Here is a 226198-nt window from a genome sequence, read left to right as displayed (position 1 = left end):
CCCTGCGTTATACCGACCCGCGCCGTTTCGGGGCCATGCTCTGGAGTCTCGACCCGCTCAAGCACGAATTGCTGGCGCGGCTGGGGCCGGAACCGCTGACCGACCTGTTCGACGGCGAGCGGCTGTTCCAGCTGTCCCGTGGGCGCTCGATGGCGGTCAAGCCGTTCATCATGGACAACGCGGTGGTGGTCGGCGTGGGTAACATCTATGCGACCGAAGCGCTGTTCGCCGCCGGGATCGACCCGCGGCGCGAGGCCGGCGGTATTTCCCGGGCGCGCTACCTGAAGCTGGCGACCGAGATCAAGCGGGTGCTGGCCCATGCCATTGAGCGTGGCGGCACCACCTTGCGCGACTTCATCGGCGGTGACGGCCAGCCCGGCTATTTCCAGCAGGAGCTGTTCGTCTATGGTCGTGGCGCCGAGCAGTGCAAGGTCTGCGGCAGCGGCTTGCGCGAGATTCGCCTGGGGCAGCGTGCCAGCGTGTATTGCCCGCGTTGTCAGAGCTGACCCGAGTTGCCGGCAGGCGCTATAGTGAGTCTTTGCCCCCATTGCTTAGCCCAAGGATAGCGCCATGACACCGTTTCGTACCCTGGCCTTGTTGCTGGCCCTGACCTTTGGCCTGCAGTCACTGCCGGCCCTGGCCGAAGACGGGACCAGCGGCGACCCGACCTACAAGATCCAGAATCCGCCGGCCTACGCGATGATCGGTGACCTGCTGGTTGCCCGGCCGCTGCTGGTGGGCGCGACCCTGGTCGGCACGGCGGTGTTCGTGGTTTCGCTGCCTTTTACCGTGTTTGGCGGGGTCGACGGTGTGGGCAAGGCCGGCAAGGCGCTGGTGGTCGACCCGGGCAAGGCGGCCTTCGCCCGGTGCCTGGGTTGCACGGCGGAAGGTTTCGACGGCGATCAGTGATCTGCGGGGGGCTTCGCGGCGACCTGTTCGCGGAAAAGTCCAGCTCCCACAGCGTCAGCGTCGTTCGCAGGACTCATGCACGGCGCGAGCACTTATGGGGGCCGGATTTATTCGCGAAGAGGCCCGCACAGCTTGCCTACCACCATGGAATCCTCCACGGGGCGCGGGATATCAGGCCTTGCCCGTAATCTTGCGATACTTGGCCATCAGCTCTTCCTGGGTTTCCGGATGAGCTTCGTCCAGCGGGATGCAATCCACCGGGCAGACCTGCTGGCACTGGGGCTCGTCGTAGTGGCCGACACACTGGGTGCACAGGTTCGGGTCGATCACGTAGATCTCTTCGCCCTGGGAAATGGCGGCGTTCGGACACTCGGGTTCGCAGACGTCGCAGTTGATGCAATCGTCGGTAATGATCAGGGACATGGGCACTCCGGCCCGGGCGGCAGGCCCGGGCAACGTGAAAACTGGATGTGCCAATTGTGCCGCATTGACGCGCGCAGTGCACGCGGGTACGTCAGGGCTGGCGTCAGCTGCGCCGTCCGTGGCAGCTCCCGGGAGCTGCCAGGCGGGGTTACTTCCTGAAGCGCAGGGTCAGGGCGTCGGCCACCGCGGGGTGGACAAACTTGCTGATATCTCCGCCCAATGCGGCGATTTCGCGAACCAGCGTCGAGGAAATGAACGAGTAGCGCTCGGACGGCGTGAGGAACAGACTCTCCACCTCCGGTGCCAGTTGACGGTTCATGTTCGCCAGCTGGAATTCGTACTCGAAGTCCGACACGGCACGCAGGCCCCGCAGGAACACGTTGGCGTTCTGCTCCTTGGCAAACTGCGCCAGCAGCGTGGAAAAACCCATCACTTCGACATTGGGCAGGTGCTTGGTGACCTCGCGGGCCAACTCCACACGCTGTTCCAGCGGGAAAAGCGGGTTTTTCTTCGGGCTGGCGGCCACGGCAATGATCACGTGGTCGAACAGGCGCGCGGCGCGTTCGACCAGATCGCCATGGCCCTTGGTAATCGGGTCGAAGGTACCTGGGTACAACACTCGGTTCATCGCGTCGTCCTGGTGGGAGTCCGTTGGGGAATCGGATGGTATCGCAGCCTTTCCTGTCGGCCAAGTCAGGACGCATGGAAGAAAGCCGTATGGACGTCGTGAACACTCCTCTTATGCGGTTTTCAGGCGCTCTGCCAGGGCCGACGCCAACTGGGCGGTCAGCCCGTAGACGGAAAGCTGCGGGTTGGCGCCGATGCTGGTGGGGAACAGCGAGCCGTCATGGATCGACAGGTTGCGCAGTTGATGGTGGCGGCCGAGGCTGTCGGCGACCGCAGTTTTCGGGTCTTCGCCCATGGCGCAGCCGCCCATCACGTGGGCGCTGCCCAGCCGGGTGCGGTAGGTTTCCAGGCGCAGACCATCGATCAGGGTTTTGGCCTGGTCGAGGGAGTTCACGTAGTTGGCATCGGCATGCAGCGGCAACACCGACTTGGCGCCGGCGGCGAACTGGATCTCGGCCATGCTGTGGAACGCCCGGCGCAGGCCGTCCCAGGCGTAGGGCGACACCTGGTAGTCGAGCACCGGGCTGCCATCGCCGCGCAGTTCCACCTCACCGCCCGGGCTGTCGGGGTGAAAACCGTCGCGCAGCAGGGCCAGCATCACGTGGGTGTGCGGCAACTGTTCCATGCGCAGGGCACTCTGCGGGCCGAAGCCGCCGAGCAGGGTGCTGGCCAGTGCCGGTTGCAGCGGTGGCACTTCCAGTTTGTAGGACATGTGCCCGGTGGTGCCGTCCAGCCATTGGAAATGGTCGGAATAGATGGATTGCGGGGCGCCGTAATAGGGGTTGATCACCTCGGAAAACTGCCCGGCGGAGAAATTCACCAGGTGCAGGAAGGTCCGTTTGCCCAGGCGATCGTGCGGGTCGGGCGCCTTGGAACGCAGCAGCAGCCCGGGGCTGTTGATACCGCCGCCAGCCAGCACGTAGTGGCGGGCCTTGACGGTGATCTTGCGGCCATTGGGGGCGACGCAGCGCGGGTCCATCCCTGAGCATTGCAGGCTGCTGACCTTGTCGCCCTCGATCAGCAGCCGTTCGGCGCGTGCCAGGTAGAGCAGTTCGCCGCCTTTTTCCAGGGTGGCGGGGATCGTGGTGACCATCATCGACTGCTTGGCGTTGGTCGGGCAGCCCATGCCGCAGTAGCCCAGGTTCCAACAGCCGCGCACGTTGCGCGGGATGACCTTCCAGCTGTAGTTGAGCTTTTCGCAGCCGTTGCGCAGTACGTCGTTGTTGGCATTGGGTGGCATCACCCAGGGCGCGACGCCGAGCCGCTGCTCCATTTTCTCGAACCACGGCGCCATCTCGGCGACGCTGTGGCCCTTGACGTTGTGTTCCCTGGCCCAGTGTTCGAGGGTCGGCTCGGGCGTGCGGAAGCTGGAGGTCCAGTTGATCAGCGTGGTACCGCCGACCGCGCGGCCCTGGAGAATGGTGATGGCGCCATCCTTGCTCATGCGGCCGATCCCTTCCTGGTAGAGGCTGGTGTAGGCCTCGTCTTCGAGCATCTTGAAGTCGTCACTGGTCTTCAGCGGCCCTTCCTCGATCAGCAAGACCTTATAGCCGGCGGTACTGAGGATTTCGGCGGTGGTTCCGCCGCCGGCACCGCTGCCGATGATCGCGACATCGGCCTCCAGGGTCAGGTCCTGTTGCAGTTGCGAGCCGTTGTAGGTTTTCCAGCCGCGGGCCAGGCCTTCGCGGAACAGATCGGGTACCGGCATGTGACGCCTCTTTTATTGTTGTTTTGACAGGTGTGCCTGGTTGAGGGCGGCGGCGAAGCTAGACCTTGGGCGGCCCCGGATAGCCACAGTGGGCCCAGGCCTCGGGGCGGTTGTACCAGGCCATCATCACCAGTTGCAGCAGCGAGGCGTGGCCCATGCGCAGCAGGCTCAGCAGGCTGTTTTCCCAGCGTTCGAGAAAGGCCTGGATCTGCTCGGTACTGGCATTTTCCCAACTACCCCAGATGCCCGTCAGTGGGCCGCGGGTAATGCCCATGCCGAGCACGTCGAACAACTGACGGGTGAGCTTGAGCATCTCCGGCGAGAGGTGGGCGAGGCTCTTGTCGAGGCTGGCCAGGGTCTGGTCGACGGCGGCGGGCATCTTGTCGGGGCTCACCGCCCCCTGCAGCATCACCGGGATCAGCGCCCGCAGAAACGGCAGGTCAGCCGCCTGCAGGACGACGAAGCCGTTGGCCGGCCCGGCCGCCGAACAGCCGGTCAGGCTGGCGGCCAGTCCGGCAGTGGTGAGGAAGGCACTGGCGCACAGGCCGAGTTTCAGCAGGCCGCGCCGTGACAGCTCGGGGGATTCGGACAGGCTTGAAGTCATTATTGTTATACCTGGGCAAGGTCAGCGAACGAACAGCTTCTGGATCAGTTTCTGGATCGATTTTCCATAGGGCGGGTAAATCAGTCGTGCGGCGTTGAAGCGCTGCTTGGTCAATACGCCCTTGGCCTTGCTGAAGGTCAGGAAGCCTTCATGTCCATGGTAATGGCCCATCCCCGAGGGGCCGATGCCGCCGAACGGCAGGTCTTCCTGGGGAACGTGCAAAAGGGTGTCGTTGAGGCAGACCCCGCCGGAATGGGTTTCGTGGAGCACCCGCTGCTGCTCGCGCCTGTTGTAGCCGAAGTAGTAGAGCGCCAGTGGGCGGGGGCGCTGATTGATGTAGGCGAAAGCCTCATCGAGGCCCTTATAGGGAACGATCGGCAGCAGCGGGCCGAAAATCTCGTCCTGCATGACGGTCATTTCGTCACTGACATTCAGCAGCAGGCTGTGGCCCATGCGGCGTTGCTGGCCCTGGTCGAACAGCGGAATCAGCAGCGCCCCCTTGCTGGTGGCGTCGCTGATGTAGCCGTTGAGCCGTGCCAGCTGTCGTTCGTTGATGATGCTGGTGTAGTCCGGGTTGTCCGCCAGGGTCGGATAGAAGCCGCGTACCGCCTGGCGATAGGCTTCGACGAAGGCGCCGACCCGTTCCTCCGGCACCAGCACGTAGTCCGGGGCCACGCAGGTCTGGCCGGCGTTCAGGGTCTTGCCGAAGGCGATGCGCTCGGCGGCGTCCTTGAGTGGTACGTCGCCGGAGACGATCGCTGGCGACTTGCCGCCCAACTCCAGGGTCACCGGCGTCAGGTGCTCGGCGGCGGCGCGCATCACGTGCTTGCCGATGCTGGTGGCGCCGGTGAACAGCAGGTGATCGAACGGCAGCTTGGAAAAGGCCATGCCGATGTCCACGTCACCGAGTACCACGCACACCAGATCTTCCGGGAATACCCGGCCCAACAGCTCCTTGAGCAGCAGGCCGGTGGCCGGGGTCGATTCGCTGAGCTTGAGCATCACCCGATTGCCCGCGGCCAGGGCGCCGACCAGCGGGCCGATGGCCAGAAACAGCGGGTAGTTCCAAGGCACGATCACGCCCACCACGCCCAGCGGCTGGTAGACCACCTTGGCCGAGGCCGGCTGGAAGGCCAGGCCGACCTGGCGCCGGGCCGGCTTCATCCAGCGCTTGAGGTGCTTGCGGGCGTAATGGATGCCGTGGAGGCTGGGCATCAGTTCGGCCAGCAGGGTCTCGTCGGCGCTGCGGTTGCCGAAGTCGGCGTTGATGGCTTCGATAATTGCCCGTCGTTCGTCGCTGAGTAGATGGCGCAGGCTCTCCAGCCACTGCCGACGTTGCTCGGCCGGTGGCATCGGATGCGCGGCATAGGCCCGGCGCTGGGCCTGGAACAGGCGCTGGAGCTCGCTCTGTTGCTGCTGTGATTCCTGCAGGTAGGCGATTTCGGCAGACATGGCGCACTCCAGAGAATGTGTTTTTATTTTTAAACAAATGTTTAGAGCTAAAGCTCGAAAATGTCAACAGCCGTGGGCGCCACGAACCGTTTATCCCTCGCGTGATAGGCCGTAAGATGCGAAACACCGCACTCTTGAAGTAAAGCTGAGTCATGGCCCGACGAATAAAAACCAGTGAGCGCATCGTTCAGAACAGCCTCGACCTGTTCAACCAGCAGGGCGAGCGCAGCGTCAGCACCAATCACATCGCGGCGCACATGGAGATTTCGCCGGGCAACCTCTACTACCACTTCCCCAACAAGCAGGCGATCATCGCCGTGCTGTTCGCCGAATACGAAGAACTGGTGGACAGTTTCCTGCGCCCGCCCCAGGGCCGCGCCGCGACCATCGAGGACAAGCGCTTCTATCTCAAGGCGCTGCTGGCGGCGATGTGGCGCTATCGTTTCCTGCATCGCGACCTTGAACACCTGCTCGAAAGCGATGCCGAACTGGCGGCGCGTTATCGGCGGTTCTCCCAGCGCTGCCTGATCCAGGGGCAGTTGATCTACAAGGGGTTCGTCGATGCCGGGATTCTCGCGATGGACGCGGTGCAGATCGAGTCGCTGACCCTCAACGCCTGGATCGTTCTGACCTCCTGGGTGCGCTTTCTCAGCACCACCCGGGAAAGCGCCAACCACCTGAGCGAGGAGTCGATCAAGCGTGGGGTGTACCAGGTGCTGGTGCTCGAGTCGGGCTTCGTCACGCCCCAGGCCCGGGAGGCGGTCGACAGGTTGCTGAATGAATTCTATGTCCCCCTGGCCAAGGCTCTGGAAGAGGCCTAGGGCGGCGGGTTGTTTTATCCCTTTACGAGGAATGAGTCATGCCCCTTGCGCAATTGATCAGCCCGCAGCAACTGGCCGAGCGCCAGGCCCGGCCCGGGTTGGTGATCCTGGATTGCCGTTTTGCCCTGGAAGACCCCGACTATGGCCAGCGCAGCTATGCCGAGGGGCATATCGAGGGCGCGCACTTCGCCGATCTGGAGCGCGATCTCAGCGGCCCGGTGACCCGGGGCGTGACCGGGCGTCACCCGCTGCCCGAGCCGGCGGCGCTGGTGGAACGTCTGCAGGCCTGGGGGATCAGCGCCGACAGCGAAATCGCGCTGTATGACGATGGCCCCGGCATGTACGCGGCCCGGGCCTGGTGGTTGCTGGCGTGGCTGGGCAAGCGCGATGGCGTGTTCCTGCTCGATGGCGGCCTGAATGCCTGGCACGCGGCCGGGTTGCCGTTGAGTCTGAATCCACCGCCGAGTGGCCGTGGCACTTTCAGCGGCAGTGCGGACCCTTCATTGCTGATCACTGCCGAACAGCTGCAACAGCGCCTCGGCCAGCCATCCATGACGCTGCTCGATGCCCGCGCGTTGCCGCGTTTTCGGGGCGAGGTGGAGCCTATCGATCCGGTCGCCGGGCATATCCCGGGGGCGCAGTGCGCGGCGTTCAACGACAACCTCGGTGCCGACGGACGGTTCCTGCCGGCCGATCAGCTCAAGCAGCGTTTTGCCGCCCAGTTGGGTGATCGCCCGGTGCAGGAGCTGGTGGCCTATTGCGGCTCCGGGGTGACGGCGTGCCACAACCTGTTTGCGCTGAGCCTGGCGGGTTATCCGCTGGCAACCTTGTATCCGGGCTCGTGGAGCGAGTGGATCACCGATCCGCAGCGGGCGATCGCTATCGGCGATTGAGTGGCTGGTCTGTTCGCGGGCAAGCCCTGCTCCTACAGGCTGAGCGTCGTTCGCCAGTCCTGCGCACCACACCGCCCTCGTGTAGGAGCAGGGCTTGCCCGCGAATGGGGCCATAAGTCATGCCCCGTATCGTGAAACGGCCTGCACCAGGCATCGGTCGGTGACAGGGCTCAGCGGCCGGCCAGCCACTGCGGAATCCGTCGCTCCAGGTAGTAGCCGGGCTTGCCCAGGCTGCCGTCGACGAAGCCGACATGACCGCCCTTGTCCTGCAACTCGAACTCGGTATCCGCCGCCAGCTCGGCCGGCTCCGGCAGGCTGTGGCGGAACACGAAGGGGTCGTCCGCCGCCTGGATGATCAGGGTCGGCGTGCGGATCGCGCCGAGAAAGTACCGGCTCGATGCCCGGCGGTAATAATCCTGGGCATCCCGGTAGCCATGCAACGGCGCGGTCACCCGGCCGTCGAAATCCCAGAAGGTGCGCATGCCCGTCAGCGGGCCGAGATCGCTGAGGGTCGCCAGGCCTTCGAGTCTGCCGTCATGCTGGAACTGGCGCTGCTTGTCCTTGATGTAGGCGAGCATCTCGCGCATGAAATGCGCCTGGTAGACCTTGGAAAAACCCTGGCCGATGCGGTCTGCGCACTGATCCAGGCGAAACGGCACCGAGACCGCGACGCCAGCCTGCAAGCCGCTGTCGCCGGCACTTTCCCCCAGATGCTTGAGCAGCACGTTGCCGCCCAGCGAATACCCTACGGCGTAGAGTGCCGCCAGGGGCCGCTTGCGCCGAAGGTGGGCGATGGTCGCGGCGAGGTCCTCGCTGGCCCCGGAATGATAGCTGCGGGCCAACAGGTTCGGCTCGCCGGAGCAGCCCCGCCAGTTCAGCGCGACGCTGGCCCAGCCGCGATTGGCCAGGGCCTGTTGCATGCCGACGATATAGGGCGAATTCGAGGATCCGGTGAGCCCGTGCAGGAGCAGTACCAGGGGTGTCGAGGCCGCGTGGGGGCCGAACCAGTCGAGGTCGAGAAAGTCGCCGTCGTCCAGCCAGAGCCGTTCGCGCTGGCGGTCGAGTACGGTCTTCTTGCGCCAGAGCGGACCCCAGAGGGTCTGCAGATGGGGGTTGCCCAGGCCGGGAGCGGGGCTGAAACGGTTGGACATGGGGGGCGGTCTGTCTCGTCGTGGGTGCGCCAGGCGGCGCACCCGGTCGATCGGTCAGCCGGCGGCCGGGGCGCTGCGTTGCCATAGCGCATAGTACACCTGCCCGGACTTCTGCTCGCGGTGCAGGCGCCAGTTGCCTGGCAGGCCGAGGGTCGAGGGTGCGCTTTCGCTTTCGGTGTAGACCCAGGCATCGTCGGCCAGCCACTGGCGTTCTTCCAGCAGCGCGCAGACACCCGGCAGCAGGTTCTGGTTGAACGGCGGGTCGAGGAACACCAGGTCGAACGCGCTGGCCGGCTGGGTCTCCAGGTAGCGCAGGGCATCGGCGGTCTGCACCTGGCCGACGGTGCAGCGCAGGGTGCCCAGGTGCTCGCGCAGGCTGGACACGGCGACATGGCTGGCATCCAGCGCCTGGCCCATGGCCGCGCCACGGGACAGCGCCTCGAGGAACAGCGCGCCGCTGCCGGCGAACGGGTCGAGTACCCTGGCACCGGCGACGTAGGGTGCCAGCCAGTTGAACAGCGTTTCGCGCACCCTGTCCGGGGTTGGGCGCAGCCCCTGGACATCGGGGAAGGTCAGGCGGCGGCTGCGCCATTCGCCGCCGATGATGCGCAGTTTGTTCACGCCGTTGTGCGACGGTGCGGGTTTCTTGCTGGGACGCGATGGGCTGGCCATTAGTGCTCCGGAACCCCGAGCGGCTGCTCGGCGGGTTTGTCTGTCGGCGGCGGCAACGGCTTTTGCGGTACCGTCGGGCCTGCGGTGACGACGATCATCTTGTCGACGCTCAGGTGTTTGTCCATGGCGGCCTTGACCTGTTCGACGGTCAGCGCCTGGGTCTGCTGCATGAAGTCTTCAAGATAGTTCAGCGGCAGGTTGTAGAAGCCCATGGCACCCAACTGGCCGACGATATCGCTGTTGCTGGCGGTGGACAGCGGAAAGCTGCCGGCCATCTCGCGCTTGGCGTCGTCGAGTTCCTTCTGGGTCGGGCCGGACTTGAGGTACTCGGCCAGCACGTCTTCGACCAGTTTCTGCGTGCCTTCGCTCATTTCGGCGCGGGTCTGCAGGTTGATCATGAACGGGCCGCGCGCCTGCATCGGGCTGAAGCCGGAGTAGATACCGTAGGTCAGGCCGCGTTTTTCCCGCACCTCGCTCATCAGCCGGGTACCGAAACCGCCACCGCCGAGGATCTGGTTGCCCAGGGACAGCGCGGCATAGTCGGGATCGGCCCGGTCGATGCCCATCTGGGCCAGCAGGATGGTGGTCTGCTTGGACGGGAACTCGATATGCCCGCTGCTCGGTTGCGGGTCCTTGGCCAGGGCGATTTTCGGCAGTGCCGGCCCTTTTGGCAGGGCGGCCGAGACCTGGGCGGTCAGGGCTTCGGCTTCGCTGCGCGAGAGGTCGCCGACCAGCGCGATCACCACGTTGCCGGCGGCGTAGGCCTTGGTGTGGAAGGCGCGCAGTTGGGCGACGGTGATTGGCGGGATGCTCTTGGCCGTGCCTTCGCTGGGGTGACCGTAGGGGTGATCGCCGTACAGGCGCTGGGACAGGTCCAGGCTCGCCAGCTTGCCGGGGTTCTGCTTCTGGAACTCGAAGCCGGCCAGCAGCTGGTTCTTGATCCGGGCCAGGGAATCGGCCGGGAAGGTCGGCTTGCCGACCACCTGGGCGAACAGCTTCAGGGCCGGCTCGCGTTTGTCGGCGGCACTGAGGCTGCGCAGCGAGGCGATCGCCATGTCCTTGTAGGAACCGTTGCCGAAATCCGCGCCAAGGCCTTCGAAGCCCTGGGCGATGGCGCCGACGTCCTTGCCGGCCACGCCTTCGTTGAGCATGGCGTTGGTCAGGGTGGCCAGGCCCGGGGTCTTGCCGTCCTGGCTGCTGCCGGCGGCGAAGGTCAGGCGCAGGTCGAACATCGGCAGTTCATGGGCCTCGACGAACAGCACCCGGGCGCCTTCGGCGGTGTTCCAGGTCTGTACGTTCAGGCTGCGCCGGGCCGGCGCCTTGTCGTCCAGTTCGGCCAGCGATTGCAGCTTGTGGCTCGACTTGGCCTCTTCCAGGGCCTGGCCGGCCTGGGCACTTGCCAGACCCAGCAGGGGCAGGCCGAAACTGCCGGCGGCGACGATCAGGGCCAGGCCGGGCAGGGTGAAGCGCGAACCCTTGCTCATGGGCGGGTCTCCTCGGGCAGTACATGGGCGACGCTGAGACGTTCGCGGGTGAAGTAGGTGCGGGCGGCCTTCTGGATGTCCTCCGGGGTCACGCTCTGCAGGTCGGCCAGTTCGCTGTCCATCAGCTTCCAGGACAGGCCGACGGTTTCCAGCTGGCCGATGGCGGTGGCCTGGCTGGTGATCGAGTCACGCTCGTAGACCAGCCCGGCGATGACCTGGGCACGCACGCGTTCAAGCTCCTCGGCGGTCGGCGGCTTGGTCTTGAGCTGGTCCAGCAGGCGCCACAGACCGGCCTCGGCGTTGGCCAGGGTTTTCTTCTTCTGTACGTTCGGCATCGCCGACAAGGTGAACAGGCTGTCGCCACGGGTGTAGGCGTTGTAGCTGGCCGAACCGCCGGAGATCAGTTCCTCGCCACGCTCCAGTTGTGAGGAAAGGCGGGCGCTGTAGCCACCATCGAGCAGCGCGGCGATCAGGCGCAGGGCATTGACCGAACGCGGGTCCTGGGCGGTGGCGATGCTCGGCACGTTGAACCCGAGCATCAGGCTCGGCAACTGGGTCTTCACGTGCAGGGTGATCTGCCGTTCGCCGGGTTCGTCCAGCTCGCGCGGAATCTTCGCCGGTGGCGTGTCGCGCCGGGGGATTGCGCCGAAGTAGCGCTGCGCCAGGTTCTTCACCTCGTCCGGGGTGACATCGCCGACCACCACCAGGGTGGCGTTGTTCGGCACGTACCAGGACTGGTACCAGTGGCGCAGTTCCTCGACCTTCATGCGGTCCAGGTCGGCCATCCAGCCGATGGTCGGCGTGTGGTAGCCGCTGGCCGGGTAGGCCATCGCCTTGAAGCGCTCGAAGGCCTTGCCCATCGGCTTGTCCTCGGTACGCAGGCGGCGCTCTTCCTTGATCACCTCGATCTCGCGGCTGAACTCGTCTGCCGGCAGGCGCAGGCTGGCCATGCGGTCGGCTTCCAGTTCGAAGGCCACGCCCAGGCGGTCGCGGGCCAGGACCTGGTAGTAGGCGGTGTAGTCGTCGCTGGTGAAGGCGTTTTCCTCGGCGCCCAGGTCGCGCAGGATCAGCGAGGCCTCGCCGGGGCCGACCTTCTCGCTGCCCTTGAACATCATGTGTTCCAGGGCATGGGAGAGGCCGGTCTGGCCCGGGGTTTCATAGCTCGAACCGACCTTGTACCAGACCTGTGAAACCACCACGGGGGCGCGGTGGTCTTCGCGGACCACGACCTTCAGGCCGTTGTCGAGGGTGAATTCGTGGGTCGGTTGCGGGTCGGCGGCGAAGGCCGCGAGCGGCAGACAAAGCGTGCTGAGCAACAGGCCGGCGGCGCGGCGGGCTAGAGCATTCATTCGTTCTTAAACCTGTAGGACTGCCCGCTTGGTTTAGCGTCGGCGGGCGAGGAGGTGCTAGGATACTGATCCGTTTTACTGGCGGCCACGTCTATCCGGTCCCTGTGCTGCGCGCCAGGCCCGGAAAGGCTGTATGGGTCACCGGCCGAAACCTGCGCTCTGCCACTGCAGATCGTGGTGTTTTCGCCGATTTTGCCGTTCCAGATCTTCGTTTGGCGTCTGACTTCAGAGAAGTTTGATCTTCTCGACAAAATGTTGCGCGTGAACAAGCGGGTTAAATCGCAGTCTGTTCTGCATCGAATATTATTTGCCGGCGTGCCCATGGCGCGTCGCTACCTTGAGATAGCCGTCCTCCATGTTTGGTTCCAACGACGACAAGAAGACTCCAGCTGCGGCTGGCGAGAAAAAAGGCCTGTTCGGATGGCTGCGCAAAAAGCCGCAGGAAACCGTCGTCGAACAGCCGCAGGTTCAGCCCGAAGTCGTGCCGACGCCCGTCGTCGAGCCGGCCCCGGTGGCTGTCGAGGCACCCGTGAGCGCCGAGCCGGTGCGTGAGCAGCCGGTTGCCGAGGCACCCACGCCACCATCGACGCCCTGGCCGCCGCTGCCCGTGGCTGAAGAACCGGTGGCGCTGGTCGAGGATGTCCAGGCCGAACCGGTCGTCCCGCCGATTCCGCCGGTGGCTGAACCTGTCGCGCCCGCGCCTCGGATCGCCGAGGCTGCACCTGCACCTGCACCGGTCGTAGTCGAGGCGCCCGCGCCGGTCGCTCCCGTTGTGCAGGAGCCCGCTCCGGCCGCTGTTGTCGAGCCGGCTGTGGCGGAGCCCGCCAAGCCGGCAGCTCCAGAGGCCAAGACCGGCTTCTTCGCCCGCCTCAAGCAGGGCCTGTCCAAGACCAGCGCCAGCATCGGCGAAGGCATGGCCAGCCTGTTCCTCGGCAAGAAGGCCATCGACGATGACCTGCTCGAAGAGTTGGAAACCCGCCTGCTGACCGCCGACGTTGGCGTCGAGGCCACCGGCGTGATCATCCGCAGCCTGACCCAGAAGGTCGCGCGCAAGCAGTTGACCGACAGCGACGCGCTGTACAAATCCCTGCAGGAAGAGCTGGCGGCGATGCTCAAGCCGGTCGAGCAGCCGCTGCGGATCGACTCGCAGCACAAGCCGTACGTCATCCTGGTGGTTGGCGTCAACGGTGCCGGCAAGACCACCACCATCGGCAAGCTGGCCAAGAAGCTGCAGCTCGAAGGCAAGAAGGTCATGCTGGCCGCCGGCGATACCTTCCGGGCCGCGGCGGTGGAGCAGTTGCAGGTCTGGGGCGAGCGCAACCATATCCCGGTGATTGCCCAGCACACCGGTGCCGACTCGGCTTCGGTGATCTTCGACGCGGTGCAGGCGGCCAAGGCCCGTGGCATCGACGTGCTGATCGCCGATACCGCCGGTCGCCTGCACACCAAGGACAACCTGATGGAAGAGCTGAAGAAGGTCCGTCGGGTGATCGGCAAGCTCGATGAGCAGGCGCCGCACGAGGTGTTGCTGGTGCTGGATGCCGGCACCGGGCAGAACGCGATCAATCAGGCCAAGCAATTCAACCAGACGGTCCAACTGACCGGTCTGGCGCTGACCAAGCTCGATGGCACCGCCAAGGGTGGGGTGATCTTCGCCCTGGCCAAGCAGTTCGGCGTGCCGATCCGTTATATCGGGGTGGGCGAAGGCATCGACGATCTGCGCACCTTCGAGGCCGAACCCTTTGTCCAGGCACTTTTTGCCGAGCGGGAGCGTTCATGATTCGTTTCGAACAGGTCGGTAAGCGCTATCCGAACGGACACGTCGGCTTGCATGAGCTGAGCTTTCGCGTCCGTCGTGGCGAGTTCCTGTTTGTCACCGGCCACTCCGGTGCCGGTAAAAGCACCCTGTTGCGCCTGTTGCTGGCGATGGAGCGGCCGACCTCCGGCAAGCTGCTGCTGGCCGGCCAGGACCTGGGGCAGATCAGCAACGCGCAGATTCCGTTCCTGCGCCGGCAGATCGGCGTGGTGTTCCAGAACCACCAGTTGCTGTTCGATCGTACGGTGTTCAACAACGTCGCCCTGCCGCTGCAGATTCTCGGCCTGTCCAAGGTCGAGATCGCCAAGCGCGTGGACTCCGCGCTGGAGCGTGTGGCCCTGTCGGACAAGGCCGAGCTGTACCCCGGCGACCTGTCCACCGGTCAGCAGCAGCGTGTCGGTATCGCCCGGGCCATCGTTCACCGCCCGGCGTTGCTGCTGGCGGACGAACCGACCGGTAACCTCGACCCGCGCCTGGCGGCGGAGATCATGGGGGTGTTCGAGGACATCAACCGCCTCGGCACCAGCGTCCTGATCGCCAGCCACGACCTGGCCCTGATCGCCCGCATGCGCCATCGCATGCTGACCTTGCAACGCGGCCGATTGATCGGCGATGGGGAGGCTGGCGCATGAGTGCGACCCGTAGTCCGAAAGTGGCTGAGCGCGTGGCTCCAAAGGCCTCCGAAGCACCACCACCGAAGAAAAGGCGCGACGAGGACGATGGTCCGGACTTCGGCACCCTGCTGCGCGCCTGGATCGAAAGCCACCGGGCCAGCCTGGCGGACAGTCTGCGCCGGTTGGGCAAGCATCCGATCGGCAGTTTCTTCACCTGCATGGTGATGGCGGTGGCGCTGAGCCTGCCGATGGGCCTGTCGCTGCTGCTGAACAACATCGAGCGCCTGGGCGGCTCCTGGCAGCGGGCGGCGCAGATCTCGCTGTACCTGCAACTGGACGCCAGCCCGAGCGAAGGCGAGAGCCTGAGCGAGCAGGTCAAGGCCATGCCGGGCGTGGCCGATGCCGAATTCATCAGCAAGGAAAAGGCCCTGGACGAGTTCCAGCAGCAGTCCGGGCTGGGCGAGGCGCTCAAGGAACTGCCGCAGAACCCGCTGCCGGGCGTGGTGCTGGTGACGCCGAACGAAGTCGACAAGCCGACCCTGGAAGCCTTGCGTCAGCGCCTGGCCGAGCTGCCCAAGGTGCAGCAGGCACAGCTGGACCTGGTCTGGGTCGAGCGCCTGGCGGCGATCCTCAAGCTCGGCGACCGGTTCGTCTTCGGCCTGACGGTGCTGCTGGTTTCCGCATTACTTTTGGTGATAGGCAATACCATTCGTCTTCATATTGAAAACCGCCGCACCGAGATAGAAGTGATTAAACTGGTGGGCGGCACCGATAGCTACGTGCGTAGGCCGTTTCTGTACATGGGCGCGCTTTATGGCTTTGGCGCCGGGATTCTGTCCTGGGGCGTGCTGGCGTTCGGCCTGAACTGGCTCAACGAGGCGGTGGTCGGGCTCGCGGGGCTCTACGGCAGCGATTTCGCCCTAGCCGGTGTCCCGGTTGCCGATGGTCTGTCGCTCTTGCTTGGCGCGGTGCTGTTGGGGTATATCGGTGCGTGGATTGCGGTGGCGCGGCACCTGCGGGAGCTGGCACCGAAGTAATTAATGTCAAATTAATGTGTTTTTGTTGGTATTGACCGTAGTGGCGATTAAAGGAACTTGTTCAGCGGTTCCCGGTCAATTTTCGCAGTGCTTCACTGCACGAGTCTGTGAGTCGGAGGTTTTTTCGTATGACCACTTCTTTGCAACCTGCCTATGCGCTGGTCCCGGGTGCGAACCTGGAGGCCTACGTCAATACGGTGAACAGCATTCCGCTGTTGTCGCCGGAGCAGGAGCGTGAACTGGCCGAGAGTCTCTACTATCAGCAGGATCTTGAGGCCGCTCGGCAAATGGTGCTGGCCCACCTGCGTTTTGTCGTCCATATCGCCCGTAGCTATTCCGGCTACGGCCTGGCCCAGGCTGACCTGATCCAGGAAGGCAACGTCGGCCTGATGAAGGCCGTGAAGCGTTTCAACCCGGAAATGGGTGTGCGCCTGGTGTCGTTCGCCGTGCACTGGATCAAGGCGGAAATTCACGAGTTCATCCTGCGCAACTGGCGGATCGTCAAGGTCGCGACCACCAAGGCCCAGCGCAAGCTGTTCTTCAACCTGCGCAGCCAGAAGAAGCGTCTGGCCTGGCTGAACAACGAGGAAGTCCACCGTGTGGCGGAAAGCCTTGGCGTCGAGCCACGTGAAGTGCGCGAGATGGAAAGCCGGCTGACCGGCCAGGACATGGCGTTCGACCCGGCGGCGGAAGCCGACGACGACAGCGCGTTCCAGTCTCCGGCCAACTACCTGGAAGACCATCGCTACGACCCGGCGCGCCAGCTGGAGGATGCCGACTGGAGTGAAAACTCCAACAGCAACCTGCACGAGGCCCTGGAAGTGCTGGACGAGCGCAGCCGTGACATCCTCTACCAGCGCTGGCTGGCGGAAGAGAAGGCCACGCTGCACGACCTGGCGCAGAAGTACAACGTTTCGGCCGAGCGTATCCGCCAGCTGGAAAAGAGTGCGATGAACAAGCTGAAGCTGTCGATTGCCGCCTAAGCGTTCGCTGCAATGAAAAACGCCCCGAGTTGATCGGGGCGTTTTCGTTTGGGCCAGAGGCCTGACCCGCTACCCCGGTAACCAGGCTACAGCGCCCAGGGCGACCGGCGCGAATCGTTCAGCCCCGCCAGATACCCGGTTCCACCCAACTGACTCATCTGCTGGCGAATCCACCCCGCCCGCCGCGCCACATAGGTGCTCGGGTGGCTGGCACTCCATTCCCGCGGGTTGGGCAGCACCGCTGCCAGCAGACTTGCCTGCTGACGCGACAAGGCCGCCGCGCTGACCCCGAAATGATGTCGCGCCGCCGCTTCCGCGCCGAACACGCCTTCATCCCACTCGACGCTGTTCAGGTACACCTCGAGAATCCGCTGCTTGGGCCACAGCGTCTCGATCAGCACGGTGAACCAGGCCTCCAGCCCCTTGCGCAGATAACTGCGGCCGGACCAGAGAAACAGGTTCTTCGATACCTGTTGGCTGAGGGTGCTGGCACCGCGGATCGAGCCGCCGCGCTCGTTGTGCAGGAAGGCCGCCTGGATCGCGTCGAAGTCGAAACCCCAGTGTTCGGGAAACTTCTGGTCCTCGCCGGCCATGACCGCTACCTTGAGTTCGTCGCTGATCTGGTCCCAGGGCTTCCAGGTCCGTTGCAGGTCGATCGGCTGGCCGTCGGTCCACGACTCGATCTTGCGCTCGACCATCAGTGCCGTGCCCGGTGGCGGTACCCAACGGAACAACAGCACCAGCAGCACGCTGGCGATGGCGAACCACTTCAGGGCGGTGAGAAGGCGGCGGAACAAAGGCTGCAACATAGAGATGGCTTGGCCGGGGCGTAGGAGCGGGCCATTATACAGACCCTGTGTCCCCTGAATGGAGTGCGTCATGTTGCGTGTGTTCCTGCTGCTCGCCGCGTTTTTCGGTTTCACCGGTGTCGGCCTTGGCGCCTTCGCCGCCCATGGCCTGAAAAACCGCCTGAGCGCCGACTACCTGGCGATCTTCCATACCGGCGTCACCTATCAGTTGGTCCATGCCCTGGCGCTGTTCGGCGTGGCGCTGCTGGCCGCCCATGTTCCGGGCCGCCTGGTGACCTGGGCCGGTTCGGCGTTCGCCGTCGGCATCCTGCTGTTCTCCGGCAGCCTGTACCTGCTGACCCTCAGCGGCGTCAGCAAACTGGGCGTCATCACCCCGTTCGGCGGCCTGGCCTTTCTCGCCGGCTGGTTCTGCCTGGGGCTGGCCGCCTGGCGCCTGAGCTGACCGCGCAGTCCGCTTCAAGACGAATGGCTTGGGTCGTCCGGACTGATCGGGCTAGAATGTTGGCCCCTAAAAATGATGGCAGCCCGGCGCATGCGCATTCAATTGAACGGCGAATCCTATGAACTGCCCGACGGCGAAACCGTCGCGGCGTTGCTGGCCCGGCTTGACCTGGTCGGGCGGCGGGTGGCGGTGGAGCTGAACCTGGATATCGTCCCGCGCAGTCAGCACGCCGAAACCGCCCTGCGTGAAGGCGATCAGGTCGAAGTGGTACACGCCATCGGCGGCGGCTAGTCCGGTCCCGCGCCCTGATCCACCCCAGCAAGCCCTGAACCTTTCAAGAGGATGTGTGCATGAGCACTGTTCGCAGCGACAAGCCTTTCGTGCTGGCCGGCCGTACCTACCAGTCCCGTCTGCTGGTCGGCACCGGCAAATACCGCGACATGGAAGAAACCCGCCTGGCCATCGAGGCCTCGGGGGCCGAGATCGTCACCGTCGCGGTGCGTCGCACCAACCTGGGCCAGAACCCGGGTGAGCCGAACCTGCTGGACGTGCTGCCGCCGGATCGCTACACCATCCTGCCGAACACCGCCGGTTGCTATGACGCGATCGAGGCCGTGCGCACCTGCCGTCTGGCCCGCGAGCTGCTCGACGGGCACAACCTGGTCAAGCTGGAAGTGTTGGCCGACCAGAAGACCCTGTTCCCCAATGTGATCGAAACCCTCAAGGCCGCCGAAGTGCTGGTCAAGGAAGGTTTCGACGTGATGGTCTACACCAGCGACGACCCGATCATCGCCCGCCAGCTGGCGGAAATCGGCTGCATCGCGGTCATGCCGCTGGCCGGCCTGATCGGCACCGGCCTGGGTATCTGCAACCCGTACAACCTGCAGATCATCCTCGAGGAGGCGAAGATCCCGGTGCTGGTGGATGCCGGCGTGGGTACCGCGTCCGACGCCACCATCGCCATGGAACTGGGCTGCGAGGCCGTGCTGATGAACTCGGCCATCGCCCATGCCCAGCAACCGATCCTGATGGCCGAGGCGATGAAGCATGCCATCGTCGCCGGTCGCCTGGCCTACCTCGCCGGGCGCATGCCGAAAAAACTCTATGCCAGCGCGTCCTCGCCGCTGGATGGTCTGATCAAGTAAGAGCCTTTGATGACTGAATCGAACGAAACGCCAATCCACACGGAAGCAGGCGAAGAGCGCCAACACCGCCGCATCAAGAGTTTCGTGATGCGTGCCGGGCGCATGACCGAAGGCCAGCAGAAGGGCCTGGAGCAGGGTGGGCCGCTGTTCATCCTGCCGTTGGCCGACGCGCCGGTGGATTTCGACCAGGTGTTCGGCCGCAGTGCGCCGCGCTCGCTGGAAATCGGCTTCGGCATGGGCCATTCCCTGCTGGAGATGGCGGCTGCGGCGCCGGAGCAGGATTTCATCGGTGTCGAAGTGCACCGTCCGGGTGTCGGTGCGCTGCTCAACGGCGTGCTGACCCAGGGCCTGAAGAATATCCGCGTCTATGATTGCGACGCGATCGAAGTGCTGAGCCGTTGCGTGGCGGACAACAGCCTGGACCGGCTGATGCTGTTCTTCCCCGATCCGTGGCACAAGAGCCGGCACCACAAGCGCCGTATCGTCCAGGCGTCCTTCGCCGAACTGGTGCGCAGCAAGCTGAAGGTCGGCGGTGTCCTGCACATGGCTACCGACTGGGAACCGTATGCCGAGTACATGCTGGAAGTGATGAATGTCGCGCCGGGTTATCGCAACCTGGCCGAAGACGGCAAATGCGTACCGCGCCCGGCCGAGCGGCCGATCACCAAGTTCGAGCGACGCGGTGAGCGCCTGGGGCATGGTGTGTGGGACCTGAAGTTCGAAAAGCTGGCGTAGGGTCTCCCCATCCGATGATCGCCCCACGCTGGCGTGGGGACGATTAAAAGTCGCCATTTTCAAATTTGCGGACTAGCCTACTACGCAATGGCGCAAATTGCCTGTTTGCGCCTCTGGTCCATAACCTTCCGATACAACCTGCCTTGCAGTCGACAGCCGGTTATTAGTCAGTGGCATTTCCTTGTTTGAAAGGAGCGTCCAATGAGCCTGACAACCGAGTTTTTCCTGCCCCAGCTACCCCGGCTGTTGCCCTATGCCTATCATCCGAACGCGACCCGGATTGAGTTCGCCTCCAATGGTTGGGTCCGGCGAATGCTGGGCGATTGCTTTATCAGCGAGAGTGAATTATTGCGTTTTTTGCGCGAGCGCAATGGCTTGTATGGCTCGCTGACCGTGCCGAGGGCCAGCGAGCAGCGGACCCAGGATGTCGCCGACTGGTATCAGTATGTGACGCTCATCGATACCGTCATGGCGCAAATCAATAATCCGCATGAGTTGTTCTCGACGATCGTGAACGGTTTCAATGCCGATGAGATTGATGATCCACGATCTTACATCAAGGCAGCCAATGAACTATGGCGGCGTATCAGTCCAGGATTGAGCAAGGCACAACTCGCCAGGTTTCTGGCAAGCCTTGAGGTGTTTCTGAAGGGTTGTACGTCGGAGATGGATGTCCAGCAGGGCCAGAGCATGGACGTCTTCGATTACGAGGCTTGCATGGCCTTGCGAAGAGATAGCTTTGGTTGTGATTTCATCGAGTTGTTGGCCGAGTATGGCGCAGAAGTCGACATGAGCGACTGTCTGGAGCAGATGGTCGAAGTGCACCTGCACTGCCGCCGGCAGATGATCCTGGTCAACGATCTGTTGTCCTGGCGCAAAGAGCGGTTACATGACGAAAAGATCAACCTTGTCCGGATTCTCATTGAACTGGAGGGATATGATTTGCAGGGCGCGGTAAATCGTCTGGTGGCCTTGGTCGAATATCATGAGAGAGCCTATATCGCGGCCAGGGATGAGCTGCTTTCCGGGCTGTTGGGAAAGCGCGACGATGTGCGTAAGTATCTGCTTTTCCTCGACCACCTGATGGGCGGGACTCAGGAGTTCGAATACCTGACTCCGCGCTACTTTGGAGACGGCTCGGTGTGGGATGGGAGTACGTTCGGCTGGGTTGATCTTGAGGCGGCGGTCACCCGCTTCCGCGAGCAGCCGAGTGCCTGCTGAGCAGGTCCCGAACTCTGCGGCGGACGCCGCCCCGGGCAGACCAGGCTCAACGCCGGTCCGCTACCACCCCGATCAGGATCAACACCACCAGCAGCACCGGCGCCAGGCTGTAGTTGTTGAACTGACTCAGCCCCCGTACCACCCAGGGCGTGGCGTAGATCAGCGCCAGGCCGCTGCCGATCATGCACAACAGGGCCATCAGCGGTACGCGCAGCGCGCCGGCAATACTGCCCAGGCGCTGGTCGACCCAGGCCTTGAGATCTGCCCCGAACAACACCAGCAGGCAGCCCACCAGCGCCAGGGAAATTTCCGAGAGGTTGCTGCGGCTCCAGCGCGATACCGTGGCAAGCAGGCCGAGTATCAGGTCCATGGGGTTTCCTTAGGTCAAAAAGTGTTGCAGCAGGTCATTGAGAAACAGCTGTCCGCGCGCGGTCGCCACCAGACGTGTCGGTTCGACCTGCAACAGGCCGCTTTGTTCGGCCTCGGCCCGCCCTTCGTTCAAGCTGTCGAGAGCAAGCCCGGTGCGTTGCGCGAACAAGGCCGCGTCGACACCCTCGGTCAGCCGCAGGGCGTTCATCAGGAACTCGAACGGTAGCTCGTCGTTCTCCAGTGCCTTCTCCCCGGCCTGGAAGTTCTTGGCAGGGTTCAGGTAATCCTTCGGCAGGCGGGTCTTCCAGGTGCGTACGATACGCCCGTCCGGATGGCTGAGCTTGCCGTGGGCACCGGCACCGATGCCGATGAAGTCGCCGAAGCTCCAGTAGTTCAGGTTGTGCCGCGCGGCCCGGCCGGGCTGGGCGTAGGCCGACACCTCGTACTGGGCGTAGCCGTGCTCGGCCAGCAGGGCCTGGCCGGCTTCCTGGATGTCCCACAGGGTGTCGTCTTCCGGCAGCGTCGGCGGCTGATTCCAGAACACCGTGTTCGGTTCCAGGGTCAGTTGGTACCAGGACAGGTGCGTCGGTTTCAGCGCGATGGCCTGGCGCAGGTCGCCCAAGGCGTCCTCCAGGGACTGGTCGGGCAGGCCGTGCATCAGGTCCAGGTTGAAGTTGTCGAAGCCGGCCTGGCGTGCCATGTCCGCCGCCCGCACGGCTTCACCGCCGGTGTGGATGCGGCCCAAGGCCTTGAGCTTGTCTTCCTGGAAGCTCTGGATGCCGATCGACAGGCGATTGATGCCCAACTGCCGGTAGGCGGTGAACTTATCCTGCTCGAAGGTGCCGGGGTTGGCCTCCAGCGTGATCTCGATGTCGCTGGCGAACGGGATGCGCGCCTCGACGCCCCTGAGCAACCGCCCCAACGCCTGGGGGCTGAACAGACTGGGCGTGCCGCCGCCGAAGAAGATCGAACTCAGCTCGCGGCCATAGGCGGCCGGCAGGTCCTGTTCGAGGTCGGCCAGCAACGCGTCGACATACTCTTCTTCCGGCAGCACGGGGCTGGCGGCATGGGAGTTGAAGTCGCAGTAGGGGCACTTGCGCACGCACCAGGGGATATGGATGTACAGCGCCAGGGGCGGCAACTGCGGCAAGGCCGCCCGAGGAGGTTGCGCACCGCCGTGGATCAGCGGCAGCGCGGGAGCGGTCCGGGTCATTGCAGGCCCAGGCGTTGCCGCAGCAGGACCATGGCGCGGGCGCGATGGCTGAGCTGGTTCTTTTCCACGGGGCTCAGTTCGGCGCTGGAGCAGTCGCGCTCCGGTACCCAGAACAGCGGGTCGTAGCCGAAACCGTGTTCGCCGCTGGCGGCGGTGAGGATGCGACCATGCCAGAGGCCTTCGCAAAGGATCGGCAGCGGGTCGTCGGCATGCCGGACCAGCGCCAGTACGCAGACGAACTGCGCTCCGCGCTCCGCCTCGGGAACATCCTTGAGCGCTTCGAGCAGCTTGGCGTTGTTCGCCGCATCGCCCTTGCCGTCGGCATAGCGGGCCGAATAGATGCCCGGCGCGCCGCCGAGGAAGTCCACCGCCAGGCCCGAGTCGTCGGCCAGCGCCGGCAGGCCGGAGATGCGTGCGGCGTTGCGGGCCTTGAGGATGGCGTTCTCGACGAACGACAGGCCGGTTTCCTCCGGCTCGACGCTGCTGAACTCGCCGATCGAGCGCAGGTGCACCGACTCGCCGAGCATCGCCTGCAGTTCCTTGAGTTTGCCAGCGTTATGGCTGGCCAGTACCAACTGGGTGAAATTCATCATTCGCCTGGGAAAAGCTCTTGGTTGAAGCTGAAGGTATTGGTTTGCCCGCCGCTGGTGACCGCGATCTCGAAAGTACGGTTTTCCTGCTGGGGTACCGGAAACTGGGCGATATAGTAGATCGCGCCCTGCTCGGTGATCTGCTTGAAGGTCAGTGGCAGGCTCTTGTTGGTCAGATCCTTGACGGCACCGCTGACCTGGGCCACCACCGGCTTGCCGGCCTTGAGCACCGCGACGTTGATCACGCCCTGGTTCTTGCTGCGCACCAGTTCGGTCGCCTTGGCGATGTCCGGTTGCAGGTAGGTGGAATTGAACGTGTTGTAGTGCACGGTGATGTCACCGAACACTTCCTGGCGCTCGCCCTTGATGGCGTCGGCGGCCATCGCCGACACCCCCAGGCAGGCACTCAACAGGAAAACCGCCAGACGTCCCATGATCATCCTCCTCGCACTCAGGTGATTTATACCGCGATCCGATGTTCCTGCAGGCCGGGGCTGCTGACGCGGTAGATGCCGATCTCTCCCAACAGATTAGGCCATAGCTTACTGGCCCACCCGTGGCGGTGCTGTTGATCCACGGCAAGCCGATCAATGACCTTGGCCTGGCGCTCGCGGCACAGTTCCTCGAAGTCCTCGAAGGTGCAGAAGTGGATGTTGGGGGTGTTGTACCAGGTGTACGGCAGGAATTCCGAGACCGGCATGCGGCCCTTGCTCGCCAGGTACCAGCGGCAGCGCCAGTGACCGAAGTTGGGGAAGGTGATGATGCACTGGCGGCCGACCCGGAGCATTTCGTCGAGGATCTTGTCCGGGTAGTGCACGGCCTGCAGGGCCTGGGTCATGACCACGATATCGAAGCTGTTGCTGGCGAAATTGCCCAGGCCCTTGTCCAGGTCCTGCTCGATGACGTTGATACCCTTGGCCACGCAGGCGGCGATGTTGTCGGCGTCGTTTTCCAGGCCGTAGCCGGTGACCTGCTTGTTGTCGCGCAGCCAGCTCAGCAGCTCACCGTCGCCGCAACCGAGGTCGAGCACGCGGCTGCCGGCGGGGATCCAGTCTTGGATGATTTCCAGGTCGGCTCTCATGGCGTCCTCACAGCGTAATCCGGTTCATGTAATGGCCGAACGCCTGCAAGTAACGCGGGATCGGGATCAGGAAGGCGTCGTGGCCTTGGGGGGCGTCGATCTCCAGGTAGCAGACGTCCTTGCGCGCGGCCATCAGCGCATCCACCACTTCCCGCGAGCGGGCCGGGGAGAAGCGCCAGTCGGTGGTGAAGGACATCACGCAGAAGCTGGCCTTGGCACCGGCGAAGGTCTTCGCCAGGTCGTTGTCGAAGTTCGCCGCCGGGTCGAAATAGTCCAGGGCCTTGGTCATCACCAGGTAGGTGTTGGCGTCGAAACGCCCGGAGAATTCCTCGCCCTGGTAGCGCAGGTAGCTTTCGACCTGGAACTCGACGCTGTGGAAATCGTAGTTGAGCTTGTCGCTCTTGAGTCCGCGGCCGAATTTCTCGCCCATGGAGTCGTCGGACAGATAGGTGATATGCCCGACCATCCGCGCCAGCATCAGCCCACGCTTGGGAATCACGTTATGTTCCTGGAACGAGCCGCCGTGGAATTCGGGGTCGGTGAGGATCGCCTGGCGCGCCACTTCGTTGAAGGCGATGTTCTGCGCCGACAGCTTGGGCGCCGAAGCGATCGCTACGCAGTGGCGCACGCGATCCGGGTAGGTGATGGTCCACTGCATGGCCTGCATGCCGCCGAGGCTGCCGCCGACCACCGCTGCCCACTGGCCGATGCCCAGGCGATCGGCGAGGCGGGCCTGGCTGTGTACCCAGTCTTCGACGGTCAGCACCGGGAAGTCGGCGCCGAAGGGCTTGCCGGTCTCCGGGTTGATGCTGCTCGGGCCGGTGGAGCCGTTGCAGCCGCCGAGGTTGTTCAGGCTGACCACGAAGAACTTGGTGGTGTCGATCGGTTTGCCGGGGCCGATGCAGCTGTCCCACCAGCCGGGCTTGCGGTCGTCGGGGCTGTGGTAGCCCGCCGCGTGATGGTGGCCGGACAGGGCGTGGCAGATCAGCACCGCGTTGCTCGCCGTGGCGTTGAGGGTGCCGTAGGTTTCGTAGATCAGATCGTAGGCCGGCAGGGAGCGACCACAGGCCAGGGCCAGGGGCTCGCTGAAGTGTGCCGTTTGCGGCACGACCAGCCCGACGGAATCGTGGGGAAAGACTGTGGACATCGACCCTGCTCACGCTTGAATGAGGCGTAAGTCTAATGAGCGGGGGGATCAGCGGCAAGCAAAGGCCCGACCGGGTGGCGATTTGCGCAAAAACAGAAGCCTGGAGTGGACTGCTCCCAGGAAGTTGGACACCCATCCAACCCTTGGGGCAGTCCAGACTGTGGGAGCGGGCTTGCCTGCGGATGGGCCCTTGAGGCCGATAGCTTCGCGGGCCAGCCCGCTCCCACAGGGGGGGCGTCAGATCAGGCGGAACAGCACTTCAGGCATGCCGCTCATCACCGCCAGCGGCGGGATCACATAGCTCTGCAGCAGCTGGATCACCAGGAATGCCAGGATCGGCGAGATATCCAGCCCGCCCAGGTTCGGCACGATCTTGCGGAACGGCGCCAGCACCGGCTCGCTGATCTGGTACACCAGCTCGGCCGCCGGGCTATGGCTGCTCGGGGCGACCCAGGAGAGGATCACGCTGATGATCATGGCGAAGAAGAACACCTTGAGGAACAGCGAGGTGACGCCGATGATCGCCCAGATCAGCAGGTAGGCGATATTGCCGGCCACGCCGTAGCTGAGCAGCAGGATCACCGCCATCAGCAGCATCTGCACGATGATCGCCAGCACCAGCGACGACATGTCCAGGCCGAACAGGCTCGGAATCACCCGGCGCATCGGCTTGAGCAGCGGCTGGGTGGCCTTGACGGTGAACTGGCAGAGCGGGTTGTAGAAGTTGGCCCGTACCAGTTGCAGGATGAAACGCAACAGAACCACCAGCAGATACAGGCTGCCCAGGGTCTGGATGACGAAGATGGCAGCGCTATTGAGTGCAAACATCAGTATTCCCCCGAAAGTTACTGACCGAGCTGCTCGGCCATTTCGGCCGAACGCTGGGCGGCGGCGGCGAGCGCCTTGTCTACCAGGGCTTCGAAGCCGCCGGCCTGGAAGGTCTTGATCGCCGCTTCGGTGGTGCCGGCCGGGGAAGTCACCCGACGGCGCAGTTCGGCGGCATCTACGTCGCTGGCGACGGCCATGTGGGCGGCGCCCAGGGCGGTCTGCTGGCTCAGTTGGGTGGCGATTTCACGTGGCAGGCCGAGTTTCTCGCCGGCGGCGGTCATGGCCTCGATGAGCAGGAAGAAGTAGGCCGGGCCGCTGCCGGATACCGCGGTGACCGCGTCCAGCTGCCGTTCTTCATCCAGCCACAGGGCCGAGCCGACGGCCGACAGCAGGGTCTGTGCCTGCTGGCGCTGTTCGTCCGACACCTGGTGGGTGGCGTACAGGCCGCTGACGCCTTTGCGCAGCAGCGACGGGGTGTTGGGCATGCAGCGCACCACCGGTTGTTCGCCGAGCCAGTTGTTCAGGCTGGCACAGGTGATGCCGGCGGCAATCGACACCACCAGCTGGTTGGGCCTGAGGCTGGGGCGCAAGGCCTCGCACACGGCCTTCATGGCCTGTGGCTTGACCGCCAGCACCACCACGTCCGCGCCCTGGACGGCCTCGGCGTTGTCGGCGAACACGTCGATGCCGTGTTCGGCCGCCACCCGCGCACGGGTCTCGGCGCCCGGATCGCTGGCGCGAATCAGGGCGGCGTCCAGGCCTTCGGCACGCAGACCGCCGATCAGGCTGGCTGCCATGTTGCCGGCGCCGATGAAGGTGATTCGATTCTTGCTCATGAAGGATCCTTGGAAAGAGTGTGTGGGGCCCTTTCAGGCCTGGCCGTAGTCGCGGGCGCCAAACAGGGCGGTACCGATCCGCACCCAGGTGGCGCCTTGGGCAATGGCCGACTCGAGGTCGTGGCTCATGCCCATGGAAAGTGTGTCGAGCGGCAGGTCGAGGCTGTTCTGCAAGGTTCGCACGGTGGCGAACGCGGCGTCTTGTGCGGCACGCTCTTCGGTGGGTTCGGGGATCGCCATCAGGCCGCGCAGCACCAGGTTCGGCAGTTGGCCGATGGCGGCGGCCAGGGCCGGCAGGTCGGCCGGAGTGCATCCGGATTTGCTGGCCTCGCCGCTGACGTTGACCTGAATGCAGATATTCAGTGGTGGCAGGCCGGCCGGACGTTGTTCGGACAGGCGTTGTGCGATTTTCAGGCGATCCACGGAATGCACCCAGTCGAAATGCTCGGCAATGGCTCGAGTCTTGTTCGATTGAATGGGGCCGATAAAGTGCCAACTCAAGGGCAGGTCGGTCAATTCGGCCTGTTTGCCGAGGGCTTCCTGCAGGTAGTTCTCGCCGAAGTCCCTGACGCCTGCGGCATGGGCTTCGCGAATGGCGGCGGCGGGCTTGGTCTTGCTCACGGCGAGCAGGTGGACGTCGGCGGCATCGCGGCCTGCGGCCAGGGCGGCGGCGCGGATACGGGCTGCAACGGAGGCAATGTTGTCTGCTATCGTGGTCATTCAATCTCGCCCGCAGTTCAAAAGTCTGCGGCATTCTACCTGTATTGGGGAGTCTCATGGATATCACCGAGCTGCTGGCCTTTAGCGCCAAACAGGGCGCGTCGGACTTGCATCTCTCGGCCGGGTTGCCACCGATGATCCGGGTCGATGGCGACGTGCGCCGGATCAACCTGCCGGCGCTGGACCACAAGCAGGTCCATGATCTGATCTATGACATCATGAATGACCGCCAGCGCCAGGACTACGAGGAGTTTCTGGAAACCGACTTCTCCTTCGAAGTGCCGGGGGTGGCGCGCTTCCGGGTCAATGCCTTCAACCAGAACCGTGGCGCGGGGGCGGTATTCCGTACCATTCCGTCGAAAGTCCTGACCATGGACGACCTGGGCATGGGCGAGGTGTTCCGCAAGATCACCGAGGTGCCCCGTGGCCTGGTGCTGGTGACCGGGCCGACCGGCTCGGGCAAGTCGACCACCCTGGCGGCGATGATCGATCACCTGAACAACAACCGGCACCACCATATCCTCACCATCGAGGACCCGATCGAGTTCGTCCACGAATCGAAGAAATGCCTGGTCAACCAGCGTGAGGTGCACCGCGATACCCAGAGCTTCTCCGCGGCCCTGCGCTCGGCCCTGCGTGAAGACCCGGACGTGATCCTGGTGGGCGAGATGCGCGACCTGGAAACCATCCGCCTGGCGCTGACCGCCGCGGAAACCGGGCACCTGGTGTTCGGCACCCTGCACACCACCTCGGCGGCGAAGACCATCGACCGGGTGGTCGACGTGTTCCCGGCGGAGGAGAAATCCATGGTCCGCTCGATGCTCTCCGAGTCGTTGCAGGCGGTGATTTCCCAGAGCCTGCTGAAAAAGATCGGCGGCGGCCGGGTGGCGGCCCACGAAATCATGCTGGGCACCCCGGCGATTCGCAACCTGATCCGCGAGGACAAGGTGGCGCAGATGTACTCGTCGATCCAGACCGGCGGCTCCCTGGGCATGCAGACGCTGGACATGTGCCTCAAGGATCTGCTGGCCAAGGGCCTGATCGCCCGCGACAGTGCCCGCGAGAAGGCGAAGATTCCCGACAACTTCTAGAGCAGCGTTGTCTGATCGGTCATGCCCTGGCTGGCGCGCAGGGCTTCAGGCTCAGCGCTGGACGACCCGCATGTGGCCGGTCTGTTCCTTCGCGATCACCCGCTTGGCGACTGCGTAGTGGCTGGCCCAGTAGGGCTTCTTCAGGGTGTCGATGGTCACCGACTTGCCGCGACGCGGGGCATGGATGAAGCGGTCGTTGCCCAGGTAGATGGCAACGTGGTTGACCTTGCGGCTCTTGATGTTGAAGAACAGCAGGTCACCCGGCTTCAGGTCCTTGCGATCGACCTTCTGGCCGTGACCGGAGGCCATGGCGTTGGAGGTGCGGGGCAGGTCGCTGGCGGCGACACCGTTATAGGCGTACTTGACCAGCCCGCTGCAGTCGAAGCCCTTGCTCGGGCTGCTGCCGCCCCAGCGATAGGGAGTGCCCAGCACATTCACCGCGCGGCTCAGGGCGGCGCTGCTCTGCTTGCTGTTCGGTGCACCGGCAACGGCTGCGGTGAGCTCGGCCTGTTTCACTTTACCGTGGCTGTTATGCCTGCCAGGGTGTTTGCTGCCAGGAGCACTGATCTCGGAAATTTTGGCGACAGCTGCAGGTGACTTTGCAGTGTGGCCGTCGATATTGGGAAGACGTTGCTCACGATTGGTGGCGTGGGCGGCCAGTGGCATCAAAAGGCAAATGGTCAGCCATGTCTTGAAAAATGGTCGCATTAGGCAAGGCTCATATGGATTTAGCGCGCAACTTTATAACAGCTTGCAGGTCTTTCCGAGGCCGTTTGTCGACTCTATACAGGAGGCAAAAGCGCTCTGCGCCGCCGAAAAGAGACCCATGGGTCACGCGCAAGCCAGGTGCGGCAAGGCTTTCAGCGATTTTCAGCAAGACTCTGTTACATGTTTTGAGACAGTAAAAAAGTCACAAAAAAAGACGAAAAATTTATCTATCGCGCTCGGAGAGGACATTCATGAACAGCTATCGGCACGATGGCACCCTGGCCAATACCCACAACGTTTTTCTCGGGTATTTGCTGTGGATCTTCGGTTTCACCGGTTCCCATCGCTTCTACTACGGCAAGCCGGTGACCGGGACGATCTGGTTTTGTACGTTTGGCCTGCTGGGGATCGGCTGGCTGATCGACGTGTTCCTGATTCCGGGCATGGATCGCGAGGCCGATCTGCGTTTTACCCCGGGTCCGCTGGACTATACCGTCGCCTGGTTGTTGCTGACCTTTCTCGGCATCTTCGGTGTGCACCGCATGTACCAGGGCAAGTGGATCACCGGGCTGTTGTATCTGGTGACCGGCGGGCTGCTGGGGCTCGGGGTGCTGTATGACTTCTGGACGTTGAATGACCAGATTTCGCTGAGGAACAGCGGACGGGGGTGAGACCCCTGCTGGGGGTTGCGGTGTTCCCTTCGCGGGCAAGCCGCGCTCCTACAGGACGGTGTTGTACACAAGCGCTGCGTACACGCGCAATTGTAGGCGCGCGGCTTGCCCGCGAAGGGGCACCACGGTCTTTACGCCTGGTGGGTAATCCGCCCATCCATCAGCGTATAACGCACCGTCCCCGGCAGTGCATGCCCGATGAACGGGCAGTTCTCGCCGCGTGACAGCCACTGCTCGCCGGCCACGGTGGAGGTGCCCGGATCGAACAGCACCAGGTCCGCCGCGGCCCCCACCGCCAGTTTGCCCGCCGGCAGGCGCAGGGCATCGGCCGGTCCAGCGCTCAGTCGGGCGAGCAGGGTCGGCAGGTCGAGCAGGCCGTCTTCCACCAGGGTCAGGGCCAGCGGCAGCAGCAGTTCGACGCTGCTGATGCCCGGCTCGGTCGCGCCGAACGGTGCCAGCTTGGCGTCACGCTCGTGAGGCTGGTGGTGACTGGAGATGGCGCTGATGACCCCGGACTTCACCGCCTCGCGCAGGCCATCGCGGTCGGCGCGGGTGCGCAGCGGCGGTTGCACGTGGTACAGGCTGGAGAAGTCGATCAGCGCTTCGTCGGTGAGGATCAACTGGTACAGCGCCACGTCGGCGGTAACCCGCAGGCCCTTGGCCTGGGCCTGGGCGATCAGGGCCGCGCCGCGGGCGCTGGTCAGCTGGCTGAAGTGCGCGCGTACGCCGGTCTGCTCGACCAGCAGCAGGTCACGGGCCAGGGCCACGGTCTCGGCGGTTTCCGGGATGCCCGGCAGGCCGAGGAAGCTGGCGGTCGCGCCTTCGTGGGCCAGGCCGCCTTCGGCCAGATCGTGGTCCTGGGAATGGAACACCACCGTCAGGTCGAACGTGGCCGCGTATTCCAGGGCCCGGCACAGGGTGCGGGTGTTGCGGAAGCTGTTCAGGCCGTTGCCGAACGCCACGCAGCCGGCATCACGCAGGGCCACCAGTTCCGCCAGTTGCTCGCCTTCCAGGCCCTTGCTCAGGGCACCGATCGGGAACACCTTGGTATTGCCGGCCTCACGGGCACGGTCGAGGATCAGTTCGGCGACTGCCGAAGTGTCGAGTACCGGCTTGGTCCGTGGCGGGCAGCACAGGCTGGTGACACCGCCGGCGGCGGCGGCGCGGGTTTCGCTGGCGATGCTGCCCTTGCGGCTGTAGCCCGGCTCGCGCAGGGCGACGTTCAGGTCGACCAGCCCGGGGGCGGCGACCAGGCCCTTGGCGTCAAGGCTTTCGCTTGGCTCGAAACCGGCCGGTGCGGTGCCGATGGCGACGATCCGGCCGGCTTCCAGGTGCAGGTCGCTGACCTGGTCCAGGCCGCTGCTCGGGTCAATGACGCGGGCGCCGATAATGCTGAGCTTCACTGGGCGTTCTCCTGCTCGAATTGGCGCTGGGCAGTCTGCCCGCTCATGGCCATGGACAATACGGCCATGCGTACGGCGATGCCGTAGGTAACCTGGTTGAGGATGACCGAACGCGGACCGTCGGCCACCGCCGATTCGATCTCCACGCCGCGGTTGATCGGGCCCGGATGCATGACGATGGCATCCGGCTTGGCGCCGGCCAGGCGCGTGGTGGTCAGGCCGAACAGGCGGTAGAACTCGCCCTCGCTGGGCAGCAGGCCGCCGGTCATGCGCTCGCGCTGCAGGCGCAGCATGATCACCACGTCGACATCCTTGAGACCTTCGGTCATGTCGGTGTAGACCTTCACGCCGTACTGCTCGATACCGATCGGCACCAGCGTCTTGGGTGCGATCACGCGGATATCCGGGCAGCCCAGGGTCTTGAGCGCGAGCATGTTCGAGCGGGCGACCCGCGAGTGCAGGATGTCGCCGACGATCGCCACCGAGAGGTTCTCGAAGCCGCCCTTGTGCCGACGGATGGTCAGCATGTCGAGCATGCCCTGGGTCGGGTGGGCGTGGCGGCCGTCGCCGCCGTTGATGATCGCCACCTGCGGGCAGACGTGTTCGGCGATGAAGTGCGCGGCACCGGAGTCGGAATGGCGCACCACGAACATGTCGGCGGCCATGGCTTCGAGATTGCGCAGGGTATCGAGCAGGGTTTCGCCCTTGCTCGCCGACGAGGTCGACACGTTCAGCGAGATCACGTCGGCCGACAGCCGCTGGGCCGCCAGTTCGAAGGTGGTGCGGGTGCGGGTGGAGTTCTCGAAGAACACGTTGCACACGGTCTTGCCACGCAGCAGCGGGACTTTCTTCACCGCCCGGGCACCGACCTCGAGGAACGAGTCGGCGGTGTCGAGGATTTCGGTCAGCAGCTCGCGGGGCAGGCCATCGAGTGACAGGAAGTGGCGCAGCTGGCCCTGATCATTGAGCTGCAGGGGGCGCTTGGCGTCTGGAGGCGTCATCGCAGAGGACTCTTTTTAAGGTGCTTGAAGGGCCAGATCTTGAAGTTCGAGCTGGAGCGGCGCGGGGCCGGACAATTTTACCCGTTCCGTGGGGGCCAGGGACAGGGTTGCCCCCACCACATTCGGCCGGATCGGCAACTCGGCGGCGTCCAAGTCCAGCAGGCAGACCAGGGTCACGCTGGCCGGGCGGCCATAGTCGAACAGTTCATTGAGGGCGGCGCGAATGGTCCGGCCGCTCATCAGCACGTCGTCGATCAGCACCAGGTGCTGGCCTTCGATCTCGAACGGCAGCTCCGACGGACGTACCTGCGGATGCAGGCCGTTCTGGCTGAAGTCGTCGCGGTAGAAGGAAACGTCCAGGGTGCCCAGTGGCGAATCGCTGTCCAGGGCCTTGAGCAGCGCCTGGGCGACCCACACGCCGCCGGTGCGGATGCCGATGTAGCGTGGGCTGTCGATGGCTCGCTGCTGCAGATGGGCCTTGAGGCGGACGGCCATCTGGTCGATCAGTTCGGCGGGATTGGGCAGGCTCATGATGGCTCCTTCAAGGGCCCCGCCCGACAGGCGCGGCGAGGGCTGAGACGGTACGACGCGCGGCGCCGTCAGGATTCGGGGGATACGGGGTTTTCTTCGATCCAGCTTTGCAGCAGCAGTTTGGCGGCGATGGCGTCCACCGGGTTGTCGCGGTAGCTGCCTTTGTGCCCACCCTTGGCCATGCGTTCGCCCTTGGCCTCGAAGGTGGTCAGGCGTTCGTCCTGGGTGAAGAACGGCACGTTGTAGCGGCCGTTGAGGCGGCGGGCGAATTTTTCCGCGCGGGCGCACATCTCGCTGGGCGTGCCGTCCATGTTCAGGGGCAGGCCGACCACCACCGCATCGGGTTTCCACTCCTTGATCAGGGCTTCGACCTGGTTCCAGTCGGGCACGCCGTTCTGCGCCTTGAGGGTGCACAGTTCGCGGGCCTGGCCGGTGACCATCTGGCCGACGGCAACGCCGATCTGCCGGGTGCCGTAGTCGAAACCCAGCAACAGACGGATATTGGCCATCAGGCGTGGCCCGCCTGGCTGGTCAGCAGGTTGAGGTTGACGCCCAGGTGCGCGGCAGCGGCGGCCAGGCGGTCTTCGCTATCGGTGTTGAAGAGGATTTCCGGGGAGAACGGGCAGGTCAGCCAGGCGTTATCGGCCAGCTCGGCCTCCAGTTGTCCGGCTTCCCAGCCGGCGTAGCCAAGGGTGATCAGGCTGCGCTCGGGGCCGACGCCATCGGCGATGGCGAACAGCACGTCCTGGGAAGTCGACAGCGCCAGGCCCTCGAGTTCGACGGTGGCCTGGTAGGTCTTGCCGATCGGGTGCAGGACGAAGCCGCGATCGGTCTGCACCGGGCCGCCGGAATAGATCGGAATATGCTGGCACAGCGCTGGCGGGTCGATATCAGGGCGCAACTGTTCGAGGATATCGGCCAGGTTCAGCGATTGCGGCCGGTTGATCACCAGTCCCATGGCGCCGTTTGCGCTGTGCTCGACGATATAGGTCACCGTCTGCGCAAAGTTCGGGTCGGCCATATGCGGCATGGCGATCAGGAAGTGATGCTTGAGGTACGTCGGGGTGAGGTTTTTCATGAACCCTAGTGTGGCGTTGGGCAGCCGAACTGACAAGCACGATGGCGCTCAATTGCTGGACAGCCGGTCCCCCCGGGCGAAACGCCAGGTACGGATGATTTCCAGGCGGTCGATGTCCGACAGGTCGCCGGTGAACGGCGCGAACGGCGCCGCCAGGCGGACGATGCGCTGCGCCGCCTGGTCCAGCAGCGGCTGGCCGGACGATTCGAGCACCAGCACCTCGTACAGCGAACCGTCGCGGTTGATCGACACCATCAGCCGCAGGCTGCCGTAGATCTGTTGGCGACGGGCTTCCTCGGGGTAGTTGAGGTTGCCGATCCGTTCGACCTTCTTGCGCCACTCGTCCTTGTACCAGGCGCCCTTGTCGCGCATGGTCGAAGCCGCGCTCAGGCGATGGATGCGGGGCCGCTTGGCATAGAGCTGGCGTTCCTTGGCCAGTTCCGCCTCCAGGCTGGCAATGTCGCTGGACAACTGCGAGCTGTCGAAGGTCGGCGTCTCGGCCCTGGGCGTGGCTTCGGGCTTGGGTTCTTCGTGGCGGGTGACGGTTTTCTTCGGTTTCGGCGCGACGGTGGCGACCGCCGCCTTGGGCGTCGCTTCGCTGACCTGCGGCTTGGCCGGCGGTGGCGTGGCGACCTTGTTCACCGCGTTGTCCTGGAACGGCGCGACCTCGGTGGTGGTCGGGATCGCCTTTTTATCCAGGGTACCGCTGCCTTGCTGGTTTTCCTGGGCGAGGAAGTCGGCCTTGGCCGGCCTGGTCTCGCTCTTGAAGGTGGCCAGGGTGATTTCCAGGGTTCTGCTGACCTGCTTGGGCTCGACGAAACTGAACCCCACCCCGAGCAGCAGCGCCAGGTGGATCAACGCGGCGAGAAACAGGGTAAAGCCGAGCCTGTCGGCCGGGCGCACGCCGGTGCGGTAGAGTTCGGGAGGCAGATCGGCGGGGAGAGTCATGACCAGAAAACCAACATCACGCGTTTCGGAGGCGGTGCATCATAGCGCAATGTTGGTTCCATCTCGGCTGTTCTACATCAACGGCTCTTGAGCTTCTGCTCAATGGCATCCATCAGCAGGCTGCCGATCCGGGTGCCGAAGGCGTTGTCGATCTCGCGGATGCAGGTCGGGCTGGTGACGTTGATTTCCGTCAGGTGCTCGCCGATGACATCCAGGCCTACGAACAGCAGGCCCTTTTCCCGCAGGGTCGGTCCGACCTGGGCGGCGATCCAGCGGTCGCGTTCGGTCAGCGGGCGGGCTTCGCCGCGACCGCCGGCGGCCAGGTTGCCGCGGGTTTCGCCGCTGGCCGGGATGCGTGCCAGGCAATAGGGTACCGGCTCGCCATCGACCATCAGGATGCGCTTGTCGCCGTCCTTGATCGCCGGCAGGTAGGCCTGGGCCATGATCTGCTGGCTGCCCAGGGCGGTGAGGGTTTCGAGGATCACCGACAGGTTCGGGTCGCCGACCCGGTGACGGAAGATCGAGGTGCCGCCCATGCCGTCCAGCGGCTTGAGGATCACATCGCCGTGCCTGGCGGCGAATTCACGCAGCACGTCGGCGCGGCGGCTGACCACGGTGGGCGGCGTGCACTGGGGGAACTGGGTGGCGAACAGTTTCTCGTTGCAGTCGCGCAGGCTCTGGGGCTTGTTCACCACCAGCACGCCGGCCCGTTCGGCCTGCTCCAGCAGGTAGGTGGAGTAGACGAACTCCATGTCGAACGGCGGGTCCTTGCGCATCAGGATCACGTCCAGTTCGCTCAGGGCCGCGTCGGTTTCCGCTTCCAGCTCGAACCAGTGCTCGGGGTTGGCGAACACCTTCAACGGTTTCATCCGCGCGCGGGCTACCCCGGCGTCCTGGTAAAGATCCTGCTGCTCCATGTAGAACAGCGTCCAGCCGCGCTCCTGGGCGGCCAGCAACATGGCCAGCGAGCTGTCCTTCTTGTAGGAAATGCTCGCGATGGGGTCCATGACAATCCCGAGACGAACGCTCATGGGCTATATCCTCTGTAGGCCGTGAAGGCCGCAATGACTTGATAAAGTGGCGTCAGAGTGGCGCTGTGGAGGTTCGCGGTCAAGGAAAAAGCTGGGGCGGGGGCCGCGCATGGATTGCGTAGGGAGACTGTGCTAAAAAGGTTCGCATCCTGTACGAAATCCTTCCGCATCAAGGGTTTCGCGCCCGGAAACCGGGCATCCCTGGAAAATGCGTCGCTGTGGCGATGGTAGAGCAGATATGGAACAGCATTCCACAGCCTTGAAAGTCATGGTCATCGATGACTCCAAGACGATTCGCCGTACCGCCGAAACGCTGTTGAAGCATGTCGGTTGCGAAGTCATCACCGCTGTCGACGGCTTCGAGGCGTTGGCCAAGATCGCCGACCACCATCCGGGCATCATCTTCGTCGACATCATGATGCCGCGCCTGGATGGCTACCAGACCTGCGCCCTGATCAAGAACAACAGTGCGTTCAAGTCGACGCCGGTGATCATGCTGTCCTCCAAGGACAGCCTGTTCGACAAGGCCAAGGGACGTATCGTCGGTTCTGATCAGTTCTTGACCAAACCCTTCAGCAAGGAAGAACTGCTGGAGGCGATCAAGGCGCATGTCCCGGGATTTGCTGCAGTAGAACAAGCACTTTGACGGGGGGCCGCCGGGCCGCCTGCTTTATAAGAAATGGGGAGCACCATGGCACGCATCCTGATCGTCGATGATTCGCCGACTGAAATGTACAAACTGACCGGCATGCTGGAAAGGCACGGTCATGAAGTCCTCAAGGCCGAGAACGGCGCCGACGGCGTGGCCCTGGCCCGTCAGGAAAAGCCCGATGCGGTGCTGATGGATATCGTCATGCCCGGCCTCAACGGCTTCCAGGCGACCCGGCAACTGACCAAGGATCCGGAAACCTCGGCGATCCCGGTGATCATCATCACCACCAAGGACCAGGAGACCGACAAGGTCTGGGGCACGCGCCAGGGCGCCAGGGACTACCTGACCAAGCCGGTCGAAGAGGAAACCCTGCTCAAGACCCTGAACAACGTCCTGGCCGGTTGACGGCCGGCAGCCATGGCCGAATCGCAGACCGCCTTTGCGCTCCTGCTGGAGATAGACCAGCGCTGTCGGGCGCTGGCGGCGGACCTGCCGTCCCAGGAAGCCCGCCAGGATACCTGGAGCGGCATCGGTTTCCGGCTCGGCGAGCAGTGGTACGTGGCGCCCATGGGCGAAGTGGCCGAAGTGCTGCATGAGCCGCGCTACACCCTGCTGCCGGGGGTGAAGCCCTGGGTCAGGGGCGTTGCCAACCTGCGCGGGCGGCTGTTGCCGCTGATGGACCTGTGCGGGTTCTTCGGTCATGAGTTGTCGACCGTGCGCAAGCAGCGTCGGGTACTGGTGCTGGAGTACAAGGACGTGTTCGCCGGCCTGCTGGTGGACGAGGTGGCGGGCATGCAGCACTTTCCCCGGGACAGCCGGCAGTTGCATTCGGTCGAGCGCCCGGAACAGGTCGTCGCGCCCTTCGTGCAGGGCTGTTTCGAACGTGGGCGCAACTGGTGGGTCTTCAGCCCGTTCAGCCTGGCGCAGGCTCCGGGGTTTCTTGATGTTGCAGTCTAATCGTGTGTCCGGCTTGCGCGGGGCCCGCTTCCATGGCAGTACAGGCAGAGGCCTGAGATGATCAAAGGCAAAACCGGCAATCCCGAGCAGGCCTCGCGCAGTCGTTCACAGATCATCGTGCTGTTCATCGCACTGATCGTGTTCATCATGTTGCTGTTCGCCAACTTCGCCTACCTGAACACCCAGGCCTCCTACGACAAGCAGTACATCAGCCACGCCGGCGAATTGCGCGTGCTGTCCCAGCGTATCGCCAAGAACGCCACCGAGGCGGCTTCCGGCAAGGCCGCGGCGTTCAAGCTGCTCAGCGATGCGCGCAACGACTTCGCCCAGCGCTGGGGCTACCTGAAGAAGGGCGACCCGTCCACCGGCCTGCCCGCCGCGCCGCCGACCGTGCGCAATGAAATGCACGCGGTGCAGCAGGACTGGGAAAGCCTGCTGAAAAACACCGATGCGATCCTCGCCAGTGAACAGACCGTGCTGTCCCTGCACCAGGTGGCGGCTACCCTGGCCGAAACCGTGCCGCAGTTGCAGGTCGAGTACGAGAAGGTCGTGGAAATCCTCCTGCAGCGGGGAGCGCCGGCGGCCCAGGTGGCCATGGCCCAGCGCCAGTCGTTGCTCGCCGAGCGTATTCTCGGTGCGGTGAACACCGTGCTGGCCGGCGACGAAACCTCGTCCCAGGCGGCCGATGCCTTCGGTCGTGATGCGGCGCGCTTCGGCCAGGTGCTCAATGGCATGTTGCAGGGCAATGCCGCGCTGAAGATTTCCCAGGTCGAGGACAAGGATGCCCGGGCCCGGCTCGGCGAGATTGCCGAACTGTTCGAATTCGTCTCCGGCTCGGTCGACGAGATTCTCGAAACCTCGCCGGAGCTGTTCCAGGTCCGTGAGTCCGCCAGCAGCATCTTCAGCCTGTCGCAGACCCTGCTGGACGAGGCCTCGCACCTGGCCAACGGTTTCGAGAACCTGGCGGGCGGGCGTTCCCTCGACACCATCGGCGGTTATGTCCTCGGCCTGCTGGCGCTGGCCTCGATCATCCTGATCGGCCTGGTGATGGTTCGCGAGACCAACCGCCAGTTGCGCGAGACCGCGGAAAAGAATGAGCGCAATCAGCACGCGATCATGCGCCTGCTGGATGAAATCGAGGACCTGGCCGATGGCGACCTGACCGTGACCGCCTCGGTGACCGAGGACTTCACCGGGACCATTGCCGACTCGATCAACTATTCGGTGGACCAGTTGCGCGACCTGGTCGCGACCATCAACCTCACCGCCGGCAAGGTCGCCGCCGCCGTGCAGGAAACCCAGGCCACCGCGATGCAACTGGCCGAGGCCTCGGAGCACCAGGCCCAGCAGATCAGCGAGGCGTCCGCGGCGATCAGCGACATGGCCCAGTCCATCGACCAGGTGTCGGCCAACGCCGCCGAATCCTCGGCGGTGGCCGAGCGCTCGGTGGAAATCGCCAACAAGGGCAACGAGGTGGTGCACAACACCATCCACGGCATGGACAACATCCGCGAGCAGATCCAGGACACCGCCAAGCGCATCAAGCGCCTGGGCGAGTCTTCCCAGGAGATCGGCGATATCGTCAGCCTGATCGACGACATTGCCGAGCAGACCAACATCCTCGCGCTCAATGCGGCGATCCAGGCCTCCATGGCCGGCGACGCCGGGCGCGGTTTCGCGGTGGTCGCCGACGAGGTCCAGCGCCTGGCGGAGCGCTCGTCCGCCGCGACCCGGCAGATCGAGACCCTGGTGCGGGCGATCCAGGCCGACACCAACGAGGCGGTGATCTCCATGGAACAGACCACCACCGAAGTGGTCAGGGGAGCGCGTCTGGCGCAGGATGCCGGGGTGGCGCTGGAGGAAATCGAGGGGGTATCGAAAACCCTGGCCGCGCTGATCCAGAGCATCTTCAACGCCGCCCAGCAGCAAACTTCGTCGGCGGGGCAGATTTCGCTGACCATGAACGTGATCCAGCAGATCACCACCCAGACCTCATCCGGTTCGACCGCTACCGCCGAGAGCATTGGCAACCTGGCGAAAATGGCCAGCCAACTGCGGCGCTCGGTCTCCGGCTTTACCTTGCCCCAAGCGCAAGATGCGCGTGAAACCCGGTAGTACGAGCATGAGCGAGCAGCAGCATGACTACGTGGCCCTGGAGTGGGTCAAGGGCGAGATCGCCGACACCCTGAAGCAGGCCCGGCAGGCCCTGGACGGCCTCGACGGGCCGGAGCATGGGGCCGAGGAAATCGCCGAGTGCCTGGCCTGTATCCACCAGGTGCACGGCAGTCTGCAGATGGTCGAGTTCTATGGGGCGGCGCTGTTGGCCGAGGAAATGGAACAACTGGTGCTGGCCCTGCAGCAGGGCCGGGTCAGCGAACCTGGCGAGGCCGTCAGCCTGCTGCACCAGGCGTTTACCCAGTTGCCGCTGTACCTGGACCGCGTGCACAGCGCCCGGCGCGATCTGCCGCTGGTGGTGCTGCCGCTGCTCAACGACCTGCGCAGCGCCCGTGGCGAAAGCCTGCTTTCGGAAACCAGCCTGTTCAGCCCGCTGCTGCCGGACCTGCCGCCGCTCGACGCCGAGGCCCTGGCCCGGCTGGCCCCGCCGGATCTGCCCGGGTTGCTGCGCAAGTGGCGACAGATGTTGCAGACCGCCCTGGTCGGGCTGCTGCGCGAGCAGGACGACGCCACCAACCTGGGCTACATGGCCAAGGTGTTCGGTCGCCTCGAAAGCCTCTGCCAGGGCGCACCGCTGGCGCCGCTGTGGGAGGTCGGTTCGGCGCTGGTCGAAGGCATGCTCGCCGGTGCGATCGGCAACAGCCCGGCACTGCGCAGCCTGCTCAAGGATGCCGACCGGGAACTCAAGCGTCTGCTGGAACAGGGTATCGAGGGCATCAACCAGGCGGCGCCGGACGAACTGCTCAAGAGCCTGCTGTTCTACCTGGCCAAGGCCGAGCAGCCTACCGCGCAGATGCGCGTGCTCAAGGAACGCTACGGCCTCGACGAGGCGTTGCCGGATACCCGCGTGGTCGACGAGGAGCGCGCGCGCCTGGCCGGCCCCGACCGCGACGCCATGCGCTCGGTGGTCTCGGCCCTCTGTGAGGAGCTGGTGCGGGTCAAGGAGCGGCTGGACCTGTTCGTGCGCAGCGATCGCCAGCACGCCGACGACCTGGCCGGTCTGCTGGCGCCGTTGCGGCAGATCGCCGATACCCTGGCGGTGCTCGGTTTCGGCCAGCCGCGCAAGGTGATCATCGACCAGTTGGCGGTGGTCCAGGGCCTGGCCCAGGGCCAGCGCGAACCGAATGACGCGGTGCTGATGGATGTCGCCGGGGCCCTGCTCTATGTCGAGGCGACGCTGGCCGGAATGGTTGGCACGGTCGAGCAGCAAGGGCGGGAAGAGAGCGGCCTGCCGACCACCGACCTGACCCTGATCCACCAGATCGTGATCCGCGAGGCGCTGCTCTGCCTGCAGCAGGCCAAGGACCTGATCGTCGACTACATCGATGCCAACTGGGACCGCGAGCGCCTGGCGCCACTGCCCGACCTGCTGACCCAGGTGCGGGGTGCGCTGTCGATGATTCCCCTGGGCCGCGCGGCGAGCCTGCTGGAAACCTGCAACCACTACATCCGCGAGCACCTGATCGACGAGCCGGCCTCGCCGCCCTGGCAGCAGCTCGATCGTCTCGCCGATGCCCTGAGCGGCATCGAGTACTACCTCGAACGCCTGGCGGAAGACCACGAGGCCCTGGGCGAGCAGGTGCTGGACAAGGTCGAGCAGAGCCTGGACGCCCTGGGCTATGCGCCGGTGGAGCTGGAGGTGCCGCTGCTCGAAGAGGCGCTGAGCCCTACCGAAGCCCTGGTGATGCAGGATCTGCAGGAACTGGACGACCCCCATGTGGTGCAGTCCCTGGCCGATATGCTGGCCACCCCGGTCTCGGAACTCAATCCGCCGGCCCGACAGGTGCCCCGTAGCCTGCTGCCGCCGCCGTCCGACGAGCCGCCGGTGGATGATGAATTGCGTGAGGTGTTTCTCGAGGAAGCCGCTGAGGTCCTCGATGCCCTGCGTGACTACCTGCCACGCTGGGTCGCCGATCTCGACGGCCAGTCGGCCCTGGGCGAATTGCGCCGGGCCTTCCACACCCTCAAGGGCAGCGGCCGGATGGTCCGCGCGCTGGTGCTGGCCGAGCTGGCCTGGGCCATGGAGAACCTGCTCAACCGGGTACTGGAGCGCAGCCTGGAGCCCGCGCCCGAGGTGCCGCAACTGATCGACGAAGTACTGCACCTGCTGCCTGAACTGGTCGATGAGTTCGCCGCCGGCGCCCAGCGCCAGCGTGACGATGTCGACCAGTTGGCAGCCCGCGCCCATGCCCTGGCGAGCACCGATGATGGGGCTGACGCCGGGGCTGCGGATGACGTGGAGGCGCTTGACCGGCAGTTGCTGGAAATCTTCCGCGCCGAGGCCGAGGCCCACCTCGACAGTCTCAACCACTTTCTCGAACAGGCTGCCGAGCACCTGCCGTTGCAGGTCAGCGACGAACTGCAACGGGCCTTGCATACCCTCAAGGGCAGCGCCTACATGGCCGGCGTCCTGCCGATGGCCGAGCTGGCCGCGCCGCTCTACTACCTGGTGCGCGAGTTCAAGGCCCATCTGCTGGCGCTGGACCTGGACGAAGTCGAGCTGCTGTTCGAGGCCGAAGGCCTGTTTCGCCAGGGCCTGCAGCAACTGGCGGACGATCCGCTGGTCGCCATCGACGGTGCGCCGCAACTGATCCGCCGGGCCGAGGCATTGCTGGCGGCGCGGCTCGAAGCCCTGCTCAGCGTACCCAGCAGCGCCCAGCGCACCCGCCGCGACCCGCAACTGATCAACAGCTTCCTGGCCCAGGGCATGGATATCCTGCTGGATGCCGAAAGCCTGCTGCAGCGGTGGCAGCAGCATCCTGGCGAACGCCAGGAGCTCAACGACCTGCTGGACGAACTGACCACCCTCGGCCAGGGCGCGCATCTGGCCGACCTGGAACCGGTGGACGAGCTGTGCGAAGCCCTGCTGGATATCTACGGGGCTGTCGAGGAAAGCAGCCTGGCGGTCAGCGAGCGGTTTTTCCATGAGGCGCAGCAGGCTCACGAAGCGCTGATCAACATGCTCGACGAACTGGCCGCCGGCCAGGCGATCAACCCGCAGCCGGTGCGGATCCGCGCCTTGCGCGAGCTGCTCGACGAGGCACTCGACCCGTCCGCCACCGGGCTGATCAGGAACGACGGTGGCGCTGCTCCACGCATCAGCGAACTGGGCGCGGCCACCGCTGCGGCACAGCTCGAGGAGCGTGTGGACCTGGACGACGAGATCGTGGCGATCTTCCTCGAAGAGGCGGCGGATATCCTCGACAGTGCCGGGCTGGCGTTGCAGCGCTGGCTCGACGAGCCGGACAACGGCGCCTCGCTGCTGGCCCTGCAGCGTGACCTGCATACCCTCAAGGGGGGCGCGCGGATGGCCGAGGTCGGTCCGGTCGGCGACCTGGCCCATGAGCTGGAGAACCTCTACGAGGGGCTGCTGGACCGGCGCTTCAGCCATTCGCCGCCACTGGCGTTGCTGTTGCAGAAGAGCCATGACCAACTGGCCGTCATGCTCGAGCAGTTGCAGGAGCAGCAGCCGCTGAGCGATCCGGCGCGGTTGATCGACAGCCTCCAGGCGTTCCGCCAGCAGGGTGCCGAGCCGCTGGCGCCGGTATCGGTCGAGCCGCCCGCGACCGGTGGAGATCCGGAACTGCTCGAGGTTTTTCTCGAGGAAGGTTTCGACATCATCGAGAGCTCCGGCGCGGCGTTGCAACGCTGGCGCGCCGAGCCGTCGAGCCGCCAGGAAGTGGAAAACCTGCTGCGCGACCTGCACACCCTCAAGGGCGGTGCGCGAATGGTCGAGATCGCCCCCATTGGCGACCTGGCCCACGAGCTGGAGTTTCTCTACGAAGGCGTGTCGACCCTGCTGCTGCAGCCTGGTGACAGGCTGTTCGACCTGTTGCAGAGCGCTCATGACCGTCTGGCACAGATGCTCGATGCGGTGCGGGCCGAGCAGCCGGTGTCACCGGCCGATGCCCTGATCGCCGAGATCCAGGCGTTTGGCCGGCAGCCTCCGCTCGAACCGCCAGCGGTGGCGGAGCCGCCGGCGCCGCTCAAGAGCGAGCCGGAGGCTGAGCGCCCGCCCCAGGACATGGTCAAGGTGTCCGCCGATCTGCTGGAGGATTTGGTCAACCTGGCGGGCGAGACGTCGATTTTCCGTGGGCGCATCGAGCAGCAGGTGAATGACGCCAAGATCGCGCTCAACGAAATGGAAACCACCATCGAGCGGATGCGCGACCAGTTGCGTCGGCTCGACACCGAGACCCAGGGGCGGATTCTCAGCCGCCAGCAGGTGGAGGCCGAGCGCCTGGGTTACGAGGAATTCGACCCGCTGGAGATGGACCGCCACTCGCAGTTGCAGCAGCTGTCCCGCGCCCTGTTCGAATCGGCGTCCGATTTGCTGGATCTCAAGGAGACCCTGGCCGGTCGCAACCAGGACGCCGAGAACCTGCTGTTGCAGCAGGCCCGGGTCAACACCCAATTGCAGGAAGGCCTGATGCGCACGCGCATGGTGCCGTTCGAGCGCATGGTGCCGCGGCTGAAGCGGGTGGTACGGCAGGTCGCGGCGGAACTGGGCAAGGACGTCGATTTCATCGTCGGCAATGCCGAGGGCGAGGTCGACCGCAATGTGCTCGAACGCATGGTCGCGCCGCTGGAACACATGCTGCGTAACGCCGTCGACCACGGCCTGGAAAGCACCGAAGTACGGCGTGCGGCCGGCAAGCCGGAGCAGGGGCGGATCACCCTCGACCTGTCCCATGAAGGCGGTGATATCGTTTTCGATATCCATGACGACGGCGCCGGGGTCCCGCTCGACGCGGTGCGGCGCAAGGCGATCAAGCGCGGAATGATCGAGGAGGACACGCCGATCAGCGACCGCGACGTGTTGCAGTTCATCCTTCAGCCGGGCTTCTCCACCGCCGAACGCATCACCCAGATTTCCGGGCGTGGTGTCGGCATGGACGTGGTCCATGAGGAAGTGCGGCAGTTGGGCGGGACCATGACCATCGACTCGATCAAGGGCCAGGGCGTGCACTTCCAGATTCGCCTGCCGTTCAGCGTCTCGGTGAACCGGGCGCTGATGGTGCAGTGTGGTGATGAGCAGTACGCGGTGCCGTTGAACACCGTCGAGGGCCTGGTGCGGGTGCTCCCCAGCGAACTGGAAGGCTATTACCAGCTCAATCCGCCGCGCTACGAGTACGCCGGGCAGACCTACGAATTGCGTTACCTGGGCGAACTGCTGAAAACCGTCAGCAAGCCCAGGCTGTTGGGGCTGAGCCAACCGCTGCCGCTGCTGCTGGTGCATTGCAACGAGCAGCGGGTGGCGTTGCAGGTCGACAGCCTGGCCGGCACCCGCGAGATCGTGGTGAAAAGCCTGGGGCCGCAGTTCGCCGCGGTGTCGGGGCTCTCGGGGGCGACCATTCTCGGTGATGGCCGGGTGGTGCTGATTCTCGACCTGCTGGCCCATGTCCGCACGTCCCAGGCCTGGGTGCCGGTACCGCGGGCGCTGAGCGACCTGGCGGGCGACTTCACACCGCTGCGGCCACGGCTGGTGCTGGTGGTGGACGACTCGGTCACGGTGCGCAAGGTCACCAGCCGCCTGCTGGAGCGCAACGGCATGAACGTGCTGACCGCGAAGGACGGTGTCGACGCAATGGCCCTGTTGCAGGAGCACACCCCGGACCTGATGCTGCTGGACATCGAGATGCCGCGCATGGACGGCTTCGAGGTCGCGACCCGGGTGCGCAACGACCCACGCCTGAAGGACCTGCCGATCATCATGATCACTTCCCGTACCGGCCAGAAACACCGCGACCGGGCCATGGCGATCGGCGTCAACGACTACCTGGGCAAGCCGTACCAGGAATCGGTGCTGCTGGAGAGCATCGCCCATTGGAGCCATGCCCATGCATGAACACCGTGCCAGCAGCCTGACCGGGTTGATGCTGCCCCTGGCCGATCGCTACCTGTTGTTGCCGAACGTGGCGGTGGCCGAACTGATCGACTTCCAGCGCGGCGAGCCGGCCAGCGATGCGCCGCCGTGGTACCTGCGCCAGGTGACCTGGCGCGACCGCCAGTTGCCGCTGATCAGCTTCGAGGCGGCTTGTGGCGGCGCGATCGCCGTGGGCGAGCGTGCCCGGATCGTGGTCCTCAACACCCTCGGCGGGCGCCCGGAGCTGCGTTTCATCGCCCTGGTGATCCAGGGCATCCCGCGTTCGTACAAGCTCGACAGCCAATTGAGTTTCGTCGACGTGCCACTGTGCCGCCTGGAGAAGGCCGCGGTACAGGTCGGCGAGCTGGTGGCGAAGATCCCGGACCTGCCGGGGCTGGAACGCCTGGTACTGGAGTCGGGGCTGGCCTGAGATCGTTTCGTGCGGCTGATGGCCCCTTCGCGGGCCAGCCACGCGCCTACAGGAGGGTGGCTGGCATCGGTATCCCGACGACGCTCGGTAGGAGCCGGGCTTGCCCGCGAAAGCGTCGGACCTGCTACTCCAGTAACACTCGCCCATTCACCACGACGACACTGCCACCCACCCCCGCGTCAAATCATTAACCTTGGCGTAACAATCAGTCGCCGGGCTTGATTGATGCCCTGTCCGATCGCTCCTACTGTCTAGCCACGACAGCGAACCCCTGGAGTGAGCATGACAGCCCCCAATTCCCCCGACTCGCGCTGGACGCGGCGCCGCGCCGAGAAGCAGCGTCGTCTCGAACAGGTGCGGGCCCTCGCCGATGGCGTGGTGTTGCCGACCGAGCAGATCGTCGCCGCCCTGCAAGCCCTGATCATGCCCGGCGACCGGGTGGTGCTGGAGGGCAACAACCAGAAGCAGGCGGATTTTCTCTCGCGTTCCCTGGCCAAGGCCGATCCGGCCCGGCTTCACGACTTGCACATGATCATGCCCAGCGTCGGACGTGCCGAGCACCTGGACCTGTTCGAGCGCGGTATCGCCCGCAAGCTGGACTTCTCCTTCGCCGGCACCCAGAGCCTGCGTATCAGCCAGTTGCTGGAGGACGGCCTGCTGGAAATCGGTGCGATCCACACCTATATCGAACTCTACGCGCGGCTGGTGGTGGACCTGATTCCCAACGTGGTGCTCAGCGCCGGCTTCATGGCCGACCGCGCCGGCAACATCTACACCGGCCCCAGCACCGAAGACACCCCGGCGCTGATCGAGCCGGCGGCGTTCAGCGACGGCATCGTGATCGTCCAGGTCAACCAACTGGTCGACGATGTCAGCGAGTTGCCGCGGGTGGACATTCCCGCGTCATGGGTCGATTTCGTGGTGGTGGCCGACCGGCCGTTCTATATCGAACCGCTGTTCACCCGCGACCCGCGGCATATCAAGCCGGTGCATGTGCTGATGGCGATGATGGCGATCCGCGGGATCTACGAAAAACACAACGTGCAGTCGCTCAACCACGGGATCGGCTTCAACACCGCCGCCATCGAACTGATCCTGCCGACCTACGGCGAGTCCCTGGGCCTGAAGGGCAAGATCTGCCGCAACTGGACGCTCAACCCGCACCCGACGCTGATTCCGGCGATCGAAAGCGGCTGGGTCGACAGCGTGCATTGCTTCGGTACCGAACTGGGCATGGAGAACTACATCGCCGCCCGGCCGGACGTGTTCTTCACCGGGCGCGACGGCTCGTTGCGCTCGAACCGGATGGTCTGCCAACTGGCCGGGCAGTACGCGGTGGATCTGTTCATCGGCGCGACCCTGCAGGTCGACGGCGACGGTCATTCCTCCACCGTCACCCGCGGGCGCCTGGCCGGTTTCGGCGGGGCACCGAACATGGGCCACGATCCGCGCGGTCGGCGGCATGGCACCCCGGCCTGGCTCGATATGCGCCTGGACCGCGGCGATGCGCCCCAGGCGCTGCTCGAACGCGGCAGGAAACTGGTGGTGCAGATGGTCGAGACCTTCCAGGAGGGCGGCAAGCCGACGTTCGTCGAAACCCTCGATGCCGTCGAGGTGGCGAGGAAAAGCGGCATGCCGCTGGCACCGATCATGATTTACGGCGACGACGTCACCCACCTGCTGACCGAGGAGGGGATCGCCTACCTGTACAAGGCCCGCTCCCTGGAGGAGCGCCAGGCGATGATCGCCGCCGTGGCGGGGGTCACTGCCATCGGCCTGCGGCACAAGCCGCAGGATACGGCACGGCTGCGGCGCGAAGGGCTGATCGCCTTGCCCGAGGACCTGGGCATCCGCCGCACCGACGCCAGCCGTGAACTGCTCGCGGCCAAAAGTGTGGCCGACCTGGTGGAGTGGTCCGGTGGCCTCTACAACCCGCCCGCACGCTTCAGGAGCTGGTAAATGCACGCCTTCAATCTGCAGCCCCAACCCCTGTCACTGGCCGAGCGCCTGGCGGATTTCGCCGTCGAAGCGCTGATCGACGAAGCCGACCTGTCGCCCAAGCCCGCCCTGGTGGACCGGCGTGGCAGCGGTGCACACAACGACCTGCACCTGGGCCTGATGCATGCCTCGGCGCTGGCGTTGTGGCCGATGTTCAAGGAGATGGCCGATGCCGCCATTGCCAGCCATTCCCCGGCATTCAGCGGCCTGGTATTGCGTGAAGCCCTGGGTCGTATCGGCCGCGAGGGAGAACAGGCGATGCTCAGGACCACCGGCGGAGTGAATACCCACCGTGGCGCGATCTGGGCCCTGGGCCTGCTGGTGGCCGCGGCGGCACAGGAGTCCGGCAGCGTTTCTGCCCAAGCGCTGACCCTGCGGGCCGCGCGCCTGGCACTGCTGGAAGACCGCCATGCACCCGGCGGCAACAGCCACGGCCAGCAGGTGGCCCGCCGTTACGGGGCCCGCGGTGCCCGGGAGCAGGCGCAACTCGGCTTCCCGGCCGTCACCCGGCTCGGCCTGCCTCAACTGCGGCGCAGCCGCCTGGCGGGTCACGGCGAGCAGAATGCCCGGCTGGATGCGCTGCTGGCGATCATGACCGGCCTGGCCGACACCTGCGTGCTCTACCGCGCCGGCCTGCCGGGCCTGCAGGCCATGCAGCAGGGCGCCCGCGCGGTGCTGGAGGCCGGCGGCAGCGCCAGCCTGGCCGGCCGGCGCTGCCTGCATGAATTGGATCAACAGCTTTTGGCGATGAACGCTTCACCCGGCGGCGCGGCGGACCTGCTCGCCGCCTGCCTGCTGATCGACCGTCTCGAACAGGAAGCCTTGTGATGGAAAAACTGTCCTTCGAATTCCCCGCCGGACAACCGCCCCGGGGCCGTGCCCTGGTGGGCTGTGTCGGTTCCGGCGACCTGGAAGTGCTGCTCGAACCCGGTCACCCCGGCACCCTGTCGATCCAGGTGACCACCTCGGTCAATGGCAGCTCGGCGCGTTGGCAGCACCTGTTCGAGCGCTTGTTCGACGGGCGTCTGCCGCCGGCGCTGGCGATCGATATCCACGATTTCGGCGCCACGCCCGGGGTGGTCCGGTTGCGTCTGGAACAAGGTTTCGAGGAGGTCGGCCATGACTGACAGCGAGGCTCTGTTGCACAAGCACAGTTTTGTCGAACTCGGCGCCCGGCAGCGGGCCAGGGCTTTGCTCGACAGCGGCAGTTTCCGCGAACTGCTCGATCCCTTCGCCCGGGTCATGTCGCCCTGGCTCGAACGCCAGGGCGTGGTACCCCAGGCCGATGATGGGGTGGTGATCGCCAAGGGCAGCATCGACGGCCTGCCGGTGGTCATCGCCGCCATAGAGGGCGCTTTCCAGGGCGGCAGCCTCGGCGAGGTGGGCGGCGCGAAGATCGCCGGTGCCCTGGAGCTGGCTGCCGAAGACAACCGCCAGGGCATCCCGACCCGCGCCGTGCTGCTGCTGGAAACCGGTGGCGTGCGCCTGCAGGAGGCCAACCTGGGCCTGGCGGCCATCGCCGATATCCACGCGGCGATTGTCGATCTGCGGCGCTATCAGCCGGTGATCGGTGTGGTGGCCGGCAGTGTCGGCTGTTTTGGCGGCATGTCCATCGCCGCCGCGCTGTGCAGTTACCTGGTGGTGACCCGCGAGGCCCGCCTGGGCCTGAATGGGCCGCAGGTGATCGAACAGGAGGCGGGGCTGGAGGAATACGATTCCCGTGACCGGCCCTTCATCTGGAGCCTGACCGGCGGCGAGCAGCGTTTCGCCAGCGGCCTGGTGGATCGTTATGCAAGCGATGACGTGGCCGCGATCCGGCAGCAGGTCGCGCACTTGCTGGAGGCTGGCCTGCCCGAGACACAGCGTAGTCGGCAGGCGGGCTGGTACCTGCAGCGGCTGGCTGAACTGGATGCCGCGCCACAGATCGACCCGGCCACGGTACGCCGGCTTTTCCAAGGAGATCGCCCATGAGCACCCGTTCCCTGCGCGGTTTGCACTGGTTCCAGAGCCTGGCTGGCGATGCCGTCGAGGCGACCGGCTTGCCGGCTTCGCTGAAGGTCGCCGATACCCGGCTGGGCGACCAGCCGGTACGCCTGCTGGCGGTGGTACCCGATGCGGACAACCGGTTTGTCCGCGCCCGTCATGGCGAAGTCGGCCTGTTGGAAGGCTGGAGTCTGGCGAGGGCGGTGGACGAGGTGATCGAGGCCGACAGCGCGAGTGGGCACAAGCGCGCGCTGATTGCCATTGTCGATGTGCCGAGCCAGGCCTACGGGCGTCGTGAGGAAGCCCTGGGGATCCATCTGGCCCTGGCCGCGGCCGCCGACAGTTACGCCCGTGCCCGCCTGGCGGGGCATGCGGTGATTGCCCTGCTGGTGGGCAAGGCGATGTCCGGGGCGTTCCTCGCCCACGGCTACCAGGCCAACCGCCTGATCGCCCTGCGTGATCCGGGGGTGATGGTCCATGCCATGGGCAAGGCCTCGGCGGCGCGCGTGACCCTGCGCAGTGTCGAGGACCTGGAGGCCCTGGCCGCCAGCGTGCCACCCATGGCCTATGACATCGACAGTTATGCCAGCCTGGGGCTGCTGTGGAAGGTGCTCGACGTGCAGCGGATCGAGCAGCCCACGGCGCAGGATCTGGCCTGTGTGCAGGATTGCCTCGGCGCCGCGATCGTCGATGCGATGCAACGTGGCACCGATCTGGGCGGACGGCTGGGGGCGCCCAATCGGGCTGCGTCGAGCCGGGTCCGGCAACTGTTGCGTGAACAGTGGTGAGTCGCGATGTGTAGCGACGGCCACTATCTCCCTCACGACCTGCTCTGGGGGCTGACCCCGGCGCAATTGCCGCCGGATGCGCCGGCCTGGGTGGCTGAGGCGCTGGGCCTGGGGCAGCCGGTGGTGGTGCGGCGGGCACTGGTCGCAGCGGATCAATTGCCGGTGGGCGTGCGCGGGTTGTCGCGCGAGCAGCGTTTCGCCACGCTGATGCCGCGGCGGCTGGTCGAACGTCGGGTGCGCCCGGAGGCGCTGGTCGACAGCCGACTGGCCAGGCGGGACTGGCCGGCCTTGCAGGCCTTGCGGCATGTACGCCCGGCGCTCGATGCCCGGGGCCTGGCCTGGGGCGTCAGCGGCAGCGCCGGTTTTGAACTGGCCACCGGCTTGCCGACCCTGCACCCGGAGAGCGACCTGGACCTGATCCTGCGTGCACCGCAGGCGTTGTCGCGAGCCCGGGCCGCCGAGCTGTTGCGGCAACTCGACAATCCGTTCTGCCGTGTCGACCTGCAGTTGCAGACCCCGCTGGGCGCGGTGGCGCTGGCGGAGTGGGCGGGCCCGGCGCAACGGGTGCTGCTCAAGAGCGACGCGGGTGCACGGTTGGTGGCCGATCCGTGGAGTGCCGGGGAGTTGGCGGCGTGAGCAGCCTGCTGGCGTTTCCCGGCCAGGGTGCGCAGCAGCCCGGCATGTTGCGGCGCCTGCCCGATGCGGCGGTGGTTCGCCAGTGCCTGGGTGAAGCCGCAGAGGTGCTTGGCGAGGATCTGGCGTTGCTGGACAGCGCGCAGGCGCTGGCCTCGACCCGCGCGGTCCAGCTCTGCCTGCTGGTTGCCGGGGTGGCCGGGGCCCGGCTGTTGCTGGACAACAGTCCACCGCCGGCCTACGTGGCCGGCCTGTCGATCGGCGCCTATCCGGCGGCGGTGATGGCCGGGGTGCTGGATTTCAGCGATGCCCTGCGCCTGGTCAGCCTGCGCGGGCAACTCATGCAACAGGCTTATCCACAGGGCTATGGCATGACCGCATTGATCGGTCTGGAACGGGCGGCTGTGGATAAGTTGCTGGCCCAGGTCCATGGCCCGCGCACGCCGGTTTACCTGGCGAACATCAATGCCGACAACCAGTGCGTGATCGCTGGTAGCGATGAGGCCATGGCCGCGGTCGCTGCCGCGCTGAAGCAGGGCGGAGTGGCCCGGCGCCTGGCGGTCAGCGTGCCGTCCCACTGCCCGTTGCTGGAGGCGCCGGCGCAGGCCTTGGCGGCCGCATTCGCCGAGGTACCGATGCGGGCGCCGTGCCTGGGTTATCTCAGCGGCAGCAGTGCCCGGTTGCTGCGCACTGCCGAACAGATTCGCGATGACCTGGCCTTCAACATGTGCCGGCTCATCGATTGGCGCGGTACTGTGCAAAGCGCCTACGAGCGCGGCGTGCGGCTGCAGATCGAACTGCCTCCGGGGGCGGTGTTGACCGGCCTGGCGCGGCGGGTATTCGAACAGGGCAGCGTGGTCGCCTTCGACGGTGCCCGGCTGGACAGTCTCAAGGCACTGCTGCAAGAGGAGGGATGCCGCCACCGATAGAGACCGGCTGTTGCTTCGAAGGACAAAAACAACAACTTCGACACTGCGATGCGAGGATAACAACAATGATTATTTACGGTGTGGCACTGCTGGCGGCCTGTACCTTGGCCGGTGTGGTTCTGGGAGACATGCTCGGCGTGTTGCTGGGGGTCAAGTCCAATGTCGGCGGGGTCGGGATCGCCATGATCCTGCTGATCTGCGCCCGCCTGTGGATGCACAGGCACGGCGGCATGAGCAAGGAGTGCGAGATGGGCGTCGGCTTCTGGGGCGCCCTGTATATCCCGGTGGTGGTCGCCATGGCCGCCAACCAGAACGTGGTCACCGCCTTGCATGGCGGTCCGGTGGCGTTGCTGGCGGCCGTCGGTTCGGTGCTGCTGTGCGGTTGCACCATCGCCCTGATCAGCCGGACCAACAAGGGCGAGCCGTTGCCGGCCGAGCCTGCGGCGGCGTTGTCGGATGCCCATGTCGCGGGAGGTCGCTGACATGTGGGCTATCGTCGAGAAAGCATTGGAGCACAATGGGCTGATCACCGCGTTCGCGCTGGTCGGGGTGGTGATGTGGCTGTCGGTGCTGCTCTCCAGGCACCTGACCCTGGGTCGCATCCACGGTTCGGCGATCGCCATCGTGATCGGCCTGGTCCTGGCCTGGATCGGTGGCACGTTGACCGGTGGGCAGAAGGGCCTGGCCGACATGGCGCTGTTCTCCGGCATCGGCCTGATGGGCGGCGCCATGTTGCGCGACTTCGCGATCGTCGCCACCGCCTTCGAGGTGCAGGCCACCGAGGCGAGGAAGGCCGGCCTGATCGGCGCGGTGTCGCTGTTGCTGGGCACCGTGCTGCCGTTCATGGTCGGCGCGAGCATGGCCTGGGCCTTCGGTTATCGCGATGCGGTGAGCATGACCACCATCGGTGCCGGGGCGGTGACCTATATCGTCGGGCCGGTGACCGGTGCGGCGATCGGGGCCAGTTCCGATGTGATCGCCCTGTCGATCGCCACGGGCCTGATCAAGGCGATCATCGTGATGGTCGGCACGCCAGTGGCGGCGCGCTGGATGGGCCTGGACAATCCGCGTTCGGCGATGGTGTTCGGCGGCCTGGCCGGGACGGTCAGTGGCGTGACGGCCGGGCTCGCGGCGACGGATCGGCGGCTGGTGCCCTATGGCGCGCTGACAGCGACCTTCCATACCGGGCTGGGCTGCCTGCTCGGGCCGTCGGTGCTGTTTTTCATCGTGCGAGGCCTGGTGGGCTGATTCAGGCGCGATGGTTGGCATACATCCGGCACTCCGCCAGGAGTGCCAGCAGGTTGGGGTCGCGCTCCTTGGCCTTGAGGAATACCACGCCGATATGCTGCTGCAGGTGGTAGCGCGGCTGCAGCGGAATCAGTTTCACCCGGTTTTCATACACCGCGGCGATCCGCCCGGGCAGCAGCGCATAGCCGACGCCGGAGCTGACCATGCTCAGCAGGGTGAAGATATCGTTGACCTGCATCGCCACCTTGGGCTCGAAGCCCGCCTGTTCGAACACCCGATTGCCGTCGCGGTGGGTGGCGAAGCCCTGGGTCAGGGTGATGAAGGTCATGTCGCGCAGGTCCGCCAGGTCGACCTGGGCCTGTTGGGCGAAAGGCGAGTCGGCGGGCGTGGCGAGAAAGATATCGTCGGAGAACAGCGGCAGGTGTTCGCAGTCCGGATCTTGGGTGGTTTCGTCCAGCGACACCAGGATCGCGTCCACTTCCATGTTCCTGAGCTTGTACAGCAGGTCGATGTTCGAGCCGAGGATGAGGTCGATGTTCAGCTCGCTGCGACGGATCTTCAGGCCCATGATCAACTGCGGCACGGTCTTCACCGTCAGTGAGTAGAGCGAGCCGAGCTTGAAGCGTTCGGCGCAGAAGCCGGCGGCCTCACGGGTCAGGCGCACGCTTTCGACCACGTCCTGGATCAGTTTCTGCGCCCGCTCTTCCAGCACATAGGCGCTTTCCAGCGGTGTCAGGTTGCGCCCCTCGTGCTTGAACAGCGGGCAACGCAGGGCATTTTCCAGGGAGTGGATGGCGCGGTGCACGCTGACGTTGCTGGTCTGCAGTTCGGCCGCCGCCCGGGCCAGGTTGCCGGTGCGCATGAAGGCCAGGAACACTTCGAGCTTTTTCAGGGTCAGTTCTTCATCGATCAACATGGGACGGACTCTTTTTCGAATGCTCCGATTGTGCCCAAGTCCCGGAGAGTTGGCTGAGGCTTTTTCAGTGGCCCCCGCTCAACCGATCAGGCCGTTGCTGGCCGCCAGTCGCTGTTGGAAGGCCCGCAGCGTCTCATCGACCGGACAACCCTGATAGCCGCCGCGCAAGGCCTGGGCCCTGACGTTGCCATAGGCCGGCAGGAAGCTCTCGGGCAGTGGACGACTGCAGGCGGTGGCATGCCACTGGCGCAGCAGGTGGCGCTGGCGGCCGGGCTGCGCGCTGTCGGTAAAGCTGGTGCGGGCATGGCAGACCAGGTGGTTGTTGAGAAACTGCAGGTCGCCGGGCAACAGCTCCAGTTCCAGGCACATGTCCGGCAGGCAGGCGGTGTCATGCACCGCGTTCAGTGCGGCGCGGGCGATGTTGCCCAGGCGCGGTGCCCCCGGCAGGCGCTCGCAGTCGAGGTTGCGCTGACGATAGAAGCGGCTGGCGAAGACGCCGTGTTCCAGGGCGAATACCGGGCAGAGAAAAAAGCGCCTGTCGCTGGCGCTGTCGCGTGTCGGGTCGTAGAACGCCAGGGGTTGATAGAGCGCCTGGCACAACGCCGGATTCTCGCGCATCAGCCGGTCGTGCACGGCCCGCAGGCTGGCCAGGCGGAACAGCCCGCCACGGGCCGCCTGGCGCAGGCAGAGCAGGGTGGTCAGGTCGCAGGCATCGGTGTGGAACTCCATGGAGCGGCTGGTGATGTGGCTGCGATGGGTCGGGTGATGGGGTTGCTGGCGGTCACGGACATCAACCAGTAACTCGCCTGCGTGATTCTGTACCAGCGGCACGCCCAGGTGCAGGCCGATACCCCAGGCGAGCAGGCGTGCCTGCTCGGGCGTCTTGTCGGCCACGGGAAATCCGGTGATCAGGAATACCCCGAGGCCCCGCTCGGTTTCCAGGACGGCCCGTTGCAGCAATTCATGTACCGTGGGCAGCGGGAAGTCCCGCGGGGTCATGTCCAGGGGCGATCTGCCCCGGCGTCTTGCATACTCCAGGGCACAATCGACTTCGATGACCTGGGAGCGATCGAGGCGGTGTATCCAGGACAGCGAATGCTCGATCAGCTTTTCGCGGTTCCAGGCCTGGAGTGTTCGGGTCATGGCGGGCTCCCGTGGGGTGATGATGCGGGGCCTTCCATTTTCTGTATCGGCCGGCGATTTTTTTTTAATCTATGGAGCGAAATCCGGAAGCTTGTTTCCTCTTTGAAGGTAGGAAGCGGCTGTACAGGGCATCGGGCGACTGGGCCAGGCATGGCGTAGCGGGCCTGATGAAGTGTCCTGAGCAATGGAGGTGGGCGGTACATGTATCACGGGGAACGACTCAACGCCTGGACCCATCTGGTGGGGGCGATACTGGCGAGCATCGGCGCGATCTGGCTGCTGGTGATGGCAAGCCTGGATGGCAGCCCGTGGAAGATCGTCAGCGTGGCGATCTACGGGGTCACGCTGATGGCACTCTATAGCGTCTCGACCGTGTACCACAGCGTCCGCGGGCGGGCGAAGGTGATCATGCAGAAGGTCGATCACCTGTCGATCTACCTGCTGATCGCCGGCAGCTACACGCCGTTCTGCCTGGTCACTCTGCGCGGACCATGGGGTTGGACGTTGTTCGGCATCGTCTGGGGGCTGGCGGTGATCGGCATGTTGCAGGAGATCAAGCCGCGCTCGGAGGCGCGGATCCTGTCGATCGTGATCTATGCGGTGATGGGCTGGATCGTGCTGGTGGCGATCAGGCCGCTGCTGGCGGCCCTGGGCATGGCCGGGTTCATCTGGCTGGCCACGGGCGGGGCGCTATACACCCTGGGCATCATCTTCTTCGCCCTGGATCACCGGCTACGGCATTCCCACGGGATCTGGCACCTGTTCGTGATCGCCGGCAGTGCCCTGCATTTCGTGGCGATCTTCTGGTACGTGATCTGATGCGTCAGAAATCGCCCCACAGCTGCTGGGCCACCGCCAGGGCCACCACCGGTGCGGTCTCGGTGCGCAGCACCCGCGGACCGAGGCGTGCGGGCAGGTAGCCGGCCTTGGCCGCCTGCTCGACTTCGGCGTCGGACAAACCGCCTTCAGGGCCGATCAGAAAGGCCAGGCTGGCCGGCCTGGGATGGCTGGTCAGCGGTTCGGCCACCGGGTGCAGCACCAGTTTCAGTTCGGCCTGGGCCTGTTTCAGCCATTCACCCAGCGGCAGCGGCGGGTGGATCACCGGCAGGGTGGAGCGGCCGCACTGTTCACAGGCACTGATCGCGATCTGCCGCCAGTGGGCCAGGCGCTTGTCGGCGCGCTCGTCCTTGAGGCGGACTTCACAGCGCTCGCTGACGATCGGGGTGATTTCGCTGACGCCCAGCTCGGTGGCTTTCTGGATCGCCCAATCCATCCGTTCGCCCCGGGACAGGCCCTGGCCGAGGTGGATGTGCAGCGGCGAGTCCGGTTGGCCGGCGAAGCTTTCGGTCAGTTGCACACGCACGTGCTTCTTGCCGACTTCCAGCAGGGTACCGAGGAATTCGTGGCCGGAGCCGTCGAATACCTGCAGCGCGTCCCCTTCGGCCATGCGCAGTACGCGGCCGATGTAGTGGGCCTGGGCCTCAGGCAGTTCGTGTTCGCCGAGGCTCAGAGGGGCGTCGATAAAGAAGCGGGACAGTCTCATGGTGTATCTCTGGATATCGGAATGATGGGTTGCCGGGGCGCCGCACTGCCGCGAATGGGTCGCGCGCGCCCGCTTGGCTTCTGTGGGGTTAGCCCGGATCACGGAAGTCCGGATGGAAGTTTTCCGGCACCGTCACGCTGACCGCGCTGCGGGTGGCAATGTCGATCCCCTCGCTGGCCACTTCGGCGAGGAAGTCGATCTGTTCCGGCGTGATCACGTAGGGTGGCAGGAAGTACACCACGTTGCCCAGCGGCCGCAGCAGGGCGCCGCGCTCCAGGGCATGCTGGAACACCTTGAGGCCACGGCGCTCCTGCCACGGGTAGGCGGCCTTGCTGGCCTTGTCCTGGACCATCTCGATCGCCAGGGCCATGCCGGTCTGGCGCACTTCGGCAACGTGCGGGTGATCCGCCAGGTGCGCGGTGGAACTGGCCATCCGTTGGGCCAGGGTCCGGTTGTTCTCGATGACGTTGTCCTGCTCGAAGATATCCAGGGTCGCCAGCGCCGCCGCACAGGCCAGCGGGTTGCCGGTGTAGCTGTGGGAGTGGAGGAACGCGCGCAGGGTCGGATAGTCGTCGTAGAAGGCGCCGTAGACGTCCTCGGTGGTCAGGCACGCCGCCAGGGGCAGGTAGCCGCCGGTGAGCGCCTTGGACAGGCAGAGGAAGTCCGGACGGATACCGGCCTGTTCGCAGGCGAACATCGTGCCGGTGCGGCCGAAGCCCACGGCGATTTCATCGTGGATCAGGTGTACGCCGTAGCGGTCGCAGGCCTCGCGCAGCAGCTTGAGGTACACCGGATGGTACATGCGCATGCCGCCGGCTCCCTGGATCAGCGGTTCGACGATCACTGCGGCGACGCTCTGGTGATTCTCCGCCAGGGTCTGTTCCATGACCTGGAACAGGTTGCGCGAATGCTCTTCCCAGCTCATGCCCTGCGCACGCATGTAGCAGTCCGGGCTCGGCACCTTGATGGTGTCCAGCAGCAGGGCCTTGTAGGTCTCGGTGAACAGCGGCACGTCGCCTACCGACATCGCCGCCACGGTCTCGCCGTGGTAGCTGTTGGTCAGGGTGATGTAGCGTTTCTTCTGCGGCTGGCCGCGGTTGAGCCAGTAATGAAAGCTCATCTTCAGCGCGACTTCGATGCAGGACGAACCGTTATCGGCATAGAAGCAGCGGGTCAGGCCTTCGGGGGTCATCTTCACCAGGCGCTCGGACAGCTCGATCACCGGCTGGTGGCTGAAACCGGCGAGGATCACGTGCTCCAGCTGGTCGACCTGGTCCTTGATGCGCTGGTTGATGCGCGGGTTGCAGTGGCCGAACACGTTGACCCACCAGGAGCTGACGGCATCGAGGTAGCGCTTGCCGTCGAAATCCTCCAGCCACACGCCTTCGCCGCGCTTGATGGGGATCATCGGCAGTTGCTCGTGATCTTTCATCTGGGTGCAGGGATGCCACAGCACCGCGAGATCGCGTTGCATCCACTGGTTGTTCAGGCTCATTTCCACTCTCCCACGGGCACCTTGCGACAGGCGCGGGCCAACAATCGCGCAAGCCTATGCAATGCCGGGCTACGGGACAACCCGTGCCGGTCATTCAACGGCCTCGCCACCGGCGAAGTGTCCGGGCGACGAGGCCTGCAGCGGTTGCAACGATTATCCTCCGGTGCCTCGAATAAAGTCGCCCGCCGGGGTGTTCCGGATAGGCGGCGACCTTAATATTTTCTTAACCCGCTCGTTCCAGACTTATGATCGTATTTCTCGATATTTCAAAGCAAAATTTTTCGCTTTAATTCGATAGGTAAACCATTAGTCTTGGGCGCAGTACTTACAGGATCTCTCGGCCATGCAGCTACGTAATTCATCTTCCCGCTACGGCGCAGTCAGCATGCTCCTGCATTGGGGCGTGGCTCTGGTGGTCTTCGGCCTTTTCGCGCTGGGCTTGTGGATGGTCGGTCTCGACTACTACAGCGAGTACCGCAAGGCCGCTCCGGACCTGCATAAAAGTATCGGCTTGACCCTGTTCGCGGTGATGGTCGTACGGCTGGCCTGGCGTTTCATCAGCCCGCCGCCGCCGGCACCGTCCAATCATGGCCGCCTGACCCGCCTGGGCGCCAAGTTCGGCCATGCGTTCCTCTATCTGGGCCTTTTCGCCCTGATGTTCTCCGGGTACCTGATTTCCACCGCAGAAGGTGTCGGGATTCCGGTGTTCAATCTGTTCGACGTGCCGGCCTGGATTTCCAGCATCCCCGACCAGGCGGATGTGGCTGGCACGGTGCACCTGTACCTGGCCTGGACCGTGGTGATCTTTGCCGTTCTCCATGGCCTGGCTGCGCTGAAACACCACTTTATCGATCGTGATGCGACGCTGACCCGCATGCTGGGTCGCAAAGCCTGATGTTCAACCTCGACTCAAAAGGAATAGAAGCATGTTGAAAAAGACTCTCGCCGCCCTGGCAATCGGTACCGCACTGTTCACTGCCGGTCAGGCGATGGCCGCTGACTACGTGATCGACAAGGAAGGCCAGCACGCCTTCATCGACTGGAAGATCAGCCACCTGGGCTACAGCTTCGTACACGGCACCTTCAAGGACTGGAGCGGCAAGTTCAGCTTCGACGCCAAGGCGCCTGAAGCGAGCAAGATCGAGGTCGAGCTGAAGACCGCCAGCCTGTTCTCCAACCACGCCGAGCGTGACAAGCACATCGCCAGCAAGGACTTCCTGGACGTTGCCAAGTATCCGGAAGCCAAGTTCGTCTCCACCAGCGTCAAATCCACTGGCGAGAAAACCGCTGACGTGACCGGTGACCTGACCCTGCACGGCGTGACCAAGCCGGTGACCTTCAAGGCCACCTTCAACGGTGAAGGCAAGGACCCATGGGGCGGCTACCGTGCCGGCTTCAACGGTACCACCACCCTCAACCTGAACGATTTCGGCATCAAGGGCCCAGGCCCATCCTCCCAGACTCTGGACCTGGACATCTCGTTCGAAGGCGTAAAGGCCAAGTAATACTTTTCCTGTAGGAGCAGCGCTTGTTCGCGAAGGGGCCCGATGGGCATGGCTTGGCGGGCAAACCCTACTCCTGCAGGGGAAGCCGGCCACAATGAAAAACGCCCCCGGTTCTCACGAACCGGGGGCGTTTTTCATTGCCGAGGGAATACTCAGCGATTGCGGGTCAGCAACGCCGGTTTCTCGCCGCGTGGGCGGTTCGGCAACTGGTCCAGTTGCTCAGGCGTCAGGGAGCGATCGATCTTCGACTCCTTGTGCATGATCTTCGGCTGGTTCTCACGAGGGCTTTTCACCGCCGGCTCCTGGCGGAACGACTGGTCGTCCCGGGCCGGACGACGGTTGCGCGAGTCGTCGCGACGTGGCTGGCCATCCCGCGCTGCGCCATTACGGCCAGTACGCTTCTGGGCGCCCGCGCCTGCACCGGTGCCGTTGCTGCCGCGCTGGCCATTCTGCCGACCCTGGCCCTGGGCTGCACCGCCACGGGCTGCGCCTTGTCCGGCACCGCCGGGACGGCGACCATGACCCTGGGGCTTGGCGGCCTGTGGCACGTAGTCGACACGGTTGCCGAAGTTGTCCACGTCGTCATCGAGAAACTCTTCCGGGTCGCGGTCCGGTGCCGGACGCGGGATCTGGCGCTGTTGCTGCTGCTCGCGAGGCTTCTGCTCACGGGCCGGACGCTCGCCGCGACCGCTGTTCGCCGGCTTCTCCTTGCCGCCCTTGTCCTTGCCCTTGTCCTTGCGACCGCTACCGCTGCCACCGCCGTTGGCGCCGTCGCCACGGGGAGCACGCGCGTTGCGCGGGTTGCGGCCTTCCGGACGCTCGCGTACTTCCGGTTTTTCCGCTTCCACGGCGCTGGCGTCGAAGCCCATCAGGTCGCCGTCGGCGATTTTCTGCCGGGTCATGCGCTCGATGCTTTTCAGCAGTTTCTCTTCGTCCGGGGCGACCAGGGAAATCGCCTCGCCCGAGCGACCGGCACGGCCGGTACGACCGATGCGGTGGACGTAGTCTTCATCGACGTTCGGCAGCTCGAAGTTGACCACGTGCGGCAACTGGTCGATATCCAGGCCGCGGGCGGCGATATCGGTGGCGACCAGGATGCGGATCTCGCCCGCCTTGAAGTCTGCCAGGGCCTTGGTGCGGGCGTTCTGGCTCTTGTTGCCGTGGATCGCCGCGGCGGTCAGGCCGTGCTTGTCCAGGTACTCGGCCAGGCGGTTGGCACCGTGCTTGGTGCGGGTGAACACCAGCACCTGTTCCCAGGCGCCGGTGGTGATCAGGTGGGCCAGCAGGGCGCGCTTGTGGCTGGCGGCCAGGCGGAACACACGCTGCTCGATACGCTCGACCGTGGTGTTCGGTGGCGTCACCTCGATGCGCTCCGGGTTGTGCAGCAGCTTGCTCGCCAGGTCGGTGATGTCCTTGGAGAAGGTCGCCGAGAACAGCAGGTTCTGCCGCTTGGCCGGCAGCCGTGCGAGAACTTTCTTCACGTCATGGACGAAGCCCATGTCGAGCATGCGGTCGGCTTCGTCCAGCACGAGGATTTCCACGTGAGACAGGTCGACGCTGCCTTGCCCGGCCAGGTCCAGCAGGCGCCCCGGGCAAGCGACGAGCACGTCGACGCCACGGGCCATGGCCTGGATCTGCGGGTTCATGCCGACACCGCCGAAAATGCAGGCGCTGACGAATTTCAGGTCGCGGGCATAGAGCTTGAAGCTGTCGTGCACCTGGGCGGCCAGTTCGCGGGTCGGGGTCAGGACCAGTACGCGCGGTTGGCGCGGGCCGTGACGCTGGGATTTGTCCGGGTGACCGTTGGGGAACAACCGCTCCAGAATCGGGAGGGCGAAACCGCCGGTTTTACCAGTACCTGTCTGTGCCGCGACCATCAGGTCGCGACCTTGCAACACGGCGGGAATGGCCCGCTGTTGCACCGGAGTAGGCTCGGTATAGCCGGCGGCCTCGATGGCGCCGACCAAAGCCTCGGAGAGACCGAGGGAAGCAAAGGACATGAGTAATCCTGTTCAGTTAGGGCAAAGCCCGATGGGAATCTTGCCTGGCGCGAATGGCATCTGGGAGCTGAACGAAAGCGGCCGGCAGCGTGTGCGGCGTTTTCCTGTCCGGTCCTGGAGGACGCAATCCCGTCCGGTAATGCTGGATCTTGAGGCTCTACGCACGGCGCGCGCTGGCTCTTTGGCGGCGCAGGTCACTGTGTCGGAATACCTGATGCAAGGTCGAGCGTCCGGGCGTAAGCCTGGCGGGAACGCCGGAGTATAACAGAGCAATCGGCCTGTGCCGCGTTCCTGCTGCTCAACGGTTCACTGCTTTTTCCCGGCGCCGGGCGCGCCGGCATAGCGGGCGTTGAGTTCGGCATAGGCCGGTTCGCGCTTGAACCGCTTGAGTTCGGCGTTGAAGCGCTGCATCAGCAGGTCCATGCCGGCGTTGCGACGCAGGGCCAGGTATTGCCGATTGCGGCTGATCACGCTCGGGTACTGGGCGATCTGCTCCTGCAGGTTCAATTCGTTGAGCACATGCTGACCGACGCGGCGGTCGGTGATCACCAGGTCGATGCGCCCCAGGGCCAGCTTGCCGAAGTTGGACTCATGGCTGGGGGCCGGTTCGTGTCGGAACAGGCGCGATTCGTTGAATTGCGGACTGTACTGATAGCCCGGCGAGACGCCTACGGTCAGCCCGCGCAGATCATCCAGGCTGCTGAACGGATGGGGATGGGCCTTGGCGTAGAAGAGCACGAACTCCACTTCGGAAAGTGCCTCGTCGGGATACAGCAGTTTGTCGTCGCGCTGGCTGCTGTGAAAGATATCCAGGGCGCCGTCGGCCTGGCCCTGTTCGAGCATCGCCAGGCAACGTTTCCAGGGCAGGAACTGCCACTCCACCTCGATCCCCAGGCGCTGGAAGACAATCGCCGTGGTCTCGTAGTCCAGGCCCTTGGCCTGGCCATTCTCCTCGTAGACATAGGGGGCCCAGGGTTCGGTGACAATGCGCAGTCGCTCGCCCCGGGCCGTCAGGCTCAGGCAAGTCAGGACAATGGCTGTCAGCAGTTGGGCAATGACGGGCATTGCCAGAGAGTACGATGGGCGCGCAGTAAATAGCCAGAGCCGCGTGAGGGCTCTGTCCCGGGCTATTCCGGTTGCAATAAAAAAGGCCCTGGCTTGCGCGAGGACCTTTTGTTCACGGCCTTTGCTGTCGGATCAGCGCGGCAGCTTGAGATTGTTCCATACCGCCAGGCTCGGTTCGGCCAGGTTCAGGGTATAGAAATGCAGACCCGGCGCGCCGCCTTGCAGCAGGCGTTCGCACATCTGGGTGACCACCTGCTCGCCGAAGGCCTGGATGCTCTGGCTGTCATCGCCGTAGGCTTCCAGCTGCTTGCGGACCCAGCGTGGGATTTCCGCGCCGCAGGCGTCGGAGAAGCGTGCCAGCTTGCTGTAGTTGGTGATCGGCATGATGCCCGGCACGATCGGGATGTTCACCCCCAGTGCCCGTACGCGGTCGACGAAGTAGAAGTAGCTGTCGGCGTTGAAGAAGTACTGGGTGATCGCACTGTCGGCACCGGCGTTGGCCTTGCGCACGAAATGCTGGATGTCGTCTTCGAAATTGCGCGCCTGCGGGTGCATTTCCGGGTAGGCGGCGACTTCGATGTGGAAATGGCTGCCGGTTTCTTCACGGATGAAGCTGACCAGGTCGTTGGCGTGGCGCAGTTCGCCGCTGGCCATGCCCATGCCGGAGGGCAGGTCGCCGCGCAGGGCGACGATGCGCTTGATGCCGGCGTCCTTGTACTGGGTCAGCAGGCCGCGCAGGTCGTTCTTGCTGTCGCCCACGCAGGACAGGTGCGGAGCGGAAGGAATCTTTACTTCGCTCTCGAGCTGCAGCACGGTGTTGAGTGTGCGGTCGCGGGTCGAGCCGCCGGCACCGTAGGTGCAGGAGAAGAAGTCGGGATTGTGGCTGGCCAGCTGGCGGGCAGTGGCGAGCAGCTTTTCATGCCCAGCATCGGTCTTGGTCGGGAAGAACTCGAAGCTGTAGCGACGATCTTGGGACATGGTAATACCTGTGGAAGCTCAGAATACCAGTGTGGGAGCTGCCTGCCCGCAATGCAGTGGCCTCGATTCTGCAACAGTACCGAGGCGCTGCCATCGCCGGCAAGCCAGCTCCCACAACAGCCTGCTCTCGCCGGGAGAGCAGGCAACCAGGCCGATCAGTAGCGGTAGGCGTGCGGCTTGAACGGACCTTCGACGCTCACGCCGATGTAGTCGGCCTGGGTCTTGGTCAGTTGGGTGACCACGCCGCCGAAGCCGCGGACCATTTCCAGGGCCACTTCCTCGTCGAGTTTCTTCGGCAGTACTTCAACGGTCAGGCGCTCGGCTTTCTGGGCAGGCGACAGGTCGGCGTACTTCTGGCCGAACAGGAAGATCTGCGCCAGTACCTGGTTGGCGAACGAACCGTCCATGATGCGGCTTGGGTGACCGGTGGCGTTGCCCAGGTTCACCAGGCGGCCTTCGGCCAGCAGGATCAGGTAGTCGTCGTTCTGCGGGTCGAAATCGCCGTGGCCGGTGCGGTGGATCTTGTGCACCTGCGGCTTCACTTCTTCCCATGCCCAGTTCTTGCGCATGAAGGCGGTGTCGATTTCGTTGTCGAAGTGACCGATGTTGCAGACCACGGCGCGCTTCTTCAGGGCCTTGAGCATGTTCGCATCGCAGACGTTGACGTTACCGGTGGTGGTGACGATCAGGTCGATCTTGCCCAGCAGGGCCTTGTCGATGCTGGCTTCGGTGCCGTTGTTGATCCCGTCGATGAACGGCGAAACCACTTCGAAACCGTCCATGCAGGCCTGCATGGCGCAGATCGGGTCGACTTCGGTGACCTTGACGATCATGCCTTCCTGACGCAGGGACTGGGCCGAGCCCTTGCCCACGTCGCCGTAGCCGATCACCAGGGCCTGCTTGCCGGACAGCAGGTGGTCGGTACCGCGCTTGATGGCATCGTTCAGGCTGTGACGGCAGCCGTACTTGTTGTCGTTCTTGCTCTTGGTGACCGAGTCGTTGACGTTGATCGCCGGGATCTTCAGCTCGCCCTTGGCCAGCATGTCCAGCAGGCGGTGGACGCCGGTGGTGGTTTCCTCGGTGACGCCGTGGACCTTGTCCAGGACCTGCGGGTACTTCTTGTGCAGCAGTTCGGTCAGGTCGCCGCCGTCGTCGAGGACCATGTTGGTGTCCCAAGGCGCGCCATCCTTGAGGATGGTCTGCTCCAGGCACCACTCGTATTCCTGCTCGGTTTCACCTTTCCAGGCGAAGACCGGGATGCCGGCAGCGGCGATGGCGGCAGCGGCCTGGTCCTGGGTCGAGAAGATGTTGCAGGACGACCAGCGAACCTCGGCACCCAGGGCAACCAGGGTTTCGATCAGCACGGCGGTCTGGATGGTCATGTGGATGCAGCCCAGGATCTTGGCACCCTTGAGCGGTTGCTCGGCCATATACTTGCGGCGCAGACCCATCAGGGCAGGCATTTCCGATTCGGCGATGATGATTTCGCGACGGCCCCAGGCAGCCAGGGACAGGTCGGCGACTTTGTAATCGGTAAAATCTGCAGGCGTGTTGACAGCGCTCATAGAGAGCCTCCATTCGTAGTGTGCGAATGGGCGCCGTTGTGCGTTTAGTATCCGGGCGCATCATCACGACCGGAGAACGCCCCATCCGAGCCTGACAGGTCGAGCCTGCTGCAGCGCCCCTCGGACAGGTGGCGGGTAAACGGTATCAGGGGAAGATGACCGTTTTGATCGGCGCTGAGTATAGCGGCCTGTCGAGGACTTCCCAAGGGTTTCTGTCGGTTCGATGAAGAATGCTCATGGCGACCATAGTCGAGTGTTCATAGAGCTTGACCGTACGGTCTGCCATGATAGCTGGCATCAATGGCAAGACGGTCAGGTACGCGCATGAATTTCCACACCCGCAAATGGGTCAAACCCGAAGACCTCAACCCCAACGGCACCCTGTTCGGCGGTAGCCTGTTGCGCTGGATCGACGAAGAGGCGGCGATCTATGCCATCGTCCAGCTGGGCAACCAGCGGGTGGTGACCAAGTACATCTCCGAGATCAACTTCGTCAGTGCCTCGCGCCAGGGGGACATCATCGAGCTGGGTATCACGGCCACCGAGTTCGGGCGTACTTCGATCACCCTGACCTGTGAAGTGCGCAACAAGATCACCCGCAAGAGCATCCTGACCGTGGAGAAGATGGTCTTCGTCAACCTGGGCGAAGACGGCCTGCCGGCGCCTCATGGTCGGACCGAGATCAAGTACGTGAAGGACCAGTTCAAGGAGGACGGGATCAGTCCGATCTGATCGCGCCAGTCACTGAACAGCCGCGAACCCGTGGTGTCCCACTTTTCAGGCACACCTTGGGTTCAGGCACTCGATGGATACGCAAAAAGACGGCAAGACCCCGGACCTGTCGCCCGAAGAGCGGCAGGACGTCACACGCAACCAGCCGCCAAGGGCGGCGGTGCTGCATGAAATCATCCGCCTGCAGGGCGACCAGGAACTGGAGCGCAGTGTCGCCGCGCTCGGCTGGTCGGCGCTGGCGGCCGGCCTGACCATGGGCCTGTCGCTGATGGCGATGGGACTGCTCAACTCCCGGTTGCCGGAGGGCGAGGCGTTCAAGGTGATCGCCAGCTTCGGCTACTGCGCGGGCTTTCTCGCGGTGATCCTCGCGCGCCAGCAACTGTTCACCGAAAACACCCTGACGGCGGTGCTGCCGCTGATGAGCCAGCCGACCCTGGGCAACCTCGGTCGCCTGCTGCGCTTATGGGGCGTGGTGCTGGTGGGCAATCTTTGCGGCACGCTGCTGGTGGCCTACGTGATGCTGCATCTGCCGATCTTCGACAACAAGACCGACCTGGCCTTTCTCGAAATCGGTCGCAAGGTCATGGAGCACGAGCCACAACAGATGTTTGCCAAGGGCATCGTGTCCGGCTGGATGATCGCCACCATGGTCTGGATGATCCCGTCCATGGAGAGCGCGAAGATGTGGATCATCATCCTGATCACCTACCTCATGGCGCTGGGCGATTTCACGCATATTGTGGCCGGTTCGGCCGAGGTCTCTTACCTGGTATTCGCCGGGGAACTGTCATGGCGTGAGTTCTGGCTGCACTTCGCCGGCCCTACGCTGGCCGGCAACATCATTGGCGGCAGTTGCATCTTCGCCCTGATCAGTCATGCGCAGATCCGCAGTGAAAGCGGGGCGCCGAGGGATTCGCATGATGCTTGAAAGGTGACCGAGCGGTTCTGGTGAGTACCCAACGCATTCGTATGGCGGCAGGCTTGTCAAAGTGTGAACGTATTTGCCCCGCGGGCCATCAGATGCGCTAGTGTTGTGTGCGCCTTTGCCGACTAGACCGGCTTGCGCGAAACCGGCGTGCCTGCATGCTGGTCGACATGTTCATCCAACTCCAAGAACAAGGACTTTGTCATGACTCCAGCACTCTGGTGTGTATTGATCGCGATCTTCCTGCCCTACTTGTGCACCGGTATCGCCAAGTTCAGTGGTGGCCAGTTCGGGCCGCGGCAGAACCATGACCCGCGGGCGTTCCTGGAAACCCTCGAAGGTTTCGCCAGGCGCGCGCATGCGGCGCAGTTGAACAGTTTCGAGGTGACCCCGGCCTTTGCCGCCGCAGTGATCATCGCGCATCTGGTCGGTCATGCCTCGCTGGTGACGATCAACGTGCTGGCGGTGCTGTTCATCACCAGCCGTCTGCTGTACATCATCTGCTACCTGGCTGACTGGGCAGTACTGCGCTCGGTGGTATGGGCAGTGGGGATGGCCTTGATCGCGAGTTTCTTCTTCGTGTCCATCTGAGGCCTGGCGAAGGCTTCTTCGCGGGCAAGCCCGGCTCCTGCAGTGCGGTGTCGGAAACAGGTTTTCCGACTACGACACCAGCCTGTAGGAGCCGGGCTTGCCCGCGAATAGGCCCCTACGGCCTGCACCGCAATCAGCTACCGATATCCGGCACCTGGGGCAACGCCATGCCCTTGGGCCACAGCATCCAGATATTGCCCTTCTGCTTCATGTCTCCCGCCAGTTGCCCGGCGGCGTCGCCGGTGCCCCAGAACAGGTCGGCGCGGACCTCGCCGGCAATCGCTCCACCGGTGTCCTGCGCCGCCACCGGCCGTACCAGCGGCGTGCCGTCCGGACGGGTGGTCGACAGCCACAGCAGGCTGCCCAGCGGAATGACCTTGCGATCCACCGCGACGCTGTAGCCGGCGGTCAGCGGTACGTTCAGCGAGCCACGCGGGCCTTCGTTGCTGTCCGGGTTGCGGGCAAAGAACACATAGCTCGGGTTGCTGGCCAGCAGCTCCGGGATGCGCGTCGGATGGGCCTTGGCCCAGGCGCTGATGGTGCCCATGGTCACGTCTTCCTTCTTCAGCTCGCCCTGTTCCACCAGCCAGCGGCCGATGGCCCGGTACGGGTGGCCGTTCTGGTCGGCGTAGCCGATCCGCAGTTGCCGGCCGTCATCCAGGCGAATTCGGCCCGAGCCCTGGATCTGCAGGAACTGCAGGTCCATCGGGTCGGTCAGCCAGGCCAGCACCGGAGCCTTGACGCCCTGGGTGGCGATCAGTGCGGCGTCGTCATAGGGTTTGACCACACGGCCTTCCAGTCGTCCACGCAGGCGCTTGCCCTTGAGTTCCGGATAGAGGCTGTCCAACTGGACGATGATCAGGTCGTCCGGTACTCCATAGACCGGCACCGTGGCCTTGTCCGTGCGGGTCAGGCTGCCGGGGTAGACGGGTTCGTAGTAACCGGTGATCAGCCCGTCGGCACTGTTTTGCGCCGAGCGCAGTCCGTAGACCTCGAGGTTCTGCTGAAGAAAGCTGCGAATGGCCACGGGGTTGGCGGGCACATTGCTCGCGGCGGCACAGGTGGCCGCCCAGGTGGCGTCGCTCTTCAGCCGGGTGCAGGCGCTGCGCCACGAGGCGAAGCCGGCCTGCAGGTCGGCGTCGGAAACGTTCGGCAGGGCTTTCCAGTCGGCCTTGACGTAAGTGGTGACCGGCACGGGTGGCTGGTTGTCCTTGCCATTGCAGCCGGCGAGCAGGGCCAGGGCGAACAGGCTCCAGCCCAGGCGTTTGTAAGTGGTGTTCATGAAGCGGTGTATTCCTTGAGTGATCACCTGTTCAGTCGTTGTTCAGGTAATCCATTCATTGAGTGAGGGTATTGGCGGCCTGGCCTATTGGTGTTTGATCTTCAGGCGAGGATACTGGCCGCCGTCTCCCGTGACCTGATGCCATCATGACTATCAAGAAATTTTTCGTTGTATTGCTGGCCGGCCTGAGCCTCGCCGCCTGTGGCGGTATCGACCCGAACTCGCCACTGGGCCAGCGCAAGGCCATTTTCAAGCAGATGCTCAAGACCAGCGAAGACCTGGGCGGCATGCTCCGAGGTCGGATCCCTTTCGACGGCCCGGCGTTTGCCGAGGGAGCGATCAAGCTGGATAGCCTGTCCCATGAGCCGTGGAAACATTTCCCGCAGGTCAAGGAAACGGAGCATACCAGCGCCAAGGCCGATGTCTGGCAAAAGCAGGCGCGTTTTCAGGAACTGGCCCGCTCGCTGGAGAGCGCCACCGGCGAGCTGGTGGTGGCGAGCAAGGTCCAGCCCTACCAGGCCAGCCTGCTCAGGCCGGCGGTGGAAAGGGTCGAGGATGCCTGCGATGCCTGCCACAAGGAGTTTCGCGATCACTGAGTGAACGGGGGCGGGCCGGGCTACTTGTCCAGCTCGTCCAGGGCGTCCTGCAGCTCCTTGCGGGACTCGGCGAGTTTGTCCTTGCGCTTGTTGATCTTCTCCGGGTCACCCTTTTTCATCGCCTTGTCGAGGTCGGCCTGACGGCGGCTGACCTCGTGCCGGGCATCGAGCACCTTGTTCTCCCGCTCCTTTTTCAGCGAGGTGTCGGTGCAGTGGGTGGTGACTTCGTCCAGGGCCTTCTCCAGGCCGGCCTGTTGTTCGCTGTTGCCCTGGGCCCTGGCGGCCTCGAGCTGGTTGCTGATGGCCTGGCGCTTGGCCGCGCAACCGGTCAGTTCGGGTTGTTCCTCGGCGGCCAGGAGCGGGGCGGCCATGACCGTGCACAGGGTGAAAAGCACCAGTGAAGAGGGAAGTTTCATGAAAGGCTCCGTGCTGAAAAATACTGAAAAGTGACAATGAACAAATAAAAGCCGACTCGGTTGTATGAGTGTTCCGATTCGGTTTGCAGCTTTTTCCTCAGAACCCATCGACCCCGGCGACACGTAATGATTCAGCCAGGGCCATTACCTGTGGGTCCCGAAAGAAGGCACCCAGGCGCGCGGCCCGTTCGGGGCCGATCCCGGGTTCGGCCTGCCAGGCCCCGACGGTTCGGCTGGCCAGTGCCTGCCAGTTGCCGTCCAGCCTGATACCGGCACCGGCGGGTACGCCCAGGGCCCTCAGCCAGCACTCGAACGGCCGTTGTCGGGCCAACCGGGCGTTATCGAGCAACTGCCGGCTGCCGACCGGGCCCAGGCCGGCAATGTTAGCAAGCTCGTGGGCATCGAGGGTCAGCCAATCGAGCAGTTGTGCAAGGCGGCCCGCGCGAGCCAGCTTTTCCCAGGTTCCGGGGCCCAGTCCTGGCAGCTCCAGCCCCTGCTTGCCGCTCAGCCAGGCCAGTCGGGCGAGAAACTGGCTTTCGCAACCCGGGCCGTAGCGCCAGCAACTCGACTCATGGAAATCGTCCGGGTTGGGGACGTCGAGCGGTTCGCGTTCGACACTGCGCCAGACCACCGCGTCCAGGCGCGGAATGGTCAGGCCGGCGAGGCTGATGGCCACCTGATCGCCGGGACGAATGTCCAGCTCCCGCCAGCGTTGCAGCGAGCCGGTACTGACCCGCCTGATCTGACGGTCATCCAGGCGTACCGGGATCAGCTCGAGCATCGGCGTGATCCGGCCGGTGCGACCGATCTTGAAGCTGACCTGGCGTACATGGGCCAGGGCCTGGCTGTAGGGGTATTTCCAGGCGACGCTCCAGGAGGGTGCCCGGGCCTGCCAGAGGTGCGCGGCGGGCCGCTGACCCTGACGCAGAACCACGCCATCGCTGACGAAGGGCAACGGCTCTCGGAACCAGCGCTCGCGCCAGTGCCGGGCTTCGGCAAATCCCCTGATCGGCCGGCTGTAGGTCGCGCTGTCGGGGAAGCCCAGGGCGTTCAGGCCTTGCAGGCGCTCAGGCTGGGTCGCCGGGCCATCGGGCCAGTCCCAGACGAACAGGCCAATGCCTTCGCCCTCATCGGGTTGCAAGCGGTGCCGGGCCATCAGGCCAGCGACCTTGCTGCGGGCGTTCAGCCCGCCGTGTTCGGCCTGCACATGGCCGCTCTGGCGCCAGTACAACTCGCCTTGCAGCACCAGGTCGAGGGGTTGCGGCAATTGGCCAGGAATGGCCACGATCCGGCGGGCCTGGTCGGTCCAGTTCTGGCCCTTGAGGCCGTCGCCACGGCTGATCACCTGCTGCAAGCGACCTTGCCGGTAGCTGAGGGTCACGGCCACGCCATCGACCTTGGGCTGGATCCACAGGTCCTGGCGGGTGCTGATCCAGTCCCGGGCCGCCTGTTCGTCCGGCAGCTTGTCCAGCCCGGTATGGGCAATCGGATGGGGAGTCGGCCCGCGCGCCTTGAGCAGCGGGTTGTCCGGCGGACTCCCGCTGGCGGCAAAACAGTCGCGCCAGCCCTGCAGGGTCTGGCGGGACTGGTCGTAGAGCTCGTCGGCGACCGGCGAAATGCCCTGGCGGTGGTAACGCTCGTCCCACTGGGCGATTTGTTGCTCCAGGGCCTCGATTTCGCGCAGGGCACGCTCCTGCGGCCACTGCGGGCACGGCGCGGCCTGGGCTGCGAAACAGCAGATGAAAAAGGCGATACCCAGGACGAAGCCCATGCCGCAGCCTCCTTGCTCGACCGAAAGGCAAAGCCTAGTGTCTAGTCCTGAAATAGGTTTACACCTGTTCAGGTAGGCCCACAGGCCTCAAAACGCCCGATGCACCGCATCGGGCGTTTTGTTTTTCAGGGCCATATGAGGCCGTTCTGTGTTGTAGATCTGCACTGCCTCATCGACCATCTTCCTCGCCTGCTCCAGATTTTCTGGGTTGCTCAACAGCAACTCTGTTTTGAGGATTCCGTTGATGCGCTCAGCAAGTGCGTTTTGGTAGCAGTCATATCCGTCAGTCATCGAGCACTGAACTCCGTGCCGTTGATGAAGTGACTGGTACAGCGCCGAACAGTACTGGATGCCTCGGTCCGAGTGATGAACTAAGGGCTGACGACGACGCCGCTTGCGTAGGGCCTGTCTAAAGGCCTGGGCAACAGACTCCGCATGCAAACCTTCATGCACATGGTGCCCGACAATCTTTCTGGAATACGCATCCGTCACCAGACTTAGGTACAGTGGACCGCTACTAGCGGGCAGGTAAGTAATGTCCGCCACCCAGACGTGCTCCGGCCCTCCAGGGACCACCTGATTCGGGCCTGGCTTGAGTAGATTGGGATGCCGGTAGAAGCGGTGAAAGCTTTGCGTTGTCTTGTGGTACGCCCGCTTGGGCAACACCAGCAAGCGGTGCTCTCCCAAGACCTGAAATAGTCGGTCTCGGCCAATTCGGACCCGCCTATCCGGCTGGCAATGCAGCAGATAGTGCAGCTTCCTTGTACCCAGTCGTGGCTGACGCATCCGGACCTTTTGAACAAACTCAACGACCCGATCTGCCTGGTGTGCTTTGCTGTCAGCCGCTCGATTTCGCTTGTAGTAAGCCTGCCGGCTAATCCCCAGAAACCGACAAGTCCTGGCAATGCTCAGTCCTGCGACCTGACCTTGCGAGAGGACTTGCCGGATCGCTTTTTTACGACCGACACACCGTAGTCATTCTTCAGGACATCAACGACTTTCTCAAAGAACTGAGCCTTCTGGCTCATCAGCTCAAGCTGCTGCTCAAGCTCTTTGATCCGCTGCTCTGGAGTAAGCGTCTTGGGATCGGACATCACGCAGCTCCTCTCGGCTCGGATTGAGGCCCCCTGGCTCCAATCCTGCCGACCATGCTTACGCAACCATACCAGAACCGTCGACCGCCCCTGGATGCCATACCGCGCTTGGGCCTGCTTGTAGGTCAGCTCGCCTTTTTCGATCTGATCGACAACCGCCAATTTAAAAGACAGCGAGTAATCTCGCTGTGTGCGCTTTACACCTTGCTCCATCTGATTCTCCGGGATTTCGGGATGGAAGGTGTAAACCTTATTCAGGACGGGACATAGGGCATTAAAAAGCCCCGCGGGGGCGGGGCTTTCTTACCGCATATGTCGGCTTACTTGAACAGGCCGCCCAGTGCCTTGATGCCGGCATCGATCGCCTGCGCCTTGGGATCCTGGGGCGCCGCGGTGTTGTTGATGGGCTGCTGGGAGCTTGCCACGCCGCTGCAACTGGCGGTGATATGGTCCACGGCCATTTGCAGGCCGTTGGCCTTGACGGTGTCACCCTTGACCTTGGCGGCATAGATCTGTTTCTGCAGATCCTGCACCTGTTTGGGGTTGCAGCTGCCGGCGTCGGCGGTATTGCCGGTCGTCTGTGTCGTCGAGCCACCGCCCAGCTGTGTCGCCAGGTTGGTGAGTGCGCTCAGGTCGGCGGCCTGGGCTGGAAGGGTGAACAGGCCGAGCAGGATCGCGGCGGGGGCGAAAGCGGAAGTACGCATGGCAAACCTCAATGTTCGATTGCCGACGCATCAGAAAGGTTCTCGAACAGGCGCCGTGCAATATCCAGGGGAGAAACAGGGTCCGAGATGGCGAAATATAGGGAAACAGGTTTGTACAGGGAATGACCGGCTGTCATGAAAAAGCCCTTCATGGCGAACCATGAAGGGCTTTTGTGACGCAACCGACAAATTACAGGCCGGCAGCGGCTCGCAGGGCGTCGATGCGGTCGGTCTTTTCCCAGGTGAAGGTGGTGAAGGTGTCGTCGCCGACGGTCTTCAGCTCCGGGGTACGACCGAAATGGCCATAGGCCGCAGTGTCCTGGTACATCGGGTGCAGCAGGTCGAGCATGGTGGTGATGGCATACGGGCGCAGGTCGAAGATCTCGCGGACCAGCTTGATGATCTTGTCATCGCTGATCTTGCCGGTGCCGAAGGTGTTCAGCGAGATCGAGGTCGGCTGGGCTACGCCGATGGCGTAGGAAACCTGGATTTCGCAGCGGTCGGCCAGGCCGGCGGCGACGATGTTCTTGGCCACGTAGCGACCGGCGTAGGCGGCGGAACGGTCAACCTTGGACGGGTCCTTGCCGGAGAAGGCGCCGCCGCCGTGACGGGCCATGCCGCCGTAGCTGTCGACGATGATCTTGCGGCCGGTCAGGCCGCAGTCGCCCACCGGGCCGCCGATAATGAAGTTGCCGGTCGGGTTGATGTGGAACTGGGTGTCCTTGGTCAGCAGATTGGCCGGGATGACGTGCTTGACGATCAGTTCCATCACGCCTTCGCGCAGGTCGCTGTAGGACACGTCAGGGTTGTGCTGGGTCGACAGGACGATGGCGTCGACACCGACCACCTTGCCGCCTTCGTAGCGGCAGGTCACCTGCGACTTGGCGTCCGGGCGCAGCCATGGCAGCAGGCCGGACTTGCGGGCTTCGGCCTGGCGCTGGACCAGTTGGTGCGAGTAGGCGATCGGGGCGGGCATCAGCTCCGGGGTTTCGTTGCTGGCGTAGCCGAACATCAGGCCCTGGTCGCCGGCGCCCTGGTCTTCCGGCTTGCTGCGGTCAACGCCCTGGGCGATGTCCACCGACTGCTTGCCGATGATGTTCATCACACCGCAGGTGGCGCCATCGAAACCGACGTCGGAACTGTTGTAGCCGATGTCGAGGATCACGTTGCGGACGATGTCTTCCAGGTCGACCCAGGCCGAAGTGGTGACTTCGCCAGCGATGATCGCCACGCCGGTTTTCACCAGGGTTTCGCACGCGACGCGGGCAAATTTGTCCTGGGCAATGATGGCGTCCAGCACCGCATCGGAAATCTGGTCGGCAATTTTGTCCGGATGCCCTTCAGACACGGACTCGGAGGTGAAAACGGAATATTCGCTCATATCGATGGTTTTCCTGAGTTTACCGATGTTGAGTGGCGCCAGTCGGTCCCTGAAAGTGGCGAACCTGAATCTGGAAACCATTACGTAAGCCTACATAGAGGCTGTCCCCGGGGACGAGCCCCGCAGCGATGGCCCAACGGGCCAGGTCTTCCTGTTCGAACCCCAGCCAGAGATCACCGCAGGCCTCCCTGGCCCAGCTCTGGTTGTGGCTGCATAACTCGGTTATCAGCAGACTGCCGCCGGGTCGCAGCAACCCGGTCATCTGCTTCAAGGCTTCGGCCGGCGCGGCGAAATGGTGCAGGACCATGTTCAGGACCACACAGTCGGCCTGGATGCTGTTGTTCTGCAATGCATCGGCCAGTTGCAGGCTGACATTAGTCAACGCCTCGCGGTCGCACAGTTGGCGGGCCAATTCGAGCATGGCCGGGCTGTTGTCCAGCGCCGTGACCTGCTGGAAACGCCGCGCCAGCTCGGGCAGGAAGCCACCGTCGCCGGGGCCGATTTCCAGGGCCGTGGCGGTCGGCGCGAAGTTGAGCTTGTCGAGCAGCGCCAGGACGCTTTCGCGGTATTGCGCCAGGCCGGCGATCAGGTCCTGCTGGGCGCGGAACTTTTCCGCGACCTTGGCGAAGAAATCCTGGCTGGCGGCGGCCCGTTGCCCGTGTACCTGGGTAATGCGGGCCTGCACCTCGACCGGCAGTTGCAGGGCGTCGACCTCGTCGAGCAGGGCGGCGTGCAGCCGGCCGCCCGGCAATTCGGTGTGGGGCAGGGCGCGACGATAGAAGATCGCGTTGCCTTCCCGGCGGGTCGCTACCAGGTTGGCCTGGGCCAGTACCTTGAGGTGGTGGCTCATGCCCGACTGACCGATGGCGAAGATCTGCGCCAGCTCCAGCACGCCGAACGAGTCGTTGGCCAGCGCCCGCAATACGTTCAGCCGCAACGGATCGCCGCCGGCCTTGCACAGGGCGGACAGCTCGTCGCAGCGATCGTGAAGCAGGGCGGGCGCAGGTAGATTCATAAGGCCAGCAGTCTAGTCAGCGTCGCGACGCCCCGCAAGGTCAATATCAAAAACTTTTGATATTGCAGGATAAATGGCACTTTCCCGTTTTCCCGTGGCTCTACAGACCAGGAGCGGAAAGGATTCATCAGCACGATGCGCAACTATCGGCGGGAAAAACGCGGTGGAACGACTATCTGTCATTGCCCCGAGGGCTCTCCCTGAGGGAAAATGCACGCCTTTTTTCCGTTTCGTTTCAACTCAAAACCCAGGAGATCAGCGATGCCCAGCCGTCGTGAGCGTGCCAACGCCATTCGTGCCCTCAGCATGGATGCCGTGCAAAAAGCCAACAGCGGCCATCCCGGTGCCCCCATGGGTATGGCGGATATTGCCGAAGTACTGTGGCGTGATTACCTGAAACACAACCCGAGCAACCCGTCCTTCGCCGACCGTGACCGTTTCGTCCTGTCCAACGGCCATGGCTCGATGCTGATCTACTCGTTGCTGCACCTGACCGGCTACGACCTGTCGATCGACGACCTGAAGAATTTCCGTCAACTGCACAGCCGTACCCCGGGTCACCCCGAATTCGGTTACACCCCGGGCGTGGAAACCACCACCGGTCCACTCGGCCAGGGCCTGGCGAACGCCGTCGGTTTCGCCCTGGCGGAAAAGGTCCTGGGGGCGCAGTTCAACCGTCCCGGCCACAACATCGTCGACCACCACACCTATGTGTTCCTGGGTGACGGCTGCATGATGGAAGGCATTTCCCATGAAGTCGCGTCCCTGGCCGGCACCCTGGGCCTGGGCAAGCTGATCGCCTTCTACGACGACAACGGCATCTCCATCGACGGCGAAGTCGAAGGCTGGTTCACCGACGACACGCCGAAGCGTTTCGAATCCTACAACTGGCAGGTGATCCGCAATGTCGACGGTCACGATCCGGAAGAGATCAAGACCGCCATCGAGACCGCCCGCAAGAGCGAGCAGCCGACCCTGATCTGCTGCAAGACCACCATCGGTTTCGGTTCGCCGAACAAGCAGGGCAAGGAAGATTGCCACGGTGCCCCGCTGGGTGACGCGGAAATCGCCCTGACCCGCGCCGCGCTGAAGTGGAACCACGGTCCATTCGAAATCCCGGCCGACATCTACGCCGAATGGGACGCCAAGGAAGCCGGCCGTGCCGTCGAGGCCGAGTGGGAAGAGCGTTTCGCCGCCTACTCCGCGGCCTTCCCGACCGAAGCCAACGAGCTGGTGCGTCGCCTGAGCGGCGAACTGCCGGCCGACTTCTCGGAAAAGGCCTCGGCCTACATCGCCGAAGTCGCGGCCAAGGGTGAAACCATCGCCAGCCGCAAGGCCAGCCAGAACGCCCTGAACGCCTTCGGTCCGCTGCTGCCCGAGTTCCTCGGCGGCTCGGCTGACCTGGCCGGCTCCAACCTGACCCTGTGGAAAGGTTGCAAGGGCGTCAGCGCCGAGGATGCCAGCGGCAACTACATGTACTACGGCGTGCGCGAGTTCGGCATGACCGCGATCATGAACGGCGTGGCACTGCACGGCGGCCTGGTGCCTTACGGCGCGACCTTCCTGATGTTCATGGAATACGCCCGCAACGCGGTGCGCATGTCGGCCCTGATGAAGCAGCGCGTGATCCATGTCTACACCCACGACTCCATCGGTCTGGGCGAAGACGGCCCGACCCACCAGCCGATCGAGCAACTGGCGAGCCTGCGCACCACGCCGAACCTCGATACCTGGCGTCCAGCCGACGCGGTGGAATCCGCCGTGGCCTGGAAGCATGCGATCGAGCGCAAGGCCGGTCCTTCGGCGCTGATCTTCTCCCGGCAGAACCTGCAGCACCAGGTGCGTGATGCCGCGCAGATCGACAACATCAGCCGTGGTGGCTACGTGCTCAAGGATTGCGCGGGCGAGCCCGAGCTGATCCTGATCGCCACCGGTTCCGAAGTCGGCCTGGCGGTACAGGCCTTCGACAAGCTGACCGAGCAGGGCCGCAAGGTCCGCGTGGTGTCCATGCCTTGCACCAGCCTGTTCGATGCCCAGGATGCCAGCTACAAGCAGGCGGTCCTGCCGCTGGAAGTCGGTGCACGGATCGCCATCGAGGCGGCGCACGCCGACTACTGGTACAAGTACGTGGGCCTGGAAGGCCGCGTCATCGGCATGACCACCTACGGTGAGTCGGCGCCGGCGGCAGCCCTGTTCGAAGAGTTCGGCTTCACCCTGGAGAACATCCTGGGTCAGGCCGAGGAACTGCTGGAAGACTGAGTACGGCGATAGGCCGGTTGTCCGGGCCGGCCTCTTCGCGGGCAAGCCCTGCTCCTACAAGGTGTGTGTCGTACGCAACATTTGGGCACGGCACCCTCCTGTAGGAGCGGGGCTTGCCCGCGAAGGCGGTAGCCCGCACACCGCCTGCTTCCCTGGCTCACAGACAGTCCCGTTTTCACAGAACCCATGCCCCGGCATGGGTTCTTGATGTTCAAGCTCCGGCGAGATCCCCATGCCTCAACCGCGTCCCTACAGAGTTGCCCTCAACGGCTACGGCCGTATCGGTCGTTGTGTCCTGCGTGCGCTGTTCGAGCGGGGAGACCGGGCCGGGCTGGAAATCGTTGCCCTCAACGATCTGGCCGACATGGCCAGCCTTGAATACCTGACACGCTTCGACTCCACCCACGGCCGCTTTCCTGGCGAAGTACGGGTCGAGGACGATTGCCTGCACATCAATGGCCGCTGCGTGAAGGTCCTGCGCAGCGCCAACCCCGAAGACATCGACTGGGCCGGCCTGGGCGTCGACCTGGTGCTCGAATGCTCCGGCGCCTACCACACCCGCGAAGACGGCCAGCGCTTCCTGGCGGCCGGTGCGCCACGGGTGCTGTTCTCCCAGCCGATGGCCAGCGAGGCGGCGGTCGATGCAACCATCGTCTATGGGGTCAACCAGGATTGCCTGACCGGCGACGAACTGCTGGTATCCAACGCTTCCTGCACCACCAACTGCAGCGTGCCGCTGTTGCGCCTGCTGGATCAGGCGATCGGTCTGGAGCATGTGTCGATCACCACCATCCACTCGGCGATGAACGACCAGCCGGTGATCGACGCCTACCACGCCGAGGACCTGCGCCGCACGCGCTCGGCCTTCCAGTCGATCATCCCGGTGTCCACCGGCCTGGCCCGCGGTATCGAACGGCTGCTACCGGAACTTGCCGGCCGAATCCAGGCCAAAGCGGTACGGGTGCCGACGGTGAACGTGTCCTGCCTCGACATCACGATGCAGACCGTCAGCGACACCGATGCCGTGGAGGTCAACCGGATCCTGCGCGAAGCCGCCACCAGCGGCCCGCTCAAGGGGTTGCTGGCGTATACCGAGTTGCCCCACGCCAGCTGTGATTTCAACCATGACCCCCATTCGGCGATTGTCGATGCGAGTCAGACCCGCGTTTCCGGCCCGAGGCTGGTCAACGTGCTGGCCTGGTTCGACAACGAATGGGGTTTTGCCAACCGAATGATCGACGTTGCAGGGCACTACCTGAACGTTGTCCACCCAAAACCGTAAACCAGAGATTGCGACCCATGACCGTGTTGAAGATGACCGACCTCGATCTGCAAGGTAAGCGCGTACTGATCCGCGAAGACCTCAACGTCCCCGTCAAGGACGGTGTTGTCACCAGCGATGCGCGTATCCTGGCTTCGCTGCCGACCATCAAGCTGGCCCTGGAAAAAGGCGCGGCAGTCATGATCTGCTCGCACCTGGGCCGTCCGACCGAGGGCGAGTTCTCGGCCGAGAACAGCCTCGCGCCCGTGGCCGACTACCTGAGCCGCGCCCTGGGTCGCGAAGTGCCGCTGGTGGCCGACTACCTGGATGGCGTTGAAGTCAAGGCCGGCGACATCGTGCTGTTCGAGAACGTGCGTTTCAACAAGGGCGAGAAGAAAAACGCCGACGAGCTGGCCCGCAAATACGCCGCCCTGTGCGACGTGTTCGTGATGGATGCCTTCGGTACCGCCCACCGCGCCGAGGGTTCGACCCATGGCGTGGCCAAGTTCGCCAAGGTCGCTGCCGCCGGTCCCCTGCTGGCCGCCGAACTGGAAGCACTGGGCAAGGCCCTGGGCGCTCCGGCCAAGCCGATGGCGGCGATCGTCGCCGGCTCCAAGGTGTCGACCAAGCTCGACGTGCTCAACAGCCTGAGCCAGATCTGCGACCAGCTGATCGTCGGCGGCGGCATCGCCAACACCTTCCTGGCCGCTGCTGGCCACCCGGTGGGCAAGTCGCTGTACGAGCCTGACCTGCTGGACACCGCCCGTGCCATCGCCGCCAAGGTCAGCGTACCGCTGCCCGTGGACGTGGTGGTGGCCAAGGAGTTCGCCGAAAGTGCTGCCGCCACCGTCAAGCTGATCGCCGACGTGGCCGCCGACGACATGATCCTCGACATCGGCCCGCAGACCGCCGCCCGGTTCGCCGAGCTGCTGAAGTCGTCGCAGACCATCCTCTGGAACGGCCCGGTCGGCGTGTTCGAGTTCGATCAGTTCGGCAATGGCACCAAGGTGCTGGCCCAGGCTATCGCCGAAAGCGCCGCATTCTCCATCGCCGGTGGTGGTGACACCCTGGCCGCCATCGACAAGTACGGCGTGGCTGCGGATATCTCCTACATTTCTACCGGTGGTGGTGCTTTCCTCGAGTTCGTCGAAGGCAAGGTACTGCCAGCCGTGGAAGTGCTGGAAAGCCGCGCCAAGGCCTGAGCCGGTACCGACCGTTGAAAGGGAGTGTTCATAGGGTCAAGCCGCTTGCGCTGTGGCTCGCCGTCGCCGCGCTGGCCGGATGTGCCGGCCAGGCCGCGGTCGAACCGGCGCGGCCAGCGCCCGATCCGGCCGGCAAGGGCTGCTACCAGGCCGACTGGCAGGCGGAAACCGCGCCGTTGTTGAACAAGCGCCTGGGCCCGGATGGCCTGGAGAAATACGACACCCCGTCGCCGGCTCGGGAACAGGGTTGCCCCTGACGGGTCTGATTCATCACATGCAGTACTGGCGGCCTGGGTCGCCAGTCGAGGAACCGGCATGAAAGGCTTTATCGCCCTCGCTTCACTGGCACTGCTCGGCGGTTGCGCCGCCTTCAACCTGCCGTCGTCGAAACCGGCGGACAACTGGACCCGCTGGGTTTGCGACAGTCAGGCCGAAGTGCTCTGGCGTTACGCCGACAGCAGCCAGCAGGCGGTCGACGTACGCCTCGGTGGCGGCGACCAGGTCTATCGCCTCAAGCCGGAAGTCGGCGCCGTCGACAGCGGCGTGCTGTACAGCGACAACATGTTGGCGTTTCACAAAAAAGGTGAGGAAGGCCTGGTCTACTGGGTTGCCACCAACGATTTGATCGGTCGGGCCTGCAAGGCGCCCTGACCGGTAGTAGCTTGATCTAACTTGAATAGCAGCCGCCGCTACGGCAGGCTTGCACGATTAACGACCCTCGTCCGGGAGAGAGATACACAATGGCACTTATCAGCATGCGCCAGATGCTGGACCACGCAGCCGAATACGGCTACGGCGTTCCGGCTTTCAACGTCAACAACCTTGAGCAGATGCGCGCCATCATGGAAGCCGCTGACAAGACTGACTCCCCGGTGATCGTCCAGGCTTCGGCCGGTGCCCGCAAATACGCCGGTGCGCCGTTCCTGCGCCACCTGATCCTGGCTGCCATCGAAGAGTTCCCGCATATCCCGGTGTGCATGCACCAGGACCACGGCACCAGCCCTGACGTCTGCCAACGCTCGATCCAGCTGGGCTTCAGCTCGGTGATGATGGACGGCTCCCTCGGCGAAGACGGCAAGACCCCGACCGACTACGAGTACAACGTCCGCGTGACCCAGCAGACCGTGGCCATGGCCCACGCCTGCGGCGTTTCCGTGGAAGGCGAGCTGGGCTGCCTGGGTTCGCTGGAAACCGGCATGGCCGGTGAAGAAGACGGTATCGGCGCCGAGGGCGTGCTGGATCACAGCCAGATGCTGACCGATCCGGAAGAAGCCGCCGACTTCGTCAAGAAGACCCAGGTCGACGCCCTGGCCATCGCCATCGGCACCAGCCACGGCGCCTACAAGTTCACCAAGCCGCCTACCGGCGACGTGCTGGCGATCGACCGCATCAAGGAAATCCACAAGCGCATCCCCAACACCCACCTGGTGATGCACGGTTCCTCCTCGGTGCCGCAGGAGTGGCTGGCGATCATCAACCAGTACGGTGGCGACATCAAGGAAACCTACGGCGTACCGGTCGAGGAAATCGTCGAGGGCATCAAGCACGGCGTACGCAAGGTCAACATCGACACCGACCTGCGCCTGGCGTCCACCGGTGCGATGCGTCGCCTGATGGCGACCAACCCGAGCGAGTTCGACCCACGCAAGTTCCTCGGTGCCACCGTGGTTGCGATGCGTGACGTGTGCATCGCCCGTTACGAAGCCTTCGGCACCGCCGGCAATGCCTCGAAGATCAAGCCGATCTCCCTGGAAGGCATGTTCCAGCGCTACCTGAAAGGTGAGCTGAACGCCAAGGTCAACTAAGACCCTGTGCGCTGAAGAAACCCGTCGCAAGGCGGGTTTTTTCATGGTCGTCGATCGCTAGACGCGAATGCGCTTGAGGCTATGAGGAAACGATATAGCGGACTGTCAATTATGACAGTGGTGTGCCAGGACGCCGATACGCCACGCTGACGGTTCATTCAGCCAGTGAGGCCAATGACCATGAGCGAAGAGGAAGAAAGCGATCCAAACCGTCTGAGATATTTCAAGACCCGCCAGAAGATCACCGTGACCCGGCGTATCCCGGGCGTGCAACCGGCCTGTGAGCGCGGCGAACTGTGCAGTATCGACTGGAGTGCGCGGCTACTCGCCTACTGTGCCGAAAGCGGCGTGTACCGAACCGTGAAGTTCGATGAGATCGAGCAGATCGATCCCATCGCCAGCTACCGCAAGTCGTCCCTGTTCCACCCCTGATCGAGCGGTATCTCTCTCTAGCCCCGCCCTGTATTCGGGGCCGTCAGCCTTGCTCGTGATCGATATCGAGCTTGTAGAAGGTCACCATCCCGCCCTCGCTGGTATACCCGGTGTTGTCCTGCACATAGACCCCTGCCTTGAAGTACAGCGGCTTGTCGCGCCAACTGCTGCTGACCTGGGTGTACCACGCCGCGTCGGCGGCGCGCACGCTGAGGTAGCCGCCCCGGCTGAGGTGGATCACGTAGGTGAAGCTCTTGTCCAGCGGCACGTCGTCGGCGATCTGGATGACCCGGCTCTCCTTGTCGTCCGGGTGGTTGCGGACCTTCACCACGATGATCCCGGTCTTGCGGCTGTCCTTGTACTGGTACTCGACCTTGAGCATCGGCTGGGTGCTGTTGAAGGCATGGATCTGGCCGATGACGATCTTGCCCGAGGACGGTACCTGGTTCACCGCCAGGGTTGCACGCAGGTAATTGTTGGCCTCGCTGTACAGCCAGTTGCGCAGGCGACCGTCGGGGTAGGTTTCGCGCAGTTCACTGCGCGGGTAGATGGCATTCTCGGTCTTGGAGCCGGTCACCGGTGACCAGAAGAACAGGGTGCCGGTATCGGAATGAAAATACTGGTCCTTGAAGCCTTGTACCAGTTTGGGGGTATCGATGGTTGCCGGCGGGGTGCCGACAGGGACGCTGAGGTTCCAGGTCGTCAGGTCGATCATGATCATCTGTTCCGTGAAAAACATGGGACTCGCGCAGCCGCAGGCCTGCCCGGAAATTTCGGACAAACCGCTTTGGCCCGCGCTTTTGCGCGCTCTTTATAAGGCTTGAAAGATAGTTTGTTAACGCCGAAGCGGCGAACGGTTGACGTCAAATCGCCGACGAAATGCGCGAGCCCCGATTGGCGGCGGCTTGGCCGAACGACCGCTAGTCGGATTGGCAGGGTGCTAGCACGAAAGATGGCCTATTGCTTCTATCAACCGTTAGTCGGGAGAGACGGGCCCGGGTTAAATGATGGCGTAGTGATTACTACGCTTTGTGCAAACTCGGACTAGAGTTGTTTCTGTAATTACGTCCGGTTCCGTCTGACATGGGTGGAGTCCCCTGAACTATAGAGATGCAGCATGGATTGCGCTCAACTTAAGGCTGGTGATAGCAGTTCTGTCCTTTTGGTGGTCGACGACTATCCTGAAAACCTGATCAGCATGCGAGCCCTGCTGGAACGGCAGGACTGGCAGGTGGTCACGGCGGCGTCCGGTATCGAAGCGCTGACACTACTGCTCGAACACGAAATCGACCTGGTACTGCTGGATGTGCAGATGCCCGGCATGGACGGCTTCGAAGTCGCCCGACTGATGCGTGGCAGCCAGCGTACCCGGCTGACCCCGATCATTTTCCTGACGGCCAACGAACAGTCCCAGGATGCCGTGATCAAGGGCTATGCCAGCGGCGCGGTGGACTATCTGTTCAAGCCGTTCAACCCGGACATCCTCAAGCCCAAGATCCAGGCCTTGCTTGAGCAGCAACGCAATCGGCGCACCTTGCAGCGCCTGACCCGCGATCTGGAGGCCGCCCGGGCCTTCAATGCCTCGGTGCTGGACAACGCCGCGGAAGGCATCCTGGTGGTCAACGACGACGGCAGCATCCGCTTCGCCAACCCGGCGATTTCGCGCCTGCTGGCGGCGCCGCTGGAAATGCTGATCGGCATGCCGTTCCTGAACTTCATGCACACGCCGCACTTTGCCCAATGGCTGACGTCGCCTTTCTACGAAGGTTACTGCAAGGGCGAGACCTATCGCCTGCATGATGCGCTGCTGTGCACCAGCACCGGCGATTCGCTGCCGGTGGCGATGTCCTTTGCGCCATTGCCCAGCGACCAGAAGGCCATGGTGGTGACCGTGCTCGACATGTCGGTGGTGCGCCACCTGCATCAGCAGCTGGAGTTCCAGGCGGTGACCGACCCGCTGACCGGCCTGCTCAACCGTCGGGGCTTCTACCAGACCGCGGAAAACACCCTGCTGCGCAGCGATCCCGGCCACAAGTCGATGGTGCTGATGTACCTGGACCTCGACGGCTTCAAGCGGGTCAACGACTCCCTTGGGCACGATGCCGGCGACCGGGTGCTGCGTTGGGTCTCCGAGCAGTTGAAGGCCTGCCTGAAACCCTTCGATATCCTGGCGCGCATGGGCGGCGACGAGTTCACCGCGCTGCTGGAACTGGAGCGTCCGGAGCAGGCGGCGAAAGTCGCGGAGAAGCTGATCGAGCGCGTGTCGATCCGCCAGCAGATCGATGGCATGGACATGACCCTGGGGGTCAGCATCGGTATCGCCATCTACCCCGATTGCGGTGCCGACCTGGAAGGCCTGTTGCGGGCGGCGGACATTGCCATGTACGAGGCCAAGCGCGCCGGACGCCAGCAGTACCGCTACTACGACCATGAAATGAACGGCCGCGCCCGCTCGCGGCTGATGCTCGAGGAAAGCGTCCGTTCGGCCATCGAGAGTCGTGAGTTCAAGATGGTCTATCAGCCCCAGGTGTCCCTGGAAGACGGCCATCTGCGCGGTTTCGAGGCGCTGTTGCGCTGGCATCATCCCAGCGTCGGCGATGTCCCGCCGGGGCTGTTCCTGCCGCTGCTGGAAGAAGTGCGGCTGATCAGTCGCCTGGGCAGCTGGATCTATCGCCAGGCGGCCAGCCAGCGTCATGACTGGAATGGCGTATTCGCCGATGAGCTGGTGCTGAGCGTGAGCCTCAGCGCCACGCAGTTCTGCATGCCGAACCTGATCGACGAGTTGCAGGAAGTGATCGAGCGGTATGACCTGCGCCCCAGCCAGCTGGAGGTCGAAGTCACCGAGTCGGCGCTGATGCAGGATTTCGAGGCTTCGCGCAAGCAACTGCGGCGGATCCGCGGGCAGGGCGTGCGGGTGGCCCTGGATGATTTCGGTTCCGGTCACTGTTCGCTGAATCACCTGCGCGATCTCGAACTGGACACCCTCAAGCTCGACCGCCATCTGATCGCCCGGATTCTCGATTCGCCCCGGGATGCCGCCCTGGCGCGCAGCGTGATCGAGTTGTGCCAGCAGTTCGGCCTGCTGGTGATTGCCGAAGGCGTCGAGACCCTGGAACAGGCCCACTGGCTGCGGGCCAATGGCTGCCCGTTCGTACAGGGCTTCCTGGTCGCCCGTCCGCTGATCGCCAGGGATGCCACCGGTTTTGCCACGACCTTCGACTGGAGCGCACTGTCGAGCTGATTTCGCTAAACTGGCTGCCTTTCCCGATGCAGGCGACGGCCTCCCATGACTGTGCTGAAATACCTCCAGGCCTATCCGCTGTCCCTGCAGGAGCAGGTGCGCCAGATGATCGCCCAGGATCGGCTGGGCGCCTACCTGAGCCAGCGTTATCCCGGCCGGCATGCGGTGCAGAGCGACAAGGCGCTGTATGGCTATGTCCTGGACCTGAAACAGGAACACCTGCGCAACGCGCCGGCCATCGACAAGGTGCTGTTCGATAACCGCCTGGACCTGACCCATCGCGCCCTCGGCCTGCACACCGCGATCTCGCGGGTCCAGGGGGGCAAGCTCAAGGCCAAGAAGGAGATCCGCATCGCTTCACTGTTTCGGGAGGCGGCGCCGGAATTTCTCCGTATGATCGTGGTGCATGAACTGGCGCATCTCAAGGAAAGCGAGCACAACAAGGCGTTCTACCAGTTGTGCGAGTATATGCAGCCGGGCTATCACCAACTGGAGTTCGACCTGCGGGTCTACCTGACCTGGCGGGATCTGCAAGGCAAGGCCGCCGTGGCCGACTGATCGATCGACAAGGACTTTCCGATGGACATCAGCAAGACCAAGAGCAGTTTCTATCGCCGCCTGTACGTGGCCTGGCTGATCGACAGCGGAGCGGCCAACAGCGTCCCGGCGCTGACCGAAGTGACCGGCATGCCGCGGCGCACGGCCCAGGACACCATCGTCGCGTTGGCCGACCTGGATATTCACTGCGCATTCGAACAGCAGGAAGGCGCCCGCAATCATGCCGGCAGCTACCGGATTCATGACTGGGGCGCGATCGACAAGCGCTGGATCGAGGGCAACCTGGCGTCGATCAAGCAGGTGCTGGGTTATCCCTGAACCGTCTCAGGCCTTGCGCATGCCGACGTGCGGGATGCCGTCCTCCAGGTAGGTGTTGCCCACGGCGACGAAACCATAGCGGCCATAGTAATCCTGCAGGTGCGCCTGGGCCGACAGGTAGATCTCCAGCCCCGACCACATCTTCTCGGTCTGCCTCAGGGCTTCTTGCATCAGCTCATGGCCCAGCCCGGTTCCGCGTGCTTCGGGGGCGACGACCACCCGCCCGATCGCCACGTTGCCGCCCTGGGACAGAGGGTCGAGCAGGCGCAGATAGGCCACCAGCCGGTCATCGCGCCAGCCCATCAGGTGATGGGTGTCGTCCCGCAGGTCGCGGCCATCGACTTCCTGATAGGGGCATTTCTGCTCGACCACGAAAACTTCGGTGCGCAGTCGCAGAATGGCGTACAGCTGTTCCTTGCCCAGGTCGCTGTGGTGCTTGCAGATCCAGTCGATGCTCATTTCATTCACTCTGATTCGATATCCGCTGTCGATACTAAGCGGCCTGGCCCATGCCGCCAACCGGGTGAACACTGTTGCGGCCCCGGGCGCGTTGCCCGTTTTCGGCATCTTTGTGTAATCTGCCCGGCAGGGCGTCTGCCCTGATGCTAATGAGCTACTGTTAGGAACAGGGAGCGCTCAATTGCTTTCTTCCGGCCCCTCTGCTTCGCCTCATTCTGCTGGGCCGTCCAGCCCGCTAAGGATCTTTGGCATGTCGCGACTGCATCGAGCTTTTGCCTTGCTTGGATTGTTGTTGCTCGCACAGGGTGCGGTTGCGCAAAAGCTGCGTCTGGTCGCCGATGCCTGGCCGCCCTTCACCGATGTGGGCCTGGTCAATGGTGGCCTGGCGACCGATATCGTCAGTACGGCCCTGGCCCGTGCCGGTTATGCCAGTCAATTCGAACAGGTGCCCTGGGCGCGGGCACTCAAGGGCGTCGGCGAAGGTCGTTACGATGTCCTGATTAACGCCTGGTACAGCAAGGACAGGACCCTGCTGGGGCAATTCTCGGGCGAGTACCTGATGAACCGGGTGATGTTCCTCCGGCACAAGGGCTCGTCGATCAGCTATGACAACCTGCAGCAGTTGCACGGCTACCCGATCGCGGTGGTGCGTGATTATGCCTATTCCAGCGAGTTCGAAGCCGATACCCGCTTACAGAAGGTGCCGGTGCACAACTTCGCCCTGGCCGTACGCATGTTGGCGGCGGAGCGGGTGAAGCTGACGCTGGAGGATGAGTATGTGGCGCGTTACTACCTTGGCCAGGAGTCGCCCGAGGTGCGCGATGCGGTGGAGTTCCTGCCCAAGCCGCTTACGGAGAATGGGTTGCATATCCTGGTCAGCCTGCAGAATCCCCAGCATGAGCAGATTGTCGCCGGCTTCGACCGTGAGATCGCCGCAATGAAGGCGGATGGAAGTTATCAGCGCCTGCTCGAATTGCACGGCATGTGATTGTCGGATCGAAAGCTTCGCGGGCAAGCCCCGCGAAGCGGTTGGCGGCTTTACACCGGCGCCTGTTCTTCCGCCCCCTTGATCAGGTGCGCCGCCAGCGTGCGCAATGGCCCCAACTGCCGGCAGATCAGCGCCAGCTGGGTCTGGACCAGACGCTGGATTTCGTCGATTTCTTCCGGCATCTGTTCCAGTTCGTTGGCCAGGGCTTCTTCAGCGTCGCTCTGGACTTCGATGGGCGTCTTGTTCGCCAGGCCGATGGCGATCTGCTCGATGCTGTTGGCCAGCGTGGCGCCGGCGCCATTGATCAGGTGTTCGCGGGCCTCCGCCGGCAACGGGTTCTCGCGGTGCGCGCCGAGCCCCGAGAGGTAGCTGAGCAGGGTGTGCGACAGCACCAGGAAGCGGAAGCCGACGTCGGCCTCCTTGCGGAAGTGCCCCGGCTCCATCAGCATGTTCGCCAGCGTGGTCGACAGCGCCGCATCGGCGTTGTGGGCGTTGCGACGTGCCAGGCGGTAGGCCAGGTCATCGCTCTTGCCCTGGCCGTACTGCTGCATCACCTGGCGCAGGTACAGACTGTTGCAGGTCAGGGTATTGGCCAGCACCTTGTTCAGGCGTCGCCCCTGCCAGTCCGGCAGGAACAGGAACACCGCCAGGCCGGCGATCAGGCTGCCCAGCAGGGTATCGAACAGGCGTGGCAGGAACAGCCCGTAGCCGTCACCCACCTGGTTGAAGCAGAACAGCACCATCAGGGTCATGGCGGCCGTCGCCAGGGTGTAGCGGGTGGTGCGGTTGATGAAGAACACCAGGCCGGCGGCGATGGTGAAGAACGCCTGGATCAGCGGGCTGGGGAACAGGTCGAACAGGGCCCAGGCCGCGGTCAGGCCGAAGGCGGTACCGATGATCCGCTGGCCGAGCTTGCGCCGCGTGGCGCCGTAGTTCGGCTGGCAGACGAACAGGGTGGTGAGAATGATCCAGTAGCCCTGGGACGGGTGCACCAGGTGCACCATGCCGTAGCCGACGCTCAAGGCCAGCGGCAGGCGCAAGGCATGGCGGAACAGCAGCGAGGTCGGCGTCAGTTGGGTACGCAGGCGCGTCAGCACGTCCTTGAAGTTGCGGGGCGAGCGGTCCAGCAGGCTGCTGTCGCTGGCGTCGGCCAGGCTGTCGGGATTGCTCGCGGCGCTGAGCAGGCGGTCGAGGGTGCTGAGGTTGGCGGCCAGTGCCCGCAGCGAGCGCAGCAGCCCGCGCCAGGCCGGATTGCTCTGGATGCGCAGATGCTCCATCGAGGCATGCAGGTCCGCCAGGGCCTCGGCGAAGCTGGCGTCATAGACGAACGGCTGGCGCAACTGGATCGAGGCCGCCAGCTCCCGGCAGGCCTTGCCCTGCTGGCGCAGCAGGCGCTGGCAGCGGAACAGCACGTCGCTGTGGAAAAAGGCTTCGGCCAGGGCGTTGTACGGGTAGTGCGAGGAACTGGCGCGTTCGTGGATATCCTGGGCGAGGAAATACAGCTTCAGGTAGCGGCTGACCTTCGAGCCCGGCCGGCCGTTGCCGACCCGATGCAGGATGATTTCCTTGGCGGTGTTCAGCGCCGCGACCACCCGGCCGTTCTGCTGGGCCAGTTCCAGGCGCCGGGCTTCCACGTCCAGCTGGCGGATCGGTTCGAACAGCGATGACTTGAGCTTGAGGTAGTAGCCCAGCTCGCGAAACAGCTTGGCCAGGCTCTGCTGTACCGGCTGGTTGGAGAACATCGCCTGCCACAGCACCGAAAGCACGCCGTACCAGGCGGCGCCGGCCACCAGCAGCAGAGGCTCGTGCCAGAGGTTGGTGACTTCACCGCCGCGCTGGTCCACGCCGATCATGGTGTAGACCGAGAGAATCAGGGTGGCCGAAGCGATCGCGCCATAACGTTCACCCAGCGCCCCGAGCATGGTCAGGGCAAAGGCCGCCAGGGCCATGGCCACCACGAATACCCAGGGGTAGGGGAACAGCAGCTCGACCGAGAAGGCCGCCACGCTGAAACAGACCAGGGTCACCGCCAGGGCATTGAGGCGCCCCTGCCAGCTGTCATCGGTCTCGGCCAGGGCGCAGGCGATGACCCCGAGGAACAGTGGGATCAGCAGCTTCATTTCGTTCTGGAACCAGCACAGCGCCATGATGCCGCTCAGTGCGATGAATACCCGAACGCTATAACTGAATTTGTCCAGCGCCCAGAGGCGGCGCAGGGACTGGTTGAACGAGGTCGATGCCATGAAGGTGTGAGAGCCTGCCAAGCGGTTGATCTGTATTAGCTTATAGACGGGTGGCGGTGCAATGGCGCCACATGCAAACAAAGCAAAATCTGTTCCGGTGGGTGGCGCTCCGCTGGCTGGCGATCGGTGTCAGCGCCATCTGCCGCAACGCCTCAGACGAACTGTGCCGCTGCATACCCCGAAGCCCACGCCCACTGGAAGTTGAACCCACCCAGGTGGCCGCTGACGTCCAGTACCTCACCGACGAAATACAGCCCCGGGCTCTTCAGCGATTCCATGGTCTTGGACGACACCTCGCGGGTGTCGACCCCGCCCAGGGTGACCTCGGCCGTACGATAACCCTCGGTTCCCGCCGGAATCACCTGCCAGTCGCCGAGCTTGCCGGCCACCTCGGCCAGCTCGGCCGGGGTGTACTGCTTCATCGGCCTGGACACGAACCAGTGTTCGGCCAGCAGGTTGGCCATTTTCCTGGTGAAGATTTCGCCCAGCAGAGTCTTGAGTTCACTGTTGGGCCGCTCGGCCTGCTGCTGTTGCAGCCACTGCAGGGCATCGTGGTCCGGCAGCAGGTTGATATGCACCGTGTCGCCTGGCTGCCAGAACGAGGACACCTGCAGGATCGCCGGGCCGCTGAGGCCGCGGTGGGTGAACAGGATGTTTTCCCGGAAACCCTGGTCGTTGCAGCTCACCAGGCAATCGACCGAGGTCCCCGACAGTTCCGTGCACAGCGCCTTGAGTTGATCGGTAATGGTGAACGGCACCAGCCCTGCGCGGGTCGGTAACACCTGGTGGCCGAACTGCCGGGCGACCTGGTAGCCGAAACCGGTGGCGCCGAGGGTCGGGATCGACAGCCCGCCGGTGGCGATCACCAGCGACTGGCAGGTGACCGGGCCAAGGGTGGTTTGCAGCAGGTAACCGCTGTCCAGCTTTTCGATGTGTTCGATGGAAGTGTCCAGGTGCAGTTCGACGCCGGCCTGGTCGCATTCGTCCAGCAGTATGCCGAGGATGTCGCTGGACTTGTTGTCGCAGAACAGCTGGCCGAGCTTCTTCTCGTGGTAGGGAACGCCGTGCTTGGCGACCATTGCGATGAAGTCCCACTGGGTGTAGCGGGCCAGCGCCGACTTGCAGAAATGCGGGTTCTGCGAAAGGAAGTTGCCCGGTTCGGTGTACAGGTTGGTGAAGTTGCAGCGCCCGCCACCGGACATGAGGATCTTCTTCCCGGCCTTGTTGGCATGGTCGAGCAGCAGCACCTGGCGCCCACGGGCAGCGGCGGTAAAGGCACACATCAGGCCGGCGGCACCGGCGCCGATGATCACAACTTCAGTAGAGCGCACAGCGCTGTCCTCACTCGGTTTCTGTTGGGGTGGAGCCGGTCCCTGGCCTTAGTGGGCGCGGGCTTGCCCGCGAATGGGCCAGTCAGCCTGGCCGGGGTCGTCGGCCCCCACAGATGGACCTGGCGGCTATCAGAGAATCCGCACGCGCAGCGAACGGCCCTTGATCTTGCCGCTGTTCAGGCGCTGCAGGGCCTGCTTGGCGATACCGCGTTCCACCGCCACATAGGCCTGGAAATCGAAAATCGCGATCTTGCCGACCTGGGCCCCGGGAATCCCGGCGTCGCCGGTCAGGGCGCCGAGGATGTCGCCCGGACGTACCTTGTCCTTGCGCCCGGCGGCGATGCACAGGGTGCTCATGGCCGGCAGCAGAGGGCCGCCGCCCTTGGCCTTGAGACTGTCGAGCTGTTCCCAGAGCAGCGGGGCCTTCTGCAATTCCTCGATCGCCCGCGCCCGATGGGCATCGGCCGGGGCCACCAGGCTCACCGCGATGCCCTTCTCGCCGGCACGGCCGGTGCGGCCGACGCGGTGGATGTGAATCTCCGGGTCACGGGCCAGCTCGACGTTGATCACCATGTCCAGGGCATCGATATCCAGGCCGCGGGCAGCGACGTCGGTGGCCACCAGCACCGAGGTACTGCGGTTGGCGAACATCGCCAGGACCTGGTCTCGGTCGCGCTGCTCCAGGTCGCCGTGCAGGCCGACGGCGCAGATGCCCTTGGCACTGAGCAGGTCGACGGTTTCCTGCACCTGTTGCTTGGTGAAGCAGAACGCCACGCACGATTGCGGACGATAGTGGTGGAGCACCTTCACCACCGCCTCCAGGCGTTCCTGCGGCGCCACTTCGAAGAAGCGCTGCTCGATCTGGCTGTCGGTGTGGAGGGTCTCGACCTTGACCTGCTGCGGGTCGCGCATGAACTTGGCTGCCAACTGCTTGATGCCGGCCGGGTAGGTGGCCGAGAACAGCAGGGTCTGCCGGCGCTCCGGGGTCTGGGCGATGATCGCCTCGATGGCGTCGTGAAAGCCCATGTCGAGCATGCGGTCGGCTTCGTCGAGCACCAGGGTGTTGAGCCCGCGCAAGACCAGCGTGCCCTTGTCCAGGTGCTGCTGGATGCGCCCCGGAGTGCCGACGATGATGTGCGCGCCGTGCTCCAGCGAGGCGATCTGCGGGCCGAAAGGCACGCCGCCGCACAGGGTCAGCACCTTTATGTTGTCTTCGGCACGGGCCAGGCGGCGGATTTCCTTGGCGACCTGGTCGGCCAACTCGCGGGTCGGGCAGATCACCAGCGCCTGGCAGCCGAAGAACCGCGGGTTGATCGGGTTCAGCAGGCCGATGCCGAAGGCGGCGGTCTTGCCGCTGCCGGTCTTGGCCTGGGCGATCAGGTCCATGCCCTTGAGCATCACCGGCAGGCTCTGTGCCTGGATCGGCGTCATCTGGGCATAACCGAGGGATTCCAGGTTAGCCAGCATGGCGGCGGACAGGGGCAGCGAGTTGAAAGCGGTGGCGATGGTGGTCACGGGACGGGCCTGCAAGAAAAAATGCCGCGTAGTGTATCAGTCTCGCCCCGGCAATCCGTAATTTCTGGACGAAAAGTAGTCAGATATCCTCATCCTTATCTGCGGGCCTGCGCCATAATCGGCGGGATGCAAGTCGTGGGCATCGGATTCACCCGCGAACAGGTCCTCAAGATCGCCCCCTGGACCGCCCTGGGGAGGTGTGCGCTCCCCTAGGCAGCGAGCTCCTGGCTCAGTGCTCGATATGCTGCTCCCGCACCACCCGCGCCCGGCGTCCGTCCTGGGGCGAGAGTTGCAGGAAGATCGCCGCCGCCAGCATCGCCATGATGCCCACGGTGAGGAAGGTCAGCTGGAAGGCGCCGAGCACCGTTTCCACGCCATCGTTGCCGATCGCCGCGGTAAAGCCGCCGAGCAGCGCACCGGCGCAGGCCACGCCGAGGCTCAGCGACAGTTGCGCCACCACCGACAGCAGGCTGTTGCCGCTGCTGGCCGCCTTGTCGTCAAGGTCGATCAGGGTCACGGTGTTCATCGCGGTGAACTGCAGCGAGTTGATCGCCCCGGCCACCGCCAGCATGCCCAGCAGCAGTGGATAGGGCGTGTGTTCGGTGACCAGCCCCAGGGCGGCGAGCATGATGCCCAGGGCCAGGGTGTTGCCGGTGAGGACGATGCGATAACCCAGGCGCTCGATCAGCGGACGGGCGATCGACTTGGCGAACATCGCCGCCGCGGCCAGCGGCAGCATGCTCATCCCGGCCTGGGACGGCGAGTAGCCCAGCGCCACCTGCAGCAGCAACGGCACCAGGAACGGCAGGGCGCCGCTGCCCAGACGGGCGAACAGGTTGCCGAGGATGCCCACGGCGAAGGTCCGGGTCTTGAACAGCGACGGCGCGAACAACGGATTGTCGACATGCCCGGCGCGCAGCCAGTAGGCCGCCAGGCAGGCCAGGCCGGCGAACAGCAGCAACATCACCCGCAGATGCGGCAGTTGCAGTTCGCCCAGGCCTTCCATGGCGATGGTGATCAGCAGCATCGCCGCGCCGAACAGCAGGAAACCGAGGCTGTCGAAACGGGTGCGTTCGCTGCCGCGCAGGTCGGGAATGAACTTCCACACCGCATAGCAGCCGATCAGCCCCACCGGCAGGTTGATCAGGAAGATCCAGTGCCAGGTCAGGAACTGCACCATCCAGCCGCCCATGGTCGGGCCGATCAACGGGCCGAGCAGACCGGGAATGGTGATGAAGCCCATGATCCGCACCAGCTCCGAGCGCGGGTAGGCGCGCAGCACCACCAGCCGGCCCACCGGCAGCATCAGCGAGCCGCCCAGGCCCTGGATCACCCGGGCGCCGACCAGCATGTTCAGCGAGCTCGACAGCGCGCACAGCAGCGAACCGATGCTGAACAGCAGGATGGCGCTGAAGAACACCCGCCGGGTGCCGAAGCGATCGGAAATCCAGCCCGAGGCCGGGATCAGCAACGCCACGGTGAGCATGTAGGCGATCACCACGCCCTGCATGCGCAGCGGGTTCTCCGCCAGGTCGCGGGCCATGGCGGGCAGGGCGGTGTTGAGGATCGTCCCGTCGAGGGACTGCATGAAGAAGGCAATGGCTACCACCCAGGGCAGCCAGCGAGCGGTCGTTGCGTCCAGCGGGGCACGGTCGGGCATGGAACGGCTCTTCGTTGGCAGGCGATGGACCGGATTATGCCTGATCGGTTTGCACTTGAGCGCTGTGCCGAAGCCCTATTTGCTCCTTCTTCAACAGGAAACCGAGCAGTGCCCGGTGCACGTTGTCGGCGGCCACCCGTGACTCCAGGTCGAGCAGGTGGCCGGTGTCCTCGGCCACCGAAAAACTGCAATGGGGAATATGCCGCTGGAACTGTCGGGCGCCTTCGGCAGGGGTGTAGATGTCCTTGGCACCGTTGAGAAAGTGCACCGGCGTGCGGATATCGGAGAGCGTCTTCAGGTAGTTGCCGTCACCCAGTTGCAGCACCTGGTCGATATGGAAGCGCGCCTGGCGGTATTCGGTGCTGGCCATGTTGGCGAGGTGCTGGTGGTTGGTGGTCTTGAGGCGAGGCGGGAGGAAGTGGCCGACGGTGTCATTGAGCAGGTGGCCGATGGCGGACTTGTCGTCGACCTGGATCAGCTCGTGCACTCGCTGCACATAGGCCAGCATCGGCGGGTTGAGGTCGGGGGCCAGGGCCATGATCACCGAGCTCTCGATGGTCGGCGGATTCCTGGCCAGGGCCAGCAGGCTGGATATCCCGCCCCAGGACGCCGACACCAGGTGGTTGACCGCGAAGCGCTCGATCAGCGCCAGGAGTATCTGCACCTCGTCGTCCTTGGTCACCAGGCCAGGGTCGGGGTTGTGGGCCTGCGAGCGGCCGGCGAAGGGCAGGTCGAACAGCAGCACGTTGAAATGTTCGGCCAGGCACTTGCTGGTGCGGGTGAAGGAGGAGGTGGTGGACAGGGCGCCGTTGACCATCAGCACGGTGTTGCGGCACGGGTCATCGCCGATGCGTTCGACGTGGATGTTGAAATGTCTGAACAGATTGTTGATGACGAAGCTTCCGTGATTCATATCAAACTCCAGCAAAACACTTTCGAGAGAGGAAAGAGGCGTGGCATTGAGTAACGAAATCGGGGGTGAAGCCTGATGGATCCATGATCGGGAGACGAGCGAGGTGCTGGCTTTTTAATGCCGTGTCGGATGAAGGGGTATGTATAGCGCGCCCGTGCTGGCGGGACAACAGTCTGAATGGATAGGTGTGCGGGTGTTTCCGCCAGGGATGCCAGGGGGCTTGCAGGGGCATTGTGGGAGCGGGCTTGCCCGCGAAGCTTTTTGCAGCTTGCGGGCACCCCGCCCCCATGGCTTCTTAGAGTGTGAGGGTCAGCTTGCCGATCAGTGCACCGGGCAGCAGGTTGGAAGAGGTCTGCCGCTGTTCATAGGTGCTGGCCGACAGCAGCAGTTCGCGCTCGGTGGTCAGGGCCAGCAGCTCGCTGCCCAGCAGGCTGTAGACACTGTCATCGAAGCGCATGGTGCTGATCGGTGCCTGGATCTCGCCGTTCTCCACCCAGAAGGTGGCGAAGCGGGTCATGCCGGTCATGCGCGCCGCCGACTGGTCCGAATAGTTCAGGTACCACAGGTTGCCGATATACAGGCCGGTGTCCAGCGCCTTGAGAATATCCGCCTGCGCCAGCTGGCCGCCGCGCATCTCCAGCGCGCTGGGGTACTCGCCGCCGCCCGCGCCGTTGGCGGTCAGGCCATACTCGGCGGCGCTGCGCGAACTGACCATGCGCTCGTTGGCCGAACCGCTGGCCACCAGCGACAGGTCGCTGCGTGGATAACCTTCGCTGGAGAAGGCCGGGCTCAGCGAGCCGCTGACCTGCTCGTCCAGCCAGACCTGTGGATGGAACGACGCCTCGCCGGCATACAGCTTCTGCAACGGACTGTACTTGCTGGCGATGGCCTGGGCCGAGAAGCCGCCCCAGCAGAGCATGCCCATGATCTCTTCCAGCGCCGCTGGTGCCAGGTAGGCGCGGTACTGGCCGGGAGCGAGGGTGCGTAGCGGTCGGCCGAGGAACGCCAGTTGTTCGCGGGCCTGCTGGAAGCGCCGGGCGAAGCTTTCGCTGTCCCAGCGTTCGCCGGCGTAGCTGGCCTTCACCGCCTGGCCGTTGTCGTGGAACAGGCTCCAGTCGAAGTTGAAGCTGTTGGCCTGGTGCCAGCCGAACGCTCCGTCCGAACTGGCGAAGCCACGGCTGATCGGGCCGGCGGCATAGAAACCGACCAGGTCCAGGCCGGCCGCGGCGGTGCTGATCTCTTCCAGTACCTGCGTACTGTCGGGCAACGGCTGCTGCTGCACGCTGCGGCTTTGCCAGGCGGTGTGATTGAGCAGCAGATAGGGATCGGCCGGTAGCAACGGCAGGGTCTCGCGCAATTGCTGCAGGCCGTCGGCGAGACGCTGGCGATCCTGTTGCGCCTCACCGCAGAGGGTGATCTGCAGGTCCGCGTGGCGCCCCGCATCGATCAGCTTGAGGCTCAGACTGGCCTGCTGGACCTGGCCGGCCTGACGCACCCGGCCGTGGTTGAAGCGAATGAACTCGGACGACTCGGCGGCATAGCCGAGGGTGAATTGTTCCGTGGTCCGCAGGTTCGCCTGCAACCCGTCCAGCAGCGCCTGGAAATGAGTGGAGTCCATCATCAGGCATCTCCTCCGAAGACATCGACTTGGCTGAATACGCAGGCCGGCGAGGCGTGGCCGACGCGGATCACCTGGTTGGGCTCGCCCTTGCCGCAGTTCGGCGTACCGAGGACCTTGAAGGTGCCGGCATCGCCGACCGCGCTGAGGTTGCGCCAGAACTGTGCGGAAATCCCCCGGTAGTTGGGGTTCTTGACCACGCCCTTGAGTTCACCGTTCTCGATCAACTGGCCCCATTCGCAGCCGAACTGGAACTTGTTGCGGGCATCGTCGATGGACCACGAACGGTTGGTCGACATCAGGATGCCGTGCTCGATACCGCCGACCAGTTGCTCGAACGAGCGGTCGCCCGGCTCGATGTTGAGGTTCGCCATGCGATCGATCGGTGGCCGGTTCCAGCTGCAGGCGCGGCTGTTGGCGACGCCATCGAGGTTGGCGCGGAACTGCGACAGTGCGCCACCCAGCGGCCGCAGCAGCAGGCCTTCGCGGATCAGGAACTGCTTGCGGGCGGCGCTGCCGTCGTCGTCATGGGCATAGCTGGCCAACTGCTCGGGAATCTCCGGGTCGAAGGTCACGTTGAGCAGGCTGGAACCGTATTGCAGGTGGCCGAAGTCGCTGGCCCGGACGAAGCTGGTGCCGGCGTAGTTGCGCTCGTCGCCGAGGATGCGGTCCAGTTCCAGCGGGTGGCCGATGGACTCGTGGATCTGCAGGATCATCTGGTCCGGGGTCAGCAGCAGGTCACGCGGGCCGGATGGCGTGTTGGGGGCCAGCAGCAGTTGCAGGGCCTGGTCGGCGACCCGTGCGCCGGCGCCGATCAGCCCCGAACGGCCGAGCACCTCGGCGCCACCCTGCTGGCCGAAGTTCTCGCGGCCGAGGGTGCGGGTCTGGCTGTCCATGCCGTCGAAGGCGGTGACGCTCAGACCCGGAAAGACGAAACGCTGGGCCTGGCGCAGTTCGGCGCCGGCGCTGTTGAGGTAGATCTGCTCGACGTGGTTCACGCCGAGGCTGACTTCCCAGTTCACCAGGCGCTCGTCCCGGGGCACGGCCGCGGACTCGGCGGCGAGCAGGTCGTAGCAGTCGCTCAGCGACGGGAACGCCTGGTCGAGCTGCGGCGAACGGTAGTCGCCACGCTCGCTGGATACGGCCTGCTGGCGCAGGTCGAGCAGGGCACGGGCGCCGATCAGCCGCGCCTGGTCCTCGGCCCGTTGCAGCGCGGCCTGCAGGCCCTGGCGGGAGAGATCGTTGGTGGCGGCATAAGCTTCGACACCATTGACCCGTACGGTCAGCATCGCGCCTTCGTCACGGCTCAGGCTGGGGGGCTCCGGAACGTTCTTGCGCACCGACAGGTATTGGCCGGTCTGGCGCACGTAGCGCAGCGAAAAGAATTCGGCCCCGGTGCGCAAGGCGGCGAAGTGCTGCTTGAGCTGGGGGTGGAAATCGAACATGAGGACACCTCCCTGGAAATGTCGGTGAGGGGCGCTTGGCGCCAGTACCGTCATAGTGCGGCGTCAGGCGCGCGCAATCCAGTCGGAGAAACAAAATGTCGGGGAGAGATCTGATGGCAGAGGGCATGATGGTTCCCACGCTCTGGCGTGGGAACCCAGCCCGTGACGCTCTGCGTCACAAGAGCGGATGCCGGGCGTCCAGGGAGGCATTCCCACGCAGAGCGTGGGAATGATCAAGGCGCCACTTACTTCGCGGGATGGCTCACTTCACGCAGCGGCTTGCCACGCACCGGTGCCTCGCCCGCGACGTAATAGGGAGCCGTGCTGCGCGGCAGTGGCTGGCGGCCACGGATCTTGTCGGCGATTTTTTCGGCGATCATGATCGTCGGCGCGTTCAGGTTGCCGGTGGTGATGATCGGCATGATCGACGCGTCGACCACCCGCAGGCCCTGCATGCCATGCACGCGGCCCTGGCCGTCGACCACCGCCATCTCGTCGGTGCCCATCTTGCACGAGCAGGACGGGTGGAACGCGGTCTCGGCGTGTTCGCGGATGAACTTGTCGAGTTCCTCGTCGGTCTGCACCTCGATCCCCGGGCTCAGCTCGCGGCCACGGTAGGCGTCCAGTGCCGGCTGCGCCATGATCTCGCGCGTCAGGCGGATGCCGTCGCGGAATTCCTGCCAGTCCTGCTCGGTGGCCATGTAGTTGAACAGGATGCTCGGGTGCTGGCGCGGGTCCTTGGACTTGAGCTGCACGCGGCCACGGCTCGGCGAACGCATCGAGCCCATGTGCGCCTGGAAGCCGTGTTCCTTCACGCCGTTGCTGCCGTTGTAGTTAATGGCGACCGGCAGGAAGTGGTACTGGATGTTCGGCCATTCGAATTCCGGACGGGTGCGAATGAAACCGCCGGCCTCGAACTGGTTGCTGGCGCCGATGCCGGTGCCATTGAACAGCCACTCGGCACCGATGGCCGGCTGGTTCCACCACAGCAGCGAGGGGTACAGCGACACCGGCTGCGTGCAGGCGTACTGCAGGTACAGCTCGAGATGGTCCTGCAGGTTCTCGCCGACGCCCGGCAGGTCATGCACCACCGGGATGTCCAGGCTTTCGAGCAGCTTGCGCGGGCCGACGCCGGAACGCTGCAGCAGTTGGGGCGAGGCGATCGCGCCGCTGCAGACAATGACTTCCTTGCGCGCACGGGCTTCGACGCGCTCTTCGGCCGAACCCACCAGGTAACGCACACCGATGGCACGCTTGCCTTCGAACAGCACCTTGTCGGTCAGGGCGTGGGTGACGATGGTCAGGGTCGAACGCTTCTTGGCGATATCCAGGTAGCCGCGGGCGGTGCTGGAGCGACGGCCGTTCGGCGTCACGGTACGGTCCATCGGACCGAAGCCTTCCTGCTGGTAGCCGTTGAGGTCTTCAGTGCGCGGGTAGCCGGCCTGCACGCCGGCCTCGACCATGGCGTGGAACAGCGGATTGTTGCCGGCCTTGGGCGTGGTCACCCGCACCGGGCCTTCGCCGCCGTGGTAGTCGTTGGGGCCGATGTCACGGGTTTCCGCCTTGCGGAAGTACGGCAGGCAGTCCAGGTAGCTCCAGTCTTCCAGGCCTGGCAGCTTGGCCCAGCCGTCGTAGTCCATGGCGTTGCCGCGGATGTAGCACATGCCGTTGATCAGCGAGGAACCGCCCAGACCCTTGCCGCGGCCACATTCCATGCGGCGGCCGTCCATGTGCGGCTCCGGGTCGGTCTCGTAGGCCCAGTTGTAGCGCCGGCCCTGCAGCGGGAAGGCCAGGGCGGCGGGCATCTGGGTGCGGAAGTCGAAGCGGTAGTCGGGGCCGCCGGCTTCGAGCAGCAGCACGGTGACGCCTGCGTCTTCGGTCAGGCGGGTGGCCAGGGTGTTACCGGCCGAGCCGGCACCGACGATGATGTAATCGTATTCTTGGGACATGAAATGCACTCCCTCTCTTGAAGTGGGTCGGGGCAGGCCATGGCGAGTGCGTTGCACTCGTTCGCGGGCGAGCCACGCTCCTGCAGGGGGCGTACACATGACAGCAGTACGCCGGGACCCTGTAGGAGCAGGGCTTGCCCGCGAAAACGGCCTCGCGGGCAATACAGGGCTCGGGGTCAGAACACCGAGACGTAGTCGCCCAGTTCGACCTGTACCGATTTGATGCGAGTGAAGTTGTTCAGCGAGCTGATACCGTTCTCACGGCCGACACCCGACTGCTTGTAGCCGCCGACCGGCATCTTCGCGTCGGACTCGCCCCAGGCGTTGATCCAGCAGATGCCGGCTTCGAGCTGGTGGATCACGCGGTGGGCGCGGTTCAGGTCACGGGTCACGAGGCCGGCGGCCAGGCCGAAGTCGGTGTCGTTGGCGCGACGGATCACTTCTTCCTCGGTCTCGTAGGTGAGGATGCTCATCACCGGGCCGAAGATTTCCTCACGGACGATGGTCATGTCGTCGGTGCAGTCGGTGAACACGGTCGGTGCGACATAGGCGCCGTTGGCGAATTCGCCACCCAGGCGCTCGCCGCCGCACAGCAGGCGGGCACCTTCTTCCTTGCCCTTGGCGATGTAGCCCAGCACGCTTTCCATGTGGGCGAAGCTGACCAGCGGACCGAAGTTGGTGTTCTCGTCTTCCGGGTTGCCGACGCGGATGCGCGCCACGCGCTCGACGATCTTGGCTTCGAAGGCGGCTTTCAGGTGGCTCGGCACGAATACGCGGGTGCCGTTGGTGCAGACCTGGCCGGAGCTGTAGAAGTTGGCCATCATCGCGGTGTCGGCGGCGCGATCCAGGTCGGCGTCGTCGAAGATGATCAGTGGCGACTTGCCGCCCAGTTCCATGGTCACGTCCTTGAGCGACGAGCTCGAGGCGCTGGCCATGACCTTCTTGCCGGTGTCGGTGCCGCCGGTAAAGGAGACCTTCTCGATGCGCGGGTGTTCGGTCAGCCAAGTGCCGACTTCACGGCCGCTGCCGGTCAGGACGTTGAACACGCCAGCCGGCAGGCCGGCCTCGGTGTAGATCTCGGCCAGCTTCAGGGTGGTCAGCGAAGTGACTTCGCTCGGCTTGAAGATCATCGCGTTGCCGGCGGCCAGGGCCGGGGCGGATTTCCACAGGGCGATCTGGATCGGGTAGTTCCACGCGCCGATACCGGCGACCACGCCCAGCGGCTCGCGGCGGGTGTAGACGAACGAGGTGGTGCGCAGCGGAATCTGCTCGCCTTCGATCGCCGGCACCAGGCCCGCGTAGTATTCGAGCACGTCGGCACCGGTGACGATGTCGACATAGCGGGTTTCGGAGTAGGCCTTGCCGGTGTCGAGGGTTTCCAGCACGGCCAGTTCGTCGTTGCGCTCACGGAGGATTTCCACGGCGCGACGCAGGATGCGCGAACGCTCCATGGCGGTCATGGCGGCCCAGATCTTCTGGCCCTTCTCGGCGCTGACCACGGCGCGTTCGACGTCGTCCTTGGTCGCACGCTGCACTTTGGCGAGAACTTCACCGTTAGCCGGGTTGATGGCATCGAACGTGGCATCGCTGCCCGCGTCGGTGTAGCCGCCGTCAATGTAGAGTTTTTGCAGTTCGAAACGGGCCATAGTGTCCTCGCAAGTGCATGAGTGGTTGACGTTGACCGTCGTGCGCGCCACAAGATCGTGACAACGCCGGGCGACAGCCGTTCAGGGGCCGAGCGGTTCTCTGTGCTCTAGCGCTCCTGCTTCGCCAGTTGCAAATCCATGTATTCGTAAGCGATCCGTTGCGCCTGCGCGGTGTCGAAAGCGTCTCCCGACAACGCGCCGCGCAACCACAAACCGTCGATCAACGCTGCCAGCCCCCTTGCCGCGCTGCGTGCCGTGGCAACCGGCAGGACGCGGCGGAACTGGTAACACAGGTTGGAGTACAGGCGCAGATCGTTGATCCGCTGCAACCTGTGCAACGACGGGTGGTGCATGCTGGCGGCCCAGAAGGCCAGCCAGGTTTTCATTGCAGGGCCATTGACCTGGCTGGCGTCGAAGTTGCCTTCGATGATCACCTGCAGATGCGCCCGCGGGCTGCCATCTGCCAGCGCCTGGCGGCGCGTGGCGACACTCTCGCTCAGGACATTCATCAGGTACTGCATCGTGGCAGCGATCAGGCCGTTCTTGTCCTGAAAGTAATGACTGATGATGCCATTCGAGACACCGGCCAGACGGGCAATCAGCGCAATGCTGGCGTCCCCCATTCCGACCTGATCGACCGCCAGCAGGGTGGCTTCGATCAATTGCTGGCGGCGTATGGGTTGCATACCGACCTTGGGCATCGTGCAGCTCTCCTTAGGCCCTCCGGCAGACGTGTCACGGCTACCGGCATGGGGCCAGTCTATTTTGTTTTGATTGAACGTTCAATCAACAAAGAATAAGATCTGCGACAAATCGTCGCTGCCTACAGGTCTTTCCTACGTGCGGTTGACGGAAAAACGACCTCCGAAAAAACGCCGAACCTGCGGGGTAGACACTCTGCGCAGGCCAGGACGGACATTGCGAACAGGCACGAAAGGCACCCGGCAGCACGGTAACGTCTTGCATAAGGTCCTGGCGCACCGGTTCAGGCGCAATCCACGCAAGTTCGAATTTTTTCGGGGTGTCTTTATATCACCCGCCGGTCGGCTGCCACCAAACCGATTGGCCGGGTGCCGTGTTGCCTTGTGTCTTTCTCTCGCACTGCCTGGAGCATCTGTGCAATGAGTTCTGCCTCTCTTATAAAAACTCCCGCCGAAAAGGTGCGGGTCAACGGTTGGGTGTTCTACACCTCTACCGCGTTGATACTGCTGCTGACCGCCATCCTGATCATCGCCCCGCAAGAGGCCGGCAAAATGCTCGGCGTCGCCCAGGCCTGGCTGTCGCGCAGCTTCGGCTGGTACTACATGCTGGTGATCGCCGCCTACCTGGTGTTCGTCATCGGGCTGGCGTTCTCCTCCTACGGCAAGCTGAAACTGGGCTCCAGACAGGACACCCCGGACTTCAGCTACGGCGCCTGGGCAGGCATGCTGTTCTCCTCGGGGATCGGTATCTCGCTGCTGTACTTCGGTGCTTCCGAGCCGCTGGACCACTTCTTCAACCCGCCCGAGGGCACGCCCGGCAGCAACGAGGTCGCACGCCAGGCGCTGCAACTGACGTTCCTGCACTGGGGCCTGCACGGCTGGGCGATCTATGCCCTGGTCGGCCTGGCGGTGGCGTACTTCGCCTACCGGCACAACCAGCCGCTGGCCCTGCGTTCGGCGCTGTACCCGCTGGCGGGCGAGCGCTGGGTCAAGGGCGCGGCCGGGCACGCGGTGGACGGCTTCGGCATGTTCGTCACCCTGCTGGGGCTGGTGACCAACCTGGGCATCGGCGCGATGCAGGTGTCTTCCGGCCTGGAAAACCTCTTCGGCATGCAGCACAGCAACACCAACCTGCTGATCGTGATCATCGTCATGAGCACCGTGGCGACCATCGCCGCCGTGTCGGGTGTGGAAAACGGCATTCGCCGCCTGTCCAACCTGAACATCGTGCTGTTCAGCGGCCTGCTGATCTTCGTGCTGCTGTTCGGCCCGACCCTGCATCTGCTCAACGGCTTCGTGCAGAACATCGGTGACTACCTCAACGGCGTGGTGCTCAAGACCTTCGACCTCTACGTCTACGAAAACAACGCCGAGAAGTCCGACCGCTGGCTGGGCCTGTGGACCCTGTTCTACTGGGCCTGGTGGATCTCCTGGGCACCCTTCGTCGGCATGTTCATCGCGCGTATTTCCCGTGGTCGTACCGTGCGTGAACTGGTGGCGGGCGTGCTGCTGATCCCGCTGGGCTTCACCCTGGCCTGGCTGTCGATCTTCGGCAACTCGGCGCTGGATCTGGTGATGAACCACGGCGCTGCGGAACTGGGCAAGACCGCCCTGGAACAGCCATCGATGGCGATCTACCAGTTGCTGGACTTCTACCCGGCGGCCAAGGTGGTGATCGGTGTGTCGATCTTCGTCGGTTTTGTGCTGTTCCTGACCCCGGCGGACTCCGGTGCGGTGATGATGGCCAACCTGTCGTGCAAGGGCGGCCAGGTCGACGAGGACGCGCCGCACTGGCTGCGGATCTTCTGGTCGGTGGTGATCACCCTGGTGACCGTCGGGCTGTTGTTCGCCGGCAACTTCGAAGCCATGCAGACCATGGTGGTGCTGGCCGGCCTGCCGTTCTCGGTGGTGCTGGTGTTCTTCATGTTCGGCCTGCACAAGGCGATGCGCCAGGACGTGCAGATCGAAGACGAGCAGGCCGAGCTGGCGGCCCGCGGCCGTCGCGGTTTCAGCGAGCGCCTGAGTCAGCTGGACCTGCAGCCGACCCAGGCGATCGTCCAGCGCTACATGGACAAGCAGGTTACACCGGCCCTGGAAGAGGCGGCGGCGCAACTGCGTAACCTGGGCCTGACGGTGCAGACGCAACTGGGCAAGTCCAAGAGCCTGATCGGCCTGCGGGTGGAAATGGAGGAGGGCAATCCCTTCGTCTATGAAGTGAGCCTGGACGGCTACCTGGCGGCACCGAGCGAATCGGCCCAGGCCGAGGGCGGTGAGAGCGAAGTGCGGACCCGTTACTACCGCGCCGAGGTGTACCTGCACAACGGCAGCCAGGAATACGACCTGATGGGCTTCACCCAGGAGCAGATCACCCGTGATGTGCTCGATCAGTTTGAAAGCCATCGGCAGCTCCTGGGCCGGGTCTACAGCTGAAGGTTGGTTGGGCGGTACAGTCGTTGCACCGCCCAACACCGCTCATCATCGGCAGATCACGGCCCTCAGGCCTGATGCCCACGCGCCCCACGGCCTGGCGCCCAACATCTCTGGGCCTGGTGCCAGCCCCCTCCCAGCTGACACCAGCCCCCTCTGCCTGGTATCACGTACTGCAGGAGCCGGGCTTGCCCGCGAATGGGTCCTTGAGTCCTGCGTTGCCCTGAAGGTCGCTTTCGCGGGCAAGCCCGGCTCCTACAGTATGTGGGGGATTACAGCAGTACGGTGTGGGATCATTTGGGTGCTTCACAAACAGGAACGCCGCGAGAGTCTCGCGGCGTTCCTGCATCTGGCTTAGCCCAGGTTCTTGCCCAGCAACGCGTGATACAGCTCGCTGTCGCCAAGAATCCCCACCACCCTGTTGTTGTCGTGCAGCACCAGCTTGTTGCCGGTCTGGTAACGGATCTGCAGGGCATCGCGCATGCCGATGTTGGAGTCCACCAGGGTCGGGCTGCGACCCAGGGTTTCCACCGCCTGGCCCTGGACCCAGCTCTGCAGGTTCAGGCTGGAACCGTTCTGGCGGGCGCCCTTGACCGTGTTGCCTTCGGCCAGGTCGATCCACGAGTCGCCGCCCGGATCGATGCACACCGAGCCGTTGACGCGCTTGCAGTTGTCCAGGCTGCGCATGAGGCTTCGGCCGCAGAGTACGTTGAGCGGGTTGGTATGGGCGACGAAGGTGCGCACATAGTCGTCCGCCGGATTGAGCACGATGTCCTCAGGCTTGCTGTACTGGATGATCCGGCCGTCCTTCATGATCGCGATACGGCTACCGAGCTTCAGCGCTTCGTCGAGGTCGTGGCTGACGAACACGATGGTTTTCGCCAGCTTGTTCTGCAGGGTCAGCAGTTCGTCCTGCAGGCCCTGGCGAATCAGCGGGTCGAGGGCCGAGAACGGTTCGTCCATCAACAGGATATCGGCGTCCATCGCCAGCGCGCGGGCCAGGCCGACCCGCTGCTGCATGCCGCCGGAGAGTTCGTCGGGCTTCTTGTTGCGCCATTGCGCCAGGCCCACCAGTTCGAGCTTCTCGTCCACCAGCTTGCGTCGTTCCTTTTCCGGACGACCCTGCATCTCCAGGCCGAAGCTGATGTTTTCGCGCACCGTCAGCCAGGGCATCAGGGCGAATTTCTGGAACACCATGGCGATGCGCTTGGTGCGCATCATCTTCAGTTCGGCGGGCGTGCAGGAGGCGATATCGATCTGCCGACCTTCATGCTCGACGAACAACTGGCCGCGGCTGACGGTGTTCAGACCGTTGATGCAGCGCAGCAGGCTGGATTTGCCGGAACCGGAGAGGCCCATCAGCACACAGATCTCGCCCTTCTCGATTTCCAGGCTGGCATTCTCGACGCCGACGATCTGACCGGTCTTCTTGAGGATTTCTTCCCGCTTGAGGCCCTTGTCCAGCAACGCGAGCGCCTCGCGCGGGTTCTTGGAGAAGATAACGTCTACCTTGTCGAAGCGAATGATGCTCATGCGTCCCCCTTGACCTGTGCGTCGGGTTGTTTGCAGATACGGTCGAGCATGATTGCCAGCAATACGATCGCCAGGCCGGCTTCGAAGCCCAGGGCGATATCAGCGGTGTTCAGTGCGTTGACCACGGGTTTGCCCAGACCATCGGCACCTACCAGCGCGGCGATCACCACCATCGACAGCGACAGCATGATGCACTGGGTGATGCCGGCGGCGATGCTCGGCATGGCATGGGGCAGTTCAATTCGGGCGAGCAACTGGCGGCGCGAGCAGCCGAAGGCCTTGCCGGCGTCCATCAGTTCCTGCGGTACGTCCTGGATGCCCAGGTAGGTGAGGCGGATCGGCGCGGCGATCGCGAACACCACGGTGGAAATCAGCCCGGGAACCACGCCCAGGCCGAACAGGGTCAGGGTAGGGATCAGGTACACGAAGGTCGGTACCGTCTGCATCAGATCCAGGACCGGACGCATCAAAGTATAGAACACCGGCTTGTGTGCGGCGACGATGCCCAGCGGCACACCGATGACCACGCAGACCAGGGTGGCGAACATCACCTGTGCGAGGGTTTCCATGGTTTCCTGCCAGTACCCCAGGTTGAGGATCAGCAGAAAGGAAGCAACGACGAAGGCGGTCAGGCCCCATTTGCGCTGGATCAGGTGGGCGATCAGCGCGATCAGCGCGATCAGTGCCAGTGGGTTGAACCAGGCCAGCGCGAACGTGACGCCATGGATCATCGTTTCCAGTGTCGAAGCGATCGCATCGAAATAGTTGGCACCGTGTTTGGTCAACCATTCCACGAAGGCGGCGATGTACTGGCCCAGGGGGATTTTCTGTTCAGTCAGCATGGTATCGAACGTCCACATGCAGGGAAATAAATGCCGGTCCGGGCGGGCGACCCCGCCCGGTGTCGGCGGTTATTGCGCGAGCTTGGCTTTCACGGCTTCCAGGCCGGGTTTTCCGTCAATGGTGGTCACGCCAGCCAGCCAGGTATCGAGTACCTGTGGGTTCTTCTGCAGCCAGGCCTTGGCCGCGGCTTCGGGTTTCATCTTGTCGTCGAGGATGTTGCCCATCAGCGAGCTTTCCATGTCGACGGTGAACTCCAGGTTCTTCAGCAACTGGCCGACGTTGCTGCATTCCTGTACGTAGCCCTTGCGGGTGTTGGTCAGGACGGTGGCGGCACCGAAGTCCGGGCCGAAATAGTCGTCGCCGCCAGTCAGGTACTGGATCTTGAAGCGCTTGTTCATCGGATGCGGCGCCCAGCCGAGGAAGACCACGGCGGTGTCGCGCTTCTGCGCGCGATCGACCTGCGAGAGCATGCCGGCCTCGCTGGACTCGACCACCTTGAAGCCGGCGTCCTTCAGGCCGAAGGCGTTCTTGTCGATCATGCTCTGGATCAGGCGGTTGCCGTCGTTGCCCGGCTCGATGCCGTAGATCTTGCCGTCCAGTTCCTTCTTGAACTTGGCGATGTCGGCGAAGTCGTGCAGGCCCTTGTCATACAGGGCCTGGGGCACGGCGAGGGTGTACTTGGCGCCCTTGAGGTTGGTGCGCACGGTGTCGACGGTGCCGGCGTCGCGGTAGGCCTTGATGTCGTTTTCCATGGTCGGCATCCAGTTGCCGAGGAACACGTCCATGTTCTTGCCGTCGGCCAGGGACTTGTAGGTCACCGGCACCGAGATCATGGTGGTCTTGGTCTTGTAGCCGAGGGCTTCGAGCACGACGCTGGTGGTGGCGGTGGTGGCGGTGATGTCGGTCCAACCGACATCCGAGAAGTTCACGGTGCTGCATTGTGCCGGTTCTGCGGCCTGGGCCAGCAGGGGGAGACTCAGCATGGCGGCCAACAACAACGAGGGGGAACCTTTCATCGGGGTAGACTCCTATCAGTTTTTTTCTTGGCAGTGTCCAAAGGGACGATTGCGCTTAATTGTTCTGTTGCGGTTGGAGGCGTCGAGGACAGCTCTACCCCCGGTGCCTTGCAATCGAGTCGGGATTGATCATGTACCAGCCTGAAAATGTCGCCTACGGGGTGCGTCGTATCCAGTACAGGGGGGGTCGCATCCAGTGTCGATGAGGTCGCTTACAGACTTTTCGTCGAATTTTTCCGTCTCCTGGACGCAAAAAAACCGCGAAAAAAGCCTGTCGGCGGCGTCTGGCGTTGATGGACAAGATTGCGTCGGTACGAGACGACGAGCACCGATCCAAAAGGCTGATGATGTTTTCATCCCGGCGGATCGCGACTTCAGCGTAGCAGCCCCGCCACCGGGCGCCTGGCCGCCCGGCTCCCGTATCCAGAGGACTTCGCAGTCATGGCAATCAGTGTGTTTGACCTGTTCAAGATCGGCATCGGGCCTTCCAGTTCCCACACCGTGGGGCCCATGCGGGCGGCGGCGTTGTTCGTGCAGGCATTGCGCGGGCGCGACCTGCTGGAGCAGGTCCGGCGGGTCGAGGTGCAGCTCTATGGTTCGCTGTCGGCCACCGGCATCGGTCACGGCAGCGACACCGCGGTGATCATGGGACTGATGGGCGAATGGCCGGACGCGATCGATCCGTCGCAGATCGGCTTGCGCATCGCCACCTTGCGTGAAACCGACACGTTGCTGCTCGACAACCGCCTGCCGGTACCTTTTATCTGGTCGCGGGACATGCGCCTGCTCGACGAGAACCTGCCGTTCCACCCCAACGCCATGACCCTGGTGGTTTTCGGCGAGGATGGCGAGCTGCACCGCGACACCTACTATTCGGTCGGCGGCGGTTTCGTCGTCGACGAGGCGCAGGCCTCCAGCGGCGTGGCGGACATGGACAGCACCGTGCTGCCCTATGACTTCTCCAGTGCGGTGGAACTGCTCGAACTGTGCCGCAAGCACAACCTGCGCGTGGCCGAACTGATGATGGCCAACGAGCGGGTCTGGCGCTCGGAAGACGAGATCCGCAGCGGCCTGATGAAACTCTGGCGGGCGATGCAGGAGTGCGTCGAGCACGGCCTGCAGCACGAGGGCATCCTGCCGGGCGGGCTGAACGTGCGGCGGCGGGCGGCCAAGCTGCACCGCAGCCTGCAGGAGTTGAACAAGCCGAACGTGATCGGCTCGACCCTGAGTGCGATGGAGTGGGTCAACCTGTTCGCCCTGGCCGTCAACGAAGAGAACGCCGCCGGCGGGCGCATGGTCACGGCGCCGACCAACGGCGCGGCGGGGATCATCCCGGCGGTGTTGCACTACTTCATGAAATTCAGCGAGGCGGTGACCGACGCCAATGTCGTCGACTTCTTCCTGGGGGCGGCGGCGGTCGGCATCCTGTGCAAGAAGAATGCTTCGATCTCCGGTGCCGAAGTCGGCTGCCAGGGCGAGGTCGGTTCGGCCTGCGCGATGGCGGCGGCGGGTCTGGCCGAGGTGCTCGGCGCGACCCCGGAGCAATTGTGCAACGCCGCGGAAATCGGCTTGGAGCACAACCTCGGGCTGACGTGCGATCCGGTCGGCGGCCTGGTGCAGGTGCCCTGTATCGAGCGCAACGCGATTGCCGCGGTGAAGGCGATCAACGCCGCGCAGATGGCCCTGCGTGGCGACGGCCAGCATTTCATTTCCCTCGACCGGGTGATCCGCACCATGCGTGATACCGGGGCCGACATGCATGACAAGTACAAGGAGACTTCGCGCGGCGGGTTGGCGGTCAGTGCGGTGGAGTGCTGATCCTTTGGCGCTGTGCCGGTTCGCGGATGAATCCGGCTCCCACAGGTTTGTGGCGTTCATAATGTCTGTGCTCGCCGCCCTCTTGTGGGAGCCGGATTCATCCGCGAAAGCGCCAGTCGACTCTCCAAAGACTGAAACTGTGCACTAATCGCCCACTCCTCGCCGCCCGCGCCACCTTTTGGCGCGTCGCAAACAGATAACTGGGCCGTTGCCGCCCGCCTTGTCGGCAACGCTTCTCAGATACCCTCCAGCGTGCTTGCGGTGACACTCGCGCGCAGCGCTCACTTCGCCCGAAACACAAGTGCTACCGATCTGCTCAAATCCCCGGGGCACGCCGTCTACGCCAGTTTCCAAGGCCATAACCCGTACGTGCGGCAAGGGCTCTACAGACAGGCCGCCATGTCGTTTTCAGGAGTTATTGAATACGCATTCAAGTTTCGGCATGGCAATTGCTCTGTCATCACAAAGCGCCTTTTCCCACAGGGAACAAGAGCCATACAACAAGAGCCTCCGCCTGAGGCCATAACCCGCTTTGTGTGAGGAGATATCGCGATGACGTCGTTCAACTCCGGGGCCCAGCCTCAGAACCGTGCGCCTCAGTCCATCGGCTTCCTGCTGCTGGATAATTTCACGCTCATTTCCCTGGCCTCCGCGGTCGAGCCGCTACGCATGGCCAACCAGTTGTCCGGTCGCGAGCTGTATCGCTGGACTACCCTGAGCGTCGACGGTGGGCAGGTCTGGGCCAGCGACGGCTTGCAGATCACGCCTGACGCGGCCATGCACAAAGCCCCGGCGATGGACACCGTGATCGTCTGCGGCGGCATCGGCATCCAGCGCACGGTGACCCGCGAACACGTCTCCTGGCTGCAGGGTCAGGCGCGCCAGTCCCGCCGCCTGGGTGCGGTGTGCACCGGCAGTTGGGCGCTGGCCTGTGCCGGCCTGCTCGACGGCTTCGATTGCAGCGTGCACTGGGAATGTCTGGCGGCGATGCAGGAGGCCTTCCCGCGGGTGGCCATGAGCACCCGTCTGTTCACCCTCGACCGCAATCGCTTCACCAGCTCCGGTGGCACCGCGCCACTGGACATGATGCTGCACCTGATCAGCCGTGATCACGGTCGCGAACTGTCGGCGGCGATCTCCGAGATGTTCGTCTACGAGCGCATCCGCAACGAGCAGGACCACCAGCGCGTGCCACTCAAGCACATGCTCGGCACCAACCAGCCGAAGCTGCAGGAAATCGTCGCGCTGATGGAAGCCAACCTGGAGGAGCCGATCGACCTCGACGAGCTGGCGGTCTACGTCTCCGTGTCGCGTCGACAACTGGAGCGGCTGTTCCAGAAATACCTGCACTGCTCACCGTCGCGCTACTACCTCAAGCTGCGGCTGATCCGTGCGCGGCAGTTGCTCAAGCAGACGCCGATGTCGATCATCGAGGTGGCTTCGGTCTGCGGCTTCGTTTCCACGCCGCACTTCTCCAAGTGCTACCGCGAGTACTTCGGCATTCCGCCGCGCGATGAGCGCGTCGGCTCCAACACCGCCCAGCAGGTGGCGATGATGCCGATTCCGCAGGCCATGGTCCTGGCGCCGCTGTCCGGGCCGATGTCGGCCCTGAGCCAGGCCCGCAACGAGTCGACCTTCGCCAGTGTGCGTCTCTAGTGGCCTGTGTGGCTAATTCGCACACTCAAGTCCAGGGCCAGGGGTTTGAGTATTCGAATTAACCGTACAGGCCACTAGGCGCGTGATAAGGGACGCTTGCTGAAAGACACCACGCCCCCGGTTTTCCCGAAACCGGGGGCGCTGTCGTCTGGGGCCGCCGTTCCTGCCTGCGCCCACCGACGGTGGGCGGCCATTGCTCTGGGCAACGGCTGGGGATCAGGCGCGTTTTTGCTGCTGGTATTCGGCCAGGGCCGGCAGCAACTGCTTGTCGATGGCCTGGCGCACGGCCGGCAGGATCGTCGCGCTGCTGGTGTACATTTCCTTGACCATCTTGCGTAGCGCGTAGGCGCGGGCATCGTCCAGGCCGCGTACCGCATGTTCGCATGCCTGTTCGGCGGTGGCGCCGGTGGGTACTTGCAGGCCGAGGGACTTGAGCTGGCCCAACAGGTCTTCCTGGTCAATCAGATCTGCGTACATCATGGCGCTTTTCCTATTCAGGGCTGTTCGTGACTCGATTCTGGTAGGGCATGGGAGTGTCGGCAAGGACAGATTGTCGCGATGTCATAGATGCCTATGAACATGTCGTTTTCGGCAAAGTCGGGGCCCGGGTGAAGGCGCAAACTGATTTCCAGCTAGGCCAGTCGACGGTTTGGTCACCTTCTCGACGCCACTGCTGAAGACACTCTCTCACCCCGATCCTGTCACGGCTTGATCGGGGTTTTTTTTGCCTGTCCTGTCATTACGCCGCGTTATCGTTCTTCGCGGGCAAGCCCAGCTCCTACAAGGCCTGTGTCGTACATGAATGCTGTGCACGACACCGCCCCGTAGGAGCCGGGCTTGCCCGCGAATGCGCCAGGCCGGTCAGCGCTGCAGCACCAGGATGCGCGACAGCAGTTCATCCCGGTCGATGTAGCAGCCCTGGAAATGCCGCGCCCCGCTGGCCGGGTCGAAGGCATGGCGTGCGTGCAGCGTGCGGCGGTTGTCGAAGCACCACAGCTCGCCCGGGTTGAGCCGGCGCTGTACCTGGAAGCGTGCTTCGCGGGTCATGGCGATAAAGCGCCGATAGGCCCGGTACAACACCGGCATTTGCGCCATCGGCGCATCGAACGGCCCGCGCAGGAAGTTCGCCATGCGCACCTCGCTGACCTGGCCGAGACCGTCCAGCGCGATCACCGGTGCCAGGCAGCGATAGTCGCTGTGACGGTCCTTGTTGCGAAACTCCACGGGTATCCCGCTCAGTGCCTGGAACGCCGCCGGATCTTCGCGGCGCAACGCTTCGGCAATGGCGAAACCGTCGACGAAGAGGCTCTCGCCGCCCTTGGCCTCGTTGACCAGGCAATGCAGGAACTGCAGCCCCGGTTGCAGCTCGCGGGTCGGCAGGTCGGTGTGCAGCGGCAGGTTGAAGGCGGTGTAGGCGTTGCTGTCGGCATCGGCCTTGGACTGCACGTTGAACAGCACGCCGAAGTTGGTCTGGCGGATGAACGCGATCAGTTTCGCCACCTCCGCCAGCGAGCCGGGTTCGGTGGGCACGCCACGGACCTGGGTCAGGCCGATGTCGCGCAGCGCCAGCAGCCATTGCAGCAGTGCCTGCGGGTCGGCCTTGAGCTCGGCGTAGTCGAATACCGGCAGTTCCAGGCTGCTGTCCCACAGGCGGCTTTTCGGCTTGCCGGCCTGGCGCTCGGCACGTGAGGCGTCATCGTAGGCGTGGGCCCGCAGCCAGCCCGGATCGAAGCGGCTGGCATGGCCGTCCTGCCAGTCGATACACAGGCAGCCGGTGTCGTCGATGCGCGCTGCGGCGGGGGCCAGATCCTCGGGCACGTCGACGATCTCCAGCACCTGCTCGCGGGTCACCGTGTACACGCACTGCGGGCACGGGCAGTTGTCCCGCAGCCATGGGTGATGGAAGGGGCTGACCCGGCCATCGGCCCAGCTCACCCGAACCTGGTCCGCCACTGTTTGCACGGCGGTCAGGGCACTGATCAGCGGATAACGGCGGTAGTCGGCAAAAGCGGCGGCGGTGTTCACGGCGAGCTCCTTTTCGTTGTGTGGTTATCTCTTGCCTGGCAGTGCGATCACCCGGCCGATGTACTCGGGCATTGGCAGTTCGCTCTGTTCGTCGAGCAGGGCTTGCAGGCGTTCCAGCACGGCTTCGCTGAACGGCGCCGAGCGCGGGCCGGCGAGGTCGACGTGGAGCAGCATCTGCTCGTTGCCGGCCAGCTCCTTGTCGCCGCCCACCAGGTGCAGGCTGTGGTAGAGGTGCAGGCGCTTGGCGTCGTGGGCGATGATCCGGGTGTGCACCTCGACCTGGGCACCGAGTTTCACCTCGTGCAGGTAGTTCAGGTGCAGTTCCAGGGTGAACAGCGAACTGCCGGTGGCTTCGCGGTTGTCGCTGTCCAGGCCCAGGCGGTCCATCAGGGCATCGGTGGCGTAGCTGAAGATCAGCAGGTAGAAGGCGTCACGCAGGTGGCCGTTGTAGTCGACCCAGTCGGGAATGACGGTGGTGGTGTAGGTGGTGAGGTGGGGCATGTGCAGGCTCCCGAATGTGAATGGATCGCAGTGGGTGTCGTCAGGGCGGGCGCTTTCGCGGGCTCGCCCGCGAAAGCGCCCCCGGCCCCGCTGAACTTACTCGCTGAAGCTCATGCCATGTTTGGCCTTGGTGCTCTTTACCGCATCCAGCACCGCCAGCAGGCAGTCATCGCGATAGCGCTCCAGCGCCGAAATGCTGTGGCGGCCCAACTGCTCGCTGGTGCCCTCGACCACGTCGTCGATCAGCTTGTCGGTCAGTTCCGGCGCCGGCAGGTAGGTCCACGGCAGTTGCAGGGCAGGGCCGAACTGGGCCATGAAGTGGCGCATGCCGGCATCGCCACCGGCCAGGGTGTAGGTCAGGAAGGTGCCCATGAACGACCAGCGCAGCCCGGCGCCGAAGCGGATCGCGTCGTCGATTTCGCCGGTGCTGGCAACGCCGTCGTTGACCAGGTGCAGCGCCTCGCGCCACAGCGCTTCGAGCAGGCGGTCGGCGATGAACCCTGGGACTTCCTTGCGCACGTGCAGCGGGCGCATGCCGAGGGATTCATAGACCTTGATCGCCGCCTGCACGGCTTGCGGCGCGGTCTGCCTGCCGCCGACCACTTCCACCAGCGGCAGCAGGTACACCGGGTTGAACGGGTGGCCGACCACGCAGCGTTCCGGGTGGGTGGCGCCTTCGTAGAACTCGCTGGGCAGCAGACCTGAGGTGCTGGAGCCGATCAGCGCGTTGGGCTTGGCCGCGGCGCTGATCTTGGCGTGCAGCTCGAGTTTCAATTCCAGGCGTTCCGGGGCGCTTTCCTGGATGAAGTCGGCGTCTTTCACGCATTCCTCGATGGTGGCGACGAAGCGCAGGCGGTCCTGGGAGGCACCGGGCGCCAGGCCCTGTTTCTCCAGGGCGCCCCAGGCGTTGGCGATGCGCTTGCGCAGGGCCGCCTCGGCGCCGGGCGCCGGGTCCCAGGCGATCACGTCGAGGCCGTGGGCGAGGGCGCGGGCGACCCAGCCGCTGCCGATGACACCGCTGCCGAGGGCAGCGAAGGTTTTGATCTCAGTGATAAAGCTCATGACGAATTCCTGCATGGTCGGAGGTGGGTAATGCGGTCCCTTGTAGGAGCGTCGGCCGGCCACTCCTACAGGATTTGTGGTGTTCTTTCGGGGGGCGGCTCAGCCGCGCTTGGCCAACCCCATCTTCGCGCGGCCCTCGGCCGGGGTCAGGACGCGGGCGCCCAGGCGGCTGAGGATTTCCGTGGCCCGCTCGACCAGTTGGCCGTTGGTCGCCAGCACGCCCTTGTCCAGCCACAGGTTGTCTTCCAGGCCGACCCGCACGTTGCCGCCCAGCAGCACTGCCTGCGCGGCCATCGGCATCTGCATGCGGCCGATGCCGAAGCCGGCCCAGACCACGTCCGGCGGCAGGTTGTCGACCATGGCCTTCATGGTGGTGGTATCGGCCGGTGCGCCCCATGGGATGCCCAGGCACAGCTGGAACAGCGGGTTGTCCAGCAGGCCTTCCTTCATCATCTGCTTGGCGAACCACAGGTGGCCGGTATCGAAGATCTCCAGCTCGGCCTTCACCCCCAGTTCCTGGATACGCTTGGCGCCGGCGCGCAGTTGCGCCGGGGTGGAGACGTAGATGGTGTCGCCGTCGCCGAAGTTGAGAGTGCCGCAGTCCAGGGTGCAGATTTCCGGCAGTAGGGCCTCGACATGCGCCAGGCGGGTCAGCGGGCCGACCAGGTCGGTATTCGGGCCGAACGCCATGGGGTTCTCGCCGGCGCCGATTTCCAGGTCGCCGCCCATGCCGGCGGTGAGGTTGACGATGATGTCGACGTCCGCCTCGCGGATGCGCTCCATCACTTCGCGGTACAGCGCCACGTCGCGGCTGAACTTGCCGGTTTCGGGGTTGCGGACGTGGCAGTGCACCACCGTGGCGCCGGCCTTGGCCGCCTCGACGGCCGCTGCGGCGATCTGCTTGGGCGTGACCGGCACGTGTGGGCTCTTGGCGGTGGTGTCGCCAGCACCGGTGAGTGCGCAGGTGATGATGACGTCGTGGTTCATGGTGCGGGTTCCTTACAGGCGTGGTGGTTCACACCGCAGCCGACAGGGCTGCGGGGGATGATGGGCATCGGGTTACTGGCTGGTCAGCTGCAGGTTCCCGGCGGCCGGGCGGCCATCGAAAGTGGTCACCCCCTGCAGCCAGCGGGCCTGGTCCTGCGGGTGGTCCTTGAGCCACTGGCGGGCCGATTCGAGGGCGTCCTTGTGGTCGAGCAGCGGTTGCATCATCCGGCTCTCGTCCTCGGCGCTGAAGGTCAGGTTGGTCAGCAGCCGGTTGATGTTCGGGCACTGCTCGGCGTAGGTCGGCGAGGTCACGGTCCACACCGTCGCCATGCCTTCGTTCGGGCCCAGGGCATCCTCGCTGCCGGTGAGGTAGGTCATCTGCACGTTGACGTTCATCGGGTGCGGCGCCCAGCCGAAGAACACCACGGCCTCCTTGCGCCGCACGGCGCGGTCGACGGCGGCGAGCATGCCGGCCTCGCTGGACTCCACCAGCTGGAACTTGCCGAGGCCGAACTGGTTCTTGGCGATCATTGCCTTGATCTGGGTATTGGCGCCCGAACCGGGTTCGATGCCGTAGATCTTGCCGCCCAGCTCCTTCTCGAATTTGGCGATGTCGGCGAAGGTCTTCAGGCCCTTGTCGGCCAGGTAGGTGGGCACCGCCAGGGTCGCGCGGGCGTCCTTGAGGCTCGGCTCGGCCAGCACCTTGACCTGCCTGGCGTCGACGAACGGGGTGATGGTCTGGGTCATCAGCGGGTTCCAGTAGCCGAGGAACAGGTCCAGGCGCTGGTCGCGGATGCCGGCGAAGATGATCTGCTGGGAGGCGCTGGTCTGCTTGACCTGGTAGCCGAGGCCTTCGAGCAGCACCTGGCTCATGGCGCTGGTGGCGATCACGTCGGTCCAGTTGACCACGCCGAGGCGGACGTTCTGACAGGAGGCCTGGTCGGCGGCCATCACGCTGGCGTTCAGGAGCGCGGCGCCGGTGAGTGCGAGTGCACAGCGGCTGATCAGTCGTTTCATGCGGGTATCCTCGGCAGGTCGTTATTGTCGGTTCCGGCGTCTGATGCGCCGGTGATGCTCAAGTTACGCAGCCTGGGTGATCTGAAAACGCCCTACGGCGACCGACTCTTGCACTGCGGCGACCAGCGCTATTGCTCCTGCCTGCGAACTGGCGTATCACAGCGACAACGCTACCCGTCTTGCGAGTGCGCTCCATGTCCCAGGATCTCTATTTCTTGTTGATGCCAGGTTTTTCGGCGATGGGCTTCATCTCGGCGATCGAACCGCTGCGCGTGGCCAATCGCTTTCGCGGCGAGCTGTATCGCTGGCACGTGCTGAGCGCGGATGGCGGCGCGGTGCTGGCGAGCAACGGCATGTCGGTCAACGCCGACGCGGCACTGGAACCCCTGAAGAAAGGTGCGACCCTGCTGGTGGTCGCCGGCTTCGAGCCGCTGAAATTCGTCACCCCGGCCCTGGAACACTGGTTGCGCCGCCTGGACGGCGAGGGTGTCACCCTGGGCGGCATCGACACCGGCAGCGTGGTGCTGGCCGAGGCCGGCCTGCTTGAGGGCCATCGGGTGACGTTGCACTGGGAGGCACTGGAGGCGTTCAAGGAGTCCTATCCACAGTTGGAAGTGACCCAGGAACTGTTCGAGATCGACCGTCGGCGGATCACCTGTGCCGGCGGTACGGCGTCGATCGACATGATGCTCGACCTGATCGGCCAGGCCCATGGCCCGGAACTGGCGATCCAGGTGTCGGAGCAGTTCGTGCTCGGGCGCATTCGCCCGCGCAAGGACCACCAGCGCATGCAGATCGCCACGCGTTACGGCATCAGCAACAAGAAGCTGGTGCAGGTGGTCGGCGAGATGGAGCAGCACATGGAACCGCCCCTGAGCACGCTGGAGCTGGCGCAGTCGATCAAGGTGACACGACGCCAGCTGGAGCGGCTGTTCCGCCTCCACCTCAAGGACACCCCGAGCAACTTCTACCTGGGCCTGCGCCTGGAAAAGGCCCGGCAGTTGTTGCGCCAGACCGACATGAGCGTGCTGGAGGTGAGCATCGCCAGTGGCTTCGAGTCGCCGTCGTACTTCACCCGCAGCTACCGGGCCCGGTTTGCCCAGTGCCCGCGCGAGGACCGGCGGGCGCTCAAGGTCTAGCGGCGTGCTGTGGAGCCGGCGGTGCGCCGGTGCCCGGCGCTACTTCTTCAGCAGCGCCGCACAGGCCGCCTTGTAGGCTTCGTGCTGGTACTTGTTCAGCGTGCCCGGCAGATCGAAACCGTGCTTCTTGTGCTGGGCATTGAGGGTCTGCGGCGACAGCAGCGTCACTTCGCAGTGGTCCAGCAGTTGCACGATGCCCTCGATCTTGAAGGTGGTCGGCCCGCCGGCGAACTCGCCTTTCTTGCTGCGTTTCCTGATGGCGATGCGAGTGATGCCATTGGTCTCGACGAACGCCCGCAACTGGCTGGCGAAGGCCCTGACGTTGGCAGCTTCGTCATCATCGTCCAGGGCGATCTTCCTGACGCGGGTGGCAACATGTTCGGGGCTCGTACCCTGCAGGGTGGCGAGGGCGAAGATGGCTTCGCTGCCCTTGATTTCGATACCGCAGATAGTCATTTGAATCCTTAGTAGCCCGTTTGGGGCCTTCCAGGGGGAGGTCAATGCATGCTTCTACGCAAATCCAGCATGATCTTGTCGAAGTCGTCGACCCGGATGATACCCAACCGCGGGAACTCGAAGTCGAGAATCACGTAGAGCACGCAGACCATCACCAGCGCATAGCCGAAGATGTGCAACCAGTTGTGCCGGGCGCTGCCGGCCATGCCGTAGCCGATGAACAGGGCGCTGACCTGGGTCAGGGCGATCAGCATCAGGTAGATGATCAGTGGCGGGTGGGTTTCCAGGGCCACGCTGCGGGTGGTGGTGATGTCGATCATCGCGTTGAGTGCCTGCAGCAGGCTGACGCCCAGGGTCGGCGTCGGCATCTGTTGCAGGCCGGCGATCGCCTGCTTCCAGATCTCCTGTTGCAAGGCACTGGCCCGGGCATTCTCGCGGCTGGCCAGGTCGATATCGGTGAGGTCGCGATAGTAGGCGATGCGCGCATCCACATAGTCGCGAAAGGCCTGGCGCAGGGCGGGCTGGCTGGCCGGCGGCAGCAGGTCCAGGCGCAGCCAGGCGGTGCCCATGGCGTTGGTTTCCTCGACGATCAGCGTGCGCCGGGTGTCCATGCGCGTGGCCGCACCGGAGAAGGTGAAGGCGATCAGCAACGCCAGCAGGCCGAACACCGCGCCCTCGATGGCACCGATGCCGGTGCGCGCGCCCTCGGGGTCGGCGGCCAGGTGTCGGGCGCCGACCCGCCGGCCGACCTCGATGAACAGCACGATGGCAACGAAAATGAGCAGGGCATACAGCGGAATGGCTGAGAGTGAGCGCATACGAAAATCCTCTGATTATCGTGGTCGACTCGCCTGTACAGCCGGTTCAGGGCTTGAGTGGTTGCCTATCAGTTAAGTTTCGTCGTGGGGCTTGTCAAGGCGCCGGCCGCAAACGGCCAGCCCGGGCCGGGCACCGACCTGTCGATGCCCATGCGCGTCATTCCTGCAGCAGCGATTCGAGAAACTCCGAGCGTTCGTCGCTCTTGCTCGCCAGGCAGTCGTTCAGGTCGATGTTGTACTGCTTGCTGCCGACCTTGGCCGGCAGCGGCGCAATGGCGCAGTCGGCGTCGCGCGACTGGGTCCAGAGCTGCTGGGCCTTTTGCAGCCTGGCGGTGATGTCGGTCTGCTCGGCCTTCTTGCTGGCGTATTGCGACGTCACCCGATCCAGCAGCGCCTGGAAGTTGTCCTTGAGCAACTGATCGGCGGTGTTCTTGTTGTAGGTGGCGCATTCCAGGGTCTGCTGGTCGTCCGCAACCGCATCGCACGGCGAGTTGTCGGTGTCTTCAGCCGCATGCACACCCACGCTGACAAGGGCCAAGGCCAGGAAAATCGATTTCATTACGGCGTCCTGAAGCTGATGGGAGAACGGTAAACGGCAATTCTGTCTCATGCCGAATGCAAAGAATAGTCGTACAACGATAAGTGCTGGAGCCTACTGTCTTGACGCCCTTTGTCGCGGATTGACGCTTTCGGCAATTCCCCTGTCGTTTTTGCACCCGGCTCCGACAGGCCCTGGGCATATGCTGGGTCCAAAGCGCCGGCAGACGATTCGGCGCATGAATTGCCAATAAAGGGGACAGCCTGATGAGCCCAGCCGAGTTACACGCCGACAGCATCGTTATCGACGGGCTGATCATTGCCAAATGGAACCGCGAACTGTTCGAGGACATGCGCAAGGGCGGGCTGACCGCCGCCAACTGCACCGTGTCGGTCTGGGAGGGCTTCCAGGCTACCGTCAACAGCATCGCCGCCAGCCAGAAGCTGATCCGCGAGAACAGCGACCTGGTGATGCCGGTACGGACCACCGCCGACATCCGCAAGGCCAAGGAACTGGGCAAGACCGGCATCCTCTTCGGCTTCCAGAACGCCCATGCGTTCGAAGACCAGATCGGCTACGTGGAGATCTTCAAGCAACTGGGCGTGGGCATCGTGCAGATGTGCTACAACACCCAGAACCTGGTCGGCACCGGCTGCTACGAGCGTGACGGCGGCCTGTCGGGCTTCGGTCGCGAGATCGTCGCCGAGATGAACCGTGTCGGCATCATGTGTGACCTGTCCCACGTCGGTTCCAAGACCAGCGAGGAAGTCATCCTCGAATCGAAGAAGCCGGTGACCTACTCCCACTGCCTGCCTTCGGGCCTGAAAGAGCACCCGCGCAACAAGTCCGATGCGGAACTGAAGTTCATCGCCGACCATGGCGGCTTCGTCGGTGTGACCATGTTCGCGCCGTTCCTGGCCAAGGGCATCGATTCGACCATCGACGACTACGCCGAAGCGATCGAGTACGTGATGAACATCGTCGGCGAAGACGCCATCGGCATCGGTACCGACTTCACCCAGGGCCATGGCCAGGACTTCTTCGAATACCTGACCCACGACAAGGGCTACGCCCGCCGCCTGACCAGCTTCGGCAAGATCATCAACCCGCTGGGCATCCGTACCGTGGGCGAGTTCCCCAACCTCACCGAGACCCTGCTCAAGCGCGGTCACAGCGAGCGCGTGGTGCGCAAGATCATGGGCGAGAACTGGGTCAACGTCCTCAAGGAGGTCTGGGGCGAATAACCCCCCGACGACGTCCTTTTTTGCTGATTTCCCCTGCGCGCCGGTCGCGCAGGGCGTACGCGGCCAGCCGCAAACAATGAATTCTGGAGTGTTTCCCATGGCTAAAATCGCCCCGCAACTGCCCATTGAAGTCGACAGCGAGACCGGTGTCTGGACCTCTGACGCATTGCCGATGCTCTACGTGCCACGCCATTTCTTCGTCAACAACCACATGGGTATCGAAGAAGTGCTGGGCGCCGAAGCCTATGCCGAAATTCTCTACAAGGCCGGCTACAAGTCCGCCTGGCACTGGTGCGAAAAGGAAGCCGAATGCCACGGCCTGGAAGGCGTCGCGGTATTCGAACACTACATGAAGCGCCTGTCGCAGCGCGGCTGGGGCCTGTTCAAGATCCAGGACATCGACCTCGACAAGGGCACCGCCAGCGTCAAGCTCGAGCACTCGGCGTTCGTCTACGTCTACGGCAAGGTCGGGCGCAAGGTCGACTACATGTTCACCGGCTGGTTCGCCGGCGCCATGGACCAGATCCTGGCCGCCCGTGGCAGCAAGATCCGCACCGTGGCCGAGCAGGTCTATGGCGGTTCCGAAGAGGGCCACGATGATGGCCTGTTCACCGTCAAGCCGCTGTAAGTCGAGGATCGCATCATGGCTTTCGAAGCAATGTTCCAGCCGATCCAGATCGGCAAGCTGACCATCCGCAACCGCGTGCTCAGTACCGCCCACGCCGAGGTGTATGCCACCGACGGCGGGATGACCACCGACCGCTATGTGAAGTACTACGAGGAAAAGGCCAAGGGCGGCATCGGCCTGGCGATCTGCGGCGGATCGTCGGTGGTCGCCATCGACAGCCCGCAGCAGTGGTGGAGCTCGGTGAACCTGTCCACCGACCGCATCATCCCGCACTTCCAGAACCTGGCCGACGCCATGCACAAGCATGGCGCCAAGATCATGATCCAGATTACCCACATGGGTCGTCGCTCGCGTTGGGACGGCTACCACTGGCCGACCCTGATGTCGCCCTCGGGCGTACGGGAGCCGGTGCACCGCGCCACCTGCAAGACCATCGAGCCGGAAGAGATCTGGCGGGTGATCGGCAACTATGCGCAGGCGGCCCGCCGTGCGAAGGAAGGCGGCCTGGACGGCGTCGAACTGTCCGCCGTGCACCAGCACATGATCGACCAGTTCTGGAGCCCGCGGGTCAACAAGCGGACCGACGAATGGGGCGGCAGCTTCGAGGGCCGGATGAAGTTCGGCCTGGAAGTGCTCAAGGCCGTGCGCAAGGAAGTCGGTGACGATTTCTGCGTCGGCATGCGTATCTGCGGTGACGAGTTCCACCCGGACGGCCTGTCCCACGAGGACATGAAGCAGATCGCCAAGTACTACGACGACACCGGCATGCTCGATTTCATCGGCGTGGTCGGCTCGGGGTGCGACACCCACAACACCCTGGCCAACGTCATCCCGAACATGAGCTTCCCGCCGGAGCCGTTCCTGCACCTGGCTGCCGGTATCAAGGAAGTGGTCAAGGTTCCGGTGCTGCACGCGCAGAACATCAAGGACCCGAACCAGGCCACCCGTATCCTCGAAGGCGGCTACGTGGACATGGTCGGCATGACTCGCGCGCACATCGCCGACCCGCACCTGATCGCCAAGATCAAGATGGGCCAGGTCGACCAGATCAAGCAGTGCGTCGGTGCCAACTATTGCATCGACCGCCAGTACCAGGGCCTGGATGTCCTGTGCATCCAGAACGCCGCCACCTCCCGTGAATACATGGGCGTGCCGCACATCATCGAGAAATCCACCGGGCCCAAGCGCAAGGTGGTGATCGTCGGTGCCGGCCCGGCCGGCATGGAAGCCGCCCGCGTGGCGGCCGAACGGGGCCACGACGTGACCCTGTTCGAGAAGAAGGACAGCATCGGTGGCCAGATCACCACGGCGGCCAAGGCGCCGCAGCGTGACCAGATCGCCGGTATCACCCGCTGGTTCCAGCTGGAGCTGGCCCGGCTGAAGGTCGACCTGCGCCTGGGTACCGCCGCCGACATCGCGACCATCCTCGACCTGCGTCCGGACATCGTCGTGCTGGCCGTCGGCGGGCATCCGAACCTGGAGCAGAACGAACACTGGGGTGCCGCCGAAGGGCTGGTGGTCAGCAGTTGGGACGTGCTCGACGGCAAGGTCGCGCCGGGCAAGAACGTGCTGGTCTACGACACCATCTGCGAATTCACCGGCATGTCGGTGGCCGACTTCCTCGCCGACAAGGGCAGCCAGGTCGAGATCGTCACCGATGACATCAAGCCGGGCGTGGCGATCGGCGGTACGTCGTTCCCGACCTACTACCGCAGCATGTACCCCAAGGAAGTGATCATGACCGGCGACATGATGCTGGAAAAGGTCTACCGCGAGGGCGACAAGCTGGTGGCGGTGCTGGAGAACGAATACACCGGTGCCAAGGAGGAACGGGTGGTCGACCAGGTGGTGGTGGAGAACGGCGTCCGTCCGGACGAAGCGCTCTACTACGGGCTCAAGGACGGTTCGCGCAACAAGGGCCAGATCGACGTCGAGGCGCTCTTCGCGATCCAGCCGCAGCCTTGCCTGAGCCAGTCCGGCGACGGCTACCTGCTGTTCCGTATCGGCGACTGCGTGGCCCAGCGCAACACGCATGCGGCGATCTATGACGCGCTGCGTCTGTGCAAGGATTTTTGACGGCATCACACCATCACCTGTGGTGCGGGGCGGGCTTGATACCGAAAACGCCGCGTAACCTGTAGGAGCAGGGCTTGCCCGCGAATGCGTCCTTGAGGTCGCCAAAAGCTTCGCGGGCAAGCCCTGCTCCTACAGGGATGGTGTTCGGTCCTGACTGAATGGCACCGGGCCCTCCTCGCCACCAGTAGGTGCATGGCTTCACTGGCATGCAATTAACCCTTGCAAGGCCTTAGGTCTTTGGGAGCTTCACCATGTTGAACACCCTTCTTCCCATCCTGTTGTTCGCCGCCCTGGGCCTCGCCGTCCTCGGCGCGCTGCGGCGGGTCGCCATGTGGCGCCGCGGCCGACCGTCGAAGGTCGATCTGATCGGCGGCCTGTTCGCCATGCCCAAGCGCTACATGGTCGATCTGCACCATGTGGTAGCGCGGGACAAATACATCGCCAATACCCACGTCGCCACCGCCGGTGGCGCGGTGGCGTCGATCGTCCTGGCGCTGCTGGTGCACGGTTTCGGCCTGCACAACCGCATTCTCGGCTACGCCTTGCTGCTGATGTCGGCGGTGATGTTCGTCGGGGCGATCTTCGTCTACCGGCGCCGGCGCAACCCGCCGTCGCGGCTGTCGAAAGGCCCGTGGATGCGCCTGCCGAAAAGCCTGCTGGCGTTTTCGGGCTCGTTCTTCCTGGTCACCCTGCCGGTGGCCGGCATCCTGCCGGAAGACTTCGGCGGCTGGGTGCTGGCGCTGATCCTCGGTGTCGGTGTGCTGTGGGGCGTGTCGGAGCTGTTCTTCGGCATGACCTGGGGCGGGCCGATGAAGCACGCTTTCGCCGGTGCCCTGCACCTGGCCTGGCACCGCCGCGCCGAACGCTTCGGCGGCGGCCGCTCCACCGGCCTCAAGCCGCTGGACCTGAATGATCCACAGGCGCCCCTGGGTGTGGAAAAGCCCAAGGACTTCACCTGGAACCAACTGCTGGGCTTCGATGCCTGCGTGCAGTGCGGTAAATGTGAGGCCGCCTGCCCGGCGTTCGCCGCCGGCCAGCCGCTGAACCCGAAAAAACTGATTCAGGACATGGTGGTCGGCCTCGCCGGCGGCACCGATGCCCAGTTCGCCGGCAGCCCGTATCCGGGCAAGCCGATCGGTGAACATGCGGGCAACCCGCACCAGCCGATCGTCAACGGCCTGGTGGATGCCGAGACCCTGTGGTCCTGCACCACCTGCCGTGCCTGTGTCGAGGAATGCCCGATGATGATCGAGCACGTCGATGCCATCGTCGACATGCGCCGGCACCTGACCCTGGAAAAGGGCGCGACGCCGAACAAGGGCGCCGAGGTCCTGGAAAACCTGATCGCCACCGACAACCCTGGCGGTTTCGCCCCCGGCGGTCGCCTGAACTGGGCGGCCGACCTGAACCTCGCCGTGCTCGGCGAGAAGAAGAGCACCGACGTGCTGTTCTGGGTCGGCGACGGTGCCTTCGACATGCGCAACCAGCGCACCCTGCGTGCCTTCGTCAAGGTGCTGAAGGCGGCCAAGGTCGACTTCGCGGTCCTCGGCCTGGAAGAGCGCGACAGCGGCGACGTGGCCCGTCGCCTGGGCGACGAGGCGACCTTCCAGCTGCTCGCCAAGCGCAATATCCAGACCCTGGCCCAGTACAGCTTCAAGCGCATCGTCACCTGCGACCCGCACAGCTTCCACGTGCTGAAGAACGAGTACGGTGCCTTTGGCGGCAACTACCGGGTGCAGCACCACAGCACCTACATGGCCGAGCTGATCGGGGCCGGTGCCCTGAACATCGGCCAGCACAAGGGCAACAGCGTGACCTATCACGACCCGTGCTACCTGGGCCGCTACAACGGCGAATACGAGGCGCCGCGCGAGGTGCTGCGGGCCCTCGGGATCGAGGTCAGGGAGATGCAGCGTTCCGGTTTCCGTTCCCGCTGCTGCGGCGGCGGTGGCGGTGCGCCGATCACCGACATTCCGGGCAAGCAGCGGATTCCCGACATGCGCATGGAAGATATCCGCGAGACCGGCGCCGAGCTGGTGGCCGTGGGGTGCCCACAATGCACGGCGATGCTCGAAGGGGTGGTCGAACCGCGCCCGATGATCAAGGACCTGGCCGAGCTGGTGGCTGATGCCCTGCTCGAAGAGGCACAGCCGAGCAAGCCGGCGCCCAAGCGTGAACCCGCGGAGGTGCACTGATGAGCGATATTATCCGTCGCGACCCGCGCGCCGAGCGCATCGCCCGCAACCGCCTGCATCCGCTGCATGCGGCGATGCAGCCGGTGCAACACAGCTGGATGGGCCCCAACGGGGTCATCCGCAAGAACCCCCATGGCGTCGGTTTCATCGGCCCCAACGGCATCAAGCGCATCGACCGCAGTGGCGCCCAGCAGGGCGGCACCACCAAGCGTTCGGCCAGCGTCGAGGTGCAACTGCCGCTGCACCAGGTGGCCCAGCCGGCGTTCCACATCTGCGTGGTGCCGGACATGGTCGGCGGCCGCCTGAGCAGCCACGACCGCGACCTGCTCGGCCTGGCCCATCAATTGGCCGGCAAGGACGGCGCGGTGTTGGCCGTGGTCTTCGGCGAACACAAGGAAAGCACCTTCGCGACCGCCGGTGTCGATCGCCTGCTGGTGCTCGAGGGTGACGAGTTCAACGGTTATTCACCGGAGCAACGGGTCCAGGGCCTGCGGGCTGTGGATAACCAGTTCGATCCTCGCCACTGGCTGCTGCCGGACAGCCGCAGCGGTGGTGGCGAACTGGGCCGGCGTTTCGCCGCCAGTCTGGGCGAACGCCCGGCCACACGGGTCTGGCAGGTCAAGGACGGCGAGTGCATCGGCCGCGCCGGTGCCGGCCTGCAGGACCTGGCACGACCGCTGGCCCGGGTGATCCTGGCCGCGGCCGAGTGTGCCGAACCGGTCAGCGAAACCCGTCATGAAGCCTTGCCCGTGGAGTTGTCCACAGGCATCGCCCGCAGCCTGCCGCGCATCGAGGATCTCGGCGCAGTGGCCGTGGACCCGGCGGCGATTCCCATGGCCGAGGCCGAGTTCATTTTCTCCGGCGGCAACGGCGTCCAGGACTGGCCGCTGTTCCACGAGACGGCGGCGGCGCTGGGCGCCACCGAAGGCGCTTCGCGGGTGGCGGTGGACGATGGTTTCATGACCCGCGATCGGCAGGTCGGGGCCAGTGGTACCTGGGTGACCGCGCGGGTCTATGTCGCCGTGGGCATTTCCGGGGCAATCCAGCACCTGCAGGGCATCGGTGCCTGCGACAAGGTGGTGGCTATCAACCTCGATCCGGGCTGCGACATGATCAAGCGCGCCGACCTGTCGGTGATCGGCGACAGCAACGAGATCTGCCGCGCGCTGATCGCCGCGGTGACGGCATATCGCAATGGCGCCAAGCGCGATGCGGCCTAAGGTGGGGGTAAGTTCATGAACACGAATGTCATCAGCCTGGTATCGATTGGCGCCCACCCGACCTCCGGCCGCGCCCGTCGCGCCGAGCAGGATGCCCGGGCGGTGGAGTTGGGCCTGCAACTGGCTGGGGATAACTTGCAGGTGGTGCATGCCGGCGATGTCGCCGAGCCGGCCCTGCGTGCCTACCTGGGCATGGGCCTGTCGGAGATGCGGGTGCTCGAGCAGCCGGCCGGCGCCGATGCGCTGCCGGTACTGACCGATTACCTGCGCGACGTCGGTGCCCAGCTGGTGCTCACCGGCAGCCAGGCGGAAACCGGCGAGGGCTCGGGGATGTTGCCGTTCCTGCTGGCGGAAAACCTCGGTTGGCCGCTGGTAGTGGGTTTGGCCGAGGTCGAGTCGATCACGGCTGGCGTGGCCCAGGTACTGCAGGCCTTGCCCCGCGGTCAGCGGCGGCGGCTGAAGGTGCGTTTGCCGTTTCTCGCCACGGTGGATAACGCCGCGCCCAAGCCACGGCAGAGCGCCTATGGCCCGGCGCAGCGCGGGGTGCTGCAGGCCGAGGAAGTGGAGGTGCTGGAGGACGAGTTGTTCACCAGTGCCCAACTGCAGCCGGCCAAGCCACGGCCCAAGCGGTTGAAGGTGATCAAGGCGAAGAGCGGTGCCGACCGGATGAAGGCGGCCACGGCCAAGGCCAGTGGCGGCGGCGGGCAGGTGCTCAAGGGCGTCAGTGCCGAAGCGGGAGCCGAGGCGATCCTCAAGTTGCTGATCGAGGAAGGCGTAGTGCGCTGACCGCACTCGAGGTCGGCCGCCTGCAGCCGCAGGTGGCGCAACTGGCCATGGCTGAGGACCCGCGCATCGGACTGTCTCATGGCCGGGTTCCGCTGCGCAGGGCGCCGGCCCGACGCCGCTCCAGCAGCTTGGCGTAGTACGCCCACACCTGTTGCGCATACCGTTCGCGGCGGGCATCGCGTTCGCTGGCGGTGCCGGCGTTGTAGGCGCCCACCGCCTGCCAGCCGTAGCCCAGTCGCTGGACGAAGCGGGCGAGAATCCAGGCTCCGGCCATCACGCTGGTACAGGGCTCTTCCTGCAGGTTGCGCTCGGCGATGCCGAAGGCGGCGAGGGCCGGCAGGTGGCGGCTGTTGATCTGCATCAGGCCGATGTCCCGGCTGCCATCCCGGTTGTCGTGGCGCGCCCGGGGATTTAGCCCCGACTCGACCTGGGCGATGGCGTAGAGCAGCAGCGGATCGATGCGATAGCGCTCACCGGCGTCCTGGAAGCAGTTGGCCAAGCCACTGCTCACGTTGAACAGGGCCGCCAGGGCGAGCAGAGCGGCGAGTGGCGGGTGCATGCTCAGGCCCTGCGCACGGCTTCGGACGCCATACACGAGGTCCCCACCGGCCCTGCGATCGCGGCCCAGCGCAGAGGTCACCGTCGCCAGGGTTGCCAGCAGCTCGATCAGGGTCAAACCGGCGCCAGGCAGGCGACAGGGCGCTACGGAAAATAGCGCAAGCGGCCACATGGGGATCGCACCATGCCGGATATCCTCGAGTCAATGCATCAGGCCAAGACACCTTTACTGCAAGAACAAGGCGCGCTGTGCCAAGGAGTGTAGCTCAAGGTCCGGTAGCGCCATTCAGACCTCCTTGCAGGAAGATTTGCACAAGTGTCCACAGAGGCTGTTGGCCGATCTGTGGATAACGTGTTCGCGCATCGCTGCAGCCAGCTGAAATCAACGTCTGCAGCCGGTCGTACGAAAAATGACCAGCATAACCAGCGGTTTTCCTTGGCTTTTTCATGTGGATAAGGGGCGCTGGGGGTTGGCGTGAACTTGGGTTTTTTCAACAAAGTCTGTTGGCGCTTTTGTGGATAAGTTGTTCGCTATCTGATGTAGCCCTTGTTTTACAAGGCGTTCACGGGTTTGTTCAAAAAATGATCGATATGGCGATTTTCTTCGGCCCAGACCGCTGGACGCTTTGTTTTTCGTGGTTTTCAGCGGTTTTCCACAATCGCTTGACGCTCTTCGTGAGTTGCGCACAAAGTCTGTTGGCCTTTCTGTGGATAAGATGTTTGCGATCGGCTACAGCCACCGGAATATGAGGCTTACAGGGGTTTGGTCAAAAAACGATCAATGCTCCGTGAAGTCGCCCTTTCCGGATAAGTCACGGATTTCATTCACATTCACCCGCGAGCGGGGCGATGGAAATCGGCAGTTTCCCACATTTGCTGTGGGTCGCTCTGTGGATAAGTTGTTCGCCAAGCGCCGCAGGCCCCGGTTTTCATAGCATTCAACGCTATAGATCAAATTTCATACAGTTCTAAGGGGGGTCGTTGACACCCCTCCGGTGAAAGTCTTCACTAATGGCACAAGGACACAGCCTTACTCGTATCCATTCCAGGTTCAGGGAGAACGCTCGATGGGTCGCCAATCTCACTCCCGCCCGTCGCCGCTCTCCGCCAGCAGCGCCGCGGCCCGCACCAGCGCCCTGATTCCCCGACGTATCCATCGCCACGCGATCAATCAGCGCGCGCGCCTATAGCGTCGCCCCGGCCTGCCGTCATCAGCCGTTCACACGCCGAGCCCGTGTGCGCGTTTGTTCGTTGCATCACCGTCTGTCCCGGTTGCGACCACCGCAGAGTGGCCCGGCCCGGACCCTGAGAGGAAACGACCATGACCCGGATTTCCACACCCATCAGTGCCATCAAGGAGCGTTACGACGTCATTGTGATCGGCTCCGGCTACGGCGGCGGCATCGCCGCGTCGCGCCTGTCCCGCGCCGGCCAGCGCGTGTGCCTGCTTGAGCGGGGGCGGGAAATCCGCCCGGGCGAGTACCCCAACACCATGATCGCGGCGACCGAGGAATTGCAGGTACATGACCCGGACGGGCATATCGGTTCGCGCACCGGGCTGTACGACCTGCATGTCAACGCCCAGCAGAACGTGGTGGTCGGCTGTGGCCTGGGCGGCACGTCGCTGATCAACGCCAACGTGTCCCTGGAACCGGAGCCGGGGGTCTTCGAGGATCCGCGCTGGCCCCAGGCGGTGCGCGAGCACCGCGACACGCTGCTCGCCAAAGGCTATGAGCTGGCGCGCGAGATGCTCAAGCCCAACCCCTACCCGGCCTCCGCCCCGTCCCTGGACAAGCTGGAAGCCAATCGCAAGTCGGCGGACTACCTGCAGGAGAAAACGCATTTCTATACGCCGCCGATCAACGTGACCTTCGACCCGTTGCCCGGCAACCTCAACCACGTCGGTGTCGAGCAACTGCCGTGCAACCACTGTGGCGACTGCGTCTCGGGCTGTAACAACAAGGCCAAGAACACCACCCTGATGAATTACCTGCCGGACGCCTGGAACCATGGCGCGGAGATTTTCTGCCAGGCCGAGGTACGTCACCTGGAGCGCGACGGCGATGGCTGGATCGTGCACTTCCAGTACCTGGACAGCGGTCGCGAGAAATTCTCTGCACCGACCCTGTTCGTCAAGGCCGATATCGTCGTGCTGTCCGCCGGCACCCTGGGCTCCACGGAGATCCTGCTGCGTTCGCGCAACAAGGGCCTGTCGTTGTCCAACCAGCTCGGCGAGAACATGAGCGGCAACGGCGACATCCTCGGGTTCGGCCACAACTGCGGGCAGACCATCAACGGCATCGGCTTCGGCAGCCATTCGGCCAAGGACCTGCAGCCGGTCGGCCCCTGCATCACCTCGATCATCGACATGCGCAACGAGGGCGACTGGCGCAGCCACATGGTGATCGAGGAAGGCTCGATCCCGGGGGCGCTGGGGCGGCCGATGGTGCCGGCGATGGCCGGTTTCGCCGAGCTGATCGGCGAGGCGACCGAGAAGGGTGTCAGCGCCGAACTGCACTACAAGGCCCGCGAGGCCGAGAGTTTCCTGCGTGGCCCGTACCATGGCGCGCTGCACAACATGCAGACCTACCTGATCATGAGCCATGACGACGGCAAGGGGCGCATGGTGCTCGATGACAAGGACCAGTTGCGCATCGACTGGCCGGGTGTCGGCGAGCAGGAGAACTTCAAGCTGGGTAACGAACGCCTGCACCAGTCGACCAAGGCCCTGGGCGGGGTCTGGGTGCCGAACCCGATCTGGACCAAGCTGCTGCGGCACAGCATCGTCTCGGTGCACCCCCTGGGCGGTTGCGTGATGGGCGAGGATGCCGGGCAGGGGGTGGTCAACCACAAGGGCCAGGTGTTCAGCGGCGTCAGTGGCAGCGAGGTGTACCCGGGGTTGTACGTGGCCGACGGCGCGGTGATCCCGACCTCCCTGGCGGTCAATCCGCTGTTGACCATTTCCGCGGTCAGCGAACGCAACATGAGCCTGCTGGCGGCCGACCGCGGCTGGGTCATCGACTACAGCCTGCCCTCGGCTCCGCGCAAGCCGGTGGCGCCGCCGACCCTCGGTGTGCAGTTCACCGAGACCATGAAGGGCTACTTCTCCAGGGATTTCACCCAGCCCCAGGGCACCGACCTCAAGGTTTACGAAGCGGCGGCGAAACGCGGCGAGGCGCAGAACTCGCCCATCGAGTTCACCCTGACCATCACCGCGAACGACCTCGACCGGATGATCAGGGAGCCCCAGCACGCCGCCACCCTGGTCGGTACCCTCGATGCCCCGGCGCTGTCACCGTACCCGCTGACCGCCAGCAACGGTGTGTTCAACCTGTTCGAGCAATATGAGCAGCAGGTCGGCGTACGGCACATGAACTACGACATGAAGCTGACCGCCGAGGACGGCCGCGACTACTACTTCAGTGCCTTCAAGACCGTCCCCGAGGACCATGGCCTGCTCAATATCTGGCCGGACACCAGCACCCTCTACGTCACCCTCTACCAGGGCCCGGACAAGACCGGCGCGGTGATCGGCTCCGGGGTCATGCACATCAAGCCGGCTGACTTCGCCAAGCAGATGACCACCATGAAGGTGCTCAACGCGCGCAACGAGCGCGAGCGCATCGAGGCCCTGGCGCGCTTCGGCAAGTTCTTCGCCGGGATTCTCTGGGAAAGCTACGGCGGGGTCTTCGCCGGCGATATCTACTTCAACCCGGATGCGCCACCGCGGCACAAGCGGCCGCTGGATGCGCCGGTGCCCACGGTGCATTTCTTCGAGACCGAGGATCGCGTGCAACTGCGCCTGACCCGCTACCAGGCCGGCAGCAAGGGCCCGGTGATGCTGGTGCACGGCCTCGGCGTGGGTTCGAACATCTTCTCCACCGACACCATCCAGACCAACCTGCTGGAGTACCTGTGCAAGCACGACTATGACGTCTGGCTGCTGGACTTTCGCGTCAGCATCCTGCTGCCGGCGAGCAAGCAGGAATGCAACGGCGACCAGATCGCCCAGTACGACTTCAAGGCCGCCATCGCGCAGATCCGCCAGGCCACCGGCGCGGCGGACGTGCAGTGCGTGGTGCACTGCTACGGCGCCACGACGTTCTTCATGGCGCTGCTGGCGGGGCTGGAACATGTACGTTCGGTGGTCTGCTCGCAGATCGCCGCCGACACGGTGGTGGCCACGGCCACCGGGATCAAGGCCGGCCTGCACCTGCCGGGGGTACTGGATACGGTGGGCATCAAGTCGCTGACCGCCTATGCCGACAGCAAGGAAAGCTGGTTCAACAAGCTCTACGACAAGGCCCTCAACGTCTATGCGCGGATCGAGGCCCAGGGCTACTGCACCAACCCGGTCTGTCACCGGATCACCTTCATGTATGCCTCGCTGTACCGGCACGACACCCTCAACGAGACCCTGCACGACAACCTGCATGAGCTGTTCGGCGAGTCGAACATCGAGACCTTCGAGCACCTGGCGCTGATCTGCCGCAAGGGCCACCTGGTGGACTTCAAGGGCCACGACGTCTACATGCCGCATTTCGACCGCCTGGATCTGCCGATCTGCTTCATCAGCGGTGCGGACAACCAGTGCTACCTGCCGCAAAGCACCGAGAAGACCTACGAGCGGCTGGTGCAGATGCATGGTCCGGAGCTGTACAGCCGGCATGTGGTGCCCGGTTACGGCCATATCGACTGCATCTTCGGCAAGAACGCGGTGGTCGATGTGTATCCGCTGATCCTGGCGCACCTGGAGAAGACCGCGCTGGGCTGATCTGCCCGTTCTGAATATGCCATCGAACCTGTAGGAGCAGGGCTTGCCCGCGAAATGGCCCTTGAGATCGTTAAAAGCTTCGCGGGCAAGCCCGGCTCCTACAGGGGGGCAGCGGTGGCCCGATAGGCATGGATTTGCAGATAGAGGGTGACATGGATAACTACATCCGCTGGTATCAACGCTTCATCTGGCTCGGCATTGTGATGAACATGGTGTTCGCACTGCCGGCCCTTTTCGCTCCGGCGCTGCTGACCTCGGTGGTCGGCCTGCCACCGGTGCTGTCGGACCCCTGGCTGGAAAACGCCGGCATGCTGCTGGTGGGCATCAGCCTGTTCTACATGCCTTCGGGTTTCAACGCCCGGCGCTTTCCGATCAACTCCTGGCTCTGCGTACTGAGCCGGCTGATCGCCGTGGCGTTCTGGATCTACCTGATCCAGACCAGCACCACGCCGTCGGTGTTCGTGCCGATGCTCTATGGCGACCTGAGCATGTTCCTGCTGCTGGGCATCACCCTTTACCTGGGCAGCCCGCCGGCCACCCGGCCCTGGGCCCTGCTGGTCGATGGCTGGCATGCCTGGTGCCACGGCTGGGCGGTGCGCTGGCAACGCCACAGCTTCCGGGTCGGCCTGCTGGTCACCCTGCTGGTGCTGGGCTTCATTGGCTACCAGACCTGGTACAACATGCTGCGGGTGGTGCCCGAGGAGAAGTTCGCCGCCGACGAGGACCATTTCAAGTACGCCGCTATTGGCCTGGGGATCGAGGCACGGATTCCCTACTATCTGTTCTCCGTGCTGCCACAGATGTGCCCGGAGAAAATGCCCAGGCCGGGTGGGGGTTGGGAGTCGTTCGGCTTTCTCTACGAGAACGGCCGCGACCTGCCGATCGGCATGGCCAAGCGGCAGATCGGCTACCCGACCGTGGAGCCCAACTGCGCCCTGTGCCACACCGGTTCCTATCGCGCCGCGGCCGACGACGTCGCCCGGCCACTGGCCACGGCACCGGCCAATACCCTGCAACTGCAGGCCTTCCAGTGGTTCGCCTACGACTGCGCCAGCGATCCGAAATTCACCGCCGACGCGGTGATGACGGCGATCAACGCAAAGTTCCAGCTGGGCTTCTTCGAGAAGCTGTACAACCGCTATCTGATCATCCCGATGGCCAAGAGCGCGCTGCTCAAGCAGAAGCAGGGCTATGCCTGGCAGAAACTGCGGCCGGCCCAGGGCCCTGGGCGAACCGACACGTTCAACCCGACCAAGATGGTGGTGTTCGGCTTCCCGGACGACTCGACCATCGGCACCGTCGACCTGCCGCAGATCTGGAACCAGAAACCGCGCGAGTCGCTGTACCTGCATTGGGACGGCAATAACAACAATATCCACGAACGCAACTACGCGGCGGCCATGGCCGTGGGCGCGACGCCGCAGTCGGTGCTGCCGGAGAGTTTCAATCGGGTCACCAACTGGCTGCTCGGCACCCGGCCGCCGGCCTGGCCGTTCGCCCTGGATCAGGCGCGGGTCGCCCAGGGCAAGCCGCTGTGGGCCAGCAACTGTGCCGGTTGCCATGAGTTCGGCAAGGCCGACACCGGCCAGGTCACCGTTCCCATCGACACCCTGGGCACCGACCCGCATCGCCTGAACTCCTTCACCACCGGCCTGGTGCAGGCGTTCCACGGCTTCAAGAAGCCGCCGTTCGACTTCGGCGCCTACCGCAAGACCCAGAGCTACAGCAACACCCCCACCGATGGCATCTGGATGCGTGCGCCGTACCTGCACAACGGCTCGGTACCGAGCCTGTGGGACCTGCTGCAGACCCCGGACAAGCGTCCGGTGACCTTCAGCACCGGCTCGGATGTGTACGACCCGGTCAAGGTCGGCTTCGTCACCAGCGGGCCGCAGGTACAGGCACCGACCTACTTCAAGTACGACACCCGCCTGGAAGGCAACCACAACGGTGGTCACCTGTATGGCACCCAACTGACCGACGCCGAGAAATGGGCGCTGATCGAGTTCATGAAAACCTTGTAGGGAGAGCGCCATGAACCTGCACCATCTGGAACATGAGCTGGCGAAGATCCAGATCCGGCTCAGCGGTTTGAAGGCCCGGCTGGAGTTGTCGTGGAAGAAACTGATCAGCGATATCGAGCCGGAGGAATTCCAGGCGATCCAGCAACTGCTGCAACGCGGGCATGACCAGGCCCATTACGTGCTGGCGCACGGCGACCTGCCGAGCGACGAGCCGGCGGTACCCTGGGAACTGGCCCATGGCCTGTCGATCCTGCACCTGGGCCATGCCCAGGCGCTGCCGACCTCGGAGGCGGAGTTGCCGACCCGGGTACTCAAGGACGGCACGCTGCTCGGTTGTCGCAAGTGGGAACTGCTGGACCTGCTGTGGAGCGAGGCGCTGATCAAGTGGATCGAGAACCTGCGCCATCACGCCACGTTCGCCACCACGCCGATGGTGATGATGATCGACAACGAGGTCAGCCTGGCGATTGCCGGCGACTGGGGCACGGGGCCGTTCGACAGCCATGCGCCGGCGGTCAGCGTGGCCAACCAGATGAGTCGGGTCCAGGCCGATTTCACCATTCACCTGGGCGACGTCTACTACGCCGGTACCGGCTCCGAGGAGGATGTCGACATGGCCGGCTGGCCGATGGGCAAGCACGGCGCCTTCACGCTCAACTCCAACCACGAAATGTACAGCGGTGCCCACGGCTATTTCGCCGAGCTCAATGCGCGCTTCCCGGTGCAGCAGGGCACCAGCTATTTCGCCCTGTACAACGATGACTGGCTGATCGTCGGGCTGGATTCGGCCTATGCCTCCAAGCCGCTGAACCTGTACATGGACGGCACCCTGAACCCGCAGCAGATCGACTGGATGAAGACCTTGCCCAAGCGCGACCGGTTGCTGGTGCTCAGTCACCACCAGGGCTTCGATATCACCGGGCACAACCCGAACGGCCTGTACAAACAGGTTTGCGATGCCCTGGGGCGGGTGCCGGACTACTGGTATTGGGGCCACCTGCACAACGGCATCGTCTATGCCGAATTGAACGGGTTGAAGGCGCGTTGCGCCGGGCACGGGGCCATCCCCTATGGCGTGACCAGCGAGCTGGATGGCAACAAGCGGGTGTTGTTCTCCGAGACGCGCAATGCCGGTGACCCGGATTATCCGGAGCGGGTGCTCAATGGGTTTGCGCGGGTGCGGCTGAGTGGCGCGAACATCATCGAGGAGTTCATCGGCGAGGATGGTTCGGTGCGCTGGACGTCGAACGGGTAGGGTTTGGCAGGAGCGGGGGTTATTGATCGTTCCCACGCTCTGCGTGGGAGCGCCGCCCGTGACGCTCTGCGTCACAAGAGCGGACGCCGAGCGTCCAGAGAGGCATTCCCACGCAGAGCGTGGGAACGATCATCACTAGGGCCAGCAAGTCCTGTGGTGTTGTCGTGGGCGGGGTAGGCCGGTCTGGCGCTTTCGCGGGCAAGCCCGGCTCCTACAGTCTGGTGTCGTACACCAATGAGGTGAACGATGGAGTACTGTAGGAGCCGGGCTTGCCCGCGAAGCTTTTGCCCTTAGCCGTTAACCGGCACGCCCTTGAGGTATGGTGCAGGCTCTGCCCCCAGGTTGCTCAGCATGCGCTCGCTGTACCAGTCGATGAAGTTGACCACGCCGAACTCGTAGGTCTTCGAGTACGGGCCGGGCTGGTAGGCCACGGAGTTGATGCCGCGCTGGTTTTCCTCGGCCAGGCGACGGTCCTGGTCGTTGGTGGCATCCCAGACCTGACGCATGCGCGCCACGTCATAGTCGACACCCTCGACCGCGTCCTTGTGCACCAGCCACTTGGTGGTGACCATGGTTTCCTGGGCGCTGATCGGCCACACGGTGAACACGATGATGTGGTCGCCCATGCAGTGGTTCCACGAGTGCGGCAGGTGCAGGATGCGCATCGAGCCCAGGTCCGGGTTCTTGATCCGGCCCATCAGTTTCTTGCAGCCCTGCTGGCCGTCCATGGTCATCGATACGGTGCCCTTGAGCAGCGGCATGCGCACGATACGGTTGCGCAGGCCGAAGCTGGCGTGGGCATAGGGGATCTTCTCGGCTTCCCAGGCGGCGGCGGAGGCGGCCACGTGGTCCTTGAACGCCTGGTCGGCACGCGGGTCGGTGACGTCGTCCCATTCCAGCAGGGTTTTCAGCAGTTCCGGGTGGGAGCCGTTGCAGTGGTAGCACTCACGGTTGTTTTCGATCACCAGCTTCCAGTTGGCCTTTTCCATCAAGGTGGTCTGCACCGCCACCTTGGTGTTCTCCATGTCGTAGGGTTCCATGTAGTGGCTCAGGGTGCTGAGGAACTCGTCGATCGGTGGCGGGTTCTCGGCCAGGCTGATGAAGATGTAGCCGCCGGCGGTCTTCACGTTGACCGGCTTGAGGCCGTACTGCTTCATGTCGAAGTCGGCACCCATCTCGGTGCCGGCGAACAGCAGGCGGCCATCGAGTTCGTAGGTCCACTGGTGGTAGGGGCAGACCAGCTTGGCGACCTTGCCCTTTTCGCCGGTGCACAGGCGCGAGCCGCGGTGCCGGCAGACGTTGTGGAAGGCGTGGACCACGCCGTCGGCGCCGCGGATGACGATGATCGGGTTCTTGCCGATCTGCAGCGTCAGGTAGTTGCCCTTGGTCGGGATCTCGCTGGTCATGCCGGCGATCAGCCATTCCTTGTGGAAGATCTCCTGCATGTCGATTTCGAACAGGCGGTCATCCGAATAGAACGGTTGTGGCAGGGAGAAGGTCCGCTCACGTTCCTGCAGCATCTGTGCGGTGGCCTTGCGTGCGGGCTCCAGTGGGTCGCCCAGGCTCAGGGTGGTGGTGTTGTCCATCGTTCAGGTCCTCATGGCCATGCGGTGTGGCCGACGAATATTGGCTAAGTGGTCGATGCAGCAGGTTCGGACCACACGGTTGCGACGCAAGACAGAAATACAGCGGATCATTTGCGACGGAGTGTGGGGCTGGCAGCGACCAGGACCTTATCCATGGGCGACACGGCCGAATCCGTTCCCGACGCGCAAGCACCCGTCGTTAGGGGCTGGTCGCGATAAGCATGCCAATGTCGCGAATAGGTAAACGGGGCGCTTGGGCCTTGCGCAGAATCGCCACCATAAGAGCTGACAGTCAGCGGTGGAGAACAACATGTCGAACAACTTCCTGAATCCGGTAACGACCCAGACCTGGGCCAATGGTCGGCATATCGTGCGCTGTGTGAAGGTCATCCAGGAAACCTGGGATGTGCGCACCTTCTGCTTCATGGCCGATCAGCCGATCATGTTCTTTTTCAAGCCGGGGCAGTTCGTCACCCTGGAACTGGAAATCGAGGGGCAGCAGATCATGCGCTCCTACACCATTTCCAGTTCGCCGTCGGTGCCCTACAGCTTCTCGGTGACCATCAAGCGGGTGCCGGGCGGCAAGGTGTCCAACTGGTTGCACGACACCCTGCACGAGGGCCAGGAGCTGGCGGTGCACGGTCCGGTGGGCCTGTTCAACGCCATCGACTTCCCCAGCCCCAAGGTGCTGTACCTCAGCGGTGGCGTCGGCATCACGCCGGTGATGTCCATGGCCCGCTGGTTCTACGATACCAACGGCAACGTCGACATGGTGTTCATCCATAGCGCCCGGTCGCCCAAGGACATCATCTATCACCGCGAGCTGGAACACATGGCGTCGCGGATCGACAACTTCAGCCTGCACCTGATCTGTGAAAAACACGGCCTGGGCGAGCCGTGGGCCGGCTATCGCGGCTACCTGAACCACAAGATGCTGGAACTGATGGCGCCGGACTTCCTCGAGCGCGAAGTGTTCTGCTGCGGCCCGACACCGTACATGAACGCGGTGAAGCGTCTGCTGGAGGCGGCGGGCTTCGACATGAGCCGCTACCATGAGGAATCCTTTGGCGCGACGCCACCGGAAGCCCGGGCCGATGCGGTGGAGCAGGCCGAACAGGCCGCCGACGCACCGCCGGTGGATGCGGCCGACCTGCACCAGGTGGAGTTCACCGCCACCGGCAAGAGCATTCGCGTGGCACCGGGCGAAACCGTGCACGCGGCGGCGGCCAAGCTGGGCCTGATGATTCCCAAGGCCTGCGGCATGGGCATCTGCGGGACCTGCAAGGTGCTCAAGCTGGGCGGCGAGGTGGACATGGAGCACAACGGCGGGATCACCGACGAGGACGTGGCCGAGGGCTACATCCTGTCGTGCTGCAGCGTGCCGAAGGGCGATGTGCGGATCGAGTACTGATTGAGGGCGGCGTGAGTCTCTTCGCGGGCAAGCCACGCTCCTACAGGGTTGCGTCGTTCATTGCATTTTTGAACGACTCGATCCTGTAGGAGCGAGGCTTGCCCGCGAAGGGCGCCCCACGGTTTACAGGCTGAACCGCGCCACCAACCCGTTGAGATCCACCGCCAGGCGCGCCAGCTCGTTGCTCGCCGCGCTGGTCTGGCCGGCACCGGTGGCCGACTGTACCGACAGGTCGCGGATGTTCACCAGGTTGTGATCCACCTCGCGGGCCACCTGGGCCTGCTCCTCGGCCGCGCTGGCGATCACCAGGTTGCGTTCGTTGATCTCGACGATCGCGCTGTTGATGGTGTCCAGTGCCAGGCCTGCGCCCTTGGCAATGTTCAGGGTCGATTCGGCGCGCTCGGTGCTGTTGCGCATCGAGTCCACCGCCTGTTCGGTACCGCCCTGGATGCTGCCGATCATCCGTTCGATCTCGCTGGTCGACTGCTGGGTGCGGTGGGCCAGTGCGCGTACTTCATCGGCGACCACGGCAAAACCACGACCGGCTTCCCCGGCGCGGGCCGCCTCGATCGCGGCGTTCAGCGCGAGCAGGTTGGTCTGGTCGGCCAGGCCGCGGATCACGTCCAGCACCTTGCCGATATCCCGGGACTCGTCGGCGAGGTTGCCGATCAGCGTCGCGGTGCTCTGCACGTCGCTGCTCATGCGTTCGATGGCGCTGACGGTTTCCTGTACCAGGTCGCGACCGTCGCTGGCCGAGGCGGTGGCGTTTTTCGAGGCTTCGGAAGTGCTCACGGCATTGCGCGCGACTTCTTCCACCGCGCTGGTCATCTCGTTGACCGCGGTGGCCGCCTGTTCGATTTCATTGTTCTGCTGCTGCAGCCCGCGGGCGCTTTCGTCGGTGACGCTGTTCAGCTCCTCGGCGGCGGAGGCCAGCTGGGTCGCCGAGCCGGAGATGCGCTGCAGGGTGTCGCGCAGTTTCTGCTGCATCTTGAGCATGGCCTGCAGCAGGCGGCCGGCCTCGTCGGTGCCGTCGACCACGATCGGATGGGTCAGGTCGCCCTCGGCGATATGCTCGGCGGCGTTCAGGGCCTGGGCGATCGGCTGGGTGATGCTGCGGGTCAGCAGCCAGGCGAACAGGCAGGTCAGGGTGGTGGCGAGCAGCAGCAGGATCACCACCAGGTTGAAGGCTGCATCGTATTGTTCGCGCGCCTGCTGGTTGTTGTCGTTGGTCTGCTGGTTGAGGATCTCCAGCAGGCGGTTGAGTACGGCGTTGATCTGCTCGGAGTTGGTGAGCAATTCGCTGTTGAGCAGGGCTGTCAGCTCGGCCATCTGATTGTTGCGCGACAGGTTCTTCATGCGCTCTTCGATCTGCCGGTACTGCCCGAGCAGTTGCCCGTACTGCTCGTAGGCCGCCCGCTCTTCGGGGCTGACGATCAGTTTTTCGTAAACCGCACGGGCACTGTCGATCTGTTGGTTGCGCTGGGCGAACAGCTCCAGGGTCTTGGCCTGGATATCCGGCTCGCGGTTGGTCAGCAGGCGATAGGAGAGCACCCGCAGGCGCAGGGTCAGTTGGGTGAACTCGTCCAGGGTCTTGATACTGGGCACGCTGTTGCTGGTGAGTTGCTCGGCGGCTGCACGGATCTTGCTCATCTGGATCAGCGAACACACGCCCAGAATCAGCATGAGTGTGCCAATGATGGCAAAACCGAGGAACGCTCTCGGAGCGATGTTCATTGTGCGTAGGGACATGATGTTTCCTGAGAGAAGCGCGTTCCGTGCGGCCTTTTGGATGAAGCTCTACCTGACTTATCGGTCCTGCGACTAAAGTCTAAAGGGCGCTGCGCGGATTTGTCGCAGTCGCGGCTTTGCGACGGAAGGTTCGGAACATGTTTCGCCAATCGCAGTCCCTATGGGGCGAAGAGAAGTCCCGTGCCAGTAAAATCAAGGCTTTGCGAGCGTTTTTCCCTGGCAAACCGGGGGGCTTTTCTTTATCGTACGCGCCCTTTGAAACTGCCCGAGAGATCAAGAAAATGCTGGAGACTTCCCTCAACCAACTGGAGCAACTGGTCAGCGAGCTGGTGCAGCAGAAGCAGGAGCTGTTGGCCGCCAATGCTCAACTCAATACCGAACTGGCCCGGGCCAAGGATGAAAACGAAAGCCTGCAGTTGAGCCTGATGGAGCAGGAAGAGAAACAGGGCGCCACCGCCGCCCGTATCCAGGCGCTGGTCGAGCGTGTCAGCGCAGGTCCCGTGAGCGCATGAGAGCCAGCAACGACGGCGTGACCGTCATCTCGATCCTCGGCGAGGACTACTCGATCAAGGCCCCCGCGGGGCATGAGCAGACGCTGCTGGAAGCGACCCAGATGCTCAAGACCGCCCTGGTCGATACCAAGAAGAAGTTTCCCACGTTGATCGGTGAGCAACTGCTGGTGCTCACCGCGCTGAACCTGTGCTCCCAGCGGATCGAGGAACAGCGTGAACACCGTGAGGTGCTCGATCGTTGCCAGGAGCAGGTCAGTGCCACGGTGGATGTGATTTCCAGGACGATCGGGCAGAACTGAGTCACTGTGTGGCTCGCTGCGCCGCGGCGGGTCGCGCGCGGCAGCGTCCGTTGCGCTATTGGCGCTCCCGTCTTGCACGGGAGCGCCACGTTCAAGCGGTTGTTCAGGCGGACATGACCTCGCGGATATCCGCCGCCAGCTCCCTTACCCGCGCTTCCTCGGTGTCCCACGAGCACATGAAGCGCGCGCCGCCCTTGCCGATGAAGGTGTAGAAGCGCCAGCCCCGGGCGGTCAGTGCGACGATCGCCGGTTCCGACAGTTGCAGGAACACGCCGTTGGCCTCCACCGGGAACATCAGTTCCACGCCGGGAATGTCCTTGACCAGGCTGCTCAGCAATTGCGCGCAATGGTTGGCGTGGCGGGCGTGCTTGAGCCAGGCGTCGTTTTCCAGCAGGCCGACCCAGGGCGCGGAGAGGAAGCGCATCTTCGACGCCAGTTGCCCGGCCTGCTTGCAGCGGTAGTCGAAGTCCTCCGCCAGGTCGTGGTTGAAGAACAGGATCGCCTCGCCCACGGCCATGCCGTTTTTCGTCCCGCCGAAGCACAGCACGTCGACGCCGGCCTTCCAGGTCAGCTCGGCCGGCGTGCAGCCGAGGAAGGCGCAGGCGTTGGAGAAGCGTGCGCCGTCCATGTGCAGGTGCAGGCCCAGTTCCTTGCAGGTGGCGCTGATGGCGCGGACTTCGTCCGGGGTGTAGACGCTGCCGACCTCGGTGGCCTGGGTCAGGCTCACCACCCGGGGTTTGGGGTAGTGGATGTCCTGGCGCTTGAGGGCGATTTCGCGGATGGAATCGGGGGTCAGCTTGCCGCTTTCGGTGCGCGCGATGAGCAGCTTGGAACCGTTGGAGAAGAACTCCGGTGCGCCGCATTCGTCGGTCTCGACGTGGGCGGTCTCCGAGCAGATCACGCTATGGTAACTCTGGCACAGCGACGACAGGGCGAGGGAGTTGGCGGCGGTGCCGTTGAAGGCGAAGAACACCTCGCAGTCGGTGTCGAACAACTTGCGGAAACCGTCGGCGGCGCGCTGGGTCCACTCGTCGTCGCCATAGGCGCGCTGGTGGCCATGGTTGGCCTGTTCCATGGCGGTCCAGGCTTCGGGGCAGATACCGGAATAGTTGTCGCTGGCGAATTGTTGGCTCTTGTCGGTCATGGCCCGGTCCTTATGGTCGTTTACGACCTGCACTGTAACCAGAATCGACGTCAGCGCACAGGCACAGTTTCCGTAGGAAAAAACCATTCAATCAAAAGCCTGGAGCGGCCATTGTGGAAGCCGCCCTGTCCCTGTGGAAGTCGGATTTATCCGCGAAGCGTTTAGCGATCTCCAGGACCGGTTCGCGGATAAATCCGGCCCCTGCGGGGGTTGAGGTTTCCCACAGGGGTATAGGTTCCTGCAGGGACCGGGTGGCACCCGTGGTTTGCGGGGGGCCGGCCCTCCTTTATTCGATCGCGCCACGACCATGTCGTAAACGCACCCTTGCAAGGCGTGCGTAGGCATTTGACGCGTCTGCGCCGGTCATACCATCGCTATCAAAGGGCACCACCGAATAGCTGTGCCCCACCAAAAAGAAATGGCGCACTGCCGCTGGGAGAGACGCGATGTTCAGCAAGCAAGACCAGATCCAGGGTTACGATGACGCACTGTTGGCCGCCATGAATGCCGAAGAGCAGCGCCAGGAAGATCACATCGAACTGATCGCGTCGGAAAACTACACCAGCAAGCGTGTGATGCAGGCCCAGGGCAGTGGCCTCACCAACAAGTACGCCGAAGGCTACCCGGGCAAGCGCTACTACGGTGGCTGCGAGCACGTGGACAAGGTCGAGGCCCTGGCCATCGAACGCGCCAAGCAACTGTTCGGTGCCGACTACGCCAACGTCCAGCCGCACTCCGGCTCCTCGGCCAACGGTGCCGTGTACCTGGCGCTGCTGCAGGCCGGCGATACCATCCTGGGCATGAGCCTGGCCCACGGCGGTCACCTGACCCACGGCGCCAAGGTGTCGTCCTCGGGCAAGCTCTACAACGCCGTTCAGTACGGAATCGACACCAATACCGGCCTGATCGACTACGATGAAGTCGAGCGCCTGGCGGTCGAGCACAAGCCGAAGATGATCGTCGCCGGTTTCTCCGCCTACTCGAAAACCCTCGATTTCCCACGTTTCCGCGCAATTGCCGACAAGGTCGGTGCGCTGCTGTTCGTCGACATGGCCCACGTCGCCGGCCTGGTCGCCGCCGGCCTGTACCCCAACCCGATCCCCTTCGCCGACGTGGTCACCACCACCACCCACAAGACCCTGCGTGGTCCGCGTGGCGGCCTGATCCTGGCCAAGGCCAACGAAGAGATCGAGAAAAAACTCAACGCCGCGGTATTCCCTGGCGCCCAGGGCGGCCCGCTGATGCACGTGATCGCCGCCAAGGCCGTGTGCTTCAAGGAAGCGCTGGAGCCTGGCTTCAAGGCCTACCAGCAGCAGGTGATCGACAACGCCCAGGCCATGGCCGGCGTGTTTGTAAAACGTGGCTACGATGTAGTGTCCGGCGGCACCGATAACCACCTGTTCCTGGTCAGCCTGATTCGCCAGGGCCTGACCGGCAAGGACGCCGATGCCGCCCTGGGCCGTGCCCACATCACTGTGAACAAGAACGCCGTGCCGAACGACCCGCAGTCGCCGTTCGTCACCTCCGGCCTGCGTATCGGCACCCCGGCGGTCACCACCCGTGGTTTCAAGGTGGCCCAGTGCGTCGAGCTGGCTGGCTGGATCTGCGACATCCTCGACAACCTCGGCGATGCCGACGTCGAGGCGAATGTCGCCAAGCATGTGGCGGCCCTGTGCGCGGACTTCCCGGTTTATCGCTGAGAGCGGTTTTGGAGTAAATGACTATGCAACGCTATTCGGGCTTCGGCCTCTTCAAGCATTCTCTCAGCCACCATGAGAACTGGCAGCGCATGTGGCGCACGCCAACCCCGAAAAAGGTCTACGACGTGGTCATCGTCGGCGGTGGCGGCCACGGCCTGGCCACGGCCTACTACCTGGCCAAGGAACACGGCATCACCAACGTCGCGGTGGTCGAGAAAGGCTGGCTGGGCGGCGGCAACACCGCCCGCAACACCACCATCGTGCGTTCCAACTACCTGTGGGACGAGTCGGCGCACCTGTACGAACACGCGATGAAACTGTGGGAAGGCCTGTCCCAGGACCTGAACTACAACGTGATGTTCTCCCAGCGTGGCGTCTACAACCTCTGCCACACCCTGCAGGACATCCGTGACTCCGAGCGTCGGGTCAGCGCCAACCGCCTCAACGGCGTCGATGGCGAGCTGCTCAACGCCCAGCAGGTGGCGGACGAGATTCCGTACCTGGACTGCTCGAAGAACACCCGCTACCCGATCATGGGCGCCACCGTCCAGCGTCGCGGCGGCGTGGCCCGCCACGATGCCGTGGCCTGGGGCTTCGCCCGCGGTGCCGACGCCCTGGGCGTCGACCTGATCCAGCAGACCGAAGTGATCGGCTTCCGCAAGGAAAACGGCGTGTGCATCGGCGTGGAAACCAACAAGGGCTTCATCGGCGCCAAGCGCGTCGGCGTGGTCACCGCCGGTAACTCCGGGCACATGGCGAAACTGGCCGGCTTCCGCCTGCCGCTCGAGTCCCATCCGCTGCAGGCGCTGGTGTCCGAGCCGATCAAGCCGATCATCGACAGCGTGATCATGTCCAACGCCGTGCACGGCTACATCAGCCAGTCCGACAAGGGCGACCTGGTGATCGGTGCCGGTATCGACGGCTACAACGGCTACGGCCAGCGTGGTTCGTACCCGGTGATCGAGCACACCATCCAGGCCATCGTCGAGATGTTCCCGATCCTGTCGCGGGTGCGCATGAACCGCCAGTGGGGCGGCATCGTCGACACCACCCCGGACGCCTGCCCGATCATCTCGAAGACGCCGGTACCGAACATGTTCTTCAACTGCGGCTGGGGCACCGGCGGCTTCAAGGCCACCCCGGGTTCGGGCAACGTCTTCGCCGCGAGCCTGGCCAAGGGTGAAATGCACCCGCTGGCCGCACCTTTCTCCATCGACCGTTTCCACAACGGTGCGTTGATCGACGAACACGGCGCTGCAGCGGTCGCCCACTAACAGGAGAAACTCCCATGTTGCATATCTTCTGTCCTCATTGCGGCGAACTGCGCTCCGAAGAGGAATTCCACGCTTCCGGTCAGGCGCACATCCCGCGTCCGCTGGACCCCAACAACTGCACCGACGAGCAGTGGGGCGACTACATGTTCTTCCGCGACAACCCGCGCGGCCTGCACCACGAACTCTGGGACCACGTCGCCGGTTGCCGCCAGTATTTCAACGTGACCCGTGACACGGTCACCTACGAGATCCTGGAAACCTACAAGATCGGCGAGAAGCCCCAATTCACCGCTGCCAAGGCGGAAAGTTCGAAAGCGCCCGGCGTGGCTGTGGGAGAAAAGGTATGAGCCAGGTCAATCGCCTGTCCAACGGTGGTCGTATCGACCGCAACAAAGTCTTGAGCTTCACCTTCAACGGCGAGACCTACAAGGGCTATGAAGGTGACACCCTGGCCGCCGCGCTGCTGGCCAACGGCGTCGACATCGTCGGCCGCAGCTTCAAGTACTCCCGGCCGCGGGGCATCTTCGCCGCCGGTGCCGAAGAGCCGAACGCGGTGCTGCAGATCGGCGCCACCGAGGCCACCCAGATCCCCAACGTGCGAGCCACCCAGCAGGCGCTGTACCAGGGCCTGGTCGCCACCAGCACCAACGGCTGGCCGAGCGTCAACAACGACGTGATGGGCATTCTTGGCAAGGTCGGCGGCAAGCTGATGCCGCCAGGTTTCTACTACAAGACCTTCATGTACCCGCAGTCGTTCTGGATGACCTACGAGAAGTACATCCGCAAGGCGGCCGGCCTGGGCCGTTCGCCGACCGAGAACGACCCTGACACCTACGACAACATGAACCAGCACTGCGACGTGCTGATCGTCGGTGCCGGGCCTGCGGGCCTGGCCGCCGCGCTGGCCGCTGCCCGCAGCGGTGCGCGGGTGATCCTCGCCGACGAACAGGAAGAGTTCGGCGGCAGCCTGCTCGACTCCCGCGAAAGCCTCGATGGCAAGCCGGCGGCAGAGTGGGTCGCCAGCGTCATCGCCGAGCTGAAGGCGCTGCCGGACGTATTGCTGCTGCCACGGGCGACCGTCAACGGCTATCACGACCACAACTTCCTGACCATCCACGAACGCCTCACCGACCATCTCGGTGACCGCGCGCCGATCGGCCAGGTTCGCCAGCGTATCCACCGGGTCCGTGCCAAGCGCGTGGTCCTGGCCACCGGCGCCCACGAGCGTCCGCTGGTCTACGGCAACAACGACGTGCCGGGCAACATGCTCGCCGGCGCCGTTTCGGTGTACGTTCGCCGCTACGGTGTGGCACCGGGCAAGAAACTGGTGCTGAGCACCAACAACGACCACGCCTACCGCGTTGCGCTGGACTGGCTCGATGCCAGCCTGCAGGTGGTGGCGATCGCCGACGCCCGCAGCAACCCACGGGGTGCGCTGGTGGAAGAGGCGCGTGCCAAGGGCATTCGCATCCTGACCGGCAGCGCCGTGATCGAGGCCCGTGGCAGCAAGCGCGTCACCGCGGCCCGCGTCGCCGCGATCGACGTGCGTGCCCACAAGGTGACCAGCCCCGGCGAATGGCTGGACTGCGACCTGATCGCCAGCTCCGGCGGCTACAGCCCGGTGGTGCACCTGGCTTCGCACCTGGGCGGCAAGCCGGTCTGGCGCGAAGACATCCTCGGCTTCGTCGCCGGTGAAGCACCGCAGAAACGCGTGTGCGTCGGTGGCCTGAACGGCGTCTACAGCCTGGCCGATACCCTCGCCGACGGTTTCGAAGGTGGCGTGCGCGCCGCCAGCGAAGCCGGCTTCAAGGCGGTCGAAGGCGTACTGCCCAAAGCCCTGTCCCGTCAGGAAGAACCGACTCTGGCGCTGTTCCAGGTGCCTCATGAAAAAGGCACCGCACGGGCACCGAAGCAGTTCGTCGACCTGCAGAATGACGTCACCGCCGCCGCCATCGAGCTGGCGACCCGCGAGGGCTTCGAGTCGGTCGAACACGTCAAGCGCTACACCGCGCTGGGCTTCGGTACCGACCAGGGCAAGCTGGGCAACGTCAACGGCCTGGCAATCGCCGCCCGTTCGCTTAACGTGACCATCCCGCAGATGGGCACCACCATGTTCCGCCCGAACTACACGCCGATCACCTTCGGTGCGGTGGCCGGTCGTCACTGCGGGCATATCTTCGAGCCGGTGCGCTACACCGCCTTGCACGCCTGGCACGTGAAACAGGGCGCCAAGTTCGAGGACGTCGGCCAGTGGAAGCGTCCCTGGTACTTCCCGCGCGCCGGCGAAGACATGCACGCCGCGATCAAGCGTGAGTGCAAGGCCGTGCGCGACAGCGTCGGCCTGCTCGACGCCTCGACCCTGGGCAAGATCGACATCCAGGGCCCGGATGCCCGTGAGTTCCTCAACCGCGTGTACACCAACGCCTGGACCAAGCTCGACGTGGGCAAGGCCCGTTATGGCCTGATGTGCAAGGAAGACGGCATGGTCTTCGACGACGGCGTGACCGCCTGCCTGGCCGACAACCACTTCCTGATGACCACCACCACCGGCGGCGCGGCGCGCGTCCTGCAGTGGCTGGAGCTGTACCACCAGACCGAATGGCCGGACATGAAGGTGTACTTCACCTCCGTGACCGACCACTGGGCGACCCTGACCCTGTCCGGCCCCAACAGCCGCAAGCTGCTCAGCGAAGTCACCGACATCGACCTGGACAAGGATGCGTTCCCGTTCATGACCTGGAAGGAAGGCCTGGTCGGTGGCGTACCGGCGCGGGTATTCCGGATTTCGTTTACCGGTGAGCTGTCCTACGAGGTCAACATCCAGGCCGACTACGCCATGGGCGTGCTGGAGCAGATCGTCGAGGCGGGCAAGCAGTACAACCTGACCCCGTACGGCACCGAAACCATGCACGTGCTGCGGGCCGAGAAGGGCTTCATCATCGTCGGCCAGGACACCGACGCCTCGATGACCCCGGACGACCTCAACATGGGCTGGTGCGTCGGCCGCACCAAGCCGTTCTCCTGGATCGGCTGGCGCGGGATGAACCGCGAGGACTGCGTGCGTGAAGACCGCAAGCAACTGGTCGGCCTCAAGCCGATCGATCCGACCCAGTGGCTGCCGGAAGGTGCGCAACTGGTGTTCGATCCGAAGCAGTCGATCCCGATGAAGATGGTCGGTCACGTGACCTCCAGCTACGCCCACAACTCCCTTGGCTATTCGTTCGCCATGGCGGTGGTGAAGGGCGGTCTCAAGCGCATGGGTGAGCGGGTGTTCGCACCGCTGGCCGATGGCACCGTGATCGAGGCGGAGATCGTGTCGTCGGTGTTCTTCGATCCGAAGGGCGATCGCCAGAACATCTAAGTCGATGGTTCCCACGTTCCGCGTGGGAACCATCAGAGACAGAATTCAATACAGGTGTTTCACATGAGCACAGCCAACGTTTACCAGCAACGCCCGACTTCCGGGGCCAAGGCCGAGTCGTCGTTGCACCATGCCGATCTCGCCAGCCTGGTGGGCAAGGGCCGCAAGAACGCCGGCGTGACCGTGCGGGAAAAGAAACTGCTCGGCCACCTGACCCTCCGTGGCGACGGCCATGACCCGGCGTTCGCCGCCGGCGTGAAGAAGGCCCTGGGGCTGGACCTGCCCGTGGCCCTGACCGTCGTCGCCAAGGGCGAGACCAGCCTGCAATGGCTCGGCCCGGACGAGTGGCTGCTGGTGGTTCCCACCGGTGAGGAATACGCCACCGAGAAGGCCCTGCGCGAGGCGCTGGGCGACCTGCATATCGCCATCGTCAACGTCAGTGGCGGCCAGCAACTGCTGGAGCTGAGCGGCCCGAACGTGCGCCAGGTGCTGATGAAGTCCACCAGCTACGACGTGCACCCGAACAACTTCCCGGTAGGCAAGGCCGTCGGCACGGTGTTCGCCAAGTCGCAGCTGATCATCCGCCATACCGCCGAAGACACCTGGGAACTGGTGATCCGTCGCAGCTTCTCGGACTACTGGTGGCTGTGGCTGCAGGATGCGGCGGCCGAGTATGGCCTGAACGTCCAGGCCTGATCCTGCTCGCGATGGCATCACCGCGGGGTACCTGATGCACCGCGTTGCCTGGATCCCTGTAGGAGCGTGGCTTGTCGGGGCGCCGAACCGCCGCGAATGCGTCCTCAAGGGCGCTAAAAGCTTCGCGGGCAAGCCTCGCTCCTACAGGATTTGGTGTGTACACAAGGGCGAGGATTGCCCGCAGGCCGATCATGATACGGCTGATCGATCACCTGGCGCTTGCCCCACAAAAACAGGAGTCACCCAATGAGCCGCGCCCCCGATACATGGATTCTGACCGCCGACTGCCCCAGCGTGCTCGGCACGGTGGATGCGGTGACCCGCTTCCTGTTCGAGCAGGGCTGTTACGTGACCGAACACCATTCGTTCGATGACCGCCTCTCGGGGCGTTTCTTCATCCGGGTGGAGTTCCGCCAGTCCGAAGGTTTCGACGAGCAGGCGTTCCGCGCCGGCCTGGCCGAGCGTGGCAAGGCCTTCGGCATGACCTTCGAACTGACTGCGCCGAACTACCGGCCGAAAGTGGTGATCATGGTCTCCAAGGCCGATCACTGCCTCAATGACCTGCTCTACCGCCAGCGGATCGGCCAACTGTCGATGGACGTGGTCGCGGTGGTGTCCAACCATCCCGACCTCAAGCCCCTGGCCGACTGGCACCAGATTCCCTACTACCATTTCCCCCTCGACCCCAACGACAAACCGGCCCAGGAGCGGCAGGTGTGGCAGGTGATCGAGGAGTCCGGCGCCGAGCTGGTGATTCTCGCCCGCTACATGCAGGTGCTGTCGCCGGAGCTGTGCCGCAAGCTCGATGGTCGCGCCATCAACATCCACCACTCGTTGCTGCCCGGCTTCAAGGGTGCCAAGCCCTATCACCAGGCCTACAACAAGGGCGTCAAGCTGGTGGGGGCGACCGCGCACTACATCAACAACGACCTGGACGAAGGCCCGATCATCGCCCAGGGCGTGGAGGTGGTGGATCACAGCCACTATCCCGAGGACCTGATCGCCAAGGGCCGGGATATCGAGGGCCTGACCCTGGCGCGGGCGGTGGGCTATCACATCGAGCGGCGGGTGTTCCTCAATGCCAACCGGACGGTGGTCCTCTGAGTTCCCAGGGCGCTTTCGAGCGCCCGCTCGCGGATTCATCCGCGAAAGCGATCCAAATAACAACGCAGTAGAAAAAGACACACGCACAACCCCGAGCAATCAACGCTTTGCCGCGTGGCAACGCGTCAGCTACATAAAAACAACAGCGAGGTGAAAGCATGTCTGGCAATCGTGGAGTGGTATACCTTGGCGCTGGCAAGGTAGAAGTACAGAAGATCGACTATCCGAAAATGCAGGACCCCCGTGGCAAGAAGATCGAGCACGGCGTGATCCTGCGTGTGGTGTCCACCAATATCTGCGGCTCCGACCAGCACATGGTCCGCGGTCGTACCACCGCCCAGGTCGGCCTGGTGCTGGGCCACGAGATCACCGGTGAAGTGGTCGAGAAGGGCAGCGACGTCGAGAACCTGAAGATCGGCGACCTGGTCTCCGTGCCGTTCAACGTCGCCTGCGGTCGCTGCCGTTCCTGCAAGGAAATGCACACCGGCGTCTGCCTGACCGTCAACCCGGCGCGTGCCGGCGGTGCCTACGGCTACGTCGACATGGGCGACTGGACCGGCGGCCAGGCCGAGTACGTGCTGGTGCCATACGCCGATTTCAACCTGTTGAAACTGCCGGATCGCGACAAGGCCATGGAGAAGATCCGTGACCTGACCTGCCTGTCCGATATCCTGCCAACCGGTTTCCACGGCGCTGTCACCGCGGGCGTCGGCCCGGGCAGCACCGTGTATGTCGCCGGTGCCGGCCCGGTCGGCCTGGCGGCTGCCGCCTCGGCGCGCCTGCTGGGGGCTGCCGTGGTCATCGTCGGTGACCTGAACCCGGCCCGCCTGGCACACGCCAAGGCCCAGGGCTTCGAGATCGCCGACCTGTCCCTGGACACGCCGCTGCACGAGCAGATCGCCGCGCTGCTGGGCGAGCCGGAAGTGGACTGCGCCGTCGACGCGGTGGGCTTCGAAGCCCGTGGCCACGGCCATGAAGGGGCCAAGCACGAGGCGCCGGCCACCGTGCTCAACTCGCTGATGCAGGTCACCCGCGTGGCCGGCAAGATCGGTATCCCCGGCCTGTACGTGACCGAAGACCCGGGTGCGGTGGACGCCGCCGCCAAGATCGGTGCGCTGAGCATCCGCTTCGGCCTGGGTTGGGCCAAGTCCCACAGCTTCCACACCGGCCAGACCCCGGTGATGAAGTACAACCGCCAACTGATGCAGGCGATCATGTGGGACCGCATCAACATCGCCGAAGTGGTGGGCGTGCAGGTGATCAGCCTGGACGACGCGCCGAAGGGTTATGGCGAGTTCGATGCCGGTGTGCCGAAGAAATTCGTGATTGATCCGCATAAGTTGTTCAGTGCGGCGTAAGTGGTAAAAGGGCAAGGCGGAAAAGGGCGATGGTGATGTCGCCCTTTTTTATTGAACTTGTCCCGTCCTGAATAAGGTTTACACCTCCCATCCCAATTCTCGGGTGCACATGGAAAAATGTGTAAAGCGTACGCGGCGTGATTAGTGCTTTTGTAAATTCTTGCTCATGGGGAAGGGGTGAGTAAATATCAGAAAGTTTTAGGTAGCCCAGGGTAATCATAATTTTTTATAGCTAGATTTGGGCTATCGCTCTGTCGTATCTGATGTGTGTCGACTTTTCCACGATTCTGATATTCCTGTTTTTTAGCATATTTTCATGAGGGTCAAAGTATCTTGGCTTTAGGTTGGAAATAATTCCAAGGGTATGCTCGGATTTTGATAACTGCTGCTCGAAATCGCGTACTCGCGTTGTATTAAATCCTGGATACCCGTTGCCCAACAAATAATGCCCCGTCACCGGGGCCGGTTGTTCGCCATTGAAGCCCAGCAGGCTGAGCAAACCGTTTTCCGGATAAGGAACCCGTCACGGCATGAAACCCGTGCGGCGGATGTTCACTCGACTTGCACCGCGCCCGCCTGGCGGCCTTTGGGGCCAGCCTCGGCGATGAAGGAAACCTTTTGTTCTTCCTTCAGGTTGTGTGTGAAAGCGCTGCCTCTTCTTAACGAAAGCCCCGTTACCCGCATGTTCTTATCCGCAACACCTCTGACCCCAGCTGCCGCAAAATTCAGAAAGGCTCCGGCGAAATGAGTTCCAGTCGGTTCGTTAAAGAATTTTTCTGCCCATAATCCTGCCTCTCTCAGATGTGCTGTTGTATTGCTTATTTTTCCAGCGTTCACTTGTTGAACTATTGATTCGAGTGCCTTGGCTTGAGGCATGGTCAAGGCCTTGTTGCCATGACTAGCCAGGTTATCGTTAACGTTTGCCAGAGTATAAACGTATGGTGCAGGATGTGGGTCCGCTGCGGTTATAGTCTTCAGGTATCGCCTTTCAATAGGAATTGACTCAGCGGGAACCATGCCCCTTGTTACCGCCTGGCCAGTAGCTGTGATCATGTCATCGAAAAAATTTAGAGAGTTCTGGATGATTGCCCGTATAGCTGCCAGCGCACGGCCCGTGGGGTCTGAGAAATTCACCGGATCGCCCTCGCAATACGCATACGCATTCAACCCACCCTCTCCAAACGGACTCAAACTGTCCGGACTGTTAAACCGCATCAACACCGGATTGAACGCCCGATACCCGTTGCCCAACAAATAATGCCCCGTCACCGGGTCCGGTCGTTCGCCGTTGAAGCCCAGCAGGCTGAGCAAACCGTTTTCCGTGGGACGATGGCCGTACGGCGTGTAGGCGATGGGGTGAGGTTGCGTGGCATCAAGGGCGTGCAGAACTGAACGTTGCTGATCGGTGGCGAGCAAAGTGGTTTCGACCGCGCCGCCCTGACGCTGCTGTTGAGCCAGGAGTTGATCCTCCTGCTGGAAAATCGAGCGCTGTATCGCACCTTGGATCTCGGTGGAGAGACGGTCCTTCAGGTAAAAGCGCTGGGTATTGGCTTGTACCGATGGGGTGTAGTCGGTCAGGCGATCCAGTGGGTCATAACGATAGCGACAAAGCAGGCTTCTATCTGTGTGTCAACGCCAACCCAAAACTGACCCCTCTACCTCATTTTTCGCCAACTGAAATTTGACCCCCTTGGCCTGTTTCTAAACGGTTTTCTCTGCCCTGGTCGGGCTGGTACCCGCCTTGCGTTTGTCCTTGAGGCGATAGCTGTCGCCCGAGATCTGCACGATGTGTGCGTGGTGTAGCAACCGATCCAGCATCGCGGCCGTCAGCGTCTGGTCATCCGCAAAGGTGCCAGCCCACTGGGTAAACGGCAGGTTGCTGGTCAGAATCATGCTGCCGCGCTCGTAGCGCCTGGCGACCACGTTGAAGAACAGGTTGGCTTCGTCGCGACCGAAAGGCAGGTAGCCAATTTCGTCGATGACCAACAACCGAGGCCCCATCACCGCACGGTTGAAATACTCTTTCAGGCGATCCTGTCGATGGGCCGCTGCCAGTTGCAGCATCAGGTCAGCGGCGGTGATGAAACGGGTTTTGATACCCGCCTGGGTCGCGCGATAGGCCAGGGCGCAAGCCAGGTGCGTTTTGCCTACGCCACTGGGGCCGAGCAGGACGATGTTCTCGGCACGTTCGACGAAGCTCAGCCCGGCCAACTCCTGCAGTTGCGCTCGCGGCGCACCGCTGGCAAACGCGAAATCGTACTGCTCCAACGTCTTGAGCGCAGGCAGTGTCGCCATCTTCAGCAATGTCTGGCGCGAGCGCTCAAGGCGTGCCTCAGCTTCAGCGCGCAGCAACTGCTCCAGGAAATCGGCGAAGCTCTGTTCCTGAGTCGCGGCTTGTTGTGCCAGGCCCGCCCAGTCCACCGCCATCCGTTCAAGCTTGAGCTGTTGGCACAGTTCGATGATGCGGGCATGCTGCAGGTTCATCGGCTCAACTCCAGTAACTCATCATAGACCGAAAGCGGGTGCTGCAAGCTCTCATGCGGTAGAACCCGTCCCAGGCGCAACGAGGTGATCGTCGGTGCGCTCGTCACCCGGCAGGCTGGTAGGGGCAGCAAGACATCACGTTCTTCAGCCAGGCGAGTTGCCGGTTTTACACCGGTGGTGCCATGTATCCGCTGGTGCGCGATTTCCTCGAGCCAACGACCAATATGCGCATTGGCGGTGGCCACATCCAACGGTAATCCCGCGCTCTTGAGCGTGGCCGCCAATGGTGTAATGAAACTGCCCTTGAGGTAGCCGTTGAAGCGCTCGACCTTGCCTTTGGTCTTGGCCCGATAGGGCCTACAAACACGAGGACGAAAGCCATATTCGTCGGCCAGCGCCAATAACCGGGGATGCCAGCGATGCAGACCTTCGCCATAGGCATCGCGCTCCAGGATGATCGCTCCGGCGTTGTCGAACAGCGCCTCCTCGGGTACCCCGCCGAAATAAACAAAAGCCTCACGCAAGCCGTCCAGCCATGCATCACTGTCTTCGCGGGCACCGAAGCGGACGAAAGTGACGCGGCTGTAGCCCAGCGTGGCGACGAATGCCTTGAGCGGGTTACTGCCCCTGCGGATGGTGGTGAAATCGACTTGCACCTGCTGACCGGGCGCCGTCTCGAAGCGCACCACAGGGTCATGACGCGGACATTTGAACGGTGCCAGGTAGGATTTGAGCCGGCTGATGCCGCCTGTGTAGCCTTGTGCCTGGACTTCACGCAATAGCACCGTCGCAGGAATCCAATGTGGCCGGGCCGCTTCCACGCGTTCTTGCAGATAAGCCTTGAACGGGTCGAGCTTCTCTGGACGCGCTGCTCGGCCTGTATAGCGCGGCGACTCGGCTTCGCCACGCAGGTACTTGCGCACGGTGTTGCGCGACAAGCCCAGCGTGCGCGCGATGGTTTTGATGCCCATGCCCTGACGGGCCAATACCCTGATTTCCACTGACTGCTCCTGGGTCAACATCTCGGCAGCTCAAAGCCGCCATGATGGCCCAGGGGGTCAAATTTGCGTTGGCGTTAGGGGGTCAGTTTTACATTGGCGGTGACATCTGTGGAGGGCATTGGCTTTGCTCCTTGAAAACCAGAAAGAAATATATTGCTCAGGCAGGATGCCGGTTATCTGTCTGACAGAAGTAATAGGTACTGCCAGACCCCGCTCATGAAGTACAACCGCCAACTGATGCAGGCGATCATGTGGGACCGCATCAACATCGCCGAAGTGGTGGGCGTGCAGGTGATCAGCCTGGACGACGCGCCGAAGGGTTATGGCGAGTTCGATGCCGGCGTGCCGAAGAAATTCGTGATCGATCCGCACAAGCTGTTCAGTGCGGCGTAAGGTGCAATCACGATAGAAAAAGGGCGACCACGGTCGCCCTTTTCTGTGTTTCGCCGTTCACTGCGTGGTGATCAGCGCGCTGTATGAGAATCCACAACGGCTGGTTTCCCCGCTTTTGCAGAAGCCATCCTTCCAGTCGGTGTCCGGGGAGGGTTTCCAGTCCTGGACGGCCTTGAGCGTCAGGCGGATTCCCGCGTCACCGTCCCCTTCGTAGTCACAGATCACCGCCTGGGTGCTGGCCTTGTAGCTGGCGCTGACGAACGCGACCTTGTACTCAATCCCGGTTTCCGGGTTTTCACCGGTCCATTGACTGCCCCCCGGGCCCTTGGCGTCGTAGGTGTAGCCTTCGCTGCCCGGGTGCTGGTTGATGTCGCCTGCCCGTGGGCAGGTTGCGGTCAGCACCGGGGTTTCGGCCCAGGCCTGGCCTGCCAGTGCCAGGGTGAGTACTGCCAGACTGGTTGCAAGTCGGTTTTGCATGAGTCGGTACTCCCTTCCGTTGTCTTGGGCCTTCATGTTGAGTGGCCGGGGAGGGGGCGGCTACTGTCAGAAATGACAGTTCTCAAGGTCGTTTCGAAATAACCGGGAGGGTGGATCGACGGCGGGGCTATTAGCGGGTGTCAGGCTGGGTGAATGGCGGGTCAGGGGTGTTGGGCCATTCGCGGGCAAGCCCGGCTCCTACAGGGAGCGGGCCTTCGCACAGCACCGGCACACCGACAAACCGTAGGAGCCGGGCTTGCCCGCGAAAGGGCCAGTGGTCTCACCCGTCATCTTCCGGAGGTGACCGCAGACTCAAGCTTCCCTTCAGCGTTGGACTGACTTCGCCGCACTCACCCGCTGACAGAACTCCGGATAGAAACCCCAGCCACTCGGATCGCGACAATAGTCGCTGGCCTGGGCCAGCGCCTCGGTGCCGAACTTCAGTTCCCGGGGCATGCTGGCGAAGTTGATGTAGCCGCCCTGTTGGGTCTTGATCGCGTCGAAGCCGTCCATCTGGTAGACCAGCTCGACGTCATCGGCGGCGACGATCCGCGCCTTGATCGTCACCTGGGCATACTGCTTGCCACCCGGCGCATTGTTCACCGCCGCCAGGCCCTGGCCGACCGTGCGCAGCAGGCGTGGAACCCAGGCTTCTTCGCTGTCGGCGACCTTCTCGGGCTGATAGCGGATAGTCAGCGTCTGCTGCTCGTGGCTGACGTCGGTCAGTGCGGGGTCGATGCGCCTGATGCGGTGTTCGAGGGTCAGCCAGGCGGTCTGCTCGTCGCCGAGGTTGTCGGGCAGTTCGGGGTTGAGCGGGCCTCGCTGACACTCGTGCACGCCGAAAGCGATGGCCAGGCCGGCCAGGATGATTGCCAGGGCGGTTCCGCCGATTTTCACGTCCATACGCGCACACTCCCTCAGGGACTCCCATTTTACGCCAAGTGCCCAGCCGCCCGCACAAGCCGCGATCATCGATTCCCAGTCCCTGCCCGCGGTTTTCCATCGGGGCCGGTCGTGTTTTCCGCTGCCGGCTGTCGCCGCCGGGTAATGGTCGCCACGTCGCTCGCCTTCCAACATGAGCCCCCCATTACATCACTCGATAACGAGGTGCCTTCATGGCCAAAAAGGAAATCCGACTCTCCCTGGAAGACATCGACAACAATGGCAGCCCGGAGGTGCTGGTAGAGTTCTACGAAGGTAATGAGCTCGTCTTTGCTTCGGCCGTTTCCTCGTCTGGCGAGGACAAGACCTACGACACCGTCAACGTCCGGGTGGACATGGATGAAGATGGCGACCTGGATGCCGACGACGAGCGTCATCTGCTCTCCCTGTGCCAGGCATTCGCCGGATTCGCCCGCTAACCCTTCGGATGGCCGCCTGCCTTCGCCACGCCGCGGGTAGGTGGCTTGCCTCTGGCCCTCACGCCCCTGGCGGGAAGGGTCAGGGCTTTTACAGGTCAATAGGGCAAAAATGGCCAAAATGGCCGGCGGTTGTTATAGTGCAGGGGACTTCCCTGTCTGCGAGCACACGTCATGATTGCCCTGCCTGACCTCCTCGATCTGCCGCGCCAGAATGCCTCCCAGGTGAAGAACAAGTGGGCCGATGTGGTCCGCCTGGTCCATCAGTCCGGCAGTGTCGCGGTCACCAACCATTCCACCGTGGAAATGGTCCTGCTGGACGCCGAGACCTACCAGCAACTGACCGCCCAGGTGCAGGCCTACCAGGATCGCGAACAGTCGGCCCTGGATGAGTTGACCCAACGTTTCGATGCGCGTCTGCGGAGCCTGCAGGAACCCCGGGCGGCCCAGGGTGTACGCTCGCTGCTGGCGTCCAGGGGCAAGCTGGGCAAGCGGCCTGAAGCCGGCTCCACGTTCTGATGAGTGCGCCGCCGGCCAGCGAGCGCCCGTTCATTTTCGTGCTGGCCGGGGTCAACGGCGCCGGCAAGAGTTCGGTGGGGGGCGCGTTGCTCGCCGAGAACGGCCTGGACTGGTTCAACCCCGACAGCTTTGCCCGAGAACTGACCGCCAGCCTCGGCATCGACCCGCAACGGGCCAACGGCCTGGCCTGGGAGCATGGTCGCCAGCAGCTGGAAAACGCCCTGCGCGAGGGGCGCAACCATGCCTTCGAAACCACCCTGGGCGGCAACACCATCGCCCTGATGCTCGCCCAGGCGGCGCGGACCCACGATGTGGTGATGCTGTTCTGCGGCCTGTCCTCGCCGGAACAGCACCTGCGCCGGGTGCGCCTGCGGGTGGCGCGTGGCGGTCACGATATTCCACAAGCGAAGATCCGCGAGCGCTGGGTCAAGTCGCGGCTCAACCTGGTCGCCCTCATGCCGTATCTGGCGCACCTGCAGGTGTTCGACAACAGCACCGACGTCGAGCCGGGCGAGGAGATTCCCGATCCGTTGCTGGTGCTGGAAATGGCCGACGGCCACCTGCTCAGCCCCGATCCGCAGGACGCCCAGGCCCTGCAAGCCACGCCCGAGTGGGCTCGGCCACTGGTCCAGGCGGCGATCGAACGGCTGCCCGGCTGACGAAAAGGTCACCCCCGCCAGGCGGAACAAGCCCGGCTTTTTCCACTCCAATGGCCAGCGCCGACCGCTGGCCAGCGGCGGCCTTCGATGATTTGTGAGGTAGCTGCAATGAAAATTCCACGCGGTGTCGTACTGGCTTCGCTCCTGACCTTCGCCGCTACGCCGGTGTTCGCGGCGTTCAGCCTGAATGACGCGGCCAATGCGTTGTCGGCTTTGCAGGGTGGTCAGAACGGCAATGCCACGGCGCCGGAGGGTGGCCTGCTCAGCGCCCTGGGATCGCAACTGAACGTCACCCCGGAACAGGCCATCGGCGGCGCCGCCGCCATGCTCGGCCTGGCGAAGAACCAGCTCAGCGGCAACGACTATTCGCAGTTGAGCCAGAGCGTACCGGGCCTCGACCAGTTGTCCGGCGCGGGTGCCCTGGCCGGGCTTGGCGGCCTGCTCGGCCAGTCGGTCGGCGACTCGGCGGTGGGCAACGCCCTGGGGAATGTGAAGAACACCCACGACCTGAACAACGCCTTCGACGCCCTGGGCATGGACAGCGGCATGGTCGGCCAGTTTGCGCCGATCCTCCTCAGCTACCTGGGCGAACAGGGTGTCGGCGGCTCGCTGTTGCAGAGCCTCGGCGGTATCTGGGGCGCGGGTGGCTGAACCCCGCTACGGCTGACGACGCACCGGACTCCGCGAGGAACCGGTGCGTTTTTGTTTGTGCGGCCACGACGCGGGTTCAGTTATCGTGTGCGGTGTGCTATTTGTCGCCGCCTGTTCATGGAGAGAGTGGCACAAGCATGTTGGTCGATGCGGTGAAGATGTCGTTGCACCTGGATGCGGTGATGGGATTCGTCCTGTACCTGCTGGTGGCACTGCTGGTTTTCGGGCTGTATGCCTGCCTCTACACCCGGATGACGCCGCACAGGGAGTGGACGCTGATCCGCGAGGGCAATATTGCCGCCGCGATCGCGCTGGGCGGCGCGTTGATCGGTTTCGCGATTCCGGCGGCCAGTGCCATCGCCCATTCGGTATCGCTGGTGGATTTCCTGATCTGGGCGCTGATCGCCCTGGTCGCCCAGTTGCTGGCGTTCGGCCTGGTCAGTCTGTCGATTCGTGGCCTGTCGGTACGGATCGCCAGGGGTGAGTCGGCGGCGGCGATTCTCTCGGCGGCGATTTCCATCAGTGTCGGCCTGCTCAATGCGGCCTGCATGACCCCTCCGGTCTGAGGGGGCTGGCGATGAAACGTAGTCAACGTGTTGGCCTGGTCCTGCTGGGCAGCGTGCCCTTCGTGCTGGTGGCCTGTGACGGTGAACAGGTGCGTACGCGGGACGTCATCAAAACCACGTCGTACACCAGCGAGCCGGCCTGTGTCGCGGCCGGCGTGGCGGCCGATGTCTGTGCCGACGCGGCGGCCGAGGCTCGGGAACAGCATCTGGAAATCGTTCCGGAATATGCCAGCCAGGATGCCTGCGCCAGTGATTTCGCCCGCAGCGATTGCGTGGCTGACCTGGGCAACAGCCGTTTCCACCCGCTGATGTCCGGCTTCAACCTGACCACCGTGCAGGCGGTGCCGGCACCTCTTGAGCAGGAGCAGGAACAGGAGGCCCAGGCTGCCGTCCAGAGCGCCCCGCCCGTTTCATCCTCGGGCGGCGGCAGCTATGGCGGTTCGTTCGGCGGTTCCGGTTACTCCAGCCATTCCAACGATTGGGGCAGCCGCTTCTGGCGCTGGATCGGCCTGGGCAGCGACCCCTATGCGCCGCGCTACTTCAGCGAGCCGCTGTACAACGAGCGCGACGGCCGTGGCGGTTATCAGGCCAGCAGCCTCAACCAGCAGGCCCGGGCCGGCAAGACCTTCGCCCAGTCGACCAACGCGCGCTTTCGCCTGAACAGCCCGGAGCAGTTCACCCCGGCCTCCTACCGTGGCTCGGCACCGCGGATGGTCAGCCGTGGCGGTTTCGGCTCGTCCCACGGCAGCAGCAGGGGCGGCTGATGAAACGCATCTCCAGCGTACCCCGCCCGGACTGGCAGGCCACCGCCGAACGGCTGGGCTTCCACTTCCACACCTTCGATGGCGAACCCTATTGGGACGAGTCGGCGTACTACCAGTTCAGCCTGCGCCAGATCGAGGACGACCTCGAAGAGCCGACCCGCCAGTTGCATGAGCTGTGCATGGACCTGGTCGAGCGGGTGGTGGACAGCGAGCACCTGCTCGACCGCCTGGCGATTCCCGAGGGCTATCGCGACCTGATCCGCCATTCCTGGCGCCAGGGCCACCCGCACCTCTACGGGCGGATGGACCTGTGCTACGACGGCCGCGGCCCGGCCAAGCTGCTGGAGACCAACTACGACACGCCGACTTCGTTGTACGAGGCGAGTTTCTTCCAGTACGTCTGGCTCGAGGAGCAGATGCGCCGCGGGCAACTGCCGGCCCGTGCCGACCAGTTCAACAGCATCGAGGACAAGCTGCTGCAGGCCTTCGTCGAGATCGGCTTCCCGTCGCCATTGCACTTCGCCTCGGTCCGCGACTCGCTGGAGGATCGCGGCACGGTCGAGTACCTGAGCGACATCGCCCGCCAGGCCGGGCTGACGACGCAACTGCTCGACATCGAGGCGATCGGCCTGGATCGGGCCGGGCGTTTCGTCGATGAGCAGGACCTGCCGATCAGCACCCTGTTCAAGCTCTATCCGTGGGAAAACCTGTTCAGCGAAGCCTTCGGCCCGGCCATCGCCCACAGCCAGACGCTGTTCGTCGAGCCGCCGTGGAAGGCGATCCTGTCGAACAAGGGCGCCCTGGCGCTGCTCTGGGAAATGCATGAGGGCCACCCGAACCTGCTGCCGACCTTCATCGACCCGCAGCCGAACGGCCGCCCGGAACGGGGCTGGGTGCGCAAGCCGTTCTTTTCGCGGGAGGGCGCCAATGTCGAGATTCACTCGCCGACCGGCGAACGGGTCAGCGAGCCGGGCCCCTATGACCAGGGGCCGTTCGTGCTGCAGCAGTTCCAGCCGCTGCCTTCATTTGCCGGCAGCCACACGGTGCTCGGCAGCTGGATGATCGGTGATCAGCCGGCCGGCATCGGCATTCGCGAGGACAACTCGCTGATCACCAAGGACACCAGCCGCTTCCTGCCGCACATCATCCTCGACTGAGGTTCAGTCGCGCTCGCTGCGCAGGGCGGCGATGCGCTGGTCCTTCTCGCTCCAGAGCTGGTTGACCCAGTCCTGGACCCGCTTGCGCAGCACCGGGTCGTTCTCGTAGTCGCCCTGCCACAGGCTCGGGTCCATGGCGCGGGTGTGGAAGTCGATGATCACCTTGGGCACGTTGCCGCTGATCAGGTCCCAGAAACCGGGGATCTTCTCCTGCGGATAAACCACCGTGACATCGAGCACCGCGTCCAGCTGTGCGCCCATCGCGGCGAGGACGAAGGCCACGCCGCCGGCCTTGGGCTTGAGCAGATGCTGGAACGGCGAGGCCTGCTGCTGGCGCTTGGCCTCGCTGAAGCGGGTGCCTTCGAGGTAGTTGACCACGGTCACCGGCTGGCGCTTGAACAGCTCGCAGGCGGCCTTGGTGATTTCCAGGTCCTGGCCCTTGAGTTCCGGGTGCCTGTCGAGGAAGGCCTTGGAGTAGCGCTTCATGAACGGGTAGTCCAGCGCCCACCAGGCCAGGCCCAGGAATGGCACCCAGATCAGTTCCTTCTTGAGGAAGAACTTGAAGAACGGCGTGCGCCGGTTGAGCGACTGGATCAGCGCCGGAATGTCGACCCACGACTGGTGGTTGCACACCACCAGGTACGAAGTGTCGCGGCGCAGGCCATCGGCGCCGCGAATGTCCCAGCGGGTGGGGATGCACAGGGAGAAGATCAGCTTGTCGATCTCGGCCCAGGTCTCGGCGATCCACATCACTGCCCAACTGGCGTAGTCGCGCAAACGGCCGGGCAGCACCAGCTTGAGCAGGGCGAACACCATCAGCGGGCCGAACAGCACCAGGGTGTTGAGCAGGAGCAGCAGCGTAACGAGGCTGCCGGTGAGCAGGCGGCGCATAAGGGAACTCTTTCAAGGGCGTGAGGGCGCGCCATCATAAAGCGGGGGCGGACAGACGCCAAATCCGCTGATCGACGAATGTTTCACGCACGATGTGCCAGGATGGCGGTCATTTAGCCGATTGTTCATGAACCAATGACGACGGCGCGGTCTAAACTGCTCGCCTCTGCGCGTCCACACAAAGGTACAGCCCAAGTGAAATCCGTTCTTGCCCTGTTGTCCCTCCTGGCCCTGCCGGTCATGGCCGCCGAGCCGACCCTCTACGGGCGCTACGAATACATCCGTCTGCCGGAGATCGGCCAGACCTTCAAGGCCAAGATGGACACCGGCGCGCTCACCGCGTCGCTGTCGGCCAAGGACATCGAGCTGTTCAAGCGTGACGGCGAGGACTGGGTGCGCTTCCGCCTCGGCACCGCTGACGCCGACAACAAGGTCTACGAGCACAAGGTCTCGCGCATCAGCAAGATCAAGACCCGTGCCGAGGAAGACGAGGACGGTGAAGCCGCCGACCCGAGCAAGCGCCCGGTGGTCGACCTGGAAATGTGCCTGGGCAACGTCAGGCGCACGGTGGAGGTCAACCTGACCAACCGCAGCAGCTTCAACTACCCGTTGCTGATCGGCGCCAAGGCCCTGCGCGAGTTCGGTGCGGCGGTGAATCCGGCGCGGCGGTATACGGCGGACAACCCGGACTGTTGAGCCTGGTTCGAGTCAGCCAGCCGATCCAGCGGGTCGTAGTGATAGCGACACAGGAGGGTTTCGCGAGCAGAGGTCGGCATGGCGTAGTCTCCGTTCAGGGGCGAAATACTCTGCCGAGTGTTGGCTGTTTTCAGGCTCTTGCCTACTAGCAGAACCATCAGGTTCGTGGTGCAGTGAGTACGCAGATCTATAGATACGCCAGCACGACATATTTTCGGCGATGCTCCCGGCCGTGCCGAATATTTTCCAGTCTTCTGCTGACTCGCTGAAAGAGTTCTTGACCGTAGTCAGGATCGGTCGGACGGAGCGGGGTTGTGTCTGTTGCTTCTCTATAGGTGGGCGGCGCTATCTGAGGGTTGGATTGTGTCCTGCCGTAGTCGTAGTTTGAATGGGATTGATTGGGCCTGGTCGAGGAAGATGCCTGAGTCCTTTGGGAAGGTTGACTGTGGAGCATAGGTGCTGGTTGTGCTGATGGGTGGGAACGCCACCGTTCTGCGCTTATGCTGTAAGTCGCGACACGTTCAGAGTCGATGGGGACGGTCAAAGTATCGAGACCGGTTTGAGGTGCTCCCGGAGGCCGGTCCAGGTTCACTGGTACGGGCGTGGATGGTTCTGCTGTCCCAACTGGTTGTGAAACTTGAGCTCTACCCGGCCGAGTCGTAAGGTGAGATCTTGAACGCGGTAGGCTTGATAGAATCTCGCCGAATCCTGGAACATGCCCGGTCGGATCCTGCCTGTTGACCGGATCTCCCAAGCAGTACGCATAGGCATTCAACCCACCTTGCCCAAACGGACTCAAGTTGTCCGGACTGTTGAAACGCATCAACACCGGGTTGAATGCCCGGTAGCCATTGCCCAGCAGATAGTGCCCGGTCAGCGGATCTGGCCGTTCGCCGTTAAATCCGAGCAAGCTGAGCAATCCATTCTGCGGTGTCCGCTGTCCGTAGGCGGAATAGGCGCTGGGTTGTCGCTGCTGGGGGCTGAGGCAATGCAGGACCGAACCCTGGGTATCGGTGGCGAGCAGATGGCTTTCGCTGGCGTTTGCGTCCTGCCGGTGTTGTGCCAGCAGATGGTCGTCGTACTGGAACACACCGGTGCGAACCGTGCCCTGGATCTCGCTGGCCAGGCGGCTCTTGCAGTAGAAGCGCTGGACGCTGGCCTGGTCGACCGGTGAGCAGTCGGCCAGCCGATCCAGTGGGTCGTAGTGATAGCGGCACAGGAGGGTTTCGCGAGCAGAGGTCGGCATGGTGTGGACTCCGTTCAAGGGCGAAAATACTCTGCCGAGTGTTGGCTGTTTCCGGGCTCTTGCCTACTAGCAGAACTATCAGGCTCGCGCCCCTGCTCACAAAGCCAGCCCCTGCCGATTGACGGCGCGACACGCCTGCGGCACCGTTGCGCGATCACTCCCAGCGCTCGGACGCCATGCCCCATATCCTGATTGTCGAAGACGAAGCGGCGATTGCCGATACCCTGATCTATGCCCTGCAGGGCGAGGGGTTCACCACCACCTGGCTGAACCTCGGCGCCGCCGCGGTGGAGTACCAGCGCACCACGCCGGCCGACCTGCTGATTCTCGATATCGGCCTGCCGGACATCAGCGGCTTCGAAGTCTGCAAGCAACTGCGGCGCTTCACCGAAGTGCCGGTGATCTTCCTCAGCGCCCGTGACGGTGAGATCGACCGGGTGGTGGGCCTGGAGATCGGCGCCGACGACTACGTGGTCAAGCCCTTCAGCCCGCGGGAAGTGGCGGCGCGGGTGCGGGCGATACTCAAGCGTGTGGTGCCCCAGGCGCCGGCGGCGGTGGTCGACGAGCGTTTCGTGGTCGATCACGAACGGGTGCAGATCAGTTACCGCGGCCAGGTCCTGAGCCTGACCCGCCATGAATTCCGCCTGCTTGCCTGCCTGCTGGAACAGCCCGAGCGGGTATTCAGCCGCGAGCAACTGCTCGATGCCGTCGGGGTCGCGGCGGATGCCGGCTACGAGCGCAGCATCGACAGTCACATCAAGAGCCTGCGGGCCAAGCTGCGGCTGGTGGCCAGCGCGGCCGAACCGATCCAGACCCACCGCGGCCTGGGCTACAGCTACAGCCCGAGTCACAGCTGATGCCGCTGGGGCTGCGGATTTTCCTCGTCTACTTCCTGTTCGTCGGCCTGACCGGCTATTTCGTGCTGAGCACGGTGATGAAGGAAATCCGCCCCGGGGTGCGCCAGTCCACCGAGGAGACCCTGGTGGACACCGCCAACCTGCTGGCGGAAATCCTCCATGATGACGTCAAGTCCGGCACCCTCGGCCAGAGCCGCCTGCCCGAGGTGCTCAAGGCCTACGGCCAGCGCAAGCCGGCGGCGAACATCTGGGGCCTGCCGAAGAACCAGGTCAACCACCGCATCTATGTGACCGATGCCAAGGGCATCGTCCTGCTCGACTCCGCCGGGTTGGCCCTCGGCCAGGATTATTCGCGCTGGAACGACGTGTACCTGACCCTGCGTGGCGAGTACGGTGCGCGCTCGACCCGCTCCGATCCCGACGACCCGAATTCGTCGGTGATGCATGTCGGCGCGCCAATCACCGACCACGGCCAGATCATCGGCGTGGTCACCGTGGCCAAGCCCAACAGTTCGCTGCAGCCCTATGTCGATCGCACCGAGCATCGGCTGATTCTGTGGGGCGCCGGGCTGATCGCCCTGGGCCTGCTGTTCGGTGCACTGCTGTCCTGGTGGCTGAGCGCGGCCCTGCGCCGGCTGACCGCCTATGCCCAGGCGGTCAGCGAAGGCCGACGTGCCGAGCTGCCGCATTATCGCGGCGGAGAAATGGAGCAGTTGGCCAATGCCGTGGAACACATGCGCACACAACTGGAAGGCAAGGCCTACGTCGAGCGTTATGTGCATACCCTGACCCACGAACTGAAAAGCCCGTTGGCGGCGATCCGTGGGGCTGCGGAGCTGTTGCACGGCGAGATGCCGGACGCCCAGCGCGAGCGTTTCGTCGGCAATATCGAGAACGAGAGTGCGCGGATGCAGCAGTTGATCGAACGGCTGCTGAACCTGGCGCTGGTGGAACAGCGCCAGGTGCTGGAAGAGCAGGTCGAGGTGCCGCTGGCGGCATTGGTCGACGACGTGCTGCAGGCCCAGGCCGCCCGTATCGAGCGGGCCGGCTTGCAGATCGAGCGCCGGATCGCTGCGCACGTCAGCGTGTTCGGCGAGCGTTTCCTGCTGCGCCAGGCCATCGGCAACCTGCTGGAGAACGCCCTGGACTTCACCCCGGCTGGCGGGACGATCCGCTTCGCCGCCGAGCGCGAGGGACAGCTGTTGCGGTTCAGCCTGTTCAACCAGGCCGAGGCGATTCCCGACTACGCCCTGCCACGCCTGAGCGAACGTTTCTACTCGTTGCCGCGCCCGCAGAGCGGCCGCAAGAGCACCGGGCTGGGGCTGAACTTCGTCGAGGAAGTGGTGAAGCTGCACGGTGGCGAACTGCGGATCGGCAACGTCGAGGGTGGGGTCGAGGTGACGTTGCGTCTGCCCTGAATCTCCACACAGTCTCCACATGGGCTCCATCAACGCCCCATAAGGAGGCTCCAGACTCTCTCCCATTCCAATCAGGGAGAGAGACCCATGAACCGCAGTCTGGCAATAAAATTCGGGGCGATTGCCCTGCTGATGCTGTTGTTGCTGATCCCGTTGATGATGATCGACGGCTTGATCAGCGAGCGGCAGTACCTGCGTGACGGTGTCCTGGAAGATATCGCCCGCAGTTCCAGCAACAGCCAGTTGATCAGCGGTCCGGTGCTGGTGGTGCCCTATCGCCAGACGGTGCGCGAGTGGAAGACCGACGCCAAGGGCAAGCGTACCCAGGAGAGCAAGGAAGTCAGCGGGCGGCTGTACCTGCTGCCGGAGCGTTTCGTCCTCGATGGCAAGGTCCAGACCGAGCGCCGTGCGCGCGGGATCTATGAGGCGCGGCTGTTTCACGCCAATAACCATATCAGCGGCACCTTCGTCGTGCCGCCACAGTTGGGCATCGACGAGGGTTTCGCCGATTACCGCTTCGACGAGCCCTATCTCGCGGTCGGTATCAGCGATATCCGGGGTATCGAGAACGCCCTGACGCTGCAGTTGGGCGACCGGCAACTGGAGTTCATGCCGGGAACCCAGGTGAGCTGGCTAGGCGATGGTGTGCATGTGAACCTGCCGCGGGTCGACGGTCGGCTGCAGCAGCGCCTGGACTTCGAGTTCGACCTGGCGCTGCAGGGCACCGGCCAGTTGCAGGTGATTCCGGTGGGCAAGACCAGCAACGTGCACCTGGCCGCCGACTGGCCGCACCCGAGCTTCATCGGCAACTACCTGCCGACCCAGCGTGAAGTGGGCGAACAGGGCTTCACGGCCAACTGGCAGACCTCGTTCTTCTCCACCAACCTGCATGAAGCGATGGGCAATTGTGTGGACACCAACGATTGCGAGGCTTTCAAGTCCCGCAGTTTCGGGGTGAGCCTGATCGATCCGGTGGATCAGTACCTGAAGTCCGATCGGGCGATCAAATATGCATTGCTGTTCATCGCCCTGACGTTCGCCGGTTTCTTCCTGTTCGAAGTGCTCAAGCGTTTGGCGGTGCACCCGATCCAGTACGCCCTGGTGGGCGTGGCGCTGGCACTGTTCTACCTGCTGTTGCTGTCGTTGTCGGAGCACCTGGGGTTCGGCCTGGCGTATCTGGTGTCGGCGGGGGCCTGTGTCGGTCTGATCGGTTTCTATGCCTGCCACGTGTTGCGCAGCCTGGGGCATGGGCTGGGTTTCGCGCTGGCGCTGGCCGCGCTCTACGGCCTGCTGTACGGATTGCTGAGCGCCGAGGACTATGCATTGCTGATGGGCTCGCTGCTGCTGTTCGGCCTGCTCGGCGTGTTCATGGTACTGACCCGCAAGCTGGACTGGTACGGGGTTGGTTTGGCGAAGGGGGGCGATGACCTGCCGGTCGCCGGCGAGGTGGCCCATGAGTAGGTCACTGGGGTTGCGCGAGGACCAGCAGTGGGGGATGGAGTTGGCACGGCTTATCCGCGAAGGCGCCCTTGAAATGGCCAAGAGCTCCGCGGCGGTTCGGCGCCCCGAACCGCCGCGAACAGGCCCTTGAGCCTCACATGAGGGCTACGCCGTGGCGGGAGTGCCGCTCAGCGTCGGTTCATTCGGCGCGGGCTTGAGCGGCCGGGCCACGTTCCACACCAGCAGCGCGGCGACGATGTCGAAGATTGCCAGCACCACGAACAGTGGGCTGTAGCCGACCTTGGTGACCATGATGCCCAGCAGCATGGTGAACAGTGCCGCGCCGAAGTAGCCGAACATGCCGCCGACCCCGGTGGCGGTGGCCACTTCGTTCTTGCCGAAGGAGTCGGAGGTGATCGCGTATAACGCGCCCGACAGGGTCTGGTGGGCAAAGCCGCCGACACAGAGCAGGGCGATGGCGGTGTAGGGGCTCTCCACCAGGCCGATGCAGGCCGGGCCGATCATGCAGCTGCAGCCGAGGAACATCACCATCTTGCGCGAGGTGAACAGGCTGACCTTCAGGTGCTTGTGGAAGAACGGGCTCAGGTAGCCGCCGAGGATACAGCCGAGGTCGGCAGCGAGGAACGGCAACCAGGCGAACATCGCGATTTCCTTGATGTTCATGTGCCGTTCGGTCATCAGGTACAGCGGAATCCAGGCGTTGAAGGTCTGCCAGGCCGGTTCGGAGAGAAAACGCGCGCTGGCGATGGCGAAGAAGTTGCGGCTGATGACGACTTTCTTCCAACTGCCCTTTTTCGTGCCGGTGTCCTTGAAGTGTTCTTCCTGGCCACTGAGGATGTAGTCGCGCTCGGTGTCGCTCAGGCGCTTCTGGTCCCGCGGGTGCTTGTACAGCCACAGCCAGGTCAGGCTCCAGACGATGCCCAGGGCGCCGACGATGATGAACGCCAGTTGCCAGCCGCTTTGCAGGATCGCCCAGACCACCAGCGGCGGTGCCAGCAGTGCACCGAAGGACGAGCCGATGTTGAACCAGCCGATGGCGACGGAGCGCTCCTTGGCCGGGAACCACTCGGTGGTGGTCTTGACCGCCGCCGGCAGGCCGGCGGCCTCGGTAACGCCGAGCAGCCCGCGCACGAACGCCAGGCCCTGCCAGCCGCTGGCCAGGGCCGCCGCCGCGCAGGCTAGGGACCAGGCGATAGCGAAAATCGCGAAGCCCAGCTTGGTACCGATGGCGTCGACGATGTAGCCGGCGATCGGCTGCATCAGCGCATAGCCGATCTGCCAGGCGACGACGATATGCGAGTACTGCTCGGTGGAAACGCTCATCTCGCTCATCAGCGTCGGTGCGGCCACCGACAGCGTGTTGCGAGCCAGGTAGTTGACCATCAGGCCACAGGTGACCAGGCCGATCATCCACCAGCGGATGCCTTTGATTTTCATCACTTCACCCTTGTTGTTTTTGGAGTCGAGGGAGTGCGCAGCGCCCCGCGTTCGAACGGCAAGCCGGTTCACGGGGTACATCAGGAGGGCGGCGAAGGGGCCGGGTGTGCAAGGCGCAGGGGCCTGCCGAGGAAGCAATGAGTCCGATCATTTGCGTTGACACTCTTTGAATTATTTTTATTGGAGCGAATTTGTTTCGTTGTATGTCGTCGTATGACTTGTGCCTTTATAAGGACTGTCGAGAGCGGATGTCAATTGGGATTTCGATAAAAAAGCGCCTCTTGGGGTTTTTGACCCGTGGGCGCTTCTGATGTTGTCGTATGACTCGGCGGTCAGCGGCGTCGCAGCAGAGCCTGGATGCCGATGAGGGTTGGCACGCCCAGGCCCAGCCAGCTCAGCGTGTCCCACAGGCCGTCGCCGAGCAGGGCGGTGAACAGCCCGGCGGCCGTGAGCACGGCGATCAGCAGCGGGATGGCGAAGACCTTCCAGAAACTCGACGCTCGCGGTTTCATCGGCTGGTCTCCGTCGTCACGGTGGCCCTGGCGTGGCGGCGGACCCACCACAGGTACAGGCCGCTGCCGAGCACGATGATGGTCAGCACGTCGAGCAGGGCCCAGAGGATCTTCATCGGCAGGCCGCCGTAGTCGCCGAAGTGCAGCGGCTGCGACATGCCCATCGCGTCCATGTACCAGGGCCTTTCGGCCACTGCGGTGACCTGCAGGTTGCTGGCGTCGATCAGCACCGGCGTCAGCAGGTGCGAGGTCAGGTGGCTGGCGCCCTTCATGAACACCGCGTAGTGGTGTTCGCTGGAGAAGCGTGTGCCGGGGAAGGCGATGAAGTCCGGTTGCATGCCGGGCGCGGCCTGTTCGGCAATCTTCAGCAGCTCGCTGGCCGGTGCGCGGAGGGTCAGTGGCGGGGCGTTGCGGTAGGGCTCGACCATGGCGGCGAGGCTTTCGTTGCGCCAGGCGTCGATGATCAGGTCGGCGCAGGCGCTGATCACACCGGTGATGCCGACCACCAGGCACCAGGTCAGCGTGACGATGCCGATCAGGTTGTGCAGGTCGAGCCAGCGCAGGCGCGTGGACTTGTCCTGGCGCACGCTGGCGAACTTCAGGCGGCGCATGAACGGCAGGTACAGCACCGTGCCGGAGACCAGTGCCAGTACGAACAGCACGCCCATGAACGCCAGCAGCAGCTTGCCGGGCAGGCCGGCGAACATGTCGACGTGCAGGCGCAGCAGGAACAGCGTCAGCCCGCCGTTCGCCGCCGGTGTTTCCAGCGCCTCGCCGGTGCGGGCGTCGAGCAGGAAGGAATGGGACGAGTTGGGTTCGGTGCCGGCGGTGGCGGCCATGATCGCGATCACCCCGTTCGGGTCATCGTCGTCCCAGGCCAGGTACTGCAGGGCTTCGCCTGCGCGATGGGCCTGGGCGGCCTGGACCAGTTGCTCCAGGTTCAGTCGTGGAGTGTCGGCGGGCATCTGCCGCAGCTCGGGTTCGTTGCCCAGCAGATGATCGATTTCATGGTGGAAGACCAGCGGCAGCCCGGTCAGCGCCAGCATCAGCAGGAACAGGGTGCAGATCAGGCTGGTCCAGGTGTGGATGAAGGACCAGCGGCGGATGGTTTGGCTTTTCATGGCTTTCCCAAATGCGAAAGGGTCACGGTTGCCCGTGACCCTTGTTTCAACGCCTGGCGGTTTACCACTTGTAATTCACGCTGGCGACCACACTGCGCTGGTCGCCGTAGTAGCAGTAGTAGCTGTCGCAGGTGGACAGGTATTCCTTGTCGAACAGGTTGGTGGCCTTGACCGCCACGGTGGCGCCCTTGAGGGCGTTGTCCACGCGGCCCAGGTCGTAATGGACCGAGGCGTCGAACACCGTGTAGGCGTCGGCCTTGCCCAGCCAGGTGTTGGCCTGGTCGCCATAGGTGTTGCCGGTGTAGCGGGCGCCGGCGCCAATGCCGAAGCCGTCGAGCAGGCCGCTGTGCCAGGTGTAGTCGGTCCACAACGAGGCCTGCTGCTCGGGCATCCGTTGCAGGCGGTTGCCCTTGTAGAGGCCTTTCTGTACTTCGGACTTGGACAGGGTGTAGCTGGCGATCAGCTTGAGGTTCTCGGTCACGTCGGAGGTCGCTTCCAGTTCCAGACCCTTGACCTTCACTTCGCCGGTCTGGCTGGTGACCGAGACATTCCCGACCATGTCGGTGACCTGGACGTTTTTCTGGGTCAGGTCGTAGACTGCGGCGGTGAGCAGGGTGTTGCTGCCTGGCGGCTGGTATTTCACGCCCAGTTCCCATTGCTTGCCTTCGGTCGGCTTGAAGGTTTCGGTGGGCGAAGCGCTGGCGTTGCTGGCCGGCTGGAACGACTCGGCGTACGACAGGTAGGGCACCACGCCCGAGTCGAACACGTAGCTGATTGCCGCGTTGCCGGTGAACGCCTTGTCACGCTGGGTGTTGGTGACGTCGTTCTTGTTGAAGTAGGTGGTGCCGCTGTGGACCCAGTCCTCACGACCGCCGAGGGTCAGGCGCCATTGGTCCAGGGCCATCTGGTCCTGGATGTACAGGCCGGTCTGGTTGGTTTTCTGGTTGTAGTCGTAGTAGGCGGTGGAACGTGCCGGACGGGTGATCGCCAACCCGTAGGTCGGGTTGTTCACGTTGATACCGGGCGCGCTGCCGAAGATCGAGGTGTAGGTGGTATCGCTGCGCTGGTGGTCCAGGCCGAGCAGCAGGGTGTGGGCGATGTCGCCGGTGTTGAAATTGCCCTGCAGGTTGTTGTCGACGGCGATCTGGCCGATGTTTTCGTCGGTGCTGGTGGTGGTGCGCGAAGACAGGTTGCCCTGGTCATCCACCAGCCCATAGGGATAGGAAGTGGGTGTGATGGCCTGGAAGTGCAGCTCGGACTTGGTATAACGCAGGTTCTGGCGGAACTGCCAGGTGTCGTTGAAGCGGTGCTCGAAGGCGTAGCCCAGCGAGTAGTACGTGCGGTCGTAGTATTCCCAGTTCGGGTCGCCGAGGTTCTTGTCGCGGGAGATGTCGCCAAATGGCATCTTGATCTTGGTGCCCTGGATCGGCCGGAACTGGCTGGTCATCCCGGTATCGTCGCGGGTGAACTGCGACAGCAGGGTCAGCTGGGTGTCGGGGTCGATGTTCCAGGTCAGGCTGGGGGCGATGTTGTAGCGCTTGTCGTCGATCTTTTCGATCTGGGTACCGCCGTCGCGCACCACGCCGCTGAGGTTGTAGAGGAACTGGCCGTCGTCATCGATCTTGCCGGTGCTGGCGAAGTTGATCTGGCGATGGTTATCGGTGCCGTACTGCACTTCGATTTCATGGCTGGCTTCGGCGCTGGGGCGACGGCTGACCATGTCGATCAGGCCGCCTGGCGGGGTCTGGCCGTAGACCGAGGAGGCCGGGCCGCGCAGCAGGGCGACGCGATCGAGGTTCCAGGTTTCCATCTTCGGGTTGGCATACACGCCCTTGGGCAGGGGCAGACCATCGAGGAACTGGGTCGGTTCGAAACCGCGCACCAGCAGCCAGTCGGCGCGGCTGTCGCTGCCGAAGCTGCTGGCGACGATGCCCGGCATGTAGCGTACGGCGTCGTCGAGGTTCTGCACGTTGCGCTGTTTCATCTGCTCGCGGGTCGCCACGGAGATCGAGCGTGGCGCCTCGACCAGCGCGGTGTCGGTCTTGGTGCCGACTGCGGTGCGGGTGGCCACGTAGCCTTCGACCGGGCCCCAGGCGCTTTCTCCAGTGCCCTGGCCGGTGATATTGGTTTCCGGCAGGGCCAGCGCGCCAGTGGTAACAGGGACCAGGGTATAGGTCCCGGCACCGCTCTGCACCAGTTGCAGGCCGGTGCCGTTCAATGCGGCATGCAGGGCGCCGAGGGTGTCGAATTGGCCCTGGACCGGTGCCGAGGTCTTGCCGGCGGCCAGGGCCGGGTCAAGGCTCAGCACCACGCCCGCCTGGCTGGCGATCTGGCTCAGCACGGCGCCCAATGGGCCGGCCGGCAGGTTGTAGGCGCGCACGCTGGAGGCCTGTTCGGCGGCGATCAGCGTCGGGCTGAGCAGCGGCGTGCCGAGAGCGATGGCGGCGGCCAGGAGACTGGGGCGGAGCAGGGTATCGAGCGTGCGGGACATGGGCGGATTCCTGAATGGAAATGTTTCTCACTGCCTATGGGCCGGACGAGATTCGGAAAGTGATAGGGCTGATTGAAAATAATTTAGATTCACGTCGGTGCTCAGGATGAACACTGTCCTCCCGTGGGAGGCATTCCGTGGCCGGTCAGGGGGATGATCGTTCCCGGATGGGAACGATCAGGTGTCTGCATTCAGGGCTTGGTATCGGCCTTGGCCTGCACCGTCACCCACCACTGCGTGTGTCGCTCGATCTGCACCGGCAGGGTCGGCAGCAGCGCGGTCAGCGCCAGGTCGGTGTCGTGCAGCGGGAAGCTGCCGGTAATCCGCAGGTCGGCGACTTTCGGGTCGACGCCGAGGTGGCCGCGGCGGTAGCGGCCCAGTTCGTCGAGCATGTCCGCCAGGCGCACGTTGTCCACCACCAGCATGCCGCGGGTCCAGGCGTCGGCGCCGGGGGCCAGGGTTTGCAGCGGGCCCAGGCGGTCGTGCTGCATCAGCACCTGCTGGCCTTCACGGAGGATCTGCTCGTCAGGCTGCGACTCGGGACGGGCGGCCACTGCCGATTGCAGGACGCTCAGGCGCGTGCCCCGGTCTTCGCGCTTGACCAGGAAGCGCGTGCCCAGAGCGCGCATGCGCCCGTCGCCGGTCTCGACGATGAACGGACGGGCATCGCCATGGCCGGTCTCGATGAGGATTTCGCCGTCACGCAGCACGACCCGGCGGGTCTTCTCGTCGAAACGCACATCCAGCGCACTGTGGGTGTTGAGCTGGATGACAGTGCCATCGGCCAGGTGCAGGGTGCGCTGCTCGCCGGTGGCGGTGCGCTGGTCGGCCAGCCAGTAGTCGATCGGCAGGAAGCGGTTGCCCAGCAGCAGGGCCAGGCCGCAGGCCAGCGCCACGCTGGCCAGGCCGCTGCCGAGCTTGCGCATCCGCCGGTGCGCACCGTCACGGGATTTCAGCAGGGCGCTGCGGGCCGGCGCGCTGGTGCCGCTGAAACGCTGGTCGAGCATGCCCAACTGGCTCCAGGCCCGGGCGTGTTCCTCGTCGGCCGCGTGCCATTTCTCGAACTCGGCCTGTTCCACGGCACTGTGGCCGCTGCCCTCCAGGCACAGTTGCCAGGCAATGGCGGCATCGAGAACGCGGGCCGATACCGGTTTGTGACTGAACGGGTTCATGTCGGCTCGCCATACAGTGCGATGTAGCACTGACGAATGCCCTGGGCCAGGTACTGGCGTACGCGGGGCACCGATACGCCGAGTTTTTCTGCAATTTCGGCGTGGCCCAGGCCGTCGAGGCGGTTGTAGAGGAAGGCTGTGCGGGCCTTGCTCGACAGCTTGCCGAGCATCTGGTCGATGGCCTTGAGGTCCTCGAGGATCGACTGCTGTTCTTCCAGGGACGGCTGTTCGTGCTCCGGCAGCAGCATCAGTTCGTTGAGGTAGGCCTGTTCCAGGGCCGCCCGGCGGAAATGGTCGAACAGCAGGCCCTTGGCAATCGCCACCAGGAACGCCTTGGGTTCGCGGGGAGCCCTGAGTTCGTCCCGTCCGAGCAGGCGCACGAAAGTGTCCTGGCTCAGGTCCTCGGCGCGTTGCGGGCAGGCAATGTTGCGCCGCAGCCATGCCAGCAGCCAGCTGCGATGGTCGCGATACAAGGCGCCAACAAGCTCATGGTGCGGGCTTCGGACTGACGACACGGGATTACCGACAGGAAGTTTAAATTAACGAGAATTATTCGCGATTGTGTCAGGGTGTCGGGAAAGGTGCAATGGCTGCTGGTCGGATTGCCATCATCCGGGTGTGGTCGTCAGAGCCGGCCTCTTCGCCGATGGAGCCGGCTCCCACAGTGCCACCGTCGCTCGCAGGGTTAATGCACGGCGTGAGAAGAAGAATACGCCGCGTCGCGTCAGAAGGACGGTGCCTGCTGCCGTCGCTTCCACTGGCCCAGCCGCTGTTGCAGGGCCAGCGGACTGTCCAGTTGCTGCCGCCGTGCCCGGCTGAACAGGATCAGCGCCAGCTCGGCGGTGGCCAGGGCATCGGCACTGGCGTGGTGGCGCTCCTCGACCTGCAACTGGAAGTGGCCGATCCAGTCGTCCAGCCCGGCCTCCCGGAAGTGCGCCTGGGGGCACAGCAGCGGGGCCAGGTCGGCGATATCAAGGAACGGGTGCTGCAGGCGATAGCCCAGGCTTTCCTTCAGTGCGCGGCAAAGCATGTGCTGGTCGAAGGGGGCATGGAACGCCAGCAGCGGACTGTCACCCACGAACGCCATGAAATCCAGCAGTGCCTCGACCGGGTCGCTGCCGGCCGCCAGTGCGCTGGGTCCCAGGCCGTGGATCAGCACACTGGGGCTGACGGTCCGCTCGGTGCGTTGCAAGGTCCGTTCGAACGACTGGCCCAGGTCGATGGCGCCATCCTCGATCGCCACCGCGCCAATCGAGATCACCTGGTCGCGGTTAAGGTTGAGCCCGGTGGTTTCCAGGTCGACCACGACCCAGCGTTGTTCACGCAGCGAGCATTCGCCCAGCGGTGCCGCCGCCGAGAGCCGTTGCAGGCGCTCCTGTTGCCCGGCATCGAGCTGTGGCGCGTTGGCCCTGAACCAGGAGAACAGGCTCATAGCTGATACCGCAGGGTCAGGCTGGCTTGCAGGCGCTGGGCCTGGCGCAGCGATTCGCGCAGGATGCGCCGGTCCAGGTGATTGAGGCTCTCCGGATCGACCCGGTTGGAGTAGGGCAGGTTGCTGCGGGTCTGCAATTGATGCTGCTGCATGCGGGTCTGCTGGATGAAGTGATAGGCCTCTTCATAGGCGGCGCCGTCGAGCGGGTCGATCACTTCGCGGTCCACCAGCTGTTGCAGGCGTTCCAGGGTATTGTTGGCCTCGATGCCGTTGGCCAGCGCCAGCAGGCGGGCGCCGTCGACGAAGGGCGTCAGGCCCTGGATCTTCAGGTCGAGGGTGGCCTTGTCGTTGCCCTTGCGGCTGAGCACGAACTCGCGGAAACGCCCCACCGGTGGGCGGTTGCGCAAGGCGTTCTCGGCCATCATGCGCTGGAACAGGCGATTGTCGGCGACCTGGGCCAGAATGCCCTGGCGCAGTTGCTGGCAGGCCTGCTCTGCGCCCCAGACCACCCGCAGGTCGAAGTAGATGCTCGAACCCAGCAGGTTTTCCGGGGTGGCCTCGCGAATGAAGGCGGCGAAGCGCCGGGCCCATTCGGCGCGGGAAAGGCACAGCTCGGGGTTGCCGGCCATGATGTTGCCCTTGCACAGGGTGAAGCCGCACAGCGCCAGGCTCTGGTTGATCTGTTGGGCCAGCGGCAGCAGCTTGCCGCGGATCTCGGCGGCATGCGCGGCGTCGCGGGCCTCGAAGAGGATGCCGTTGTCCTGATCGGTGTGCAGGGTCTGTTCGCGGCGGCCCTCGCTGCCGAAGCACAGCCAACTGAACGGTACGCCCGGGTCGCCGCGCTCGGCCAGGGTCAGTTCGATCACCCGGCACACCGTGTGGTCGTTGAGCAGGGTGATGATGTGGGTGATCTGGGTCGAGGAGGCGCCGTGGGCGAGCATGCGTTCGACCAGTTGGCCGATCTCGCCGCGTATCGCCACCAGGTTTTCCACCCGGGCGGCCGTGCGGATGGTACGGGCCAGGTGCACCAGGTCGACCCGTTGCAGGGAAAACAGGTCGCGCTCGGACACCACGCCGCATAGCCGCTGGTCCTTCACCAGGCAGACATGGGCGATATGCCGCTGGGTCATGGCGATCGCCGCGTCGAACGCGCTGTGCTCCGGGCTCAGGGCGAAGGGGGCCTGGGTCATGTGCCGCTCGATGACCTGGTTGAAGTCGCTGACGCCATCGGCGACCACCTGGCGCAGGTCGCGCAGGGTGAAGATACCCAGCGGAGTCTTGTTTTCATCGACCACCACGATGCTGCCGACCTGCTGCTCGTGCATCAGGCTGACCGCTTCGCGCAATGGCGTGAGCGGGCCGCAGGTGACCGGATGGCGCATGGCCAACTCGCCCAGCCGGCTATTGAGCGAGTACTGGGTGCCGAGGGTTTCCACGGCCTTCTGCTGCACCTGCTGGTTGACCTGGTCGAGCAGGCTGCTGACGCAGCGCAGGGCGAAGTTGCGGAAACAGTCGGAGAGCGAGAACAGCTTGATGAACGCCGGCTTGTTCAGTTGCAGGCAGAAGGTGTCTTCGCCCGCCAGGTGCTCGGTGCGGGTCGCGCGTTCGCCCAGCAGCGCGGCGAGGGGGAAGCATTCGCCGGTTGCGATTTCGAAGACGGTCTGGGTGCCACCCTTGGCCGTGTGCGGGCGTTCGCCGACGATGCGCCCCTGCTTGACGATATAGAAGTGCTCCACCGGGCCGTCGGCGGGCTTGATGATGCTCTCGCCCTGGCTGTAGAAGCGCAGCTGGCACTGCTCGACCAGGTAGGCCAGGTGGGCGTGTTCCATCTGGTTGAAGGGGGGGAAACGTTGCAGGAACTGCATGGTGCCGTGGATGTTTTGCAACACCGCGGTCTTCCCTGCCTGGGTGAAGGCATCCGCTTTGCTCATAACCGCTATCGCTGTTGTCCGTTGTTGTTATCGGTTTCTGTCGCGAGCTGTCGCTGTGTTCACCCATGGTCGGACGCTTGTTGGCGGGTGCCCATTGGACGTAAGTCTAGGGTCCGTAGGAAATATTCCTGATCTCCGCAGGGCCAGCACCAGGGGTGGCCCCGTCAATTTGGGAAATAACCTACAGTTAACTCGTTGGGTTCTTGATGCTGAACCTCTTGGAAAACTTTCCGACGAAGTGCACATTGAGCAGCCGTAGAGCGATGTCTGAGCACAGTGCCAGGGTATTTGGATGGCCAAGGGAAGCCAGAGAAGCGTATGACCGACCACGATATTTTGAGCGATGCCGAGCGTGAGGCGTTACTTCAGGTGATGCATGCTCCCCAGTTGCCCGCGCAGCGTGTGCTGATCGTCGATGACGACCAGGACGCCCGCGAGCTGTTGTCGGAGATTTTTGCCATCAATGGGATCAATTGCCTGACCGCCGCCAGTGGCAGGGCGGCGTTCGAGGTGCTGGAAGCCAACCGCTCCATCGGCTTGATGATTACCGACCTGCGCATGGCCGACGATGGCCTGGACCTGATCCGCAAGGTGCGCGGTTCGGAGCGCGCGACATTGCCGATCATCATTGTCTCCGGCAATGCCCAGGTGCGCGATGCCATCGATGCCATGCACCTGAGCGTGGTGGACTTCCTGCTCAAGCCGATCAATGCCGACCATCTGCTGAAGCTGGCCCGGCGCGAGCTGGGCATGGTGGCCTGATCGGCACTGGGGCCGCCCGCGAATGGGCCGGTAACCGGGGTAGGTTGGTGAGCCCGGAAATGAAAAAGCCCTGACCGTTCCGGCCAGGGCTTTTTCGTTGCGCTAGCGCGTGATTACAGGCCGTTGCGGGCCTTGAACTCGCGGCGGCGGCGGTGTAGCACCGGCTCGGTGTAGCCGTTCGGCTGCTTGGTCCCTTCGATCACCAGCTCGACTGCCGCCTGGAAGGCGATGTTGCTGTCGAAGTCCGGTGCCAGCGGACGGTACAGTGGGTCGCCGGCGTTCTGCCGGTCAACCACCGGTGCCATGCGCTTGAGGCTTTCCAGCACCTGGGCTTCGCTGACGATGCCGTGGCGCAGCCAGTTGGCGATGTGCTGGCTGGAGATGCGCAGGGTTGCGCGGTCTTCCATCAGCCCGACGTCGTTGATGTCCGGCACTTTCGAGCAGCCGACGCCCTGGTCGATCCAGCGCACCACGTAGCCGAGGATGCCCTGGGCGTTGTTGTCCAGCTCGTTGCGGATCTCCTCGGCCGACCAGTGGGTGTCGCTCGCCAGCGGGATGCTCAGGATGTCGTCCACCGACGCGCGCGCGCGTTTGGCCAGTTCGGCCTGGCGGGCGAACACGTCGACCTTGTGGTAGTGCAGCGCATGCAGCGCGGCCGCGGTCGGCGACGGAACCCAGGCGGTGTTGGCACCGGCCAGCGGGTGGGCGATCTTCTGTTCGAGCATCGCCGCCATCAGGTCGGGCATGGCCCACATGCCCTTGCCGATCTGCGCGCGGCCTTGCAGACCGGTGCTCAGGCCGATGTCGACGTTCCAGTTCTCGTAGGCGCCGATCCACTTCTCGGCCTTCATGGCAGCCTTGCGCACCATCGCGCCGGCTTCCATGGAGGTGTGGATTTCGTCGCCGGTACGGTCGAGGAAGCCGGTGTTGATGAACACCACGCGCTCGCTGGCGGCCTTGATGCAGGCCTTGAGGTTGACCGTGGTGCGGCGCTCCTCGTCCATGATGCCGACCTTGAGGGTGTTGCGCGGCAGGTTCAGCACTTCCTCGATGCGCCCGAACAGCTCGTTGGTGAACGCCACTTCCTCGGGGCCGTGCATTTTCGGCTTGACGATGTAGATCGAGCCGGTGCGGCTGTTGCGGCGCACGGTGTTGCCGTTGAGGTTGTGGATCGCCGCGAGGCTGGTGACCAGGCCGTCGAGAATGCCTTCGGGCACTTCGTTGCCCTGGCTGTCGAGGATCGCGTCGATGGTCATCAGGTGACCGACGTTGCGCACGAACAGCAGCGAGCGGCCGTGCAGGCTCAGTTCGCTGCCGTCGACCGCGGTGTAGCGGCGATCGGCGTTCATGGTACGGGTGAAGGTGGTGCCGCCCTTGGCGACTTCTTCCGCCAGGTCGCCCTTCATCAGGCCGAGCCAGTTGCGGTAGATCACCACCTTGTCATCGGCATCGACGGCGGCGACCGAGTCTTCGCAGTCCATGATGGTGGTCAGCGCGGCCTCCATCAGCACGTCCTTCACGCCGGCGGCGTCGGTCTGGCCGATGGGGCTGGTGGCGTCGATCTGGATTTCGAAGTGCAGGCCGTTGTTCTTCAGCAGGATGGCGCTCGGCTTCTCGGCAGCGCCCTGGAAGCCGATCAACTGGGCATCGTTGCGCAGGCCGCTGTTGCTGCCGCCCTTGAGGGCGACCACCAGCTTGCCGGCAACGATGCTGTAGCCGGTGGCATCGACATGGGAACCTGCGGCCAGGGGGGCGGCTTCATCGAGGAAGGCGCGGGCGAAGGCGATGACCTTGTCGCCGCGGACCTTGTTGTAGCCTTTGCCCTTTTCCGCGCCACCGGCCTCGCTGATGGCGTCGGTGCCGTAGAGGGCGTCATACAGCGAACCCCAGCGGGCGTTCGAGGCGTTGAGGGCGAAACGGGCGTTCATCACCGGGACGACCAACTGCGGGCCGGCGGTACGGGCGATCTCGTCGTCGACATTCTGGGTAGTGGCCTGGAAATCCGCCGCTTCTGGCAGCAGGTAGCCAATGTCTTGCAGGAAGGCTTTGTAAGCCACGGCGTCGTGGGCCTGGCCGGCTCTCGACTGGTGCCAGGCGTCGATGCGGGCCTGGAAATCATCGCGTTTGGCGAGTAGGGCTTTGTTCTTCGGCGCCAGGTCGTGGATGACCTTGTCGGCACCGGCCCAGAACTGGTCCGCAGTCAGACCGGTGCCGGGAATGGCTTCGTTGTTCACGAAGTCGAACAGGACTCTGGCGACCCGAAGGCCACCGACTTGAACGTGTTCAGTCATTGCTTGCCTCACTCTGCTCAGCTATTCAGCTCTTCTATTTAAAGCCTTGCGTGCTTCTCTAAACACAGTACCAGAACATGCCCTCGCGGACGGCTGGGCTGGCCCCGCCAACCTTGGCCGGTGGGGCTTTCCGTGATTTCACAGGCACTCGGGCGAACATCCATCCAAGGTTATGTAGTGCGCGCTGGGGCATACTACATGATGCATTGCGGTTGTGAAAATCAGACTAAATACGTCGTTCTGCGACCAATCGGTTCTGTCTGGTCACGCAGCAGGTCTTGATGTTCTCAAGAAATGCATGGGTTGTTCCATAAAAATCTGAAAATGGTACACAATTTGTTGTCTGCGATTGGATATGCCCGGTGGAGCGCTGCCTGAATGTGAAAGCGCCAGCCCGGTCATCGCCTGGCTCATTGCCTATACTGGATCGATGAACCGCCAGAGGGCTGCCCCGTGGACCATCTCGTACTGACTGTATTCGCCCCGGACAAGGCCGGCCAGGTCGAACGGATCGCCCAATGCATCGCCGCCCACGGCGGCAACTGGCTGGAAAGCCGCCTGTCGCGACTGGCCGGGCAGTTCGCCGGGATCCTGCGCATCGGCGTGCCGGCCGAAGCCCACGATGAACTGATCGAAGCCCTGCAGGCACTCTCCAGCCAGGGTATCCGCGTGCTGATCGCCGAAAGCGGCATCGAGCAGTCCTGCACCTGGAAACCCATCGCCATGGAACTGGTGGGCAACGATCGCCCCGGCATCGTCCGTGATATCACCCGCCTGCTCAGCGAGCAGGGCGTCAATCTCGAACGGTTGGTGACCGATGTCCGCCCGGCGCCGATGAGCAGTGAGCCGCTGTTTCACGCCGAAGCGATTCTGGCGGTGCCGTTGACCCTGTCCCTGGAGGGCCTGCAGGCGAGCCTGGAAGCCCTGGCCGACGACCTGATGGTGGAGCTGGTGCTGCGCAGTGAAGGCTGAACCGGTTTATCCAAGTTAACCGGGGACGGGCCTGTGGATAAGCTGGGGAGACACGGCGCCCGGCCAGGTGGGCCGTGGCTTACCGAGAGTTGAGCAAAAAACGAGCAGTTTCAAGGGCTTGTGCACAAACGGCGTGGACCGGCTTGTGGATAACCTTGGGATGGAAGCCTGCAGCCCTTGCGGATCGGGGCTTGCAGGCTTCTGTACGTTTTCTGATCAGCCGCGTTTGCGCAGGCTGAGCCAGATATCCACGCTGTAGACCACCAGGCCCGCCCAGATGAACATGAAGGCGGTCAGGGTGCTGGATGACAGATGCTCGTCGAACATCAGCACGGCCTCCATCAATACCAGCGTTGGCGCCAGGTATTGGAGGAAGCCCAGGGTGGTGTAGGGCAGGTGGCGGGCGGCGGCGTTGAAGCTGACCAGCGGCACCAGCGTGACCGGGCCGGCGGCCACCAGCCACCAGGACTGGGGGTTGCTCCAGAATTCCAGATGGGCACTGCTCGCTTGCGGATGCAACAGCAGCCAGCCCACGGCCAGCGGCACCAGCATCCAGGTTTCCACCACCAGGCCGGGTAGCGCCTGGACCGGTGCCTGCTTGCGGATCAGGCCGTAGAAGCCGAAGGTCAGCGCCAGTGCCAGCGAGACCCAGGGCAGGCTGCCGACCTGCCAGACCTGCTGGGCCACGCCGATGGCCGCCAGGCCCACTGCGATCCACTGCAGGCGGCGCAGGCGCTCACCCAGCAGCAACATCCCCAGCAGCACGTTGACCAGCGGGTTGATGTAGTAGCCGAGGCTGGCTTCGAGCATGCGCCCGTTGTTCACCGACCAGACGTAGGTCAGCCAGTTGGCCGCGATCAGCGTGCCGCTCAGCGCCAGGATCGCCAGGCGGCGCGGATTCTCGCGCAGTTCGCGCCACCAGCCCGGATGTTTCCAGGCGGCCAGCAGCAGGCTGCCGAACAGGGCCGACCAGAGCACGCGGTGGATGATGATCTCCACCGCAGGCACGGCGGCGATGATCTTGAAGTAGATCGGGAACAGGCCCCAGATGATGTAGGCGGTAAGGCCGAGGATGTACCCGCGGCGCGGGTTGGCGGCTTGCATGCAAAGTCCTTGCTTGGGCTGCTGACAGAAGAGCGATTGTAAGGAGATTTATGGCGTTGTGGTGCTGGCACCACGGATCCATTGTGGGAGCGGGCTGGCTCGCGATTGCGTCGCGGCATTCAGCGATGGTGCCGGCTGATGCGCCGCGTTCGCGAGCACACCCGCTGCCACACGGGTCGCGGGTTGCTTGTCGGTATGTCGATCAGAAGAGCTTCAGCGGTTCTTCATTCAACGCTGCCAGTTGCTCGCGCAACGCCAGGACCTGGTCGCCCCAGTAGCGTTCGCTGCCGAACCACGGAAAGCTGCGTGGAAACGCCGGGTCGTCCCAGCGCCGAGCCAGCCAGGCGCTGTAGTGCATCAGGCGCAGGGCACGCAGCGGTTCGATCAGCGCCAGTTCGCGGGGATCGAAGTCGTGGAACTCGCTGTAGCCCTCGACCAGTTCCGAGAGTTGGCCGAGACATTCCTGGCGGTCGCCGGCGAGCATCATCCACAGGTCCTGGACCGCCGGGCCCATGCGGCAGTCGTCGAGGTCGACGATGTGGAACACCTCGTCGCGACACATCATGTTGCCGGGGTGGCAGTCGCCATGCAGGCGGATGTTGCGGTGCGGGGTTTCGCGGTAGAGCTGTTCCACCCGCTTGAGCAGGTCACGGGCCACCGACTCGTAGGCCGGCAACAGGCTGCCGGGGATGAAGCCGCCTTCGAGCAGGGTGGCCAGCGCATCATGGCCGAAGTTCTGCACGCCGAGGGCTTCTCGGTGCTCGAACGGGCGGGTGGCGCCGACCGCGTGCAGGCGGCCCAGCAGTTGGCCGAGGCGGTAGAGCTGGTCGAGATTGCCCGGCTCCGGGGCCCGCCCGCCGCGCCGTGGGAACAGGGCGAAGCGGAAGCCCTGGTGTTCGAACAGGCTTTCGCCGTTGTGTTGCAGCGGCGCGACCACCGGCACTTCGCAGTCGGCCAGTTCGAAGGTGAAGCGGTGTTCCTCGAGGATCGCGGCGTCGGTCCAGCGCTGTGGACGATAGAACTTGGCGATCAGCGGTTCGCTGTCTTCGATGCCGACCTGATAGACGCGGTTTTCATAGCTGTTGAGCGCCAGTACCCGGGCATCGCTGAGAAAGCCGAGGCTTTCCACGGCGTCGAGGACCAGGTCGGGGGTGAGGGTATCAAACGGATGGGACATGTTGGCTCCTGCGCGCAGCAGGTTGCCGCGTCCGGCCAGGCATCTTAGCGCACTGGGGAGCGCAATGGTGTGGGCGGTCAGGGCATCTTCGCGGGCAGGCCCGCTTCCACAGGTGCAACTGCGCTTGACGCCGTCGCTGGGGGAGCGCGCTTGCCCGCGAAAGCCGGGTGTCAGGCGCCGATGATCCCGCCATCCTCCCGCCGAATCGCCATCACCGACGAGCGTGGCTTGCCATTGGGCAGGTGCTCGGGAAAGGTCGAGCCGCCGTTCTCGCCCGGATGCTGGATGCCGACGAACAGGGTCTTCTGGTCTGGCGCGAAGCTGATGCCGGTCACCTCGCAGCCGACCGGGCCGACCATGAACCGGCGGATCTCGCCACTCGCCGGGTCGGCACAGAGCATCTGGTTGTTGCCCATGCCGGCGAAGTCACCGGCGTTGCTGTAGTCGCCATCGGTGAGGATCCACAACCGCCCGGCCTTGTCGAAGCCCAGGCCATCGGGGCTGTTGAACATGTTCTGCGGGGTGATGTTCGACGAGCCACCCTTGGGCGTCCCGGCATGCACGCCGGGGTTGCCGGCGACCACGAACAGGTCCCATTCGAAGGTTGGGGCGCCGTGATCGTTGCCGGCGGCGTGCCAGCGCAGGATCTGGCCGTAGACGTTCTTCTCCCGCGGGTTCGGCCCGCCCACCGGCTGGCCGTCCTCGCCGCGCCTGGCGTTGTTGGTCAGGGTGCAATACACCTGGCCATCGATGGGACTGACGACGATCCACTCCGGGCGGTCCATGCGGGTGGCCTTGACCACGCTGGCGGCGAGGCGGGCATGGATCAGCACCTCGGCCTGGCTGGCAAAGCCGCTGTCGGCATCGATGCCGTTCCTGCCGAAGCTCAGTTCGACCCACTCACCCTTGCCCCTGGGCCGATCCGGGTTGCCGTCGCCGTTGTCGAAGCGCGCCACATACAGGGTGCCGTGGTCGAGCAGGTCGCGGTTGGCCTTGGGGTTCTTGTGGTTGATGCGGTCGCGGCTGATGAACTTGTAGATGAACTCGCCGCGCTCGTCGTCGCCCATGTAGACCACCGCGCGCCCGTCGCGGGTTTCGGCGAGGGCGGCGTTCTCGTGCTTGAAGCGGCCGAGGGCGGTGCGCTTGACCGGCGTGGACTGCGGATCGAACGGGTCGATCTCCACCACCCAGCCATGACGGTTCAACTCGTTGGGGTTCAGGGCCAGGTCGAAGCGCGGGTCGTGGACGTGCCAGCCGATCTCCTTGCTCGCGGCCACCACACCGTAGCGTTTCTGCGCGGCATCGAACTTCTGCTCGGCATTGCTGCTGCCGAAGCAGTCGGTGAAGTTTTCCTCGCAGGTCAGGTAGGTGCCCCACGGCGTCTTGCCGTTGGCGCAGTTCTGGAAGGTGCCGAGCACCTTGCGCCCCTGCTTGTCGGCGCGGGTCTGCAGCCAGGGATGACCGGCCGCCGGGCCGCCGATGCGGATCGGCGTGTTGCCGTGGATGCGCCGGTTGTAGGGCGAGCCCTGGACGAAGTGCCACTGGTCGTCCTTGCGCTGGATCTCGATCACCGACACGCCTTCGCTGGCCTGGGCCTTGTGCACATCTTCCAGCGACTGCGGCTGGCCACCGTGAGCGTAGAGGTAGCGGTAGTTGGTGTATTCGTTGTTGATCGCCATCAGCGCGCGATGGTCGTCGCCGGGGAAGGGGAACAGGCTCATGCCGTCGTTGTTGTCGCCGAACTGGACTTCCTGGGCCTTGGCGGTGCCGTTGCCGCTCGGGTCGAAGGCCGGACCGTTCTTCTCCAGTGGCTGGCCCCAACTGATCAGTACCGAACTGGTGTAGCCGGGCGGCAGGCTCAGTTGGTCGCCGGTGGCGGCGGCAATGCTGTCGAAACCCAGCAGCTTGCCGGTGGCGGCGCTGACACTGGCAGCCATCACGCTGCGGGTCAGCAGGTTGCCGCCGAGGAACAGTGCGGCGCCGCACAGGGCACCGGCACTGATGAAGCCACGGCGGCTGAGGCCGACCATCTGCTCGAGGTCGGTGGATTGGTTGTCTTCTAATAGGCTCATCGTCAGGCTCCCTGCGGTTAGGCAGTCACCTTAATCAGCGCGGATGACGGATTTGTTGCAGGAAAAAGTCGGAATGTTTCGCCCACCCACCGCCGGCTGCAGAATGCCGTCCGTACCTTGTAGGAGCATGGCTTGCCCACGAAAGCGTCAAAGTGGCGTACCCAGCAACACGAAGGCGGGCGCAAACTGCGCCCGTACCGCGCTCCCGCTGGTCAAACCCAGGGCCGCGAGCTTTTGCGCGGTGGCCAGGGCGCACAGCGTCTGTCCGTTAGGCAAGGTGATTCTGACCTCGGCAGGGCCGTTTTCGTCTTCCAGAATGTCCTCGACGATACCGTCCAGACAATTGTTTCCAGGTGTTGCCGAGGCCTGCGGAGCGAGCAGTTCCAGCCAGCCGGCCTTGATCAGGGCGACCACCTGGGTGCCGGTTTCCAGTTCCAGCCGCAGGGTGCTGTCGTGGGTGATCTGCGCCTGCAGGGTCAGGCCCGCGGCCAGTTCCAGACGTACCAGGTCGTTGCGTCCATGGCTGTCGATGCCGACCACGGTGCCGTGCAACTGGTTGCGGGCGCTGGTGCGCAACATCAGGCGTCCGAGCAGGTCGAGGTCGCTGGCGTCCTCGGCGGCTTCCAGCACCTGCGCCTGGATCGTCTGCAGGCGTTGATAGAGACGCAACACCCGCTCGCCCTCGGTCGACAGTTTCGCCCCGCCGCCGCCCTTGCCGCCGACACTGCGTTCCACCAACGGCTTGTGCGCCAGGTTGTTCAGCTCGTCGATGGCATCCCAGGCGGCCTTGTAGCTCAGGCCCGCGCTTTTCGCCGCGCGGGTGATCGAGCCCTGCTCGGCGATGTGTTGCAACAGGGCGATGCGCTGTGGGCGGCGGGCGATGTATTGGGTCAGCAGGACGGGCAGGGACATGGGCGGTGGTGGCAGTGTTTTCAAGGAGGTGCCTTCGAAAGTGCCCGCTGGCGTGGCGGGCGTCAAGCCGGGGCTCCCGGCTTGGGCGTGCGGGCCAGGCAGTAGACATCGACCCGTCGGGCGCCGGCCCGCAGCAGCAGGCGCGCCAGGCTTTCGGCGGTGGCGCCGGTGGTCAGCACGTCGTCGACCAGCGCCAGGTGCAGGCCTGCGACCGAAACGCCGGGGGCCAGGGCGAAGGCGTTCAGCAGGTTGCGCCGGCGCGCCCTGGCGTCCAGTTCCTGCTGGGCGACGGTGTCCTGAATACGCAGTAAACGGTGCTCATCTGCCGGAATCTGCAGGCTTCTGCCCAGCCAGTTCATCAACATCGCGGCCTGGTTGTAGCCGCGCTGGCGTTGCCGTTTCACGGCCATGGGCACCGGCAGCAGCAGGTCCGGTCGCGGCAGGCCGTGGTCGAAGCGTTCGCGCAGGGCCAGGGCCAGCAGTTCGGCCAGCAGGCGTCCCAGCGGCCACTGGCTCTGGTGCTTGAAGCGGGTGATCAGGCTGTCGACCGGGAACTGGTAGGTCCAGGGGGCGATGACCTGCTCGAAGCTGGGCGGCTGTTTCAGGCAATGGCCGCAGGTCAGGCCGGCCATCGGCAAGGGCAGGGCGCAGGTCTGGCAGTATTCCAGCAGCCAGGGCAGTTCGCTTTCGCAGGGGCTGCACAATGGATGGAGGTTGTCGCTGGGCTCGTCGCAGAGTAGACAGGTCTGGTTGTTTTTTAGCCAGATGTAAACCTGTCGTTTGCGATGTGGTTGACAGTCCATGTCGCTTCCTTAAATATGCCGGCATCCGTGTCGTGGTCGTGGCTGTCGCCCCGGCCGCTTGCCCAGCATAAAACAAGGAACTCCAGCGATGAGTGCCAGCACTACTGCCACTTTGCGTCATGATTGGTCCCTGGCCGAGGTCAAGGCACTGTTCGAGCAGCCGTTCAACGACCTGCTGTTCCAGGCCCAGACCGTGCACCGCGCGCACTTCGACGCCAACCGCGTGCAAGTGTCGACCCTGCTGTCGATCAAGACCGGCGCCTGCCCGGAAGACTGCAAGTACTGCCCGCAGTCCGGTCACTACAACACCGGGCTGGAAAAGGAAAAGCTGCTGGAAGTGCAGAAGGTCCTGGAGGAGGCTGCCCGGGCCAAGGCCATCGGTTCGACCCGCTTCTGCATGGGCGCGGCGTGGAAGCACCCGTCGGCCAAGGACATGCCGTACGTGCTGGAGATGGTCAAGGGCGTGAAGGCCATGGGCCTGGAAACCTGCATGACGCTGGGGCGGCTGGATCAGGAGCAGACCGCCGCGCTGGCCGAAGCCGGCCTGGACTACTACAACCACAACCTCGACACCTCGCCGGAGTTCTACGGCAGCATCATCACCACCCGCACCTACAGCGAGCGTCTGCAGACCCTCGCCTACGTGCGCGATGCCGGGATGAAGATCTGTTCCGGCGGCATCCTCGGCATGGGCGAGTCCCTCGACGACCGGGCCGGCCTGCTGATCCAGTTGGCCAACCTGCCGGAGCACCCGGAGTCGGTGCCGATCAACATGCTGGTGAAGGTCGCCGGTACGCCGCTGGAGAATGCCGAGGATGTCGATCCGTTCGACTTCATCCGCATGCTGGCGGTGGCGCGGATTCTGATGCCCAAGTCCCACGTGCGCCTGTCGGCGGGCCGCGAGGCGATGAACGAACAGATGCAGGCCCTGGCGTTCTTCGCCGGTGCCAACTCGATCTTCTATGGCGAGAAGCTGCTGACCACCGCCAACCCGCAGGCCGACAAGGACATGCGCCTGTTCGCCCGCCTGGGTATCCAGCCCGAAGCCCGCGAGGAACATGCCGACGAAGTGCACCAGGCGGCTATCGAGCAGGCGCTGGTGGAGCAGAAGAGCAGCGAGCAGTTCTACAACGCCGCAGTCTGATTCACACCGCTTTTCCAACGGAACACCGCCCGGCCCTTGGCTGCGCCGATCTCTGTAGGAGTCGGGCTTGCCCGCGAAGCTTTTAGCGATCGAGAGGACGCATTCGCGGGCAAGCCCGGCTCCTACAGGGGGCGGCGCAGCCGGGACCAGGCGGTGTTCTTCAGATTGCATCTGCGAGGCGCCCATGTCCTTCGATCTGTCCGCACGCCTGGCCGCCCGTCGTGCGCAAAACCTCTATCGCCAGCGGCCGCTGCTCGAAAGCCCGCAGGGCCCGGAAGTGCTGGTCGATGGCCAGCCCCTGCTGGCTTTCTGCAATAACGATTACCTGGGCCTGGCCAATCACCCGCAAGTCATCGAGGCCTGGCAGGCCGGTGCCGCGCGCTGGGGCGTGGGCGGTGGGGCGGCGCATCTGGTGATCGGCCACAGCGGTCCGCACCAGGCGCTGGAAGAAGCGTTGGCCGAGTTCACCGGGCGGCCTCGCGCGTTGTTGTTCAGCGCCGGCTACATGGCCAACCTGGGCGCGGTCACGGCGCTGGTCGGGCAGGGCGATACGGTGCTGGAAGATCGTCTCAATCACGCATCATTGCTGGATGCCGGGCTGCTCTCGGGTGCACGGTTCAATCGCTACCTGCACAACGATCCGGCCAGCCTCGCCAAGCGCCTGGAAAAAGCCACCGGCAATACGCTGGTGGTCACCGACGGGGTGTTCAGCATGGATGGCGATATCGCCGACCTGCCGGCCCTGGCCCGTGAAACCCGTGCCCGCGGCGCCTGGCTGATGGTCGACGACGCCCACGGTTTCGGCCCTCTGGGCGCCCAGGGCGGCGGTATCGTCGAGCACTTCGGCCTGAGCCAGGAAGACGTACCGGTGCTGGTCGGCACCCTGGGCAAGGCATTCGGCACGGCGGGTGCGTTCGTCGCCGGCAGCGAAGAACTGATCGAAAGCCTGGTGCAGTTCGCCCGGCCCTACATCTACACCACCAGCCAGCCGCCGGCGCTGGCCTGCGCCACGCTGAAAAACCTGGAACTGCTGCGCAGCGAACATTGGCGTCGGCAGCATCTGGACGCGCTGATCCGCCAGTTCCGCGAGGGGGCGCAGCAGATCGGCCTGGAGTTGATGGACAGTTTCACGCCGATCCAGCCGATCCTGATCGGTGATGCCGGCCGGGCGCTGCGCTTCTCGCAACTGCTGCGCGAACGCGGGCTGATGGTGACGGCGATTCGGCCGCCGACCGTACCGGCCGGCAGTGCGCGCCTGCGGGTCACGCTGACCGCCGCCCACAGCGAGGCGCAGGTGCGGCTATTGTTAGAAGCATTGGCAGAGTGTTCCAGATTGCTGGGGCCCCATGAGCCGTTGGAGCCACCTCATGCGTGACCGTCTGATTCTGTTGCCCGGCTGGGGCCTTGGCATTTCGCCGCTGGAACCCTTGGCGGCGGCCTTGCGCGGTCTGGACGAGCACCTGCGGGTGGAGATCGAGCCGCTGCCGGCGCTTGCCGGCGGCGAACTGACGGAGTGGATCGAGGCGCTCGATGCCAGCCTGCCGGAGAACACCTGGCTGGGTGGCTGGTCGCTCGGCGGCATGCTGGCAGCGGAACTGGCGGCCCGCCGTGGCGATCGTTGCTGCGGCCTGCTGACGCTGGCGAGCAATCCGCGTTTCGTGGCCGGTGACGGCTGGTCCGGCGCCATGGCCGAGGACACCTTCGAGCAGTTCCTGAGCGGCTGTCGCGCGCAGCCTCAGGCCACCCTCAAGCGCTTCAGCCTGCTGTGCGCCCAGGGCTCGTCGGACCCGCGCGGGCAATCGCGGGTGCTCCTGGGCGGGGCACCGCACAGCAGCCCCGAGGTTCTGCTCAGTGGGCTTGAGGTGTTGGCACAGTTGGACACCCGCGAGGCCCTGCAAACCTATGGCGGCCCGCAGTTGCACCTGTTTGCCGGGCTCGACGGCCTGGTGCCGGCCGAGGCGGCGGGCGAGTTGCTGGCGTTGTTGCCGGATGTCGAAGTCGGCCTGATCGAACAGGCCGGCCATGCGTTTCTTCTGGAAGACCCCCATGGAGTGGCCGGGGCTATCCAGGCCTTTTTGCATGAGTGCGCCGATGACTGATCTTTCACGTCCGCCGTTGCCGGGCGGCCTGCCCGACAAGCGCCAGGTCGCCGCCTCGTTTTCCCGTGCGGCCGCCAGTTACGACAGCGTGGCCCAGTTGCAGCGCGATGTCGGTGACGAGTTGTTGCGGCGCCTGCCGGAGCAGTTCAGCCCTTCGCGCTGGCTCGATGTCGGCTGCGGTACCGGCTACTTCACCCGGGCCCTGGGCGGCCGTTTTGGTGAAGGGCAGGGCCTGGCCCTGGATATCGCCGAGGGCATGCTCGAACACGCCCGGCCCCTGGGCGGCGCGCGACATTTCATCGCCGGTGATGCCGAGCGGCTGCCGCTGCAGGCGCAGTGTTGCGACCTGGTGTTCTCCAGCCTGGCCGTACAGTGGTGTGCCGACTTTGCCGCCGTGCTCGACGAGGCGCGGCGAGTGTTGCGCCCGGGCGGCGTGATGGCGTTTGCCAGCCTGTGTGTCGGCACCCTGCATGAGCTGCGTGAGAGTTGGCGGGCCGTGGATGGTCTGGTTCACGTCAATCGCTTTCGCGAGTTCGCCGAGTACCAGCGCCTGTGCGCGGCCAGCGGCTTGCGCGTGGTGAGCCTGGAAAGCCGGCCACAGGTGCTGTTTTACCCGGACGTGCGCAGCCTGACCCACGAGCTCAAGGCGCTCGGTGCGCACAACCTCAACCCCGGACGGCCGGGCGGGCTGACCGGACGCGCGCGGGTGCTCGGCCTGATCGACGCCTATGAACAATTTCGCCAGGCGCAGGGGCTGCCGGCGACCTACCAGGTGGTCTACGCCGTGTTGGAGAAGCCGCTATGAGCGCAGCCTATTTCATTGCCGGGACCGACACCGATGTCGGCAAGACCACCATCGCCGCCGGCCTGCTGCATGCGGCCCGGGCCGCCGGCCTGAGCACCGCGGCGGGCAAGCCGGTGGCGTCCGGTTGCGAGGTGACCCCCCAGGGCCTGCGTAACGCCGATGCCCTGGCGTTGCTGGCCGAGTGCTCGTTGCCGTTGTCCTACGCGCAGGTCAACCCGGTGGCGCTCGAACCGGCCATCGCCCCGCACCTGGCGGCGCGCGAAGCCGGCGTGGCGCTGACGGTGCAATCACTGCTGGAGCCGATGCGCGAGATTCTCGCGCTGCAGGCCGATTTCACCCTGATCGAAGGGGCCGGCGGTTGGCGGGTACCCCTGGCCGACCAGGCCAATCTGTCGGACCTGGCCTGTGGCCTGGGGTTGCCGGTGATCCTGGTGGTGGGCGTACGCCTGGGGTGCATCAGTCACGCCCTGCTGACCGCCGAGGCGATTGCCCGCGATGGCCTGCAGTTGGCCGGTTGGGTGGCCAACATCATCGATCCGAAGACCTCTCGTCTGGAAGAAAACCTCGCGACGCTGGCCGAGCGCCTGCCGGCGCCGTGCCTGGGACGCGTGCCGCGCCTCAAGGCAACGACCGCACAGGCCGTGGCAGAGCGCTTGCAGCTGGATCTGCTGGACTGATGCCCGAGGCCAGGCGCTAGCTTTTGCCTATTGCCAGGCATTGTGCCATTAGTGTTTTTGACGGGCGTTTTTGCCCGGGTTCTGCTTCAATGCAGCCTGTAATGGTTTCGTACAGTCGAGTTCGCCCATGGAAATCTCAGGTAGCACCGCTTTTTATGCCGGTCTGAGCACTATTCAGTCCGGGCAGAACCGTGTCGACCAGGCCGCCGGCCAGATCGCCAACACCACTGTCGAGCGTTCGCTGAAGAGCCAGTCCTCCGACTCCCAGGTCGAACGGCTGCTGTCGCTGGACCGTAGCCAGCAGGACCTGTCGAACAGTCTGGTCGACCTGTCCCAGGGCAAGCTCCAGGTCGAACTGGGGACCAAGGTCGAGAAGGCCGCGGACAAGGCTCTCGGCACGCTGATCGACACCTACGCCTGATCGCTCCGGCGTAATCCCCCATCCGGGCGCGACAGCGCCCGTTTTGCCATGCGCATACCCCTTGTCGTGCCTCGATACCCGGCGTCAGTGGCGCTTGGCGTTCGATGCGTCCGCTCGCCAGACCATCCTCTCGACTATTCTTTCCTTGTTGCCAGCCGCTGCCTGCGGCGCTGCCGGCGATTTCCCGCGCCTATTGTCGGCCTGTATGACCAATGGCTCATGAACGACGCTTGACAAGGCTTTGGCGCAAACGTATGTTTCAAACAACTGTTTGACCGGCGTGGCAAATCGACGCGGTCGCTTATTCCAGGTTTCATCAGCAGAGGTTTATCGCTATGCCTGACTACAAGGCCCCCTTGCGTGATATTCGCTTCGTTCGTGACGAACTGCTTGGCTACGAAGCGCACTATCAGAGCCTGCCGGCTTGCCAGGACGCTACTCCGGATATGGTCAACGCCATCCTCGAGGAAGGCGCCAAGTTCTGCGAACAGGTCCTGGCTCCGCTGAACCGTGTTGGTGATACCGAAGGCTGCACCTGGAGCGAATCGGGCGTGAAGACCCCGAGCGGCTTCAAGGAAGCCTACAAGCAGTTCGTCGAAGGTGGCTGGCCGAGCCTGGCTCACGACGTCGAGCACGGCGGCCAGGGTCTGCCGGAGTCTCTGGGCCTGGCGATCAGCGAGATGGTCGGTGAGGCGAACTGGTCGTGGGGCATGTACCCGGGCCTGTCCCATGGTGCGATGAACACCATTTCCGAACACGGTACCCCTGAACAGCAGGAGGCCTACCTGACCAAGCTGGTGTCCGGCGAGTGGACCGGCACCATGTGCCTGACCGAACCGCACTGCGGCACCGACCTGGGCATGCTGCGCACCAAGGCCGAACCTCAGGCCGACGGTTCCTACAAGGTCAGCGGGACCAAGATCTTCATCTCGGCCGGTGAGCACGACATGGCCGACAACATCGTCCATATCGTCCTGGCCCGCCTGCCGGACGCACCGGCCGGCACCAAGGGCATTTCGCTGTTCATCGTGCCCAAGTTCCTGCCCAACGCCGACGGTTCGGTCGGCCAGCGCAACGCCGTGTCCTGCGGTTCCATCGAACACAAGATGGGCATCCACGGCAATGCCACCTGCGTGATGAACTTCGACGGCGCCACCGGCTTCCTGATCGGCCCGCCGAACAAGGGCCTGAACTGCATGTTCACCTTCATGAACACCGCTCGCCTGGGGACCGCGCTGCAAGGCCTGGCCCACGCCGAAATCGGTTTCCAGGGTGGCCTGAAGTACGCACGCGAACGCCTGCAGATGCGCTCCCTGACCGGTCCGAAAGCGCCGGACAAGGCCGCTGACCCGATCATCGTGCACCCTGACGTGCGTCGCATGCTGCTGACCATGAAGGCCTTCGCCGAGGGTAACCGGGCGATGGTGTACTTCACCGCCAAGCAGGTGGATATCGTCAAGTACAGCCAGGACGAGGAAGAGAAGAAGAAGGCCGACGCGCTGCTGGCGTTCATGACGCCGATCGCCAAGGCGTTCATGACCGAGGTCGGTTTCGAAGCCGCCAACCATGGCCTGCAGATCTACGGTGGCCACGGCTTCATCGCCGAGTGGGGCATGGAGCAGAACGTTCGCGACAGCCGTATCTCGATGCTGTACGAAGGCACCACCGGCATCCAGGCCCTCGACCTGCTGGGTCGCAAGGTGCTGATGACCCAGGGCGAGGCCCTCAAGGGTTTCACCAAGATCGTCCACAAGTTCTGCCAGGCCAACGAAGGCAACGAGGCGGTCAGCGAGTTCGTTGCGCCACTGGCCGCGTTGAACAAGGAGTGGGGCGAGCTGACCATGAAAGTGGGCATGGCCGCGATGAAGGACCGCGAGGAAGTCGGTGCCGCTTCGGTGGATTACCTGATGTACTCCGGCTACGCCTGCCTGGCCTACTTCTGGGCCGACATGGCCCGCCTGGCCGCCGAGAAACTGGCCGCGGGTACCAGCGACGAGGCGTTCTACACCGCCAAGCTGCAGACCGCGCGCTTCTACTTCCAGCGCATTCTGCCGCGCACCCGTACCCACGTGGCCACCATGCTGTCGGGCGCCAACAACCTGATGGACATGCAGGAAGAGCACTTCAGCCTGGGCTACTGAGCCCTGCCGGAGTGACCTCGAAAAGCCGCTTCTCCTTCGGGGGAAGCGGCTTTTTTGTGGGCGCTTTTCGGCATTGCCGATTTATTGGCGTCAATAGCGAAAATTCCTGACTAAAACGCTAAGAAGAAGCCGAGACCTGCCGTTAAAGAGAGAGGATTCGTGATCTCTGTCACATTCTTTGTGCTTTACTCGCGCAAATAAAGGCACAATGCCATCTATTGAATCTGCCGGTCGGAGCTTTACCCTTGCCGCGTTCTCCTGCTGTACATGCCAGTCATTTTCTACCCTCCGTCATGTTGTTGCTTGCGGGGCTCGCGGCGGCCTACGTCAAGGATCTCAACGTCTTCTTCACTTCGCTGTTCAACGTTCTGCCGACCCTGGTGCTGTTGCTCGGCGGTTCCTATTGCGCGGTCTATCGGCGCCAGCGCGAACTGTTCCTGATGATCACGGTGTACATCGCCTACTTCCTGCTTTCCACCCAGGCCGATTACTACCGCGACCATGGCAGGGTCCGACAGGATGCCGCGGTGGTTTTCCACCTGGTCTGCCTGCTGTTGCCACTGCTGTTCGGCGTGTTCGCCGCCTGGCAGGAGCGCACGCACCTGTTCCAGGACATGATCGCGCGGTTTGCCGTGCTGCTGGCGGTGGGCAGCGTGGCCCTGGGCCTGGAGCAGAGTTACCCGGAAGCCCTGCTCGGCTGGCTGGCGGAAATCCGCTGGCCCGCATTGCATGGGGCGTGGATGAGCCTGATCCAGTTGTCCTACCCGGTGTTCCTCGCGGCGTTCCTGCTGCTGACCGTGCAGTACTGGCGCAACCCGCGGCCGCTGCATGCGGCCCAACTGATCGGCCTGCTGGGCCTGTTCTGGATGCTGCCGATGACCTTCATCCTGCCGTTCACCCTGAACATCATGTGCAGCCAGGTGATGCTGATGATCGCCGCGGCGGTGGCCCACGAGGCCTATCAGATGGCGTTCCGCGATGAACTGACCGGGCTGCCCGGCCGTCGCGCGCTCAACGAGCGGATGCAGCGCCTGGGGCGCAACTATGTGCTGGCGATGACCGACGTCGACCACTTCAAGAAATTCAACGACACCCATGGCCACGACGTCGGTGACCAGGTCTTGCGGCTGGTCGCGAGCAAGCTGGCGAAGGTCAGCGGCGGCGGCCGGGCCTACCGCTACGGTGGCGAGGAATTCGCGGTGGTGTTCGCCGGCAAGAGCCTTGAAGAATGCCTGCCGCACCTGGAGGTGATCCGTGAGGTGATCGCCAACTACAGCATTCAACTGCGCAACCCGGACAGCCGCCCGCAGGACGACCAGCAAGGCCGCCAGCGCCGTTCGGGCGGTGGTGCGTCGAGTGTGTCGGTGACGATCAGTATCGGCGTCGCCGAGCGCCAGCTGGATCAGCGCACCCCGGACGAAGTGCTCAAGTCCGCCGACCAGGCGCTCTATGCCGCCAAGGGGGCCGGGCGCAACTGCGTCATGGCCGCCGGGCAGACCGCCAAGCGCGGCGCGGTGCGGACCAAGGAAGCCGTGGGCTGAGTGATGGTGGAGCATTCAGCGGCTGGACTGTGATTGCCCGGGGGCGGGCGCCGACAGTAGGTTGAATCATCTGCTGCCGGAGAAACGACCATGCCTGACTACAAAGCCCCGCTACGCGACATGCGCTTTCTGCTCGACCATGTTTTCGATTTCCACGCCCATTACGAACGCCTCGGCGCCAGCGATGCCAGCCCGGACATGGTCGGGGCGATCCTGGAGGAAGGCGCGAAATTCTGTGAACAGGTGCTGGCACCGCTGAACCGCTCCGGCGATGAAGAGGGCTGCCATTTCGACAATGGCGTGGTGACCACGCCCAAGGGTTTCAAGCAGGCCTTTGCCCAGTACGTCGAGGCCGGCTGGCATGGCCTGGCGGCCGATCGGCAGTATGGCGGGCAGGGCCTGCCGCAGTCGCTGGGGCTGGTGATCAGCGAAATGATCGGTTCCAGCAACACTTCCTGGGGCATGTACCCGGGGCTGACCCACGGCGCCATGTCGGCGATCCATGCCCACGGTACCGAGCAACAGAAACAGACCTACCTGAGCAGGCTGACCGCCGGCGAATGGACCGGCACCATGTGCCTGACCGAAGCCCACTGCGGCACCGACCTGGGGCTGATCAAGACCCGCGCCGTGCCCCAGGCCGATGGCAGCTATGCGGTGTCCGGGAGCAAGATCTTCATTTCCGCCGGCGAGCACGACATGAGCCGCAACATCGTGCACCTGGTACTGGCCAAGTTGCCGGACGCGCCGGCCGGTACCAAGGGTATCTCGCTGTTCATCGTGCCCAAGTTCCTGCCCGATGCGACCGGCGAGGCGGGCGAGCGCAACGGGGTGAGCTGCGGCTCCATCGAGCACAAGATGGGCATCAAGGCCTCGGCCACCTGCGTGCTGAACTTCGATGCTGCCAAGGGCTTTCTGATCGGTGAGGCGAACAAGGGCCTCAACTGCATGTTCACCATGATGAACCATGCCCGCCTCGGTACCGGCATGCAGGGCCTGTGCCTGGGCGAAACCAGCTTCCAGGGCGCGGTCCGCTACGCCAGCGAGCGTTTGCAGATGCGTTCGCTGACCGGCCCCAAGGCGCCGGACAAGGCCGCCGACCCGATCATCGTGCACCCGGACGTACGGCGCATGCTGCTGACCATGAAGGCGTTCAACGAAGGCAACCGGGCACTGACCTATTTCACCGCACAGTGGCTGGATATCGCCCATCGCGCCGCCCAGCCCGAGCAGCGCCAGGAGGCCGAGGACCTGCTGGCATTCCTGACCCCGATCTGCAAGGCGTTCATGACCGAGACCGGGCTGGAGGTGACCAACCACGGCATGCAGGTGTTCGGCGGTCACGGCTTTATCCGTGAGTGGGGCATGGAACAACTGGTGCGCGATTGCCGCATCGCGCCGATCTACGAAGGCACCAATGGCATCCAGGCCCTGGACCTGCTGGGGCGCAAGGTGCTCGGCAGCCAGGGCAAGCTGCTGCGCGGCTTTACCCGGATCGTGCACAAGTTCTGCGAGGCCAATGCCGGGCACGGGCAGCTTGGCGCTCATGTGACGCGGCTCGATCAGTTGAACCGGGAGTGGGGCGAGCTGACGCTGCTGGTCGGCAAGGCGGCCATGCAGAATCCGGATGAGGTCGGCGCGGCGGCGGTGGATTACCTGATGTACAGCGGTTACATCGTCCTGGCCTACCTGTGGCTGCGCATGGCGCTGGTGGCCCAGGCGCAGTTGGAAGAGGGCAGTGGCGACGCGGATTATTGCCGGGGCAAGCTGGCGACGTGCGAGTTCTACTTCAAGCGGTTGCTGCCGCGCACCGCCGCTCATCGGGCGGCGGTGGAAGCGGGGAGCGAGAGCCTGATGCGGTTGCCGGCGGATCTGTTTGCCCTGTAGTCGATGGATGAGGCTTGAAGGACCTTCGCGGGCAAGTCGGGTCGCCGCACCGCCTTGCCCGCGAAGAGGCCAGGACATTCACCCAACAGGCCTGCATAGCGTTGTGACTAAAAATAACAAAAACGTCACGTGATGACCCTATGTGTCTGAAAAGTTGTTAAGGTACACTCAAGCCTTCGGAAATCGGCCCCGCGCGGGCCCTATCGTTCTAGATCTTGCGAGGTTTGCCATGGCTGACTACAAAGCGCCCCTGCGCGATATGCGCTTCGTCCTCAATGAAGTCTTCGAGGTCGGCAATCTCTGGGCCCAACTGCCTGCCCTGGCCGAGACCGTCGATGAGGAAACCGTCGAGGCGATTCTCGAGGAAGCCGGCAAGGTCACCGCCAAGAGCATCGCGCCCCTGAGCCGTGGCGGCGACGAGGAAGGCTGCCGCTGGGACAATGGCGTGGTCCGTACGCCCAGCGGTTTCCCACAGGCCTATCAGACCTACGCCGAAGGCGGCTGGGTCGGTGTCGGCGGTGATCCGCAGTTTGGCGGCATGGGCATGCCCAAGGCCGTTTCGGCGCAGGTCGAGGAAATGATCAACTCGTCCAGCCTCGCCTTCGGCCTATACCCGATGCTGACCTCCGGCGCCTGCGTGTCGATCAACACCCATGCCAGCGAAGAGCTCAAGGCCACCTACCTGCCGAACATGTACGCCGGTCTGTGGGCCGGTTCCATGTGCCTGACCGAACCCCACGCCGGCACCGACCTGGGGATCATCCGCACCAAGGCCGAGCCGCAGGCGGACGGCTCGTACAAGATCAGCGGGACCAAGATCTTCATCACCGGTGGCGAGCATGACCTGACCGAAAACATCATCCACCTGGTACTGGCCAAGCTGCCCGACGCGCCGGCCGGTCCGAAAGGCATCTCGCTGTTCCTGGTGCCGAAGTTCCTGGTCAATGCCGATGGCAGCCTGGGCGCGCGCAACCCGGCGACCTGCGGTTCGATCGAACACAAGATGGGGATCCAGGCTTCGGCGACCTGCGTGATGAACTTCGACGAGGCCACCGGTTACCTGGTGGGCGAGCCGAACAAGGGCCTGGCGGCGATGTTCACCATGATGAACTACGAGCGCCTGGGTGTCGGCATCCAGGGCCTGGCTTCCGGCGAGCGTTCCTACCAGAACGCGATCGAATACGCCCGCGACCGCCTGCAGAGCCGTTCGCCGACCGGGCCGAAGGCCAAGGACAAGGCGGCCGACCCGATCATCGTGCATCCGGACGTGCGCCGCATGCTGTTGACCATGAAGGCGGCGAACGAGGGCGGCCGTGCCTTCTCCACCTACGTGGCGATGCAACTGGACACTGCCAAGTTCAGCGAGGACGCGGCGGCCCGCAAGCGTGCCGATGAACTGGTGGCCTTGCTGACGCCGGTGGCCAAGGCATTCCTGACCGACCTGGGGCTGGAGGTCACGGTGCACGGCCAGCAGGTTTTCGGTGGTCATGGTTACGTGCGCGAGTGGGGCCAGGAGCAACTGGTGCGTGACGTGCGCATCACCCAGATCTACGAGGGCACCAACGGCATCCAGGCGCTGGACCTGGTAGGCCGCAAGATCGTCGGCAGCGGCGGTGCCTACTACCGCCTGTTCGCCGAGGAAGTGCGGCACTTCATCGATACCGCGAGCGCCAATCTGGCCGAGTTCACCAAGCCCCTGGCGGCGGCGCTGGACAACCTCGACGAGCTGACCGACTGGGTGCTCGACCGTTCCGGAACCAACCCGAACGAGATCGGTGCGGCATCGGTCGAATACCTGCACACCTTCGGCTATACCGCCTATGCCTACATGTGGGCCCTGATGGCCCGGGCCGCCTTGGGCAAGGACAGGGAAGATGCGTTCTACGCGAGCAAGCTGGGCACCGCGAGGTTCTATTTCGCCCGCCTGCTGCCGCGCATCCACTCGCTGACGGCGTCGGTGAAGGCGGGTAGCGAATCGCTGTTCCTGCTCGATGCCGAGCAGTTCTGAGGCGGGGTTGGCATGTAAGCCTTTGCTTACATAACGCGCTGCTGTTTGCCCATATCGCCATATTGGATCCAGCGGTAATCTACTTATGAAGGACGTCGAGCAGGAAGCTCAAAGCAAAACACGGACACGTAGGATTCCGCCAGGATGGTGGAGCGAAATGGATGTCAGGGAAACAGTCTGCAAAGCCCCGCTTCGGCGGGGTTTTCTTTTGTCCGCGAAAAAGTTTTTCAGCCCAGGCCTTCAAGCCCCGTCGCCCCGTGCAGGTGCTTGACCGGGCTGTTCATCACGTCCTCCAGCAGCACCCGCAGCAGCTCCAGCGAAGCCTGCTGGCGTTGCATGTCGCGACACACCAGGCCGACCCGCAGCGAGACCCGCGGTTCGGTCAGCGGTTTCCACAGCAGATCATGGTCATCGTGTTCGTCCCGTGAGCGACCCGGCAGTACGGTGGCCAGGCGGGTATGCGGCAGGCTGTCGAGAATCCCCGCCATGTTGTTCAATTCGGCCTGGACCTGCGGGCGTCGCCCCAGGTTGGCCAGTTGCGCCTGCCAGATCTGCCGGATCTGGAATTCTTCGCCGAGCAGCAGCATCGGCAGCTCCGCGGCCTGGCCGACCGAGACCTTCTTGAATTCACGCAGCGGGTGCTCGGCGGGGATCACCAGTTGCAGCTCGTCTTCGTACAGCGGCAGGCCGTGCAAGCCCGGCTGGCGGGGTGGCAGATAACTGATGCCGATATCCAGCGAGCCGTTGAGCAGGCGCCGTTCGATCTCCATGCCGGTCAATTCGTAGATCTGCACCACCAGGTGCGGATGGGCCTTGCGCACCCGTTCGAGCAACTGCGGCACCAGGCTGGTGTGCACGGTCTGCAGCACGCCGATGGCGAGGGTGCGCAACGCCTGCCCCTGGAAGTTGCGCAGGGCTTCGCGGGCCCGTTGCAGGCCATCGAGCAGCGGCAATGCATGGTTGTACAGGGTGTGGGCGGCCAGGGTCGGCAGCAGGCGCTTGCTGCTGCGTTCGAACAGGCTGACGTCGAGGTGGTGTTCCAGGTGGCGTATCTGTTGCGACAGGGCCGGCTGGGAGATCGACAGCCGTTCGGCGGCGCGGCCGACATGGCCTTCTTCATACACCGCGACGAAATAACGCAGTTGCTTGAAATCCATAAGCAGTACTTATCGAAAATGCTCGAAAAACGAAATGGCCGTGAACGCCTCGCAAGCCTAGTCTAACCGCAATTAAAAGGGCTTACAGGGCCAGAGCGTGCGATGAATACCGTTTGCGTCGATGGTGTTTACATAGGCAAGGCAAAAAATCTCGGACAGGGTCTGATCAGCGATACGGATAAACACCGGGTTGCCAGTCGGCTCTGGTTATGGCCACAGGGCCTGGGCAGCGACGAGCAGGGCGATCCGCGTTTCCACAGCGGACCGGAGCGGGCGCTGCATCATTACCCCGCCGAGCACTATGACTACTGGCGCAAACGGCATCCGCAACTCGACTGGTCGGCACCGGCCTTTGGCGAAAATCTCTCGACCCGTGGTCTGACCGAAGAGCAGGTCTGCCTGGGCGACCTGTTCCGCTGGGGCGGTGCGCTGCTGCAGGTCAGCCAGCCACGTTCGCCCTGCTATCGCCTGAGCCATCGCTGGGGCTTGTCCGAGCTGCCGCAGCAGGCCCAGGACACGGGGCGCTGCGGCTGGTTCTATCGGGTGCTCAAGCCCGGTTTCGTCAGCGCCGACCAGCCCTTCGAACTGCTGCAGCGCAGTTATCCCGGCCTCAGCGTGGCCTGGGCCCTGCACGCGTTCTACGCCGAACCGCTGGAGCATTCCGGCCTGAAGAAACTGGTGGACTGCCCGGCGCTGTCCTCGCGCTGGCGCGACATCGCCATTCGTCGCCTGCGCAGCGGCCGGGTCGAGGACTGGTCGGCCCGGCTGCTCGGGCTGCCGCTGGAAGGGCTGCGCGCATGAATCTGTTCAAGCTGCGCCGGCCGCAACCGAGCCTCGATGACCTGACCGCCGACTTCCAGCCCCGCGCCCGCCACGAGCACGCGGCCAGCGAGTACCTGATGCCCGCCGCCGAGCGCCCCAGCCCGGTGTTCGTCCGTGGTCAGGGCTCCTGGCTGTGGGACAGCGAGGAACGGGCCTATCTGGATTTCAGCCAGGGCGGTGGCAGCAACAGCCTCGGTCATAGCCCCGGTGTGCTGGCCCATGCCCTGGCGGACCAGGCCCATGGCCTGATCAATGTCGGCGCGGGTTTTCATAACCCGGTCCAATCGCACCTGGCGGACCGCCTGTGTCGTGCCACCGACAGTGACCAGGTGTATTTTCTCAACAGTGGTTCGGAAGCCTGCGAGGCGGCGATCAAATTGGCGCGCAAGTGGGGCCAGCTGCATCGTGGCGGCGCCTACCGGATCATCAGCGCAAGCAACGCCTGCCATGGGCGCAGTTTCGGTGCCATGTCGGCGTCCGGCCAGGATTGCTTCGGCAACCGCTTCGAGCCGCAATTGCCCGGCTTCAGCCAGGTGCCGTTCAACGATCTGGAGGCCTTGCATGCCGCGGTGGATGCCAAGACCGTGGCCATCATGCTCGAACCGATCCAGCGTGCGGCGGGCGTTACCCCGGCGACCCGGGAATACCTCCAGGGCGTCGAGCGGTTGTGCCGGGCGCTGGGCATCCTGCTGATCTTCGACGAGGTGCAGACCGGTATCGGCCGCTGCGGCAGCCTGCTGGCCGAGCAACGGTACGCGGTGCGTGCCGACATCATCGCCCTCGGCAAGGGCCTGGGTGGTGGCGCGCCGTTGTCGGCGCTGCTGGCGCGGGGCACGGCCTGCTGTTTCGAGCCCGGCGAAATCGGTGGCAGCCACCACGGTAACGCCTTGATGAGTGCGGCCGGCCTGGCGGTGCTCGATACGCTGCTCAAGCATGGCTTCCTCGACGAGGTGGCTGAGCGCGGGCACTACCTGCAACAGGGCCTGGATCGGCTGGCACGGCGTTATGAGCACGGCCAACTGCGCGGCGCCGGGCTGCTCTGGGGGCTGACCCTGAGCGACGCCTCGGCGGATGCGGTGGTCAAGGCCGCGTTGCAGGAAGGCCTGCTGCTCGATGCGCCGACCGCCGACAGTCTGCGCTTTACCCCGGCCCTGACCGTCAGCCAGAGCACCATCGACGAAATGCTGCTGCGCCTGGCCCGGGCCTTCTCCCGAGTCCGTACCGCCCAGGTGCAATGCCGCAGGGGAATCGCCGTCTGACTTGGCGCGTCGTTTTCTCCCAAATCTGATTCCGAACCGTCTTGCGGTATAACGCGTCGCCCTGTGCCTGACTCTTTTGGCACGGGGTGTTTTTTTGTGGGCGGTATTTCGGCTCGCATTGAGGTGCGGGGCGAGCGTTGCTGCCATCGGGCGGAAAGAACCTCAATGGATTTGAATTTATATACCACCTAGTGGTACGTTTTATGGGGAAGGATTTCCATGCGATACAGGGTTTTCAAGACCAGGGGATTCGCCGCCAGCGCCAGGAAGGCAAGGATCGACGACGCCGAACTGGTGTTGGCAATGGGGGCGGTGGTCAGGGGGCAGGCCGACAACCTGGGGGGTGGCGTGTGGAAAAAGCGCCTGAACGAAAACCGTTATCGTTCCATCGTCCTGGCCCGGGGCGGCTGTTACTGGATCTTCCAGTTCCTGTTCGCCAAGAGTGACCAGGGCAATATCAGCCAGCAGGAGCTCAAGGCCTTCAGGGCGCTGGCAAAGGCCTATGAAAACCTGAGCAGCCGGCAGATCGGGCAGTTGCTGGAGATGAGAGAGTTTGTGGAGATAGCTTATGAGCAAGCGGTATAAATCCGAGGCATTGGAATCGGTCCATGAATCGGCCAGCGCCCTGCATGCAATCGGTGCGATCGGCAAGGCGACCATGCGCGAGTTCGACGCCTCGTGCCTGGCGCCGGTACCGGACGAGATCGCCCCCGAGCAGATCAAGTCGCTGCGCGAGCGCAACCAGGTCAGCCAGCCGGTGTTCGCCCGTTACCTGAACACCAGCGTATCGACCGTCAAGCAATGGGAGGCTGGCGACAAGCAGCCCAGCGGCATGGCACTCAAGCTGCTGAGCATCGTGCAGAAGCACGGCTTGCAGATACTCGCCTGAATGACGTGACGTGGCACTCGGCGCTGGGCTCAGCCCTTGGCGATGAGGCGCGAGTTGCGCTCGTTGCGAAACACCAGTTGTTCGATGGCCGGCCCCTCCAGGCTGGCTTCTTCGCGGGCCTGCAGGATCACATCATGGTGGTGGGACTTGGCGCAGACCGGGTCGGCGTTGCTGGCGTCGCCGGTGAGCATGAAGGCCTGGCAACGGCAACCGCCGAAGTCCTTTTCCTTCTCGTCACAGGAACGGCACGGTTCGGGCATCCACTCGTAACCGCGAAAGCGGTTGAAACCGAACGAGTCGTACCAGATATGTTGCAGGCTGTGGTCGCGCACGTTGGGGAACTGTACTGGCAACTGCCGGGCGCCATGGCAGGGTAACGCGGTGCCATCCGGAGTGACGGTGAGGAACAGGCTGCCCCAGCCGTTCATGCAGGCTTTCGGGCGCTCCTCGTAGTAGTCCGGTGTAACGAAGATCAGCTTGCACGGGTTGCCCTCGGCCTGCAGCCGGGCGCGGTACTCATTGGTGATGCGTTCGGCGCGCTGCAGTTGCTCGCGGGTAGGCAGCAGGCCCTGGCGATTGAGCTGCGCCCAGCCATAGAACTGGCAGGTGGCGAGCTCGACGAAGTCCGCCTCCAGGGCCAGGCACAGCTCGATGATGCGGTCGATGCGGTCGATGTTGTGCCGATGGGTGACGAAGTTCAGCACCATCGGATAACCGTGGGCCTTCACCGCCCGGGCCATTTCCAGTTTCTGCGCGAAGGCCTTCTTCGAGCCGGCCAGCAGGTTGTTCACCTGTTCGTCGCTGGCCTGGAAGCTGATCTGGATATGGTCGAGGCCGGCCTGCCTGAAATCGCTGATCTTCTGTTCGGTCAGGCCGATGCCGGAGGTGATCAGGTTGGTGTAGAAGCCCAGCCGGCGAGCCTCGGCGATCAGTTCGACAAGGTCCTGGCGCACCAGCGGTTCACCGCCGGAAAAGCCCAACTGGGCGGCACCCATTTCCCGAGCCTCGCGCAGGACCTTGAACCATTGTTCGGTGCTCAGTTCCTGGCCCTGCCCGGCGAAGTCCAGCGGATTCGAGCAGTATGGGCACTGCAGCGGGCAGCGGTAGGTCAGCTCGGCCAGTAGCCACAGCGGCAGGCCGACCTGCGGCGTGGGTGGCAGGCCGGGGTCAGGCAAGTTCGATCCAGTGCTCTGCACGGGCGACCTCCATGAACTGCTCGATATCCTCGCCGAGCTCGGCTACGTCGGGGAACTGTTTCTGCAGCTCGGCGATGATCGCCGCGACATCGCGCTGGCCATCGATCAGGCCACCGATCAGTGCGGCACTCTCGTTGAGCTTGATCATCCCTTCCGGGTACAGCAGTACGTGGCCCTTCTGCGCCGGTTCGTACTGGAAGCGGTAGCCGGGGCGCCATTTCGGGGTCAGGCCGCGATCGAAACTCATAGGGGGATTCCTCGGTGCCAGACCCGCTGGTCGGTCACGCTGTGGTAGGGCGGGCGATTCAGTTCATAGGCCATGCTCATGGCATCGAGCATGCTCCAGAGAATATCCAGTTTGAACTGGAGAATCTCCAGCATACGCTGCTGGCCTTCGTACGTGGTGTAGTGCTGCAGGGTGATCTCCAGCCCGTGCTCGACATCGCGCCGGGCCTGGCCGAGGCGGGTACGGAAGTATTCGTAGCCGGCGGGATCGATCCAGGGGTAGTGCTGTGGCCAGCTGTCGAGCCGCGACTGGTGGATCTGCGGCGCGAACAGTTCGGTCAGCGAGCTGCTGGCGGCTTCCTGCCAACTGGCCCGGCGGGCGAAGTTGACGTAGGCGTCCACGGCGAACCGAACGCCGGGCAGCACCAGTTCCTGGGAGCGCAACTGATCGGGGTCCAGGCCGACCGCCTGGCCCAGGCGCAGCCAGGCTTCGATGCCGCCATCCTCGCCGGGTGCCCCGTCGTGGTCGAGCAGGCGCTGGATCCACTCGCGGCGGATTTCCCGGTCCGGGCAATTGGCGAGGATCGCCGCATCCTTGAGGGGAATGTTGACCTGGTAATAGAACCGGTTGGCGACCCAGCCCTGGATCTGTTCGCGGGTGGCGCGACCTTCATACATCGCCACGTGGTAGGGGTGATGGATGTGGTAGTAGGCGCCCTTGGCACGCAGTGCCTGCTCGAACTCGGCGCGGGACAGCGGGGTTTGGCTCATTCGGTGGTGCTCCTACAGCTCGATGCTCATGCCGTCGTATGCGACTTCGACATTGCGTCGCTGCAGTTCGGCACGTTGCGGCGAGTCTTCGTCGAGGATCGGGTTGGTGTTGTTGATATGGATCAGGACCTTGCGCTGTGCCGGTAGTTGCTCCAGCACCTCGAGCATGCCGCCGGGGCCGCTTTGCGCCAGGTGGCCCATTTCCCGGCCGGTGCGGGTACCGACGCCGCGACGCTGCATTTCATCGTCGTCCCACAGGGTGCCGTCCACCAGCAGGCAGTCGCTTTCGGCCATGATCCGCAGCAACGGCTCGTCGACCTTGCCCAGGCCCGGGGCATAGAACAGCTTGCCGCCGGTGCGCAGGTCCTCGACGATCAGACCGATGTTGTCGCCCGGATGCGGGTCGAAGCGGTGCGGCGAGTAGGGTGGGGCGGCGCTGCGCAGCGGCAGTGGGGTGAAGCGCAGGTTGGGGCAGGCGGCGATGGTGAAGCGGCCTTCGAGCTCGATGCGCTGCCAGTCGAGGCCACCATTCCAATGGGTGAGCATCTTGAACAGTGGGAAACCGGTGCTCAGGTCCTCCTTGACCATGTCGGTGCACCAGACCTGGTGCGGGCAACCCTCGCGCAGGCTGAGCAGGCCGGTGGTGTGGTCGATCTGGCTGTCCATCAGGATGATCGCGCTGATGCCGGTATCGCGCAGGGCCCGGCCTGGCTGCATGGGGGCGAAGCTCTGGAGCTGGGCGCGGATGTCCGGCGAGGCATTGCACAGGATCCAGTTCACGCCGTCGTCGGAAAGGGCGATGGAGGATTGGGTGCGTGCCGTGGCCCGCAGGCTGCCGACGCGGAACCCCGCGCAGTTGGCGCAGTTGCAGTTCCATTGGGGAAAGCCGCCGCCGGCGGCGGAGCCGAGAATCTGGACGTACATGAACCTGTCACTCACTCAGGGACTGAAAACGAAAACGCCCCGGCGAACCGAGGCGTTGCACTGCAGGTCGACCGATCAACGGTTGGCGAAGTACATGGTGACTTCGAAGCCGATGCGCAGGTCGGTGTAGGCGGGTTTGGTCCAGGCCATGAATGACTCCTTCGGTTGGGTGGATGGGTGTCTATACATATAGTCCACCTCCGGCGGGAGATGTTCAAATGCTTAGCAAGCTAATGTTACTGAATCTTACCGGCTAAGTAGACCGTTTTCTTGGAGAAAGCTCATTGCAGCCCGGGTAATGATCCCGTTGGGGGCTGCCAGGCCGACTCCGGTTCGGCGCCATTGGCCAGGCACAGCCAGCCTCCTGCTGCCTGGACGAGTTGTCTGGCGGCCGCTTGCAGGGGCGTGCGTTCCAGGCCGCGAATGGCGGCGGCCAGTTGTGCCAGGTAATCCGACGAGTGGTCGGCCAGATGCCCCTGCCAGAGCAGTTCGGCGGCCTGGGCCAAGGGCAGGTCCGCCAGGTTGAACTGTGCGGCCAGAGCCTCGCGCTGGGCATGCCAGGTGCTGTCGTCCAGGCTGGCGATCCGTTCGGGCAGGCTCGCCAGGAAGCTTTCGAAGTGCCCCAGCAACGCCGCGAGCGATGCGCCGGGAGATTGTACGCCGAGCAGCAGACCGCTGCGGCCATGGATCTGGCGGACGCTGCTGAACACCGCATAGCCCAGTTGCAACTCGACCCGCAGGCGCTGGTAGAAGGGGGCCTGGATCAGTTGGCCGAGTGCCCGCCAGCAGGCCTCATCGACGATGCTGGCGCTGGCGGCCGGGCAGAACAGCAGCAGGGCCTGCTCGCCGGTGTCGCAGGGCACGCTTTGCCAACGCCTCTGACCGGGTACCACGGGCAGGCGGGGCGGTTGTCGTGTCGGGCTGCCAGGCGTGCGGTTCAACGCGTTGTTGAGGGCCGGTTGTGTGGCGGCTGGAAAACCCAGGGCCAGGCCTTGCCATTTGGCCTCGGCCCAGAGCTTGCCCAGTTGCTCGGTATCCCAGGCCGCTGTGGGTTCATCGGCCGGCTGCGTCTGTTCGGACAACTGGCGGAGCAGTTCGCGAATGGGGATCAGTGGCTTGGGCTGTTCGGTGGGCGCTTGCCAGAATCCATCGGCCGGACTCGTCAGACAGCGCAGGGCCTGTTCGAGAATCGCCGGGATCGGTTCACGCCAGCCGATGAGCTGGAGTTGCCAGGCACCGGCCTGAACCGTGAAGGACAGTTCCACACCGGCCTGCCGCGCCTGGGCTCGCAGGTTGTGCAGGCTGTGGCTCAGTCGCGCATGCAGGACAGAGGTGCCGTGCGGGTTGTCCAGTTGCCAGCGCAGATAGACGGCGGCTTCACCGCTGTCATCCGCCGGCAGCTCGATATGAGTGATGGCGGATGAGTCGCGGCGTTTGTGCAGGCGGTCCTGGGCAAAAGTGCGCAGGCCGCGGTGGGCACTGGTCTGCCCACGGATCAGCCCAGGGTGCTCGGCAGGTGCGGTGGAGCGCAGGAACGGGTTGGCCGGTGGTAGCCGCCAGGACGCCGCCTGGTTATCCACAGGTGCGGCGTGGGGCCGGTGCAGCAGGGCCTTGAGGGCCGACAGGGCAGCCTCCGAGAGTTCTGCCGGGGTATCGGCGGCATCCCGGCGCGCTTGTTCCAGGGCGGTGCCGCTACGGATCCTGCGGTTCTGCAGCAGTCGGTATTCCCGGCGCAGCCCTGGCCAGTCGGCGTGGCTGGCGAAGAAGGCCAGCCAGCTCTCGAGCAGTGCCTGGATCGCGGCGCCTTGGCCGACGCCCTGGGGCGTCAGTGCGAATTCGAGTCGCACCAGCGCTTGTCCGGCGAACTGATAGAGTACGGTGGCGGTCAGCGAATTTATCCACAGGCGCTCGCGCAACGCGGCCGAGAATCCGCCGGGCTGGCTGTCGTTGAGCCAGGTGCAGAGGAAATCCACCGCCTGCCGGGCTCCATCGGGCAGATCGTCCCAGGCCAGCAGCAGGTCGAGCTGCTGAGCATCAGCCTGTTGATAACCTTGCCTGCCGTGAGCGAACAAGGCCGGTGGCGACTTCTGTTCGACCGCCTGGCCCGGACGCAGCTCGGCAGTCAGGGTCTGTGCCAGTGACTTCAACTCGTCCAGCGGCTGTGGGCCGACCAGGCTCAGGGTCATCTGCCCGGTCTGGTAGAAACCCTGGTAAAAATCCCGCAGCGCCTGTTGGAAGGCCGGCGCCTCGACTTGCAGGCTGGCGCGATTGCCGGCATGTACGCCGCGCAACGGGTGGTGTTCGGCCAACCCGGCGTAAAGCCGGAACTGCCGTTGCGCCACGACATCCCGCGACCAGGCGATGAATTCCGCCTCCAGCACCTCGCGTTCGCGCAATTGTTCGTCGGGGTCCAGACGGGCCCGGCCGAGCATGTCGCACAGGCGTTCGAGGCCGCCGGCAAAGGCCTGGGGTGGCAGTTCGAAGAAGAATTCGGTACTGCGTTCGGCGGTACGGGCATTCACCTGGCCACCGTGGCGTTGGACGTAGGCCATCAGCCCGTCGGCGGTGGCAAAGCGCTCGGTTCCGAGAAACAGCAGGTGTTCCAGGAAGTGTGCCAGCCCTGGCCAGGCCGCGGGCGCATCATGACTGCCTGCCGCTACCCGCAAGGCCGCCGCGCAACGCTTCAGTTGTGGCGCATGGCGCAGCGAGACCCGCAGGCCGTTGGCCAGGGTCAGGTATTCGGGGGCGTGGGCGATGGGCGCAGACATGGGCACTTCCGTTTCAGAGAAGTGCCCATGCTAGCGGATAACGTCGGGTCAGTCCCGGCTGAGCTGGCCGTAGAGCGCGGGGCGCCGGTCCAGCAGATAGCGGTTGCTGGCCCGGGATTGCTGCATCGCGGCCCGATCCAGCGTGCCGATGATCAGTGCCTCGTCCAGGCCGGCATGGGCGATACGGCTACCGTCCGGCGCGGCGATGCTGCTCTGGCCGCAGTACTGGATATCCTCCTCGTGGCCGCAATAGTTGGCGTAGGCCACGTAGCACTGGTTTTCGAAGGCGCGGGCGCGGATGGTCACGTCGGCGACGAAGTCGAACGGCACCATGTTGGCGGTGGGCACCAGGATCAATTCGGCGCCGGCCAGGGCCAGGCGCCGGGTGTTTTCCGGGAATTCCACGTCGTAGCAGATCAGCAGGCCGAGTTTCCAGCCATTGAGTTCGACCACCGGGAACTCGTCCGGCCCGGCACTGAACATCGCGTGATCAAGGTCGCCGAACAGGTGGGTCTTGCGATAGTTGCACAGGCTGTTGCCCCGGGCATCGATCAACTGCACGGCGTTGTAGAGGTTGCCGTCCTCGGCACGTTCCGGATAACCGTAGGCGATCGCCAGGTTCGCCGCCCGGGCCAGCGCGGCGATGTGTTGCGCCGCCGCGCCGTCGCGCGCTTGCGCCAGTGCCGCGACCGCCTCGGCGCCGATGTTGTAGCCGGTCAGGAACATCTCCGGCAACACCAGGACATCGGCGCCATGGGCTTCGGTCACCAGTTGCTGCAGTCGCTGCAGGTTGCCCGCCACGTCCAGTGGCAGGGGCGGGCATTGGTAAAGCGCTACGCGCATGGGGGCGACTCCGTTCAGTCGGCCAGGGCGATCGGACCGATCTCGGCGAACACATCGCCCGGGCCCGGGTTCTCGGCATGGGTGCGGCCACCGAAGTGGTTCATGATGCCCCATACCGCGTTGAGCGAGGTCTGTACCGCACCCTCGACCCAGGCCGGTGTCCACGACACGTCGTCACCGGCGATGAAGATGCCGCGTTGTTCGGCGGGCATGTCGGCCTGCATGAAGTGCGCGTACATCCGCTGGTTGTAGCGGTAATGGCCGGGCAGCGCACCCTTGAAGGCGCCGAGGAAATGCGGGTCGGCCTCCCAGGACACGGTGATCGGGTCGCCGATGATGCGTGCGGCGATGTCCACTTTCGGGTAGATCTTCTTCAGGGCGTCCAGGGCCAGCTTGACCCGCTTGTCGATGGGCTGCGGCAGCATCTTCAGCGCGTCGCTCATCCACGAGTAGGACAGGCAGATCACCCCCGGCTTGTCGTCGCCGTTATCGAACAGGTAGGTGCCGCGGGTCAGGCGGTCGGTGAGGGTCATGCTCATCAGGTCGCGGCCGGTTTCCGGGTCCTTGTCCTTCCAGAACGGCCGGTCGACCATGACGAAGGTCTTCGACGACTGCATGTAGCGCGTGCGGTCCAAGGCCATCCACATCTTCTGCGAGAACAGCGATTCCTCACACTCGATCTGGGTGGTCAGCAGCCAGCTCTGGCAGGTGGTGAGCACGGCGGCGTAATGGCGGGTGTCGCCCCAGTTGTCGGTCACCGCGAAGCGGCCATCGGCGGCGCGGGCAATGCGTTTCACCCCGGTGCGCGGCGCGCCGTGGTGCAGGGAACTCAAGCTGGTGCCGGCCGGCCAGTGCGCGCAGCGCTCCGGGACATGGCGCCAGATGCCCAGCGGCACCTGCTCGACGCCGCCGACCACCAAGTGCTGGTGGTCATCGCAGTTGGTCATGACCACGCGGAAGATTTCCAGCATCGAGTTGGGGAAGTCCGAGTCCCAGCCGCCGGTGCCGAAACCGACCTGGCCGAACACCTCGCGGTGGTGGAAAGACAGCTTGGCGAAGGCTTTCGAGGTGGCGACGAAGTCATAGAAAGTGCGGTCGTCCCACAGGGGCACCAGGGTGTTCCACAGCTCCTTCAGGCGTGGCACATCGCGGTCGCGGATGGCCTGCTGGATATCGCCGAAGCGCGCACCGTCCTCCAGGGCATCGGCCCAGGCGTCGGCGACTTCCTGGAACAGCGCCGGCAGGTCGGCGAGTTTTTCCGCGTAGTGGGTCTGCCCTTCGAGGTCGATCACCGTGCTGCCGGAGGCCGGGGTCAGCGGGTTGGGGAAGGGTTTGGTTTCCAGGCCGAGCTTGTCGACATAGTGATAGAACGCGGTGGACGACACCGGGAAACGCATGCCGCCCAACTCGGCGATGATGCCCTTGGCGCCTTCGAACTCCTGGGAGCGCAGGCGGCCGCCCATCTTCGAGGCTTCGTACACCACCGGCTTGAGGCCGAGCTTCATCAGTTCATAGGCGGCCACCAGGCCGGCGATACCGGCACCGACGATGGCCACTTCGGCGCCATGGTTCTCCACCGGAATCGTGCCCAGCCCGGCCGGATGCTCGATCCAGTCATCGAAGGCGAAAGGAAAGTCCGGGCCGAAAATGGTGACCGGTTTTTTACCGTCGGCTGGGTGGCGATTCTTCTTGTTCATGGCGGACCTTGCTGGCGACTCCTGCCGGAAACGTTACCCGGTAGAAGTGTAGTTAGGAAAAGACTGGCGCCATTGTAGGGAGCGGGGAGTACGTAAATAAGACGCAGAGTGTCGTCGTTTTGTTGATCGGTGATGCTTTATGACGAAGGTGGTGGGCATTTTGCAGCAATGCATTGATCTTTTCGCGGGCAAGCCCGCTTCTACGGGTTTGGCGGCGTACTCAAGGCTTTGGTCCTTTGTGGGAAGGGGCTTGCCCGCGAAAGCGCTCTTGTGGAAACGCCTGGTCAGACCGGCTGTCCCCGATCCACCTTGCTGCTGAGGATGATCGAAGTCGTGGTTTTCTCCACTCCCTCGACGCTGCCGATCTGGTCGAGCAACTGGTCCAGTTGCTCTGGCGAATCACTGCGCAGCCAGGCCACGTAGTCGAACTCCCCACTCACCGCGCAGAGTTGCTGGATCTGCGCCATGGCACTGAGCCTGCGCACCACATCCTTGCCGGAACGCGGCTGTACCGTGATCCCGACATAGGCCTGCAGCCCGCCATCCACTACCCGCTGACCGAGACGCACACCATAACCGGTGATCACCTTGGCCTTCTCCAGGCGCGCCAGCCTCGAGGTCACGGTTGTGCGGGCGATGCCCAATTGCCGGGCGAGCATGGCCACGCTTTCGCGCGCGTTGATCTGCAAGGCGGCGATCAGTTGGCGGTCGATTTCGTCGAGGGGGATGCGGCTGTCAGGCAAGGTGCTACTCCGTCGGAGAGGTGTGCTCACATTATTGATTCACTTGATCCACCCAGTGCAGGCCGGGGATCTGATAGCGGGTACTGCGGCCACCGCCCGGAAGGCGGATCAGGCAGCCTTTTTCCAGCAAGTCGGCCAGATGGCGAGTCGCCGTGGCCTTACTGACCTTGGCGACCGCCTGATATTGCGCAGCGCTGATTCCGTGCACGAACCCGTTCTCGCCGCCATCGAGCAAGCGATTCAGCACCTTCAACTGTTCGGTCGAGAGCTGATACTGACGATGCTGTTGCCAATACCTGGCCTTGATCAGTACCCGATCGATCCGCTGCTGGGCATGTTCCAGGCTACGCAGCAAGGTTTGTAGAAACCACTGCAACCAGGCGGTGATATCCAGCAAGCCTTTCTGGCTGCTTTCAAGTATCTGGTAATAACCCTTGCGATCTTCGAGGATGCTGGCGGACATCGCATAAAAACGGATAGCTTGCTGCTCAGCCTGCGCCAGGGCCAGGTCGGTGAGGCTACGGGTCAAGCGACCGTTGCCATCATTGAACGGATGCAGTGTTACGAACCAGAAGTGGGCAATGGCGGCACGCAGGAGTGGGTGCAGTGTGTTATCCGTTTGGCTGGTATTGAACCAGTGGATAAAGGTCGCCAACTCCTGATCGAGTCCGCTACGGGGGGGCGCCTCGAAGTGCACGACTGGCCGATCAAGGCGTCCGGAGACAACCTGCATGGGCTCCTCCCCCCGCAACTTGCCAGCACTGATACGCGCTGCCAGAGGGCCTTCGTCAACAGGAAAAAGCAAGGTATGCCAATGCAGCAGGCGCTCCAGGCTCAATGGCTGTGTATGATGCTGGGTCGCATCCAGAAGCAACTCGGCCAGGCCTTCGCTGCGCGGGCTGACCTGATGATCAGCAGCCAACCCCAGGCGCCTCGCCAGCGAGGAGCGCACCGAGCCGACATTCAATTGCTCACCTTCGATGGCCGAGGAGGTGATGATGTTTTGCTGCAGGGCATCCAGTTCGTTCTGTGCGTTGCTGTCTGCGTCGATAGCGCGAGCCATGCCGAGCAGGCGTCCTTGGGCCTCACTGCATCTCAGCAGGCAGGGAGCCAGAGTGTCGGCCTGCCAGGTGAAGTTGGGCCAGTCTGGCTGCTGCCAGATCCAGTAGGGAAGGTCGGTCATTGGCGCCTCGGCAAACGCGTGAGCCGAATAAGAGGGCTATTCGGCTCATTTCGTGAGCCGATTGTGCGAGTTATTCGGCTCAGCGTCCAGTTCTGCAAGAGGGCCTGTCTCTACTGAACTACCAGCACAGACGGACTGGTCATGGCCGTTTCGAGATGGGGATATTAGCCGACAACATAAAGGCCAGAAACGCAAAAGCCGCGCAACGCGCGGCTTTGAAGGTGGTGGGCCCACACGGACTCGAACCGTGGACCAAAGGATTATGAGTTCGCCAATGACACCGTTGCGCTAGGTTTCATTGGGTTACACGAGGAAACGGTACAGGACGCGAAAGTACAGGGTAATCAGTACGTTAGCGAACGGTAGGTTACAGATGAGGACCTTCGTACTGTACCGCTAGTGTACCTGGCCGAGTAGCTTGTTTTGTACCGTCGATCCGGCGTCCCTGCCGGCGCTGGTGTCCAGGCCCCGGGCAAAAAGCCGCCCGGGGCCTGGCTCGGCATCCATGCCTCACCAGCTCTTCCACCGTTCCCCCTTCACTGTATTAGACAGAAGTGGTATTGCGAACTGAGTGGTGGCAGAGTGCTATAGTCTAATTTTTGAGCCAAGGAGGGGCCATGGCTAAGTTTCCGCAGCATCCGCGTTACGTTCCCATCATCAAGTGGCAGTCGTGGGAGCAGCGTGCTCTCGAAAAGGTCGAAGCAGCACACGTACACCGCATGCAGCCATGCATTGAGGTGCGTACTTCCAAGCAGCATCTGAACCTTCTTGGAAAGCTCCAGGCCGTATGGCCTCATGACGTCTTGGTAGATTATGCAAATCCTAGCGGGCAATTGACCCATGTCCGCCAGAATGAGCTTTTAGATTTCATGCAGCATGCGGTTCAGCAAAAAATTCCAGCCTCGCCGGTCTTAGGACCTGCGTACGTTGCGAGCATGGGCGCCAAATTTATGAAATTGGCTACCTCCCTTCCTTCAGTAGTCATCCGGCTGCGTTTGGATGCCCTTGCCGTTCCCAACGATAAGCTGCAATTGGTGCAAGGGGCTTACACCTATCTGAAGTCTGCAGGGATTGACTCGGCATTGATTGTCGACCTAGGGGTCAGTCCGAAGGAGTGGTTGCCAGTCCAGATCGCCAGTTTCAGTCAAGATCTGCGGTCGCTTAGCGCCATTGGTTATAAGTCGGTGCATGTCGTTTCGGGCGCATACCCTGCTAGTTTGGCATCTGTCAAAACCGGTTCGGCTACATTCAAGCGTTCGGATTGGGCGTTTTGGAGCGACGTAAACGCTAGTGTGCCGGACTTGAAAGTCGGGTTTGGCGACTATGGAACCCTTTCTCCAGGCTGGACGGAGGACATCCTTGAGCTTCGTAGCAATCGTATCGCGATCCGCTACACCCGAGGCAGCGATTGGTTGATCCTACGAGCGGATGGAAAAACCACCAATGACTCCATTGCGATTTCCGAAATCTTGGTGAGCACCTATCCACAGGATTTCAAAGGTGCAGGATATTCATTCGGGGACGAGATCTTGGCTGAGCGAGCTGATCCCAATTTTCCAGTGAAGAAGAAGCGCTGTGGGCACTATCACATCACCGAAGGGTGGAGTCACCACATCGCATACGTGCTCAAGGAGCAGTACTGATAGCGCTTCTGGCTCGCTCTATCAGCCTTAGACGGACTTTCGCTTTGAGGTCCTCCAAAGGAAGCATCTCAGCGACCTTGGCTTGAATAACGTAGAGGCTCTTGCTCTTGAAGCCGCGGGTGACGCCAAGCTCTTCGAGTATCTGCAGGGCCTCTTCACGTTTCAGTAGGGTGACCAACACATCGGGTTCATGTCTTTTGTTAGGTTTGGCCTTTCGTACCTGCTTGAAGGTTTTGCCGGCCTCGTCTGGCACAACCATAACGCCCCACCAAGGAGGCAGCATTGGCATTGCTTTCTTGAGGTGGCATTCCGCAGTGACAAGCGTTACCTGGTCGAATGCGCGAGCATAGCGTGAGCCCTGGCCAACAAGGCGTGTTAGAGAGTCCGCTGCACTTTTGATCTCATAGCAGTGCATGTCTAAAACCTGCACCAGATCCGCACGGATCTCTCCGCCATTCAGCTCAACCTCCTCTAGGAAGTGAGACGAAACGTTGGGCATACCAGCTGCTAGGTGATGTGTTAAGGCAATTTTGATATCAGTTTCGCGCATGGAGAAATCTCAGGTAGGCGCCAATGATGCCGCAAATGGAGCTTTTTTGCGTGACTTTCCGACCTGACGGATAAGCTTAGCTGGTAGAGAACGCTATGCAAATATGCTAATATACTTGCATGAACCAGCCAAAGCCTTTGTCCCAAATTGTTGCCGAAATATTGGAGCATTTTGCTGCAAGGGGAATGGTCACTAGCTCAGCCATCGCAAGGGATACAGGGGTAAATCAGTCACAGATCTACCGAAACCTTTTCGCAGCTCCCAGGCGGTTCACTAAGACTCATCTCAGGTTATGCGAATATGCAAATATTGATGTGGCTCGTGATGTGTCTGACCCCCGTTCCAGCGAGATTTTGATGAATGCTCTCGCCTCCGTTTGGGACGGATCTGAGGAGCACGCTCGTCGGCTAGCTGAGCTGCTTTTTGCGCACAGTCGAGCGGGCATGAGAACATGAGAACTGGAAGAGCGTTAGAGGAGGTTGCATATGCATGACGCAAAGACTCCTATAACCGTTAAATCTGCTTTCGAGAGCCTTCAGGCTGCAGGTTATCCGCGTACGTATGTCACGAAGCTCCTTCCTGACTGGTGGGACAACAGCTTGTTGAAAACCAGCGCGGGGGCGTTCCAATTTGCTCTGATCCTGAAGCAGCGATTGGGCCTAGACGTGAGCTTTGGGCAAGACGGCGATCTGGCGATCGAGCCGCGTGCCGCGCGTGCCAATTTCAAACACAGGGCAGATACTCGTGTTGACGAGCTCAATGTCGCGGCAGGCCTCGGCATCGCTTTGGCCCGTCTGGCGGTATTTGCTAGTCGAGCGCCCTATCGTGAGTTGCCTGCTAATCCCCTTGAAATTTATGAGCTAGTACGCCACTCCACTGGTCGGGCATGCGTTGACTTTCAGGGGTTATTGGATCTCTGTTGGATGAATGGAATTCCGGTTCTATTTCTCAAAGAGATGCCCAGGAACACAAAGCGCATGACCGGTATGGCCGTCATTGTCGACGGTCGGCCAGCAATCCTTCTGGGGTTCAACCATACACATCAATCTAAGCAATTGTTCGTTTTGGCCCATGAGCTTGCCCACATATTGTGTGGGCACGTCCAGGACAACGGTGCTTTGATTGATGAAGACATCGCTGACGTGAGTGAAGGGCTTGAAGGCCGGGTGCAGGTCCGAAGGGATGAGCAGGAACGGGAGGCAGATACTTTCGCCCTCAGCCTCATACGGCGCGGGCAAATGGACATTGTTCGACGGATACCTCGCCAGACATCGGCTACCACTTTGGCTGCTGCCGCGCTTAGGGCTAGTCGGGAGAATGCTGTAGATCAGGGGCACCTTATCCTGTCTTATGCCAAAGAGCATGATGACTGGATTTGGGCTAATCAGGCATTGAGGTTCGTTCCGCAAGAGGTCGGAGCGATCGAGTTACTGCGGGATCGATTCTTAAGGAATACTGATCTGTCAGCGATCTCCGAAGAGAGTGCCGAGCATCTTCTTTCCATGCAAGGATTTGCGAGGTAGCTCAGTCTTGTATTTGCTCGATAGCGATGTCGCAAAAAAAATATGCCAATACAACCTTCTCCATGAGTTGGCCGGCGCGTTGGGCTGTGGTTTGGGCGATTTTGCGGTGCTCCCGCAGCTGAAGTTTCAGCTGAAGCTGACCAAGGACGATAAGGCTCTCGCCAAACTCGGTTCTTTGGAGGCGGTTGACCTTGCGCGACAGCTCGTGGCGTCAGCCTCTGAAGTAGAGGTTGTGGCTGAATCTGCGAACCCGCTGCTCCAGCTCAATCGACCTGATATTGATAGCGGTGAGGCAACTCTATTCGCTGCACTCTATGGTAACGAGGATACAGAGCTTCTGAGTGGCGACAAGCGGGCTTACGTGGCGCTTTCCAAGGTTGAGGGCATGCCAGTGATCGATGCTCTATGGGCTCGACTGATCTGTCTAGAAGAAGCCCTATATCTGATCCTGGGAAGCTCGGAGTTCCAATTGGTCTCGGCAAAGGTTCGTGCTCGACCGGACGTCGATACTTCTGTGAGCATCGCTTTCGGTCGAACGGCGGAAAACCCCTCAGAGTCTGTAGTCGAGGCGCTTCTCAGCTATATGCGCTCCCTTGAGTCGGATACCAGTGGGAAGTATCTGCTTCCTTGCTGATTGCCTGGAGGCATAAGCATCTATGTTTTACCAAGCGCTATGATTGTGCGTGTGTATTCGTCCCGGAGTGGGGCTTCGTGTTTGTAGGACGGTGCGTGCAGCCTTTATGTCGGAGGGGCATAACTGTAGTGGTCAACTAATCTCGGACACCTCGATAGGTAATTTCGGCACCATCGTCTGCTCGTAAGCAGTCGGTGGCAAATATCCCAGTTTCGAGTGCAGCCGTTCGTTGTTGTAAAACCCAACGATGTATTCGGTGATGTCGCGTATGGCCTCGCCATGGTTGGCGTAATCACGCCGCCACACCCGTTCCATTTTCAAGCTCAGGAAGAAGCGTTCCATCACCGAGTTGTCCCAGCAATTACCTTTACGACTCATGCTCTGTTGCATGCCATTTCGTTCCAGCAACGCTCTGTAGCTCGCGCTTGCGTATTGGCTACCTCTATCGTAAGCGTCCGGCAAACTCACCTTCCGAACTCCAGCTTTAAGGGCGATGGTGTCCGCGTATTTTTAAGCGGACGCGATCACCCTTATCGCCAGGATTTCCATGCGCCAACGAAGCTCTTATCCGAAGCCTTTCAAAGCCCAGGTCGTTCAGGAATGCCTGCAACCTGGCGCAACCGTGTCCAGTGTCGCCATCAGCCACGGCATCAACGCCAACGTCATCCGCAAATGGCTGCCGCTCTATCGAGACCAATCCGCGACAACTTCGCTACCGGCCTTTGTGCCACTGAAGGCTGCCCCTAAACGGCCAGTTGAAGCGTCAGTGATCATTGAGTTAGCCATGGCCGGGCAAGTGATCACGGTGAGATGGCCGACCTCAGATCCCGAGGGCTGTGCGCAATTTATCCGGGCTGTCGCCCAATGATCCGCATCGATGCGATCTGGCTGGCCACCGAGCCGATGGACATGCGCGCCGGCACCGAAACCGCATTAGCCCGTGTGATCGCGGTATTCGGTGCGGCGAAGCCGCACTGCGCTTACCTGTTCGCCAATCGCCGGGCTAACCGAATAAAAGTCCTGGTGCACGACGGCGTAGGCGTCTGGCTTGCAGCGCGACGACTGAATCAAGGCAAGTTTCACTGGCCCGGCATTCGCCATGGCAGCGAGGTTGAACTCGACAGCGAACAACTCCAGGCCTTGGTGCTGGGCCTGCCGTGGCAGCGCGTTGGTGCAGGCGGTGTGATCAGCATGCTGTAACCGCCGTGCATTTGGCCGGTCTACGTGTCGTCGTCACGTGCCTGCTCTGGCACAATCGGCGGCATGACTTCCTCGCCCAACCTCGACCAGATGACCCCGGAACAGCTTCGTGCCTTGGCGGCACAGGCGTTGCAGTTGCAGTCCCAGGTCGAGGCGATGAGCAAGAAGATCCAGAACGATCAAACCGTCATTGAGCAGCTCACTTACGAAATTGCCCTGCTCAAACGGCACAAGTTTGCCAAGCGCAGCGAGCAAATCAGCCCGGCGCAAAGCAGCTTGCTGGATGACTTGCTCGACACAGACCTTGAGGCTATCGAGGCCGAGCTAAAACAGCTCCTTCCAGCTGCGCCACAGGCCGAACCACGGCAATCCCCGAAACGTGCGCCATTGCCGCCGCAGTTTCCACGCACGGTGATTCGTCACGAACCCGAAAACACCCAGTGCGCCTGTGGCTGCCAACTTCAACGCATCGGCGAAGACGTCAGTGAGAAGCTGGATTACACACCGGGTGTATTTACCGTCGAGCAACATGTGCGTGGCAAATGGGCCTGCCGTCAGTGCGAAACACTGATCCAGGCGCCGGTGCCAGCGCAGGTTATCGACAAAGGTATCCCGACCGCAGGCTTGCTGGCCCACGTCATGGTGGCCAAGTTTGCCGATCACTTGCCGCTGTACCGGCAGGAAAAGATCTTTGGTCGCGCCGGGCTGGCCATTGCTCGCTCGACCTTGGCCCAGTGGGTCGGACAAACCGGATTGCGGCTCCAGCCGCTGGTTGACGCACTGCGTGAGGCGGTGCTGAACCAAGGCGTGATTCACGCCGATGAAACACCAGTGCAAATGCTTGCGCCAGGCGAGAAGAAAACTCACCGAGCTTATGTTTGGGCCTACAGCACGACGCCGTTTTCGGCGCTCAACGCGGTGGTTTACGACTTCAGCCCAAGCCGTGCCGGCGAACATGCACGCAACTTCCTGGGCGTCTGGAACGGCAAGCTGGTTTGCGATGACTTCGCTGGCTACAAAGCTGGTTTTGAGCAAGGCATCACTGAAATCGGCTGCATGGCTCACGCCCGCCGCAAGTTTTTCGATCTGCATGTCGCGAACAAAAGCCAGTTGGCCGAACAGGCGCTGCACTCGATTGGCGGTTTGTACGAGGTTGAACGCCAGGCTCGGGATATGAGCAACGAAGACCGCTGGCGAATACGTCAGGAAATGGCGGTACCGATCAGCAAAACACTGCATGACTGGATGTTGGCCCAGCGCGACTTGGTGCCCAACGGATCAGCCACGGCCAAAGCCCTCGATTACAGCCTGAAACGCTGGGTAGCGCTGACGCGCTACCTAGATGATGGGGCTGTGCCCATCGACAACAACCAAGTTGAAAACCAGATACGGCCATGGGCGCTTGGCCGCTCGAACTGGCTGTTTGCCGGGTCGCTGCGCAGTGGCAAACGGGCGGCTGCCATCATGAGTCTGATCCAGTCGGCACGCATGAATGGGCATGATCCGTATGCCTATCTCAAGGATGTGCTGATGCGGCTGCCGACGCAGCGGGCCAGTGAGATCGGGCAATTGCTACCGCATCAGTGGGTGCCGGCCTGACTTACGCAAGGTGAGTTCGCCGGACGCTTACCCTCTATCCGAATGGGCGATCAGGCCTGAGGCTGGCTGGCGATGAGCAATCGCCAGTTGCATGGCGTTGCACACCAACTCGGCAGGCATGTTCGGTGCCATCGACCAACCCACGACCTTGCGCGAGAACAAATCCAGCACCACAGCCAGGTACAGCCAGCCACTGCGAGTGCGGATGTAG

At 63.9% G+C, this 226198-nt stretch carries 207 protein-coding genes, 7 pseudogenes and 1 riboswitch (2 of these 215 cut by a window edge); of the genes and pseudogenes, 107 read left to right on the top strand and 107 right to left on the bottom strand.

Going from position 1 to position 226198, the window contains the following annotated elements; genetic code table 11:
* Both mutM and ACMGT0_RS29940 read left to right on the top strand, forming a co-directional pair.
* A protein-coding gene (mutM, locus tag ACMGT0_RS29945) for a bifunctional DNA-formamidopyrimidine glycosylase/DNA-(apurinic or apyrimidinic site) lyase (protein ID WP_054058396.1) crosses the window boundary here: on the top strand, nt 1-506 show its 3' portion. 307 nt of this gene lie to the left of the window's left edge; 506 of the gene's 813 nt are visible here — the last part of the coding sequence; its start codon lies off the left edge, out of view; its stop codon occupies nt 504-506.
* Nucleotides 507-570: 64 nt separating this feature from the next.
* Nucleotides 571-909: a hypothetical protein gene (locus ACMGT0_RS29940; protein WP_054058397.1), complete on the top strand. Its 339-nt coding sequence runs from the start codon at nt 571-573 to the stop codon at nt 907-909.
* A gap of 171 nt (nt 910-1080) precedes the next feature.
* Here the strand turns inward: ACMGT0_RS29940 and ACMGT0_RS29935 are convergent, their stop codons facing one another.
* The 5 genes from ACMGT0_RS29935 to ACMGT0_RS29915 all read right to left on the bottom strand — a co-directional run bounded on the left by ACMGT0_RS29935 (nt 1081) and on the right by ACMGT0_RS29915 (nt 5723).
* Complete coding sequence (locus ACMGT0_RS29935; protein ID WP_054058398.1) at nt 1081-1332, bottom strand: YfhL family 4Fe-4S dicluster ferredoxin; 252 nt, start codon at nt 1330-1332, stop codon at nt 1081-1083.
* 148 nt (nt 1333-1480) lie between these two features.
* Entirely contained in the window at nt 1481-1960 is a 480-nt protein-coding gene (gene coaD, locus ACMGT0_RS29930; RefSeq protein ID WP_054058399.1) for a pantetheine-phosphate adenylyltransferase, read from the bottom strand.
* A 111-nt stretch (nt 1961-2071) separates the two neighbouring features.
* Nucleotides 2072-3667, bottom strand: a complete 1596-nt coding sequence (locus ACMGT0_RS29925) for a GMC family oxidoreductase N-terminal domain-containing protein (protein ID WP_416770872.1) — start codon at nt 3665-3667, stop codon at nt 2072-2074.
* A 58-nt stretch (nt 3668-3725) separates the two neighbouring features.
* Nucleotides 3726-4271 (bottom strand): twin-arginine translocation pathway signal protein, encoded by a 546-nt coding sequence (locus ACMGT0_RS29920; RefSeq protein ID WP_054058401.1) that lies wholly within the window; start codon nt 4269-4271, stop codon nt 3726-3728.
* 21 nt (nt 4272-4292) lie between these two features.
* Nucleotides 4293-5723: a coniferyl aldehyde dehydrogenase gene (locus tag ACMGT0_RS29915; protein ID WP_416770870.1), complete on the bottom strand. Its 1431-nt coding sequence runs from the start codon at nt 5721-5723 to the stop codon at nt 4293-4295.
* A 152-nt stretch (nt 5724-5875) separates the two neighbouring features.
* Here ACMGT0_RS29915 and ACMGT0_RS29910 point away from each other — a divergent pair, with 152 nt between their 5' ends.
* Both ACMGT0_RS29910 and ACMGT0_RS29905 read left to right on the top strand, forming a co-directional pair.
* A complete protein-coding gene (locus ACMGT0_RS29910; protein ID WP_054058403.1) occupies nt 5876-6544 on the top strand; it encodes a TetR/AcrR family transcriptional regulator in 669 nt (222 codons plus the stop codon).
* A gap of 38 nt (nt 6545-6582) precedes the next feature.
* The gene (locus ACMGT0_RS29905) at nt 6583-7437 is read left to right on the top strand and encodes a sulfurtransferase (RefSeq protein ID WP_416770868.1); all 855 of its coding nucleotides are present in this window, start codon (nt 6583-6585) and stop codon (nt 7435-7437) included.
* Nucleotides 7438-7607: 170 nt separating this feature from the next.
* Here the strand turns inward: ACMGT0_RS29905 and ACMGT0_RS29900 are convergent, their stop codons facing one another.
* From ACMGT0_RS29900 to ACMGT0_RS29885, 4 genes are read right to left on the bottom strand one after another with little or no spacing between them, the layout of a single operon-like run.
* The gene (locus tag ACMGT0_RS29900) at nt 7608-8588 is read right to left on the bottom strand and encodes a hydrolase (RefSeq protein WP_416770866.1); all 981 of its coding nucleotides are present in this window, start codon (nt 8586-8588) and stop codon (nt 7608-7610) included.
* A gap of 54 nt (nt 8589-8642) precedes the next feature.
* Entirely contained in the window at nt 8643-9260 is a 618-nt protein-coding gene (gene rsmD, locus ACMGT0_RS29895) for a 16S rRNA (guanine(966)-N(2))-methyltransferase RsmD (protein WP_054058406.1), read from the bottom strand.
* Nucleotides 9260-10744, bottom strand: coding sequence for a M16 family metallopeptidase (locus ACMGT0_RS29890; RefSeq protein ID WP_054058407.1), 1485 nt, complete (start codon nt 10742-10744; stop codon nt 9260-9262). The genes rsmD and ACMGT0_RS29890 overlap by 1 nt, the downstream gene beginning before the upstream one ends.
* Nucleotides 10741-12093 carry a M16 family metallopeptidase gene (locus ACMGT0_RS29885; protein WP_054058408.1) on the bottom strand — a complete coding sequence of 451 codons (1353 nt, stop codon included), beginning with the start codon at nt 12091-12093 and terminating at the stop codon, nt 10741-10743. The genes ACMGT0_RS29890 and ACMGT0_RS29885 overlap by 4 nt, the downstream gene beginning before the upstream one ends.
* Before the next feature lie 355 nt (nt 12094-12448).
* Here ACMGT0_RS29885 and ftsY point away from each other — a divergent pair, with 355 nt between their 5' ends.
* The 4 genes from ftsY (at nt 12449) to rpoH (ending at nt 16543) form a co-directional block, all read left to right on the top strand.
* A complete protein-coding gene (ftsY, locus tag ACMGT0_RS29880; protein WP_416770863.1) occupies nt 12449-13873 on the top strand; it encodes a signal recognition particle-docking protein FtsY in 1425 nt (474 codons plus the stop codon).
* A complete protein-coding gene (gene ftsE / locus ACMGT0_RS29875) occupies nt 13870-14541 on the top strand; it encodes a cell division ATP-binding protein FtsE (protein WP_054058053.1) in 672 nt (223 codons plus the stop codon). The genes ftsY and ftsE overlap by 4 nt, the downstream gene beginning before the upstream one ends.
* On the top strand, nt 14538-15560 hold the full coding sequence (gene ftsX / locus ACMGT0_RS29870; protein ID WP_054058054.1) for a permease-like cell division protein FtsX: 1023 nt from the start codon (nt 14538-14540) through the stop codon (nt 15558-15560). Before ftsE ends, ftsX begins: the two co-directional genes overlap by 4 nt.
* Before the next feature lie 128 nt (nt 15561-15688).
* Entirely contained in the window at nt 15689-16543 is an 855-nt protein-coding gene (gene rpoH / locus ACMGT0_RS29865; protein ID WP_010444950.1) for an RNA polymerase sigma factor RpoH, read from the top strand.
* Nucleotides 16544-16629: 86 nt separating this feature from the next.
* Here the strand turns inward: rpoH and mtgA are convergent, their stop codons facing one another.
* Nucleotides 16630-17352, bottom strand: a complete 723-nt coding sequence (gene mtgA, locus ACMGT0_RS29860) for a monofunctional biosynthetic peptidoglycan transglycosylase (RefSeq protein WP_054058055.1) — start codon at nt 17350-17352, stop codon at nt 16630-16632.
* A gap of 70 nt (nt 17353-17422) precedes the next feature.
* On the opposite strand from mtgA, the gene ACMGT0_RS29855 reads away from it, so the two are divergent.
* The 5 genes from ACMGT0_RS29855 to ACMGT0_RS29835 all read left to right on the top strand — a co-directional run bounded on the left by ACMGT0_RS29855 (nt 17423) and on the right by ACMGT0_RS29835 (nt 20895).
* Nucleotides 17423-17794, top strand: a complete 372-nt coding sequence (locus ACMGT0_RS29855; RefSeq protein WP_416770859.1) for a DUF423 domain-containing protein — start codon at nt 17423-17425, stop codon at nt 17792-17794.
* Between the two features lie 90 nt (nt 17795-17884).
* Nucleotides 17885-18085, top strand: coding sequence for a sulfur carrier protein ThiS (thiS, locus tag ACMGT0_RS29850; protein WP_054058057.1), 201 nt, complete (start codon nt 17885-17887; stop codon nt 18083-18085).
* 59 nt (nt 18086-18144) lie between these two features.
* The gene (locus tag ACMGT0_RS29845) at nt 18145-18939 is read left to right on the top strand and encodes a thiazole synthase (RefSeq protein WP_017903470.1); all 795 of its coding nucleotides are present in this window, start codon (nt 18145-18147) and stop codon (nt 18937-18939) included.
* Nucleotides 18940-18948: 9 nt separating this feature from the next.
* Nucleotides 18949-19674: a tRNA (guanosine(46)-N7)-methyltransferase TrmB gene (gene trmB, locus ACMGT0_RS29840; RefSeq protein ID WP_054058058.1), complete on the top strand. Its 726-nt coding sequence runs from the start codon at nt 18949-18951 to the stop codon at nt 19672-19674.
* A gap of 201 nt (nt 19675-19875) precedes the next feature.
* Complete coding sequence (locus ACMGT0_RS29835; RefSeq protein WP_054058059.1) at nt 19876-20895, top strand: terpene synthase family protein; 1020 nt, start codon at nt 19876-19878, stop codon at nt 20893-20895.
* 46 nt (nt 20896-20941) lie between these two features.
* Here ACMGT0_RS29835 and ACMGT0_RS29830 read toward each other — a convergent pair whose 3' ends face one another.
* The 9 genes from ACMGT0_RS29830 to ACMGT0_RS29790 form a co-directional block, all read right to left on the bottom strand.
* Nucleotides 20942-21265 carry a DUF3392 domain-containing protein gene (locus tag ACMGT0_RS29830; RefSeq protein WP_010444939.1) on the bottom strand — a complete coding sequence of 108 codons (324 nt, stop codon included), beginning with the start codon at nt 21263-21265 and terminating at the stop codon, nt 20942-20944.
* Between the two features lie 9 nt (nt 21266-21274).
* Nucleotides 21275-22477, bottom strand: coding sequence for a radical SAM family heme chaperone HemW (hemW, locus tag ACMGT0_RS29825; protein ID WP_416770857.1), 1203 nt, complete (start codon nt 22475-22477; stop codon nt 21275-21277).
* Entirely contained in the window at nt 22474-23070 is a 597-nt protein-coding gene (gene rdgB / locus ACMGT0_RS29820; RefSeq protein WP_054058061.1) for an RdgB/HAM1 family non-canonical purine NTP pyrophosphatase, read from the bottom strand. The genes hemW and rdgB overlap by 4 nt, the downstream gene beginning before the upstream one ends.
* The gene (locus tag ACMGT0_RS29815) at nt 23067-23501 is read right to left on the bottom strand and encodes a DUF4426 domain-containing protein (RefSeq protein ID WP_054058062.1); all 435 of its coding nucleotides are present in this window, start codon (nt 23499-23501) and stop codon (nt 23067-23069) included. The genes rdgB and ACMGT0_RS29815 overlap by 4 nt, the downstream gene beginning before the upstream one ends.
* Nucleotides 23502-23527: 26 nt before the next feature.
* Complete coding sequence (metW, locus tag ACMGT0_RS29810) at nt 23528-24148, bottom strand: methionine biosynthesis protein MetW (protein WP_054058063.1); 621 nt, start codon at nt 24146-24148, stop codon at nt 23528-23530.
* Nucleotides 24149-24155: 7 nt separating this feature from the next.
* Complete coding sequence (metX, locus tag ACMGT0_RS29805) at nt 24156-25295, bottom strand: homoserine O-succinyltransferase MetX (RefSeq protein ID WP_416770855.1); 1140 nt, start codon at nt 25293-25295, stop codon at nt 24156-24158.
* Nucleotides 25296-25532: 237 nt separating this feature from the next.
* Nucleotides 25533-26123, bottom strand: a complete 591-nt coding sequence (locus ACMGT0_RS29800) for a YggT family protein (RefSeq protein ID WP_054058065.1) — start codon at nt 26121-26123, stop codon at nt 25533-25535.
* Between the two features lie 17 nt (nt 26124-26140).
* Nucleotides 26141-26959 carry a pyrroline-5-carboxylate reductase gene (proC, locus tag ACMGT0_RS29795; RefSeq protein WP_273825215.1) on the bottom strand — a complete coding sequence of 273 codons (819 nt, stop codon included), beginning with the start codon at nt 26957-26959 and terminating at the stop codon, nt 26141-26143.
* A 33-nt stretch (nt 26960-26992) separates the two neighbouring features.
* On the bottom strand, nt 26993-27679 hold the full coding sequence (locus ACMGT0_RS29790) for a YggS family pyridoxal phosphate-dependent enzyme (protein ID WP_054058066.1): 687 nt from the start codon (nt 27677-27679) through the stop codon (nt 26993-26995).
* A gap of 56 nt (nt 27680-27735) precedes the next feature.
* Here ACMGT0_RS29790 and ACMGT0_RS29785 point away from each other — a divergent pair, with 56 nt between their 5' ends.
* Complete coding sequence (locus ACMGT0_RS29785) at nt 27736-28770, top strand: type IV pilus twitching motility protein PilT (protein WP_416770852.1); 1035 nt, start codon at nt 27736-27738, stop codon at nt 28768-28770.
* Between the two features lie 51 nt (nt 28771-28821).
* Here ACMGT0_RS29785 and ACMGT0_RS29780 read toward each other — a convergent pair whose 3' ends face one another.
* Nucleotides 28822-29478, bottom strand: coding sequence for a C40 family peptidase (locus tag ACMGT0_RS29780; RefSeq protein ID WP_054058068.1), 657 nt, complete (start codon nt 29476-29478; stop codon nt 28822-28824).
* Nucleotides 29479-29729: 251 nt separating this feature from the next.
* Here ACMGT0_RS29780 and ACMGT0_RS29775 point away from each other — a divergent pair, with 251 nt between their 5' ends.
* Nucleotides 29730-30149 carry a TM2 domain-containing protein gene (locus ACMGT0_RS29775; RefSeq protein ID WP_054058069.1) on the top strand — a complete coding sequence of 140 codons (420 nt, stop codon included), beginning with the start codon at nt 29730-29732 and terminating at the stop codon, nt 30147-30149.
* 131 nt (nt 30150-30280) lie between these two features.
* On the opposite strand, the gene ACMGT0_RS29770 is transcribed toward ACMGT0_RS29775, so the two are convergent.
* From ACMGT0_RS29770 to gshB, 7 genes are all read right to left on the bottom strand, one after another.
* A complete protein-coding gene (locus ACMGT0_RS29770; RefSeq protein WP_416770849.1) occupies nt 30281-31552 on the bottom strand; it encodes a dihydroorotase in 1272 nt (423 codons plus the stop codon).
* On the bottom strand, nt 31549-32553 hold the full coding sequence (locus ACMGT0_RS29765; RefSeq protein WP_054063536.1) for an aspartate carbamoyltransferase catalytic subunit: 1005 nt from the start codon (nt 32551-32553) through the stop codon (nt 31549-31551). The genes ACMGT0_RS29770 and ACMGT0_RS29765 overlap by 4 nt, the downstream gene beginning before the upstream one ends.
* 15 nt (nt 32554-32568) lie before the next feature.
* Nucleotides 32569-33084: a bifunctional pyr operon transcriptional regulator/uracil phosphoribosyltransferase PyrR gene (gene pyrR / locus ACMGT0_RS29760; RefSeq protein ID WP_054060887.1), complete on the bottom strand. Its 516-nt coding sequence runs from the start codon at nt 33082-33084 to the stop codon at nt 32569-32571.
* A 68-nt stretch (nt 33085-33152) separates the two neighbouring features.
* Nucleotides 33153-33593: a Holliday junction resolvase RuvX gene (gene ruvX, locus ACMGT0_RS29755; RefSeq protein ID WP_054060888.1), complete on the bottom strand. Its 441-nt coding sequence runs from the start codon at nt 33591-33593 to the stop codon at nt 33153-33155.
* Nucleotides 33593-34162, bottom strand: a complete 570-nt coding sequence (locus ACMGT0_RS29750; RefSeq protein ID WP_054060889.1) for a YqgE/AlgH family protein — start codon at nt 34160-34162, stop codon at nt 33593-33595. Before ACMGT0_RS29750 ends, ruvX begins: the two co-directional genes overlap by 1 nt.
* Nucleotides 34163-34210: 48 nt before the next feature.
* Nucleotides 34211-35110 carry a TonB family protein gene (locus ACMGT0_RS29745; RefSeq protein ID WP_416770846.1) on the bottom strand — a complete coding sequence of 300 codons (900 nt, stop codon included), beginning with the start codon at nt 35108-35110 and terminating at the stop codon, nt 34211-34213.
* 77 nt (nt 35111-35187) lie between these two features.
* A complete protein-coding gene (gene gshB, locus ACMGT0_RS29740) occupies nt 35188-36141 on the bottom strand; it encodes a glutathione synthase (protein ID WP_054060891.1) in 954 nt (317 codons plus the stop codon).
* 238 nt (nt 36142-36379) lie between these two features.
* Here gshB and pilG point away from each other — a divergent pair, with 238 nt between their 5' ends.
* From pilG to madM, 15 genes are all read left to right on the top strand, one after another.
* Complete coding sequence (gene pilG / locus ACMGT0_RS29735) at nt 36380-36787, top strand: twitching motility response regulator PilG (protein ID WP_054060892.1); 408 nt, start codon at nt 36380-36382, stop codon at nt 36785-36787.
* A gap of 45 nt (nt 36788-36832) precedes the next feature.
* Nucleotides 36833-37198, top strand: coding sequence for a twitching motility response regulator PilH (gene pilH / locus ACMGT0_RS29730; RefSeq protein WP_054060893.1), 366 nt, complete (start codon nt 36833-36835; stop codon nt 37196-37198).
* A 12-nt stretch (nt 37199-37210) separates the two neighbouring features.
* The gene (locus ACMGT0_RS29725) at nt 37211-37750 is read left to right on the top strand and encodes a chemotaxis protein CheW (RefSeq protein WP_054060894.1); all 540 of its coding nucleotides are present in this window, start codon (nt 37211-37213) and stop codon (nt 37748-37750) included.
* Between the two features lie 57 nt (nt 37751-37807).
* The gene (locus ACMGT0_RS29720) at nt 37808-39865 is read left to right on the top strand and encodes a methyl-accepting chemotaxis protein (RefSeq protein ID WP_054060895.1); all 2058 of its coding nucleotides are present in this window, start codon (nt 37808-37810) and stop codon (nt 39863-39865) included.
* Between the two features lie 7 nt (nt 39866-39872).
* Entirely contained in the window at nt 39873-45773 is a 5901-nt protein-coding gene (locus ACMGT0_RS29715; RefSeq protein ID WP_416770842.1) for an Hpt domain-containing protein, read from the top strand.
* Nucleotides 45766-46221 carry a chemotaxis protein CheW gene (locus ACMGT0_RS29710; RefSeq protein WP_054060897.1) on the top strand — a complete coding sequence of 152 codons (456 nt, stop codon included), beginning with the start codon at nt 45766-45768 and terminating at the stop codon, nt 46219-46221. Before ACMGT0_RS29715 ends, ACMGT0_RS29710 begins: the two co-directional genes overlap by 8 nt.
* A 282-nt stretch (nt 46222-46503) precedes the next feature.
* The gene (gene mdcA / locus ACMGT0_RS29705; protein WP_054060896.1) at nt 46504-48180 is read left to right on the top strand and encodes a malonate decarboxylase subunit alpha; all 1677 of its coding nucleotides are present in this window, start codon (nt 46504-46506) and stop codon (nt 48178-48180) included.
* Nucleotides 48181-49047, top strand: coding sequence for a triphosphoribosyl-dephospho-CoA synthase (locus ACMGT0_RS29700; RefSeq protein WP_416770839.1), 867 nt, complete (start codon nt 48181-48183; stop codon nt 49045-49047). It abuts the gene before it with no gap.
* On the top strand, nt 49047-49346 hold the full coding sequence (locus ACMGT0_RS29695; protein ID WP_416770838.1) for a malonate decarboxylase subunit delta: 300 nt from the start codon (nt 49047-49049) through the stop codon (nt 49344-49346). The genes ACMGT0_RS29700 and ACMGT0_RS29695 overlap by 1 nt, the downstream gene beginning before the upstream one ends.
* On the top strand, nt 49339-50190 hold the full coding sequence (locus ACMGT0_RS29690; RefSeq protein ID WP_054061416.1) for a biotin-independent malonate decarboxylase subunit beta: 852 nt from the start codon (nt 49339-49341) through the stop codon (nt 50188-50190). Before ACMGT0_RS29695 ends, ACMGT0_RS29690 begins: the two co-directional genes overlap by 8 nt.
* A complete protein-coding gene (gene mdcE / locus ACMGT0_RS29685; RefSeq protein ID WP_054061415.1) occupies nt 50187-50990 on the top strand; it encodes a biotin-independent malonate decarboxylase subunit gamma in 804 nt (267 codons plus the stop codon). The genes ACMGT0_RS29690 and mdcE overlap by 4 nt, the downstream gene beginning before the upstream one ends.
* Before the next feature lie 6 nt (nt 50991-50996).
* Nucleotides 50997-51626 (top strand): malonate decarboxylase holo-ACP synthase, encoded by a 630-nt coding sequence (locus ACMGT0_RS29680; protein ID WP_054063530.1) that lies wholly within the window; start codon nt 50997-50999, stop codon nt 51624-51626.
* The gene (mdcH, locus tag ACMGT0_RS29675; RefSeq protein ID WP_416770836.1) at nt 51623-52552 is read left to right on the top strand and encodes a malonate decarboxylase subunit epsilon; all 930 of its coding nucleotides are present in this window, start codon (nt 51623-51625) and stop codon (nt 52550-52552) included. Before ACMGT0_RS29680 ends, mdcH begins: the two co-directional genes overlap by 4 nt.
* A 65-nt stretch (nt 52553-52617) precedes the next feature.
* A complete protein-coding gene (gene madL, locus ACMGT0_RS29670; protein WP_416770835.1) occupies nt 52618-53034 on the top strand; it encodes a malonate transporter subunit MadL in 417 nt (138 codons plus the stop codon).
* Nucleotide 53035: 1 nt separating this feature from the next.
* Nucleotides 53036-53800 (top strand): malonate transporter subunit MadM, encoded by a 765-nt coding sequence (gene madM / locus ACMGT0_RS29665; protein WP_054061302.1) that lies wholly within the window; start codon nt 53036-53038, stop codon nt 53798-53800.
* 1 nt (nt 53801) lies between these two features.
* Here madM and ACMGT0_RS29660 read toward each other — a convergent pair whose 3' ends face one another.
* Nucleotides 53802-54716, bottom strand: a complete 915-nt coding sequence (locus ACMGT0_RS29660) for a LysR substrate-binding domain-containing protein (protein WP_273825242.1) — start codon at nt 54714-54716, stop codon at nt 53802-53804.
* A gap of 78 nt (nt 54717-54794) precedes the next feature.
* Nucleotides 54795-55859: a TauD/TfdA family dioxygenase gene (locus ACMGT0_RS29655; protein ID WP_416770832.1), complete on the bottom strand. Its 1065-nt coding sequence runs from the start codon at nt 55857-55859 to the stop codon at nt 54795-54797.
* A 201-nt stretch (nt 55860-56060) separates the two neighbouring features.
* Between ACMGT0_RS29655 and trhA the strand changes: the two genes are divergently transcribed.
* Complete coding sequence (trhA, locus tag ACMGT0_RS29650; RefSeq protein ID WP_054063527.1) at nt 56061-56678, top strand: PAQR family membrane homeostasis protein TrhA; 618 nt, start codon at nt 56061-56063, stop codon at nt 56676-56678.
* 4 nt (nt 56679-56682) lie between these two features.
* Here trhA and ACMGT0_RS29645 read toward each other — a convergent pair whose 3' ends face one another.
* A complete protein-coding gene (locus tag ACMGT0_RS29645; protein ID WP_054063526.1) occupies nt 56683-57402 on the bottom strand; it encodes a 16S rRNA (uracil(1498)-N(3))-methyltransferase in 720 nt (239 codons plus the stop codon).
* 88 nt (nt 57403-57490) lie between these two features.
* The gene (locus tag ACMGT0_RS29640) at nt 57491-58897 is read right to left on the bottom strand and encodes an adenosylmethionine--8-amino-7-oxononanoate transaminase (RefSeq protein ID WP_416770830.1); all 1407 of its coding nucleotides are present in this window, start codon (nt 58895-58897) and stop codon (nt 57491-57493) included.
* A gap of 343 nt (nt 58898-59240) precedes the next feature.
* Here ACMGT0_RS29640 and ACMGT0_RS29635 point away from each other — a divergent pair, with 343 nt between their 5' ends.
* Together ACMGT0_RS29635 and ACMGT0_RS29630 are read left to right on the top strand one after the other, a co-directional pair.
* The gene (locus ACMGT0_RS29635; RefSeq protein ID WP_054063524.1) at nt 59241-59792 is read left to right on the top strand and encodes a cytochrome b; all 552 of its coding nucleotides are present in this window, start codon (nt 59241-59243) and stop codon (nt 59790-59792) included.
* Nucleotides 59793-59823: 31 nt separating this feature from the next.
* A complete protein-coding gene (locus ACMGT0_RS29630) occupies nt 59824-60402 on the top strand; it encodes a YceI family protein (RefSeq protein ID WP_054063523.1) in 579 nt (192 codons plus the stop codon).
* 152 nt (nt 60403-60554) lie between these two features.
* On the opposite strand, the gene ACMGT0_RS29625 is transcribed toward ACMGT0_RS29630, so the two are convergent.
* The 4 genes from ACMGT0_RS29625 to ahcY form a co-directional block, all read right to left on the bottom strand.
* A complete protein-coding gene (locus ACMGT0_RS29625; RefSeq protein WP_416770827.1) occupies nt 60555-62402 on the bottom strand; it encodes a DEAD/DEAH box helicase in 1848 nt (615 codons plus the stop codon).
* A gap of 306 nt (nt 62403-62708) precedes the next feature.
* Nucleotides 62709-63467 (bottom strand): substrate-binding periplasmic protein, encoded by a 759-nt coding sequence (locus ACMGT0_RS29620; RefSeq protein ID WP_054059718.1) that lies wholly within the window; start codon nt 63465-63467, stop codon nt 62709-62711.
* A gap of 132 nt (nt 63468-63599) precedes the next feature.
* Complete coding sequence (metF, locus tag ACMGT0_RS29615; protein ID WP_054059719.1) at nt 63600-64445, bottom strand: methylenetetrahydrofolate reductase [NAD(P)H]; 846 nt, start codon at nt 64443-64445, stop codon at nt 63600-63602.
* A 155-nt stretch (nt 64446-64600) separates the two neighbouring features.
* A complete protein-coding gene (gene ahcY, locus ACMGT0_RS29610) occupies nt 64601-66010 on the bottom strand; it encodes an adenosylhomocysteinase (protein WP_416770825.1) in 1410 nt (469 codons plus the stop codon).
* Between the two features lie 21 nt (nt 66011-66031).
* A riboswitch (S-adenosyl-L-homocysteine riboswitch) is annotated at nt 66032-66138 on the bottom strand.
* Between the two features lie 196 nt (nt 66139-66334).
* On the opposite strand from ahcY, the gene ACMGT0_RS29605 reads away from it, so the two are divergent.
* The 3 genes from ACMGT0_RS29605 (at nt 66335) to ACMGT0_RS29595 (ending at nt 68258) form a co-directional block, all read left to right on the top strand.
* Nucleotides 66335-66742, top strand: coding sequence for an acyl-CoA thioesterase (locus tag ACMGT0_RS29605; protein WP_054059721.1), 408 nt, complete (start codon nt 66335-66337; stop codon nt 66740-66742).
* A 73-nt stretch (nt 66743-66815) separates the two neighbouring features.
* Entirely contained in the window at nt 66816-67670 is an 855-nt protein-coding gene (locus ACMGT0_RS29600; protein WP_054059722.1) for a formate/nitrite transporter family protein, read from the top strand.
* Between the two features lie 201 nt (nt 67671-67871).
* The gene (locus ACMGT0_RS29595; RefSeq protein ID WP_054059723.1) at nt 67872-68258 is read left to right on the top strand and encodes an MAPEG family protein; all 387 of its coding nucleotides are present in this window, start codon (nt 67872-67874) and stop codon (nt 68256-68258) included.
* Nucleotides 68259-68391: 133 nt separating this feature from the next.
* Here the strand turns inward: ACMGT0_RS29595 and ACMGT0_RS29590 are convergent, their stop codons facing one another.
* A complete protein-coding gene (locus ACMGT0_RS29590) occupies nt 68392-69540 on the bottom strand; it encodes a murein transglycosylase A (RefSeq protein WP_054059918.1) in 1149 nt (382 codons plus the stop codon).
* A 146-nt stretch (nt 69541-69686) separates the two neighbouring features.
* Between ACMGT0_RS29590 and ACMGT0_RS29585 the strand changes: the two genes are divergently transcribed.
* Nucleotides 69687-70136 carry a c-type cytochrome gene (locus tag ACMGT0_RS29585; protein WP_054059919.1) on the top strand — a complete coding sequence of 150 codons (450 nt, stop codon included), beginning with the start codon at nt 69687-69689 and terminating at the stop codon, nt 70134-70136.
* Between the two features lie 20 nt (nt 70137-70156).
* Here the strand turns inward: ACMGT0_RS29585 and ACMGT0_RS29580 are convergent, their stop codons facing one another.
* The 6 genes from ACMGT0_RS29580 to ACMGT0_RS29555 form a co-directional block, all read right to left on the bottom strand.
* Nucleotides 70157-70552 (bottom strand): DUF1090 domain-containing protein, encoded by a 396-nt coding sequence (locus ACMGT0_RS29580; RefSeq protein ID WP_054059920.1) that lies wholly within the window; start codon nt 70550-70552, stop codon nt 70157-70159.
* A gap of 97 nt (nt 70553-70649) precedes the next feature.
* Nucleotides 70650-72323 carry an NAD-dependent DNA ligase LigB gene (gene ligB / locus ACMGT0_RS29575; RefSeq protein ID WP_416770820.1) on the bottom strand — a complete coding sequence of 558 codons (1674 nt, stop codon included), beginning with the start codon at nt 72321-72323 and terminating at the stop codon, nt 70650-70652.
* 87 nt (nt 72324-72410) lie between these two features.
* Nucleotides 72411-73630 (bottom strand): IS3 family transposase gene (locus tag ACMGT0_RS29570; RefSeq protein WP_152973122.1). Its coding sequence is split into 2 segments (ribosomal slippage): nt 72411-73282 and nt 73282-73630, totalling 1221 coding nucleotides; the frame shifts between segments, so codons are not numbered across the junction.
* A gap of 107 nt (nt 73631-73737) precedes the next feature.
* The gene (locus tag ACMGT0_RS29565; RefSeq protein ID WP_054059922.1) at nt 73738-74121 is read right to left on the bottom strand and encodes a DUF1090 family protein; all 384 of its coding nucleotides are present in this window, start codon (nt 74119-74121) and stop codon (nt 73738-73740) included.
* 190 nt (nt 74122-74311) lie between these two features.
* Nucleotides 74312-75502, bottom strand: coding sequence for a methionine adenosyltransferase (metK, locus tag ACMGT0_RS29560; RefSeq protein WP_054059923.1), 1191 nt, complete (start codon nt 75500-75502; stop codon nt 74312-74314).
* 19 nt (nt 75503-75521) lie between these two features.
* Nucleotides 75522-76517 carry an ArsR/SmtB family transcription factor gene (locus ACMGT0_RS29555; protein ID WP_054059924.1) on the bottom strand — a complete coding sequence of 332 codons (996 nt, stop codon included), beginning with the start codon at nt 76515-76517 and terminating at the stop codon, nt 75522-75524.
* Nucleotides 76518-76778: 261 nt separating this feature from the next.
* On the opposite strand from ACMGT0_RS29555, the gene tkt reads away from it, so the two are divergent.
* The 7 genes from tkt (at nt 76779) to ACMGT0_RS29520 (ending at nt 83476) form a co-directional block, all read left to right on the top strand.
* Nucleotides 76779-78776, top strand: coding sequence for a transketolase (tkt, locus tag ACMGT0_RS29550; protein WP_416770816.1), 1998 nt, complete (start codon nt 76779-76781; stop codon nt 78774-78776).
* A gap of 232 nt (nt 78777-79008) precedes the next feature.
* A complete protein-coding gene (gene epd / locus ACMGT0_RS29545) occupies nt 79009-80058 on the top strand; it encodes an erythrose-4-phosphate dehydrogenase (RefSeq protein WP_054059926.1) in 1050 nt (349 codons plus the stop codon).
* A gap of 17 nt (nt 80059-80075) precedes the next feature.
* Nucleotides 80076-81239 carry a phosphoglycerate kinase gene (locus tag ACMGT0_RS29540; protein ID WP_054059927.1) on the top strand — a complete coding sequence of 388 codons (1164 nt, stop codon included), beginning with the start codon at nt 80076-80078 and terminating at the stop codon, nt 81237-81239.
* 14 nt (nt 81240-81253) lie between these two features.
* Nucleotides 81254-81496 carry a hypothetical protein gene (locus ACMGT0_RS29535; RefSeq protein ID WP_054059928.1) on the top strand — a complete coding sequence of 81 codons (243 nt, stop codon included), beginning with the start codon at nt 81254-81256 and terminating at the stop codon, nt 81494-81496.
* 58 nt (nt 81497-81554) lie between these two features.
* Nucleotides 81555-81890, top strand: coding sequence for an MliC family protein (locus ACMGT0_RS29530; protein ID WP_054059929.1), 336 nt, complete (start codon nt 81555-81557; stop codon nt 81888-81890).
* A gap of 89 nt (nt 81891-81979) precedes the next feature.
* The gene (gene fba, locus ACMGT0_RS29525; RefSeq protein ID WP_017902971.1) at nt 81980-83044 is read left to right on the top strand and encodes a class II fructose-bisphosphate aldolase; all 1065 of its coding nucleotides are present in this window, start codon (nt 81980-81982) and stop codon (nt 83042-83044) included.
* 180 nt (nt 83045-83224) lie between these two features.
* On the top strand, nt 83225-83476 hold the full coding sequence (locus tag ACMGT0_RS29520; RefSeq protein WP_416770812.1) for a hypothetical protein: 252 nt from the start codon (nt 83225-83227) through the stop codon (nt 83474-83476).
* A 43-nt stretch (nt 83477-83519) separates the two neighbouring features.
* Here ACMGT0_RS29520 and ACMGT0_RS29515 read toward each other — a convergent pair whose 3' ends face one another.
* Nucleotides 83520-84191, bottom strand: coding sequence for a polysaccharide lyase family 7 protein (locus ACMGT0_RS29515; RefSeq protein ID WP_054059940.1), 672 nt, complete (start codon nt 84189-84191; stop codon nt 83520-83522).
* A 402-nt stretch (nt 84192-84593) separates the two neighbouring features.
* Between ACMGT0_RS29515 and ACMGT0_RS29510 the strand changes: the two genes are divergently transcribed.
* Genes ACMGT0_RS29510 through ACMGT0_RS29500 form a run of 3 tightly spaced genes read left to right on the top strand, consistent with a single transcriptional unit; the run spans nt 84594 to nt 87593 of the window.
* Entirely contained in the window at nt 84594-86717 is a 2124-nt protein-coding gene (locus ACMGT0_RS29510; protein WP_054063514.1) for a putative bifunctional diguanylate cyclase/phosphodiesterase, read from the top strand.
* A 45-nt stretch (nt 86718-86762) separates the two neighbouring features.
* Complete coding sequence (locus ACMGT0_RS29505; protein ID WP_416770810.1) at nt 86763-87275, top strand: M48 family metallopeptidase; 513 nt, start codon at nt 86763-86765, stop codon at nt 87273-87275.
* Between the two features lie 21 nt (nt 87276-87296).
* The gene (locus ACMGT0_RS29500) at nt 87297-87593 is read left to right on the top strand and encodes a winged helix-turn-helix domain-containing protein (protein WP_273825269.1); all 297 of its coding nucleotides are present in this window, start codon (nt 87297-87299) and stop codon (nt 87591-87593) included.
* A 6-nt stretch (nt 87594-87599) separates the two neighbouring features.
* Here the strand turns inward: ACMGT0_RS29500 and ACMGT0_RS29495 are convergent, their stop codons facing one another.
* On the bottom strand, nt 87600-88052 hold the full coding sequence (locus ACMGT0_RS29495; RefSeq protein ID WP_054059933.1) for a GNAT family N-acetyltransferase: 453 nt from the start codon (nt 88050-88052) through the stop codon (nt 87600-87602).
* Between the two features lie 250 nt (nt 88053-88302).
* Here ACMGT0_RS29495 and ACMGT0_RS29490 point away from each other — a divergent pair, with 250 nt between their 5' ends.
* Nucleotides 88303-89040: a substrate-binding periplasmic protein gene (locus tag ACMGT0_RS29490; RefSeq protein ID WP_054059934.1), complete on the top strand. Its 738-nt coding sequence runs from the start codon at nt 88303-88305 to the stop codon at nt 89038-89040.
* Nucleotides 89041-89090: 50 nt separating this feature from the next.
* Here ACMGT0_RS29490 and yccS read toward each other — a convergent pair whose 3' ends face one another.
* From yccS to betI, 10 genes are all read right to left on the bottom strand, one after another.
* Nucleotides 89091-91283 carry a YccS family putative transporter gene (gene yccS, locus ACMGT0_RS29485; protein WP_054059935.1) on the bottom strand — a complete coding sequence of 731 codons (2193 nt, stop codon included), beginning with the start codon at nt 91281-91283 and terminating at the stop codon, nt 89091-89093.
* Between the two features lie 152 nt (nt 91284-91435).
* A complete protein-coding gene (locus tag ACMGT0_RS29480) occupies nt 91436-92614 on the bottom strand; it encodes an NAD(P)/FAD-dependent oxidoreductase (protein ID WP_054063510.1) in 1179 nt (392 codons plus the stop codon).
* 129 nt (nt 92615-92743) lie between these two features.
* On the bottom strand, nt 92744-94081 hold the full coding sequence (dbpA, locus tag ACMGT0_RS29475) for an ATP-dependent RNA helicase DbpA (protein ID WP_239688056.1): 1338 nt from the start codon (nt 94079-94081) through the stop codon (nt 92744-92746).
* A gap of 277 nt (nt 94082-94358) precedes the next feature.
* Nucleotides 94359-95789 carry a multidrug transporter subunit MdtD gene (gene mdtD, locus ACMGT0_RS29470; protein ID WP_054059937.1) on the bottom strand — a complete coding sequence of 477 codons (1431 nt, stop codon included), beginning with the start codon at nt 95787-95789 and terminating at the stop codon, nt 94359-94361.
* A 34-nt stretch (nt 95790-95823) separates the two neighbouring features.
* Nucleotides 95824-96702: an alpha/beta fold hydrolase gene (locus ACMGT0_RS29465; RefSeq protein ID WP_054059938.1), complete on the bottom strand. Its 879-nt coding sequence runs from the start codon at nt 96700-96702 to the stop codon at nt 95824-95826.
* A 295-nt stretch (nt 96703-96997) separates the two neighbouring features.
* Nucleotides 96998-98320, bottom strand: coding sequence for a TldD/PmbA family protein (locus tag ACMGT0_RS29460; RefSeq protein ID WP_416773581.1), 1323 nt, complete (start codon nt 98318-98320; stop codon nt 96998-97000).
* Between the two features lie 2 nt (nt 98321-98322).
* Nucleotides 98323-99765: a TldD/PmbA family protein gene (locus ACMGT0_RS29455; protein WP_054063509.1), complete on the bottom strand. Its 1443-nt coding sequence runs from the start codon at nt 99763-99765 to the stop codon at nt 98323-98325.
* A gap of 245 nt (nt 99766-100010) precedes the next feature.
* Nucleotides 100011-101714: a choline dehydrogenase gene (gene betA / locus ACMGT0_RS29450; RefSeq protein WP_054060908.1), complete on the bottom strand. Its 1704-nt coding sequence runs from the start codon at nt 101712-101714 to the stop codon at nt 100011-100013.
* Between the two features lie 176 nt (nt 101715-101890).
* Nucleotides 101891-103360, bottom strand: coding sequence for a betaine-aldehyde dehydrogenase (gene betB, locus ACMGT0_RS29445; protein WP_054060907.1), 1470 nt, complete (start codon nt 103358-103360; stop codon nt 101891-101893).
* Between the two features lie 107 nt (nt 103361-103467).
* On the bottom strand, nt 103468-104061 hold the full coding sequence (gene betI, locus ACMGT0_RS29440) for a transcriptional regulator BetI (protein WP_054060906.1): 594 nt from the start codon (nt 104059-104061) through the stop codon (nt 103468-103470).
* A gap of 477 nt (nt 104062-104538) precedes the next feature.
* Here betI and ACMGT0_RS29435 point away from each other — a divergent pair, with 477 nt between their 5' ends.
* Nucleotides 104539-106491 carry a BCCT family transporter gene (locus ACMGT0_RS29435; RefSeq protein WP_239688118.1) on the top strand — a complete coding sequence of 651 codons (1953 nt, stop codon included), beginning with the start codon at nt 104539-104541 and terminating at the stop codon, nt 106489-106491.
* 351 nt (nt 106492-106842) lie between these two features.
* Here the strand turns inward: ACMGT0_RS29435 and choV are convergent, their stop codons facing one another.
* From choV to ACMGT0_RS29420, 3 genes are all read right to left on the bottom strand, one after another.
* Nucleotides 106843-108021 (bottom strand): choline ABC transporter ATP-binding protein, encoded by a 1179-nt coding sequence (gene choV, locus ACMGT0_RS29430; protein WP_054060904.1) that lies wholly within the window; start codon nt 108019-108021, stop codon nt 106843-106845.
* Nucleotides 108018-108863 (bottom strand): choline ABC transporter permease subunit, encoded by an 846-nt coding sequence (choW, locus tag ACMGT0_RS29425; protein ID WP_054060909.1) that lies wholly within the window; start codon nt 108861-108863, stop codon nt 108018-108020. Before choW ends, choV begins: the two co-directional genes overlap by 4 nt.
* A gap of 69 nt (nt 108864-108932) precedes the next feature.
* Entirely contained in the window at nt 108933-109880 is a 948-nt protein-coding gene (locus tag ACMGT0_RS29420) for a choline ABC transporter substrate-binding protein (protein WP_054060903.1), read from the bottom strand.
* A 441-nt stretch (nt 109881-110321) separates the two neighbouring features.
* On the opposite strand from ACMGT0_RS29420, the gene ACMGT0_RS29415 reads away from it, so the two are divergent.
* On the top strand, nt 110322-111698 hold the full coding sequence (locus ACMGT0_RS29415) for an L-serine ammonia-lyase (RefSeq protein WP_054063508.1): 1377 nt from the start codon (nt 110322-110324) through the stop codon (nt 111696-111698).
* 552 nt (nt 111699-112250) lie between these two features.
* The gene (locus tag ACMGT0_RS29410; RefSeq protein WP_017902435.1) at nt 112251-113354 is read left to right on the top strand and encodes a GlxA family transcriptional regulator; all 1104 of its coding nucleotides are present in this window, start codon (nt 112251-112253) and stop codon (nt 113352-113354) included.
* A gap of 216 nt (nt 113355-113570) precedes the next feature.
* On the opposite strand, the gene ACMGT0_RS29405 is transcribed toward ACMGT0_RS29410, so the two are convergent.
* The 6 genes from ACMGT0_RS29405 to ACMGT0_RS29380 all read right to left on the bottom strand — a co-directional run bounded on the left by ACMGT0_RS29405 (nt 113571) and on the right by ACMGT0_RS29380 (nt 118946).
* On the bottom strand, nt 113571-113834 hold the full coding sequence (locus tag ACMGT0_RS29405) for a hypothetical protein (RefSeq protein ID WP_054060901.1): 264 nt from the start codon (nt 113832-113834) through the stop codon (nt 113571-113573).
* A 381-nt stretch (nt 113835-114215) separates the two neighbouring features.
* The gene (locus tag ACMGT0_RS29400; protein WP_054060900.1) at nt 114216-115379 is read right to left on the bottom strand and encodes a gamma-butyrobetaine dioxygenase; all 1164 of its coding nucleotides are present in this window, start codon (nt 115377-115379) and stop codon (nt 114216-114218) included.
* A 24-nt stretch (nt 115380-115403) separates the two neighbouring features.
* Complete coding sequence (locus ACMGT0_RS29395) at nt 115404-115880, bottom strand: thioesterase family protein (protein WP_054060899.1); 477 nt, start codon at nt 115878-115880, stop codon at nt 115404-115406.
* A gap of 96 nt (nt 115881-115976) precedes the next feature.
* On the bottom strand, nt 115977-116942 hold the full coding sequence (locus ACMGT0_RS29390; RefSeq protein WP_054064607.1) for an L-carnitine dehydrogenase: 966 nt from the start codon (nt 116940-116942) through the stop codon (nt 115977-115979).
* 99 nt (nt 116943-117041) lie between these two features.
* Nucleotides 117042-117929, bottom strand: coding sequence for a 3-keto-5-aminohexanoate cleavage protein (locus tag ACMGT0_RS29385; protein ID WP_054058516.1), 888 nt, complete (start codon nt 117927-117929; stop codon nt 117042-117044).
* Nucleotides 117930-118001: 72 nt separating this feature from the next.
* Complete coding sequence (locus ACMGT0_RS29380) at nt 118002-118946, bottom strand: choline ABC transporter substrate-binding protein (RefSeq protein WP_054058515.1); 945 nt, start codon at nt 118944-118946, stop codon at nt 118002-118004.
* A gap of 194 nt (nt 118947-119140) precedes the next feature.
* Here ACMGT0_RS29380 and ACMGT0_RS29375 point away from each other — a divergent pair, with 194 nt between their 5' ends.
* On the top strand, nt 119141-120085 hold the full coding sequence (locus ACMGT0_RS29375; RefSeq protein ID WP_054058514.1) for a GlxA family transcriptional regulator: 945 nt from the start codon (nt 119141-119143) through the stop codon (nt 120083-120085).
* A gap of 39 nt (nt 120086-120124) precedes the next feature.
* Here ACMGT0_RS29375 and ACMGT0_RS29370 read toward each other — a convergent pair whose 3' ends face one another.
* From ACMGT0_RS29370 to ACMGT0_RS29360, 3 genes are all read right to left on the bottom strand, one after another.
* Complete coding sequence (locus ACMGT0_RS29370; protein ID WP_416770802.1) at nt 120125-120541, bottom strand: DUF3010 family protein; 417 nt, start codon at nt 120539-120541, stop codon at nt 120125-120127.
* Between the two features lie 41 nt (nt 120542-120582).
* A complete protein-coding gene (locus ACMGT0_RS29365; protein WP_416770800.1) occupies nt 120583-121359 on the bottom strand; it encodes a DUF4239 domain-containing protein in 777 nt (258 codons plus the stop codon).
* A gap of 157 nt (nt 121360-121516) precedes the next feature.
* On the bottom strand, nt 121517-121918 hold the full coding sequence (locus ACMGT0_RS29360) for a lysozyme inhibitor LprI family protein (RefSeq protein ID WP_054058071.1): 402 nt from the start codon (nt 121916-121918) through the stop codon (nt 121517-121519).
* A gap of 245 nt (nt 121919-122163) precedes the next feature.
* Here ACMGT0_RS29360 and ACMGT0_RS29355 point away from each other — a divergent pair, with 245 nt between their 5' ends.
* The 6 genes from ACMGT0_RS29355 to ACMGT0_RS29330 all read left to right on the top strand — a co-directional run bounded on the left by ACMGT0_RS29355 (nt 122164) and on the right by ACMGT0_RS29330 (nt 130046).
* Nucleotides 122164-123141, top strand: a complete 978-nt coding sequence (locus tag ACMGT0_RS29355) for a dipeptidase (protein WP_017903678.1) — start codon at nt 122164-122166, stop codon at nt 123139-123141.
* A gap of 97 nt (nt 123142-123238) precedes the next feature.
* Nucleotides 123239-123769, top strand: coding sequence for a DUF5943 domain-containing protein (locus tag ACMGT0_RS29350; RefSeq protein ID WP_003228980.1), 531 nt, complete (start codon nt 123239-123241; stop codon nt 123767-123769).
* Between the two features lie 15 nt (nt 123770-123784).
* Entirely contained in the window at nt 123785-125845 is a 2061-nt protein-coding gene (gene dgcA, locus ACMGT0_RS29345) for a dimethylglycine demethylation protein DgcA (RefSeq protein ID WP_054058072.1), read from the top strand.
* A 251-nt stretch (nt 125846-126096) separates the two neighbouring features.
* Nucleotides 126097-128040: a dimethylglycine demethylation protein DgcB gene (dgcB, locus tag ACMGT0_RS29340; protein ID WP_054058073.1), complete on the top strand. Its 1944-nt coding sequence runs from the start codon at nt 126097-126099 to the stop codon at nt 128038-128040.
* On the top strand, nt 128040-129260 hold the full coding sequence (locus tag ACMGT0_RS29335) for an electron transfer flavoprotein subunit alpha/FixB family protein (protein ID WP_416770796.1): 1221 nt from the start codon (nt 128040-128042) through the stop codon (nt 129258-129260). Before dgcB ends, ACMGT0_RS29335 begins: the two co-directional genes overlap by 1 nt.
* 15 nt (nt 129261-129275) lie before the next feature.
* Nucleotides 129276-130046 carry an electron transfer flavoprotein subunit beta gene (locus tag ACMGT0_RS29330; protein ID WP_416770794.1) on the top strand — a complete coding sequence of 257 codons (771 nt, stop codon included), beginning with the start codon at nt 129276-129278 and terminating at the stop codon, nt 130044-130046.
* Between the two features lie 76 nt (nt 130047-130122).
* On the opposite strand, the gene ACMGT0_RS29325 is transcribed toward ACMGT0_RS29330, so the two are convergent.
* Nucleotides 130123-130605 carry a lytic transglycosylase domain-containing protein gene (locus ACMGT0_RS29325; RefSeq protein ID WP_054058090.1) on the bottom strand — a complete coding sequence of 161 codons (483 nt, stop codon included), beginning with the start codon at nt 130603-130605 and terminating at the stop codon, nt 130123-130125.
* Nucleotides 130606-131925: 1320 nt separating this feature from the next.
* Between ACMGT0_RS29325 and ACMGT0_RS29320 the strand changes: the two genes are divergently transcribed.
* The 3 genes from ACMGT0_RS29320 (at nt 131926) to ACMGT0_RS29310 (ending at nt 138657) form a co-directional block, all read left to right on the top strand.
* A complete protein-coding gene (locus ACMGT0_RS29320; protein WP_054064612.1) occupies nt 131926-135378 on the top strand; it encodes an alpha/beta fold hydrolase in 3453 nt (1150 codons plus the stop codon).
* Between the two features lie 152 nt (nt 135379-135530).
* The gene (locus ACMGT0_RS29315; RefSeq protein WP_416770792.1) at nt 135531-137402 is read left to right on the top strand and encodes a hypothetical protein; all 1872 of its coding nucleotides are present in this window, start codon (nt 135531-135533) and stop codon (nt 137400-137402) included.
* A gap of 10 nt (nt 137403-137412) precedes the next feature.
* Nucleotides 137413-138657, top strand: coding sequence for a metallophosphoesterase family protein (locus ACMGT0_RS29310; protein ID WP_054058078.1), 1245 nt, complete (start codon nt 137413-137415; stop codon nt 138655-138657).
* A gap of 290 nt (nt 138658-138947) precedes the next feature.
* On the opposite strand, the gene gbcA is transcribed toward ACMGT0_RS29310, so the two are convergent.
* A complete protein-coding gene (gene gbcA / locus ACMGT0_RS29305; protein WP_054064613.1) occupies nt 138948-140243 on the bottom strand; it encodes a glycine-betaine demethylase subunit GbcA in 1296 nt (431 codons plus the stop codon).
* 310 nt (nt 140244-140553) lie between these two features.
* Here gbcA and gbcB point away from each other — a divergent pair, with 310 nt between their 5' ends.
* A complete protein-coding gene (gbcB, locus tag ACMGT0_RS29300; protein WP_054058080.1) occupies nt 140554-141654 on the top strand; it encodes a glycine-betaine demethylase subunit GbcB in 1101 nt (366 codons plus the stop codon).
* A 123-nt stretch (nt 141655-141777) separates the two neighbouring features.
* Here the strand turns inward: gbcB and ACMGT0_RS29295 are convergent.
* Both ACMGT0_RS29295 and ACMGT0_RS29290 read right to left on the bottom strand, forming a co-directional pair.
* Nucleotides 141778-142377: pseudogene (locus ACMGT0_RS29295) on the bottom strand (methyl-accepting chemotaxis protein); the annotation flags it as partial.
* A gap of 303 nt (nt 142378-142680) precedes the next feature.
* Nucleotides 142681-143337: pseudogene (locus ACMGT0_RS29290) on the bottom strand (MCP four helix bundle domain-containing protein); the annotation flags it as partial.
* A 347-nt stretch (nt 143338-143684) separates the two neighbouring features.
* Here ACMGT0_RS29290 and ACMGT0_RS29285 point away from each other — a divergent pair.
* The gene (locus ACMGT0_RS29285) at nt 143685-143915 is read left to right on the top strand and encodes a hypothetical protein (protein ID WP_054058082.1); all 231 of its coding nucleotides are present in this window, start codon (nt 143685-143687) and stop codon (nt 143913-143915) included.
* Nucleotides 143912-144214, top strand: coding sequence for a cell division protein ZapA (locus ACMGT0_RS29280; RefSeq protein ID WP_054058083.1), 303 nt, complete (start codon nt 143912-143914; stop codon nt 144212-144214). The genes ACMGT0_RS29285 and ACMGT0_RS29280 overlap by 4 nt, the downstream gene beginning before the upstream one ends.
* 103 nt (nt 144215-144317) lie before the next feature.
* Here the strand turns inward: ACMGT0_RS29280 and ACMGT0_RS29275 are convergent, their stop codons facing one another.
* Nucleotides 144318-145358, bottom strand: a complete 1041-nt coding sequence (locus tag ACMGT0_RS29275) for a low specificity L-threonine aldolase (RefSeq protein ID WP_054058084.1) — start codon at nt 145356-145358, stop codon at nt 144318-144320.
* 446 nt (nt 145359-145804) lie between these two features.
* Between ACMGT0_RS29275 and ACMGT0_RS29270 the strand changes: the two genes are divergently transcribed.
* From ACMGT0_RS29270 to fdhA, 7 genes are all read left to right on the top strand, one after another.
* Nucleotides 145805-147058, top strand: coding sequence for a serine hydroxymethyltransferase (locus ACMGT0_RS29270; protein ID WP_054058085.1), 1254 nt, complete (start codon nt 145805-145807; stop codon nt 147056-147058).
* A gap of 23 nt (nt 147059-147081) precedes the next feature.
* Nucleotides 147082-148332, top strand: coding sequence for a sarcosine oxidase subunit beta (locus ACMGT0_RS29265; protein ID WP_054058086.1), 1251 nt, complete (start codon nt 147082-147084; stop codon nt 148330-148332).
* Nucleotides 148333-148346: 14 nt separating this feature from the next.
* Nucleotides 148347-148679, top strand: coding sequence for a sarcosine oxidase subunit delta (locus ACMGT0_RS29260; protein ID WP_054058087.1), 333 nt, complete (start codon nt 148347-148349; stop codon nt 148677-148679).
* Entirely contained in the window at nt 148676-151693 is a 3018-nt protein-coding gene (locus ACMGT0_RS29255; RefSeq protein ID WP_054064616.1) for a sarcosine oxidase subunit alpha, read from the top strand. The genes ACMGT0_RS29260 and ACMGT0_RS29255 overlap by 4 nt, the downstream gene beginning before the upstream one ends.
* A gap of 63 nt (nt 151694-151756) precedes the next feature.
* Nucleotides 151757-152389 carry a sarcosine oxidase subunit gamma gene (locus ACMGT0_RS29250; RefSeq protein ID WP_054064617.1) on the top strand — a complete coding sequence of 211 codons (633 nt, stop codon included), beginning with the start codon at nt 151757-151759 and terminating at the stop codon, nt 152387-152389.
* Nucleotides 152390-152635: 246 nt separating this feature from the next.
* Nucleotides 152636-153493 (top strand): formyltetrahydrofolate deformylase, encoded by an 858-nt coding sequence (gene purU / locus ACMGT0_RS29245; RefSeq protein WP_017903087.1) that lies wholly within the window; start codon nt 152636-152638, stop codon nt 153491-153493.
* A gap of 158 nt (nt 153494-153651) precedes the next feature.
* The gene (fdhA, locus tag ACMGT0_RS29240) at nt 153652-154851 is read left to right on the top strand and encodes a formaldehyde dehydrogenase, glutathione-independent (protein ID WP_054064618.1); all 1200 of its coding nucleotides are present in this window, start codon (nt 153652-153654) and stop codon (nt 154849-154851) included.
* A 397-nt stretch (nt 154852-155248) separates the two neighbouring features.
* On the opposite strand, the pseudogene ACMGT0_RS29235 reads toward fdhA, so the two are convergent.
* A pseudogene (locus tag ACMGT0_RS29235) lies at nt 155249-155359 on the bottom strand (RHS repeat-associated core domain-containing protein); the annotation flags it as partial.
* Between the two features lie 602 nt (nt 155360-155961).
* Nucleotides 155962-156357: pseudogene (locus ACMGT0_RS29230) on the bottom strand (RHS repeat-associated core domain-containing protein); the annotation flags it as partial.
* Between ACMGT0_RS29230 and ACMGT0_RS29225 the strand changes: the two are divergent.
* On the top strand, nt 156247-156501 hold the full coding sequence (locus ACMGT0_RS29225) for a hypothetical protein (protein ID WP_416770786.1): 255 nt from the start codon (nt 156247-156249) through the stop codon (nt 156499-156501). The pseudogene ACMGT0_RS29230 and the gene ACMGT0_RS29225 overlap by 111 nt on opposite strands.
* A 51-nt stretch (nt 156502-156552) precedes the next feature.
* On the opposite strand, the gene istB is transcribed toward ACMGT0_RS29225, so the two are convergent.
* Both istB and istA read right to left on the bottom strand, forming a co-directional pair.
* Nucleotides 156553-157335 (bottom strand): IS21-like element helper ATPase IstB, encoded by a 783-nt coding sequence (istB, locus tag ACMGT0_RS29220; protein WP_416768943.1) that lies wholly within the window; start codon nt 157333-157335, stop codon nt 156553-156555.
* Nucleotides 157332-158357: an IS21 family transposase gene (istA, locus tag ACMGT0_RS29215; protein WP_416768942.1), complete on the bottom strand. Its 1026-nt coding sequence runs from the start codon at nt 158355-158357 to the stop codon at nt 157332-157334. Before istA ends, istB begins: the two co-directional genes overlap by 4 nt.
* Nucleotides 158358-158534: 177 nt before the next feature.
* Here istA and ACMGT0_RS29210 point away from each other — a divergent pair.
* Nucleotides 158535-158729 (top strand): annotated as a pseudogene (locus tag ACMGT0_RS29210) (formaldehyde dehydrogenase, glutathione-independent); the annotation flags it as partial.
* A gap of 57 nt (nt 158730-158786) precedes the next feature.
* Here the strand turns inward: ACMGT0_RS29210 and ACMGT0_RS29205 are convergent.
* Both ACMGT0_RS29205 and ACMGT0_RS29200 read right to left on the bottom strand, forming a co-directional pair.
* Nucleotides 158787-159206 carry a DUF3757 domain-containing protein gene (locus ACMGT0_RS29205; protein ID WP_054058619.1) on the bottom strand — a complete coding sequence of 140 codons (420 nt, stop codon included), beginning with the start codon at nt 159204-159206 and terminating at the stop codon, nt 158787-158789.
* Between the two features lie 324 nt (nt 159207-159530).
* Nucleotides 159531-160109 (bottom strand): hypothetical protein, encoded by a 579-nt coding sequence (locus tag ACMGT0_RS29200; protein WP_054058618.1) that lies wholly within the window; start codon nt 160107-160109, stop codon nt 159531-159533.
* 212 nt (nt 160110-160321) lie between these two features.
* Between ACMGT0_RS29200 and ACMGT0_RS29195 the strand changes: the two genes are divergently transcribed.
* From ACMGT0_RS29195 to ACMGT0_RS29165, 7 genes are all read left to right on the top strand, one after another.
* The gene (locus ACMGT0_RS29195; protein ID WP_054064621.1) at nt 160322-160567 is read left to right on the top strand and encodes a hypothetical protein; all 246 of its coding nucleotides are present in this window, start codon (nt 160322-160324) and stop codon (nt 160565-160567) included.
* A gap of 171 nt (nt 160568-160738) precedes the next feature.
* Nucleotides 160739-161083: a type II toxin-antitoxin system Phd/YefM family antitoxin gene (locus ACMGT0_RS29190; protein WP_054058616.1), complete on the top strand. Its 345-nt coding sequence runs from the start codon at nt 160739-160741 to the stop codon at nt 161081-161083.
* The gene (locus tag ACMGT0_RS29185) at nt 161083-161742 is read left to right on the top strand and encodes an AAA family ATPase (RefSeq protein ID WP_054058615.1); all 660 of its coding nucleotides are present in this window, start codon (nt 161083-161085) and stop codon (nt 161740-161742) included. The genes ACMGT0_RS29190 and ACMGT0_RS29185 overlap by 1 nt, the downstream gene beginning before the upstream one ends.
* Before the next feature lie 108 nt (nt 161743-161850).
* Nucleotides 161851-162393 (top strand): DUF2780 domain-containing protein, encoded by a 543-nt coding sequence (locus ACMGT0_RS29180; RefSeq protein WP_054058614.1) that lies wholly within the window; start codon nt 161851-161853, stop codon nt 162391-162393.
* Between the two features lie 140 nt (nt 162394-162533).
* Nucleotides 162534-162959 (top strand): DUF350 domain-containing protein, encoded by a 426-nt coding sequence (locus ACMGT0_RS29175; protein ID WP_192842714.1) that lies wholly within the window; start codon nt 162534-162536, stop codon nt 162957-162959.
* A gap of 11 nt (nt 162960-162970) precedes the next feature.
* Nucleotides 162971-163723 carry a DUF1190 domain-containing protein gene (locus tag ACMGT0_RS29170; RefSeq protein WP_416770783.1) on the top strand — a complete coding sequence of 251 codons (753 nt, stop codon included), beginning with the start codon at nt 162971-162973 and terminating at the stop codon, nt 163721-163723.
* Nucleotides 163723-164880: a glutathionylspermidine synthase family protein gene (locus tag ACMGT0_RS29165; RefSeq protein ID WP_054058611.1), complete on the top strand. Its 1158-nt coding sequence runs from the start codon at nt 163723-163725 to the stop codon at nt 164878-164880. The genes ACMGT0_RS29170 and ACMGT0_RS29165 overlap by 1 nt, the downstream gene beginning before the upstream one ends.
* A 3-nt stretch (nt 164881-164883) precedes the next feature.
* On the opposite strand, the gene ACMGT0_RS29160 is transcribed toward ACMGT0_RS29165, so the two are convergent.
* Nucleotides 164884-165771, bottom strand: coding sequence for an acyltransferase (locus ACMGT0_RS29160; protein ID WP_416770781.1), 888 nt, complete (start codon nt 165769-165771; stop codon nt 164884-164886).
* A gap of 195 nt (nt 165772-165966) precedes the next feature.
* Between ACMGT0_RS29160 and ACMGT0_RS29155 the strand changes: the two genes are divergently transcribed.
* Nucleotides 165967-166467, top strand: coding sequence for an ATP-dependent zinc protease (locus tag ACMGT0_RS29155; protein ID WP_054058609.1), 501 nt, complete (start codon nt 165967-165969; stop codon nt 166465-166467).
* 187 nt (nt 166468-166654) lie between these two features.
* On the opposite strand, the gene ACMGT0_RS29150 is transcribed toward ACMGT0_RS29155, so the two are convergent.
* The gene (locus tag ACMGT0_RS29150) at nt 166655-167461 is read right to left on the bottom strand and encodes an RHS repeat-associated core domain-containing protein (protein ID WP_416773578.1); all 807 of its coding nucleotides are present in this window, start codon (nt 167459-167461) and stop codon (nt 166655-166657) included.
* Between ACMGT0_RS29150 and ACMGT0_RS29145 the strand changes: the two genes are divergently transcribed.
* The 4 genes from ACMGT0_RS29145 to creD all read left to right on the top strand — a co-directional run bounded on the left by ACMGT0_RS29145 (nt 167456) and on the right by creD (nt 171449).
* Complete coding sequence (locus tag ACMGT0_RS29145) at nt 167456-167641, top strand: hypothetical protein (protein ID WP_416773594.1); 186 nt, start codon at nt 167456-167458, stop codon at nt 167639-167641. The genes ACMGT0_RS29150 and ACMGT0_RS29145 overlap by 6 nt on opposite strands.
* Nucleotides 167642-167889: 248 nt before the next feature.
* Nucleotides 167890-168570 carry a two-component system response regulator CreB gene (gene creB / locus ACMGT0_RS29140; RefSeq protein ID WP_054058620.1) on the top strand — a complete coding sequence of 227 codons (681 nt, stop codon included), beginning with the start codon at nt 167890-167892 and terminating at the stop codon, nt 168568-168570.
* Nucleotides 168570-169988: a two-component system sensor histidine kinase CreC gene (gene creC / locus ACMGT0_RS29135; protein WP_054058607.1), complete on the top strand. Its 1419-nt coding sequence runs from the start codon at nt 168570-168572 to the stop codon at nt 169986-169988. Before creB ends, creC begins: the two co-directional genes overlap by 1 nt.
* An 87-nt stretch (nt 169989-170075) precedes the next feature.
* Entirely contained in the window at nt 170076-171449 is a 1374-nt protein-coding gene (gene creD / locus ACMGT0_RS29130) for a cell envelope integrity protein CreD (RefSeq protein ID WP_054064630.1), read from the top strand.
* A 144-nt stretch (nt 171450-171593) separates the two neighbouring features.
* Here creD and ACMGT0_RS29125 read toward each other — a convergent pair whose 3' ends face one another.
* From ACMGT0_RS29125 to ACMGT0_RS29090, 8 genes are all read right to left on the bottom strand, one after another.
* Entirely contained in the window at nt 171594-172886 is a 1293-nt protein-coding gene (locus ACMGT0_RS29125) for an MFS transporter (RefSeq protein ID WP_416770778.1), read from the bottom strand.
* Nucleotides 172887-173218: 332 nt separating this feature from the next.
* The gene (locus tag ACMGT0_RS29120) at nt 173219-173398 is read right to left on the bottom strand and encodes a hypothetical protein (protein WP_054058604.1); all 180 of its coding nucleotides are present in this window, start codon (nt 173396-173398) and stop codon (nt 173219-173221) included.
* A complete protein-coding gene (locus ACMGT0_RS29115; RefSeq protein ID WP_054058603.1) occupies nt 173395-174519 on the bottom strand; it encodes a PepSY-associated TM helix domain-containing protein in 1125 nt (374 codons plus the stop codon). Before ACMGT0_RS29115 ends, ACMGT0_RS29120 begins: the two co-directional genes overlap by 4 nt.
* 61 nt (nt 174520-174580) lie before the next feature.
* Complete coding sequence (locus ACMGT0_RS29110) at nt 174581-177010, bottom strand: TonB-dependent siderophore receptor (protein ID WP_416770775.1); 2430 nt, start codon at nt 177008-177010, stop codon at nt 174581-174583.
* Between the two features lie 191 nt (nt 177011-177201).
* Entirely contained in the window at nt 177202-178182 is a 981-nt protein-coding gene (locus ACMGT0_RS29105) for a FecR domain-containing protein (protein WP_273825843.1), read from the bottom strand.
* Complete coding sequence (locus ACMGT0_RS29100; protein WP_054058348.1) at nt 178179-178697, bottom strand: RNA polymerase sigma factor; 519 nt, start codon at nt 178695-178697, stop codon at nt 178179-178181. The genes ACMGT0_RS29105 and ACMGT0_RS29100 overlap by 4 nt, the downstream gene beginning before the upstream one ends.
* Nucleotides 178698-178906: 209 nt before the next feature.
* Complete coding sequence (locus tag ACMGT0_RS29095) at nt 178907-179614, bottom strand: PolC-type DNA polymerase III (protein WP_054058347.1); 708 nt, start codon at nt 179612-179614, stop codon at nt 178907-178909.
* Nucleotides 179611-181545: a putative nucleotidyltransferase substrate binding domain-containing protein gene (locus tag ACMGT0_RS29090; protein ID WP_054058346.1), complete on the bottom strand. Its 1935-nt coding sequence runs from the start codon at nt 181543-181545 to the stop codon at nt 179611-179613. The genes ACMGT0_RS29095 and ACMGT0_RS29090 overlap by 4 nt, the downstream gene beginning before the upstream one ends.
* A gap of 318 nt (nt 181546-181863) precedes the next feature.
* Between ACMGT0_RS29090 and ACMGT0_RS29085 the strand changes: the two genes are divergently transcribed.
* Complete coding sequence (locus ACMGT0_RS29085) at nt 181864-182307, top strand: response regulator (protein ID WP_054058345.1); 444 nt, start codon at nt 181864-181866, stop codon at nt 182305-182307.
* Between the two features lie 113 nt (nt 182308-182420).
* Here ACMGT0_RS29085 and ACMGT0_RS29080 read toward each other — a convergent pair whose 3' ends face one another.
* Nucleotides 182421-184598 (bottom strand): malate synthase G, encoded by a 2178-nt coding sequence (locus ACMGT0_RS29080; protein ID WP_054058344.1) that lies wholly within the window; start codon nt 184596-184598, stop codon nt 182421-182423.
* A 453-nt stretch (nt 184599-185051) separates the two neighbouring features.
* Between ACMGT0_RS29080 and ACMGT0_RS29075 the strand changes: the two genes are divergently transcribed.
* The gene (locus ACMGT0_RS29075) at nt 185052-185570 is read left to right on the top strand and encodes a glycine cleavage system protein R (protein ID WP_054058343.1); all 519 of its coding nucleotides are present in this window, start codon (nt 185052-185054) and stop codon (nt 185568-185570) included.
* Nucleotides 185571-185786: 216 nt separating this feature from the next.
* On the opposite strand, the gene rarD is transcribed toward ACMGT0_RS29075, so the two are convergent.
* The 5 genes from rarD to ACMGT0_RS29050 all read right to left on the bottom strand — a co-directional run bounded on the left by rarD (nt 185787) and on the right by ACMGT0_RS29050 (nt 191638).
* Nucleotides 185787-186674 carry an EamA family transporter RarD gene (rarD, locus tag ACMGT0_RS29070; RefSeq protein ID WP_054058342.1) on the bottom strand — a complete coding sequence of 296 codons (888 nt, stop codon included), beginning with the start codon at nt 186672-186674 and terminating at the stop codon, nt 185787-185789.
* 202 nt (nt 186675-186876) lie between these two features.
* The gene (locus ACMGT0_RS29065; protein ID WP_054058341.1) at nt 186877-187851 is read right to left on the bottom strand and encodes a serine/threonine protein kinase; all 975 of its coding nucleotides are present in this window, start codon (nt 187849-187851) and stop codon (nt 186877-186879) included.
* Between the two features lie 170 nt (nt 187852-188021).
* A complete protein-coding gene (locus tag ACMGT0_RS29060; protein ID WP_054058340.1) occupies nt 188022-189923 on the bottom strand; it encodes a PhoX family protein in 1902 nt (633 codons plus the stop codon).
* Between the two features lie 147 nt (nt 189924-190070).
* Nucleotides 190071-190835: a TOBE domain-containing protein gene (locus ACMGT0_RS29055; RefSeq protein ID WP_054058339.1), complete on the bottom strand. Its 765-nt coding sequence runs from the start codon at nt 190833-190835 to the stop codon at nt 190071-190073.
* Nucleotides 190836-190897: 62 nt separating this feature from the next.
* A complete protein-coding gene (locus ACMGT0_RS29050) occupies nt 190898-191638 on the bottom strand; it encodes a double zinc ribbon domain-containing protein (RefSeq protein WP_416770771.1) in 741 nt (246 codons plus the stop codon).
* A gap of 88 nt (nt 191639-191726) precedes the next feature.
* On the opposite strand from ACMGT0_RS29050, the gene bioB reads away from it, so the two are divergent.
* The 10 genes from bioB (at nt 191727) to ACMGT0_RS29000 (ending at nt 204361) form a co-directional block, all read left to right on the top strand.
* The gene (gene bioB / locus ACMGT0_RS29045; RefSeq protein WP_054059332.1) at nt 191727-192782 is read left to right on the top strand and encodes a biotin synthase BioB; all 1056 of its coding nucleotides are present in this window, start codon (nt 191727-191729) and stop codon (nt 192780-192782) included.
* A 184-nt stretch (nt 192783-192966) separates the two neighbouring features.
* On the top strand, nt 192967-194157 hold the full coding sequence (gene bioF, locus ACMGT0_RS29040) for an 8-amino-7-oxononanoate synthase (protein ID WP_416770768.1): 1191 nt from the start codon (nt 192967-192969) through the stop codon (nt 194155-194157).
* Entirely contained in the window at nt 194150-194881 is a 732-nt protein-coding gene (locus ACMGT0_RS29035) for an alpha/beta fold hydrolase (RefSeq protein ID WP_416770764.1), read from the top strand. Before bioF ends, ACMGT0_RS29035 begins: the two co-directional genes overlap by 8 nt.
* Nucleotides 194874-195686 carry a malonyl-ACP O-methyltransferase BioC gene (gene bioC / locus ACMGT0_RS29030; RefSeq protein WP_054061586.1) on the top strand — a complete coding sequence of 271 codons (813 nt, stop codon included), beginning with the start codon at nt 194874-194876 and terminating at the stop codon, nt 195684-195686. The genes ACMGT0_RS29035 and bioC overlap by 8 nt, the downstream gene beginning before the upstream one ends.
* Nucleotides 195683-196363 carry a dethiobiotin synthase gene (gene bioD / locus ACMGT0_RS29025; protein ID WP_416770762.1) on the top strand — a complete coding sequence of 227 codons (681 nt, stop codon included), beginning with the start codon at nt 195683-195685 and terminating at the stop codon, nt 196361-196363. Before bioC ends, bioD begins: the two co-directional genes overlap by 4 nt.
* Nucleotides 196364-196490: 127 nt before the next feature.
* Nucleotides 196491-196784, top strand: a complete 294-nt coding sequence (locus ACMGT0_RS29020) for a hypothetical protein (protein ID WP_054057051.1) — start codon at nt 196491-196493, stop codon at nt 196782-196784.
* 335 nt (nt 196785-197119) lie between these two features.
* Nucleotides 197120-198925, top strand: a complete 1806-nt coding sequence (locus tag ACMGT0_RS29015; protein WP_054057050.1) for a phenylacyl-CoA dehydrogenase — start codon at nt 197120-197122, stop codon at nt 198923-198925.
* Nucleotides 198926-199170: 245 nt separating this feature from the next.
* On the top strand, nt 199171-200466 hold the full coding sequence (locus ACMGT0_RS29010; RefSeq protein ID WP_054057049.1) for a GGDEF domain-containing protein: 1296 nt from the start codon (nt 199171-199173) through the stop codon (nt 200464-200466).
* 90 nt (nt 200467-200556) lie between these two features.
* Nucleotides 200557-202353, top strand: a complete 1797-nt coding sequence (locus ACMGT0_RS29005) for an acyl-CoA dehydrogenase C-terminal domain-containing protein (RefSeq protein ID WP_416770760.1) — start codon at nt 200557-200559, stop codon at nt 202351-202353.
* A gap of 229 nt (nt 202354-202582) precedes the next feature.
* The gene (locus tag ACMGT0_RS29000) at nt 202583-204361 is read left to right on the top strand and encodes an acyl-CoA dehydrogenase C-terminal domain-containing protein (protein WP_054057047.1); all 1779 of its coding nucleotides are present in this window, start codon (nt 202583-202585) and stop codon (nt 204359-204361) included.
* Between the two features lie 227 nt (nt 204362-204588).
* On the opposite strand, the gene ACMGT0_RS28995 is transcribed toward ACMGT0_RS29000, so the two are convergent.
* Nucleotides 204589-205518, bottom strand: coding sequence for a LysR substrate-binding domain-containing protein (locus ACMGT0_RS28995; protein WP_054057046.1), 930 nt, complete (start codon nt 205516-205518; stop codon nt 204589-204591).
* A 102-nt stretch (nt 205519-205620) separates the two neighbouring features.
* Between ACMGT0_RS28995 and ACMGT0_RS28990 the strand changes: the two genes are divergently transcribed.
* The 4 genes from ACMGT0_RS28990 to ACMGT0_RS28975 all read left to right on the top strand — a co-directional run bounded on the left by ACMGT0_RS28990 (nt 205621) and on the right by ACMGT0_RS28975 (nt 208488).
* Nucleotides 205621-206319 (top strand): MOSC domain-containing protein, encoded by a 699-nt coding sequence (locus tag ACMGT0_RS28990; RefSeq protein ID WP_054057045.1) that lies wholly within the window; start codon nt 205621-205623, stop codon nt 206317-206319.
* Nucleotides 206316-207599, top strand: a complete 1284-nt coding sequence (locus tag ACMGT0_RS28985; RefSeq protein ID WP_416770757.1) for an aspartate aminotransferase family protein — start codon at nt 206316-206318, stop codon at nt 207597-207599. The genes ACMGT0_RS28990 and ACMGT0_RS28985 overlap by 4 nt, the downstream gene beginning before the upstream one ends.
* 219 nt (nt 207600-207818) lie before the next feature.
* Nucleotides 207819-208184 carry a type II toxin-antitoxin system RelE/ParE family toxin gene (locus ACMGT0_RS28980; protein ID WP_416770755.1) on the top strand — a complete coding sequence of 122 codons (366 nt, stop codon included), beginning with the start codon at nt 207819-207821 and terminating at the stop codon, nt 208182-208184.
* Nucleotides 208168-208488 carry a helix-turn-helix domain-containing protein gene (locus tag ACMGT0_RS28975; RefSeq protein WP_054057042.1) on the top strand — a complete coding sequence of 107 codons (321 nt, stop codon included), beginning with the start codon at nt 208168-208170 and terminating at the stop codon, nt 208486-208488. The genes ACMGT0_RS28980 and ACMGT0_RS28975 overlap by 17 nt, the downstream gene beginning before the upstream one ends.
* Nucleotides 208489-208517: 29 nt before the next feature.
* On the opposite strand, the gene pqqE is transcribed toward ACMGT0_RS28975, so the two are convergent.
* The 10 genes from pqqE to ACMGT0_RS28925 all read right to left on the bottom strand — a co-directional run bounded on the left by pqqE (nt 208518) and on the right by ACMGT0_RS28925 (nt 218838).
* The gene (pqqE, locus tag ACMGT0_RS28970; RefSeq protein ID WP_192842658.1) at nt 208518-209663 is read right to left on the bottom strand and encodes a pyrroloquinoline quinone biosynthesis protein PqqE; all 1146 of its coding nucleotides are present in this window, start codon (nt 209661-209663) and stop codon (nt 208518-208520) included.
* The gene (gene pqqD / locus ACMGT0_RS28965) at nt 209656-209931 is read right to left on the bottom strand and encodes a pyrroloquinoline quinone biosynthesis peptide chaperone PqqD (protein ID WP_054064648.1); all 276 of its coding nucleotides are present in this window, start codon (nt 209929-209931) and stop codon (nt 209656-209658) included. Before pqqD ends, pqqE begins: the two co-directional genes overlap by 8 nt.
* Nucleotides 209928-210680: a pyrroloquinoline-quinone synthase PqqC gene (gene pqqC / locus ACMGT0_RS28960; RefSeq protein ID WP_416770752.1), complete on the bottom strand. Its 753-nt coding sequence runs from the start codon at nt 210678-210680 to the stop codon at nt 209928-209930. Before pqqC ends, pqqD begins: the two co-directional genes overlap by 4 nt.
* Before the next feature lie 12 nt (nt 210681-210692).
* The gene (pqqB, locus tag ACMGT0_RS28955) at nt 210693-211604 is read right to left on the bottom strand and encodes a pyrroloquinoline quinone biosynthesis protein PqqB (RefSeq protein WP_416770750.1); all 912 of its coding nucleotides are present in this window, start codon (nt 211602-211604) and stop codon (nt 210693-210695) included.
* A 75-nt stretch (nt 211605-211679) separates the two neighbouring features.
* A complete protein-coding gene (gene pqqA / locus ACMGT0_RS28950) occupies nt 211680-211754 on the bottom strand; it encodes a pyrroloquinoline quinone precursor peptide PqqA (RefSeq protein WP_054057055.1) in 75 nt (24 codons plus the stop codon).
* Nucleotides 211755-211885: 131 nt separating this feature from the next.
* Nucleotides 211886-214372 carry a pyrroloquinoline quinone biosynthesis protein PqqF gene (pqqF, locus tag ACMGT0_RS28945; RefSeq protein WP_416770749.1) on the bottom strand — a complete coding sequence of 829 codons (2487 nt, stop codon included), beginning with the start codon at nt 214370-214372 and terminating at the stop codon, nt 211886-211888.
* Nucleotides 214373-214420: 48 nt separating this feature from the next.
* A complete protein-coding gene (locus tag ACMGT0_RS28940) occupies nt 214421-215215 on the bottom strand; it encodes a carbon-nitrogen hydrolase family protein (RefSeq protein WP_416770747.1) in 795 nt (264 codons plus the stop codon).
* A 14-nt stretch (nt 215216-215229) separates the two neighbouring features.
* Nucleotides 215230-216912, bottom strand: a complete 1683-nt coding sequence (locus ACMGT0_RS28935; protein ID WP_054057035.1) for a flavin monoamine oxidase family protein — start codon at nt 216910-216912, stop codon at nt 215230-215232.
* Nucleotides 216913-217196: 284 nt separating this feature from the next.
* A complete protein-coding gene (locus ACMGT0_RS28930; RefSeq protein WP_017906284.1) occupies nt 217197-217655 on the bottom strand; it encodes an Lrp/AsnC family transcriptional regulator in 459 nt (152 codons plus the stop codon).
* Between the two features lie 31 nt (nt 217656-217686).
* Complete coding sequence (locus tag ACMGT0_RS28925) at nt 217687-218838, bottom strand: Fic family protein (protein ID WP_416770744.1); 1152 nt, start codon at nt 218836-218838, stop codon at nt 217687-217689.
* Between the two features lie 617 nt (nt 218839-219455).
* Here ACMGT0_RS28925 and ACMGT0_RS28920 point away from each other — a divergent pair.
* On the top strand, nt 219456-220481 hold the full coding sequence (locus tag ACMGT0_RS28920; protein ID WP_416770742.1) for a beta family protein: 1026 nt from the start codon (nt 219456-219458) through the stop codon (nt 220479-220481).
* Here the strand turns inward: ACMGT0_RS28920 and ACMGT0_RS28915 are convergent.
* Complete coding sequence (locus tag ACMGT0_RS28915) at nt 220465-221031, bottom strand: sce7726 family protein (protein WP_057385928.1); 567 nt, start codon at nt 221029-221031, stop codon at nt 220465-220467. The genes ACMGT0_RS28920 and ACMGT0_RS28915 overlap by 17 nt on opposite strands.
* Before the next feature lie 485 nt (nt 221032-221516).
* Between ACMGT0_RS28915 and ACMGT0_RS28910 the strand changes: the two genes are divergently transcribed.
* Nucleotides 221517-222554, top strand: a complete 1038-nt coding sequence (locus ACMGT0_RS28910; protein ID WP_416770740.1) for an ImmA/IrrE family metallo-endopeptidase — start codon at nt 221517-221519, stop codon at nt 222552-222554.
* A gap of 7 nt (nt 222555-222561) precedes the next feature.
* Nucleotides 222562-223188, top strand: coding sequence for a hypothetical protein (locus ACMGT0_RS28905; protein WP_416770738.1), 627 nt, complete (start codon nt 222562-222564; stop codon nt 223186-223188).
* A gap of 132 nt (nt 223189-223320) precedes the next feature.
* Here the strand turns inward: ACMGT0_RS28905 and ACMGT0_RS28900 are convergent.
* Nucleotides 223321-223635, bottom strand: a pseudogene (locus tag ACMGT0_RS28900) (integrase core domain-containing protein); the annotation flags it as partial.
* Nucleotides 223636-223735: 100 nt separating this feature from the next.
* On the opposite strand from ACMGT0_RS28900, the gene tnpA reads away from it, so the two are divergent.
* From tnpA to tnpC, 3 genes are all read left to right on the top strand, one after another.
* The gene (gene tnpA / locus ACMGT0_RS28895; protein ID WP_416768947.1) at nt 223736-224056 is read left to right on the top strand and encodes an IS66-like element accessory protein TnpA; all 321 of its coding nucleotides are present in this window, start codon (nt 223736-223738) and stop codon (nt 224054-224056) included.
* Nucleotides 224053-224388: an IS66 family insertion sequence element accessory protein TnpB gene (tnpB, locus tag ACMGT0_RS28890; protein WP_416768946.1), complete on the top strand. Its 336-nt coding sequence runs from the start codon at nt 224053-224055 to the stop codon at nt 224386-224388. Before tnpA ends, tnpB begins: the two co-directional genes overlap by 4 nt.
* Before the next feature lie 63 nt (nt 224389-224451).
* Nucleotides 224452-225987: an IS66 family transposase gene (gene tnpC, locus ACMGT0_RS28885; protein WP_416768945.1), complete on the top strand. Its 1536-nt coding sequence runs from the start codon at nt 224452-224454 to the stop codon at nt 225985-225987.
* 30 nt (nt 225988-226017) lie between these two features.
* On the opposite strand, the pseudogene ACMGT0_RS28880 reads toward tnpC, so the two are convergent.
* A pseudogene (locus tag ACMGT0_RS28880) lies at nt 226018-226198 on the bottom strand (IS3 family transposase) (its annotated part continues 404 nt past the right edge of the window); the annotation flags it as partial.

Source organism: Pseudomonas sp. RHF3.3-3 (assembly GCF_048069595.1).
Taxonomy (GTDB): Bacteria; Pseudomonadota; Gammaproteobacteria; order Pseudomonadales; family Pseudomonadaceae; genus Aquipseudomonas; species Aquipseudomonas fuscovaginae_B.
This window is presented reverse-complemented; position numbering and strand designations above follow the sequence as displayed.

Coding starts and splice junctions, on each gene's coding strand:
- ACMGT0_RS29940 (WP_054058397.1), top strand. CDS start 571: ATGACACCGTTTCGTACCCTGGCCTTGTTGCTGGCCCTGACCTTTGGC.
- ACMGT0_RS29935 (WP_054058398.1), bottom strand. CDS start 1,332: ATGTCCCTGATCATTACCGACGATTGCATCAACTGCGACGTCTGCGAA.
- coaD (WP_054058399.1), bottom strand. CDS start 1,960: ATGAACCGAGTGTTGTACCCAGGTACCTTCGACCCGATTACCAAGGGC.
- ACMGT0_RS29925 (WP_416770872.1), bottom strand. CDS start 3,667: ATGCCGGTACCCGATCTGTTCCGCGAAGGCCTGGCCCGCGGCTGGAAA.
- ACMGT0_RS29920 (WP_054058401.1), bottom strand. CDS start 4,271: ATGACTTCAAGCCTGTCCGAATCCCCCGAGCTGTCACGGCGCGGCCTG.
- ACMGT0_RS29915 (WP_416770870.1), bottom strand. CDS start 5,723: ATGTCTGCCGAAATCGCCTACCTGCAGGAATCACAGCAGCAACAGAGC.
- ACMGT0_RS29910 (WP_054058403.1), top strand. CDS start 5,876: ATGGCCCGACGAATAAAAACCAGTGAGCGCATCGTTCAGAACAGCCTC.
- ACMGT0_RS29905 (WP_416770868.1), top strand. CDS start 6,583: ATGCCCCTTGCGCAATTGATCAGCCCGCAGCAACTGGCCGAGCGCCAG.
- ACMGT0_RS29900 (WP_416770866.1), bottom strand. CDS start 8,588: ATGTCCAACCGTTTCAGCCCCGCTCCCGGCCTGGGCAACCCCCATCTG.
- rsmD (WP_054058406.1), bottom strand. CDS start 9,260: ATGGCCAGCCCATCGCGTCCCAGCAAGAAACCCGCACCGTCGCACAAC.
- ACMGT0_RS29890 (WP_054058407.1), bottom strand. CDS start 10,744: ATGAGCAAGGGTTCGCGCTTCACCCTGCCCGGCCTGGCCCTGATCGTC.
- ACMGT0_RS29885 (WP_054058408.1), bottom strand. CDS start 12,093: ATGAATGCTCTAGCCCGCCGCGCCGCCGGCCTGTTGCTCAGCACGCTT.
- ftsY (WP_416770863.1), top strand. CDS start 12,449: ATGTTTGGTTCCAACGACGACAAGAAGACTCCAGCTGCGGCTGGCGAG.
- ftsE (WP_054058053.1), top strand. CDS start 13,870: ATGATTCGTTTCGAACAGGTCGGTAAGCGCTATCCGAACGGACACGTC.
- ftsX (WP_054058054.1), top strand. CDS start 14,538: ATGAGTGCGACCCGTAGTCCGAAAGTGGCTGAGCGCGTGGCTCCAAAG.
- rpoH (WP_010444950.1), top strand. CDS start 15,689: ATGACCACTTCTTTGCAACCTGCCTATGCGCTGGTCCCGGGTGCGAAC.
- mtgA (WP_054058055.1), bottom strand. CDS start 17,352: ATGTTGCAGCCTTTGTTCCGCCGCCTTCTCACCGCCCTGAAGTGGTTC.
- ACMGT0_RS29855 (WP_416770859.1), top strand. CDS start 17,423: ATGTTGCGTGTGTTCCTGCTGCTCGCCGCGTTTTTCGGTTTCACCGGT.
- thiS (WP_054058057.1), top strand. CDS start 17,885: ATGCGCATTCAATTGAACGGCGAATCCTATGAACTGCCCGACGGCGAA.
- ACMGT0_RS29845 (WP_017903470.1), top strand. CDS start 18,145: ATGAGCACTGTTCGCAGCGACAAGCCTTTCGTGCTGGCCGGCCGTACC.
- trmB (WP_054058058.1), top strand. CDS start 18,949: ATGACTGAATCGAACGAAACGCCAATCCACACGGAAGCAGGCGAAGAG.
- ACMGT0_RS29835 (WP_054058059.1), top strand. CDS start 19,876: ATGAGCCTGACAACCGAGTTTTTCCTGCCCCAGCTACCCCGGCTGTTG.
- ACMGT0_RS29830 (WP_010444939.1), bottom strand. CDS start 21,265: ATGGACCTGATACTCGGCCTGCTTGCCACGGTATCGCGCTGGAGCCGC.
- hemW (WP_416770857.1), bottom strand. CDS start 22,477: ATGACCCGGACCGCTCCCGCGCTGCCGCTGATCCACGGCGGTGCGCAA.
- rdgB (WP_054058061.1), bottom strand. CDS start 23,070: ATGATGAATTTCACCCAGTTGGTACTGGCCAGCCATAACGCTGGCAAA.
- ACMGT0_RS29815 (WP_054058062.1), bottom strand. CDS start 23,501: ATGGGACGTCTGGCGGTTTTCCTGTTGAGTGCCTGCCTGGGGGTGTCG.
- metW (WP_054058063.1), bottom strand. CDS start 24,148: ATGAGAGCCGACCTGGAAATCATCCAAGACTGGATCCCCGCCGGCAGC.
- metX (WP_416770855.1), bottom strand. CDS start 25,295: ATGTCCACAGTCTTTCCCCACGATTCCGTCGGGCTGGTCGTGCCGCAA.
- ACMGT0_RS29800 (WP_054058065.1), bottom strand. CDS start 26,123: ATGTTTGCACTCAATAGCGCTGCCATCTTCGTCATCCAGACCCTGGGC.
- proC (WP_273825215.1), bottom strand. CDS start 26,959: ATGAGCAAGAATCGAATCACCTTCATCGGCGCCGGCAACATGGCAGCC.
- ACMGT0_RS29790 (WP_054058066.1), bottom strand. CDS start 27,679: ATGACCACGATAGCAGACAACATTGCCTCCGTTGCAGCCCGTATCCGC.
- ACMGT0_RS29785 (WP_416770852.1), top strand. CDS start 27,736: ATGGATATCACCGAGCTGCTGGCCTTTAGCGCCAAACAGGGCGCGTCG.
- ACMGT0_RS29780 (WP_054058068.1), bottom strand. CDS start 29,478: ATGCGACCATTTTTCAAGACATGGCTGACCATTTGCCTTTTGATGCCA.
- ACMGT0_RS29775 (WP_054058069.1), top strand. CDS start 29,730: ATGAACAGCTATCGGCACGATGGCACCCTGGCCAATACCCACAACGTT.
- ACMGT0_RS29765 (WP_054063536.1), bottom strand. CDS start 32,553: ATGACGCCTCCAGACGCCAAGCGCCCCCTGCAGCTCAATGATCAGGGC.
- pyrR (WP_054060887.1), bottom strand. CDS start 33,084: ATGAGCCTGCCCAATCCCGCCGAACTGATCGACCAGATGGCCGTCCGC.
- ruvX (WP_054060888.1), bottom strand. CDS start 33,593: ATGGCCAATATCCGTCTGTTGCTGGGTTTCGACTACGGCACCCGGCAG.
- ACMGT0_RS29750 (WP_054060889.1), bottom strand. CDS start 34,162: ATGAAAAACCTCACCCCGACGTACCTCAAGCATCACTTCCTGATCGCC.
- ACMGT0_RS29745 (WP_416770846.1), bottom strand. CDS start 35,110: ATGACTCTCCCCGCCGATCTGCCTCCCGAACTCTACCGCACCGGCGTG.
- gshB (WP_054060891.1), bottom strand. CDS start 36,141: ATGAGCGTTCGTCTCGGGATTGTCATGGACCCCATCGCGAGCATTTCC.
- pilG (WP_054060892.1), top strand. CDS start 36,380: ATGGAACAGCATTCCACAGCCTTGAAAGTCATGGTCATCGATGACTCC.
- pilH (WP_054060893.1), top strand. CDS start 36,833: ATGGCACGCATCCTGATCGTCGATGATTCGCCGACTGAAATGTACAAA.
- ACMGT0_RS29725 (WP_054060894.1), top strand. CDS start 37,211: ATGGCCGAATCGCAGACCGCCTTTGCGCTCCTGCTGGAGATAGACCAG.
- ACMGT0_RS29720 (WP_054060895.1), top strand. CDS start 37,808: ATGATCAAAGGCAAAACCGGCAATCCCGAGCAGGCCTCGCGCAGTCGT.
- ACMGT0_RS29715 (WP_416770842.1), top strand. CDS start 39,873: ATGAGCGAGCAGCAGCATGACTACGTGGCCCTGGAGTGGGTCAAGGGC.
- ACMGT0_RS29710 (WP_054060897.1), top strand. CDS start 45,766: ATGCATGAACACCGTGCCAGCAGCCTGACCGGGTTGATGCTGCCCCTG.
- mdcA (WP_054060896.1), top strand. CDS start 46,504: ATGACAGCCCCCAATTCCCCCGACTCGCGCTGGACGCGGCGCCGCGCC.
- ACMGT0_RS29700 (WP_416770839.1), top strand. CDS start 48,181: ATGCACGCCTTCAATCTGCAGCCCCAACCCCTGTCACTGGCCGAGCGC.
- ACMGT0_RS29695 (WP_416770838.1), top strand. CDS start 49,047: ATGGAAAAACTGTCCTTCGAATTCCCCGCCGGACAACCGCCCCGGGGC.
- ACMGT0_RS29690 (WP_054061416.1), top strand. CDS start 49,339: ATGACTGACAGCGAGGCTCTGTTGCACAAGCACAGTTTTGTCGAACTC.
- mdcE (WP_054061415.1), top strand. CDS start 50,187: ATGAGCACCCGTTCCCTGCGCGGTTTGCACTGGTTCCAGAGCCTGGCT.
- ACMGT0_RS29680 (WP_054063530.1), top strand. CDS start 50,997: ATGTGTAGCGACGGCCACTATCTCCCTCACGACCTGCTCTGGGGGCTG.
- madL (WP_416770835.1), top strand. CDS start 52,618: ATGATTATTTACGGTGTGGCACTGCTGGCGGCCTGTACCTTGGCCGGT.
- madM (WP_054061302.1), top strand. CDS start 53,036: ATGTGGGCTATCGTCGAGAAAGCATTGGAGCACAATGGGCTGATCACC.
- ACMGT0_RS29660 (WP_273825242.1), bottom strand. CDS start 54,716: ATGTTGATCGATGAAGAACTGACCCTGAAAAAGCTCGAAGTGTTCCTG.
- ACMGT0_RS29655 (WP_416770832.1), bottom strand. CDS start 55,859: ATGACCCGAACACTCCAGGCCTGGAACCGCGAAAAGCTGATCGAGCAT.
- trhA (WP_054063527.1), top strand. CDS start 56,061: ATGTATCACGGGGAACGACTCAACGCCTGGACCCATCTGGTGGGGGCG.
- ACMGT0_RS29645 (WP_054063526.1), bottom strand. CDS start 57,402: ATGAGACTGTCCCGCTTCTTTATCGACGCCCCTCTGAGCCTCGGCGAA.
- ACMGT0_RS29640 (WP_416770830.1), bottom strand. CDS start 58,897: ATGAGCCTGAACAACCAGTGGATGCAACGCGATCTCGCGGTGCTGTGG.
- ACMGT0_RS29635 (WP_054063524.1), top strand. CDS start 59,241: ATGCAGCTACGTAATTCATCTTCCCGCTACGGCGCAGTCAGCATGCTC.
- ACMGT0_RS29630 (WP_054063523.1), top strand. CDS start 59,824: ATGTTGAAAAAGACTCTCGCCGCCCTGGCAATCGGTACCGCACTGTTC.
- ACMGT0_RS29625 (WP_416770827.1), bottom strand. CDS start 62,402: ATGTCCTTTGCTTCCCTCGGTCTCTCCGAGGCTTTGGTCGGCGCCATC.
- ACMGT0_RS29620 (WP_054059718.1), bottom strand. CDS start 63,467: ATGCCCGTCATTGCCCAACTGCTGACAGCCATTGTCCTGACTTGCCTG.
- metF (WP_054059719.1), bottom strand. CDS start 64,445: ATGTCCCAAGATCGTCGCTACAGCTTCGAGTTCTTCCCGACCAAGACC.
- ahcY (WP_416770825.1), bottom strand. CDS start 66,010: ATGAGCGCTGTCAACACGCCTGCAGATTTTACCGATTACAAAGTCGCC.
- ACMGT0_RS29605 (WP_054059721.1), top strand. CDS start 66,335: ATGAATTTCCACACCCGCAAATGGGTCAAACCCGAAGACCTCAACCCC.
- ACMGT0_RS29600 (WP_054059722.1), top strand. CDS start 66,816: ATGGATACGCAAAAAGACGGCAAGACCCCGGACCTGTCGCCCGAAGAG.
- ACMGT0_RS29595 (WP_054059723.1), top strand. CDS start 67,872: ATGACTCCAGCACTCTGGTGTGTATTGATCGCGATCTTCCTGCCCTAC.
- ACMGT0_RS29590 (WP_054059918.1), bottom strand. CDS start 69,540: ATGAACACCACTTACAAACGCCTGGGCTGGAGCCTGTTCGCCCTGGCC.
- ACMGT0_RS29585 (WP_054059919.1), top strand. CDS start 69,687: ATGACTATCAAGAAATTTTTCGTTGTATTGCTGGCCGGCCTGAGCCTC.
- ACMGT0_RS29580 (WP_054059920.1), bottom strand. CDS start 70,552: ATGAAACTTCCCTCTTCACTGGTGCTTTTCACCCTGTGCACGGTCATG.
- ligB (WP_416770820.1), bottom strand. CDS start 72,323: ATGGGCTTCGTCCTGGGTATCGCCTTTTTCATCTGCTGTTTCGCAGCC.
- ACMGT0_RS29565 (WP_054059922.1), bottom strand. CDS start 74,121: ATGCGTACTTCCGCTTTCGCCCCCGCCGCGATCCTGCTCGGCCTGTTC.
- metK (WP_054059923.1), bottom strand. CDS start 75,502: ATGAGCGAATATTCCGTTTTCACCTCCGAGTCCGTGTCTGAAGGGCAT.
- ACMGT0_RS29555 (WP_054059924.1), bottom strand. CDS start 76,517: ATGAATCTACCTGCGCCCGCCCTGCTTCACGATCGCTGCGACGAGCTG.
- tkt (WP_416770816.1), top strand. CDS start 76,779: ATGCCCAGCCGTCGTGAGCGTGCCAACGCCATTCGTGCCCTCAGCATG.
- epd (WP_054059926.1), top strand. CDS start 79,009: ATGCCTCAACCGCGTCCCTACAGAGTTGCCCTCAACGGCTACGGCCGT.
- ACMGT0_RS29540 (WP_054059927.1), top strand. CDS start 80,076: ATGACCGTGTTGAAGATGACCGACCTCGATCTGCAAGGTAAGCGCGTA.
- ACMGT0_RS29530 (WP_054059929.1), top strand. CDS start 81,555: ATGAAAGGCTTTATCGCCCTCGCTTCACTGGCACTGCTCGGCGGTTGC.
- fba (WP_017902971.1), top strand. CDS start 81,980: ATGGCACTTATCAGCATGCGCCAGATGCTGGACCACGCAGCCGAATAC.
- ACMGT0_RS29520 (WP_416770812.1), top strand. CDS start 83,225: ATGAGCGAAGAGGAAGAAAGCGATCCAAACCGTCTGAGATATTTCAAG.
- ACMGT0_RS29515 (WP_054059940.1), bottom strand. CDS start 84,191: ATGATCGACCTGACGACCTGGAACCTCAGCGTCCCTGTCGGCACCCCG.
- ACMGT0_RS29510 (WP_054063514.1), top strand. CDS start 84,594: ATGGATTGCGCTCAACTTAAGGCTGGTGATAGCAGTTCTGTCCTTTTG.
- ACMGT0_RS29505 (WP_416770810.1), top strand. CDS start 86,763: ATGACTGTGCTGAAATACCTCCAGGCCTATCCGCTGTCCCTGCAGGAG.
- ACMGT0_RS29500 (WP_273825269.1), top strand. CDS start 87,297: ATGGACATCAGCAAGACCAAGAGCAGTTTCTATCGCCGCCTGTACGTG.
- ACMGT0_RS29495 (WP_054059933.1), bottom strand. CDS start 88,052: ATGAGCATCGACTGGATCTGCAAGCACCACAGCGACCTGGGCAAGGAA.
- ACMGT0_RS29490 (WP_054059934.1), top strand. CDS start 88,303: ATGTCGCGACTGCATCGAGCTTTTGCCTTGCTTGGATTGTTGTTGCTC.
- yccS (WP_054059935.1), bottom strand. CDS start 91,283: ATGGCATCGACCTCGTTCAACCAGTCCCTGCGCCGCCTCTGGGCGCTG.
- dbpA (WP_239688056.1), bottom strand. CDS start 94,081: ATGCTGGCTAACCTGGAATCCCTCGGTTATGCCCAGATGACGCCGATC.
- mdtD (WP_054059937.1), bottom strand. CDS start 95,789: ATGCCCGACCGTGCCCCGCTGGACGCAACGACCGCTCGCTGGCTGCCC.
- ACMGT0_RS29465 (WP_054059938.1), bottom strand. CDS start 96,702: ATGAATCACGGAAGCTTCGTCATCAACAATCTGTTCAGACATTTCAAC.
- ACMGT0_RS29460 (WP_416773581.1), bottom strand. CDS start 98,320: ATGGACTCCACTCATTTCCAGGCGCTGCTGGACGGGTTGCAGGCGAAC.
- ACMGT0_RS29455 (WP_054063509.1), bottom strand. CDS start 99,765: ATGTTCGATTTCCACCCCCAGCTCAAGCAGCACTTCGCCGCCTTGCGC.
- betA (WP_054060908.1), bottom strand. CDS start 101,714: ATGTCCCAAGAATACGATTACATCATCGTCGGTGCCGGCTCGGCCGGT.
- betB (WP_054060907.1), bottom strand. CDS start 103,360: ATGGCCCGTTTCGAACTGCAAAAACTCTACATTGACGGCGGCTACACC.
- betI (WP_054060906.1), bottom strand. CDS start 104,061: ATGCCCAAGGTCGGTATGCAACCCATACGCCGCCAGCAATTGATCGAA.
- choV (WP_054060904.1), bottom strand. CDS start 108,021: ATGAGCATCATTCGCTTCGACAAGGTAGACGTTATCTTCTCCAAGAAC.
- choW (WP_054060909.1), bottom strand. CDS start 108,863: ATGCTGACTGAACAGAAAATCCCCCTGGGCCAGTACATCGCCGCCTTC.
- ACMGT0_RS29420 (WP_054060903.1), bottom strand. CDS start 109,880: ATGAAAGGTTCCCCCTCGTTGTTGTTGGCCGCCATGCTGAGTCTCCCC.
- ACMGT0_RS29415 (WP_054063508.1), top strand. CDS start 110,322: ATGGCAATCAGTGTGTTTGACCTGTTCAAGATCGGCATCGGGCCTTCC.
- ACMGT0_RS29410 (WP_017902435.1), top strand. CDS start 112,251: ATGACGTCGTTCAACTCCGGGGCCCAGCCTCAGAACCGTGCGCCTCAG.
- ACMGT0_RS29405 (WP_054060901.1), bottom strand. CDS start 113,834: ATGATGTACGCAGATCTGATTGACCAGGAAGACCTGTTGGGCCAGCTC.
- ACMGT0_RS29395 (WP_054060899.1), bottom strand. CDS start 115,880: ATGCCCCACCTCACCACCTACACCACCACCGTCATTCCCGACTGGGTC.
- ACMGT0_RS29390 (WP_054064607.1), bottom strand. CDS start 116,942: ATGAGCTTTATCACTGAGATCAAAACCTTCGCTGCCCTCGGCAGCGGT.
- ACMGT0_RS29385 (WP_054058516.1), bottom strand. CDS start 117,929: ATGAACCACGACGTCATCATCACCTGCGCACTCACCGGTGCTGGCGAC.
- ACMGT0_RS29380 (WP_054058515.1), bottom strand. CDS start 118,946: ATGAAACGACTGATCAGCCGCTGTGCACTCGCACTCACCGGCGCCGCG.
- ACMGT0_RS29375 (WP_054058514.1), top strand. CDS start 119,141: ATGTCCCAGGATCTCTATTTCTTGTTGATGCCAGGTTTTTCGGCGATG.
- ACMGT0_RS29370 (WP_416770802.1), bottom strand. CDS start 120,541: ATGACTATCTGCGGTATCGAAATCAAGGGCAGCGAAGCCATCTTCGCC.
- ACMGT0_RS29365 (WP_416770800.1), bottom strand. CDS start 121,359: ATGCGCTCACTCTCAGCCATTCCGCTGTATGCCCTGCTCATTTTCGTT.
- ACMGT0_RS29360 (WP_054058071.1), bottom strand. CDS start 121,918: ATGAAATCGATTTTCCTGGCCTTGGCCCTTGTCAGCGTGGGTGTGCAT.
- ACMGT0_RS29355 (WP_017903678.1), top strand. CDS start 122,164: ATGAGCCCAGCCGAGTTACACGCCGACAGCATCGTTATCGACGGGCTG.
- ACMGT0_RS29350 (WP_003228980.1), top strand. CDS start 123,239: ATGGCTAAAATCGCCCCGCAACTGCCCATTGAAGTCGACAGCGAGACC.
- dgcA (WP_054058072.1), top strand. CDS start 123,785: ATGGCTTTCGAAGCAATGTTCCAGCCGATCCAGATCGGCAAGCTGACC.
- dgcB (WP_054058073.1), top strand. CDS start 126,097: ATGTTGAACACCCTTCTTCCCATCCTGTTGTTCGCCGCCCTGGGCCTC.
- ACMGT0_RS29335 (WP_416770796.1), top strand. CDS start 128,040: ATGAGCGATATTATCCGTCGCGACCCGCGCGCCGAGCGCATCGCCCGC.
- ACMGT0_RS29330 (WP_416770794.1), top strand. CDS start 129,276: ATGAACACGAATGTCATCAGCCTGGTATCGATTGGCGCCCACCCGACC.
- ACMGT0_RS29325 (WP_054058090.1), bottom strand. CDS start 130,605: ATGCACCCGCCACTCGCCGCTCTGCTCGCCCTGGCGGCCCTGTTCAAC.
- ACMGT0_RS29320 (WP_054064612.1), top strand. CDS start 131,926: ATGACCCGGATTTCCACACCCATCAGTGCCATCAAGGAGCGTTACGAC.
- ACMGT0_RS29315 (WP_416770792.1), top strand. CDS start 135,531: ATGGATAACTACATCCGCTGGTATCAACGCTTCATCTGGCTCGGCATT.
- ACMGT0_RS29310 (WP_054058078.1), top strand. CDS start 137,413: ATGAACCTGCACCATCTGGAACATGAGCTGGCGAAGATCCAGATCCGG.
- gbcA (WP_054064613.1), bottom strand. CDS start 140,243: ATGGACAACACCACCACCCTGAGCCTGGGCGACCCACTGGAGCCCGCA.
- gbcB (WP_054058080.1), top strand. CDS start 140,554: ATGTCGAACAACTTCCTGAATCCGGTAACGACCCAGACCTGGGCCAAT.
- ACMGT0_RS29285 (WP_054058082.1), top strand. CDS start 143,685: ATGCTGGAGACTTCCCTCAACCAACTGGAGCAACTGGTCAGCGAGCTG.
- ACMGT0_RS29280 (WP_054058083.1), top strand. CDS start 143,912: ATGAGAGCCAGCAACGACGGCGTGACCGTCATCTCGATCCTCGGCGAG.
- ACMGT0_RS29275 (WP_054058084.1), bottom strand. CDS start 145,358: ATGACCGACAAGAGCCAACAATTCGCCAGCGACAACTATTCCGGTATC.
- ACMGT0_RS29270 (WP_054058085.1), top strand. CDS start 145,805: ATGTTCAGCAAGCAAGACCAGATCCAGGGTTACGATGACGCACTGTTG.
- ACMGT0_RS29265 (WP_054058086.1), top strand. CDS start 147,082: ATGCAACGCTATTCGGGCTTCGGCCTCTTCAAGCATTCTCTCAGCCAC.
- ACMGT0_RS29260 (WP_054058087.1), top strand. CDS start 148,347: ATGTTGCATATCTTCTGTCCTCATTGCGGCGAACTGCGCTCCGAAGAG.
- ACMGT0_RS29255 (WP_054064616.1), top strand. CDS start 148,676: ATGAGCCAGGTCAATCGCCTGTCCAACGGTGGTCGTATCGACCGCAAC.
- ACMGT0_RS29250 (WP_054064617.1), top strand. CDS start 151,757: ATGAGCACAGCCAACGTTTACCAGCAACGCCCGACTTCCGGGGCCAAG.
- purU (WP_017903087.1), top strand. CDS start 152,636: ATGAGCCGCGCCCCCGATACATGGATTCTGACCGCCGACTGCCCCAGC.
- fdhA (WP_054064618.1), top strand. CDS start 153,652: ATGTCTGGCAATCGTGGAGTGGTATACCTTGGCGCTGGCAAGGTAGAA.
- istB (WP_416768943.1), bottom strand. CDS start 157,335: ATGAACCTGCAGCATGCCCGCATCATCGAACTGTGCCAACAGCTCAAG.
- istA (WP_416768942.1), bottom strand. CDS start 158,357: ATGTTGACCCAGGAGCAGTCAGTGGAAATCAGGGTATTGGCCCGTCAG.
- ACMGT0_RS29205 (WP_054058619.1), bottom strand. CDS start 159,206: ATGCAAAACCGACTTGCAACCAGTCTGGCAGTACTCACCCTGGCACTG.
- ACMGT0_RS29200 (WP_054058618.1), bottom strand. CDS start 160,109: ATGGACGTGAAAATCGGCGGAACCGCCCTGGCAATCATCCTGGCCGGC.
- ACMGT0_RS29195 (WP_054064621.1), top strand. CDS start 160,322: ATGGCCAAAAAGGAAATCCGACTCTCCCTGGAAGACATCGACAACAAT.
- ACMGT0_RS29190 (WP_054058616.1), top strand. CDS start 160,739: ATGATTGCCCTGCCTGACCTCCTCGATCTGCCGCGCCAGAATGCCTCC.
- ACMGT0_RS29185 (WP_054058615.1), top strand. CDS start 161,083: ATGAGTGCGCCGCCGGCCAGCGAGCGCCCGTTCATTTTCGTGCTGGCC.
- ACMGT0_RS29180 (WP_054058614.1), top strand. CDS start 161,851: ATGAAAATTCCACGCGGTGTCGTACTGGCTTCGCTCCTGACCTTCGCC.
- ACMGT0_RS29170 (WP_416770783.1), top strand. CDS start 162,971: ATGAAACGTAGTCAACGTGTTGGCCTGGTCCTGCTGGGCAGCGTGCCC.
- ACMGT0_RS29165 (WP_054058611.1), top strand. CDS start 163,723: ATGAAACGCATCTCCAGCGTACCCCGCCCGGACTGGCAGGCCACCGCC.
- ACMGT0_RS29160 (WP_416770781.1), bottom strand. CDS start 165,771: ATGCGCCGCCTGCTCACCGGCAGCCTCGTTACGCTGCTGCTCCTGCTC.
- ACMGT0_RS29145 (WP_416773594.1), top strand. CDS start 167,456: ATGCAGGACCGAACCCTGGGTATCGGTGGCGAGCAGATGGCTTTCGCT.
- creB (WP_054058620.1), top strand. CDS start 167,890: ATGCCCCATATCCTGATTGTCGAAGACGAAGCGGCGATTGCCGATACC.
- creC (WP_054058607.1), top strand. CDS start 168,570: ATGCCGCTGGGGCTGCGGATTTTCCTCGTCTACTTCCTGTTCGTCGGC.
- creD (WP_054064630.1), top strand. CDS start 170,076: ATGAACCGCAGTCTGGCAATAAAATTCGGGGCGATTGCCCTGCTGATG.
- ACMGT0_RS29125 (WP_416770778.1), bottom strand. CDS start 172,886: ATGAAAATCAAAGGCATCCGCTGGTGGATGATCGGCCTGGTCACCTGT.
- ACMGT0_RS29120 (WP_054058604.1), bottom strand. CDS start 173,398: ATGAAACCGCGAGCGTCGAGTTTCTGGAAGGTCTTCGCCATCCCGCTG.
- ACMGT0_RS29115 (WP_054058603.1), bottom strand. CDS start 174,519: ATGAAAAGCCAAACCATCCGCCGCTGGTCCTTCATCCACACCTGGACC.
- ACMGT0_RS29110 (WP_416770775.1), bottom strand. CDS start 177,010: ATGTCCCGCACGCTCGATACCCTGCTCCGCCCCAGTCTCCTGGCCGCC.
- ACMGT0_RS29105 (WP_273825843.1), bottom strand. CDS start 178,182: ATGAACCCGTTCAGTCACAAACCGGTATCGGCCCGCGTTCTCGATGCC.
- ACMGT0_RS29095 (WP_054058347.1), bottom strand. CDS start 179,614: ATGAGCCTGTTCTCCTGGTTCAGGGCCAACGCGCCACAGCTCGATGCC.
- ACMGT0_RS29090 (WP_054058346.1), bottom strand. CDS start 181,545: ATGAGCAAAGCGGATGCCTTCACCCAGGCAGGGAAGACCGCGGTGTTG.
- ACMGT0_RS29085 (WP_054058345.1), top strand. CDS start 181,864: ATGACCGACCACGATATTTTGAGCGATGCCGAGCGTGAGGCGTTACTT.
- ACMGT0_RS29080 (WP_054058344.1), bottom strand. CDS start 184,598: ATGACTGAACACGTTCAAGTCGGTGGCCTTCGGGTCGCCAGAGTCCTG.
- rarD (WP_054058342.1), bottom strand. CDS start 186,674: ATGCAAGCCGCCAACCCGCGCCGCGGGTACATCCTCGGCCTTACCGCC.
- ACMGT0_RS29065 (WP_054058341.1), bottom strand. CDS start 187,851: ATGTCCCATCCGTTTGATACCCTCACCCCCGACCTGGTCCTCGACGCC.
- ACMGT0_RS29060 (WP_054058340.1), bottom strand. CDS start 189,923: ATGAGCCTATTAGAAGACAACCAATCCACCGACCTCGAGCAGATGGTC.
- ACMGT0_RS29055 (WP_054058339.1), bottom strand. CDS start 190,835: ATGTCCCTGCCCGTCCTGCTGACCCAATACATCGCCCGCCGCCCACAG.
- ACMGT0_RS29050 (WP_416770771.1), bottom strand. CDS start 191,638: ATGGACTGTCAACCACATCGCAAACGACAGGTTTACATCTGGCTAAAA.
- bioB (WP_054059332.1), top strand. CDS start 191,727: ATGAGTGCCAGCACTACTGCCACTTTGCGTCATGATTGGTCCCTGGCC.
- bioF (WP_416770768.1), top strand. CDS start 192,967: ATGTCCTTCGATCTGTCCGCACGCCTGGCCGCCCGTCGTGCGCAAAAC.
- ACMGT0_RS29035 (WP_416770764.1), top strand. CDS start 194,150: ATGCGTGACCGTCTGATTCTGTTGCCCGGCTGGGGCCTTGGCATTTCG.
- bioC (WP_054061586.1), top strand. CDS start 194,874: ATGACTGATCTTTCACGTCCGCCGTTGCCGGGCGGCCTGCCCGACAAG.
- bioD (WP_416770762.1), top strand. CDS start 195,683: ATGAGCGCAGCCTATTTCATTGCCGGGACCGACACCGATGTCGGCAAG.
- ACMGT0_RS29020 (WP_054057051.1), top strand. CDS start 196,491: ATGGAAATCTCAGGTAGCACCGCTTTTTATGCCGGTCTGAGCACTATT.
- ACMGT0_RS29015 (WP_054057050.1), top strand. CDS start 197,120: ATGCCTGACTACAAGGCCCCCTTGCGTGATATTCGCTTCGTTCGTGAC.
- ACMGT0_RS29005 (WP_416770760.1), top strand. CDS start 200,557: ATGCCTGACTACAAAGCCCCGCTACGCGACATGCGCTTTCTGCTCGAC.
- ACMGT0_RS29000 (WP_054057047.1), top strand. CDS start 202,583: ATGGCTGACTACAAAGCGCCCCTGCGCGATATGCGCTTCGTCCTCAAT.
- ACMGT0_RS28995 (WP_054057046.1), bottom strand. CDS start 205,518: ATGGATTTCAAGCAACTGCGTTATTTCGTCGCGGTGTATGAAGAAGGC.
- ACMGT0_RS28990 (WP_054057045.1), top strand. CDS start 205,621: ATGAATACCGTTTGCGTCGATGGTGTTTACATAGGCAAGGCAAAAAAT.
- ACMGT0_RS28985 (WP_416770757.1), top strand. CDS start 206,316: ATGAATCTGTTCAAGCTGCGCCGGCCGCAACCGAGCCTCGATGACCTG.
- ACMGT0_RS28980 (WP_416770755.1), top strand. CDS start 207,819: ATGCGATACAGGGTTTTCAAGACCAGGGGATTCGCCGCCAGCGCCAGG.
- ACMGT0_RS28975 (WP_054057042.1), top strand. CDS start 208,168: ATGAGCAAGCGGTATAAATCCGAGGCATTGGAATCGGTCCATGAATCG.
- pqqD (WP_054064648.1), bottom strand. CDS start 209,931: ATGAGTTTCGATCGCGGCCTGACCCCGAAATGGCGCCCCGGCTACCGC.
- pqqC (WP_416770752.1), bottom strand. CDS start 210,680: ATGAGCCAAACCCCGCTGTCCCGCGCCGAGTTCGAGCAGGCACTGCGT.
- pqqB (WP_416770750.1), bottom strand. CDS start 211,604: ATGTACGTCCAGATTCTCGGCTCCGCCGCCGGCGGCGGCTTTCCCCAA.
- pqqF (WP_416770749.1), bottom strand. CDS start 214,372: ATGTCTGCGCCCATCGCCCACGCCCCCGAATACCTGACCCTGGCCAAC.
- ACMGT0_RS28940 (WP_416770747.1), bottom strand. CDS start 215,215: ATGCGCGTAGCGCTTTACCAATGCCCGCCCCTGCCACTGGACGTGGCG.
- ACMGT0_RS28935 (WP_054057035.1), bottom strand. CDS start 216,912: ATGAACAAGAAGAATCGCCACCCAGCCGACGGTAAAAAACCGGTCACC.
- ACMGT0_RS28925 (WP_416770744.1), bottom strand. CDS start 218,838: ATGACCGACCTTCCCTACTGGATCTGGCAGCAGCCAGACTGGCCCAAC.
- ACMGT0_RS28920 (WP_416770742.1), top strand. CDS start 219,456: ATGGCTAAGTTTCCGCAGCATCCGCGTTACGTTCCCATCATCAAGTGG.
- ACMGT0_RS28915 (WP_057385928.1), bottom strand. CDS start 221,031: ATGCGCGAAACTGATATCAAAATTGCCTTAACACATCACCTAGCAGCT.
- ACMGT0_RS28910 (WP_416770740.1), top strand. CDS start 221,517: ATGCATGACGCAAAGACTCCTATAACCGTTAAATCTGCTTTCGAGAGC.
- tnpA (WP_416768947.1), top strand. CDS start 223,736: ATGCGCCAACGAAGCTCTTATCCGAAGCCTTTCAAAGCCCAGGTCGTT.
- tnpB (WP_416768946.1), top strand. CDS start 224,053: ATGATCCGCATCGATGCGATCTGGCTGGCCACCGAGCCGATGGACATG.
- tnpC (WP_416768945.1), top strand. CDS start 224,452: ATGACTTCCTCGCCCAACCTCGACCAGATGACCCCGGAACAGCTTCGT.